Below are 190,958 nucleotides of genomic sequence, written 5' to 3'. Positions count from 1 at the left end.
GCTGGGGCTGGCGCTGCTGGTGCTGGGCTTTGTCATTCATGTTGGTGCCTTCGAAGTGGGGCGGGCGCATCTGCTGGTCACCGAGGTGACGGCGGCGGGGTTGCTGCGTGGCGTGTTGATGCTGGGCATGGGGACGGCGGCGCTGCTGGTGGCACAATCGGCGCCATTGCTGCTGGCGGCGGTGGGGCTGGCGCAGGCGTTGGCGGCATGGCCGGTATTGGCGGGGCTGAAACGCACGATCTGGCGCGATGGCATGGTGTGGCCGGAGCGGGCGGACCTGATGGCGCTGGGGCAGTATGGCTGGCCGCTGATCGGCGCGCTGGCCACGGGGGCTATTGCGATCAATCTCGACCGGATCGTGCTGGGGCGGTTTGGCGGGGCGGTGAGCGTGGCGGCCTATGGCGCGACGGTCGACGTGGTGCGGCAGGGATTTGTCGTGCTGGGCGAGGCGATTGCGGCCGCCTATATGTCGACGGCCAAGGCGCAGGCGGGCAATGCCGCAGCGCGGCAAGAGGCGCTGGGGCGGGCCTTTGTGACGCTGTGGAGCGTGGTGGGATTTGGCTGTGTGAGCTGGCTGCTGTTTGGGCCGGTGGTGCTGGGGCTGTTGCTGGCGCCGGGCTATGCCGAGGCGAGCGCGGGGATACTGCCATTGCTGGTGGCGGGCACGGCTCTCTTGGCGCTGCGGGCCTATTATTTCGGGCAGGTCATCTATTTTGCGGGATCAGCGCGGCGTGAAGTCATTGCCAGCGGGGTCATGGTGGCGGTGGCGGCGCTGGTGGCGATTGGCCTTGTGCCGCGCTTTGGCGTGGTGGGCGCGGGGTGGGCTTTGCTGGCGACGCAGGCGGCGGGGCTGGCGAGTTTTCTGATTGCCGATCGGGGGAGCCGGATCATGCCGGTGGATTGGCGGGCCATGGGCGTGGCGACGGGATGGATCGTGGGGACGGGGTTGGTGGCGCTGGTTTTGCTGCAGGCGGGATGGGTCGGCTGGTGGGCGGGGCTGGGCCTGGTGCTGACTTCGGCGCTCGGGCTGGCGGTGACCTGGGACCTGTTTGGGGCCAGGCAGGTGCTGAATTACCTCTTGACGCGGGGCGGCAAGGTTTCGAGCAGACGGCAATAGGCCGAGATCATTGGCTCGATGCCGTGTTGGGCTTGCATGGCGCTGGCCGAGGCAGCGCGTTGCTGCGGGCTGGGGGGCTGGGCCAGCATGGCACTGACTGCGGCGGCGAATTGGGCGGCGTCACTGGGGGCGTGGAAAGCGGCCAGACCCAGAGTGGCGGCGGGGGCGAGGACTTCGCGCAGCACCGGCAGATCGGCGGCGAGGATGGGCAGGCCGAGCATGGCGGCTTCGACACCGGCCAGGCCAAAACTCTCCCAGGTGGAGGGGAAGAGGTAGATATCGGCGCTGGTGAGCAGGGCGGATAGTGCGGGGCGATCGAGATTGCCGAGCAGGTGCAGGCGGTCGTTGACGTCGAGCCGGATGGCTTGGGCGACGAGGGTGTCACGGAGTTCGCCGTCGCCGGCTATGGCCAGGTGGGCGCCGGGCATTAGGGGCAGAGCGGCGATGGCGGTCGCGTGGTTTTTCTGGGCGGCGAGGCGGCCGCTGGACACGAGGAGGGGCGTGTTGGCGGGGATGCCGAGGCGGTGGCGCCAGTTGGTATTGTTGGGCGCGGGCAAGGGCGCGACGCCGTGAGGGATGAGGAGCGTTCGGCGGCGATAGGCTTCGGGGTAGGTGGCGATGCTGACTTGGGTCGCGGTGGAATTGGCGATGATGGTGCTGTGGATGCCGGCTTGACCCCAGAGCCGATCCAGCAGGCGCCAATGGGGACGCATGGCGGAGGGGATGGCGGTGAGATGGGCGGCGCGCAGGCTGATGCCCGAGGGGAGCGCGAGGACGCTGGCGAAGATGCCGGCGGCGACCTGGTAGGACAGGATTGCATCGTGGCGGCGGGAGAGCACGGTGCTGATGAGGCGGGGGAGATTGCCAGCCATAGCCATGGTTTCGACTTGGTGGCCGCGGCGTTCCAGGCCTTCGGCGACCATCTGGGTCAGGACTTGCACGCCGCCGGGTTCGTCGCGGGTGACGACTTGCAGCACGTTCATCGGGCGAGGTCCGAGCGGGACCACAGGCGCAGGCAGACGATGGAGAGGAGCCCCGTGAACCAGATGGAATCGCCGCGATTGAACAGCACGGCTTCAAGGCTGGAGATCAGCAGGGTGAAGAGCCAGCCCTGAACGAAGAATTCGAGCAGGGTCTGTTCGGCGTGACCCAGGGCGCGGCGCCTAATTGTTGCGATGTGGCGCAGCGGCGCGATGCCGGCCCAGCCGAGGACCAGGATGAGGCCCGGCAGGCCGGCGGAGATGGCGACATCGAGGAAGCCATTATGGGCGTGCGAGACCTGCGCGGCGGTGTCCTTGGAGCCGGCGACGGCATAGATGACGCCGGTGTCCCAGAAGACATTGTAGCCATAGCCGGTCAGGGGTCGCCGTTCGGCGGCGTCGAGCGCCAATTGCCAGATATCGGCGCGGCCGGTGAAGGTCGGGTCGGGCAAGTGATTGGTGATGGCGGCGAGGGCTGGGAAGGCAACGGAGCCGACAGTGACGAGCGCGAGACCGCCCACGGCGAGCGTGGCGATAAGTGCGGGGTGGCGGCTGCGCACGATGAGCGCAGCGCCGATAAGGGCGGGAACCAGCAAGAGCGCGGCCGATTTGCCGCCGGACATATAGAGCAGCACCAAGGCGCCGGTGACGATGGCGCCGCCCCAGGCCGGGCGGCCCAGGCGCCACAGCAGCAGGCCGATAAAGCTGAAATGAATGGCCATGGGGGCCAGATCGTTCTTGTGGCGGAACATGCCGCGCCAATCGCCGGCCAGGCCTTCTTCGACCGTGTCGCGCAGGCTGTGGATGGCGAGATCCGGGATGAAGAGGACGCCCAGAAAACAGAGGGCGATGGCGATGGTGGTGGCGGCGCCCAGGGTGGTGACGAAGGTTTCGGCGCGCTTGAATAGGAGAGGCAGGCAGAGGGCGATGCCGATCACGGCGCCCGCCAGAGCCAGCCGGTTGAGCGCAAGGCCGGGGCTGGCGGAGACGAGCGAGGTGAGGGCAAACCAGCCGAATATGGCGACGAGGCCAGGACTGATGGCGCCCCAGAGCTGGCGGGCGGTGCCGCCGCGCCAGACCAGTAGCAGGGCCAATCCCAGGATCAGCAGTGTGAGGTTGCGGCGCAGGCTGTTGGACTGGGTGGGATCATCAATGACGCCATAATCGGAGAGGCTGGCAAAGGGTTGGGCCTGGGTCCAGAGCACGAGGATGGCAAAGCCGGCGAAGAGGGCGATCAGCACCTGACTGAGGTCAATCTCGGTGGGTCGGGCGAGGGCGTCACGCATCGCGCAGGGCCAGGAGATAGGCTTTGACGAAGGCGCCGTAGTCGGATGGGGTCTGGCCATCGCTGGCGAGCAAAGCGGGGGTGGCGCCGGGGCTGTAGCACCAGGCGGTGTGGCTCAATTCGAGCGCTTCGAGCACATTCTGGGTGAAGGGCTCGGCGAAATCGGTGGGGCCGCCGGCCAGGCCATCGATGCAGCTGGGGCAAAAGCCCCATTCGGTGACCACGATGGGCTTGTTCGCGGCCAATGTGCCCAGGCTTTTGAACCAGCGGTCGGCATCGTAGCGATCCTCATTGGGATAGACATGCCAGGCATAGGCGGTGCGCGGATCGGGCAGCGGATCGGCGGCGGCGCCGGTCAGGTCATGGGCCCAGCGGCCGCCGGCGCAGAGCACGATATTGTCGCTGATGGGGCGGATGGCAGCGGTGATCTGCAGCCAGGCCTGTTTGAAATCGGGCCACCAGGCGCCGTCGGAGACCCAATGGCTTTGGTGGCCGACGGGCTCGTTCCAGAGCTCGAACAGGATATGGGGGTCATCGCCATGGCGCTGGGCCATGGATGTCCAGAAGGCGATCGCGTCGGCAATGGAGGAAAGATAGGCGTCGGGCGGCAGGCCCCATTCGGGCGGGGGGATAGGCTCGTAATGATCGGGGAAGCCGATGACGTGCCAATCGACGATGACGAAAAGGCCCTGGGCGCGGGCAGCGGCAATGTCGGTGTCCAGATATTGCGCCATCAGCACGGGGTCATAGCGCCAATGGCCGGGATGCACGCTGATGCGGACGCAATTGGCGCCCCAATCCTGGGCGACGACGCGATAATCATCGAGCGAACGGCCGGCGCGGATATAGACGGGGTCGCCCATGGCAATGCCGCAGAGGCGCAGCGGGGCGTCGTTCCAGAGCAGGCGATTGCCGGAGATTTCGATGCGGGTTGCTTGCTGGGCGTGAGCCGGCGCTGCCAGTCCGGCGAGGCCGGCGAGCACGGCGCGGCGGCGCATGATCAGCGTCCCCGCCAGCGATTGACCAGCATGCCAAACCCGCCGCCGAGCAGCAGGCCCACGATCAGGCCGAGCGGCAACAATACGCTGGGCTTGGGCGGGAAGCTGCGATCGGAGGGGGCGACGGCCTGCGAGACGACTTGCGCATTGAGCGTATCGAGGCGCGCCTGTTCGGCGGTTTCGCGCGAGCGGAGCAGCGCATCCTGATAGACGGCGCGGCTGGCTTCGGCTTCGCGCTCGAGCTGGCGCAGGCGGATGCGCTTGGAATCGGTGGCTTGCAGATTTGCGGTGGCGCTGTCGAGCCTTGTGCGGAGGGCGCTGGCATTGTCCTCAGCCCGTTGCAGGGTCAGATCGGCGGCGGTCAGTAGGCGCGCCACTTCGGCATCGAGCGCGGCGCGGGCGCCGGCGACGCGTTGTTCGGCGACGATCAGGCGAGGATGCTGGGTGCCCAGGGTGGCGCGGAGCGCGGCGGCGTCGGCATTGGCGGTTTGCAACTGATCGCGCAGCCGGGTGATATCGGCCGAGCCCATGGCTTCGGGCGCGGCGGCGGCCCGTTCGGGATTGGCGGCCAGGGCCTGCAATTGATCGCGTTCGACGCGGGCGGCGGCCAATGCAGTGTCGGCGGCGAGCAGGGCCTGATTGGTTTGCCCGACCTCGCCTTCGAGCAGGGACTGGCCTGATGTTTCGACAATGCCATTGGCGGTCTTGAAGCGCTCGACGGCGTTTTCGGCAGTTTCCAGGTCGCTGAGCAACTGGGCGAGCCGGCCCTCGAGTGCTCCCGAGGCGCGTTCGGCCTGGGCGGCGCGCTGGGTTTCGCGCAGGCCCAGATAATTTGAGACCACGGCATTGGCGATGGCGGCGGCCTTGGTGGCGCTTTCGGATTCGGCGTAGATATCGACCACATAGGTACGATCGAGCCGCACGACATGGACCGCCTTGGAGAGGGCCAGGACGGCTTTGCTGAGATCATCGCGCGGGGCATCGGAGGCGCCGCCGGCAATGCTGTCGAGCAAAGCGCGCAGCGGATTGGCGGGTTTGCCGACAAATTCTGGATCGTTCTCCAGCCCCAATTGGGTGGCGGCGGCGCGCAGCACCGAATCCGACGCCATGACGCGGGCCTGGCTTTCGATCAGCACCACGCCGGCATCGCCAGAGGCGGTGGACGGGGTCAGATCGCGCTCCAGCACCTGCAGGTTTTGCGGATCGATGAAAATCTGGGCGCTGGCGCGGTAGCTGGGCGTCAGGACTTGCGGGGCGACAAGCGCGAGGGCGGCGCAGCACAGGGCCCCTGCCCCGGCCCAATAGCGGGCGCGCCAGAGCTGGCCGAGATAATCGCCCAAGGCGGGCGGCGCCATGGGAACCGGGCGGACAAGGGTGGCCGTTTCGGTAACGATGTCGGAGCGAAACATGGATGCCACCAATATGTCATGGTTAATGCATGATTAAACTGGAGGCATTGTTGCACCGCAGCAGAGCAGTGAAAAACACAAGCTGGTCCGGCGGTTAATCGTGTTGTGTGAATGTACTTACGTATGCATCGGGAATGTTTCTGACCCGTGGGGGCGCAAGAGCCGCGCAAAGCGTGCGCATGGCGGCGCCAAGGCGCCCACCGCCGGCTTGACTGCATTCATTATATCAATCATTCTCGATATATGGAATCATCGCACGCCCTCAACGTTTTTGCCGCCCTGTCGCAGGCCACGCGTCTCGACACGTTCCGCCTGCTGATGGAGCACGAACCCCAGGGCCTGCCGGCCGGCGAAATCGCCCGGCGGCTTGATGTGCCGCAAAACACCATGTCCACGCACCTGGCCATTCTGACCCGGGCCGGGCTCATCGAATCCGAGCGCCACAGCCGATCCATCATCTATCGGGCGGTGGTTGACCGGGTGCGGGAGATCGCGAGCTTCCTGGTGCAGGATTGCTGCGGCGGCCGCGCCGAATTGTGCGCGCCCCTCATCGCCGAATTCACCCCGTGCTGCGCGCCGGCCGATCGCCGCACCGAGGCGGGATAAATGGTAGATTTGCCGCGCCGTCTGGTTGCCGAAGCGCTCGGCACGGCACTGCTGGTGGCGACGGTCGTGGGCTCGGGCATCATGGCCGAGACGCTGACCACCGATATCGCCCTGGCGCTGCTGGCCAATACCATTGCCACCGGCGCCATATTGGTGGTGCTGATCACCATGCTCGGGCCGATTTCGGGGGCTCATTTCAATCCGGCGGTGTCGCTGGTGTTTGCTTTGCGGCGGGACTTGCCGCGCCGTGATGCCGCGTTCTATGCCATTGTGCAGGTCGCGGGCGGCATTGTCGGGGCAATATTGGCGCATGCCATGTTCGCGCTGCCGCTGCTGCAGGCTTCCAGCACGGTGCGCAGCGGGGCGGCGCAATGGCTTTCCGAAGGGGTGGCTTGCTTCGGGCTCGTTGCAACTATCCTGGCCGGCATCCGGTTGCAGCGAGGCGCCGTTCCGATGCTGGTTGGGCTCTACATCACGGCTGCCTATTGGTTCACGGCGTCGACCTCATTCGCCAATCCTGCCGTGGCCATTGCCCGCGCGTTTACCGACACCTTTTCGGGTATTCGTCCCTATGACTTGCCGGGTTTCATTCTGGCGCAACTCGCTGGCGCCCTGGTCGCGCTGGCGCTGATGAGCTGGCTGCTGCGCGCGCCGGTCGGAGACGCCCTCCCCATCCATGTGGAAGAACAATCATGACCGTCACCATCTACCACAATCCCGAATGCGGCACGTCGCGCAACACGCTGGCGATGATCCGCCAGTCCGGGGTCGAACCGATCGTGATCGACTATCGCAAGACACCGCCAGCGCGCACCAGGATCCGCGACCTGGTTGCCGCCGCCGGCATGACCTTGCGGCAGGCGATCCGGCAGAAGGATACGCCCTATGCCGAGCTCGGCCTGGCCGACCCGTCCTTGTCGGATGAGCAATTGCTCGACGCCATCGCGGCGCATCCGATCCTGCTCAACCGCCCCTTTGTCGAAACGCCGTTGGGGACACTTCTGTGCCGGCCCTCCGAGTTGGTGCTGGATATTCTGGAGAATCCCGATATCGGGCCGTTCACCAAGGAAGATGGCGAGGTAATCATCGACGCTGAAGGCAAGCGCGTAACCGGGAGCGGGTCGGCTTGAAGTCGATCTAGAACATCATGGCCGAGGCCGCATCTTCGCCGTCCAATGCCGCGGCCATCTGGGCGCTCGGGGTCACCCAGATCATCGGCTATGGCACGCTCTATTATAGTTTCAGCATCCTGGCGCCCGGCATCGCCGCCGAGTTCGGCGTGGCCATCGAGTGGATTTATGGCTGTATTTCGCTGGCGCTGCTGGCGGGTGGGCTGATCTCGCCCTATGCCGGCGGACTGGCGGACCGGCATGGCGCCGGGCGGGTCATGTCGGTGGGTTCGGTCGGTGCAGCGGCGGCGCTGATCGTCTGTGCGCTGGCGGGGAACGCTCTCGCCTTCCTCGCCGGCATGATCCTGGTCGAGCTGGCCTCGGCCTTCGTGCTCTATTCGACGGCCTTCGCCTTTCTTGCCCAGAGCACGGGGCCCAGGGCCCAGCGCAGCATTACCTATCTGACGCTGATCGCCGGGTTTGCCTCGACGATCTTCTGGCCGCTGACCAGCGCCATGCTGGGGGCCATGGATTGGCACCAGGTCTATTTGGTGTTCGCGGGATTGAACCTGCTTATCTGCCTGCCGCTGCATCTGTGGCTGTCGCGGTTTTCGCGGCTGGCCGCCGCACGGATGCCGCAGCCGGTCGGTATTGCGGCGGTGGAAAACCCGGTTGACCAGGGCCTGGTGTTTGCCCTGGTGGTGCTCGGCTTTTCGCTGGCGGGGTTTATTTCGGCGGCGATCCTGTTCCATATCGTGCCGATGCTGGCTTCGCTCGGGCTGGGCAATGCAGGGGTGCTGGTGGCTTCGCTGCTGGGACCGGCGCAGGTGGCAAGCCGGCTGATCAATATGACATTGGGCAAGGAATTGCCGGCGACGGTACTTTCGATCATTTCGGCGAGCATGATGCCGCTGGCACTGACCATCCTGGCGCTGACGGCGCCGTCGATTGCCGGCGGCATCGGTTTTGCAGTGATCTTTGGCATGGGCACCGGGCTGTTCAGCATTGTATCGGGTACCTTGCCGCTGGCGCTGTTCGGCAAGGCCGGTTTCGGGCGGCGGCTGGGCTGGATCAGCCTGGGCCGGCTGGCGCTATCGGCCATCGCGCCAGTCACCCTGTCGGTCGCTCTGGGCGCTGTCGGACCAAAGCCCTCGATATGGGTTCTGGCAGTGGCGGGATTGGGATGCGTGGCGGTGTTTGGGGAAATCTGGCGCCGTTGCCGGCAGCCCCAGCGCGTGACCGCCGTCTGACCCCGGCTTAAACGTCCAGATCGGACAGCACCGACAGGAAGGCCTCGCCATAGCGGTCGAGCTTGGCCTGGCCGACGCCGGGCAGGTTGAGGATGTCGTGCAGGTGGCGCGGGCGGGCCAGGGCCATGGCGCGCAAAGTGGTGTCGTGGAAGATCACGTAGGGCGGCACGCCCTGCTGCTTGGCGATGCGCAGGCGCTCGTCGCGCAGAGCATTGAAAATGGTCATGGCGGGTTCAGCCAATTGCACGGCATTGCTGAGGCGCTGGCGCACTTCGGCAGCCTTTTTGGGCCGGTCCTTGCGCAGGGTCACCATGCGCTCGCGCTTGAACACGGCGCGGGCACCCTCGCCCAGGGTCAGTGCGCCATGGGCGGCGTGATCGACCACGACGAGGCCAGAGGCGGTGAGCTGGCGCAAGACCGATTGCCAGGTTTTGTTGTCGAGGTCTTGCCCCTGGCCGAACACGGCCTGTTGGTCATGGCCGAAGCGTTCGACCTTTTCGGTGGCTTTGCCGATGAGCACATCGATGACATGGGCGGCGCCGAAACGCTGGCCGGTGCGGTAGATGGCGGCCATGGCCTTGATGGCAGCTTCCGTGCCGTCCCAGCTTTCGACCGGCGAGCGGCAGGTGTCGCAATTGCCGCAATTGCCGGCATGGCCTTCGCCGAAATGGGCGAGGATAGCCTTGCGGCGGCATTCGGCGGTTTCGCAGACGCCGAGCAGGGCATTGAGCTTACTATGTTCGACGCGCTTGACCTCATCGGGGGCATTGCCTTCATCGATCATGCGGCGGCGCTGCACCACATCGGCCATGCCATAGCTCATCCAGGCTTCGGCGGGTTGTCCATCGCGACCGGCGCGGCCGGTTTCCTGGTAATAGGCCTCGATGGAGGCCGGCAGGTCCATATGGGCGACATAGCGCACATCGGGCTTGTCGATGCCCATGCCAAAGGCGACGGTGGCCACCATGCAGATGTTTTCCTCCTTGAGGAAAGCATCCTGATTGGCGCTGCGCCGCTCGGCCGAGAGCCCGGCATGATAGGGTAGAGCCGGAATGCCCTTGCCCGAAAGCCAATCGGCAATGTCTTCGACCTTGGCGCGGGAGAGGCAATAGACGATGCCGGAATTGCCCTTGTGGCCGGCAAGGAAAGCCAGCAATTGCTCGCGCGCCTTGTCCCGCTCGATGATGGAATAGGAGATATTGGGGCGATCAAAACTGGTCGAGAAGACCTGGGCGCCTTCGAGTCCCAGCCGCTCGATAATGTCTTCGCGCGTGGTCGGATCGGCCGTGGCGGTGAGGGCGATACGCGGCACGCCGGGGAAAAGCTCGGTGAGTTGCGCCAGATCGCGATATTCTGGGCGGAAGTCGTGGCCCCATTGGCTCACGCAATGGGCTTCATCGATGGCAAAGAGCGCGATATCGAGCCCTTCGACCATATTGCGGAAGCCCTGGGTCGCGACGCGTTCGGGCGCCACATAGAGCAGGTCGAGTTCGCCGCGCCGCAATTGGCCGCGAACCTGGGCGGATTCCTCCTGGGTCATCGCCGAATTGAGGGCCGCGGCGGCGACGCCGGCCTGGCGCAGAGCCTCGACCTGGTCGCGCATCAGCGCGATGAGTGGGGAGATGACAATGCCGACGCCGGGGCGGCAGATGGCGGGTATCTGGTAGCAGGCCGATTTGCCAGCGCCAGTGGGGAAAAGCACGACGGCGTCGCCGCCGCCCACGACGTGGCGCACCACATCTTCCTGCTGGCCGCGGAAGCTTTTGTGGCCGAAAATATCGCGCAGCACATCGAGCGGATCGCGGCTGCTACGCTGCGCCGGCGCCAGCGGGGCCTCAAACAGATCGATATGCGACTCGGAAATGCTCACCCAAGTCTTGAATCACAGCCCCGAAGCAGGCGCAACACACGGGCGTCAAACATAGCCTAAAGCGGTGAATTGCTGATCGAACCACCACCAGCCCAGGCCTGTGAGCACGACCACCAGACCAAACAGCGTCCAGCCCAGCGGATTGAGGCTTTTGGCTTGCACATTGCGATAATTGAGATTGGAGCCGCCAATCATGAAAGCCAGGCCAAAGACCACGCAGAAGGGCACGAAGAAAAAGGCCCGCAGGGAGTAGCGGATTTCGGCGACACCGGCCTGTGCTTGCTGTAGCGGCAGCAGCAGGAAATAATACAAAACGCCCAGTCCGATCGCCAGGATCAGCAGCCCCAGTAAACGCCCCAGCATGTTCCATGTCCCCCGAATCTGGGGCCATCTGAGCATAGATTTGGCCGTTTGGCGTGGGGGTCTAGCGGGGTCCCAGCGGTTTGCTGAGGAAGGGGGAATTGCGCAGCACGAAGCGCCAGGGGGTTTCGACGCCTTTGGTGATGCCGATGCGGGGACCGGTGTGGATTTCAGCGGGTTCGCCGGGGAGGAGTTGGAAGGGTGGCGTATCGAGCGACAGGCCATTGTGGGCGATAGTGACGCCCAGCGCCTGGCAGAGCTTGCCGGGGCCAGAGCAGAGCTGGCGGGTAGGCAGGCCGCCACGGCGTTCGGACATAAGGTGCGTGCCGTGGGTCGGCTCAAGCGCGCGGATCAGCACGGCGCTGCCCGGCTGGCAGACGAAATTGAGGCACCAATGGATGCCGTAGATTTTGTAGACATAGGCATGGCCAGGCGGGCCGAACATGGCCGCATTGCGTGGGGTCGGGCCGTTGAAGGTGTGGGAGGCCGGATCGGTCTGGTCATAGGCTTCGACCTCGACCAGGGGACCGCCGACGCCGTCGACCAGGAGAGTTGTGCCGATGAGGTCGCGGGCGACGTCGAGGACGGGGCGGTCGAAGAAGGAGGATGTCAGCGGGCTATCAGGCATTACGGACGCGCTCATTGGTCAGAACCCCCACCCCCGCCCCTCCCCTCAAGGGGGAGGGGAGACGGCGTTCAGCGTTCTCTCACTAGTCGACACGACCCCGGGCGTCGACATGGACGGTTTCGATCACTTGATTGCCGGAAATCAGGGTGACGGAATCGAACAGGTTCGACACCACGCAGGCGTGGTTGGGGATGATGCGGAGTTTTTCGCCGATGGCGGGTTTGGTGGTGCAATTGGTGAGGTCGATGGTGCCGTGCTCTTCGCTGAGGCCCACGATGACCGCCTCGGGATAGGCTTCGATCAGGCCGAAGCCGGTCATGCCCAGCGTGTCGCTGGTCAGAGCCTTGGAGCCGGCGTCGATGATGGCGCGGTTTTCGGTGGGGCGGCTGACCACGGTGGCGAGGACCGTCAAGGCGCAGTCGGCGAAGCTGCCGACATTTTTGGCGACCTGGAAACGATCCATATAGATATAGGTGCCGGGGCGATGCTCGGTGGCGGCTTTGACCTCGTGGGCGCGCCAGATATCGGGGGTGCCGCCATTGGAGACGACTTCCGGTGGCAGATTGGCGGCGATGAGGGCGGCCTTGGCGTCGGCCAGCCATTTTGCATTGGCTTCGACCTGACCGGCGGCGGGATAGGTCATGAGGCCACCGAAATGAAGGCCCGGCGATGCGGCGATTTTTTGGGCCAATGCGACGGCTTCGGCCGGCGATTGCACGCCGCAGCGGCCCATGCCGGTATCGCATTCGACCAGCACGGTCAGCGGCTTGGTTGCGCCGGCAAAGGTGGCGGAGAGACCGGCGACGGTCTGGGGGCTGTCGGCGGTGACGGCGATATTGATGCGGGCGGCCAGCGCCTTGAGGCGGGCGAGTTTGGCGGGGCCGATAATATTATAGGGCAGGAAGATTTCGGTGATGCCGGCATCGGCCATTACCTCGGCTTCGCCCAGTTTTTGCACCGTGATTCCCACCGCACCCAGTTCGATCGCCCGCTTGGCGAAGCGGGGCAGTTTGTGGGTTTTGATATGGGGGCGGAGTTTCAGGCCATGGGCGTCGGCATAGTCCTGCACGCGCTTGAGATTGGCCTCGACGCGATCCAGATCAATCAGGACGGCGGGTGTATCAAGTTCGGCTATGGTGCTCATTTGCCCCTCAGAACTTCGTCGACGAAACGTAGATTGCCGGCGGTGAGGCCAGCATCGACGGTCAATGTGGTGCCGGTGATGCCCGACGCTGCATCGGAGCACAGGAAGATGGCGGCATTGGCAACCTCCTGCGGCAGGACCATGCGGCCCAGCGGGTAATGGGGCAGGACATTGTCGAGCACGGTCGGGTCGGCCGCCAGGCGATGATCCCAGGCGGGGGTGCGGACCGAGCCGGGGCAGATGGCATTGGCGCGGATGCCCTGGGCGCCGCGTTCGACGGCCAGCGCGCGGGCATAGGCAATGAGCCCAGCCTTGGCGGCGGAATAGGCCGGATTGCCGAAATGGGCGAGCCCATTGACCGAGGAGATGAAGACCAGGCTTCCTGCCCCGCGCTGCGCCATGGCTTTGACCACGGGGTCGGTCATGGCATAGGCGCCATTCAGATTAATGGCGATTTCGGAGGCCCAGACATCGTCATCGAGATGCTCGAGCGTTTCGGCGCGGGTGAAGCCGGCATTGGAGACGACCGCGTCGGGCGCGCCGTGTTCGGCAATGTAGCGCTCGATGGCCGCCCGGGTGGCCTTGGGGTCGGAGAGTTCGAACAGCACCTGCCCGGCGAGGTCGAGCCCGGCGAGCAGATCCGCATCGCGATCGGCGCCGATGACATTGGCCCCGGCAGCGCGGAAGCCGGCGACCATGGAGCGGCCAATGCCGCCGCCGGCGCCTGATATCAGCACGGTTTTGCCGTCGAGGCGAAAGGGGGAAGCGCTCATGGCGTCAGGGTCCCTTATAGGCGACGCAGTCGATTTCGACCTTGCAGTCCACCATCATATGGCTCTGCACGCAGGCGCGGGCGGGCGGATGCTCGCCGAAATAGCTCTTGTAGATGGCGTTAAAGCTCCAGAAATCGCGCGGATCATCGAGCCAGACGCCGCAGCGCACGACATGTTCGAGACCGAAGCCGGCTTCCTCGAGAATGGCGATGACGTTCTTGATGGTCGCGTGGGTCTGCTCGACAATGCCGCCATTGATGATCTCGCCATCCTTCATGGCGACCTGGCCGGAGACATAGAGCCAGCCGCCAGCCTCTACGGCCCGGGCGAAAGGCAGGTTCTGGCCGCCGGCCCCGGACTTTTCCGCACCATAACGTTTGATCGGCATGAGGAGGCTCCCTTGCTGGATTTTCTGAAAGGCAATTTCACTACTGGCGACTTTATCGACCCGAAACCGACATTTCTCGTGTAAAATGACAGGACGAATGTAAATTTCTTACGTGATTGCTGGTTGTGCCTTGTGCTAGCTTGGCATGGCAGCGCCCCGGTGGGGATGCTCTTTTTATTGTCATTTTGCGAGTTCCAAGTGCGCGTCTTTACCGCCGCCCTGGCCACCGAGACCAATACGTTTTCGCCCATAGCGATCGACAAGCGCGCTTTCGAGGCCTCGCTTTATGCCAAGCCGGGCGAGCATCCGGCGACGCCGACGCTGTGCAGCGCCCCGATCACGGTAGGCCGCGAGGTCTGCACACAGCTGGGCTGGACGCTGATCGAGGGCAGTGCCAGTTGGGCCGATCCGGCGGGGCTGGTGGCGCGTACGACCTATGAGGATTTGCGCGACGAAATCCTCGAGCAATTGCGGGTCGCCATGCCGGTGGACGGCGTGGTGCTGGGCCTGCATGGCGCCATGGTGGCGCAGGGCTATGACGATGTCGAAGGGGATTTGCTGGCGCGGGTGCGCGAGATTGTGGGGCCCAATGTGCTGGTCTGCGCCGAGCTTGATCCGCATAGCCATCTGACTGCCAAGCGGGTGGCGGCGGCGAATTTTTTCGTGGTGTTCAAGGAATTTCCGCATATCGACTTTGTCGATCGGGCACGCGATCTGTGGTCGATCGCGGTGCGGACGCTCAAGGGCGAGATCAAGCCGGTGATGAGCGTGTTTGATTGCCGGATGATCGATGTGTTCCCAACCTCCAAGGAGCCGATGCGCAGCTTTGTGGACCGGCTCTATGGGCTGGAAAAGAGCGAGGCGGGCGTGCTGTCGCTGTCGGTGGTGCATGGCTTCATGGCGGGCGATGTGCCGGAAATGGGCACCAAGGTTATCGCGGTGACCGATAACCAGCCGGAGACCGGCGCGGCTTTGGCGGAGAGGCTGGGGCGGGAACTGTTTGCCATGCGTGGCACTTTCATGGTCGCCCAAGTGGATGAGCATGTGGCGGTGGATGTGGCTGTGGCCGCGACCAAGGGGCCGGTGGTGATCGCCGATGTATGGGACAATCCGGGCGGCGGGCCCGCGGGCGACGCCACGGTGATCCTGGGCGAGCTGATTGCGCGGGGCGTGACCGACGTGGCAGTGGGCACGATCTGGGACCCGATTGCGGTGCAGATCTGCATGGCGGCGGGCGAAGGGGCGGAAATCGCGCTGCGTTTCGGGGCCAAATCGGCGCCGGATACCGGAATGCCGATCGACAAGATCGTCACGGTGCGGAAGCTAGTGCCCAATGCCGAGATGCGGTTTGGCGAGAGCTTTGCGCCCTTTGGCGATGCGGCCTGGATCAGCTTTGACGGGATCGATGTGATCCTCAATTCGACGCGGGCGCAGAGTTTTGATCCGAGCCTCTTTTCAGCGATGGGGATCGAGCCGACATCGCGGAAGATCCTGCTGATCAAATCCACCAACCACTTTTACGATTCATTCTCGCGGATTGCCTCGGAAATTGTCTATTGCTCGGCGGGCAAGCCCTATCCGAATAGCCCGGCGACAACGCCTTATCGCAAGGCGCGGCGGGATATCTGGCCGATGGTGGAGAATCCTTGGTGAGGTTTATCCCTAGGCATCGGAGTCCCCCCTCCTAGCCTCCCCCTGATAGGGGGAGGGATCTTTCCGCGTTTGAGGCTGGATCGACCTCTAAACCACAAGGTGGTTCCTCCCCCTATCAGGGGGAGGTTAGGTGGGGGTATTTCTACTCCTCGGCCCAATTGCCGTACATGATGGGCATCAGGCCGACGAGCGCGCTGAAGCGGGTCCAGCTTTTGCGGTCGGGGAGGGTCCAGCCGGCTTCGGCGACGGCGGAGAGGCGGGGGAAGACCAGGCGGTCGAAAATGGCGCGGTCGGTCATGGACTCGCTCCAGATGCAGGCTTGCACGCCCAGCAGATGCTTGAGCTGGTGTTCGGTCCAGCCTTCGCGCGACTCGAATTCATAGGTTTCCTGCGGGCCCGACCAGCCGGCCCAACCGGCGCCGGGTTCGGCCCAGGCCTGGCCATTGGCCATGTCGAGATAATAACGCTGGCCAGGGGAGACGACCATGTCGTAGCCGCGTTCGGCCAGGGCGGCGTTGATCTCGACATTGCGCCAGCCGATCAGGAAGGTCTTGGATTTGTCGACCTTGTCGCCATGGCCGGCTTCTTCCCAGCCGCCGGTAATGGCGCCCTTGGAGGCGATGATTTCGTGCACGCGGCGGATGAATTCGGACTGCAGGAGCGCGGTGGGCGAACCCTCGATTTCGTCGGCGCCGTGGTGATTGCCCAGGACGTTGAGCTGGGCTTCGTGCTTCTTGCGCAAAGCCGGGCCGCCGAGCTTTTCGATCATGTCCAGCGCCAGGGGCGAACCGGACCAGGCGGCGAGCGGGACTTCGTCGGCGCCCAGATGGAAGATGCCGGCGGGGAAGAGTTCGAGCACCTCGTCGATCACCTTTTCCATGAAGGTGTAGACCGGCTCATAGGCGGGGTTGAGGCTATTATTGGGGAAGCCCTGCACCGATTGGTATTCGCCGATCTCGTTGGGATCGCGCAATTGCGGGAGGGATTGCAGCACGGCGTAGGAATGGCCGGGCACGTCGATTTCAGGGATCACGGTGATGGCGAGGCTATCGGCCAAAGCCACGATTTCGCGCACCACGGCCTTGGAATAATAGCCGCCGGTGGGTTGCGGGCCGGAGCCCAATAGCGGCGGCAGCGCCTTGCCGTGGCCACGCCAGGCGCCGATTTCGGTCAGTTCGGGATAGGCATCGATTTCCAAGCGCCAGGCTTCGTCTTCGCTCAAATGCCAGTGGAACTTGTTCAGCTTGTTCCAGGCCATGAGCTTGATGAGGCGGCTGACTTCGGCACCGGTATAGAACTGGCGCGCCACGTCGAGATGGCAGCCGCGATAGGTGAAGCCGGGCTCGTCGGTGATGGTGCCGCCGGTGGGGAAGAGGAAGGTCTGCGGGTAGAGCTTGGCGCCGCGCAGGATGTGGCCCAGCGTGACCAGGCCGTAGAACATGCCCTGGCGGGTGGTGGCCGAGACGGTAGCTGCATTGTCGGCGAAGCTGACTTCATAGGCTTCGGCGCCCAGGCCCGGCTTGTGCGCGATGTTGACCGGCATGCCGGCTTCGGAGGCGGGACGGACGATGGCTTCGACGGGGAAGAGATCGGCTACCAGTGTGGCGAAGGCTGCCGCGGCTTTGCTGGCGTCCTCGCCCTGCGGCTGCAGGTCGAAGCCGGGCGGGACGATGCGGGCGCCGGTGGTGGCGACCGATTTGGGCCAGGGGATGATCGAGACGGGAACCGGCGCCTTGGCGGGCACCTTGAACTTCACGGCGCCCTTGAGCAGCGGAGAATTGTGGCCCTTGCCCTGGGTGGGGGCGGTGGGCAGGGTGATGATGGTGCCATCGGCCAGCGCCACATAGCCGGAATTGGCGCCGTCACTCCAATGGCGCAGGCCATAGGAGAGGCCGCGCGCAATGGCTTTCCAGGTTGCGCCGGGCTCAAGCACGAAGCCGTCGGGGGGCGCAATCAGGGTGTGGTTGGAGAGGCGCTTGAGCAGCTTGCCGTTTTCGAGGGTGGCGTGCGGATCGATGCGGGCGGGGCCGGAAAAGCCCAGGGTAAAGTCCTTGAGCGCGGTGTCGCCATTATTGGTGAGCTCGATGCCATAGGCGAGGCTTTCGCCTTCGCTGGCAGGGGTCCAGGTGGTTACGAGCGACAAAGAATGGCCGGCAGTCATGGCATTATCCCGATGGCAAGGAGTGGAAGGAAAGCTCAGTCCCCGAGAGGCTGGGCGTCGTCGCCGTCGCGATTGACGACGAGTTGATGCTTGATGCGTCGCATGCTGGCGACGGCGGAGGGGCCGAGGCGGGTGGCGACCGTCTGGGCCAGCACGTCGACCGTGGCCAAAAAGGCGTAGCGGCCGGGCGTGGGGCGCAGGATATCGATATTCTCGTGCCAGTTGACCGGCAGGAGGATGTCGGATTGAGCGGAGACCATGGAGGATGAGCGGGTGACCACGATGCGGGTCAGGCCGTATTCACCGGCCACGGTGAGGGTCTTGGCCAGTTGCGCATTATTGCCCGAGAGCGAAAAGGCGACGATGACCGTGCCGGGCGGGGCGGAGGCGGCGCGCATCATCTGCAATTGGTGATCTTCGGTGGAAGCGACGCGCAAGCCCAGGCGGAACAGGCGCGTTTCGATTTCGCCCGCCATCATCGAGGAGGCGCCGCCCGAGCCGAAGGCCAGCACGAAATTGGACTTGGCAATGGCTTCACCGGCGCGTTCCACAGCGGCGAAATCGAGATGTTCGAAGGTTTCGTAGATGATGGACTGGATGCCATTGACCACGCCCTGGGCGATCTCGCGCACATTGGAGGGGCTGGCGGCGGGCGAGAAATAGCGCTGCCCGACAAAGCGGGACTGGGCCAGCCGCACCTTGAAATCGGCATAGCTGTCGCAGCCCAGGCGCCGGCAGAAACGGGTGACGGTGGGCGGGGAGACGTCGGCCTGCGCCGCCAGATCGACGATGGACATTTTGAGCACGCTGTCGACATCGGCGAGCACGATCTCGGTCAGAGCGCGCTCCGACCGCGTGAACGCGTTCTTTTCGGTCTGCAACAGACCGACGATATCCAACATGCTGCTCTCCCCCGACTCTTGAAGGCCTCTCAGTAGACGGCCAGGCCCTTTTCGTCGAACAGATGCACCTGATGAATGGCAAAGCCCATTTTGGTGGGCTGGCCTTCTGCCACTTTGGGGTCGCCTTCGAACAGGGCGACGAAGTTTTCTCCGGCGGGCAGGTTGGCGTAGCTGACGGTGTGGATGCCCAGATGCTCGACGATCTTGGGCGTGATGGTAAGGGCGAAATCGCCGCCCTCAAGCGTCAGGTGCTCGGGGCGGATGCCCAGCGTGACGGACTGGCCATGGATCGCCTTGGACTGGCGCGGCAGGGCGATGGTGCCCAATTCGCCGAGGTCGACCGTGACGGTCTCGCCATCGGCCGCGGTCACATTGCCATTGATGAAATTCATCTTGGGGCTGCCGATAAAGCCGGCGACAAAGATATTGTCGGGCTTGTGATAGAGCTGGAGCGGGGAGCCGACCTGGGCGATCACGCCGGCATCAAGCACGACGATCTTGTCGGCCATGGTCATGGCCTCGACCTGATCGTGGGTGACGTAGATCATGGTGGAGCCCAGGCGCTTGTGCAGTTCCATCAGCTCGATGCGCATTTCCGAGCGGAGCGCGGCGTCGAGATTGGACAGCGGCTCGTCGAACAGGAAAATCTTGGGCTGGCGCACGATGGCACGGCCAATGGCGACGCGCTGGCGCTGGCCACCGGACAACATGCCGGGGCGATGTTGCAGGCGCGGCTCGAGCTGCAGCACCTTGGCGGCGGCATGCACGCGCTTGTCGACTTCGGCCTGGGGCAGCTTTTCGACGCGCAGCGGGAAGGCGATGTTTTCGTAGACGGTCATATGCGGGTAGAGCGCATAGGACTGGAACACCATGGCGATGCCCCGCTGCACGGGGGGCAGATCGTTGACGACCTTGCCGCCGATGGAAATCTCGCCGGCGCTGACATCTTCGAGCCCGGCAATCATGCGCAGCAGGGTGGATTTGCCGCAGCCGGAGGGGCCGACAAAGACGACGAACTCGCCCTCGGATACCTCGAGGTCGATCCCCTTGATGATTTTGGCTTCGTTGAAGCTTTTCTCAAGGTGCTTGAGGCTGAGCTGGGACATGGCGTTGCGTCTCCGGGCGGCGGGGCGGTTCCCGCGGGCGGTCGAATGGATATTTGGGATGGCCGCCGCCCGAAGACGACGGCCGAACTTCTGGGCTTACTTATACTGCTCGAGTTCGCCGGCAGCTGCGGTGAGGGCAGCGGCGGGCTCGGCGGCGCCGGTCACGACGGACTGGACCATTTCGATCATCACGTTCTGCAGGCCGACATAGTCGGTCAGCAGCGGCTCGGGACCACCGAATTCGATACCGTCGAGGAAGGGCGCCCAATAGGGCTTCTCGGCGAGCAGTTCGGCGGTCTGGGGCTCAAGCGGACGGAGCGGGGTCAGGCCCTGGGCCATTTCGGCAGCCCATTGGCGTTCACCTGAAGTCAGGTATTTGGCAAGGCTGGTGGCCTGCTCTTCAACGCCCGAGCCCTTGAACACGGCCAGCGAGTCGGTGATCAGCAGAGTGCCCGGACCCTTGGCGGATGGGCCAAGCGGCAGCGCGGCCACGCCCCAGTTCATGCCGGCTTCGGTAGCCAGATTGCCGGCGTTCGGCGAGGCATGGATCATGCCCAGCGTGCCGTCGAGCCAGATGGCGCGCACTTCGTTCTGCTCGTAGGCGGTCGGGCCTTCTTCGGAATAGGCCGAGATGTCCTTGAGCGCGGTGAGGGCTTCCAGGTTCTGCGGGCTGTCGAGCACGATATTGCCATCGGCATCGATGACCTGGCCGTCATTGGTGTAAACCCAATGGAGGAACTGGTGCATGGTGTTGTCGAAGGTCTTGGCGACGACGCCGAAGCCGTCAAAATCGGTATTGTCTTCGATCTGCTTGGCGAAGGCGATCTCTTCCTCCCAGGTCTTGGGCGGGACCTCCGGGTCGAGCCCGGCAGCCTTGAAGATGTCCTTGTTCCAGTAGAAGGCCTTGGTCGAGAAAGCGACCGGGACGCCCCACTGGGTGCCATCGAAGGTCACCGTGTCAGGCACGTAATTGTAATAGCCGGCCTTTTCCTCGTCGGTCATCGGCACGGGGACGATGAGATCGTTGAGGGCGAACTGCTTGAGGGTGCGCGAACCGACATAGGCCAGCGCGACGGGCGTGCCGGCGGCAGCGAGCGTGGTCACCTTGTCCTGGCACTGGCCCCAGCCCACGACTTCGGGCACGACCTTGAAGCCCGGATTTTCGGCTTCCCATTCCTTGAAATAGTCGGCGTAGCCTGCCGTGAGTTCGTCACCGCAGTTGATGAAGCTGATTTCCTTGACGTCCTGGGCGAATGAAGCGGGCGCCGAGGCCGCCAGGGCCAGCAGCGACACCGCGATTAGGCCGGTCGTTTTTTGCACTTTGTAGTCTCCCTTGTTGCACGCTCCGAAGAGCGCCTTCCCTCGGAGCAGGACCGAAATCCCGCTCCAAACCCTTGGTTGTGCCAGGCGGACCCCTCGTCCGCCACGGGCGCGCTGATCTTCCTGTGATGGTGGCCTGCAAATGACAGTTTTCTGCGCTTCCGGTGCTCACGTACAAAACGTACGCTGCGCGCCGGTTCTCAAAAACCGCCATTTTCGGCTCACCCTGACATGAAGCTCAGCACCCCCTTAGCCTTCCCCTATTGCTTCACGGCACCGGCGGTGAGGCCGGCGACGAGATAGCGCTGCAGGAACACGATGACGATCATGACCGGCAGGATTCCGACGAAACTAGCCGCCATCAACTCGTTCCACTGCACTTCCTGCTTGCCGAAGAAGGCGAAGAGCCCAACCGGCAGCGGCATGAATTCAGTCCGGGAATTGAAGGTCAGCGCGAAGATGAATTGCTGGGCGTAGGCGCCGATGAAGGTCATGATGGCGACCACGACAATGCCCGGCATGGCCAGCGGCAGGATGACCCGGCGCAGGGTATAAAGGCGGGACGCGCCATCGACCCAGGCGGCTTCGTCCAGCTCGCGCGGAATGCGCATCATATAAGTGCGCAACAGCCAGATGGACGAGGGAATAAGGAAGGCGGCGCCCGGCACGATCATGGCCCAATAGGTGTTGAGCAGCATCAGCTGTCGCATCAGGCGGAACAGCGGGATCAGCAGCACGGCGCCCGAGAACATGTTGACGGCCAGGAACATGCCCAGCAGCAGCCCGGACCCGGCAAACTGGAAGCGGGCAAAGGCATAGGCGGCCGGCACCACGATGATGACGACGATCAGCGTCACCACCGAGGAGATGAAGAAGGAATTGAAGATGTGCATGCCCAGCATGGGCACCGAGCGCCACATCTGGAAATAGGCGTCGAACGAGCCGTTCTGCGGAATGAAATTATAGGGCGTGGAGAACAGCTGGCTCAGCGGCTTGAGCGAGACCAGGAAGCCTTCGATGAAGGGGGCCAGCACGAAGAACAGGAACACGGCCATGCCGGCATAGAGGGCGACGACCTCGTACCACTTGTAGCGGTCGATCATGGCCTTGGTGGAACGGGCACGCGGGCGGGTGGTGACCTGGGCCATGGCGCTGGCACTGGTGGCCAGGGGATTGGCGCCCGGGGGCAAAGCGGAGCTTGAGTTATCGGCACTCATTTGGCTTCTCCCTGCGAGAGTTTGCGGACCGCCCGGAAATAGACGAGGCAGAAGATCGACACGAAGATGCAGATCACCACGGCGCGGGCGGCGCCTTCGCCATATTTGCGGGAGCCGATGGCGGTCTTGTAGGTGTCGATGATCATGGTGGTGGTGGAGCCGGACGGGCCGCCCTGGGTCAGGATCCAGATGATATCGAAGGAATTGAAGGTGGCGATCAGGCTGAGCAAGCTCATGGTCAGCATGGCCGGCATCATCAAAGGCAGGGTGATGCGGCGGAAGCGGTAGGAGCGGGATGCGCCATCGGTCCAGGCGGCTTCATAGAGATCCTTGGGAATGGATTGCATGGCGGCCAATAGGTAGATGGTGACCATGGGCACCCCGATCCACACATCGGTGACGATGGTGGCCCAAAAGGCCGAGCTGCCTTGCGCCAGGATCGGCCATGGCTTGCTGATGATGCCGAAATTCTGCAACAGGCCGGAAATCATGCCGAACTGGCCGTTATACATCCAGCCCCACATGAAGATGCCGATGGCCATGGGCACGATCCAGGGCGGCATGGTGAGGATGCGGAACACGGTCTGGCCGGGAATGGCGGCATTGAGCAGCGTGGCACCCAAAGTGCCGATGATCATCTTGGTGGCGACCGAGAAGAAGGTCCAGATGAAGGTGCGCAGGATGACTTCGGTGAAATTGCCGGCGCCGAAAATGCGCTGGTAATTGGCCCAGCCGACGAAATCATAGGTCGGGCGGAGGGCGGCATTGGTGAAGCTGAGGACCACCGTGTCGAACAGCGGATAGGCGACGATGATCAGGATGTAGATGAGGGCGGGAGCCAGTAAGGCCAGAGCGAAGAGGGAAGCGCTGCGAGTACCGGTCATCTACCTGCTCCTCAGCTCGCTCGGCCTAATGCCGCATCGAATTGTTGCCAGATCGGCGTCATGTCCACCACCGATCGGGTCGCCATCGCCTTGTCCATGGAGAGCGCCAAGAGGCCCGCCTCCAATGCGTCGGTGACCGAGACCGGCAGGGGCGCGCCGTCCACGATATGCTTGAGAATATCTTCGGCCATCTGCTCGTCGGCGCCATAGTGCTGGCTGAGGCCGCTGGTCTTGTAGGTCGTGTCGACGAGGCGCTCGGACGTACGCGAGTCCGTGACGCGCAGGAAATTGCGGATGAAATCGCCTTCGGCCATGCCCTTGGCTCCCATCACTGCGAAGCGGCGGAAATCGTCTGGCACGTTCAGATTGGTATGAAAGGTCAGCGCGGCGCCATTTTCATATTGCACCATTGCGGTCTGGAAATCGATGATGTCGCCATCGCTGTCGAACACCTTGTCGCTACCCTGCCAGCCAGAGGGCTTGCGATGGTAGACTTCCATGTCGTTGATGCCGGTAACCTGGGGCGCATTCTTGGGCACGAAAGTGCGGCGGCCGCCGAAGCTGGAGACATATTTGGGGCGGCAGCCCATGACGCCATTATAGAGATCGAGATCGTGGCAGCATTTTTCGAGCATGAAGCTGCCCGAATATTTCTCGTAGCGGCGCCAGTCGCGCATGAAGAAGGCGCCGTGATAGGGCGGGATGTGCTCGGAGGCCTCGATGGAGGTGATGTCGCCCAATTGGCCGTCGGCCTGAGCCTTGCGCAGATCCACGTAGAGCGGGGCATAGCGCAGCACGAGGCCCACCATCAGATTGTCCGAGCCGTATTGGGCGATCAGCTCGGCCAACGCCATGGTATCTTCGACTGAGGTGACCACCGGCTTTTCAGTGAAAATCTTGAGACCGCGTTCGAGCCCGATGCGGATATGGCCGAGATGGAGATGATTGGGCGAGCCGACCATCAGCAGGTCGAGTTGCTCGCTATCGAGCATGGCTTCGAGGCTATCATATTGCTTGCCGACATTGACGCCGTGCTCGGTGGCATAGGGCAGGCCGGCGGGGGCGGGATCGACATAGCCGACGATGTTGAAATCGTCGCGCGCCACGGAGAACACCCGTGCCAGATAACCCAGCCGATAGCCCAGACCGATAATGCCAACCCGCATAGATATACGCCCATCCTGTTCCCGCCATTCTCTGTTGGACTGGTCGGGTTTTCTGTAAACTATTTTCAAGATTAGGATCGTTCCGAACAGGATGTCAACACGAATCCGACACATCCACAATACCAATCTAGACCGCAGGCGGGCTTGCCCAAAGCAACGCCATTCTGCTGAAAACCTGAGCGATTTCCCCGATTTTTCCGCATTTTTCGCTGTGGACAAGCGTGCCGGAAAAAGGCAGCATGCTCGGATTGGTATCTATGTACGTGCCTCAAAGCGGGCTTCGGACGGATGTCAGAAATGAAAATTTATAACAGAGTCAGGCGCAATCCCCGGCATTTGCCGCAGCGGCCTGCCTGAGGCCCGGGAGAGAGCCAGATGAGCCACACCACCAACCCCTTCCCTCACGACCCCGATCGCGGGGCGATCTGGACCATGCTGGTCGAGCGCGACATCGACGCCTTTGTCAGCGCGGACTGGAGCATGGTGGATGGCGACTTCGTGCGCGAGGGATTTCTGGGCATCAATGGCGGCGGCTCGGACAACCCCGATAGCTGGAAAATCGGGTTTCCGACGCTGGAGGCCTATCGCGACGAATGGCTGCGCCAGGCGGCCGAAAGCCAGAAGGTGAAATACGCGGAGGACCAGCGCCTCGCCATTTTCCGCAACACGACGCTGCAGCATATCGAGATCAATGGCGACATTGCCATCGCGCATAAGAAATTTGACGGCACGATCGCGCTGGCCGATGGCGGCAAGGAAATCATGAACTGGCAGACGCTGTATTTCTGCCGCAAGGTGGCCGGCGCCTGGAAGCTGACGGGCTTTGCCGGCTATCTCCCCTTCCCCATGGGCACTCCGCGAAAAGGCTGAACGACAATGGGGGGATGGAGCGTTCAGCGGCTGACCATGCTGGTGTTTTTCCTGCAGCCGATCGCGTTTGGCTCCTGGCTGCCGCGGATTCCCGATGTGCAGCAGGCGCTGGGACTGGGGCCGGCAGCTTTGGCCTTTACGCTATTGGGCCTGCCCTGCGGCACGCTGCTGACGCTGCCCTTTGCCGGGCCGCTGGTCGGCAAGATCGGACCGCGGGCGGCAATTCTCTACGGCTTTTTCTTTTATGCAATCGCGGTCAGCCTGCCGGCCTTTGCGCCCAATCCGACGCTGCTGTTCGTGGCGCTGATGCTGGCCGGCTCGTCGATCTCGTTTCTTGAGCTGGGCCTCAATGTGCAGGCCGATGCGGTGGAGAAATCCACGGGCTCGCTGATCATGACCAAATCGCATGGTTTCTGGTCGGTGGGAATTATGGTGGGAAGCCTGATCGGCTCTGGGCTGGCGGCGATTGGGCTGGCGTCGCATTGGGCGATTCTGCTGGTGGCGGCGATCAATTTGCCGCTGGGCGTGATCGTGGCGCTGCTTCTGCCACTGGTTGCGCCGGAAGCAGCAAACAAGGCCGAGGGGCGGCGGTCGGCCTGGGCGATGCCGAGTTGGGCGCTGCTGGGGATCTGCTTTTTCGTGTTCGGCATTACCATGACCGAGGGGGCGATGGCCGATTGGTCGGCGGTGTTCCTGCGCGAAGCGTTGGGCGCCGATGGCGGGCTGGCGGGGCTGGGTTATTCGGTATTTGCCTTCATGGTGGCGACGGGCCGCTTCGGCGGGGACACGCTCAAGGCGCGGTTCGGGGCGGTCAATACGGCGCGCATCTGCGGCACGCTGGCATTGGCGGGGGCGGCTATCCTGTTCATTGCGCCCAATACGATTGCGGCCCTGTTCGGCTTTGCCATTATCGGGTTGGGCGTTTCGGTGGGCTTCCCGCTGGCGGTGACGGCGGCGGCGAGCCTGACCGACCGGCCCTCCTCGTCCAATGTGGCCGTGTTGTCGTTTGTGGCGCTGTGCGGGTTCCTAATCGGACCGCCGGTGATCGGCTTTATTGCCGAGCATGCCAATATGCGGCTGGGCCTTTTGGCGCTGGTGCCGGTGCTGTTGGTGAGTCTGTTGCTGACCGGCCGGCTCATGGTCAAGCAGCGCGCCGCCGATCACAATCCTGAAGCGGAAATTCCTGGAGTTCTTTAAGATGCGCATTGCCGTTGCCGGGCTGCATACCGAATGCAGCACCTATAATCCCGTGCTGGCGCGCGAGGCCGATTTTCGCGTGCTGCGCGGTCCCGGCATGCTCAAGGATGCCTATTTCGATTTCCTGACGCATTTTCCGGCCGAGTTCATCACCATTCTGCATGCCCGCGCCATTGCCGGTGGGCCAGTGGAGCGGGGGATTTATGAGCGCTGGAAGGGGGAAATCCTCGAGGGGCTGAAGCAGGCTTTGCCGCTCGATGGCGTGTACCTCGCCATGCATGGCGCCATGTTTGTCGAGGGGCTGTTCGACGCCGAAGGGGATTTCATTGCGGCGGTGCGGGCGGTGGTCGGGCCGGATGTGCTGATTGCGGCGAGCTATGACCTGCATGGCAATGTCAGCCAGCGCATTGTCGATAGCCTCGATATCTTTTCCACCTATCGCACGGCGCCGCATATCGATGTGCCGGACACGATGCGCCGGGCGGTGACCATGCTGGTGCGGGCGCTGCGGAGTGGGCAGCGGCCGGCGATCGTCTGGGCGCCGGTGCCGGTGCTGTTGCCGGGCGAGCGAACCAGTACACAGGACGAGCCGGCGCGCAGTTTTTATACCCAGTTGCAGGAGACCGAGGACCCGAGTGGCATCTGGGATGCTTCGTTCCAGGTCGGCTATGTCTGGGCGGATGAGCCGCGGGCGACGGCTTGCGCGGTGATTACCGGCACGGACCGGGCGGCCATGGAAAAAGCTGCCTCGGCTTTGGCGCAGAATTATTGGGATATTCGGAGCGAGTTCGTCTTTGGCACCAAAACCGGCAGTATCGAGGAATGTGTTGATTGGGCTGTGGCATCAGCCAGCAGGCCGGTGGTGCTGGCGGAGTCGGGGGATAATCCGACCGGCGGTGGCGTGGGTGACCGCGCCGAAGTGCTGGCGGCGCTGATTGTCAGAAATGCCCAAGGCGTGGTATTTGCCGGCATTGCCGATAAGGCGGCGACCGAGGCGGCTTATGCGGCGGGTGTTGGCAGCAAAGTCCAGCTCAAGATTGGTGGGAGTCTTGATCGCAGCAGCGTGCCGGTCACGGCGGAAGCCGAAGTGGTGTTCCTGCTGGAGACCAGTGAGGAGCGGTTGCGCGAGGCGGTGGTGCGGATTGGTGGCATTGATCTGGTGCTGACCGTGCGGCGGCGGCCATTTCACAATATTCCCGATTTCACGCGGCTGGGGCTTGATCCGCGGACGGCGAAAATTGTCGTGGTCAAATCGGGCTATCTGTCGCCTGATCTTGGGCCTATCGCCAATCCAAGCCTGATGGCGCTGTCGCCGGGCGTGGTGGATCAGTTTGTTGAGCGGCTGGTGCGCAAGCATAAGAGCGTGGCGCAATATCCGTTCGACAAGAATTTTTCGTACGTGCCAACGCCGGTCTGGTCGGCGCGGGCCTAGGCCGCAGCCGTGCTGCTCTGCGTCCGCAGGGGGATGCAGAGGGGGCGGCCGTGGACGGGGTCGGTGATAACCATGGATTGCACGTCGAAAACGCGGGCTATGGTGGCTTCGGTCATCAATTCCTCGGGCGTGCCGGAGGCGGCGATGGCGCCGTCGCGCAGGAAGACCAGGCGGTCGGCATAGCGGGCGGCCAGGTTCAGATCATGCAGGACGAGCACCACGGTGCGGCCGAAATCGGCATTGAGCTGACGCACGAGATCAAGGCAATCGAGCTGGTGGGCCATGTCGAGGTGATTGACCGGCTCATCGAGGCAGACGACGTCGGTTTCCTGCGCCAGCACCATGGCGATCCAGACGCGCTGCAACTGGCCGCCCGAAAGCGAGCCGAGCCGGCGCTTGCGTAGATGGGCGACGCCGGTGCCGGCCATGGCGCGGTCGAGCGCGGCAGCATCGTCGGCGCTCCAGGGCTGCATCATGGATTGGTGCGGATAGCGGCCGAGGCGGACCAGTTCTTCCACGGTCATGTCGTCGGGCGCTGACGGGCTTTGGGCGAGCAGACCAATCTGGCGGGCCAGCATGCGATCGTTGAGGGTGGAAATATCGACATCGCCGAGCCGCACCTGGCCGCCGCTGGGCTTATGCAGGCGGCGGATGGCGCGCAACAGCGTGGACTTGCCGCAGCCATTGGGGCCGGCCAGAACCGTGATCTTGCCCTTGGGGATGGGCAGGGAGAGTGCATTGAGCACGCTGACCGGGCCATAGGCGAGGCTGAGATTGTCGACCGAGATGCGGGGGTCCATAGCGCTATCCGTCATGGCGTTGCCTGCCCATCAGCAAGAAGAGAAAATAGGGTGCGCCGATGACCGCAGTCACCGTGCCGGCGGGAACTTCGATGGGGGCAAAGGCCACCCGGACGATGAGATCAGCCGCCACCAGCATGATGGAGCCGAGCAGGAAAGAGCCCACAAGGCCGGCATAAACATTGCGCCCCACCAGGAGGCGCGCCAGATGGGGCGCCATCAAGCCGATAAAGCCGACGCCGCCGACAAACGCGACCGACACGGCCGTCAGCGCGGCGGCGAGGGCGAAGATCAATATACGGAAGACCGGCAGATCGAGACCAACGCCGCGGGCGGAGACTTCGTCGAGATCGGCCGGGGGCAGTTTGCGGGCCGCGATCAGGGCGAGCAGCAGCAGCGGCAGCATGGCGAGGGCGGTGACCTGGATTTCGCTCCAGTTGATTTCGTTGACCGAGCCGGCAATCCAGCGTGCAGCCTGGCTGGTGCGATAGATGGGGCCGATCAGCATCATGACGATGGTGATGGCCTTGGCGACGGCGGCGATGGCAATGCCGAAGAGCAAGAGGCGGATAGCCGAGGAGGCTTGTCGGCCCGAGAGGATGAAGACCAGCGAGATGGCGGCCAGCGCGCCCAGGGTCGCGGCGACCGGCTGGTAGGCGATGGAGGTGACCAGCGCATTGGATTCGTCGGACAGCAGGGCCAGGAAAATGACGACGCCCAAGGCTGCGCCATCGATGACGCCCAGCACGCCGGGGGAGGCCAGCGAATTGCGGGTGATCTTTTGCAGCAGGAAGCCCGCCGCGGCCATGCCGCCACCGGCAAGGGCAGCGATGACGACGCGCGGCAGCCGCAATTGCAGCACGATCAGGTTCTGGGTTTTCTCGCCAGCGCCAAGGATGACCCTGGTCACCTGATCGAGGGGAATCCAGGTGGAGCCGAAGGCGACGCCGCTCAGCGCGAGCAGCACAAAGGCCAGCGCCATGAGGCCGAGAACCGCCGGTGCACGGGCCGGGGCGAGGTTGGAGGTGAGGCCGCTCATGCTGCCCTCCGCTTGAGCAGGACGAGGAGGACCACGCCACCTACCACGGCGGTGATGGCGCCGACGGGGGCTTCGACCGGGTAGATGATGAAGCGCGCGGCGACATCGGCCAGGGTCGCATAGATGGCGCCGAGCAGGGCGGCGGCGGGAATTTGCCGGGCATGGCGCAGGCCGACAAGGCGGCGTGCCGCATGGGGCACGACGAGGCCGACAAAGGTGACGGGGCCGGCCATGGACACGGCGGCGCCGGTGAGCAATGCGACCGAGACGAAACTGCCGCCACGCACCAGAGCCAGCGGCACGCCAAGGCTGGTGGCGGTGGAATCGTCGGCCTGCAGCGCATCCAGCGCGCGGTGCAGCAGCAACGCCAGGGCGGCGCCGATGAGGACGATGGGTGCGCCGGTCTGCGCCAGGGTCATGGGGCGATCGACAAAGGAACCCGAGAGCCAGAACAGCAATTGCTGCAGCTGGGCTTCATTGGTGGTGAGGATCATTTCGACGATGGAATGGCCAAGCCCGGCAATGGTGACGCCGATCAGCACGATGCGGATGGGTGACAGACCCCCTGCCCCGGCCGCGATGGCGAAAACCAGAAAGCTGGTCAGCAGGGCGCCCAAAGCTGCCGACATGGAAAGCCCGAGCAGCGAGCCGACGCCAAAAGCGGTGCTGGCAACCACGACTGCCAGCGAGGCGCCGGCATTGAGGCCAAGTGTGTCGGGCGAGGCGATGCGGTTGCGCGACAGGGTCTGCACGATGACGCCGGCAATGGCGAGCGCGGCACCGACCAGTGGCGCGAGGACCGCGCGGGGCAGCCGCAGATTGGAAATGACGACAGCGGTTTCCGAGCCGTCAAAGGCGAACAGCGCCTGCCAGACCTGGTCGAGCCCATAGAGCTTGAAGCCCAGCGTCAGGCTCATCAGCATGGCGGCGAGCAGGGCAATGACGAGACCCACCCAGATTGCCGGAAACGGCAGGGCGGCGGGCATGGGACGGGAAGAGGCCTGGGCGAGGTCGGACAGGGCAAAAGTCCAATAAGCTGATATTGACAGTCATACTAAATTCTGACTGTTTGCCCAGACCATTTTCTGATCCCTCATGTCAAGATTTAGGATTGTCATGTCCACTCTTCGCAACACATTCGCGGCGATGGCCTGCGCCGCCATTCTGGCACTGGCGCCGGGCGCCCTGGCCCGCGAAATCACCCACGCCATGGGCATAACCGAGGTGCCGGACAGCCCGCAGCGGATCGTCATTTTGACCAATGAAGGCACCGAAGCGCTGCTGGCCGTGGGCATCAAGCCCGTTGGGGCGGTGCAGTCCTGGGTGGGCAATCCGTGGTACGATCATATCGCTGATGACATGACCGATGTCACCGTGGTTGGCGAGGAATCCGCGATTAACCTCGAAGCCATTGCGGCGCTGCAGCCGGACCTGATCATCGGCAACAAGATGCGCCAGGAGAAGATCTACGATCAGCTCTCCGCGATCGCGCCGACCGTAATGTCCGAGCGCCTGCGGGGCGATTGGAAGGTCAATATGGCGCTTTACACCGAGGCGGCCGGCAAGGGCGCAGAGGGCAAGGCGGCGCTGGCGGCCTATGACGGCCGCATCGCCAAGATCGCCGCGGAAGCCGGTCCGCTGCTCGAGGAGAAAGTCTCGCTGGTGCGCTTCATGTCGGGCATGACCCGCATTTATTACAAGGACACTTTTGCCGGCCTGATCCTGAGCGAGATCGGCTTCAAGCGCCCTGCGTCGCAGGACAAGCCGGAATTTGCCGACGATGTGGGCAAGGAACGCATTCCCGATTTCGACGGCGATCGCCTGTTCTACTTCGTCTACGAAGTGGGCGACGGCGTTGCCGAGAAGGTGGCGGCGGAGTGGACCGCCGACCCGCTGTGGCAGAACCTGCCCGTGGTGAAAGCCGGCAAGGCCTATGCCGTTTCCGACACGATCTGGAATACGGCCGGTGGCGTCATCGCCGCCAACCTGCTGCTCGACGATGTCGAAAAGCATTATGGGCTGGCCTCCACCCGCTAGAAATCCCTGGCCATCCGCGGCACGCGGGTGGCCGTTTTTTATTCTATTTTGAGCTGACCCATGTTGAAGCGCCTGTTCTCCGCCGGCCTGATCGCCGCCCTGATGCTGTCGAGCGCGTCGGCGCGCGAGATTACCCACGCCATGGGCGTGACCGACGTGCCCGACCAGCCGCAGCGGGTGGTGATCCTGACCAATGAAGGCACCGAGGCATTGCTGCATCTGGGCGTAGTGCCGGTCGGGGCGGCGCAGAGCTGGGATGCCGATCCGTTTTACGCGCATCTGGTGCCACTGCTGGGCGATGCGATTTCGCTGGGCACCGAGACGGCGATCAATCTTGAACTGGTGGCCTCGCTGGAGCCTGATCTGATCATCGGCACCAAGGTGCGCCAGGAAAAAATATATGAGCAGCTTTCGGCCATTGCACCGACGGTGATGTCGGAAACGATCGGGGAAAGCTGGCTCAAGAATTACCAATTCTATGGCGAGGTGCTGGGCCTGGGCGACAAGGCGGCGGCAAATGTCGCGGCGCTGGAAACGCGGGCCAAGCAACTGGCTGCAGCCATTGGCGATGGCGTGAATGAAGAGATTTCGCTGGTGCGCTTCTCGCCGTCGCGCACCAGGCTTTATTTCCGCGGTAGTTTCCCCGGCGTGGTGCTGGACCTGGTGGGATTCAAGCGTCCGCCGGCGCAGGATCATCTCGAGACCTTCACCGAAGTGCAGAAGGAACGCATCCCCGAAATGGCGGGCGATCGCATTTTCTACTTCTCCTCGGACAACGACAATAGTGAGGACAAGGCCAATATGGACGAGTGGCTGGCCGATCCGCTATGGCTCAACCTCGAGGCGGTGAAGGCGGGCAAGGCGCAGCGCGTGGGCGAATTGGCGTGGAATGCCGGTGGCGGCATTTACTGCGCCTATATGATGCTGGACGATCTGGCTGATATCTATGGCGTGACTCTGCCGCCGCTTGGCCAGTAATGGTTCGCCTGTTCTGCACCGATCTGGCCATTGCCAAGGGCGAACCCCAGGAGGGCCTGGGCGCGCTGGCTGAACGGCATTTGTTCATCCGCTGGCCCAAGGGCAAATGGCGGCGGCCGCGCTATATGGCCGCCGACATGAGCGAGGCGCTGCAAGGCGCCATGAAGGCGAGCATGGGCCATGGCCGCTATGTCGGGCTGGTCGATAGCGGGAGCGGGTCGGAGCTGGAATTGTTGTCGTTCCCCGATGGGCGGCGCCATGTTCCGGCCGATCAGGCGGAAGCGGCCGCGCTGGTTATCGCATGGGGCGCGGGACAGGCGCTGCCGGGTGAGGTGTTCGCGCGGCAGGTGATTTTGTGCTGCACCGATGCCAAAACCGATGCCTGCTGCGCGCGTTATGGTTTCCCGGTCTACAAGGCGCTAGCGGCAAGCACAGATGCATTCGATGTGCTGCAATGCACCCATATCGGGGGCTGTCATTTTGCGCCTTCGGTGATCGTCATGCCCAATCGCGACCGCTATGGGCGGCTGACGCCGGCCGATGTGCCGGCCTTTCTCGATGCCCTGTCGCGGCGCCAATATTTCCTGCCGGCCTTCAAGGGGCGCAATGGGCTCGATGAAGCGCGGCAGACCGCCGAAATCGCGGCGATGCGCTGGGCCGAGGGGCATGGCTATGCCCAGGCCGCGGTGCAGTTGGATGAAACGGCCGATATTTCGGCCGATGACATGGATGTGCGGTTTAGTGTTGCGGGCATTGCGCTCAGCGTGGCGCTGACGCGGACGCAGTTCGACGTGCAGGGCAATTGCCGTGATATCGAGGCCGAGGCGTTCAAGCCGGTCGGGCGCTGGACCGTCAGCGCCGTCTTCGCCAGCTAATCTTGCGACTATTCCGCAGCGGACAAATCGCATTATAATCCTGATCGAAACGATCAGCCCGCCTGTATCAAGGCAGGACGCTGACATTGTAGTTTGCCGAGAGGAGGGTCCGGCGACGCGTCGGGCCGCAAGCTTGCCGACCGCTATTTCTGATCAGCCGATTTTTTGCCAACAGGCCAGCCATTGCACTGACGAGCCGGCCCATAAACCAGACGGTGTCCAGCCATGACCGCTCCCGCCGCCAAGCCCGAATGGGCACAGAGCAAACACGACAAAGCCAATGCAGCGCGGATCGCGGCCGGTGAGAAGCCGCGCCGCCGCCGCTGGCCATGGATATTGCTGGCGCTCGTGGTGCTGGCGATAGTCGCCTTCATCGCATTCAACACGCTGCAGCCGCCGCCCGAAGCGCCGGTGGAAACCGCTGCCGCCGAGACAGTGATGCAAGTGACCACATCCGAGGTCACCAGTGTGGCGCCTCAGACCCTGGCGCAGCAGGTCAAGGTCACCGGCTCGCTAGGACCGCAGCGGCAGACGCAGGTTGCCTCACAGGTTTCCGCGCGCGCCGTGGCCGTGATGGCGCGGCCGGGCGACGCGGTGCGCGAGGGCGATGTGCTGGTGCAGCTCGATACCGAGAGCCTGCGCATCCAGCTCGACCAGCAGACCAGCACGGCGGCCGCGACGCGGGCGCAACTGGTGCTTGCCGAAAGCCAACTCTTGCGCACCACCGATCTGATCGAGCGCGGCTTGACCGCCTCGTCGGGGCTGGAGCAGGCGCAATCGAGCGTTGATGCGCTGCGCGCCAATCTTGCGGCGCTTGAGGGTCAGGTGGAAGCGGCGCGCATTGGCGTGCAGAACGCCACGATCAAGGCGCCGATGGCCGGCATCGTTTCGGAACGCAGTGTCGAGCCGGGTCAGATGGTGGCGCAGGGCACGGCCGTTTTCACCATTGTCGATCTCACCACCATCGAGCTGACGGCGGCAGCACCGGTCAGCGCCGGGGCATTGGTCAAGCCCGGGCAGAGCGTTGCCGTATCGGTGGAAGGCATTGCCAATCGCACCTTCGAGGGCAAGGTGGAACGGGTCAATCCGGTGGCCGCCGCCGGTACGCGGACCATTCCGGTCTATATCACGCTGGACAATGCCGATGGGGTGCTACGCGGCGGCATGTTCGCGGTCGGCCAGATCACCGTGGTCGAACAACCCGATGCGCTGGCACTGCCCAGCGGGGCGGTGCGCGAGGATGCCGAGGGCTTTTATGTGCTCAAGGTGGAGGGCGATACTGTTGTTCGCCAGGGCGTGGAAAAGGGCAGCGAGTGGAGCGCCGGACGGCTGATCGAGATCACGTCGGGGATCAGCACCGGGGACGTCATCGTCACGGCAGTGCTGACCCAGCTGGAGCCGGGCGACCGCATCGAGATGGTGGAGAACTGATCCATGTTCCTCACCCGCATCAGCGTCAATCACCCGGTCTTTGCCACCATGATCATGGTGGCCATGCTGGTGTTCGGCATCTACTCCTACCAGCGGCTGCCGATCGAGCAATTGCCCAATATCGACTTCCCCGTGGTCGCGGTGGTGGTCAGCTATCCCGGCGCCTCGCCGGAGGCGGTGGAAAACGACATCGTCAAGCCGATCGAGGAGGCGGTGAATACGATTGGCGGGCTGGACAATATCCAGTCCACCTCGCAATCGGGCCAGGCCATGGTGCTCATCTTCTTTGATATGAGCGTCAATTCACAGGCCGCGGCGCAGGATGTGCGCGACCGGCTGGCAACGGTCGAGGCGGGCTTTCCCGACAATGCGGGCGATGCCCAGGTCTTGCGCTTCGATCCGGCCGAATTGCCGGTGATCTCGGTGGCGGTCAGCTCGCAAACGCTGTCGCCGCGCGACCTGACCGCCCTCACCGAGGACGTCATCGTCGCTCGGCTGTCCAATATTTCGGGCGTCGGTCGCGCCACCGTGGTGGGTGGGGTGCCGCGCCAGCTCAATGTGCTGGTCGATCCGGACAAGCTCAATGCGTTCAATGTGGGCGTCAGCCAGGTGATCCAGGCGCTGGACCAGGAGAACCAGAACCTGCCGGCGGGCTCGCTGACCCAGGGCAACCAGGTGCAGTCGATCCAGGTCGAGGGCCGGATCGAACAGGCCAATGATTTCCTCGACATCATCGTGGCGCGCCAGGGTGGCCAGGCGGTCTATCTGCGCGACGTGGCGACCATCGAGGATGGCCAGGCCGACATTACCAGCATGGCGCTGCTCAATGGCCAGCCGGCTCTGGCGATCGACGTGGTCAAGACGCAGGGCGCCAATACGGTCGGTGTGGCCGAGGATGTGCGCGCGGCGATCGCCCGCATGCAGGCCGACGAATTGCCGGACGATGTGCGGCTTGAAATCGTGCGCGACAATGCCGTGCCGGTGGAAGACTCCTTCCATGCGGTGCAGAACATGCTGATCGAAGGCGCGGTGCTGGCCGTGTTCATCGTCTTCCTGTTCCTCAATTCGTGGCGGTCCACCGTCATCACGGGGCTGACCCTGCCGATCTCGATCATCGGGGCGATGATCGTGCTGTATTTCCTGGGCTTCACGCTCAACATGATGACGCTGATGGCCCTGTCGCTGGCGGTCGGCATTCTGATCGACGACGCCATCGTGGTGCGAGAAAACATCATGCGGCACCTGCATGTGGGCAAGTCGCACCGGCAGGCGGCGCTCGATGGCACCAATGAAATTGGGCTCGCCGTGCTGGCGACCACGTTGTCGATCGTGGCGGTGTTCCTGCCCGTTGCCTTCATGGAAGGCATTTTGGGGCGCTTCTTCCTGCAATTCGGCGTCACGGTGTCGGTAGCGGTGCTGATCTCGCTGTTCGTCGCCTTCACGCTCGACCCGATGATGAGCAGTGTCTGGTATGATCCGGCGGCCCATCCCGATGCCAAGCGCGGCCCGATCGGCCGGGCGGTGGCGCAGTTCGATCGCTTCTTCCAGTGGATCGGGGAAGGCTATCGGGGCGTGCTGCGCTGGTGCCTCAAATTCCGCAAGACCACGCTAGCCATTGCGGTGGCTTCGTTTATCGGCACGTTCTTCCTGTTCCCGCTGGTCGGCGTGGAATTCGTGCCGGCGACGGATAATGGCGAATTCCAGGTCGATATCGAAACGCCGACGGGCTCGTCCATCGACTACACCGCCAGCAAGGTCCGGCAGATCGACGCGACGCTCAAGCGCTTCCCGGAAGTCGCGGGCACCTATGCCACGATCAATGCGGGCACGACGACGGGCGACAACAAGGCGACCATTGTCGTGACCATGGTCGAGAAGGCCGAACGCAGCCGCAGCCCGGTGCAGATGACCGAGCCGGTCCGCCTGGCGCTGCAGCAAATCCCCGGTGTGGAGACCAGTGTGGGTGCCGCAGGCGGGTTGGGCGGCGGGGTTTCGGCGCCCATTTCGATAATCATGTATGGCGACAATTTTACTGTGCTCGACCAATTGGCGCGGCAATTGATGGCCAAGCTCGAGGCGATCGACGGGCTGATCGACGTCAAATCCAGCCTCGACGATGCCCAGCCGGTGCTGGGCGTGCGGATCGAACGGGACCGGGCCAGCGATCTTGGCGTCAACCTGCAACAGATCGGCGCGACGCTGGGGCCGATGCTGGGTGGGGAGGAAGTGACCGACTGGACCGCTCCCAATGGCGATAATTACACCGTGACCGTGCGCCTGCCTGAATGGGCGCGTGACGATGTCGAAACGCTGGGTTCGCTCCCCATCACCCAGAGCGGGGCCACGGGCTCCAATGCCATGGTGCGGCTCGACCAGGTGGCGCAGATCGTGCAGTCGGAAGGGCCGGGGGAAATCCTGCGGCGGGACCTGTCGCGGCAGGTCAGCGTCACGGCCAACCTGTCCGGGGTCGAACTGGGCTCGGTGACGGCGGCGCTGCAGGCGGCGGTGGACAGTGTCGAGATGCCGGTGGGCTACCGCACCTCGATGGGCGGCGATGTCGAGGAACTGAACGAGACTGCAGGGGCCGCCGGATCGGCGCTGCTGCTGGCGGTGATCTTCATTTATCTCGTGCTGGCCAGCCAGTTCGGCAGCTTCCTGCAGCCCATTGCCATCATGGTGTCGCTGCCGCTGGCGTTGATCGGGGTGATGCTGGGGCTATTGGTGGGTGGCTCGACGCTCAACATGTTCTCGGCCATCGGCTTCATCATGCTGATGGGCCTGGTGGTCAAGAACGCCATCCTGTTGGTCGACAATGCCAACCAGCATGTGCGCGAAGGCTGGAACCTCTATGAGGCGCTGGTCGAGGCGGGGGCCACCCGTTTCCGGCCGATCATCATGACGACGCTGGCGATGATCTTCGGCATGCTGCCGCTGGCGCTGAGCCTGCATGAAGGCAGCGGGCAGAATGCGCCCATGGCGCACGCTGTGATCGGGGGGCTGCTGAGCTCGACGGCGCTGACGCTGGTCGTGGTGCCGGTGATGCTGACTTATATCGACAGCTTCTCCCACTTCACCCGTCGGTTCCTGCCCAAGGCGCCGGATGATAGCGAGGCCGGGCACGCGCCCGCGGAGTAGTGACTAGCCGTCGTCGCGCCCGAAACGTGACGGCGGCACCGCGCCCGTCCCCTCCTCGCGGTCGCGATAGAGGGCGGCGCGGGCCAGCAGCATCAGCGTTACCGGGGTGGTGACCGAGACGAAAATGAAGATCAGCACTTCATGCACCGACAGGCGCTGGCCGGTGATGGTGAAATAGAGCACTGAGCCGAGCAGGATGAAGCCCGTGCCCAGGCTGGTGCCCAAAGTGGGTGCGTGCACGCGTTCGTAAAAGCTGGAAAACCGCGCGAGGCCAATAGCGCCCACCAGGGTCAGGACGGCGCCGGCCAATACGCAGATACCGACCAGAATGGCCAGCCAGAGCGGCAGATCGTCGGGAATCATTCGATCACCTCGCCACGCATGAGGAATTTGGCCAGCGCCACTGTGCCGACAAAGCCGAGCAGGGAAATGATCAGCGCGACCTCGAAATAGACCGAGGTGCCATAGTGAATGCCGAAGACGACCAGCAGCAGCATGGCGTTCACATAAAGCGCGTCGAGGCTGACAATGCGGTCCTGGGCGCGAGGGCCCTTGATGACGCGGTAGATGGTGGCGACCATGGCCAGAGCCAGCATGACCTGGGCGGTCGTCAATGTCCAAAACAGGATCGCAGCGCTCATTGGAAAATCTCCAGCAGCAGCGCTTCATAGCGGTGCTTGATGGTGTCGATCCATGCCTGCTCGTCGATCAGATCGAGCACATGCACCAGGACGGTGCTGCCGACCGGATCATATTCCAGCCAGGCGCTGCCGGGCGTTGCCGTGACGATGCAGGACAGCACGGCGAGACCGCTTTTGTCCTTGAGCTCGAGCGGCAGCAGCAGGAAACCGGCTTTATGCTCGCCGCGCCGGCCGCGCAGGATGATGCCGGCGACGGCCAGATTGGAGCGGGCGACATCGGCCAGCACCAGAACGATCAATTTGATGATCTTGCCGGGGCGGCGGATTTTGGGCCGTTCGGGCTGCAAGGCCGCCATGGCGTGGGTGGCGCCAAAGGCGATCAGGCCGCCGAGCAGGATGTGGCCCAGGCCAAGCGATTGCTGCAGCAGCAGCCACATCAGCAGCAGGCCGACAAAGAGCAGCGGATAGGGCAGGACACGCTTCATGGCTTGGCCCCCAGATCGACCACGACGGGGGCGCCCAGCACATCGGCAATATAGCCGGCGGGGGCATGCAGCGCATTCGCGGCGGCTTCGAGATAGGTCATGATCGGGCCGGCCAGCACGACCATGACGACGCAGAGGCCGAGCAGGACGACCACCGGCAGGATCTCGATGACCCGCACGGCAGCCGGACCTTCGGCGACGGTCGCCCAGAAGGTGTTGATGCCGGTGCGGGTGAGGGCAATCAGCGCGGCAAAGCCGGAGAAGATCAGGAGGCCCGCCAACCACCAGGCCGAGGCGGAAATCTCGTTGACCGTCGCCAGCCCCTGCGGATTGAACATGGGCGAGATCATGGCGAATTTAGCGATGAAGCCCGACAGCGGCGGCAGGCCGGAGAGGACCAGCGCGCAGACGGCAAAACTGATGCCGAGCACGGCGAGCGCGCCGGGAATGACGACGCCGACCTCCTGCTCTTCGTCCTCTTCGTCATCGTCACCATAGGCTTCCATGGTGACAGCCAGAATATCGGCGCCTTCGACGCGGATGCGTTCGAGCAGCTCAACGAGGAGGAACAGCGCCGAGATGGCGAGGGTCGAGCTGACCAGATAGAACAGCGCGCCGCTGACCACCCCGGCATTGCCGAAGCCGATGGCGGCGAGCAGCGTGCCGGAGGACATCAGCACCAGATTGCCCGAGAGGCGCGCGGTGGACTGGGCGGCGAGGGCGCCGATGGCGCCATAGGCGATGGTGGCCATGCCGCCATAGAGCAGGAAAGCGTGTCCGAAGCCGGCCGAAACGCCGGCCTGATCCCCGAAGACCAGGAGGGACAGCCGTAGCACCGCATAGATGCCGACCTTGGTCATGATGGCAAAGAGCGCGGCGACCGGAGCGCTGGCCGCGGCATAGGTATTGGGCAACCAGAAGCCGAGCGGCCACATGCCGGCCTTGACCAGAAAGGCAATGCCCAGAATGCCGGCGCCGGCTTCGAGCAGGCCGCGATCGGCATCGGCCACATCAGCGACGCGGGCGGCGATATCGGCCATGTTGAGCGTGCCGGTGACGCCATAGATCAAAGCCGCGCCGATCAGGAACAGCGAGGAGGCAGCCAGGTTGATGGCGATATAGTGCAGGCCGGCGCGGACGCGGGCCGAGCCGGAACCATGCAGGGCGAGGCCATAGGAGGCAGCCAGCAACACTTCGAAGAAGACGAAGAGATTGAACAGATCGCCGGTGAGGAAGGCGCCGCACAGACCCATGAGCAGGAACTGGAACAGACTATGGAAGCTGGGACCGACGGCGTGCCAGCGGGCCAGCGAGAAGGCCAGAGCACAAAGGCCCAAAATGGCGGTCAGCAATACCAACAGCGCCGAGAGCCGGTCGGCGACGAGCACGATGCCGAAGGGCACGGGCCAATTGCCCAGCGGGTAGGTGGCGTTGCCGACCCCGCCCGCCTGCCCGGCTTCGGCGGCGTGACGCACCAGCAGGATGGCCAGGATCAGCAGCAGCACAGTGGAGGCGAAGTTGATCGCGGCTTTGACCGGGCGCAGCCGGTCATCGATGAACAGCAGGATGGCCCCGGTCGCCAGCGGCAACAGGATGGGCAGGATGACGAGGTGATCGAGCAGAAAATGCATCAGCGTTCCCGCCCGTCGACATGGTCGGTGCCGGTAAAGCCGCGGGCGGCCAGCAGCACGACGAGGAAGAGCGCCGTCATGGCAAAGCCGATGACGATGGCGGTCAGCACCAGGGCCTGGGGCACCGGGTCGGTGTAATTGGCAGGGTCGACCAATCCGCCCTCGACCACGGGCGCTGCGTCGATGCGCAGCCGGCCCATGCCGAAGATGAACAGATTAACCGCATAGGAAATCAGCGACAGCCCCACAATGACCTGGAAGGTGCGCGGGCGCAGCAGCAGCCAGACCCCGCAAGTGGTGAGCACGCCGATAGCGATGGCCAGGATCAATTCCATCAGCGGACCTCCTCCGGCTTGGGCGGGGCTTCCTCGCGCACCACGGCCGGCCGCCGCGAGACGCGGGGAGCGCGGACCGATTGGTGGGCGAGCGCAATCAGGATGAGGACGGTGGCGCCGACGACGAGGGTAAAGACCCCCAGATCAAAGATCAGCGCGGAGGCCATGGGCACCCGGCCGATAAAGGGGATTTCGGCATATTGGAATGCCGTGGTCATGAAGGGATAGCCGAACAGCCAGGAGCCAATGCCGGTGGCCAGCGCGATCAGCAGGCCCATGCCGATCCAGCGGATGGGCAGGATGCGCAGGCGTTCTTCCACCCAGCGGGTGCCGCCGGCCATATATTGCAGGATGAAGCCGATGGACATGATGATGCCAGCGGCAAAGCCGCCGCCGGGCTGGTCATGGCCGCGCATGAAAATGTGCAGCGCGAGCACGATGATGACCGGGAACAGCCATTGCATGATGACCGCGGGGATCATCAGGTATTCGTTGATCGTGTCGCCGGAATTGCGATCGGGACGTTGATCGTCGAAGGCGTTCTGGATGCGCTGCTGTTCGGGCTTTTCGATGGAATCCGAGGCCGGACGGAAGCGGCGCAAGAGGGCGAAGACGGTGAGCGCGACAATGCCGAGCACGGTGATTTCGCCAAAGGTGTCGAAGCCGCGGAAATCCACCAGCATGACATTGACCACATTGGTGCCGCCGCCCAGCTTATAAGAATTTTCGAGGAAGAAGTCGCCAATCCCCTGCCCTGCCGGCCGCGTCATGATGGCATAGGACATCAGCGCCATGCCGCAACCGGCAATGATGGCGAGGCCCAGATCGCGGATGCGGCGGAAGCGGGCCTTGCGCGAAAGCGTGTCGTCGCTATCGAATTCGACCCGCTTGGGCAGCCAGCGCAGGCCAAGCAAGATCAGCACCGTGGTGACGATTTCGACGAGCAATTGGGTGACTGCCAGATCGGGCGCGGAGAACCAGACAAAGGTGATGCAGGTGACCAGCCCCGCCCCGCCCAGCGCCACAAGCGCCACAAGGCGGTGGAACTTGGCCTGATAGGTTGCGGCAATGGCGCAGACAATGCCCACGCCCCAGACCAGCGCGAAGGCCGGATCGAATGGGGTGGGCGGCAGGGCCAATTGGCCCACACCAGCAGACAGGGGAATGGCAGCGGCCACGACGGCCAGGGTCACCAGCAAAGCCAGTTGCGGCTGCAGGCGGCGCGTGCCCAGCAATTTTTCCAGCGCCTTGGCCCATTTCCACGAAATGGTGACCAGCACGCGCTCGAAAATGCGCTGCCCCTTAAGATTGCGGATCAGCGGGGGGCCCTCAATGCCGCGCGCCAGATATTTGTAGAGCGCCAGATAGAGCAGCACGCCGCCGACCAGCGCGATGGCGCTCATGGCCAGCGGGATGTTGAAGCCGTGCCAGATCGAGAGACTATAATAGGGCGTGTCGGGACCAACCACCGAGACTACGGCCGCGGCAAGGAACGGCGCGATGGTGATGCCGGGAATAATGCCGACCAGCAGGCAGAGCAGTACCAGGATTTCGATGGGGCGGCGCATCAATGCAGGGGGCTCGTGCGGTACGCGGTCGAGCCCGGTCGGCGCGGGCCCGAAGAACACGCCATGCACGAAGCGCAGCGAATAGACGACGCTGAACATGCCCGCGATGGTGGCGCCGATGGGCAGGGCCAGATTGACGAAGGGATTGGCGTCGCGCAGGGCCGTTTCGGTGAAGAACATTTCCTTGGAGAGGAACCCGTTCAGCAGCGGCACGCCGGCCATGGCGGCGCTGGCGACCATGGCCAGGGTTGCGGTGAACGGCATGAAGCGGAAGAGGCCACTGAGTTTTCTGATGTCTCGCGTGCCCGTCTCATGGTCGATAATGCCGGCCGCCATGAAGAGCGACGCCTTGAAGGTAGCGTGATTGGCGATGTGGAAGATCGCAGCGACGGCGGCGAGCGGGCTGCTCATGCCCAACAGCGTCGTGATCAGGCCCAGATGGCTGATGGTGGAATAGGCGAGCAGGCCTTTGAGATCGGTCTGGAAGATGGCGATATAGGCGCCCAGCATCAGCGTGGTGAGGCCGGCGAAAGTGACGATCCAGAACCAGGCATCGGTGCCCGCCATGACCGGCCAGAACCGGACCAGCAGGAACACGCCGGCCTTCACCATGGTGGCCGAGTGCAGATAGGCCGAAACCGGGGTCGGCGCCGCCATGGCGTGGGGCAGCCAAAACTGGAAGGGAAATTGGGCGCTCTTGGTCAGGGCACCCAGCAGCACCAGCAACAGGGCTGGCACATAGAGCGGGTGCGATTTGATGAGATCGCCCGAGGCCAGCACGACATCGAGATCGTAGCTGCCCACGATATGGCCGATGATCAGCATGCCCAGCAATAGGCCCAGCCCACCCAGCCCGGTGACGGTCAGCGCCATGCGGGCGCCATCGCGGGCCTGCGCCAGGTGGAACCAATAGCCGATCAGCAGGAACGAGGTGATACTGGTGAGCTCCCAGAACACCACGAGCTGCACCAGATTTCCCGACAGCACCACGCCCAGCATCGAGCCCATGAAGGCGAGGAAGAACGCAAAGAAGCGCGGCACGGGGTCCTTGGGCGACATGTAATAGCGCGCGTAAAGCACGACCAGGAGCCCGACGCCGGTGATCAGCAGGCAGAACAGCCAGGCAAAACCATCGATGCGGAAAATGAGATTGAGGCCAAGCTCGGGAATCCAGGAGATTTCCTGGCGCAGCACGCCGCCATCGGTGACTTGCGGATACAGCCAGATGGTAACGGCGAGGCCAAATATAGCGACAGCGGCGGAGAGCCAGGCTTCGGCATTGCGCGCAGATTGCGGCAACAGGGCCGCCACAAGGCTGGCAATGAAGGGCACAACAACAATTGCGATCAGGAATATCGAAGACGCCATTGTCGCGTGGCACACTCATGAAAAAGGTGGATGGGACGGCTCTGGGGCCACAGGTTCTTGTTTCGCCTATGAATCTACCGCCGCGCAACTCCCAAATTTGTCGCGGCCGGTTTTTCTTTTGTGCGGCGCGGCGCCATAAGATCGGAGCAAGATTGCGCTTACCTTGCAATGCACCGGCTGGCGGCGCATAATCGGGGACGTTTTCAGCCATCATTGGCGACCTGATCCTGCCGGCATGCCGGTTGTTTGGCGATCCTTAAAACTTGCGAACGTTCTCGACCCCGCAGTGCATCTTGCCGCGGGGAACCTGCCGGGCATTCCGGCGCGGCCCTGGCAAAGCGCCATGGGCCAGCCGATCGTCACACACAGCGCTGCGGGTAGCCGCACGGCACCCATTGGAGTCCAAGCCGACATGCACAAATTCAAGATCGGTGAGGTCCTCGACCTTCTGCCCAGCCATGGCAGCAGCTCGCGCCGGGCCGGGGAATGCAAGATCGTCGCCCTGCTGCCCTTTGAAGGCCACGTCGTGCAATACAAGGTGCAGGCCAAGACCGAGAGCCATCTGCGCATCGTCAGCGAGAGCGATTTGCGGCCGACCCAGTAGGCCTCAGGACCAATCGACATTCAGCTGATGCTGGCCTGCAAATGGCGGCTTTCTGCGCTTCCGGTGCTCACGTACGAAAGTACGCTCCGCTCCGGTTCTCGAAAACCGCCACTTTCGGCTCAGCCTGAACCGAATATCGACTGGTCCTCCCGCCTGCAGAAAATGCAGATATACGGGATATTAAGCCCAATCATCCGATAGTGGCCCTCGGGCCGGTTTAAGCGCGCCCATATTGAACTGGGCGGGCCTGGCCTTGCCGCGTTTTGCGACATGTCAGGTAGCCACGACGATTGCGCCGCGGGCGATTGGTAAAATTGCGCGCGGGGATTTGGGGAAATGCAATTCATTTGACGGCTAGCTGACAAGCGCGTTGCGGGGCATCGGCCAAAATCCTGCTCACACATGCGCATCGCGACCCCTCGGGTGAGTTTCTGAGAGTGAGTTACTGATCGAATGCGCCTCATTATCGGCATCGTTATCGTCATCGGCAGCGTGCTGGGTGGATTTGCAGCCATTGGCGGCCACATGGCCGTGCTGTTTCAACCGTTCGAGTTCGTGATCATTCTGGGCGCGGCGATCGGCGCCTTCATCATCGGCAATACCGGGCCGGTGCTGAAGCAGACGCTGGGCTCGCTCGGCACCCTGTTCAAGGGCGCCCGCTATAACAAGGCGGCCTATGTGGAGCTGCTGGGCATGCAGTTCACCCTGTTCAAGCTGATCCAGGCCAAGGGCGTGCTCGCCATCGAGCAGCATATCGAAAATCCGCGTGAATCGACGCTGTTCAACCGCTTCCCCACTTTTGCCGGCAATCACCATGCGGTGGAATTTGTCTGCGACTACATGCGCATGGTGACCCTGGGCACCAATAATGTGCATGAAATGGAAGCGCTGATGGATGAGGAACTCGAGACCCATCATCAGGAACGCCATCGGGTGGTGGGCGCCGTGCAGGCGCTGGCCGACGGCACGCCGGCTCTGGGCATTGTCGCGGCCGTTTTGGGCGTGATCCACACCATGGGCGCGATCAGCGAGCCGCCCGAAGTGCTGGGCCATATGATTGGCGGCGCTTTGGTGGGCACGTTCTTCGGCGTGTTCGTGGCCTATGGCTTTTTTGCGCCCTTCGCCCAATCGCTGCGCAATATCTACGAATCCGAGGACAAGTATTTCCTGTCGCTCAAGACGGGGCTGTTGGCCCATGTCGCCGGCAATCCGCCGGTCATGGCGATCGAATTTGCCCGCAAGATGCTGATGTCGGAAAATCGGCCGACCTTTGCCGAGGTGGATGCCGCAACGGCCGCCCTGCCGGCGGCGATCTAGGCGGAGACATAAATGGCCGATTACAGCAACCGCCCGATCATCATCAAGAAGGTCAAGAAGGTCGCGCACGCCCATCATGGCGGGGCCTGGAAGATTGCCTATGCGGATTTCGTGACCGCGATGATGGCCTTCTTCCTGCTGCTCTGGCTGATCAGCATGACGACGCCCGAGCAAAAGCAGGGCCTGGCCGATTATTTCGCGCCGCCCAATATCAGCGCCAGCACCAGCGGCTCGGGCGGGGTGATGGGCGGCACGGCCATGGACAGCGCCGGCGCACAGATGTCGGGCAGTATCTCGACCGAGGCCAAGGCCGATGCGCCCAAGCCGCAGGACAACGTAGAGAACGGCGCCGAGGACGCGGCCAGCAAGAGCCAGGCGCAGGCCGATATCAAGGCCAGCCAGAGCCAGGCCTTTCACAGCGCCGCCGCCAGCATCAGGCAGGCCTGGCAGGCTATGCCCGACATTACCGAGATTGCCGACAACCTGCTGGTCGAGGAAACGCCGGAGGGGCTCAATATCCAGATCGTGGATCAGGAAGGCCGTCCGATGTTCCCCGAAGGCTCGAAATTTCCGTTCGAGCTGACGCGCAAGGCCATCGCGGCCATCGCCCCGATCCTGCAGCAATTGCCCAACCAGATCAGCATTTCCGGACATACCGCGGCTGGCGGCGTGTTCAGCAATCCGCGCTATGGCCCATGGGATCTGTCCAGCGACCGCGCCAATGTGGTGCGCTCGATCCTGAGCGAATTCGGGCTAGCCGATGACCGTATCGAAGCCGTCACCGGCCGTTCGACCTCGGACCCGTTCTTTCCCAACGATCCCTATATGGCGGCCAACCAGCGGGTGAAGATCACCGTGCTGTATGACGCGCCGCCGGTGCCGCCGGATATGGCGTTTTAAGAAGCGGTCTGGCGGATGGTTCGTCCGACCTGCTGGAGTGCGGCGAAGGCTGTCAGTCGGCGTTCGTGCCACGCTGCAAGACCAGGATTGGGCTGATAGTTTTCCCCGATTTCCGACATGGCGTGCATGGCGGCGCCGATATCGGCATAGCGCCCGGCGGCCACCGCGCCCAAGATGGCGGAGCCCAGCAGCACCGGTTCTTCGGACTGCGTTGCAGCCACGGTGATGCCGGTGGCGTCGGCTAATATCTGGCGGACCAAGGCGCTCTGGCCGGCGCCGCCGCTGATGACGATGGTGTCGATTTCGGTGCCCTGTTCGGCCATGGCGGCAAGTATCTGGCGGACGCCGTAACCCAGACCGCTTATACCGGCGAGATAGAGGCCCATCAGGCTATCCAAGCTGCGGTCCATGCCCAGCCCAGCGATCAGCGCCTTGGCTTCGGGATCGGCAAGGGGCGAGCGATTGCCCAGGAATTCGGGCACGACATGGATGTCGCCAATCAGCGCGGGTGCGGCTGCGGCGCCGGCCCGGCGCTGGGCTTCTTCGGCTAGCCAGGCGACCAGCGACAGACCAGCGGATGCGGCGATCCGGCTGGCTTCGGGCGCGGCGGGATGGAATTGCACCAATTGTTCGATGGCGGCGCCGGCGGCTGATTGCCCGCCTTCGTTGAGCCAGAGGCCCGGCATCATGGCCGAATAATAGGGCCCCCAGACGCCGGGGACGAAGCTGGGCTCGGCGGTGGTGGCCATGGTGCAGGCCGAGGTGCCGAACACATAGGCCATGCGCGATTGCACATCGCCGGCCCCGCCCCGCGCGCCGACCGTGCCAATGCCGCCGGCATGGGCGTCGATCAGGCCAGCGCCGACGGCAATGCCTGACGGAAGACCCATAGCCTCAGCTGCGATAGGTGACAGCCCCTGCCCTAGTGCTGTGCCGCCCGGCACGACTTCAGTGCCGATACGGGCAAAGCCTTCAAGAGCAAGACTGCCGAGGCCAATGGTCTCGAAATAGCCAGCCTCCCAACGGCCTTCATGGCCCAGATACGTCCATTTGCAGGTCAGCGTGCAGATCGAGCGCACCAGGCTTCCCGTGGCGCGCCAGGTCAGATAGTCGGCCAGATCGAAGAATTGCCAGGCGGACGCAAAAGTCTGCGGCATGTGCTCGGCCAGCCAGAGCAGCTTTGGGGTTTCCATTTCGGGCGAGATGGTGCCGCCGACATAGTCGAGCACCTTGTGGCGCGTGGCATTGATGCGCTCGGCCTGGTCGAGGGCGCGGTGATCCATCCAGACGATGATGTTGCGATTGGGATCGCCGGAGGCACCGACGGGCAGTGGCTGCCCGCCGTCGCCCACAACCACGAGCGAACAGGTGGCGTCGAAGCCGATGCCATGGATGGAGGCGGGATCGATGCTCGCCAGTTCGACCGCCTCGCCGATGCTGGCGCAGACGGCTTGCCAGATATCCTCGCTCGATTGCTCGGCAATGTCGCCGGCTTCCAGATAAAGCGCGATATTGTGCTTGGCCGAGGCCAGCATAGTGCCATTGGCGTCGAACACCCCGGCCCGGGCGCTGCCGGTGCCGACATCGACGCCGATAAAGTGCTCGGCCATGTTTTTAGAGATCCGTGCTGTGGGGCAGAATGACGAGGTCGCGGATGGTCACGTTGCGCGGTCGCGTGAGCATGAACATGACGGCCGCCGCGATCTCGGTCGGCTCGATCAGCCCGCCTGCGGCGAGGGTTTCATCGAGCTTTTCCTTGGGCCAATCGCTGAGCAGAGCCGTCACCACCGGCCCCGGCTGCACCGCGCCGACGCGGATGCCATGCTTGAACACCTGGCGCCGCACGGTATGCACGAAGGCCTGCACGGCATGTTTGGAGGCGGTGTAGATGGGCTCCCACACCACCGGCACCATGCCGGCAATCGAGCTGGTGACGATGATGTCGCCCGTCTTGCGCTCGACCATATGCGGCAGCACGGCGTGGACGGTCCGGAACACGGCATTGATATTGAGGTTGAGCATGCGGTCCCAGGCGTCGGGGTCACCATCGACCACCTCGCCGCCGATATAGGAGCCGGCATTGGCGTGGAAAATGTCGAGCTTGCCGGCTTTTTCGAGGATAGCGGGCATCATGCCGGCGACGCTCGTCGACTCGGTCAGGTTGACCACAAGCGGGATGGCGTTGGGGCCAAGTTCGGCGCAGATCTCGCGCAGCCGCTCTTCGGCGCGATCGACGAAGAACACCTGAGCGCCCGCCCCCACCAGGGCCTTGGCGCATTCCAGCCCGATCCCCGAGGCGGCGCCGGTAATAGCGGCGACTTTTCCTGACAAATCCTGGTCCATTTTCGTGTCTTTCAATGCTTTGGGAAGGGATGGCCGCTCAGGCGCGGCCATGGGAGGCGCGCGAACGGCGGGCCAGGGAGTCGACGATAACCGCGATGGCAAGGACGCCGCCGGTGATCATGTAGCGCAGCGAGGAGCTGAGATCGAGCAGGGTCAGGCCACTGGCGATGGACTGGATGACGATGACGCCCAGCAGGGCCGAATAGGCACTGCCCCGGCCGCCAAAGAGGCTGGTGCCACCGATCACCGCTGCGGCGATAGCGTTGAGATTGACGTCACCCGTGCCCGCCTGCTGGCTGGCCGAGGCTAGGCGCGAGGCGGCCAGAATGCCGCCCAGGGAGGCGAACATGGCGCAGAAGACGAAGGCGCTGGTATAGATGGCTTTGACGTTAATACCGGCGCGGCGGGCGGCTTCGCGATTGCCGCCAACGGCGGTCATGGAGCGGCCCCATTGGGTGCGGGTCAGCGCATAATTCATGCCCACGACCAGCACGACGAAGAGCCCGAACATCCATGGCACGCCACGGGCCTGGTTGAGATAGGCCACGGCCAATTCCAACCCGATGGTGACCACGGCGGCGCGCAGGATGACGCCGGTGAGCGAGTGGGCGGAGAGCCCCGCTGCTCGCCGCCGCGCGGCCGTGCGATAGCCGGTGATCAGCATGGCAAGGCCGGGCAGAGCCGCCAGGGCATGGGAGGCCCAGGCCGGCATGGTCAGCAATTGGCCGAAATTTACCAGCGGGGAGCCATAGGGCAGATTGATCGAGCCCGTGCCACCGAGCAGGTAAAGCTGGAGGCCCAGCACCGCCAGCAGGCCCGCCAGAGTGGCGACGAAACTGGGCATGCCGAAGCGGTTGTAGAGTTGGGCATAGAGCAGGCCAATCAGCCCGCCGACGACGATGGCGGCGAGAATGGCGAGGGCCACGGGCCAGCCCTGGTTGACCCAGAGCACGCCAAGCAGCGCCGAGGAAAAGCCGCTGACCGAGCCGATGGAGAGGTCGATTTCGCCCACCATCAGCATCAGCACCACCCCCAGCGCGATGACGCCGACAGTGGAGGAATCGAACAGCAGATTGACCAGGTTCGCGCTCGACAGGAAGACTGGGTTGAGGGCGGTGAAGACCGTCCAGATGACGATGAGGCCGATGACCACCGGCAGCGCGCCGAGATCGCCGCTGCGCACCCGATCCCAAAAGGCGCGGATGGCGCCGCTGGCGCCTTCATCATGTCTCACCCGGATGTCGGCGCGGTCGAGCGGGGTGGGGTTTTCCGTGCCGGTCATGGCCGTGCCTCCTCGTTGGTGCGTCGGCCCGCACGGCGGGATACGGAATTGTCGGAGGCGCCGGTGATGGCACCCACGAGGTCCGCATTGGAGGCATCGGGATAGAAGACGCCGCTATTGCGGCCCAGCCGCAGCACGACGATGCGGTCGGCAACGGCGCGCACGTCTTCCATATTATGGCTGATCATCACCACGCCCAGCCCCCGGTCGCGGACGCGTTCGATGAGGTTGAGCACTTCGGCCGTCTGGGCCACGCCCAGGGCGGCGGTGGGTTCGTCGAGCAGGATGAGCTTGGGGTCGAGCAGCAGCGAGCGGGCGATGGCGACGGTTTGGCGCTGGCCGCCCGAGAGGGACGCCACGGCTTCGCGAACGCTGGGGATGCGCGCGGAAAGTTCGTTGAGCAGCTTCCAGGCGCGGATTTCCATGGCGACTTCGTCGAGCTGGAGCGGGTTGATCTCCTTGCCGAGAAAGATATTGGCGACGACGTCGAGATTTTCGCAGAGCGCCAGATCCTGGAATACGGTGGCGATGCCCAGCGACAAGGCTGCTGCGGGATTGGGCAGGCTCACCTCCTTGCCGCCGAAACTGATGGTGCCGGAGCTGGGCGCGTGTACGCCGGAGAGGATTTTGACCAGGGTGGATTTGCCCGCGCCATTGTCGCCCACCAGGGCCACGACCTCGCCTGCATTCACATCAAGGTCGATATCGGTGAGGGCGGAAACGGCGCCGAAATTCTTGGAAATGCCGCGCAGGCTGAGCACCGGCGCCTGGGAAATATCTGTCATGGCTGGGCCTCGATGGGGAGCCGAAAGTCGATCCGCCCGGCCCCCGGATGAGGGCCGGACGGGGTGATTACTGAATGATCCCAAGGGCTTTGCAGCCCTCGACATAGCGATCGACGCAGAGCACGTCGGCCGCCACGATATTCTTGTCGATGATCTCGGCCTTGAGATTTTCGGCCGTAACCACGGCTGGGGTGAAGAGCTGGGAGGGCGTGTCGTAAAGGCTCATTTCGGCTTTGGGCGTCTCGCCCTTGAGCAGCTGCACCGCGATATTGGCAGCAGCGGCGGCGACGATCTCGCTGGGCTTGGAGATGGTATTGTATTGATCGCCCGCGATAATCAGCTGCAGGGCGGCGATGGTGGCGTCATTGCCGGTGACCGGGGGAACGGGGTCGACACCGGCGGCCTTGAAGGCGGCGATGGCGCCGCCACCGGTGCCGTCATTGGCCGCGACGACGCCGACGATCTGGCTGCCGAAGCGGGTGATCTGGCCACTGGCCCATTGCTGGGCCTTGGGCGGAGCCCAGTCCGGGGTGTCGAATTCGGCCAGGGTTTTGTAGCCGCTTTCGGCGAGACCGGCATGAATGCCGTCCTTGATCAGGCCCGCTGCGGCGTCGGTCGGGGAGCCGTTTATCTGCAGGATTCCGCCGCTATCGGGTAACACACTGTTAGCCTTGAGATGCGCAACCAGCGATTCAGCGATCGCTTTGCCAATGCCTTCGTTGTTGAACGAGACATAGAAGTCGGCCTTGGCATCGGGGATGGGCCGATCATAGGCGATGACCTTGACGCCCTGGCTTTGGGCCAGCGAGACGAGCGAGGCAGCGGCGGCGGAGTCGACGGGGTCGAGCACGATGACCTTGGCGCCCTGGGTGATCACCGAATTGAACTGCTGCTGCTGTTTGGTCGCGTCAGCATCGGCGTTCTGGTAGATGACCTTGCAGGTCTCGCAGAGCTTTTTCATCTCGGCGATGAAGCCGGGGGAGTCGTGTTCCTCGTAACGGGTCGAGGCCTGGTCGGGCATCAGGAAGGCGACGGTGGCATTGGCGATATCGGCCGCCTGGGCGAAGGCCGCCGTGCTGCCGAGCAGGAACAGGGCGGATGCCGCTGCGCTGCGTTTCCATGCGGATGTGGTCATGTGGTTTCCTCCATTTGCAGCCTTGGGCTGCGGATTTTTGAGACACGCGTTTGCTATCGCGGGGCGCTTAGAGCGCGCCCGCGTCTGGTCATTCGGCAATATGGTTCTTCCTCCCTTGGTCCTCCGATAATCAGGCGGCTTCGGCCGCTCTTGCATTGGCCGCCAGCAATGTGCGGAAGCGCGAGGGCGGCATGCCCTTTTGCGTCAGGAACTGGCGGTTGAAATTGGACAGATTGTTGAAGCCCACCGCGTAACAAATCTCGATGATGGGCATGGCTTCGTCGCTCATCAGCAGCTGGCAGGCCAGATTGATGCGCAGCCGATTGACATATTGCACCAGCGCCATGCCGGTATGGCGGCGGAAGCTGCGCGAGAAGGCGCTGGCGCTTTGCCCGGCAATGGCGGCCAGATCGCTCTCGTTGAATGGCTCGGTGAGATGGCCGCCGATATGGGCCAGAACCTTGTTGATGCCCACCGACATATAGCCGGAGGGGTCGGGCAGGTAGCGCGAGCTGGCCAAAGTCCTGATGTCGCTGGCCCGGCTCAAGGCGCCCATGACGCCGATGAACAATTCGATGCGCCGCACGCCCTGGGCCTCGATCAGCTCTTCGAGAGCCGGGGCGATTTCGGCGGCGGTTTGCGGGGAGAAAAGAGCCCCGTGCCGGCTGCGCTCGAGCACCCGCTCGAAGGCGCCGAGCTCGGGCAGGACCTTGATCGTATTGCCGATGAAATCCTCGGAAAACTGCACGATGCGGCAGCGCAGCGGAACACTCGCGCCATCGGGTAATTCGCTGACCCAGTTATGCGGCAGGTTGGGACCGGTCAGCACCAGATTGCCCGGCTCGAATTCGCCGATGAAGTCGCCGACGAAATAGCGGCCACGAGTGGCAACGACGTGGTGCAGTTCGTATTCTGGATGAAAGTGCCAGCGGACGGTGTGAAACGGATAGCCGTGCGACCAGGCCTTGAAGGACTCGCCGCGCCGGATCTGGACGACTTCGAGATCAGGTTCCATCCATCTCTCCCCTGGCCTGCCAAAAGAGGCAATGCCGCTAACAGGCCGGTTTGCCCGGTTCTCTGCATATTGGGAGCTTAGGCCCGCAATAGCGCCGCCGCCACCACAGAGCAGGCGTCTCACCGATACTTTTTTGACCTTTATGGCTGCCAAACTGCCCCATGATGGGGAGTGAGGCCGTATTCCGGTGCCGTTGGCGAGCCTCTTGACAGTGCAAAATCAAAACTGCTAATGCGTAACACTAACAGCTAATACGAATTAGCGGAATGAGGAGACGGACGTGTCCGCATCGCGGCGGTTGACCCAGAGAGACATTGCCCAATTGGCCGGCGTCAGCCAGGCGACGGTGTCGCTCGTGCTCAACGAGGCTAAGTCCGCGCAGGGCCGCATTCCGCCCGAAACCCGCGAACGGGTGCTCAAGGCCATTCGCGATACCGGCTATGTCGCCGATCCGATCGCGCGCAGCATGGTCAAGGGCGCCAATCGCATTCTGGGCGTCTTCACCTATGAGCCCGCCTTCCCGATTGCACAGGCCGACTTTTATACCCCGTTCCTGATGGGCATCGAGGAAGCCGCCGAGAGCCTGGGCTATGACCTGCTGCTGATGACCGCCTCGGCGCGCGACAATAGCGGCCGCAAACGCATTTTCGGGGAATCCGGGCGGCTGCGGCTGGCCGATGGCTGCCTGATCCTGGGCAGCCAGTTCGATCGCGATGAACTGGCCCAGCTGGTGGCCGGGGACTATCCCTATGTTGCGGTGGGCCGGCGCGACGATGCCGGCGGGCCGGTGCGCTATGTCGGCGCCGACTATATTGCCGCGACCAAGACCCTGGTCGACCAGGCGCTGGCCAAGGGACACCGGCAGTTTGCCTTTATCGGCACGACGGGCCCGGCCGAATCCATCGCCGACCGCTGGCATGGCTTCCAGAGCGCAATCAAGGGCAGAGCCGAGCTGGTCCATGTCGATGCCATCGAGAATGGCGAGCCGGCACGGCAATTGGCCGAGGTTCGCGCCAGCGGCGCAACGGTCGTGTTTTTTGCCGAAGTGCTGGAGGCCGTGGCCTTCGACACTTACGCCCGGGCGCAAGGCGTCAAAATCCCGAGCGATCTTTCCATCGTGGTGCTGGGCAGCGGCACGCGCACCCATACGCTGCGCCTGCACCGCGCCTTCACCTGCTACGCCATTCCCCGCGAGGAGATGGGGCGGCAGGCGGCCGCCATGCTGGTGCAGACCCTGCTCGACCCCAGCCAGGTGCCGCAAGTGCTGCTGACCTGCGAAATCGTGGCGGGCGAAACGCTCGCTCCTCCCAATGCAAAGAAAGACAGTTTGAAGTGACAGAATACAACGCGGATATCCTGGTGGTCGGCGGCGGGCTTGGCGGCGTGGCGGCAGCTTTGGGCGCCTTGCGCAATGGGCGCAGCGTCATCCTGAGCGAGGAATTCGACTGGATCGGTGGCCAGCTGACCAGCCAGGCCGTGCCGCCGGACGAGCATACCTGGGTCGAGCAATTCGGCATCACCGCCAGCTATCGCGCCCTGCGCACCGGCGTGCGGCAATATTATCGTGACCATTATCCGCTGAGCGAAGCCGCGCGGGCCGATCTGACACTCAATCCGGGCGACGGCAATGTGTCTCGCCTGTGCCACGAGCCGCGGGTGTCGCTGGCGGTGATGGAAGCCATGCTGGCGCCCTATGCGGCGGGCGGCAAGCTGACGATTTTGAAGCCCTATGTGCCCATTGCCGCCGACGTGGACGGCGACGTGGTGCGGGCGGTTACGCTGCGCCATCGCGACACCGGCCGCACGGTGACCTGTTCGGCGCGCTATGTCATCGATGCGACCGAATTGGGCGACCTGCTGCCGTTGACCGCGACGGAATATGTCACCGGCTTTGAGGCGCAGTCCGAAACCGGCGAACCCAGTGCGCCGGCCGAAGCGCAACCGCACAACCAGCAGGCCGTTTCGATCTGCTTTGCCGTCGACCATGTGGATGGCAACCATGTCATCGACAAGCCGGCGCGCTACGACCACTGGCGGCAGGTGGCGCCCGCATTCTGGGGTGGCCCGCTGCTCAGCTGGGACTCGCCCAATCCGCGCACGCTGGAGCGCAGCCGGCGGTTTTTCGATCCCAATCCGGTCGACAATGCCACCCGCGAAGTGGCCGACCAGCGCGCCAGCGCAGGCGACATGAGCCTTTGGATTTTCCGTCGCATTGCCGCGCGGCACAATTTCCGGCCCGGCGCCTATGCCAGCGATATCTGCCTCGTGAACTGGCCGATGATCGACTATTTCGAGGCCCCGATCATCGACGTGACGCCTGAGCAATATGCCCAGCGGCTGGCTGATGCGGCGAGTCTCTCCTATTCCATGTTCTATTGGATGCAGACCGAGGCGCCCCGCCCCGATGGCGGCCAGGGTTTCCCCGGCCTGCGGCTGCGCGGCGACATTACCGGCACCGAGCATGGCCTGGCCATGGCGCCTTATATCCGCGAAAGCCGCCGTATCCGGGCGGTGACCACCGTGCTGGAGCAGGATCTGTCGCTTGCCGTGCGCGGCGATCGTGGGGCGGTGCATTATCGCGACAGCATCGGGGTGGGCATGTACCGCATCGATCTGCATCCCTCGACCGGTGGCGACAATTACATCGATGTGGGCGCCTGCCCGTTCGAAATTCCGCTGGGCTCGCTCATTCCGCGCCGGGTGACCAACCTTCTGGCGGCGTCCAAGAATATCGGCACCACCCACATCACCAATGGCTGCTACCGGTTGCATCCGGTGGAGTGGAACATCGGCGAAGTGGCGGGGATGCTGGCGGCGCATTGTCTTGACACCGGCCAAACCCCGCATGGCGTGCAGCAAGACGACAAGCGGCTGGCCAAATTCCAAAGCCATATCGAGCACCAGGGCGTGGAATGCCACTGGCCCGATATTTCTGGCTATTAGCTAATACGCATAATCAGGGAGGATCTTTTATGCGCAGGACTATGCTGAAAACCACATTGGCCGCTCTGGCGGTGACGACGGGGCTGGTCGCCCCGGCCTTGTCGCAGGAATTGCGGATGGCGATCTGGAGTGCCAACGAGGCCCATCTGGCCTTGTTCAACGAGATTGCCGACGAATTCGAAGCCAGCCATCCCGGCGTTACCGTCACCTATGACTCGCTGGCATTCGAAGGCTATGTGACGACCCTGACCACCCAGATCGCCGGCGGCAATCCGCCGGATCTGGCCTGGCTGTTCGACACGACGGCGCCCGATTTCATGGCGGCCGGCGCGCTCTATCCGCTGACCGACACTTTCGCCAAGACCGAAGGCTATGACATTGCCGACTTCCCGCCCGCCACGCTCACCGCCTGGTCGCGCGATGGCGTGCAATATCTCTATCCGTTCTCGACCTCGCCGTTTGGCGTGTTCGTCAACAATGACATGGTCAAGGCGGCAGGCGCCAAGACCCCGGCCGAGCTGATCGCGGCCGACGAATGGACCTGGGACAATGCTATTGCCACGGCGGCGACGGTTGCCGCCACCGGCAAGCAGGGTCTGGTGATCCGCGATTTCGAATACAAGGCCTGGGAAAACCTGGCGGAGATCTATGCCGGCTGGGGTGCTCATCCCTGGTCGGAAGATACCAAAACCTGCGCGTTCAACAGCCAGGAAATGATCGATGCCATGACCTTCATCCATGACGCGATCTTTGTGAAAAAGGCCATGCCCGGCCCCGGCGTTTCGGCTGACTTCTTTGCCGGCGACGCAGCCATGACCACGACCCAGATCAGCCGCGCGTCCTTGCTGCCCAAGGACGACAAGGCGTTTGATTGGGACCTGGTGCCGCTGCCCAGCGGCCCGATCGGGGAATATGCCTGGGTTGGCCGGGCCGGCATCGGCGTGCTGGCCAATGGCAAGAATCCCGAGCTGGCGGCCGAGTTCCTCGCCTTCTTCTCGTCCAAGGACAATGTGGCAAAGCTGGCCCGTTTCTTCCCGCCGGCCCGCCAGAGCCTGCTGACCGCCGATGTGCTTTCGGCCGCCAATCCGCTGCTGACCAAGGAGCAGATCGAGGCCGTGGTGATCCGCGGAGTGGCGACCGGTCAGTCGACGCAACAGGTGCCCAATTTTGCCCAGTTGCAGCAGACCGTGCGAGCCGGTCTTGATGGGCTGTGGCAGCCAGAAGCCAACATCCCGGGCGTGCTGAATACGCTGTGCGATCGGCTCAATCCGCTGCTGGCGGCAAACTGAACTAGACTGTCGTCGACTGTCCCTCCCCATGCATGGGGAGGGAAAAGGAAACATGCATGACCATTGCCCTTGATACATCGCAGGCGCAGCGCAAGCGCGGGTTCTGGACCATGGCGCGGCGCGATGCGGCCACCGGATATCTGTTCATCGCGCCACAGCTGATCGGCATCATCATCTTCGTGCTGATCCCGCTGGCTCTGGTGTTCTGGTATTCGCTGCATGAATGGAACGTGCTGGCGGGTTCGTTTCGCTTCACCGGCGCGGCCAATTACGAAAAGCTGCTGAGCGACCCGGCCATTGGCGAAGTGATGAGTGTCACCGCCGTGTTCTCGGCGGGGTTGGCGCTGCTCAATATGAGTCTGGCGTTGGGGCTGGCGCTGCTGCTCAATCAGAAGCTGGCGTTCATGACCGTGTTCCGCACGCTGTTCTTTTCGCCGGTCGTGGTGTCGCTGGTGGCCTGGACCATTGTCTGGAGCTTCCTGCTGCAGAGCAATGGCGGCATTAACGGGCTGTTGCAGATGATTGGCGTGGAAGGCCCCAATTGGCTGCGCAATCCGACCACCGCGATGATCTCGGTGATCGTCGTGCAGGCGCTCAAGAATGTGGGCCTCAACATGATCCTGTTTCTGGCGGCGCTGCAGGGCGTGCCGCGCGAGCTGTTCGAGGCTGCGCGGGTCGATGGCGTGCCGCGCTTCAAGCAATTTTACCGCATCACCCTGCCGATGATCAGCCCGACCATTCTGTTGGCGTCGATCGTCACCATTGTGGGGGCGCTGCAGGTGTTCGCGCAGATCATGATCCTGACCCAGGGCGGGCCCGGCTTCTCCACCACGGTTCTGGTCTATTACCTCTATCAGCAGGCCTTCCAGTTTTACCTGTTCGGCTATGGCTCGACGCTGTCCATCGTCCTGCTGGTCATTGTCGGCGCGCTCACCTTCATCCAGTGGCAGTTGCGCAGAAAGTTCGTGTTCTATGAAAACTGAGCTCAGCCCCCGCGCGCAGGCGCTGGCCTATTTGACGCTTTGCATTCTGCTCATCCCCTTTGTCTTTCCGACCTGGTGGATGGTCACTTCATCGGTGAAGCCCGTCAGCCAGATCTTCGCCTTTCCGCCTGATATCTGGCCGCGCGCCTTTGATTTTTCGTCCTATTCGGACGTGTTCAAGATTCAGCCTTTCGCGCTGCAATATTGGAACTCGGCCTATATCGCTGCGATCGTTACGGTCGGCACGATGATCGTGGCGTCGATGGCGGGCTATGCCTTTGCGCGCATCAAATTCCCCTTCGCCAATGCCATTTTCATGGTGGTGCTGGTGGGGCTGTTGATCCCGTCCGAAGTGACGCTGGTGCCGCTGTTCCAGCTGTTTTTGAAATGGGGCATGATCAATACGCATTGGCCGCTGATCCTGGTTCCGATCTTTGGCGCCCCGGCGGTGTTTGCCACGTTCATCATGCGGCAGTTCTTCATTTCGCTGCCGGTGGAACTGGAAGAAGCCGCACGGGTCGATGGGCTGGGGCGGTTCAAGATTTTCTGGACCATCGCCCTGCCGCTGGCCCGCCCGGCTTTGGCCGCCGTCGCCATCTTCACGTTCCTCGGCAGCTGGAACCTTTATCTCGAACCCATCGTCTTCATCTCGAGCGCCGACAAATTCACCCTGCCCCAGGCGCTGACCCAATTCACCGACGCCTATGGCGGGCCGATGTGGAACATCCAGCTCGCCGCCGCGACCATGACGGCCATTCCGGTCCTCATCGTCTTCATCGTCGCCCAGAAGCAGTTCGTCGAGGGCTTGGCTCATACCGGGCTCAAAGGATAATTTAATGGCACCCGTTACCCTTTCATCCGTCAAGAAGAGCTATGGCGAACTGGCCACTATTCATGGCGTTGATATTGACATTGCCGATGGCGAATTCGTCGTGCTGGTTGGCCCTTCTGGCTGCGGCAAATCCACCCTGTTGCGCATGATTGCGGGGCTTGAAACCATTACCGGGGGCGAAATCTCGATCGGTGGCCGCGTGGTCAATGAGCTCGAGCCCAAGGACCGCGACATCGCCATGGTGTTCCAGAATTATGCGCTCTATCCGCATATGACGGTCGCCAAGAACATGGCGTTTTCGCTCGAGCATCGCGGCGGCAGCAAGGCCGAGATTGCCGAGCGGGTAAGCTGGGCCGCCGATATTCTGGGGCTCAAGCCGCTGCTGGAGCGCTTTCCGCGCCAGCTATCGGGCGGACAGCGCCAGCGCGTCGCCATGGGCCGCGCCATTGTGCGCAATCCGCAGGTGTTTCTGTTCGACGAGCCGCTGAGCAATCTGGACGCCAAGCTGCGCGTGGTCATGCGCGGGGAGATCAAGGGGCTGCACCAGCGGCTGGGGGTGACCACGGTTTACGTCACCCATGACCAGGTCGAGGCCATGACCATGGCCGACAAGATCGTGGTGATGAATGCCGGCCGGGTCGAGCAATTCGGCGCCCCGCTCGATCTTTATGACCGGCCCGCCAATCCCTTTGTGGCCGGCTTTATCGGCTCTCCATCGATGAATTTCATCGAGGGCCAGCTCACGCCCAATGGCTTTGTGGCCAAGGGCGTTGTGCTGCCTCTGCCGCCCGGCCCGATTGCAGGCGAGGCGATCTATGGTATCCGCCCCGAGCATTTCGAGCTGGTCAGCGATGGCCTGCCCGCCAAAGTGCTGCTGGTCGAGCCCATGGGGTCGGAAACCCAGGTCACCATGACGATTGGCGAACATCAGGTGATCGGGGTGTTCCGCGAGCGGCTGCGGGCCGAGCCGGGCGCAACCATTCATGTGGCGCCGCAATTGAACGCTGTGCATCTGTTTGACGCGGCGAGCGGCAAGCGGTTGAACTAGGCTATAAGCCTTATCGTCCGAGGGGACGAAACAGGGATTCGACATGCCGTTTAACGACCTTACCCATCCAGCGCTCGATGCCTATCGCAGCGCCGTGCAAGTGCCTGCCGATTTCGATGCCTTCTGGGCCGGGACGCTGAACGAAGCCCGCAGCTTTGGCGGCGAAGCGGTGCTGGCGCGGCTTGATTCGCCGCTACGGCTGATCGAAGCCTATGACGTGTCGTTTCCCGGCTTTGGCGGGCATCCGATCCGTGGCTGGCTGCTGCTGCCGACCAAGCGGCGCGATCCGCTGCCGCTGGTGGTGCAATATGTGGGTTATGGCGGCGGGCGCGGCTTTGCCCATGAATTGCTGCACTATGCGGCGGCCGGCTTTGCCTATTTCCGCATGGATACGCGCGGCCAGGGCAGTGGCTGGAGCCCGGGGGAGACACCCGATCCCATCGGTAGCACGCCGCAAATTCCGGGCATGATGACCAAGGGCATTCTGAACCCGGCCGATTATTATTATCGCCGGCTGTTCACCGACGCGGTTCGCGCGCTGGATGCGTTGTTGCCGCTGTCGTTCATCGACCCGGAGCGGGTCGGGGTGACCGGCGGCAGCCAGGGCGGTGGCGTGGCTCTGGCAGTCGCGGGGCTTGATTCCCGGGTCAAGGCGCTCTCGACCGATGTGCCGTTCCTCTGCGATTTCCCCCGCGCCGTGCGCATTGCCGCACGCGACCCCTATGGCGAGATCGCACGGTTTCTCGCCACCCATCGCGACAAGACCGATGCCGTGTTCGACACGCTGCGCTATTTCGACGGCGTATGCTTTGCCGAACGCGCCCGGGCGCCGGCGCTATTCTCCGCCGCGCTGATGGACAATGTCTGCCCGCCCTCAACGGTCTATGCCGCCCATGCTGCCTATGGCGGGCCCAAGACCATGGTGGATTACGAATTCAACGACCATGAGGGCGGCGGACCCTATCAGCAATTGCGGCAGTTGGCCTGGTTGCAGGAGGCGCTGGGGGTCTAGCGGGCGGGCGAAGCAGAGTTCCTTGTCTTCTGGGGTGCGGTCGCGGCATAGTCATGGCGCATATCGCACACCAGGAGAGGAAACTACGATGGGACTGTTCGACGATATCAAGGCCAAGATCTTTGGCGCCCCCAAGCCCGCAGCGCCGGTGAATACGACAGCCGCGGCGGAAATGGCCAAGTCGATCGGCCTTGCCGCCGCCAATCGAGTCGGCGCCTCGGTCGCGGGCGCCCCAGCCAAGCCGGCTGCCGCCCCGTCGGCAGCCGACACCCTGGTTGCGCAGGCAGCGCCGAGCGCTGCCGCGGCTCCCGCCGCTCCCAAAGTCCCGCCTGCTGCGGCCAGCGATGTGGATGTGGCGGCCATCCTCGATGCGGCAGTAGCCAAGAGCGGGCAGAAACTCGACTGGCGCAAATCCATTGTGGACCTGCTGAAAGCGCTGGGGCTCGACAGCAGCCTATCGGCCCGCAAGAAGCTGGCGGCGGAACTGGCCTATACGGGCGACACCGACGATTCCGCCAAGATGAATATCTGGCTGCACAAGCAGGTGCTGCAGAAGCTGGCCGCCAATGGCGGCACGGTTCCGGCCGATCTGCTGGACTAAAATTGCAGAGGCCCCGCCCTATCGGACGGGGCCTTCGACTTTCAGGCGACGTGCGGCCGCCAGGCGATAACGCCTTCGGTGCGGGCCCGTACTTCGGGCGAGGCGAGGCACGTGGCGACGGCTTCGTAGCCGGCAGCGCCGGGATAGGGCGCGACCAGGGTTGGCGGGCTGTGATTGGCTGGGCAGAGCACGATGGCCTCATCCGCGCCTACTGCAGTCAGATCGAGAATGGCGCAGGAGCGGGTCATCAGGAAAAGCGGCCGCGCTTCGGGTCCACGGCGTCGCAAATGGGCGATCACCGCTTCCTGGGTAGTCTGGCCCAGACCCTGCTCCACCATGTCGACGACCAGAATCACCGGGCCTTCGATTTCGAGACCCACGATGAGCGCGGTGAGCGCCGCTGATGGCGTGGCCCCATCCTCGGTTAGCCAGGCTAGGGCCTGTTCAACACGGGCGTTCAAGGCTGTGTCTTTGGCCAGATGGCTTTCGGCCGCCTCGCCCGCGATGAGGCGATCCAGCCCGAGAAAAGCCGCGCCGGGTGTGGTTGCGGCAATGGCTTGAGCCAGCCGCGTCTTGCCGCTGCCCAATGGGCCGATGATGTAGGTGAGCGGTTTGATGGCTGCCAGTTCGAACCGCTCACCGCCCCAAGGCCAGGGCAGGTCGAGGGCGATTTCGATTTGGCTGGCTGGGCTCAATAGAGCCGGCAATTCCCCGGCGGCCGGGGCCTGTCCGCGGGCGAGATCGGCGCGGAGATTGCGGACTTTGTCGACCGTGCCGGCAAGCTGGCGCAGGCGGCTTTCGAGCGCGGCCTGGTGCGCAGCCAGAGCTGGTTCGAGACAATCGGGCTCGCCGTTGAAGACCTGCGCCACCTGGGACAGGCTCAGACCAAGGGCGCGTAGAGCGGCGATTTCGGCGGCCTGGGCCATTTCGGCTGGCCCATAGGTGCGCCAATTTGCTGTTGTGCGGACCGGCGCCAGCAGACCGCGTTGTTCGTAAAGACGCAGGGCCTTGGCTGATACGCCGAGCCGGCGGGCGGCTGCGGCGGCATTGATAAATTGGGCGGAAGAGCTCACGACTCACCTCGCTATTGGCTGACCGCACCTGTTTGGGCCCGGTCCCAAGGGCCGGGTCAATAGGATTAGCGAGTGAGCCGCGACGCCTAGTGACCGACCGGGCCGGTGAGGTGGCGGTAGGCGCCGTGCCAATAGAGCAATGGCTGGGCTTCGCCGCGGACGGTGATGGCGCGGACGCGGCCGATCAGGATGGAATGGGAATGGCGGTCGATGGCTTCGTCGAGCTCGCAATCGAGCACGGTCAGCGCATCGGACAGAGCCGATGTTCCGGTGACCAATTCCTGCCAATCGGCGCCTTGATAGCGCTCATTTCCCTTTACCCCGCCGCGGCCGGCGAAGCGGTCGGCGATGTGTTGCTGATCATGCGCCAGCACGTTGACGGCAAAGGTGCCGTAGCGCTGCAGCACCGGCCATGAGGAGGAATTGCGATTGAGGCTGACCAGCACCGAGGGCGGCTCGATCGAGAGCGAAGAGACCGAGGTGGCGGTGAAACCCGTCCGGTCCTCGCCGCGGCCCACCGTGATGACGCTGACCGCGCCAGCAAGATGGCGCATGGAGTCCTTGAACTGACCGACATCTACGGCAAGCTGCTGCGGTGGCGCAAAGCTGGCGAAATCCAATATCGACATCGAAACGTCCTCTCTATTCTGCGGCCATTGCCGGGATTGAAACCGCCGCCAGATGCGGGGCACGAAGGGGAAGATTTGCAGTGCGGGTGGCGGCGGCTTCGGCCAGCAGCCAATCGCGGAACAGCGCCACCTGGGGCAACCGGGCCTTGTGCGGCGCGGCGGCAAAGAAATAGGAGAACTCTACCGGCTGGGGCGCGCCGAAGGGCGAGACCAGCCGACCGGCGGCCAGATCGGCCTCGACCAGCCGCAGCTTGCCCAGGCCAACGCCCTGCCCGGCCAGAGCGGCGTCGAGCAGCAGGGAAGATTGGTTGAACCGCGTTCCCGGCTCCCCCAGGCGCAGGTCGACACCATGGGCGCGCAGCCAAGATGGCCAATCGGGGCAGGACGCATCGCGCTCCGGGCCATCTTCGTGCAGGAGCGGCACGCCGAGCAGGGCATTGGGCCCACGGGAGAGGCCATGCTGCTCGGCCAAAGCGGGGCTGCAGACGGGCAGCACGGCTTCGGAAAAGAGCTTGTCGACCGTCAGGCCGGGATAGGCGCCAAGGCCGTAGCGGATGACGCAATCGGTGTCGTCGCGGGACGGATCGACCAGCTTGACCGAGGCGTCGAGCAGCACTTCGAGGTCGGGCGCGCGCCGGCGCAGCGCCGCGAGGCGCGGCACCAGCCATTTGCTGGCAAAAGAGGGCGCCACCGAAATCCTGATCGGCGCGGCTTCGCCCGCCGTGGTCAGGCGCGCCATGGTATCCAGCACGCGATCGAATGCATCGGTGAGGCCGGGCATCAGCGTCTTGCCCGTATCGGTCAGCTCGAGCTGGCCCCGATTGCGCAGAAACAGGGTCTGGCCGACATAATCTTCCAAGAGGCGGATCTGCTGGCCGATGGCGGCGGAGGTGACATGCAATTCATCGGCGGCGCGGGTGAAACTCAGATGGCGCGCCGTGGCGACAAAGGCCCGCAATGAGGTCAATGGGGGCAGCCGCGCCAGGGTTGGCGGCATGGATCGGACACGGGGGCGCGCTGCAATGTTCATGCACCCATAGCACCACAAAGGCGCGGCCAAGCACGAGAGCGGGCTTTGCAAATGCAGCGCGACCGAGACAAATTTCCTCGCCGCCAGCAGGGGTTTGCTAGAACACAATCCTAAAAACTCAGAATGTCTATCAATCTAGTAGAATTGAAGATGCGGCCGACTGCGGCAGTTCGGGTCCGGCTTGGGGCCGCGCTTTGGTGGTCAGGGTCGCCGCAACAATTTCTATCGGCAGCGCGCAATAGTCCTTTCTGGACTGTGGCGCGGCGGGCGGCGAGCTTGGCTTGATCAAACCGCTTTTGCTCGTGCGGAAGCTGCCGAACAGGATTTGGAATGGCCAAGGATAGAATTTTTCTCATTGCCCCCGGCTTCACCGACCCCAAGCGGGACGATGGCCCCTTCATCTGCCCCTATTGCAACCAGATCGAAGGCATCCTCGCCAGTTTTCCCGACCTCGCCACCAAGCTCGAGGTCACGCGCCTGCCGTTTCCCCGGCCGCGCCAGCCGGTGATCGACTTGATCGGCGAGGATAATCAGGGCCTGCCGGTGCTGGTGCTTGGCGATAATCCTCCGGCCGACGCCAAGATGGCGGGCGGTCAATATTTCATCAATGACACCAGCCGCATTCTCGCGCTGCTGGCCGAGCGGCACGGCTTTCCCAAGGTGCATTGATGCGCCTTGGCTGCCAGCCTGCACTTGTTCACTGCCCAGGAGATTGACGATGCCACTCAGCGCTGAAGTCCACGACACCGCGGCCGAGCGTTTGGCCGGCCTGCTGCGCCAGCGTTACCGCGCCGATCCCCCGGCAGTGGACGCGCCCTGGAGCGCGGCTATCGACGCCATTCTGGATCACCGCTCGGCCCGCGCCTATCTGCCGGGCGCATTGCCCGAAGGCACGCTGGAACTGCTAATTGCCGCGGCCCAATCGGCGCCGACCTCATCGAACCTGCAGGCCTGGAGTGTCGTTGCCGTCTCCGACCCGGATCACAAGGCCCGGTTGGCGAAACTGGCCGGCCCCAATGCGCAGATCAATGAGGCGCCGCTATTCCTCGTGTGGATCGCCGACCTGGCGCGGGCCCGCGCCATTGCCGGGCAATATGGGGTGCCTGGCGATGGCCTCGATTATATCGAGAGCTTCCTCCTGGCGGCGCTGGACGCGGCACTGGCGGCACAGAATGCCGTGGTTGCGGCCGATTCGCTGGGGCTGGGTACGTGCTATATCGGGGCGATCCGCAATCATCCCGAGGCGGTGGCCGCCGAACTCGGCCTGCCGCCAGAGGCGATCGCGGTGTTCGGGCTTACCGTGGGGAAACCCGATCTGGCGCGCGCGTCGGACGTCAAGCCGCGCCTGCCGCAAGCGAGTGTGCTGCACCGCGAGCGCTATGGCGCCAGCACGCGCCCGGATGAGCTGGCGGCCTATAATGGAGCGCTGCGCCAGTTCCAGGCGGAGCAGAAAATGGCGCCCATCGACTGGACGGAACAGGTGAGCCGCCGCATCGGCACGAGCGCAGCCCTCAAGGGGCGCGAGCGCCTGACCGAGGTGCTGCGCCGGCTCGGCTTCAAGCTGCTTTAGCGATCGAGCCGCCCTGCCCCGGCTAGTCGCGCAGCAGGGGCAGGAGTTGGTCGCCCTGCCGTTTGATTTCGGGCAGGTAGGGCGTGTCGGACAGCACGAACTGGGTGATGCCCAGATCGCGGTATTTGCGCAGCGAGCGGGCGACATCTTCGGCTGAACCGACCAGCCAGGTGGTGCCGGCGCCCCCGCCGCCATATTTGCCGGGCGCGGTATAGAGATTGTCGTCGAGTACATCGCCCTGGCTGTGGAGGTCGAGCAGCCGTTGCTGGCCGACGGCGGTGGCGCGCTTGTGGTCGTTCCAATTGGTGCCACTACCGGCGGCCATGGCGGCAACCTTGGCTTCGGCATCGGCCCAGGCCTGTGCCGTCGTGTCGCGCACGAGTGTGGTGATACGCAGCCCGAATTCGAGCGGCGGCAGGTCGCGGTCGAGTGTCTTGCTCAACCCCTTGAGGCGTTCGATACGCTCGCGCACGCCATCGAGCGGTTCGCCCCAGAACAATTGGACATCGGCCTCAGTCGCCGCCACCCGCTCGGCCGCTTCGGAAGCGCCGCCGAAATAAAGCTTGGGGTGCAGGCGTTCGCCACGCGCGGTAATGCGCGGCACGACGGTGGAGCCGGCAACGGCAAAATGCTCGCCGTCAAAGCTGACATTCTCCTCGCGCCAGAGGCGACGCACCAGGCGCATGAATTCCCTGGTTCGGGCATAGCGGTGGGCCTGGTCGCCTTCGGCATCGCCATAGGCGGCCAGATTATCCTGGCCCGAGACGATGTTGATGCGCACGCGGCCGCCGGTCAGGTGATCGAGCGTTGCCACGGCGGAGGCGAAATTGGCCGGCCGCCAATAGCCGGGCCGGATGGCGATGAGCGGCTCGAACGTGGTGGTGCGGGCGGCCAGCGCCGTGGCCAATGTGAACGTATCCGGGCGGCCCCAGCCGGTGCCCAGCAAGGCGCCGGTCCAGCCATGGTCTTCCAGCGCGAGGGCGTGGCTGGTCAGGGTTTGCAGGCTATTATGATCGGTGGTTTCGGCATCGCCGCGGTGGCCGGCCTTGACGTCATTGGGGATGTACCACAGGAATTCGGATGTGCCGGTCATGCTGGGATTTGCCGCTCCAAAGTATCGGGGCGGGCAGGCTAGCCGAGGGCGCCAATGCGATCCCGTCATTTTGGCTAGCGGGCGCGCGAAGCGTTGCTTTGCGCTGGTGGGCAATCTTCAGGCGCGGCGAATCGGGCAACAACCGGCTCCGCAAAGCGACAAGCGGAGCATGGCGGCATCGAGCCGGCGGGTCCGAAGGAAACATCCATCCAAGCAGTTGAAACTTGGGCGCCGGACGTGCAGTTTTCTGCGCCTGTTCCGGAGATAAGCCGGCCCCATAAGGAGAAGATTCATGAAACTCTTGAACGTGCTGATCGCCGCCGGCTTGCTGGTCACCGCCACTCCGGCATTCGCCCAATCGGCGCTCGATGCTGTCAAGCAGGCCGGCGTGTTGCGCATCGGCACCGAAGGCACCTATGCGCCCTTCACCTTCCACGATGCCAGCGGGGCGCTGGTGGGCTTTGACGTTGAAATCGGCCGCGCCATTGCCGCGCAGATCGGCGTCGAGCCTGAATTCGTCGAAGGGCCATGGGATGGGCTGATCGCCGGGATCGACGCCAATCGCTACGACGTGGTCATCAACCAGGTCGGCATCAATGCCGAGCGCCAGGCCAAGTATGATTTCTCCGAGCCCTATATCACCTCCAAGGCGGCCCTGGTGGTGCGCGCCGACAATACCGATATCACCAGCTTCGAGAGCCTAAAGGGCAAGAACGCAGCCCAGTCGCTGACCAGCAATTTCGGCAAGCTGGCCGAGCAATATGGCGCCACCCTGGTGGGTACCGAAGGGTTCGACCAATCCATCGCGCTGGTCATCCAGGGCCGTGCCGATGCCACTATCAATGACAGCCTGTCCTTCTTCGACTTCAAGAAGCAGCAGCCCGATGCCAATGTGAAGGTGGTGGCGACCGCCGCCGATGCCGACTTCTCCGGCGTGCTGCTGGCCAAGGGCAAGCCTGAATTGCTGGCCGCGATCAACGAGGCGCTGGGGGCGATCAAGGCCGATGGCACCTATGCCGAAATTTCTCAGAAGTATTTTGGCGAAGACGTCTCGCAGTAAGCGCCTGAACGCGTAGTATCCCGAAGGACCGGCCGATGATCGGCCGGTCCTTTTGCATGACGGAAATCGCCTGATGCCACACTGGCTTTCCCTGATGATCGAAGCGCTGCCCTCCCTGCTGTGGGCATGTATGCTGTTCACGGTGCCGCTGACGCTCTTGTCCTTTGCGCTGGGATTGGCCGTGGGCTTCCTCGCGGCGGTGACGCGGCTCTTTGCGCCCTGGCCGCTGGCGGCTTTGGTTCGCTTCTATGTGTGGATCATCCGGGGCACGCCGCTGCTGGTGCAATTGTTCCTGATCTTTTATGGACTGCCCAGTGTCGGCATCGTGCTCGATGCCTTCCCGGCGGCGCTGATCGGCTTCACCCTCAATGTGGGGGCCTACACCTCGGAAATCATCCGTGCCGTGTTGCTCGCCGTGCCCAAGGGGCAATGGGAGGCGGCCTATTCCATCGGCATGACGTGGCCGCAGGCCATGCGCCGCACCATCCTGCCCCAGGCCACGCGAATTGCCGTGCCGCCGCTGTCCAATACGTTCATTTCGCTGGTCAAGGACACTTCGCTGGCCGCCGCGATCACCGTGCCCGAGCTGTTCCGCGCCGGGCAGCGCATCGTCGCCACCAGCTATGAGCCGCTGATCCTGTATGTCGAGGTGGCGCTGATCTATCTGGTGGTCAGCTCGGCGCTGTCGAGCCTGCAGGGGCGCCTTGAGCAGCGGTTTTCGCGCTATGGCGGCTCCATCGAGGCTGCGTCATGATCACGCTGAGCGACATCCACAAAAGCTTTGGCGACAATCACGTGCTCAAGGGCGTCAGCGTGGCCGTGCCCGAGGGCGGCGTTACCGCGCTGATCGGTGCCTCAGGCAGCGGCAAGAGCACGTTGCTGCGCTGCGTCAACCTGCTCGAAATGCCGCAAGCGGGGGAGGTTCGCATCGACGATGCGAGAATCCAATTTGCCCCGGGCAACAAGATCAGCCGCGACGCCATATTGGCGCTGCGCCGCAAGACCGGCATGGTGTTCCAGAATTTCCAGCTGTTTCCGCATCTGACGGCATTGGAAAATGTCATGGAGGGCATGCTGGTGGTGCTCAAATGGCCGCGCGAACAGGCGCGCAGCCGGGCGCTCGAACTGCTCGAGAAGGTGGGCATGACCGCCAAGGCCGATGCCTGGCCATCCAGCCTGTCCGGCGGCCAGCAGCAGCGCGTCGCTATCGCCAGGGCTCTGGCCCCCGCGCCCAAGGTGCTGCTCTGCGACGAACCCACCTCGGCGCTCGACCCACAACTGGCCGGCGAAGTCGTGGAAGTGCTCGCCCAGCTCGCCCGCGAGGGCACGACCATGCTGATGGCCACCCACGACCTGCGTCTCGCCGCCACCATTGCCAGCAATGTGGTGTTTCTCGAAAGCGGTGAAGTGGTGGAAGCCGGCCCGGCCAAAGCAGTGTTCGGCAGCCCCACGGACGAGCGGACAAAGCGCTTCATCTCCACGCTGACCGCGCAGCATCCGGAACTCGGCGGCAACGAGCCGAAGGGGCCCTAAGGCCGCCAAAGTCGGAAAATTGCCGGTGAGAAAAGTGGCGCGCCCTAAGAGATTCGAACTCCTGACCCCCAGATTCGTAGTCTGGTGCTCTATCCAGCTGAGCTAAGGGCGCGCAAGCCGTTTTGGTAACGGCGACTATCAGCGAAGCGGCCCGGAGGCGGCTTCCTGCTGAAGCGAGCGAACCCATACATGGCTGCTTTGGCGTTGGCAAGCGGGCGGTTGGCAGAATTTGCCCAGACTGTGGAAATCAGTCGGCCCGCAAGGCCGCGGGCAGCACGATATCAAAGCGCGTGCCCTGGGGCTGATCGACAAAGACCAGCCTGCCGCCATGGGCCTCGGTGATTTCACGCGCGATGGCGAGGCCCAGCCCGGTGCCGCCGGCGCGGGCCGAGCCTTCGAAGGCGACAAAAAGATTGTCGCGTGCCCGGGGCGGCAGGCCCGGGCCATTGTCGCTGACCGAAATGGTGGTTTCCCCGACGCCGGTTTCGACCGCAATGGTGACTTCGGGCGTGGCTATGGCGGCAGCATTGGCGGCTTCGAGTGCCTCGCGGGCATTCTTGAGCAGGTTGAGCAGCACGCGGGCGAGCTGGCCGGCATCGACATTGAGCACGAGGTCTTCGGGCACGCCATTGTTAAAGCCGATATGGGGATGGCCCACCAGCCGCGCGTCAAAGGCGGCGTCCTCGACCAGCGCCTTGATGCCGGTGGGCGCCATGACCGGGGGCGAAGCCATTTCGCGGCCATAGTCGAGCACCGATTGGGCAAAGCCGATGGCTTTGTCGAGCGTGGTGACGAGGCGCGGGGCGAGGCGCTGCACTTTGGGATCGTCGAGCGTTGCCACCTGGTCGGAGAGCAATTGCGCCGAGGTCAGGGTATTGCGCAGGTCATGATTGATCTTGGCGACGGCCAGGCCCAGATCGGCCAGATGGCGGCGCTGGCGCAGCATGGAGAAGATGTCGCTTTCCATGGCTGCCAATTCGCGCTCGACCACCCCGATTTCGTCGCGGCGATTGGAGGGCACGATGATCAGGCTCGCATTCTCGGGAGCCTGCCGATAGGCCAGCATGTTTTGCGTCAGGCGCAACACGGGATCGATGAAGAGCCGGCTGACCAGGAGATAAAGCGTCACGGCGGTCAGCGCGGCGATGACCAGCGAGATCAACACGATATTGCGCGAATATTCGAGCATGTCCTGCCGCAGCGGGCGCTCGGGCATGAGCAGTTCGACCTGGCTTTCATCCAGGTTTCCCTCGCCCACAATGCGCAGCGTGCGGCCCGGCCCGGCAAAGAGCGTGTCGAGGGCGCCCATGGTCAGGGTCATGATATCGCGCTGGCGCATATCGGCGGTGGCGACCACGTCGGGGGTGACGGGATTGGCCAGCTCGATCAGCTGGCTCTGGCCCTCGCGACGATAGACGATGGCATTGGCGCCGGCCGAGGTGAGGAGGCGATCGGTGAGGCCGCGCGGCAGGGCCATGACATCGGGCACGGCATCGAGCACGCGGGCGGCGACCACGCCGACGCGCAGGCGATCATCGAGCCAGCTGGCGCGGAAATTGGCGAGCGAAGGTAGATAAACAACCACCTCGACCGCCAAGATCACCACGATGATGGTGGCGATGAGCTTGATCGAGAGGCCGGAGAACCGGCGGGGCTTGAGACTGCGTTCGGCTGTCATTGCAAACCATTATAGGCAAGGACGAGAGGGCTGTAACCCCCGGCCAGGCCTGCTCAACCCAGCAATTTGCGCAGCGCTTGGCTGCGCTTTCCCCAGATGGTGGGCTGCCGCGTGGCGAGGAAGGCCTCGCCCAGCTGGGTCAGGACCGCAGCAAGGCTGGGATGGGGCAGGACCAGTTCGGCCAGGGCACTCACCAGCATGCCGCGCTCCATGGCCAAAGCCAGCATGGCGATGACTTCGCCGGCGCCGGGGCCGATAATGGAGGCGCCCAAAATCTTGCCATTGCGGCTGGCGAGCAGCTTGGCGGCGCCATGGGTCTGGCCCAGGGCCCGCGCCGCGTCGTTCTCGGCAAAGCTGGCGCGCAGCACCAAGGTGCCCTCGGGCAATGGGCGCTCGCCTTCGACAAGGCCGATGCTGGCGAGGCCGGGCGTGGTCTGGATGAAGCTGGGGATGGCCAGGCTATCGAGCCGGCTGGCGCCGGTGCTGAACAGGCGATCGATGATGATGGCGCCATAGCGCAGGGCGGCGTGGGGCTGGTCCTGGCCGGCCGCCCCGCCGACCGCGCTGATGCGGGTATTGGTGGTGCGGCCGTCCGGGTTGAGCTGGAGAAAGGCAGGCCGCGTTTTGTCGAAGCGCACTTTGGCGCGATCGAGCCCCAACCCAGCCAGATCGGGCAGGCGGCCCATGGCGACCAGCACATGGGAGACATCAAGGCTGTGCGTGCTGCCATCGGCATGGGTGAGTTCGACACCGGTACCCTGGCGGCGCGGCAGAATCGCCGAGACCGCGGCGCCCTCGACGATCTCGAGGCCTTCCTGGGCCAGCTGGCGCAACAGGATGGCGACCTGCTCACGATCGAAGCCGGGCAGGATTTCGCCCTGGGGCACGAGCGTCACCATGGCGCCGAGGCGGTGATAGGCTTGGGCCAGCTCAATGGCGCTGGCACCGCCGCCGATCACGACGAGGTGGCTGAGCTTGCGGGAATTGCCGGCAATGGTGTCGGGGGTGAAATAGGCGATCTCGCTGAGCCCGGGAATCGGTGGCAGGACCGGTTTGGCGCCCGTGGCCAGAATGACATGGCGGGGGCGGAGGGTTGCGTCGCCGAGCTTGAACGTCTGGCGGCCGGTGAAGGCGGGCTGGCCGGTGCGGCAATCGATGCCGAGGGCGATAAGGCGCTCTTTGGCGTCGCGCGGGGCGGTGCTGGCGGCCAAGGTCTTGGCATGCTCGCCAATGGCCTTGAAATTGGGTTTGGGCTCGGCATGGGCCAAACCCAGCGCTCCGGCCGTGCGCATATCCTGAGCGCGCGCGGCGCTGGCGGCGAAGGTGGCGGCAACCAGGCGCCCCTGGGCGGGATCGCCGGCTTCCTCGGCGCCACGATCGATCAACAGCACGCTGGCGCCCAGCCGCCTGGCGCGCAAAGCAAGGGCAATGCCGAGCGCGCCTGCACCGATGATGCAGATGTCGGGATTTTGGAGGTCTGCCATGGACTGCCGGGCAAAAGAAATTCGTTGCAGACTTATGCGGCGATCCGGCAGGGAAGACAACCGCCAAGCAAGAGGCGGGAAAGCAGCGCAGGCGCGTTGACTTGGCCCCAGCTTTTCCCTATAGACCCCACCAACCCGCACCGTCGGCGCCTGGCGCATGATGAGTGTCCGATATTCTTGCGAAAGCAACGACCAAACAAGAGGAACCGTGCCCCGCGCGGTCTGATGTCATGAAGCGTACATACCAGCCCTCCAAGCTCGTGCGTGCCCGTCGTCACGGTTTCCGTGCGCGTATGGCCACCAAGGACGGCCGTATCATCCTGAACCGCCGCCGCCGTGACGGCCGCAAGAAGCTTTCGGCCTAAGGCGCTCTGGCCGGATGACGGCCATGAAGCAGCCAGAAGGCGCCCTGCGCCGGCTGACCAAGCGAAGCCAGTTTCAACGGGCCGCCCGGGGCAATCGCGCCGGGCGTTCTGCGTTTGGGTTGCAGGCTATCGCCACCGATGCACCCGAAGCGGGCATTGGTTTTACCGTCACCAAGAAGACGGGCAATTCTCCCCAGCGAAATCGTATAAAGCGCCGACTTCGCGCGGCTGTGACAGCATGCGCGCGTGACTTTGTGCCCGGCCATGACTATGTGCTGCTCGGGCGCCCCGAAGCGCTGAGTGAACCCTTTGCCAAGCTGGTTGCCGATCTGGGCGCCTTGATCGTGCGTGTGCACGAACCCAGATCGAGTGAACAGCGCCATTCTCCCGGCCGCGGCGGCCCACGGAAACCGAGACAATGACTGACAATCGCAACATAATCCTGGCCATCGTGCTCAGCATGGTCGTGCTGTTCGGCTGGCAATTCTTCGTTGCCAAGCCGCAACTGGACCGCGCCCAGCAGGCCCAGGAACTGGCCGCCCAGCAAGCCCAGCAGGATGCCGCCCTCGCCACCCCGACCACGACTTCGGATGGTGCCGTGGTGCCGGCCGCCACGGGCGCACCGACCTATACCGATCGCGCCACGGCGATTGCCGCCACCCAGCGTATCCAGATCAACACGGCCGACCTTGAAGGCTCGATCAATCTGACCGGCGCGCGGCTCGACGATCTCGAGCTCAAGCTCTATCGCGAGACGGTCGATCCGGAATCCCCGATCATTACGCTGCTGACGCCGGCTGGCGTGGCGCATGCCTATTATATCGAAGAGGGCTGGATTCCGGCCAATTCGGCCAATGTCGCGGTACCGGACAATAATTCGGTGTGGACGCTCGATGGCGCCAATAGCACGCTGACCGAAGCCACCCCGGTTACCCTCAAATTCGACAATGGCGCGGGTCTGGTGTTCCGCCGCACCTTTGCGGTCGATGCGCATTACCTCTTCACCGTCACCCAGAGCGTTGAAAATACCGGCGCGGGTGATGTGGCGCTGTTCCCCTATGCTCGCGTTGTCCGCCATGACACGCCCAAGGTGCAGAATTTCTTCATCCAGCATGAAGGCCCCACCGGCGTTCTGGGCTCCAACAATCTGGTCACCCGCAAATATTCCGACATGCAGAAAGATCAGATGATCGATCTGCCGGCGACGTCGGGCTGGCTCGGCTTCACCGACAAATATTGGGCAACTGCAGTTCTCGCCAAGCCCGGTGCGCCGCTCAATGCGCGCTTCTCCTGGTCCAACCCGACCGGCACGCGCGACGTCTACCAATCGAGCTATGTCGAGACGACGCCGATTGTCGTTGCCGCCGGCGCGACCGTGACCAATGAGAGCTACATCTTTGCCGGCGCCAAGGAAGAAGCAGTCCTGTCGGCCTATCAGCAGCAATATGGTTTTGACCGGATCGATCTGATGATCGACTGGGGCTGGTTCCACTTCCTGACCTGGCCGATGTTCAAGCTGCTGACGTTCCTCAACGGCATTATCGGCAATTTTGGCCTCGCCATTCTGGCGGTGACCATCATCATCAAGGCGATCTTCTTCCCGCTCGCCAGCCGCTCCTATGCCTCGATGGCCGCCATGCGTCGCGTGCAGCCGGAGATGAAGTCGATCCAGGAACGGTTCAAGGAAGACCGCCCGGCCCAGCAGCAGGCGATGATGGAGCTTTACCGCAAGGAAAAGATCAATCCGCTCTCGGGCTGCTGGCCCATCCTGATCCAGATTCCGGTGTTCTTTTCGCTCTACACCGTCATCTTTATCAGCCTTGAAATGCGCCATGCGCCGTTCTTCGGCTGGATTCAGGATCTGGCGGCGCCCGATCCGACCAATATCTTCACCCTGTTCGGCCTGATCCCGTGGGATCCGACCATGGCGCCGTTCATCGGCAGCTTCCTGCATCTGGGCGTGTGGCCCGTGATCATGGGCATTACCATGTGGGTGCAGATGAAGCTCAATCCGCCGCCGCCCGATCCGACCCAGGCGATGATCTTCAACTGGATGCCGGTGATCTTCACCTTCATGCTGGGCACGTTCCCGGCGGGCCTGGTGATCTACTGGGCCTGGAACAATACCCTGTCGGTCACCCAGCAGTGGTTCATCATGAAGCGCCATGGCGCCGAGGTGAATCTGTTCGGCAACATCATCGACAGCTTCAAGCGCAAGCCCAAGCCGGCCGAGACGACCAAGTCCTGATCGTCAGCAGAGCCAAACCATGCTACTGCCCGCCGGAAGCCTCCGGCGGGCAGTGTTTTTGAGTGAGACCGAAATGAGCGAAATCGACTATTCGCCCGATATGATCGAACGCGGCCGGCTGATGTTCGCGCGGCCGTTCCTGTTCACCAAGGGCTGCGTGCGCATTGCCGACCTGCCCCCGATGGACCGGGTCGAGATCGCCTTTGCCGGCCGCTCCAACGTTGGCAAGTCGAGCCTGATCAATGCGCTGGTCGGCATGTCCGGCCTCGCCCGCACGTCCAACACGCCCGGTCGCACGCAGGAGCTCAATATCTTCGAGAGCCAGAGCGAAAACCTGCGCATCGTCGACATGCCCGGCTATGGCTATGCCAAGGCACCCGAAGACAAAGTGCGGGCCTGGACCAAGCTGATCCATCAATATCTCACCGGCCGCGCCACCCTGCGCCGGGTCTATGTGCTCGTGGATGGGCGTCACGGTCCCAAGGACAATGACCTGACCGTGATGAACGAGCTCGATGGCGCTGCCGTCAGCTATCAGGTGGTGCTGACCAAGGCCGACAAGCCGCTCAAGCCGGAGCTGGACAAGGTCATCGCCGCGACCAAAGCCGCTATCGCCAAGCGCCCGGCCGCCCATCCGCATGTTATTTTGACGTCGAGCGTCAAGGGCGACGGGTTGCGGGAGCTGCGGACTGAAATTGCGATGCTGCTGGAGAGCTAAGGGGCTCTACCGCCCCACGAAAAACTGCCCGATATAGCCTGCCACATCCTTGCTGTCTGAGGGCGTCGCCACGGAGGCCACGGCCTTGTCCACCAGCGCATCGGGCGCCTTGCCGCGCCGGAGTTCGGCCAGGGCGATGGTGTAGTCATCCAGAAATTCGGGATGCGGCTGGAAGCTTAGCGCCGCGCCATTGCGATAGGCGAGGCCCGCATTGGGGGTGAAGTCGGAGGCCAGGATCACCTCAGCCTCCTTGGGTGGCACGATCACCTGATCCTGGTGCGAGCAGGCCACCGACAAAGCAGCGGGCGCCGCGCGCATGAAACCCGGGCGGCTGGTCACCCCATAGGTGTGGCGGCCCAGGCCCCAGCCCTTGTCGGATTTACGCACATCCCCGCCCAGCGCGTCGGCCATGATCTGGTGGCCAAAACAAATCCCCAGCATGGGCGTGCGCGCCTCATAAGCCCGGCGGATGAAATCGCGCAGCGGATCGAGCCAGGGCAGATCGTCATAGACGCCCGCTGCCGAGCCGGTGATGACGATGCCCTCCACCGGACCCAGTTCAGGGAATGGCGCGCCATCGGACACCGCCACCACGTCCTGGGAAAACGCCTGCCCGCTCTGGTCGAACATGCGCTCGAACATTTTGGCATAGGGCCCGAACTGGCCGCGCAGCGGCGCAGGCACGTCGCCGGTCTGGATGATGGTGAGTTTCATGGGATGCGCCACCGGGAAAGCTTTGCTCCCGCATAGCGGAAAAACGAGCAGTGCCGCAACAGCAACCTCGCCACGACCTCGTCCTTCGACAAGCTCAGGATGAGGTCTACTGGTTGGTACGCAATCTAATAGTAGACCTCATGGTGAGCCTGTCGAACCACGAGGTCGTGCCTCTCACGCCGCCTTGGGCGTAAACTTCAGTGCCACGCCGTTGATGCAATAGCGCAGGCCGGTGGGGGCTGGGCCGTCGTTGAAGACGTGGCCCTGGTGGCCGCCGCAATTGGAGCAGAACACCGCCGTGCGGTTCATGCCGAAGCTGCTGTCGGTGACCGAGCCGATGGCGCCGGTGATGAAGGTGTAAAAGCTGGGCCAGCCAGTGCCGCTGTCGAATTTGGTTTCCGAAGCGAAGAGGGCCTGGTCGCATCCGGCGCAGGAGAAGGTGCCGGCGCGGTGCTCGTCATTGAGGGGGGAGGTAAAGGGGCGCTCGGTGCCTTCGTGGCGCAGCACGTCATAGGCTTCGGGGGAGAGCCTGGCTTTCCATTCTTCATCGCTGAGCTTGAAGGGGAAATTGGTCTCGGTAGCTGCGGAACTGCCCGTGGGCCGGAACAGTGCGATGGCAGAGAGAGCGGCGATAGCGCCGCCGCCGAGCAGGAGATTGCGACGATCGACAGCCATTTTTCTGGTCCCTGATTGGGTGCCCCGCGCCATACCGCTGGCGGAGCGGCAGGCGCGGGGCTGTTGACGGCCATTGTAGAACCCGGGAGGGGGCGATGGCACGTCAAGGTTTGGTGAAAGGCGCGCGAGCCGCGCCGTTCTGGAATGCTATTCGTATTGGCGTCGGCAAAGGTTACGACTTGGGAGTCAGAACCTTGTCGATGACATGGATCACGCCATTGGACTGGATCACGTCGGCAATGGTGACATTGGCCACAGTGCCGTTTTCGTCGGTCACGGTGACCTTGCCGTCCTTGGCTTCGAGCGTCAGCTTGCAGCCGCCGACCGTATCAACCACATGCTTGCCGCCATCGGCCTCGACCATCGAGATGATATCGGTGGAGAGCGCCTTGGCCGGGATCACGTGACAGGTCAGGATCTTGGTCAGCGTGTCCTTGTTTTCCGGCTTCAACAGCGTCTCGACGGTGCCGGCAGGCAGTGCATCGAAGGCTTCATTGGTGGGTGCCAGCACGGTGAAGGGGCCGGGGCCGGAGAGGGTCTCAACCAGGCCCGCTGCCTTGACGGCGGCAACCAGGGTGGTGTGATCCTTGGAATTCACCGCATTTTCAATGATGTTCTTGGTCGCCAGCATGGGTGCGCCACCAACCATCGGATTGTCCTGGGCGAAAGCGGCGGAGCCGGCGATAGCGCTGACGGACATAATGGCGGCAAGCGAAAGAGCGCGCAGAGAGAGTTTCATTTAGTTTGTTCCTTCCTCATTTTTTCGTTCCCTTGATCGGCTGGGATATGAGGAAGTACGGAAACCCGCGAAAATAAGTTTCAGCTAAATCTGCTGCACGGCGCCCTTGGCGACGATGGGGCCGGTTGGCGCACCGCTGGGCGAGCCGCCCTTGGGCTCCAGCGTAATGGCCAGCACGGAGCCGGCGCCCCAGCCGGCCATGACTTCAGGCGCAATCGAGACGGTGCTGCGCTGATTGGCCGGGATGACGCCCATGGAGACGGGATTGTTGCCGCCCTGGATGGCCCAGAGTTCGAAATCCTTTTCCGGCACGGCATCACCCGACAGAGCGGTCAGCCGGACCTGGCCGGTGCCGTCATACAATGCGACGAATTTTACATTGCTGCCCTCTTCCTCGAGCGCGGCGACCAATTGGGTGGTCAGACTCGAGACATCCGGGCGGGGCTGCAGCAGGTTGAAGCCGATGGCGGCCACTGCGATGGCCAGGGCGCCGGCAGCAATGCCGCGCCAGACCAGCAGGCTTTCCCAAAAACCGGATTTGGCGGGAGCTTTGGTATCGCCAAAGGCGCGTGCCTCGATGCCGGCCCAGAGCCGGTCGGGCGCGGGGACGTCCTCATAGCCCTCATTGAGGGCGGAAAAACGGGACACCCAGAAATCGCGTTCGGCGCGCAGGGCCTGATCATCCTCGATCAGCCGATGTACGCGGTCATGCTCGGATGGCGAGAGCAGGCCGAGCACGTATTCGGCGACCAGGGCGTTGCGCCCGCCATCGCCCCCATCCATGTCATCGCTCGTGCTCATGCCGTCAGACACTCTCTTAGCTTCAAAAGGCTCCGGCGGAGCCAGGTTCGCATCGTATTCAACGGCACGGCATGGCGCTGCGCCAGCTCGTCATAGCTGTAGCCATCCAGGTACGCCCCCCGCACGGCCTCGGCCCGGTCGGGCTCGAGTGTGGCGAGGCACCGCTCGATCCGCCCACGCTCCTGGCTATCGGCCGTCGCCCGTTCCGGTGACGGGCCGGCATCGGGGATTTCCAGCGCCACGTCGATATCGTCGGCCTTGGGCCGGCGGGCGCGCAGAATGTCGAGCGCATGATTGCGCGCCACGGCCACGAGCCAACTGATCGGGCTGGTATCGCCCGCCACATAGCGGTCGGCCCGTTGCCAGATTTTGACATAGACCTCCTGAACAGCCTCTTCGGCTTCCGATCGGTCTTTCAAGATACGCAGCACGACCCCGAAGAGTTTCGCGCTGGTGCGGTCATAGAGGGAGCGGAAGGCGGCGCGATCCCGCAGGGCGCAGCGCGATATCAGGTCGGCGACCTCCTGGCTGGGGGCCTGCATGGCCATGAATTTCGTGCCTCCTCCGCAGCGAACCGGACGGCGCTTGTGCCGCGCCCTTGTCTGATCGCTCCACAACGCTACAAATTGAACAATGGATCAATGCCTGTTTACGAGCACAAGCGTCTTTTCCTTTGCATCAGCATGCTCTAGACCCGTGCACGTCTTTTTATAGCCGCTTTGCGAGGGGATTGGGTCTGCCCATGACACAGGATACGCCTTCCACCGACCGGTTCTCCCACGATGCTGGCATTCTTGCGCAGGCGCTGCCCTATATGCAGCGCTATGAGGGCAAGACGGTTGTCGTGAAATATGGCGGCCATGCCATGGGCGATGCCCAGCTGGGCCAGGCCTTTGCCCGCGACATCGCCCTGCTCAAGCAGTCCAAGGTCAATCCCATCGTGGTGCATGGCGGGGGGCCACAGATTGCCTCCATGCTGAAAAACCTGGGCATCGAATCCAAGTTCGAGGGCGGGCTGCGGGTCACCGATGCGAGGACCATGGAAATCGTCGAAATGGTGCTGGCCGGCTCGATCAACAAAGAGATCGTGGCGCTGATCAATGCCGAAGGCGAATGGGCCATCGGCCTCTGCGGCAAGGACGGCAATATGGTGTTTGCCAAAAAGGCCGAGAAAAAGGTCAAGGACCCCGGCTCCAATATCGAGCGTGCGCTGGATCTGGGTTTTGTGGGCGAGCCCGTCGAAGTCGACCGCACCCTGCTCGACCTATTGGCCCGTTCCGAGATGATCCCGGTGATTGCGCCGGTGGCGCCAGGCCGCGACGGCAATACCTATAATATCAATGCCGACACCTTTGCCGGCGCCATTGCCGGCTCGCTCGGCGCCAAGCGCCTGCTGTTCCTGACCGACGTGCCCGGCGTGCTCGACAAGGATGGCAAGCTGATCCCCGAGCTCTCGGTGCGCGAAGCCAAGGAGCTGATCGCCGATGGCACGATTTCGGGCGGCATGATCCCCAAGGTCGAAACGTGCCTCGAAGCGCTCGACAATGGCGTGGAGGGTGTCGTGATCCTCAACGGCAAGATGCCCCATGTGGTGCTGGTGGAGCTGTTCACCGAATTCGGCGCCGGCACGCTGATCGTGCGCTAACCTCTCCCCCACCGGACAAGAAAAAGGCCGCCCAATGGGCGGCCTTTGTTTTTAAACCTCGATGGGCACATGCCGGGCAGGAGCACCCTGGCCATGGCCCTGCCCGCCGCCGCTTTTGAAGAAGGGCACCAGCAACAGGACCAGCAGGAAACTAGCCACCTGATACCAGAGGGCAAAGCTGGCGGCGTCGGTGAAGACTGCGTGCGGGGCGTTGCCAGCGGCAAAGCCGGTGGCAAGCGAGCCGAAGAACATTTCGCCCACCAGGGCCACGCCCAACGCACCGCCCACCTGCTGGAAGGCCTGCAGCGCGCCCGAGCCGGCGCCCGCATCACGATGGGGCACATTGCGCAAGACCAGCTGGAACAGCGAGGAGAAGCCCAGGCCCAGCCCGATGCCGGCCAGCAAGAGCGGCGGCAGGAAGCTCCAGTGGTTGATGGCGTCGCCCGACCCCGCAATGATAAAATGCAGCGCGCCGATGCCACCGGCCAGCAGGGCCCCCGAGGCCGCTAATCGCCCGCGCAGATAATGCGAGCCGAAGCGCCCGGCGATCAGGGAGGCAACCAGTACGCCGACCGAGAAGGGCGTATTAGTCAGCCCCGATTCGAGTGGGGTGAAGCCGAAGCCTGATTGCAGGAAGATCGAGATCACCATGAACATGCCCGGAATGCCCGAGGCAAACACGGTGATGACGAAGGCGCCGAACATGAAATCGCGATTGGCGATCAGGTCGAAATTGAGCAATTGCGGCAGGCCGGCCTTGGCACGGGCGCGGGTCCACAGCACGAAGGCCACCAGCAGCACGAAGCCGGAAGCGATCATGGCGAAAGCCCAGAGCGGCCAGCCATAGGCGCGGCCTTCGATGATCGGGAACACGACGCAGACCAGGCCCAGGCCGAACAGCACGATGCCCACGAAGTCGTTCTTGAGCGCGGAATGGCCGGGCAGGCGCGGGATCAGGAAATAGCCGGCAATGACGGCGGCGATGCCGACCGGGATATTGACGAGGAAAATCGGCTGCCAATCCATGCCGAAGAGTTGCGCTGAAATCAGCACACCGCCCAGAATGGGACCGCATACCGCGGCAAGCCCGGCCGAGAGGCCGAACAGTGAAAAGGCCTGGCCGCGTTCATGCGGCGGGAAGGTGACGGTGGCGATGGCCAGCACCTGCGGCGTCATCATGGCGCCGGCCAAGCCCTGGATCACCCGGGCAATGATGAGAAATTCGATATTGGGCGAGAGCCCGCACAGCGCCGACGCCGCGGTGAAACCGGCAACGCCCCAGAGGAACATATGGGTGCGACCCACAATGTCGCCGAGCCGGCCAAAGGGCAGCAGGCCCAGCGCGAAGGCCAGCACATAGGCGGCGATGACCCATTCGATCTGGCTATCGGTGGCGCCCAGCCCCTCGCGCATCGAGGGCAAAGCGACATTGACGATGGTCACATCGATCAGGTTCATGAAATTGGCGATGAGCAGAATGAACAGGGCCAGCCAGCGGCGCGGATCGGGCGCGGCATGGGCTGGATGTTCGGCGGGAGAAGACATGACAGTCATCCTTGAGAAGAAACAGGGTTGAGTACGAAGGCGCGCTCCAACTCGCCCAGAACCTGGTCGAGCGAGGCGCGGAATGAAGTCCATTGACGCCAATAGTCGGACAAGGCGCCGGTGGTGATCAGGGCTGCGGCCGCTGGATCAATGTCGTTTCGGAACGAGCCGTCTTCGACACCGCGGCGAAATATTTCGACAAATTGCAGCCGCCAGAAATCGTAGAGCGGGGTGATGATCTCGGCGATGACCGGGTCGCGCCGGGCGCGCTCCACCATCTCGGTCAACACGATACTGAGGTCGGGCATGTCATTGACGATTTCGCGGAAGTCGTCAAATTCCAGTCGCAGCACTTGCAGCGCCGTCTTGCCCTGGCGGTTCTGCCGCAAGGCCTGCGCCTTGAAATCGTCGCGCAGTGTCTCGGCGACCAGCGCGATCAGCGCCTCCTTGGAGGGCACATGATAATGCAGGGTCGCGACATTGATGCCGACGCGGGCAGCGATATCGCGGGTGCGCAGGCCTTCGAGCCCTTTTTCGACGATAATGGCCCGCGCCGCCGCCGCAATGGCCAGCCGCCGGTCACCGCCGCTTTCGCGCCTGGCGCTGATCTGTTCCACACTCATAGGCTCATCCCGAGATTTCGCGGACGGCTATAAACCTGTTTTGAGTACCAATCAATCATTTGATTGAGAATATTTGGTGACGCTCGGACCGGGCTGCTAGGCGTCCTTTCGGATCAGGCGGTCAATGCCGCTTGCACGGCCTTGGCCACGTCCTCGGCCGGCGCGGAAGAGACGACCAGCATGTCGCCCTCGCCTCGATAGCGCCCAAAGCGCCGGCGGAACTTGTGCGTCTCACTTTCCCGCTCAAGCCCAAAGCCGCGCTTGAGCTGGCGTTCCACCACCAGCTCTGTGGCCTGATCGATATCGAGCGACGGCAGCAGGGTGATGCCATAACCGGTGCCAACCAGTGCACGCGCTTCGGCATAGTCGCTCGACTCCACTTCGGCCGCCAGAAAACCCGAGGCTGTCACGAACACCAACGGCCCCTCGGTTCGTGCCACCAGCCGCTGCGCCAGCAGCAGGTTTTCGGCGCGATATGCCGCGTAGCTGGTCTGGCGAATGAAGCGGCCGATCTCGGCAATCTGCTCGCAAAACTCCAGATCAAGATCGATCAGGGGCCAGTTTAGCCTGCCCGCCAGCACGCGCCCGAGGGTGGACTTCCCGACCCCACCCGGGCCGAGCAGGAAGATGGTCTCGCCGGCGCGCCACGGCCGGCGAATGTCGATTTGTGGGCGCTGCGGCCGTTCGGTCCCCGACCTACTGCTCGGCATAGGGCGAGCCGCCGCCCAGGCTGTCATTGGTGTGTTCGATCAGCAGGTCGCATAGACATGCCGCGTCGGTGCAGGCGTCGCGGTCCTCGATGAAGCTTCCGTAGCGCGGCGGATTGGCGTGATTGGTTTCGGTGCCGGTGGCGTTTTCATAGGCGTAGACCGAGGCCATATCGTCCAGCCGCCCCATGCGCCAGAGGTCCGAATTGGCATCGCCGATCGAGTCGCACATCAGGATATGGGCTGGAATGGTGGGCGCGTCGCAACTGATGTCGGACAGCACGTCGTCATAGAACTCCTCCATTTCGGCGATGCGTTTTTCGACCGCGGGCATATCCACATTGCAGGATTGGGCGAAGGCCAGTTGGGGAACGGCGAGGAGCAGCAGCGTGAGAGGCAGGCGCATCGGGCTATCCTTGTTGGCGCAGGGCCGTTGATATTGGGGACGAAGTTAGTGGCATATTGTGGCGCTTTGTTCAGCCCCCACGCCAATATTTCCATGGCGGCAAGTGGGCTGCGGACGCTTCGGCCTGTGCCGACCTTGACAAGCAGCCGATCTGCGAGCCCCTCTGCGCCAGATCACTGGAGTGCCTATCCATGCAGGATTATGTCCGCCGTATCCTCACCTCATCCGTCTATGAGGTTGCCGAGGAAACGCCGCTTGAGAAAATGCAGCTGCTGTCGGCGCGGCTGGGCGCCGAAGTGCTGCTCAAGCGCGAGGATATGCAGCCGGTTTTCTCCTTTAAGATCCGGGGCGCGCATAACCGCATCGCGCAGTTGAATGCCAGCGAGCGCGCCCGTGGCGTGATCTGCGCCTCGGCGGGCAATCACGCGCAGGGCGTGGCGCTTTCCGCCACGCGGCTGGGCATCCGCGCCGTCGTAGTCATGCCCACCACGACCCCGGCCATCAAGATCGGCGCCGTGCGCCGGCTCGGTGGCGAAGTCGTGCTGTTCGGCGATGGCTTCGACGCGGCCCGCGCCCATGCGGCGGAACTGGCCGAGCAGCATGGCTATGTCGTGGTTCACCCGTTCGACGACCCCGATGTGATTGCCGGCCAGGGCACGATCGGCATGGAATTGCTGCGCCAGCATCCGGGCGAACTGGGGGCCATCTATGTGCCGGTGGGTGGCGGCGGGCTGGCGGCCGGCATTGCTACCTTCGTCAAATTCCTGCGCCCCGAAATCAGGGTGATTGGGGTCGAGCCGGAAGAAGCCGCCAGCATGAAGGCGGCCATCGCCGCGGGCCATCCGGTGGCGCTCGACCAGGTGGGGCTGTTTGCCGATGGCGTGGCCGTGCGCGAGGTGGGTACCGAGACTTTCCGGATCTGCCGCGAATTGCTCGACGACATCGTCACTGTCACGGCCGATGAAATCTGCGCCGCCATCAAGGACATCTTTGACGACACGCGGGCGATTGCCGAGCCGGCCGGTGCGCTGGCTTTGGCGGGCCTGCGCAAGCAGGTCGAGCAGGGTGCGGCACCCGCTGGCGCGCTGGTCGCCATCAATTCGGGCGCCAATGTCAATTTCGACCGGCTGCGCTATGTGGCCGAACGGGCCGAAATCGGCGAGCGGGCCGAGGCGCTGTTCTCGGTGGAAATTCCCGAGCGACCGGGTAGCTATCGCGCCTTCATGCGCCTATTGGGCCAGCGCTCGATCACCGAATTCAACTATCGCTTTGCCCATGACAGCACGGCCAAGATTTTCGTCGGCATCAAGCTGAGCCGTGGCGATGCGGAAAAGCACGAAATCATCAGCCTGCTCGAAGAGCATGGGCATGGGGTGATCGACCTGACCGACAATGAAGTGGCAAAGCTGCATGTCCGCTACATGGTGGGCGGACGCGTTGCCGATCTCGAACACGAAACGGTCTATCGCTTCCAGTTTCCCGAACGGCCGGGCGCGCTGCTCAAATTTCTCGAAGGACTGCATGACGGCTGGAATATTTCGCTGTTCCACTATCGCAATCACGGCGCCGATTATGGCCGCGTGCTGATCGGGGTGCAGGTGCCACCGGCGACGCGGGCCGATTTCATCGCCCATATCGAGGCCATCGGCTTTCCCTATTGGGATGAAACCGACAATCCGGCCTATCGGCAGTTTCTCGATCACGAACGGGCATAACAAGCGGGTTTGTCACACAATCGTCGCGGCTATTATGCCGGGATAAACCAGTAATGGGCTTTGCGGGCGCATTTCCGCCTATAATCGATTGCAATGGAAGCACTTAGAACCCATCTGCACGACAAGTCAGCGGTTCCTCGCGGAGCCGGTCACCATAAACAATATCGACAACAAGCCGGAGACGACGATGAGGATAACCAAGAGCGTAAGCCTGATGCTGCTGGCCGGTGTGGCCAGTATCGGGGTGGTGCAGCCTTCCATGGCGCTGGAGGCCCAGGCTTTCCTGGATCGCGTCACCCTGGTCTACAAGACCATTGGCTATGACCTCAGCTTCGGCGAAGGCCGGGTCGAGGGCGACAGCGTGATCGCCACCGGGGTCAAGGCTGGCATTGCCGGGCTCGACACGTTCGATCTTCCCACCGAAATCACCTTTTCCGGCATTACCGAGCGCGACGATGGCGGCTATCTGGTGGATGAAGTTTCCATCCCCGATGTCGATGCCGAGTTCGCCAAGAAGCCGGCCGGTCATGTGACGCTGTCCGACATCAAGCTTGAGGGCCTCTATCTGCCGGGGGGGGAAACCGTGCCGGCCGAGGCGCTGCTGCAATTGGTGACTTCGGTCAGCACCGGCCCGCTCTCGGTGACCCGTGACGGGCAGGAGGTTTTCTCCTACGCGTCCTTCCTTGCCGGCTCGACCTTTACCCCGGCACAGGGCGAACCAATCACCGACCTGACCTCGCAGATGGCCATTACCGGCCTTAATGTCGATCTCTCCACCGTCAAGGAAGAAGACCCCTCCGCCGGTGCGGTCATCGAAGCGCTGGGCCTTGAGAGCCTGTCGGGCGATATCAACCAGCACCTGACCTGGTCGATGGCCGATGGCCACATGGTGATGGACCAGTTCCTGCTCGATTTCGCCGATGTGGGCGCGCTCGACATCAATCTCGATGTCACGGGCCTGACCCCGGCGGCGCTTGAGCAGCTTTATGCGATGCAGGCTGCCGCCGCGGTGAGCGATCCGACCAGCGAAGAAGCGCAGTCCGCCCAGATGATGGCCGGCATGCAGTTGATGCAGGCCATTTCCATCGTTTCGGCCAAGGTGCGCTATGACGATGCCTCGCTTGCCGGTAAGCTGCTGGATTTCTTCGCCAGCCAGTCAGGCGGCGATCGCGCCACCTTCGTGGCCGGCATCAAGTCCATGCTGCCCACGCTGATCGACCAGAGCGGCATCCCGACGCTCAAGGATGTGGTGGTGCCCCCGGTTTCCGCCTTCCTCGATGACCCGCAGAGCCTGGAAGTCACCGTACAGCCGGAGAACCCGACCACCCTACTGGTGCTGACCGCCGCTGCGGCCAACCCTGCCCGGCTGATCGCCGCGCTGGGCCTTGCCATCACCGCCAACGAATAATCGCTTCGGGCGGTCCGTATCGCGGGCCGCCCATTCAAGTGTTAGGTGAAACCGTCACGGTTTTGCACTATATTGGCGCCATGAATGACATGACGCTCCCCGCCGCACGCAGTCTTTCCCACATTACCGATTGGGTCTTTGACCTCGACAACACGCTTTATCCGCGCGAGTGCAATCTGTTTGCGCAGATCGATGTGCGCATCACCCATTATGTGATGGACCTGACCAAGCTGGATTTCGAGGCGGCACGGGCGCTGCAAAAGACCTATTATCGCGATTTCGGCACCACGCTGAACGGGCTGATGCTGCAACACGAGGTCGATCCCGACCATTTCCTCGCCAATGTGCATGCCATCGATTATTCCCCGGTGGCCGAGCATCCCGATCTGGTGGCGGCGATCCGTGAACTGCCGGGCCGCAAGTTCATCCTCACCAATGGCGATGTCGGCCACGCCCGCGCGGTCCTCGCCCGGCTGGGCGGCGCGGACCTGTTCGAACATGTCTACGATATCCGCGCCATGACCTATGTGCCCAAGCCGCATCGCGAGGCCTATGCCGGGTTCTTTGCCGCCCACGGGGTCGATCCGACCAGTGCGGTGATGTTCGACGACCTCGAAAAGAACCTGGTCGTGCCGCACGAAATGGGCATGGCTACCGTCCAGGTGGTTGCCGGCCCCGATTACGCCCATGAGCAGGTCGACGCTTGGGAGTTGGGCCGTGGCGACAGTGCCCATGTGCATCACGTTACGGATGACCTCGCGCGGTTTTTGCGCGAGCGGCCGTAAGGGGCACGACCTCGTGGTTCGACAAGCTCACCATGAGGTCTACTTCTAGATCGTAGATGCAGCCCCACTCTCGATGTCACCCCGGCGCAGGCCGGGGCCCATCCTGAGATCGGCCCGCAGCCGCAAGGTGTGTGGATGATATCGTAGGCCTGTCCGGCGATCTGGCGGCGTGCTGCACCATCTCGAGATGGGCCCCGGCCTGCGCCGGGGTGACACCGTGGTTGGGGGCAGGCCTCTATCGCTACATATTGTTCAGGTGCAAAATATTGCCGTCGGGGTCCTTGAACCAGACCATTTTGAAATCGCCGGCAATGTGGATATCGCCGCGCAGATCCATGCCTTCGTAATGCTCGAAGCTGACGCCGCGGGCGCGTAGGTTGGCGACGATGTCCTCGATTTCGTCGCCCACGCCCCAGACCACGGCATTGGCCTTGTTGGTGCCGGCGAAGTCGGATTTGTAGACCACCAGCCCGGTCTTGCCGGTCTTGAATTCCATGACCATGTCGTCGGACTGGATCAGGGTCAGCCCCAGCACATGCTCATAGAAATGCCGGGCGCGGGCCATATCGGTTACCGCCACGATGGCGGCCGAGTCGAAATCCTTGAGCATGACGAACTCTCCGTGATTGGCTATGCTGCTCCAACGCGCCGCCCAGACTTGGGTTCATTCCCCGGCGCACCAGCCATGAAGACAATTGGATAGATGCGCCCGCGACGGAGCGGCGCAGAGGAGCTGCAGCATGGAATATCGTCGTCTTGGAAAATCGGGCCTCAAGGTCAGCGAAGTCTCGCTTGGTTCCTGGGTCACCTTCGGCAAGCAGGTCGATGAAAAGGAAGCCATGGCGCTGATGGGCCTGGCCTATGATGCGGGGATCAATTTCTTCGACAATGCCGAAGGCTATGAGGCCGGCGAATCCGAAGCCCTGATGGGCGCGGCGCTGGAAAAGCTCGGCTGGGGTCGCGACACCTATGCGGTCTCCTCCAAAGTGTTCTGGGGCGGGGAAAAGCCCACCCAGAAGGGTCTATCGCGCAAGCATGTGACCGAAGCCTGCCACGCGGCGCTGAAGCGGCTGCGGGTGGATTATCTCGACCTCTATTTCTGCCATCGCCCCGATATCGATACCCCGATCGAGGAAACCGTGTGGGCGATGCATAACCTGATCACCCAGGGCAAAATCCTCTATTGGGGCACTTCGGAATGGAGCGCCCAGCAGTTGACTGAAGCCTGGGCCGTCGCCAAGGACCTCAAGATCACCCCACCGGTGATGGAGCAGCCGCAATATAACCTGTTCACCCGCCAGAAGGTGGAGGGCGACTATCTCCCGCTTTATGACCTGATGGGCCTGGGTACGACCATCTGGTCCCCGCTCGCCTCGGGCGTGCTGACCGGCAAATATAATGAGGGCATTCCCGCCGATAGCCGCATGAACCTGCCCGGCTATGAATGGCTCAAGCACAGCTGGGAAAGCGAAGACGGCAAGGCAAAACTGGTCAAGGTCAAGCAGCTTGCGGAGCTCGCGAAGGAGATCGGCCTGCCGATCCATCACCTGGCGCTGCTGTGGTGCCTCGACAATCCGCATGTCTCGACGGTCATTCTCGGTGCGTCGCGCAAGAGCCAGCTGGAGGATAATCTGACGGCGCTCGACGCCAAGGACAAGCTGACCCCGGATGTGATCGAAAAGATCGAGACGATCATGGGCAACAAGCCGGCTGCGCCGCAGCGATATTAGACCCCTGCCATCAGTGGGCCTCACGGGTGAGGTCTACTGATGGCCTCCCTTTGCAACACACCACCTTTTTCCGTTCCTCGCGGCGTTCTATCATTCCCTCATGACCGACCTTCCCGGCCGCAAGCCGCCGCCTCATCCTGAAACTGCTCCCACCTTCCGCGAACGGCTGGAAAACCTGCGCCATCTGGGGCGCCTGGTGTCCCAGATCTGGCGCACCAGCCGGCCGCTGACCGCCGCCAGTATCGGGCTGCGGCTGATCGCTTCGGTGCAGCCCATCGCCATGCTTTACGTTGGCAAGCTGATCATCGATGAGGTGGTGCGGCTGACCAGCCTCTCCGCCCCCGGCCCCGGCTTTGCCGAATGGTGGGCGAGCGGCGCGCTCACTACGATAATCGGCCTCCTGGCGCTTGAGCTGGCGCTGGTGATCTTCTCCGACCTGCTGGCTCGCGCCACGGGACTGGCCGATGCGGTGCTGTCGGAGCTGCATTCCAACCAGGTCAGCGTCGAGCTGATGACCCATGCGGCCCGGCTCGATCTGATGCATTTCGAATCCGCCGAATATCAGGACCGGCTGGAGCGCGCCCGGCGGCAGGCCGCGGGCCGCAATGCCCTGCTCAGCCAGATGTTCGGCCAGGCGCAGGATATCATCACCGTGGCGACGCTAGCGGGCGGCCTGTTCTTTTACGCGCCCTGGCTGATCCTGCTGCTGCCGCTCAGCTTCGTGCCCGCCGTGTGGGGCGAAAGCCGCTTCAATACCCTGGCCTATTTCATGAACCGCTGGCGCACGCCGGAGCGGCGGGAGCTCGAATATATCCGCTATGTCGGCTCCAGCGCCGATACGGCCAAGGAGATCAAGCTGTTCGGGCTGGGCGGCTTTCTGATCGAGCGGTTCAAGAAGCTGGCCCACACGATCTTTCTCGAAAATCGCCGGCTCTCGACCCAACGCGCGGGCTGGGGCGCGGTGTTTTCCTCGATTTCGACGCTGACCTATTACGGGGCCTATGCCTTCATCGTCTGGCGCACCATTATCGGGGATTTTTCCATTGGCGATCTGGCGTTCCTGTCAGGCTCATTCCTGCGGCTCAATGGCCTGTTCCAGAAAATCCTGCTCGGCTTCACCCAGATTGCCGGGCAGTCCATGTATCTCGATGATCTGTTCTCGTTCTTTGAGATCGAGCCGGCCATCTTGCCGCCGGCCCATCCCAAGCCCTTCCCCCAGCCCATCGCCCAAGGCATCGTCTTCAACAATGTCGGCTTCCGCTATCCCGATACCGAGACCTGGGCCATTCGCGGGCTGTCCTTCACGCTACATGCCGGGGAAACCCTGGCGCTGGTGGGCGAAAACGGGGCGGGCAAGACCACCATCGTCAAGCTTTTGACCCGGCTCTATGATCCCGATGAGGGGCGCATCAGTGTCGATGGCATTGATCTGAAAGACATGCGGATCGAGGATATTCACGCCCATATCGGGGTGATCTTTCAGGATTTCATCCGCTATAGCCTCTCCGCTCGTGAGAATATCGGGGTGGGCCGGATCGATGACCAGCACGATATGGAGCGCATCGAAGACGCGGCCGAGCGCAGCCTTGCCGATCAGGTGATCACCAAATTGCCCGGCGGCTATGACACCCAGCTAGGGCGCCTGTTCAACAAGGGCCGCGATCTCTCCGGTGGGGAATGGCAGAAGGTCGCCATTGCCCGCGCCTATATGCGCGATGCCGATCTGATCATTCTGGACGAACCCACCGCCGCGCTGGATGCCAAGGCGGAAACTGAGGTGTTTTCGCGGTTCAAGAGTCTGGCCAGCGGCAAGACCGCCGTGATCATCTCGCACCGGTTTTCGACGGTGCGGATGGCGGACCGGATATTGGTGCTGGAGAATGGCGCGATCCTGGAGTCCGGCTCGCATGAGCAATTGCTGGCGCTGCGTGGACGCTATGCCGAGTTGTTCGAGTTGCAGGCGGCGGGGTATCGGTAGGGCCCCTACCCCACCCGCACCAGCACCCGGCCGTTGACCTTCCCAGCCAAAATCCGTTGCGCCGCCCCGGGCAATTCCTCAAGCCCGATTTCCTCGACCAATTCCTCATAGCCCGCAAAATCGAACAGCTCACCAAGCCTCTGCCACGCCGCAACCCGCGTCGCATAGGGCTGCATGACGCTGTCGATACCGATCAACGTCACGCCGCGCAGGATGAAGGGCAAGACATTGGTTTCAAGCTCGATGCCCCCGGCATTGCCGATGCTGGCGACAGCACCGCCATATTTGATCTGCCGCAGCAGCTTGCCCAGCACCTTGCCGCCGACATTGTCGATAGCCGCCGCCCAGCGCGCGCTTTCGAGCGGCTTGTCGGCACCGCCGAGAAAGGCACTGCGGTCGATGACGCTGGAAGCGCCCAGCAGACGTAGCGCGCCGGAGAGTTCCGGACGTCCCGACAGCGCGGCGACCTGATAGCCCAGCCGGGCCAGTATAGACGTGGCGATCGAACCGACCCCGCCGGCCGCGCCGGTCACCAGCACTTCGCCAGCATCGGGCCGCAGCCCCGTGGCCTCAAGCCGGTCGATGGCCAGCATAGCGGTCAGCCCAGCCGTGCCGGCGATCATGGCCTGGCGCGCGGTCAGCCCTTCGGGCAATGGCACGAGCCAATCGGCGCTGACCCGGGCGCGCTCGGCATAGCCGCCCCATTGGGCTTCGCCCACGCGCCAGCCCGTGAGCACCACGGCCTGGCCGGGTATGTGGCGGGGATCGATGCTGTCGCGCACCGTGCCGGCAAAATCGATACCGGCGACATGAGGATAGGTCCGCACGAGGCCTCCCGCGCCAGTCAGGCACAGGCCATCCTTGTAGTTGAGGCCCGCCCATTGCACGTCGACCGTCACATTGCCGTCGGGCAGGCGCGCCTCATCCACCTGCTGAACCGATGAGCTGATCCGCCCATCATCCGCCTTTTCAGTCACCAGAGCGCGAAAGCTCATCGACCGCCTCCCCAGGCATTCTTGATTAATGGCACCCTGACACGTTCGCGGCGGGCGCCACAAGCTGGTGCAATAGCGCAAAGCGCCTTATCTCTTTGTTCAACAAGCCCCAAAGAGTGTTTCCGTTGAGTGTTTCAGTGACCGCTACACCCAGTGACAGCCAGATCGCCGTGATCGCCGAAACCTATCGTCTATTGGGCGACCCCACCCGGCTGCGCGTGCTGCTGGCATGTCTGGGCCAACCCATTGCCGTGGGTGATATCGCCAAGGCAGTCGCCGCTTCCCCCTCGCTGGTCAGCCACCATCTGCGCCTACTGCGCGGCGCGCGGCTGGTGCGCGGCACGCGGCGCAACAAGCAGGTGTTCTACGCGGCGGCCGACGATCACATTGCTCGCATGCTGGCCGATATGATTGAGCATGCCATGGAGGAGCATGGGCCGGGCGAGGCGGAAGACGACCGCGACACCTGACCGCAGTGTCGGCCCGGCATCGCGCTTGATTTCTACATATGAACATGTATTCATATGTAGACGAAATGAGGAGCATTGCCGATGGCAGGCACAGGACCGGTCCATAATCCGGGCATTCACGATCACGCCGAGCACGATCATGACGACCACGATCACGCGGGGCATAGCCACGCTGCGGTCGGGCATGACCATGCCAGCCATGACGATCATGATCACGCGGGCCACGACCATAGCCATGCGCCTACGGTGAGCGCCGGCAATGAAAAGGTCGTGCTGATCGGCTTTGTGCTGACGGCGACGTTCATGGTTGCCGAAGTGGTGGCGGGTGTGCTGTCGGGCTCGTTGGCACTGATTGCCGATGCCGGGCATATGCTCACTGATGCCGCCGCATTGCTGCTGGCTTGGGCCGCCTTCCGCTTTGGGCGCCGGGCTTCCGACAGCAAGCGCAGTTTTGGTTATATGCGGCTCGAAGTGGTGGCCGGGCTGGTCAATGCGCTGGCGCTGTTCGCGCTCACGGGCTGGATCCTGTACGAGGCGATCCAGCGCTTCATGACGCCCCATGAAGTGCTGGCCGGGCCGATGTTCATCGTCGCCGTGCTGGGCCTCTTCATCAATATCGCGGTGTTTTTTGTGCTGTCGCGGGGCGACAAGGAACATGTCAATATTCGCGGCGCCATGCTGCATGTGCTGGGCGATCTGCTCGGCTCGGTCGCCGCCATCGCCGCCGCCATCGTGATCTGGCTGACCGGCTGGATGCCGATCGATCCGATCCTGTCGGTCTTTGTGTGCCTCTTGGTGCTGCGCAGCGCCTGGAAACTGTTCCGCGGCTCGCTGCATATCCTGATGGAAGGCACGCCGGGCAATGTGGCCATCGAGGATCTGGAAAAGAGCCTGCTTGCCGCTGTGCCGGGCCTTAAGGCGGCGCGCCATATCCATGTCTGGTCGATTACTTCGGGCAAGCCCGTGGCGACGCTGGAGATCGTTTTGGCGCCGGGAGCGGATGCGGCGGCGACGACGCTGGCGACCAAGCAGGCGCTGCTTGGGGAATACGGCATTACCCATTCGACCATCGAGATCGTGTGGGAGGAGGGCAAGCCGGGCTGTGCGCTGGCGGCGGATGGGGTGCCGTAAGGAGTAAACGGGTGGGCTCAGAGCCCACCTACACAGGCATATTTCAGCTCGGTGAATTCCAATATCCCATGCGCCGATCCCTCGCGGGAATTGCCGCTTTCCTTGACGCCGCCGAAGGGGGCCAGTTCGGTGGAGATCAGGCCGGTATTGATGCCGACCATGCCATATTCCAACCGCTCCATCACCCGGAACAGCCGCGCAGCATTCTGGGAATAGAAATAGGCTGCGAGCCCGGTTTCGGTGGCATTGGCTGCGGCGATCACTTCATCCTCAGTGGTGAAGCGGAACACCGGCGCCACCGGGCCAAAGGTCTCCTCCTGCGCCAGCTGCATGTCGCCGGTTACGCCGGTCAGCACTGTGGGTTCAAAGAAGGTCTGCCCGAGTTCATGCCTTTTGCCGCCCAGCGCGATTTCCGCGCCCTTGGCTACGGCGTCGGCAATGTGCGTTTCGACCTTGGTCACCGCATCTTCGGTGATTAGTGGCCCCTGCACCACGCCGTCAGCAAAGCCGTCGCCGACCTTAAGCGCCCGCACCTTGGCGATGAGCTTTTCGATAAAGACGTCATGCACGTTGTCCTGCACATAGATGCGGTTGGTGCAGACGCAAGTCTGGCCCATATTGCGGAATTTGGAGAGGATCGCGCCCTCGACCGCCGCGTCGATATCGGCATCGTCGAACACGATGAAGGGGGCATTGCCGCCCAGTTCGAGCGCCACTTTCTTGACCGTTCCGGCGGCCTGCCGCATCAGGATTTTGCCCACTTCGGTCGAGCCGGTGAAGCCCACCAGCCGCACTTTGGGGTGGCTGGTTAGGACGCCGCCGATGGCGATAGCGTCGCCGGTGATGACGTTGATGGTCCCGGCCGGGAAGGCGGCGCGCTGGGCCAGTTCGGCCAATGCCAGAGCGGTCAGCGGCGTCTCGGGCGCGGGCTTGAGCACCACGGTACACCCCGCCGCCAGTGCTGGCGCCACCTTGCGCGTGATCATCGCGGCCGGGAAATTCCACGGCGTGATCGCTGCCACAACACCGATGGGCTGGCGCAGCACCATGATGCGGGCATCGGCGCGGTGCGAGGGCAGCAATTCGCCCGCCACGCGCTTGGCCTCTTCGGCATAGAATTCAATGTAGGAGGCGGCATAATCGATCTCGCCCAGCGCCTCGGCAAAGGGCTTGCCCTGCTCACTGGTGAGAATGGTGGCCAAGTCACTGCGGGCAGCCATGACCAGTTCGAACCATTTGCGCAGCACGGCGCTGCGGTCCTTGGCGGTGCGGGCGGCCCAGGGGTGGAACGCCTTGGCGGCTGCGTCCACGGCGATCGTTGCTTCCGCCGCGCCGTGATTGGGGACATGGCCCAGAATTTCGCCATTGGCCGGATTGGTTACGGCCAGCGCGGCCTCGCCGGTAAACTGGCCATCGATGAAGCTCTGCGACCGCAACAGGGTCGGATCGGTCAGGGCGCGCATGGGGGACTCCTATTCGATATTGGCGGCGACGAGGGCGTTGGTGAGCTTGTCCAGGCCCTCGGCCAGCACGGCGTCGGAAATGGTCAGCGGATTGAGAACGCGGATGGTGTTGCCATGGATGCCACAGGACAACAAGACGAGCCCATCCTCCAGCGCCGCCGCGATTACCCGCTTGGTGGCCGCTGCATCGGGCTTGCCCTGCCGGTCGAGGATGTCGAAAGCGATCATGGCGCCGGGGCCGCGGATGGCGGTGATGGGCAATGCATCCTTGCGAATAACGATATCGCCCAATGACTTACGGATGAGGCCGCCCAGCTCGTCGGCGCGCTGCAGCAGGCCTTCCTCGGCGATGATATCGAGCACGGCAAGCGCCGCAGCGCAGGCAATCGGGCTGCCCGCATAGGTGCCGCCCAGCCCGCCCGGCTCGGCCGCATCCATGATGTTGGCCCTGCCGATAACGCCCGAAAGCGGGAAGCCGCCGGCCAGGGATTTGGCCACCGTCACCAGATCCGGTTCAACGCCGGAATGCTCGATGCCGAACATTTTTCCGGTGCGGGCAAAGCCGGTCTGGACCTCGTCGGCGATCAGGATAATGCCGTGGGTGTCGCAGGTTTTGCGGAGGGCTTTGAGCAATTCTGTGGGAGCGGGCAGGAAGCCGCCTTCGCCCTGGACGGGTTCGATGATGATGGCGGCAACATCGGCCGGTGCGATGTCGGCGCGGAACAGGGTTTCGAGGGCCTTGAGTGTGTCGGCGGTGCTGACGCCATGGCTCTCGGCGGGGAAGGGTAGGTGGTAGATGGCGGGTGGGGCGACGCCGAATTTGGCCTTGTAGGGGGCGACCTTGCCGGTCAGTGCCATGGTGAGGGTGGTGCGGCCGTGGAAGCCGCCGCTGAAGGCGATGACGCCGGGACGATCGGTGGCAGCGCGGGCGATTTTGATTGCGTTTTCAACGGCTTCTGCGCCGGTCGAGAGCAGGATGGACTTGGCCGGCGCTGAGAATGGGGCCAGCGCACTGAGCTTTTCGCAGAGCGCGACATAGGGTTCGTAGGGCAAAATCTGGAAGGCGGTGTGGGTGAAGCGGTCGAGCTGGTCGCGGACGGCCTTGAGCACTTTGGGGTGGCGGTGGCCGGTGTTGAGCACGGCAATGCCGCCGGCGAAATCGATGTAGCGTTTGCCCTCGATATCCCAGATTTCGGCGTTTTCCGCGCGCTCGGCATAGATGGGAAAGGCATTGGCGAGGCCGCGGGGAATGGCGGCGATGCGGCGCGCCTGGAGACTGGCATTGGATAGCATTTTGAGTCACTCACACGGCGAATTGGTGAGCGGACTGTTAGCGTTGAGCATGACATTGGGGTAGCAGATTGATTTGGGCAGAGTGGTGCATTAAAGCTTCCACTCATGAGCGAAAAGCTGTCCCTGCCACCGCTGATCATGCTGCGCGCCTTCGAGGCGGTTGCCCGCATGGGCAGCATGCGCAAAGCGGCCGATGATATCGGGGTGAGCCATACGGTGGTCAGCCGGCATGTGCGCAATCTCGAACATTGGCTGGGCCAGCCTTTAGTGACTGCAACGCCGCGCGGGGTGGTGTTGACGGCGCAGGGCGAGACGCTGTTCGCCGCCACGACGCGTGCCTTCCGCATCATCGCCAACACGACCGCCGAATTGCGTCCGGCGTCGCGGCGGGCGGGGTTGCGCATCTGGTGCATGCCGGGGCTGGCGACGCGGTGGCTGACGCCGCGCCTGTCGCAGATCGAGGCGGCGATGGGGGATGTGGATATCAGCCTGCGGGCGATCGACCGGCTGCCCGATTTTGCGGCGGGCGAGGCCGATCTGATGATCGGGTTCGGGAGTTTCGACCGGCTGCCCACGGGCGCCGACCGGCTGATCTCGCCGCGCATGTTTCCGGCGGCGAGCCCGGCCTGGATTGCCCAGCATGGTGCGCCGGCCGATCTGGCCGAGCTGTCCCGCGCGCCGCTGATCCACGAGGAGAGTCGGCAGCAATGGACGGACTGGTTCGAGGCGATGGGGTTTGCGCTGCGGAGCGAATTGCGCGGCCCCCGGCTGTGGGATGCCAATCTGGGGTTTGACGCGGCGCTGGCCGGGCAAGGCATTGCGCTGGTGACGCGGCTGACCGCCGGGGCCGAAATCGACGATGGGCGGCTGGTGGAGATTTTGACCAGCAAGGTGCGGCTGGGCGGGTATTATCTGCTGGCCTCGCCGCAGCGGGCGGGGGATGCGGTGCTGGCGCGGTTCGAGCGGTGGCTGGAGGAGAATTTGCCGCTGGATTAGCGGGGCCCGCGCGCTCATACGCGAGCGCGTGATTTTCGCCGCCGCGCTGTCCCTGTCCAGCCCGCTTTGGCAAATTGTTTGGGTTGACGAAGCGGGTTCGCAAACCGAGCTTAAGGGCACCTTTCTCCAAGTATTGCATCATCATGACCATTTCACCCAAGCCCGTTATCGGGGTTATTTCCAACCATGTCGTCGAGGACGAAGGCGCGTATGTCGTCAAGGCGCGCTATGTCGATGCGGTGGCGCGCTATGCCGATGCGGTGCCGCTGATCTGTCCCAGTGTGGAGGATGTCAGCAATGCGGCGGCTATTGTCGCGCGGCTCGATGCGATCCTTTTGACCGGCGCCACGTCCAATATCGAGCCGGGCCGCTATGGTGCGGCGGCCGGGCGCGCGCCGTTTGATCCGGCGCGCGATGGCATGGCGGCGGCGCTGATTGCGGCGGCGATGGCGGCGGGCAAGCCGGTGTTCGGGATTTGCCGGGGGCTGCAGGAAATCAATGTGGCTTTGGGCGGCACGCTGGTGGACCAGCGTGATGGGACCAACCAGGCATTGGCGCACCATGCGCCCGATGGGGTCGATCTGGACCTGATGTTTGCCCATGCGCATAGCGTCGAGGTGGTGCCCGGTACGCTTTTGGCGGCTATTGCGGGCGAAGGGTCTTTTGCGGTCAATAGTGTGCATTTCCAGACCATTGGTGCCTTGGGCAAGGGGCTGGTGGTCAATGCGCGTGCTCCCGATGGGGTGGTGGAGGCCGTGTCATCGAGCGGGACGGCGGCGCCGATTCTGGCGGTGCAATGGCATCCGGAATGGCGGCCGGAGGGCAGGCCGCATGATCTGGCGTTTTGGCGGAATGTGGGGGTGATCGCCCGGGCATATATGGGGCGGTGAGCTTGCGATGTACCACGGTGTCATTCAGGCCGGAATCCATGCTGAAGGTTATCCGTAAGCTGGATGTATGCGGATCGCCACGGACATGGATTCCGGCCTGCGCCGGAATGACACCTTGGGTGGGTGAGGTCGGGTTCGGGTTTGGGGGTTCGGGTTTGGGGTCTGATCCACCAACACCGAGCTTTTGGCGGTTCCGACACCCCCACCCCCGCTTTTCGCTAGCGAAAAGCTGAGCCCTCCCCTCAAGGGGGAGGGGATTGGATCGTGACTCCCCAATTTAGTGGGCCAGATAGCTGACATGGCCCCTCGTCACACCCCGTTCAATAAGAATCCATTATCGATTGAATTTTGAATCGGAATTGGACAGAGGCGCTGGAAGGCCTTTGATTGGGGCGTCCAACCAAGTTATGGCCATTATGTCCGACAAGAAATTCTATCTCAAATTCGTCGATGCCAATGTGCAGGGCATCATTACGCTTTATTGGGACCATGCCCCCAAGACCTGCGAAGCCCTGTGGAATGCGCTCGAAACGCCGATCCAGTGGAAGGCCACCCACGCCATGTTCTCGGGCCCCGAGATCATGATGGGCCTGCCCGAAACGCATCGCAATTTCGACCCCACCGCCCTGCCGCCGGAAAACCAGACAATCATCCCTGAAGTGGGCGAGCTGCTCTGGTATTATCAGCCCAAGAACTTCTTCAAGATCGACCCGAGCGAGTTCTGGGAGATCGGCATGTTCTACGGCGTGGGTGGCCGCACATTCGGCCCCACGGGTTGGATTCCGTGCACCTATTTCGGCAAGATGACGGAAAATCTGGAAGCCGTTGCCGAGCAGTGCCGCCTGATCCGCATTGAAGGCGCCAAGACCGTCGAGATCGGCCGCCTCTAAGACAATCGGCCGGGCGAGGGCCCGGCCAAATTTCAGCAAGGGAACGCAAATGAAAGCAACACTCGGTACGGCCGTTCTGGGCCTCTCGGCCCTGCTCGGCACCACTGCCTTCGCGCAGGACAATACGCTCACCATCAATTCCTTCGGCGGCGCGTATGAAGAGGCGCATCGCGCCTGTGTCATCACCCCGTTCGAGGCGGCCACCGGCGCCAAGGTCAATGTCGTCACTGCCTATTCGGCCGACGCCTTTGCCCAGCTGCGCGCCCAGAAGGCGGCGCCGCAATTCGACGTGATCCATTTTTCGGGCGGCCAGGAAATCGTTGCTGCAGCTGAGGGGCTGCTGGCGCCGATCGACAAGGCCAGCCTGACCAATGCCGCCGATCTCTACGATTTCGCCAAGGCGGACCTCGCCAATGGCCAGGGCCCGGCCTATTCCATCGCCGCGATTGGCCTGGTCTTCAACACCGAAGCGGTGCCGGCTGCGCCCACCAAGTGGACCGATCTGCTCAACCCTGAATATGGCGAGCATCTGGTGCTCACCGACATTTCCAACGGCTATGGCATGCTGAGCTTTCTGATGCTCAACCAGGTCGAAGGCGGGGATCTGAGCAATATCCAGCCGGGGCTCGATGCCGTCGGCAAGTTGCTCGATGCCGGTGCGGTGGTGGTGTCGACCTCGCCCGAAATCCAGCAGGAATTCGCCCAGAACGACGCCTGGATCGCGCCTTATGCGTCCGACTATGCCTTCACCTTGCGCAAGGCGGGCCTGCCCTCCGGGTTCGTGCAGGGCGAAGAAGGCACGCCGGCGAGCTATATCACGGCGAACCTGGTGGCCGGCCGGCCGAACAATGAACTGGCGCTGAAATTCATCGATCTTGAAATCTCGGCCGAGGCCCAAAAGTGCTTTGCCGAAGCGCTGCGCTATTCGCCGACCAATGCCAAGACCGAACTGAGCCCCGAAGTCGCCGCCGACGTGGCCTATGGCGAGGCCGGCGTTGCCGGGCTGATCCGGTTTGATCCGGCAACCATCGAAGCCCATCGCACCGCGTGGGTGGAAGAGTGGAACAAGGCCATCGCCCGCTAGGCGAGACAGATATCGGGGCTCTCGACACAGGGAGCACCAATAGCTCTGCTGACGCCTGCCACGTCGGCATGACACGATCCGGGCGAGGCACTCCCTCGCTTGGCCCGGATCGCAGGGCCTCTTCACCCCCAACATGAAGAGGCCCGCCCCTTTTCTCTGTTGCCGCCGAGGTGTCATCCCCGCGAAAGCGGGACCTCCGTTCAACGGTGCAGAAGAAGAAAACGGAGGTTCCCACTTTCGCGGGAATGACCCGGAGATGTTAGATGGCAGGCACGACCTCGTGGTTCGACATCCTGAGCGTGTCGAAGGATCACCATGAGGTCACTGATGAAGCGCGACCCAAGGAAAACTGCACTTGATGAATGACCGCACAGAAAACCTGCTGCTGGCCCTGCCGGGACTTCTGCTGCTGGTGCTCGCCTTCTTTCTGCCGATCGGGCAGATGCTGGTGCTTTCGGTGACGGGGCCGGAAGGTCCTCTGGCACCGTTTGCGCGGTTTTTGAGCGATCCCTATTATCTGGGCATTCTGTGGCGCACGGTGCGCCTGTCCTTCCTCATTACGCTGATCTGCGCCGCGATCGGGTTTCCGCTGGCCTATATCATGACCAAGGTGGGGCCGAGGCTGCGGCTATGGTTGGTCGTCATGGTCATCCTGCCGCTGATGACCAGCGTGGTGGTGCGCACCTTTGGCTGGATGGTGCTGCTGAGCCGTAGCGGGCTGATCCCCGAAATGCTGCGCGATATGGGCCTGGTGGGCCGCAATTTCGCTCTGATGCAGACCGAGACCGCCATTGTCATCGGCATGGTGCAGGTGTTGCTGCCCTTTATGGCGCTGTCGATTCTCGGGGTATTGACCCGGATCGATGGGCGGCTGGAAGAGGCCGCGCGCACCATGGGCTGCTCGTTCCTCCAGACTATTCGCATGGTGGTTTTGCCGCTGGCTTTGCCGGGGATCGTGGCGGGATCGCTGCTGTGTTTTACGCTCTCGGCCAGTTCCTTCGTCACGCCGAACCTGCTGGGTGGCACGCGCATCCAGGTGTTGGCGGCCTCGATCTATAAATCGGTGACGACGACGCCGGACTGGCCCTTTGCGGCGGCGCAGGCGGTGATCCTGTTTGCCGGGATCGCACTGGTGCTGGTGCCCTATATCAAGATGACGGGGGCCAAGCATGGTTAAGTCGGTTCCCACCTGGCTGCGCGTCCTGAGCGTGGTTTTCGTCATGCTGACGGCATTGATCCTGTTGGCGCCGCTAATCGTGGTGGTGGGTGTTTCGGTTTCGGAAAGCCAGTTCATCGCCTTCCCGCCCAATGGGCTGAGCCTGCGCTGGTATCAACAGGTGCTGTCGTCCAACGCCTATCTTGGCGCGGGGTGGATCAGTATCCAGATCGCTGTGATGGTCACGGTGCTGGCGACGCTGATCGGGGGCGCGGCGGCGATTGCCATCCATCGCCGGCAATTGCCGTTTTCCGATGTGCTCGGCACGGTGTTCCTGTCGCCGCTGGTGCTGCCCACCATCATCTATGCCATTGGCATGCTGATGTTCTGGAGCTCGGCCTTTGGGCCGGTGTCGCCGGTGACGCTGGCGCTCAGCCACACCATCATCGCCCTGCCCTATGTGGTGCGCACGACGCTGGCGGTGTTGGCCGAATCCAATCCGTATCTGGAGGAAGCGGCGCGCACTATGGGCGCCAATCGGCTGCAGCGGCTGTGGTTCGTCGTCGTGCCGCAATGCATTCCGGGGCTGGCGGCGGGGGCGTTTTTTGCCTTCAATATCTCGTTTGACGAGGCGGTGCTGTCGCTGTTCCTGCGCGGGCCGACGCTGACCACCCTGCCCGTGCAGATTTACGGCCAGCTCGAATTCTCCCCCGATCCATCGGTGGCGGCGGTGTCCACCATCATGATTGCCCTGACTGTGGTGTTGATCTTCGTGATCGATCGCATGCTGGGGCTGACCAAATTTGCGAGTGCCTGACCCATGGCCAATGTGCGCCTGACTTCGATCCAGAAATCCTTCGCCAAGACCGCGGTGTTGCATTCCATCTCGCTCGATATCGCCTCGGGCGAATTCATCAGCCTGCTCGGGGCTTCGGGGTGCGGCAAGACCACCTTGCTGCGCATCGTGGCGGGGCTGGAAAGCGTCACCGCGGGCGCGGTGGAAATCGATGGCCGCGACGTGACGGGGCTGCCGCCGGAAAAGCGCGACATCGCCATGATGTTCCAATCCTATGCGTTGCTGCCGCATTTGAGCGTGGCGGAGAATGTGCGCTTTCCGCTGCGCATGCGGGGCATTGGCAATCGCGAGGAGCAGGCCGAAAGGGTCAAGGCGGCGCTCGAAACCGTGCAGCTGGGGCACCTGGCCGAGCGCAAACCGCGCCAGCTTTCGGGTGGGCAGCAACAGCGTGTGGCTTTGGCGCGGGCGATCGTTTCCAAGCCCAAGGTTTTGCTGCTGGATGAGCCGCTGAGCAATCTCGATGCAAGGCTGCGCGAGGACATGCAAGTGGAGCTGATCGAAATTCACCAGCGGCTGGGGCTGACCACGATTTTCGTGACGCATGATCAGGAGGAGGCGCTGAGCCTGTCCGATCGCATCGTGCTGCTCAATGCCGGGCGGATCGAGCAGGAAGGCACGCCGGCGCAGATTTATTCGCAGCCGGCGACGGGCTTTGCGTCGAATTTCATTGGCTCGGCCAACCTGTTGCCTGCCGAAATCGTGGAAGGGCCGGATGGTCCGGTGGCGCGGTTCGGCGATGGGCAGGAGCTGGCTTTAGCCAGAAACGAGACGGCGCGGGGGACGGCGACTCTCGCTTTGCGGCAGGAGGATTTGAGCCTGTCGGCCGAGGGCAATGGCCCCAAGGCCAAGGTGCGTACGCGCGTGTTTCTGGGGGCGCGCAATCGCTATGTGATGAGCCTGGCTGGCCATCCGCTGCGTGCGCTGACTGCCAATGATCTCGACTTTGCCGATGGGCAGAAGGTGAGCCTCACCATCGATCCCGCACGCATCCGCATCATCCGCGACTAACCGGAATTCCCGACATGACTTATGAAACTCGCCTCTTTATCAATGGCGCCTATGTCGCCGGCAATGGCCCGGCTTTGCCCAGCCACGAGCCGGCGACCGGCAAGCTGCTCGCCGAGGTTGCCTCGGCCGATGCGGGCCAGGTTGATCTGGCTGTCACCACCGCTCATGCGGCTTTTGCCAAATGGGGCAAGGCGACGCCCAAGGAGCGCAGCCGGGCGCTGTTGCGGATTGCCGACGCCATCGAGGCGCGGGCTGACGCCTTGGCCGATGTGGAATCGGTCAATGCCGGCAAGCCCTGGCGCTATGTGAAGGCGGGGGAATTGGCCAACGTGGCCGATGTGTTCCGCTATTTCGGCACGGCGGCGCGCAATGTGCCGGGCACGCCGGCCAATGGGTTCCGCTCGAGCCGCCATACGTCGATCCTGCGGCGTGATCCGCTGGGCGTTATCGCTTCGATTGCGCCGTGGAATTATCCGCTGCTGATGGCCGCCTGGAAGATCGCGCCGGCTGTGGCGGCGGGCAATACGGTCGTCATCAAGCCATCGGAAAACACGCCGCTGAGCCTGTTGTTCCTGGCCTCGATCCTGGCGGAATTCCTGCCCGAGGGGGTGGTCAATGTGGTGACCGGCGACGGTCCATTGGTGGGGCAGACGCTGATCACCCATCCGCTGGTGCGGATGATTTCGCTGACGGGCGATGTGCGCACGGGCCGCGCTGTGCTCAAGGCGGCAGCGGGCGACAGCATCAAGCGGACGCATCTCGAATTGGGCGGCAAGGCGCCGGTGATCGTTTGTGCCGATGCCGATGTGGACAACCTGGTCGAGACGCTGCGCGAAGCCAGCTTCTATAATGCCGGGCAGGATTGCACGGCGGCTTGCCGGATTTTCGTGGACCAGAGCATTGCCCAGGCGGTGACCGACAAGCTCTCCAATATGATCGGGAGCCTGGTCTATGGCGCGCCCGAGCGGGACGATGTCGAGTTTGGCCCACTGATCACGGCCGCGCAGCGCGAGCGGGTGGCCGGGTTTGTCGAGCGGGCGCGGGATGCTGGTGCCGATATCGTGGCGGGCGGCAAGACGCCCGAGGGCGCGGGCTATTATTATGAGCCCACGCTGGTGGCGGCGCCCATCACCTCCGAAATCGTGCAGAAGGAAGTGTTCGGCCCGGTGCTGACTATTACCGCGTTCGACAATCCCGAGACGGCACTGGGCTGGGCCAATGCGTCCGAATATGGGCTGGCGTCATCGGTGTGGTCGCGGGACAGCACGCTGGCGATGAACCTGACCAATCGGCTGGAATATGGCGTCACCTGGGTCAATACCCATGGGGTGTTTGCCACCGAGATGCCCCATGGGGGCATGAAGAATTCGGGCTATGGCTCGGACCTCTCCATGCAGTCGCTGCTCGATTATACGCAGGTGCGGCACATTATGGTGGCGTCGTAGGGCAACCATGCCCAATGACGACGTAAAGAAAACGCGCACCATAGGCGCCAAGTCTGATAGAGGAAGCGCTATGCGCATCCTCGACATGACGACCTTTGTCGCCTTGGCGCGGCACCGCCATTTTGGCCGTGCTGCCCAGGAATTGCATACGACCCAGCCCGCCATCTCCATTCGCCTGGCTGCAATGGAGCAGGAATTCGGCTGCAAGCTGATGCATCGTACCGGCCGCGATTTCTCGCTGACACCGGGCGGCGAGCGGGTGCTGGAGACATTCCGGACGATCCTGGCCTCCTATGACAATCTCAAGCATGAGCTGGCCGACGAGAACACCCATGCCGCCAAGGTGGTGCGGATCGGGGCTATCGACTCGGTGTCCTCGACCTGGATGACGCCGTTTGTGGAAGAGCTGCATGATGCTTTCCCCACGCTCAAGATCGAGCTGACGGTGGAGGGCACCAAGAGTCTCGTCGAGGGGATGAACAAGGGCGAGTTCGATGTGATCTTTGCCGTCGATCCGGCTATCGGCGACAATTTCCGCAGCTTTACGTCCTGCGTGCTGCAGATGACCTGGGCCGGCTCGCCCAAGATCATCGATCCGGACCGGACCTATAGCGTGGACGATCTGGCTGACATGCCGATCATCACCTTTCCCAAGGACACCCCGCCCTATCGGATGATCGCGCCCTATTTTCAGGACGAGCAGGTGCTGGCGGGCAAATTGACCAGTTCCAATTCGCTCTATTCGATCATTAACCTGCTGATCGACGGGTTCGGCGTGGGGGCCATTCCCACGGTGACGATCAAGCGGGAGCTGAAGATGGGGCTGCTGCATCCCATTCGGGTGACCAAGCGCTTCCCGCCCATGCCGATTATCGGCACCTATCAGGCGACCACCGAGACCGATCTGATCCGGCGGGTGGTGGAACAGGCACGGCTGAGCGCCGCCCTGTTTTGCGCGACGGTGGACCCGAGCATGGCCTGGGTAGATTGATGTTTGGCCCTTAGGGACCGTTCGTTGCTTGTGCCGTGTTGGTAATGGCCCGCGGGGCAAGCCCGAGGGAGACGCGGTGATTGTTGATGCTCTTAGTAGCTGTCTTATGCAGGCAGGGATTTGAGCCTTAAGCCCTGCCCCGCCGGTCCCATAGCACATACCCGAACGCGGCGATCAGCATGGCTGAGAGGGCGAACCAGGTCAGGGCGTAGATCAGGTGGTTGTTGGAGAAGGTGAGTACGGTGAGGCCGCCGATGGGATAGGCGTCGCTGTCGCGTTCGGCGTCGAGGAAGAAGGGGGCGGTTGGGGATAGATTTTTTGCGGTGGCGATGGCTGTGACGTCGCGGGAGAACCAGCGGTCGGATGCGGGGTCGTTGTTGCGCAGGAAAGCGCCGCCGGGTTCGCTGGCCCGCAGGAGGCCGGTGATGGTTACATTGCCTTGGGGAGCGTCACGGGTGCTTGGGTCGCGGTGGTCGGGCGGGACGAAGCCGCGGTTGACCAGGACGGTGCCGTTCGGGGTGACCAAGGGGGTCAGGACCCAGAAGCCGCCGCCATAGGCGGTGACGGCCTGGACCAGGGTTTCTCTTGTGTTGTCGAAACGGCCGGTGACGCTGGCGTGGCGGTATTCGTCGGCGTCGGGGTCGAAGCTGGTCCACAAGGCGGGGTTGCCCGCGTCGATGGGGGCGGCGTGAACCCTTTCGTCCACGGCGGCGATCAGGGCGGTTTTCCAGGCCAGCCGTTCGAGCTGCCAGACGCCCAGGGCGGCGAAGCCGAGGGCGCCCAGCAGGGCGATGGTGCCGATGATCAGGAGCGCCCGGGGTGAGCGGGGGCGGCGCTCGGCCTGGTCGGTCATGGCTACATCAGATTGACCGGGTCCATATTGTGGCCGGGCATCATGTTGGTGTTGAGGTGGTACATGACCCAGAGCGAGCCCGAGAGGGCGATGACCACGACGATGATGGTGAAGATTGCCGCCATCATGGTCCAGCCGCCTTCCGAGCGGGTGTTCATGTGCAGGAAGTAGATCATGTGCACCAGGATCTGCGCCACGCCGAAGGCCATGATGACCAGGGTGGTGATCATGGAGTCAGCGATGACATTGCCCATGACCAGCCAGAACGGAATGGCGGTGAGGATGACCGAGAGGGCAAAGCCGGTGAGATAGGTCTTGCGCGTGCCATGGCTGTGGCCATCGCCGGTGACGCTCGGATTGGGGTGGGCGTGGGCGGCCTGGGCCGGCGTGACGTGATCGTTCGTGCTCATCGCAGCATCCCCATGAGATAGACGACAGTGAAGACGCCGATCCAGATGACGTCGAGGAAGTGCCAGAACATGGAGAGGCATTGCACCCGGACCTGATTGGCCGGGACCAGCCCGCGCTGACCGATCTGCACCATCAGCGTCACCAGCCAGATGATACCGAAGGTGACGTGCAGCGCGTGGGTGCCCACGAGCACGAAGAAGGAGGAGAGGAAGGCGCTGCGCTGCGGCACGGCGCCCTCATGGATCATGTGGTAGAATTCGTAGAGCGTGAGCGCCAGGAACACTGCGCCCAGGAGGCCGGTAATGGCGAGCCAGAGCTGGGTGGTGCCGCGCTTGTTCTGCTCCATTTCCAGCATGGCAAAGCCATAGGTGATGGAGGAGAGGAGGAGCGCGGTGGTGCTGACGGCAACCAATGGCAGGTTGAACAGATCGGCCGGAGAAGGACCCGCCGCGAAATTGCCGCCCAGCACGCCATAGATGGCAAAGAGGGTGGCAAAGATCAGGCAATCGCTCATCAGATAGAGCCAGAAGCCCAGCATGGTCGAGGCATGAGGCGGATGCTCATGCGGCTCGAGATCGTAGAAGGCGACCGCTTCGTCCTGAGCGGTATCGACATTGGTGCTCATGTTACTTCCCTGCCCCCAGCAATTGTGTGCGGGCGGTCTCGGTGGCGACGACATCTTCGACCGGGATGTAGAAATCGCGGTCATAATTGAAGGTGTGGAAGATCGCGACGGCCAGGATGCCGACAAAGCTCAGCACGGCCAGCCACCACATATACCAGATCAGCGCGAAGCCCAGCGCCACGCTCAACCCGGCCAGAACGATGCCGGCCCAGGTATTGCGCGGCATGTGGATGGCGCGGAAGCCTTCCACCGGGCGCTGTGCATTGCGCTTTTTCATATCGGCCCAGGCGTCATTGTCGTGGATCACCGGGGTGAAGGCGAAATTGTAGGCCGGGGGCGGCGAAGAGGTCGCCCATTCGAGCGTACGGCCATTCCAGGGATCGCCCGAGGTGTCCCAATCCTTGTTCTTGCCGAGGATGGAAACGGCGAACTGGATGATCATGGCGCCGATGCCCAGGGCAATGACGGCGGCCCCGATGCCGGCAATGATGAACCAGATTTGCAGCGAGGGATCATCGAACGTGCGCAGGCGACGGGTGACGCCCATCAGACCCAGCACATAGAGCGGCGCGAAGGCCAGCCAGAAGCCCACCACCCAGAACCAGAAGCTGAGTTTGCCCCAGAACTGGTTGAGCTTGTAGCCGAAGGCTTTTGGCCACCAGTAATTGATGCCGGCAAAGATGCCGAACAGCACGCCGCCGATGATGACGTTGTGGAAGTGGGCGACGAGGAAGAGCGAATTGTGCAGCACGAAATCGGCGGGGGGAACGGCCAGCAAGACGCCGGTCATGCCGCCAATGGTGAAGGTGATCATGAAGGCGATGAGCCACATCATGGGCAGCTCGAAGCGGATGCGGCCCTTGTACATGGTGAAGAGCCAGTTGAAGATCTTCGCCCCGGTGGGGATGGAGATGATCATGGTGGTGATGCCGAAGAAGGAATTGACGCTCGCCCCCGACCCCATGGTGAAGAAGTGGTGCAGCCAGACCAGGTAAGACAGGATGGTGATGACCACGGTGGCATAGACCATGGAGGTGTAGCCGAAGAGGCGCTTGCCCGAGAAGGTCGAGGCAACTTCGGAGAAGATGCCGAAGCAGGGCAGGATGAGGATGTAAACCTCGGGGTGACCCCAAATCCAGATGAGGTTCACATACATCATCGGATTGCCGCCGAAGTCGTTGGTGAAGAAATTGGTGCCGACATAGCGATCGAGCGCCAAAAGGGTCAGCACCGCCGTCAGCACCGGGAAGGAGGCGACGATCAGCACATTGGTGCAGAGCGAGGTCCAGGTGAAGACGGGCATTTTCATCATGCCCATGCCGGGAGCACGCATCTTGACGATGGTGGCGATGAGATTGACGCCGGAGAGCGTGGTGCCGACGCCCGCCACCTGCAGGCCCCAGATGTAATAATCCACCCCCGAGGCCGGACTATATTCGATGCCGGAAAGCGGGGGATAGGCGAGCCAACCGGTCTGGGCGAATTCCCCGACAAAGAGGCTCATCATGATCAGCACGGCGCCGCCGGCGGTCATCCAGAAGCTGAAATTGTTGAGGAAGGGGAAGCTCACGTCGCGCGCGCCGATCTGCAGCGGCACGATATAGTTCATGAAGCCGGTGATCAGCGGCATGGCCACGAAGAAGATCATGATCACGCCATGGGCGGTGAAGACCTGATCATAGTGATGGGCGTTGAGGTAGCCCTCGGAGCCGCCAAAGGCCATGGCCTGTTGCAGGCGCATCATGATGGCATCCGAAAAGCCGCGCAGCAGCATGACCAGGCCCAGCACCATATACATGATGCCGATCTTCTTGTGGTCGACGCTGGTGAACCATTCGGTCCACAAATAGCCCCAGAGCTTGAAATAGGTCAGCGCGGCGACCAGCGCCAGGCCGCCCAAAGCCACCACGATGAAAGTGACGACCAGGATGGGCTCGTGCAGCGGCAGCACTTCCCAGGTCAGGCGGCCGAAAATGAAGGTCCAGAATTCGTTGTTCATAGTGTGCTCGCCGCACTGGTGGTTGCAAGAGATGCGGTCTGGCCAGCCAGCCAGGACATGGCGGCCGCTGCGGCCGGCGATTGCAGCAAGGACGGGGGAGAAAGGCCGACGCCCGTGACCATGGCCGGCTTGGGCGCGGAGAGCGCGGGCAGCTTGGCCGTCATGGCGATGGCTTCATCGACCGAGCAGAGCGCGGCGACATAAGTCTTTTGCGGCCCAAGCGCCGAGCGGTTGCGCGTGCCGCCGCCATAGAGGGCGGGGGCGATATTGTCGACACCGGCAAGGCCCAGGCCACCGCGATCGTCGATCGACATCATCTCGCTCATGCACATCTTGTCGAGCTCGACGCACATATTGACGATGGCGGTATAGAGCCCGTTCTCGACGCCGGCAAAATGGGTGACGGGAACTTTTTCGGTGGGCTTTTCGAGTTCGAGATAGAGCTTGCGATCGAGCTGGGCATCGGCGCCGCGCACATCGGTGACCCATTGGTCAAACCCGGCAGGGTCAACGCCGCGGAATTCGAAATGCATGCCGGAAAAGCCGTGGCCGCTGTAATTGGCGGAAAAGCCCTTGTAGCTGCCGGGCTCGTTGACCACGGCATGAAGCCGCGTCTGCATGCCGGGCATGGCGTAGATCTGGCCGGCCAAAGCGGGGATGTAGAAGGAGTTCATCACCGAGGAGGAGGTCAGCGTGAAGCTGATCGGGCGATCGACCGGGGCGACCAGTTCGTTGACGCTGGCGATGTTGTATTGCGGGTAGATGAACAGCCATTTCCAATCGAGCGCCACGACTTCCACCTCGAGCGGGGTCATGTCGGCGGTGACCGGCTGGCCGGGGGCGATGCGGCCCAATTGGCGATAGGGGTCGAGCAAATGGGTGCCCACCCAGGTGACGGCGCCCAGGCAAATGATGATGGCGAGCGGGGCAGCCCAGATCACCAGTTCGAGATGGGTCGAGTGGTCCCAATCGGGCTGGTAATCGGCATGCTCATTGCCGTGCCGGTATTTGCGGGCAAAGATCACCACCAGCGCCAGCACCGGAATGATGATCAGCAGCATCAGGAAGGTGGCGATCAGGATCAGGTCGCGCTGCTGGGCGGCGATATCGCCGGCGGGGGCGAGGACCACTGCATTGCAGCCCGCGAGCATGGCGGCGAGGGGAAACAGGAGGGCAAGTTTGATCAGACGAGACACTTGGGCGTTCCTCGATGAGGTTTCGCAATCTTCGTCGCCCTATGCCTGTCCCAGCGGAAACACCATCGGGCATTTTGTCCACTCCCGTTCCGGAGTAGAATAGGGCAAGGGAGAGCTTAACCGTATTGCATAGCGCCGCAAAGAGCCCTGCTCGAAACGGCTGAAGATTCGACAAAACCCCAATCAAATCAAGGCAGTGAACCAGATGGCCGCTTCGTCCTCAACCATCCCGGAAACGAGCGCCGAGCACGATGCCCGCGTCACCAATGCCCATCACCGGCCGGTTCATGCGGGGGAAATCGCCATCGGTGTGATCATCGGTCGCACCTCCGAATTCTTCGATTTCTTCGTCTATGCCATTGCTTCGGTGCTGGTGTTTCCCGCCGTGGTGTTTCCCTATGTCGACCCGTTGACCGGCACACTGCTGTCCTTTGCGGTGTTCGCTTTGGCCTTTGTCGCCCGCCCGATCGGCACGGTGATCTTTTCGGCGGTGGACCGCAATTATGGCCGCGGGGTGAAGCTGACCATTGCGCTGTTCCTGCTCGGCATCTCGACCGTGGCCGTAGCCTTCCTGCCCAGCGACAGCCAGGTGGGGGCCTTTTCGGTGGCCATCCTGATGCTGTTCCGCTTTGGCCAGGGTATTGCGCTGGCCGGCACCTGGGATGGGCTGGCGTCGCTTTTGGCGCTCAATGCGCCGCCCAATCGGCGCGGCTGGTATGCCATGGTGCCGCAATTGGGCGCCCCCATCGGACTGATCGTCGCCTCGGCGCTGTTTGCGTTCCTGGTCAGCTCGATTTCGGCCGAGGACTTTTTGGCCTGGGGCTGGAGGTATCCGTTCTTCGTGGCCTTCGCCATCAATGTGGTGGCGTTGTTCGCGCGCCTGCGCATCGTGGTGACGCCCGAATATACCGGCCTGTTCGAAAGCGGCGAGCTGGAGCCGACGCGCATTCGCGACACGGTGCGCAGCGAGGGCCGCAATATCGTGATCGGGGCCTTTGCGCCGCTGGCCAGCTTTGCGCTGTTCCACATGGTCACGGTGTTCCCGCTATCCTGGGTGTTTCTCTATACCGATGAATTGCCGGCGCGGTTCCTCGTCATCGAGGCGACCTCGGCCGTGGTAGGGCTGGCGGCGGTGGTACTGTCGGGCGCATTGGCCGACCGGGTCGGACGGCGCTGGCTGCTGGGCGCTTCGGCGGTGGGCATTGCCATCTACAGCGTCTTTGCGCCGCTGCTGCTGGGCGCGGGGGATATGGGCGAGATCATCTATATGGTGGTGGGCTTTATCCTCTTGGGCCTGTCCTTCGGGCAATCCTCGGGTGTCGTGGCGGCCAATTTCACCAAGCTCTACCGCTATACCAGCTCGGCGCTGACCTCGGACCTGGCCTGGCTGTTCGGCGCCGGCTTTGCTCCCTTGGTGGCGCTGGCGCTATCGAGCCAATTCGGGCTGATTTCCTCGGGGGCATATCTGCTGTCGGGGGCGATCTGCACGCTGATCGCGCTGGGGCTGAACCGGCAATTGGCGGGACAGAATTAGGGCTTTTCCAATCTGCACCCTCCCCGGCGGGGAGGGTGTCGCGCTCGTGGGTGGGCTCAGATCACCGGCTTGCCGCCGGTGACGGCGATGGTGGCGCCGCTGATATAGCTGGCGTCCTCGCAAGCCAGCATGACATAGGCGGGGGCCAGTTCCCTGGGTTGGGCGGGGCGGCCCATGGGGACCTGCTTGCCGAACTGGCTGACCTTTTCGGGCGGCAGGGTGGAGGGAATAAGCGGGGTCCAGACCGGGCCGGGCGCCACGGTATTGACCCGGATGCCCTTGCTGGCCAGCAATTGCGCCAGCCCGCCGCCGAAATTCTGGATGGCGCCTTTGGTGGTGGCATAGGCCAGCAATTGCGGGCTGGGCGTATCGGCATTGACCGAAGCGGTATTGATGATGGCGCTGCCCGGCGCCATATGCGGCACCGCCGCCTTGGTCAGGTAGAACATGGCGGACAGGTTGGTCGCCAGGGTCAGCTCCCATTCCTCGTCGGGAATTTCCTCGATGGACTCAAAGCTGTTCTGGTGGGCGGCATTGTTGACCAGGATATCGATGCGGCCGAAGGCATCGACCGCCTTGCTGACGATGTCGCGGCAATGCTGGGCCCTGGAAATATCGCCGCCCAGCAGCAGGCATTTGCGGCCGGCCGCTTCGACGAGGCGCTTGGTTTCGGCGGCGTCCTCATCTTCGCTCAGATAGGAAATCAGCACATCGGCGCCTTCGCGGGCATAGGCCAGCGCCACGGCCCGGCCGATGCCGGAATCCCCGCCGGTGATGATGGCCTTCTTGTCCTTCAGCTTGCCGCTACCCTCGTAGCTACCCTCGCCATAATCGGGCACCGGATCCATGGCATCGCTATAGCCGGGAATGGGCTGGGGCTGGTTGGGAAAGGGCGGCGTGGGGAAGTTCTCGGACATGATCATTCTCCATGTAGGGGAGCAAAACCAACGCCGTTTTTGTCGATAGGTTCACGGGCCGTTGCCGGCGCAAGCGGGGGCGGCCAGGAGGTAACGCAGGTTAGTGCGGGCCTGACGGCCGATGAATTGAGCGGCCGTGACGGTCGCTAAAGTCCCAGCGCGGCTGCCGCCATTTGGGCGATTGTGAGCTCGCGCGCCTCTTGGCCGTCGCCTTCTCTTTCCATGGTCCAGACAGACTTCAGGCCTGCATAGGCCAAGATCCACTTCAACACACGCTTGGGGTCCAGGTTCGCGTCCCTTGCGACGATGTCGATCCGCTGCTCCAGCCGGCCAGCTTCTGTGGCGACCTTGGCTTCGGGGTGGCAGAACAGGTTGGCGTAGTCGAAGGCTCGTTCGCCGAGCAGCCCTTTCGGGTCGATCGCGAGCCAGCCACGCTCATCCCCGTCGAGAATATTGCCATGATGGATGTCGCCGTGCAGTGGCACGACGTGCTGGGGCATAGCCAGAAGTTCACGTGCAGCCGCTGCGGACTTTGTCAAAACGCCTCCCAATCGCGTCGCCGCAGGCTCAAGCTGACGAAACCAGGTCGCCATCGGATACAGCGTTTCCGGCGGCATGTGGTTCCTGGCGGCGTGCAGCCTCGCCACGACCGCGCAGATGATCCCCGTCGCCTCATCCCCCCGGCCTGAGCGTTCCATCTCGATGAGGCTTCTGTGCCCACTGAGACGCTCAAGCAGCAGGCCGGAATCTTCATGGGCGAATACGCGAGCAGCACCGTGCCCAGCATACCAGACCATGAGGTGCGCGCCGTTGAGCTCTTCCTCGGCCGTGGCGATCTTCAACATCGCTGGCACGCCATCCCTTTGCACCGGCAGCAAGAGGCTGCTGTGCGTGCAGATGGCTTCACCTTCTGGCATCAAACCCCAGCGTGACAGCCAAGGTTGGAAGACCTCTTCCGACACCATGACGAGATATCCCGAATTTCCAACGCTCGTGCGCGCGGACTCTATCCGCAGGCGGCCTCTCGGGGAAAGCGAATTGGCGGAGTAAATCCGAACGCCAGCTTGAGGCCAAAGCCGTCATCGCGGGAAGCAATGCCAACGGCGGAAAGGGGGCGGGAGCACGGCGGCAGCCCGTGCACCGGTCAACCGCCCGCCGCTAATGGCCGGTCTTGGCGTGGGGTTCGGCGACGGGTTTGGATTCGGGAGAGCCGCGTTGGCGCAGCCAGACCGAGAGCAGGACCAGCACGGCGGTGGAGAGGAATTCGGACTGCCAGTTCTGGAAGGATTCGAACCACAATTGCGGATCGGCCAGATATTGCCAGGCGGTCTGGGGGGCCTCGCCATGCAACAGGGCTTCTTCATTGGCGGCGCCGGTGCTTTGCAACCAGTGCAGCAGGAAGGAGAGGATGAACAATGCCAGCAGCGCCAGGCCGAGCGAATGCGAATAGAATGCGCTCCAGGCTCCGCCGGCGCGCACCGGCCAGGGGGCCTTGGGGTCCTTGCGCTTCTTGGCCGGGTCGGCATCTTCGGGATTGGACTTGTCGGGGTCCTTGGATTCCGAGGAGCCGCGCTGGAACAGCATGATGGTCATCAGCACATAGGCCGACATCTGCAGGAATTCGCTCTCCCAGTTTTCAAACAGCGGGGAGAGGAAGGCGGGGCTGGCGAAATAGGCGAAAAGCCCGATATCGGGCGCATCATGGCGGGTCAGTTCGGCATTGTGGTCGAACCAGCCGGTGATCAGCATGCCGCCCGTGCTGAGCAGGAATATGGCGAGCAGGGCCAGCGAGAGCCCGTTATCGCGGATAAAACGCATCATCTCCTCTCCTTGACAGCTAAGTAGCTGATCAACGCTACTCGGGTGACGCGGTTCCGCCCGCGGTGAACCGGCTGTGGGTTATCGGCCGGCGCGGCGGCGCGCGACATAATCCCGACACGAATTGTGGCTCCTTTGCGGCAGGCACATGGGTCGTGCCAGGGACGCTGCAGCCTGCCGCGTCCTTTTGGTTTTTGAGGAGCTTGATATGACGAGACTGGCTATCTGGGGCATCGCCGCGCTCATGGTTCTGGCGGCGGGGCCAGCTCATGGCGCGCCGGCCTATTCGTTTGGCGACGACAAGGGCGATTACAGCAATGACGGGGAATGCGATGACCCGCGCTTCGACGGGCCGGGCATGACCGCCACGGACTTGCTCAGCGATGACGTGCTGCATGATGCCAGTGATTGCGAAGCCGCTTTCAAGGCCGGCCAGTTGACCATCCGCGGCGTGGCCGAGGATGGCAGTATCGATTTTGGCGATGACAAGGGCGAATATGCCAATGACGGGGAATGCGACGACCTGCGGTTCATCGGCTCGGGCATGACGGCGACCGAGCTGATCCAGGACGATATCATGCATGACGCAACCGATTGCCGGACGGCCTATGAAGCCGGTAAGCTCAAGCTGAACCGCGGGTAAACGCGGCAGGCGCCAGCGGCAGACTGCGGCTGAGGAGACCAGATGGGCGGGCATTCGGGAACTGTTTATTCCCTCAGGATCGTTGCGGCGATCCTGATCGTGACGCTGGCCTGGGACGCGCTGGACCCCTGGGCCAGCCCGTCGCCGTTTTTCGTGCTGGCGTCCTATTTCCTGTTGGGCTTTGTCTGCGCCGCAGCGTTTCCCGGCCAGGTCTGGTTCGGCATTGCCGTGGCAGTGGCAGCCGCCATCGGCTTTGAAGTGCTGCAATTCCTGGTGCCGCTCCGCGATGTGCGCGGCATCGAGCTGATCGGCAAATGGCTAAGTGCCTCAGGCGGGGTGATCCTCGAACTCATTCTGGTGCTGGCACGGGAACTGCGGCAGCGCAAACGGTGAGCGCTGCCGTAATGTCAGCTCAGCTCATGGCGGTACGATAGATTTGCAGGACGTCGTCCACGGCCATGGGGCGGGGATTGTTGTCCATCAGGCGGCGGATGGCGTGGGCTTCCGCGGCCCATTCGGGCAGGGCTTCCGCTGTGGCGCCATGGCGGGACAGCTGCATTTCGATGCCCAGCTGGCGGCAGAAATCCATGGCTGCGACGAGGATTGCCGGGGTGCCATCGGCCGGTGGTAGACCGAGCAGCCGGCAAATCTCGGCAGTCTTTTCGGGACGGGCGGGGGCATTGAATGCTAGTACATGCGGGAAGATGATGGCGTTGGCCAGGCCATGGGGCAGCTTGAGGCGGGTGCCCAGCGGATAGGCCAGGGCATGGCCGGACGCGGTATTGACCGGGCCGAGGCACACGCCGCCATAATAGGAGGCGAGCATCATGCCGGCGCGGGCTTCGGTATCGGCGCCATCGGCCACGGCGCGGGCGAGATATTTTCCCACCAGTTCGATGCCAAGGGTTGCATAGCCGTCGATCAGCGGGTGGGCCTTGATATTGGTGAAGGCCTCGACGCAATGGGCCAACGCATCGACGCCGGTGGCGGCGGTGACGGCGGGGGGCACGGAATAGGTCAGTTCGGGATCGAGAATGGCGATATCGGCCAGCATGAACGGGCTTTCGACCGCCAGCTTCGCCAAGGTCTGGGGATGGGTGACCAGCGCGCGGATGCCGGCTTCCGAACCCGTGCCGGAGGTGGTGGGCACTTGCGCCAACGCGGTGCGGCGGCCCTCGATCTTGCCAACGCCGACGACGTCAGGCACCGACTTGTCGCTGTCCCAGAGCACGGCGACCAGCTTGGCCACATCCATGACCGAACCACCGCCCAGCCCGATGACCAGATCGGGCTGGAAGGCACGGGCCGCGGCTAGCGCTGCCTCAACGGCCGGCAGGTCGGGTTCGGGCGGCAGGTCAATGAAGGTTTCGAGCGTGCCGGTAAGGCCGATGCGGTCGACAAAGCCGACCGTGGGCGCCATGGCGACGATAAAGACGCGGCGATAGGGGGCGGCCCAATCGGCGAGGCGCGAAACGGCGCCGGCGCCGATTTCGAGCCGGGCGGGCTGCAGCAGGGTGATCGGCCGGGCCATGGACAGGGTAAGTTCAGACATTGTCCTGCGCCTCGAGTTCGGCCATCTGGCTCCAGACCTTGTCGAGTTCGGCCTGGCCGAGTTCGACCAGCGGGGGACGCACGCGCGTCCAGCCGGGGTGATTGCGGCGGCGGGCCAGCATGGCCTTGATGGTGGGCAATTGCACATAGGCGTTGGAGAGATCGCGCCAGGCGTTGATGCGCTCCTGCGCCTTGTCGACGCGGGCGGCTTCAGCCGGGTCATGCCAATGGTCGAACACCACGCGCAGATGCTTGCCGATGAGATTGGAGCTGGAGGTGATGCAGCCAGCGCCGCCCGAGCGCAGCAGCGGCAGCATGAAGGGATCGGCGCCCGCGAGCACCGAGAAATTGGCGAAGCTGGAGGCAAAGGCCTGCATGCTGTCGAGCTTGCCGGAGCTGTCCTTGATGCCGACCACAATGCCGGGAAAGGCTTCGAGCAGGCGGCCGACCAGTTCGAGCGACAGCCCGACCTGGGCGATGGGCGGGATGTGATAGAGCACGACGCGCAGATCGTCGCGGCCGACGCCTTCGATGGCCTCGGCATAGAAGCGGAACAGGCCTTCGTCGCTGACGCCCTTGTAATAGAAGGGGGGCAGCACGACCGTGGCCTTCACCCCGGCCTCGACGGCATGGCGCATCAGGGTGACGGTATCGGCGACATTGGTCTGGGAGGTGCCGGGCAGCAGGCGCTGCGGATCGATGCCGGCGGCGATGACCTGCTCGAGCAGGGCCTGGCGCTGGGCGATGCTGAAGGAATTGGCCTCGCCGGTGGTGCCGAGCAGGGCAATGCCGTCGCAGCCATCCTGCAACAGGGCATGGCAATGGGCGGCGAAGGCGCTGTGATCGGGCGTGCCATCTTCAAGGATCGGCGTGGCCGAGGCGCAGAACACGCCGCTGATGGGGAGATTGCTCGTCGGATTGGTCACTTGTTTCCCCCGGCCAGGCGGCGCGCATAGGCGATGGCTTCGTTCATATTGGTGTGGTTGGCCTTGCCGGTGCCGGCAATGTCGAAGGCAGTGCCGTGATCGACCGAGGTGCGGTCGATGGGCAGGCCAAGCGAAACATTGACCGCGGTATCGAAGGCCACGAGCTTGATGGGGATGTGCCCCTGATCGTGATATTGGGCGATTACCAGATCGAAGGCGCCGTTATAGGCGCGGTGATAGACGGTGTCGGCGGAGATGGGGCCCTTGACGTCGATGCCTTCGGCCTGCGCCATGGCGACGGCCGGCACGACCTGTACGTCATCCTCGGTGCCGAAGAGGCCGCTTTCTCCGCAATGCGGATTGATGCCGGCCACCGCGATGCGCGGCCTGGCGTAGCCGATGCGCTTGAGGTGGTCATTGCCGGCGCGGATGGTGGCCAGGATGCGCTCGGGCGTGGCGCGATCGATGGCGGTCTTGAGCGACACGTGGGTGGAGACGTGAATGACCTTGAGGCGCTCGGAGGCCAGCAGCATGAAGGCCGATTTCTGCCCGGTCAGCGCCGCCAGCATGCCGGTATGGCCATCATAGTGATGACCGGCCAGGTTCAGCGCTTCCTTGTTGATCGGCGCGGTGACGATGCAGCCGATCGTGCCGGCCTGGGCGTCGCGCACGGCTTTTTCGATGAAGCGGAAGGCGGCGTCGCCGGCGCGGGGATCCAGCTTCCCCCAAGGCAGCGGGCCGCCCTCGATGGGCAGGTCCTCGACCAGGCCATTGAGGTCGATCGTGGCGCCGGTGGCGGCGGCGGCAAGGTCCAGCGTGGCGCGATTGCCATAGATGCGGGTGCGGGCGCGGTCAGCAGGCGACATTTCCGCCAAGGCGCGGATCGCGATTTCGGGACCGACCCCGGCGGGGTCACCCATGGTAATGCCAATCAGCTCGCTCATGCTGCGTCTCCGTCGATCCAGCCCTTGGGCAGCCGGACATATTTGATGGCCCGCCGGAAATAGGTATAGGCGAGATGGATCGCGCCATCGCCGTCTTCCAGCAGATAGGGGTAGGACAGTTCCTTGTTGCGCCCATCCACCGAATTGTTGGAGAGGCACGTGCCGGGACTATCATCGACGATGCGGCGCAGCGGGAAGGTGCGGCCGCCATCGGTGGATATGCACAGGGTCAGCGGCGCGCGGGGCACGCCCCAGATGGGGGCACAGCCGCCACTAGCGTCGGGGCGATCATCGCCCTCCTCGATCTCGTCATAGAGCGAGGTGCGGCGATCGCTCGAGGTCGCAGCCGAGACCGGATTGCACAGCATGGCCAGGCGCCCATCGGCGAGGCGAATGACGTTGATGGAGGAGTTGTTGTTGGGCACGTCGGTGGGCTCGGGCGCCGACCAGGTCACCCCGCCATCGCGGCTTTCCGAGCGATGCACGAAATCGGACTGGCGGCGGCGGTAGAAGGCGGCCATGTGCTCGCCCTCGAGCGGCACGATAGTCATATGTACCGAGCCGATCGAGCCGGGCACTTCGCTCAGCGTCCAGGTGGCGCCATCGTCGTGGCTCACCGCGACCCCGGCGGTATCGTGGCTGCCGTTCCAGCGCTGGCCCGGGCGCGAAATGCAGCGGAAGACCGGCATCATCCAGGCGCCATCTTTGCGCCGCACGAAACGGCCGCGCACGAAGGTGCCCAAGGGCAGATCGAGAATGCGCGGCACGCCGCCGCTGAGCACGCCATCGGCCAGCGTGACCTGGCGGGCGCGCAGCAGGCATTCGTCCTGGTTGCCGGAGGGCTGGGCGGTGTGGAACAGCTGCCACTGCCCCTGCCCGTCGCGCGTCAGCACCGGGTTCTGTTCGCTGCGTTCGGGATCGTCGCTCAACCGCATCGGCGCCGACCAGCGATCGCTGCCGGGAGCCAGGGTGCAGCCGAAAATGGAAATATCGGACTTGCCCTCGAGCGTGCCGCCAAACCACAGGCAGGCCAGGGTGCCGTCGTCCAGGCGCTCGATGAACGCGGCGTGATTCTGCACCATGGGCGAAGGCAAATAGGCGGCCCGCAGGCCTTGGCCGGCCGGCTCGATCTGCCCTGTCATGCGCGCCGCGATCTCGTCTGGAGTCATGTCTCTCCCCGCCTCCTGGTTGCCGCAAACTTGCTGGCCGGCGCAATGTTGTCAAGTTATTATTCCTGACGAGAAATCTAAAATCGAACAGTGTAGTTTCATATTCTTATTGTTTTTCAATGTGTTAAATTTCTGAACCACCACACAATCTGGCATTTTCTGATTTTTGTTTGACAACTCCTGGGCGTCGCTAGATAGTGCCAGCCACGGGTGGACCGGCTATGCTGGCGCCCTGAGGAAACGGTGGGCGCTCCGCAGCGGCGTTCACGTCTGGATCAGCTGCAAGGGAGGTAGAATTGATTTTCAAACAGCTTCTGGTCGCCGGCTTGCTGGCTTCGGGCGCCATTGCCCCGGCCATGGCCCAATCCAATACCGACATTACCGTGGTGCTCAGCGAGGAACTCGACCTGGTCGATCCCTGCATGGCGACGCGCTCCAATATCGGCCGCGTCATCCTGCAGAATATCAGCGAGACGCTGACCGAGCTGGACGTGCGCGGCGACAAGGGCCTGATGCCCCGCCTGGCCGAAAGCTGGGAAGACAAGGGCGATGGTACCTGGCAGTTCAAGCTGCGCCCGGGCGTGACCTTCTCGGACGGCACCGCGTTCGACGCCAATGACGTCAAGCACTCGTTCGACCGCGTCTTCTCGGACCAGATGAGCTGCGAAAGCGCGCGTTATTTCGCCGATACCGACCTGACCTTCACCGTGGTCGACGACACCACGATCGACGTCAAGGCCGAGCCGGCCCAGCCGATACTGCCGCTGCTGATGAGCCTCGTTACCATCGTGCCGTCGGAAACGCCGATGGAATTCGTGCGCGACCCGATCGGCACCGGCCCCTATGTGATGAGCGAGTGGACCGCCGGCCAGCAGATCGTGCTCGATCGCCGCGACGATTACTGGGGTGAAGCCCCGGCGGTGACCAAGGCCACCTACCTGTTCCGCTCCGAGCCTGCCGTGCGTGCCGGCATGGTCGCGGCGGGTGAAGCCGATATCGCGCCCCAGATCACGGCCGAAGTGGCCGACAACAAGGCCACCGATTTCAGCTATCTGAATTCGGAAACCGTCTATCTGCGCATCGACAGCCAGGACGCCCCGACCAATGATCTGCGGGTTCGCCAGGCACTGAATGCCGCCATCGAGCGCGAAGCCTTTATCGGCACCGTGCTGCCCGAGGGGACCGAGCTGGCCGTGGCCATGGTGCCGCCGACCACGCTTGGCTGGAACCCCAACCTGTCGCCGCCGGCATTCGATCCGGAACTGGCCAAGAAGCTGCTTGCCGAAGCCAAGGCTGATGGTGTGGATACCAGCCTGCCCATTGAAGTCGTGGCGCGCACCGAGAACTTCCCCAATGTGACCGAGGTCGCCGAGGCCCTGGTGCAGATGCTCAACGAAGTTGGCTTCAACGCCACGCTGCGCATGGTGGAAGTTGCCGAACACGAGCAGTATTATTCCAAGCCCTATCCCGAAAGCACCGGCACCCGCCTGGTGCTGGCGCAGCACGACAATAGCCGCGGCGATCCGGCCTTCTCGATGTTCTTCAAGTATGACAGCAAGGGCACCCAGTCGGGCGTCAACGACCCGAAAGTGGACGACCTGATCGCCCGCGCTTCGGCCGCAACCGGGGACGAACGTGCGGCCCTGTGGTCCGAGCTGTTCGCCTATGTGCATGACGATATCGCTGCCGATGTGCTGCTGTTCCACATGGTTGGCCTCAGCCGCGTCAGCGAGCGTCTGGACTTCACCCCGACCATTGCGACCAACCAGCAGCTGCAGCTGTCGGAGATCGGCTTCAAGTAAGCCTGTCTCAGGTTCATAATCAGGCGATGCCGGGCTGGTCCCGGCATCGTGTCACTTGTCAAACCGGATTAGCGGCCATGACCAAACTGATCTCGCAGCGGGCCATTGCCAGCCTGTTGTCGCTCCTGGGCCTGCTGGTGCTGGTCTTCTTCCTGTCCCGCCTCACGGGTGACCCGGCGGCCCTGTTCCTGCCGATCGACGCCACCGAAGAGATGAAGGCGCAGTTTCGCGCGCTGAACGGGCTCGACCTGCCGCTGTTCGAGCAATTCGGCCGCTATGTGTGGGATTTCCTGCATCTGGATTTCGGGCAATCGTTGCGGAAGGCGCGCCCCGCCATCGAAGTGGTGATGGAAGCCTATGCCTGGACGCTGCCGCTGGCGCTGATCACCATGACGCTGGTGGTGATTGCCTCCATCGTGCTGGGCGCGCTGGCCGCTTTCAATGTCGGCGGGTTTTTCGACCGGCTGGTATCCATCGTCTCGCTGGTCGCCGCCTCGGCGCCCGATTTCTGGATCGCCATCGTCGCCATCGTGATCTTTGCGATCAATCTGAGCTGGCTGCCCACGTCTGGGGTCGGCACGCCCTGGCACTGGATATTACCCATCGCGGTGCTGTTCATCCGCCCCTTCGGGCTGATCGTGCAGGTGGTGCGCGGCTCGATGCTGGGCGCCCTGTCGGCGCCCTATGTCAAGACGGCCCGCGCCAAAGGCGTGCGCAATTTGCCGATCATTTTCGTGCATACGCTGCGCAATGCCATGCTGCCGGTAATCACCGTGATCGGCGACCAGGCCGCCGCCATGCTCAATGGCGCGGTGATCGTCGAGACGATTTTCGGCTTTCCGGGCATCGGCAAGCTGATGATCGATTCCATCCTGCAGCGCGATTTCAATGTCGTGCTGGCCGCCATCATGGTCACCGCCATCGCCATTTTCCTCATGAACATCCTGATCGACCTTGCCTATGGCCTGCTCGATCCGCGCATCCGGCGTTGAGGCGCAAGACCATGTCCGATCTGACCACTGCCATTCCCCCTGCCCCCACCAAGAGCCGCGCCGCGCCGCTGCTGGCCATGTTGTGGCGCGACAAGCTGGCCTTCGTGTCGGCCATCGTGCTCATCATCATCGTGCTGTTCGCGCTGCTGGGTCCGGCTTTGCTGAGCGATCTGGCGACCAGCCAAAACCTGCGCGGCCGCAATAGCCCACCCTTCGATCTGGCGCGGGGCTGGGCCTTTGTGCTGGGTGGGGATTCGCTGGGGCGGCCCATGCTGGCCCGGCTGATCGTTGCCGCCCGCAGCACCATGCTGGTTGCCGCCGGCACGGTGCTCGCCGCCATGGTGGTGGGCGCGGTGCTGGGCCTGTTGGCCGGGTATCTGGGCAAGCATGTGTCGCAGGCGATCATGCGGCTGGCCGACGTGATCATGTCGTTTCCCTCGCTGCTGATCGCGGTGATCGTGCTCTATGTGCTGGGGCCCTCGATCCCCAATATGATCCTGGTGCTGGCGATTACCCGCATCCCGATCTATCTGCGCACCACGCGCGCCGAAGTGCTCGAAGTGCGCCAGCGCATGTTCGTGCAGGCGGCGGTGGTGATGGGCGCCTCCAATGGCCGCATCATCCTGCGCCATATCCTGCCGGTGGTGGCGCCGACGCTGGTGACGATCGCGACGCTGGATTTCGCCTTTGTCATGCTGGCCGAATCCTCGCTGTCGTTCCTCGGCATCGGTATCCAGCCGCCCGACATTACCTGGGGCCTGATGGTTGCCCAGGGCCGCCCCTATCTGACGACCGCCTGGTGGCTGGCCTTCTGGCCGGGGCTATTGATCGTCATCACCACGCTGTCGCTGAACCTGTTGTCCAACTGGATGCGCGTGGCGCTCGACCCGTCCCAGCGCTGGCGGCTGGAAGCCCGGAGCACCAAAGATGAGTAACGCCCTGCTTGAAGTGCGCAATCTATCGGTCGATTTCCACACTGCGCGCGGCACGGTGCATGCCGTGCGCGATGTCTCCTGGAGCATCAATCGCGGCGAGACGCTGGCCGTGCTGGGCGAAAGCGGGTCGGGTAAATCGGTGTCAGCCTCGGCGGTGATGAATATTCTCGATATTCCGCCCGCCCAGATCATTGCCGGGGAGATTTATTTCGAGGGCCAGAACCTGCTCGCCATGAGCAATGAGCAGCGCCGCGCCATCAATGGCAAGCGCATCGCCATGATCTTCCAGGACCCGCTGAGCCATCTCAACCCGGTCTATCCGGTGGGCTGGCAGATTGCCGAGATGATGACGGCGCATGGCCGTCCGATGAGCGAGGCGCGCGCCCGTACTCTCGACCTGCTGAACCGGGTGGGCATTCCCGAACCGCATAATGCGGTGGGCAAATATCCGCACCAATTCTCCGGCGGGCAGCGCCAGCGCCTGATGATCGCCATGGCGCTGGCGCTCAAGCCCGATATCCTGATTGCGGACGAACCGACCACAGCGCTCGACGTAACCATCCAGGCCGATGTGCTGGCTCTGCTCAAGGAATTGCAGGCCGAGACCGGCATGGGCCTGGTGCTGATCACCCATGATCTAGGCGTCGTCGCCGAGATCGCCGACCGCGTGGTGGTGATGAGCCAGGGGCAAATCGTCGAGCAGGGCTCGGTGCGCGATGTGTATCACGCGCCCCAGCATGCCTATACGCAAAAACTGATCGGATCGGCGCCGGGCAAGGGGCAGATCAAGACGCTGGAGCCCGGCCTGCCGCTGCTGCTCGAGGCGAAGGCCTTGTGCAAGACCTATGGCCGCTTCACCGCGCTCAAGGATGTGTCGCTGACCCTGGCACGCGGGCAGAGCCTGGCCGTTGTGGGGGAGAGCGGATCGGGCAAATCGACGCTGGCCCGCGCCATCCTGCGGCTCGAGACCGCCGATAGCGGGGCCGCATTCTGGAAGGGGCAGGACCTGCTGGCGATGAGTCCGGCAGCTTTGCTGGGGGTACGCCGGCAAATCCAGATGGTGTTCCAGGACCCGACCCAATCGCTCAATCCGCGCATGTCGGTGTATCAGCTGATTTCCGAAGGCTGGGACATTCACCGGCTGATGCCCGACCGCAACCAGCGGCAGGTGCGTGTCCGAGAACTGCTCGAACAGGTGGGGCTGAGCGCCGAACATGCCAGCCGCTATCCGCACCAATTTTCGGGCGGGCAGCGCCAGCGCATCGCCATTGCCAGGGCATTGGCGCTCGAACCCGAACTGATCATCTGCGACGAGGCCGTGTCGGCGCTCGACGTATCGATCCAGGCGCAGGTGATCGCGCTACTCGATGACCTGCGCGAGCGGCTGGGCATTTCGTTCCTGTTCATCGCCCATGACCTGGGCGTGGTGCGGGATTTTGCCGATACCGTCATCGTCATGAAGGCGGGCGAAATCGTCGAGCGGGGACCTACCGAGCAGATTTTCAGCGCGCCGAGCCATCCCTATACCCAGCGGCTGCTGGCGGCGGCGCTCGATCCGGACCCGGATGTGCAGGCGCAGCGCCGCCTGCTGGCCACGGCACCGGCATGACGCGTCTGGTTATCATTGCCGACGATCTGACGGGCGCGCTCGACGCCAGCGCGCCCTTCGCCATGCGGGGGTTGTCGACGGTGATCGCGTTGGATGCGGAGGGCTTGCCCGAGGCGCTGGCCAACGGGGCCGAGATTGTCGGCGTGTCCACCGATAGCCGGGAGATTGCACCGGAGGCGGCGCGGGCGGCTGTTGCCGATGTGGTGTCGCGCCTGCCGCCGGGAATGCCGGTTTTCAAGAAGATCGACTCCCGGCTCAAGGGCAATATTGCCGCCGAACTGGACGCCATTCCGCATGGCAGCAGCCTCGTTGTCCCGGCTATTCCGGCCTTCGGGCGCTGGGTGCGTAAGGGGCAGCTGGGCGGGTTCGGGCTGGATGAACCGATCGATGTGGCGGCGCGGCTGGGGACGCATGCGGGCAAGGCCAGCATTCCCGATGCGGCGAGCCAGGAGCAGATCGCTGCGGCGCTGCGGATGCAGGAGCATGACCTGCTGATCGGCGCGCGGGGGCTGGCGGAGGCGCTGGCCGAGCAATGGTCGGACAAGGTTGTGCCGGCGCCGCAGCTGGCGCCGGATGGGCCGGTCATCTGTGTGATCGGATCGACCGATCCGATCACTGTGGAGCAGGCCGAAGCCTTGCGCGAGCGCTATCCCCAGCTGGCCTATATCGCGGCGCCGAATGGCGTGGCAGCGGAGCTGGTTAGCGGGCGCCAGACACTACTGCAGGCAGTCGCGGGTGCGGAATCAGCGGCGCCGGCGGTGGTTGCGGCCAATCTGGCGCGGGTGCTGCAGGAGCTTAAGCCGGCAGCGGGAACGGCTTTGGTGCTGTCGGGGGGCGCCACCGCGCAGGCGATCCTTGCGGCGCTGGGGATCGGGCTGATCAGTCTGGTCGGCGAGGCGCTGCCGGGGCTGCCTATTGCCCGGGCTGGCGGTTTCACGATAATCACCAAATCGGGGGGTTTTGGGGACAAGGACACGCTGGTCCGCCTCCTCGCGTCCTCCGGCGGGCACGAATGGGAGTGACACAAACCGTGATGTCAGATGGTCTCAACGTCAGACGCAGCCTTTCTGACGCGGTCTTCGACCGGATCCTGCGGGCCATCAAATCGGGCGCCTATGGCGTGGATGAACGCCTGCCCACCGAGCATACGCTGGCGGCCGAATTCCAGGTGTCCCGCCCCGTGGTGCGCGACGCCCTGCAACGGCTGCGCGACCAGGGCCTGATCTATTCGCGGCGCGGCGCGGGCAGCTTCGTGCGCGACCATGGCCTGCGCGAACCGCTGGGCTTCGGGCAGATGGAGAACCTGTCCGACCTGCAGCATTGCTACGATTTTCGCCTGACCATGGAGCCGGAAGCCGCCGCCATGGCCGCGCATCGCCGCACCGATCGCTCGCTGCAGGACATCAAAGCGGCGCTCGATCTCCTGCGCGACGCCACCAATCGGCAGGCGCACCGGGCCGATGCCGATTTCATGTTTCACCTAGGGATCGCCAAGGCTTCGGCCAATCCCTATTTCGCCACCGCCATGCAGGCGCTTGAAGAGCATATCGCGGTGGGCATGCGGTTTCACGGCATGTCGCTGCGCAGCACCAGTGATGGGCTGAACCATGTGTTCATCGAACACACGGCGATCTTTGAAGCCATCCGGCTGGGGGACGCCGAGAGTGCCCGCCAGATGATGAAAACTCACCTGACCGGCTCGCGCGACCGCCTGTTCGAGCCGCGCCAGGGGCGGGTTTAGCTGGCGCCTGGATGGCGCCAGCCAGGGCTCAGGCGACCTTGCGATAGCGTTCGGCCGGGGTGCCGCTAATGCTGGGGAGCATGCCGTGGCGGGCGGCTTCATAGGTTTCCCAGAGCGACAGATCGCCCAGCGGCGGAATGGTGACGGCTTCCTTGCGGTCAAAGCCGACCAGGGCCGCATCAACCAGATCATCGACTTCCATGACATTGGGCAGGTTATCGACATCGACACCGGAGCGGTCCCAGATCGCGGTCCGGGTGGCCGCCGGCACGACGGCCTGGACATAGATGCCCTTGGGGCCGACTTCGGCGGCGAGGCCCTGCGAGAAGGCCAGGATATAGGCCTTGGTGGCCGGATAAATGCCGGAGAAGAATTCGGGCATCATCCCGGTCGCGGAACCGACATTGACGATGCTGCCCTGGCCACGCTCGATCATGCCGGCGACAGCGGCCGAGGCGAGCAGCGTCGGTGCGGTGATATTGAGCTGGATCAGCCAGTCGAGATCAGCGGACGTAGCAGTCGAGAAATTGCCCGGCAGGTTGTCGCCGGCATTGTTGATGAGCAGGTCGATCGGGGCGCCAGTGCGGAGGCGATCGGCGATTTTGGCCAATTGGGCGGCGTCGGTGAGATCGGCCGTCAGGATCTCGACTTTGACGCCATGGGCGCTGGTGAGTTCGGCTGCCAGCTGTTCGAGCTTGGACGTGGTGCGCGCCACGATGGTCAGGTCATAGCCGCGGGCGGCGAGGCGGCGGGCATAGGTGGCGCCGATGCCGGCCGAAGCGCCGGTGATGAGTGCGGTGGACATGTGAGTACCTGTTGTAAACTGGGTTGATCGATGCCACATAGATGACGATCATCATCCTGATTGTCAAGATGATGATCATCATCTAATTTTTCAGCGGAGTTTTGAACCATGGGGACCAGCCAGCAACAGAAGGCACAGAGCCGGAAGGCCATCGTGGATGCCGCCGCGCATTTGTTCCGCGAGCGGGGCGTGGACGGGGTGAGCGTGGCGCAGGTGATGGACGCCGCGGGGCTGACGCATGGCGGGTTTCCGCGCCATTTCGCCAGCAAGCAGGACTTGCTCAACGAGGCGCTGGCCGACGCGCTGGCCAATGACGGCGGCTTTGTGCCGGCCGGCGATATAATGGCCTTTGCCAGCCAATATCTGACCAAGCAGCATCGCGACAATCCGGGCGATGGCTGCATCTATGCGACGCTGGGCACCGAAATCGCGCGGGGGCCGGCCGAGACGCGCCATGTGCTCAGCGACATGATCCAGAAGCAGGTCGATGCCTTTGCCGCCGGCGGCAAGGCGGAAAGCACCAAGGCCATCGGCAGCTGGGCGGCGATGATCGGGGGACTGATCCTGGCGCGCGTCGCCGACAATGAGGCGCTGTCCGAAGAAATCCTGCAGGCGACGCGGGACTTCGTGGGCGTGTGAGCCGGGCGCGACAAATCGACACTTTGCGGCAAATCGCCGGCTCTCACGACGGGGATGCCAGCGCCGTAGTGGCTCCAATGCCCTGAAAACCTGACCCCCGGCGATCAAATTTGCCGGGGCGTGCAACCGAAAGGCCGGGTCCGCAACACGACGGAACTGTGGCCGGGCCGACGCGTTGCGTCCTTGTCAGCAATGCGAGGAGACGGCGGATGGCGCGAGGTGAAAACGCTAGGGGTGCTGCATTTTGGTGGGCGATGCTGGTCGCCACCATCATCCTGGTCTTTGGCTTGCCGATCGCGGCCGGCGGGGTCTGGCTGATCGCCTTGGGCGGGTCCTGGTATTATCTGCCCGCCGGGATTGGCCTGCTCGCGACAGCCATCTTGCTCTATCGGCGGAGCAGCGCGGCGATCTGGGTGTATCTGGCGACCTTTATCGGCACGCTGATCTGGGCGCTGTGGGAAGCCGGGTTCAATGGCTGGGCGCAGGTGCCCCGGCTGGTGGCGCCGAGTGTGGTGCTCATTCTGGTGCTGACCACTCTGCCCGCTTTGCGCAAGGGCGATTGGCCTTTACGCCGTAGCATGGCCGCGGCGGCGGTGACGATCGTTGCGGGCCTGGGCGTGGTTGGTATCAGCCAAAGTGGCGTCGGGCGGCTGATGGCGCAGGAGAATGCGCCGGTGATCGAAACGCCGCCGGCTGAGCCTGCACCGGCGCTGCCCGATATTGCCCCGCCGGCGGCAGCGACACCAACTTATGTTACGCTCGAGACCGGGGTGGATTGGCCCGCCTATGGCGGCACGCATAAGGCGACGCGCTATTCCCCGCTCGAGCAGATCACCCGCGAGAATGTAGACCAGCTCGAACAGATCTGGGAATTCCGCACCGGGGACCTGCCGACCGATGACGAGGCCTTTGGCAACCAGAATACGCCCGTCAAAGTCGGCGACCGGCTTTATCTGTGCTCGGCACTGAACAAGATCACGGCGCTCGACGCGGCGACGGGCACGCAGTTCTGGACCTATGATCCGGTCGTCTCGACCGATGCTATTGGCTACAATGCGTCGTGCCGGGGGCTGGTCTATTTCGAGGACCCGACCGCACCGGCGGACCAGTTGTGCGCGACGCGCGTGGTGAACCTCACCCATGACGCGCGCATGATCGCCCTCGATACCGAGACGGGCCAGCCCTGCCCTGATTTCGGCAATGGCGGCATCGTCAACCTGCTCGAAGGCATTGGCGATACGGCGCCCGGCTTTTACGCACCGACTTCGCCGCCGACACTGGTGCGCGATGTGCTGGTCGTGGGCAGCCAGGTCAGTGACGGGCAGACGCGCGAGGCCCCGTCGGGGGTGATCCGCGGCTATAGCGCGGTGACGGGCGAGCTGGAATGGGCCTGGGATATGGGCCGGCCGGGCGAAACCGGGGCGCCGCCCGAGGGCGAGGTCTATACGCCGGGCACGCCCAATGTGTGGACCATTGCCTCGGGCGATGACGAATTGGGCCTGGTCTATCTGCCGATGGGCAATTCGGCCGTCGACTATTGGGGTGGCGACCGCTCGGAGGCGGAAAACACCTATTCGACCGCCATCGTGGCGCTGGATGTCGAAACCGGCGAGGTGCGCTGGCATTACCAGACCGTGCACTACGATGTGTGGGACTATGATCTGGGCGGGCAAGGCACGCTGGTGGATTTCCCCACCCCTGACGGGCCGGTTCCGGCCATCATCATGCCCTCCAAGCAGGCGCAATTCTATATCCTCAACCGGGAAACCGGCGAGCCGCTGGTCACCATCGAGGAGCGTCCCGCGCCACAGGGCGGTGTCGAGCCGGAGCGGCTATCGCCGACCCAGCCCTATGTGACGGACTTCCCCAATCTGCTCAAACCCGAACTGACCGAGGCGGATATGTGGGGCGCGACGCCGCTCGACCAATTGTGGTGCCGCATCCAGTTCCACCAAGCGAGCTATGCGGGGGTCTATACGCCGCCCACGGTCGACCAGCCCTGGATCCAGTTCCCCGGCTATAATGGCGGCTCGGACTGGGGCGGGGTGGCGGTCGATCCGACCAAGGGTATCATGATCGCCAATTACAACAACATGCCCAATTACAACCAGCTGGTGCCGCGCGAAGAGGTGGACGCCTTGGGCGTGCTGCCGATCACCGATCCGAACTATGATCCGGATACCGGATCCGGCTCGCATGGCAGCCTCAGCCCGCAGGCGCTGACGCCCTATGGCATCAGGGTCAATGCCGGCTGGCGGGTGCCGTTCACGGGCCTTCTCTGCAAGGAACCGCCCTATGGCGGGATTGCGGCGATCGATCTCAATACGCGGCAAGTGCTGTGGGACCGTCCATTCGGCTCGGCCCGCAAGAATGGTCCCTTTGGAATTCCCTCCATGCTGCCGGTCGATATCGGCACGCCCAATAATGGCGGTGGGGTGATCACGGCCTCGGGGCTGTTCTTCATCGCGGCGGCAACCGACGATATCCTGCGCGCCATCGATATCGAGACCGGCGAAGAGGTGTGGCAGGTGGTGCTGCCGGCGGGCGGGCAGGCGACGCCGATGACCTATGAGGCCGGCGGCCGCCAGATCGTGGCGATCAATGCGGGCGGGCACGACTTCATGGAAACCCCGATCGGGGACTATTTCATCGCCTATGCGCTGCCCCAGCAGGTTGAATAAAGCCATGAGCATTCCCCGGCACCAGGCCGGGGAATGCCGATCCGGATTTCACGACCGAGAGGATGCTTGATGGTTGCCGGCGCGGCGTTTTCCTATTCGATGAGCTATTGCGGCAGCCCGCCCGTGCTCGACACGCTGTGGGCGCGCTGGAATTTGGACCCGGTTCTCATCGCTATGCTGGTGGGCTGCGCTTTGCTCGGCATGGCGCTGTTGCGGGGGGCGGACGACAAGCGACAAATTGCGTTTGCGCTGGCGTGGTTGGTAGCCGTCGTGCTGTTCGTCTCCCCGCTCTGCGCCCTGACGGTGGCGCTGTTTTCCGCCAGGATTGCCCATCATGGCTTGCTGATGATGGTGGTGGCGCCACTGCTGGTGCTGGCCATGCCGCGGGGGTGGAGAGCGCCGCTGGGTCTGTTGCCGGCGCTGGTGCCGTCCAGCATCATGCTGTGGCTCTGGCATGTGCCGGATTTTTACGCGGCCACGTTCCAGCATCCAGCGATCTATTGGGCAATGCAGGTGAGCCTGCTCGGCTCGGCCTGCTGGTTGTGGCTGGCTCTGTTGCGGGGGCCGGCGCTGCTGTCAGGCGGGGCGGCGCTGGTGTCCTCGATCCAGATGGGCCTCCTCGGGGCGCTGCTGGTGTTCGCGTCGCAGCCGCTTTATCTGCCGCACCTGGCGACCACTTCCACCTTCGGGTTGACGCCGCTGGAGGACCAGCAATTGGCCGGGCTGATCCTGTGGGTGCCGGCCAATGTGCCGCTGCTGATGCTGGCTTTGTGGCGATTACTGGAAAGCCTGGGCGGCAGGGCGGGCGTCACTCATGCTCGATGACTGGCTGAGCGTCGTGGTCAAAGCCATTCATATCGGGGCCATCGCCTTCTGGTCGGCGGGACTGATCGCCCTGCCCTTCATGTACCGGCAACGCGCCGGGCTCGAGGACCGCGCACTGTACCGGCTGCATGCCTTTACGCGCCGACTCTATGTGGGCGTGGTGTCGCCTGCCGCCTTCCTCGCCATCGGCTCGGGCACGGTGCTGATATTCCTGCAGGGCACCTACGAGGCCTGGTTTTCGGCCAAGCTGGCGCTGGTGGCGGTGCTGGCGGGCATCCACATTTTTTCGGGGCTGATGGTGCTCAAGCTGTTCGAGCCGGATGGGCGCTATCCGGCATGGCGCTTTGCCATGGTGGTGCCGGGGACGCTGCTGGTGATCAGCTCGATCCTGGTGCTGGTGCTCGGCAAGCCGGTGCTGACCATGCCGAGCGAGATGGCGGCGTTCTTTGCGCCCGGCGCGCTATCGAAAATGGCCGGCGGGCTTATTGGCGGGTGGATATGAGCAGGCCCACGCCATGATCGAACACCAGCTTGCCGCCATGCCAGCCGGCAAATCCGGTGGCCACGCTGGCCAATGCGGACAGCACCAGGCCATTGGGCAGGATCTGCTCGGGCCAATAGAGGCGCAGCCCGGCATTGGCACCGGCCACGGCCAGCAGCACCATGGCGGCCACGGCATGGTTCCAGCTGGCGACGCGCACCCTGATGCCCGGCACGGCCAGCAATTCCAGCGTGCCTACAATGGCGGCCAGCACGCCGAAAATGAAGGCGGCGCTGGCCGACCAGAGGCCGACATCGACCCAGAACGGATCGCCGGTCCACCAATAGATCAGGTCGATCCCCAGGGTGCAGATGACCAGGGCAATGGGGAAATGCACCAGCATGGCGTGAATGGGATGGCCGGCAACAGCGATGGCCGAGCCGATATCCTTTTCGGCCACGGCGCGAATGGCGGGATTGGGATGGTCGGCGCGCGCTTCGGGCGGGTTCTCCCCGGCCGCCGTTTCGCTGATCTCCTCGTCGGTTTCCTGCGCCATCTAAAAGCCTCCGGGCCGAAACTGGTCCTGCTTGGGCCAACGTGTGTGACCCTGTCCGGTTGCAGCGGCGCCTTGTCGGCGCTCGATCCGGCCGGGCCGCGGGCGCAGAATCTGGCGACGCTATGGTGGATCATGCTGGCGGGTTCGGCCGCACTGTTCGTGCTGGTGATGGGCCTGTTGGCCCTCTCCTACGTCAGGCCGCAATGGCTCTCCCGGCTGAGTGCTGCGCAGTGGATTGTCGGCGGGGGCCTCGTCCTGCCGCTGCCCATTCTGATCCTGCTGACCGGCACGGCCCTGGTGCTGGGGGAGCAATTGCTGCCCAGGGGCGCGGCGCCAATCTCGGTGGAAGCGCATGCCGAACGCTGGGCCTGGCGGTTTGGCTATCCCGGCAGTGATTTGGCGGATGACGGCACGCTGCATATTCCGGCGGGGGAGCCCGTCGATGTCATGGTGACCGCGGCCGACGTCATCCACTCCTTCTGGGTGCCGCGGCTGGGCGGCAAGATCGATGCGATCCCCGGGCGGCGCAATGTCATCCGGCTGGAAGCGGACGCGCCCGGCATCTATTGGGGCATTTGCGCGGAATATTGCGGGCCGGGCCACGACACCATGATGTTCCGGGTGGAGGCGCATCCGATGGCGGAGTATCTGCGGCTGCGCGGGGGGACCTCATGAGCGCGCCGCTATCGCCCATTGCCCTCCACAAGCAGTTGTCGCGGATCTGGGGAACGCCACCGGGCTGGGGGCGGCTGTCGAGCGTCAACCACACCATTCTGGGCAAGCGCTTCATGCTGGTGGCGCTGTTGTTCTTCGCCGTTGGCGGGCTATTGGCCATGCTGATCCGGGCGCAGCTGGCGACGCCGCATAGCGCCTTTATCGGGCCTGACATCTACAACCAGCTGTTCACCATGCATGGCACGGTGATGATGTTCCTGTTTGCCATTCCCATGTTCGAGGGGCTGGCCATTTATCTGTTGCCCAAGATATTGGGCGCCCGCGACATGGCGTTTCCGCGCCTCACTGCCTATGGCTTCTGGTGCTACGTCATGGGGGGCAGCATTCTGATTGTCGCCATGCTGGCGGGGGTGGCGCCCAATGGCGGCTGGTTCATGTATACCCCGCTGTCCTCGCGGCCCTTTACGCCGGGCATCAATGCCGATGTGTGGCTCCTGGGCATTACGTTCGTTGAAATCTCGGCCGTGACTGCCGCCATCGAGATCGTGGTGTCCATTCTCAAGATGCGGGCGCCGGGCATGGCGCTGGCGCGCATGCCGCTGTTCGGCTGGTACATGCTGATCACGGCGGGCATGATGGTGGTGGGGTTTCCGCCGCTGATCCTGGGCTCGATCCTGCTCGAGCTGGAACGGGCGTTCGGGCTGCCGTTTTTCGATCCGGAGCGGGGCGGGGATCCGCTGCTGTGGCAGCACCTGTTCTGGCTGTTCGGGCACCCGGAAGTCTACATCATCTTCCTGCCGGCGGCTGGGGTGCTGTCCACCATCATTCCGGTGTTCGCGCAGCGGGCCATATTGGGCTATCGGGCGCTGATCGCGGCCATTGTCGCCATGGCCTTCCTGTCCTTCGGGCTGTGGGTGCACCACATGTTCACCGTGGGCATTCCGCATCTGGCGCTGGCGTTTTTCTCGGCGGCGAGTGCCCTGGTGGCCGTGCCCACCGCCATCCAGATCTTTGCCTGGATCGGCACCCTGGCCAGCGGACGGCCGCGCTGGGACGTGCCCATGCTCTATGTCGCGGGGTTTTTCGCGGTTTTCGTCATGGGCGGGTTGACCGGGGTGATGCTGGCCATGGTGCCCTTCAACACCCAGGCCCATGACAGCTATTTCGTCGTGGCCCATCTACATTATGTGCTGGTGGGGGGCTTTGTGTTTCCCATGCTGGCGGCGCTTTATTACTGGCTGCCCCATATTACCGGAAGGCAGAGCCTTTATCGGCTCTCGGTGCCGGCCTTCTGGCTGATCCTGATCGGGTTCAATGCCACATTCTTTTTCATGCATGTGACGGGGCTGATGGGCATGCCGCGACGCATCTCGACCTATCCGTCCAATTGGGGCTGGGACTGGCTCAATCTGCTGTCCTCGGTCGGAAGCTTTATCCTGGCCATGGGATTTGCCCTGGTCTTGGCGGACCTCGTGCTGCAGCTGCGGTTCGGCAAGCCGTTCCGGCGCGATCCATGGCAGGCAGCAACGCTCGAATGGGCCATGCCCACCCCGCCGCCGCATTACGCCTTTGCCGCGCTGCCGCGGATCGAACGCCGGGCCGACCAGTTGCTTCCCGCCGAGATCGGGCCGGTGCTGGCGGGCGGCAATGGCTATCTGGGCTTTGCGCGTGACGGGCAGATGGAAACACTGGGCGTGGACATGGTCAGCGGTGAGGTCGAGCATGTCATCGTGCTGCCGCACCCGACCTTTCTGCCGCTGTGGACGGCTCTGGCGACGGCAGCGTTTTTCCTGGCCCTGCTGTTCGGGCAATATTGGCTGGCGCCGCTGGCTGCCGTGGTCGTGGTGGCATTGTTCCTGTGCTGGCCAAGCCGGCTGGGCCGCAGGCAAGACCTGGGGTGGGTCGATATCGGACGGGGGGAAACCGTGCCCTATGATGGCGAGGCCAGCGGCAATATCTGCGTACTCGCCAACCGGACGGCGCTGGTCACCAATGCAACGCTGTTTGCGTCGCTGCTGTTCGGCGGCCTGTTCCTGGCGGTGGTGGCGCCCAATTGGAGCGCCATGCCCGGCGCAGGCTTATCGGTCACCAGCGCTGTGCTGGCCGGTGCCGGGACGGTTGCCGGCGGGACTGCCGGCTATCTGGCGCGGCGGGCCAATCGCGCGGGCCGTTCGCCGGTCGCCTGGCTGGCCGCCGCTATTGTCACCCAGCTTTTCGCGGCAGTGGTGCTGGCAACGATGATGGGCGGCATGGGCGATCCGCGCCAGCATGCGCGGCTGGCGGTGATCTTCGTCACCATGGGATATTGTGCGCTGCATTGCGCCATCGGCGCGCTGATGGCGGGGCAGGCCATCTGGCGCTGGCGCCAGGGCTATGTCTCGGCCCGCCGGGCCACCGACCCGGAACTCGCCATGCTGTGGAACCTCTATGCAGCGGCGGCCATCGTGCCGGGCCTGTTGCTGACCTTGGTGCTGGGGGCGATGCAATGAGCGGGCAAAGCCGCCGCGCGCTGTTGCTGCTGGTTGCCGGCTTTTCGCTGTGGGCACTGGCCTTTGTCGTGCTCTACGCGCTGCAGGCGCTGGGCTGCGCCTATAGTTGGCCGCAGCATCGCCTGATCATGATCTCAGCTTATCTGCTGGCAATATTGGCCATGGCCTGGTTGGCCTGGGCCACGCCGCATTGGGCAGGCGACAAGGGCGTTTTGCCGATTGCCGCAAAATGGGCCAACCGGGCAGCGCTGGCCGCAACAATACTGATTTTGCTGCCGGTTAGCTTCGCTTCCGCCTGCATTTGAAGCGGCCTGATATGGCCCCCGTGTCGGTCAGTCACAAATTCATATTGTAGTACTATTGGGAAATGTGGTTATTCTGGTGGGGAGGGTCTGGGAGGAGCCTCCATGCATCGGAATACTGTGCGAAGTGACGGCCGCGTGCCGCTCGCTGCCGCAGATGCATAGCTACATTACGTGCCAATAGGGGGAGTGTTGTGGCGTTACTGGAAATCAACAAGGTGACCAAGGAGTTCGGGGCGATCCGGGCCCTGTCCAATGTCAGTTTCTCGATTGAGCCGGGCGAGGTGGTCGGGCTGATGGGGGATAATGGCGCCGGCAAATCGACCCTGGTCAAGATCATCTCCGGCATCTACCAGCCCACCTCGGGCTCGCTGGCCTTTGAAGGCACGAGCGCCCATATCGGCAGCCCCGGGGAGGCCCGCAAGCTGGGGATCGAAACGGTCTACCAAGACCTGGCGCTGGCCGACAATCTGACAGCGGCACAGAATATCTTCCTTGGCCGCGAGCTCAAATACCATGTCGGCCCGTTCCGCTTCCTGCGCCACAATGCGATGAACCAGCGGGCGGCAGAATTGTTTGCCGAACTCAAATCGGAAACCCGCGCCGACGATTATGTGCGCCAGATGTCGGGCGGCCAGCGGCAGGCGGTGGCCATTGCCCGCACCAGACTGGCCGACGCCAAGGTCATCCTGATGGACGAGCCCACGGCGGCCATCTCGGTGCGCCAGGTGGCCGAAGTACTCAACCTGATCCACCGGCTCAAGGATGCCGGCATTGCAGTGATTCTGATTTCCCACCGCATGCCCGACGTGTTCGCCGTCTGCGAGCGGGTGATCGTCATGCGGCGCGGCACCAAGGTGGCCGACAAGCCGATCGGTCAGACATCGCCCGAAGAAGTGACCGCGCTGATTACCGGCGCCAAGGAAGCTGCATGATGGCCAATATCGATACGCAGGGCTTTTCCAATGTTCGCCGCACGCGTTTCTGGCAGAAGGGGTTTCTGGCCAGCCAATCGGCCTATGTGCTGGGCGCGCTGGTCGTCATCATCGTGGTGATGAGCCTGCTCTCGCCCAATTTCCTGACGGCCGGCAATATTTCCAATATCACGCGCAATTTCTCCTTCATCGCCATCGCCACTTTGGGCATCACGCTGGTCATCATCACCGGGGGGATCGATCTTTCGGTCGGCTCCACCATGGCGCTGTCGGCCACGGTCACCTCACTCATCATGGGGGCGCTGGCGGGGGCGTCCTTTGCCCTCTTTCCCGGTGGCGCGCTGATCCTGGCGCTGTTGGGCGGGCTGGGCGTTGCCGCGCTGATCGGGCTATTGAACGGCTTTGCCATCGCCAAGCTGAAGCTGAGCGCCTTCGTGACGACGCTGGGCACGCTCTCGATCGTGCGGGGGCTGACCTATGTGGCCACCTATGGCCGCGGCACGTTTCCAGCGGGGCCGGACAAGGACCTGTTCCTGCTGGTCACGGCCGGCAAGCTGTTCAACGTGGTGCCGATCGCCTTCGTCTATCTCATCATCTGCGCCATCGCCATGTGGCTGGCGCTCACCCATACCGCCTGGGGACGGCATGTCTTTGCCATCGGCAGCAATGAAAGCGCCGGCCGGCTGACCGGCGTCAATGTCGATCGCGTCAAGATCCAGGTCTATATGCTGTGCGGGCTGGCGGCGGGCTTTAACGGCATCATCATTTCGGGCTGGCTCGGCTCGGCGCCGGCAAACCTGGCCACCGCGTATGAGCTGACCATCATCGCCGCCGCCGTGATCGGGGGCGCCAATTTGGCTGGCGGCGTCGGGGGCGCGGCCGGGGCCATTATCGGCTGCGTGCTGATCGAGGTGATCCGCAACGGCCTGGTGCTGGCGCGCGTCGATCCATATTGGCAGCAGACATTGGTGGGCTGCATCATCGTGGCGGCCGTGCTGGTGGATCGCCTCCGTTCCATGCGGAACGGCTGAAATCGCCGTCGCGTGGCGAGGAGGTCGCGCGGCGGTGTAGGGAGGCCGGCAGAATTCTCTGCTGGCGAAAAGTGACCGGATATCCGGTTTTTGGGAGGACAAAAATGAACAAGTCTATTCTCGTGCTCGGCACGATCGCGTCGCTGCTGCTGGGCGGCACCGCCTTTGCCCAGGACAGCCTGGTTTTCGCGGTGGTTCCCAAGGCGATGAACAACCCGTTCTTCGATCTGGCCCGCGATGGTTGCGAAGCCCGCGCCAAGGAATTGGGCAATGTGACCTGCACCTATATCGGGCCGGTGGAACACGAAGCCGCCACCCAGGCGCAGATCATCGAAGACCTGATCACCCAGGGCGTCGATGGCCTGGCCATCTCGGTGTCGGACATTGCGGCGGCCACCACCGTCATCAACCGCGCCGTGGAAGCGGGCATTCCGGTCATCACCTTTGACAGCGATGCGCCCGATAGCCAGCGCTCGGCCTATGTGGGCACCGACAACAAGCAGTTCGGCACCGCGCTGGGCGAATTGCTGCTGCAGGTCAAGCCGGATGGCGGCACCTATGGCATGATTTCGGGGGGTGCCGCGGCGCCCAACCTGGCGCTGCGCGTCGATGGCGTGCGTGAAGCCCTGGCCGGTTCGGCCTGGACCGAAGTGCCGGGTTCGCCCACCTTCTCCAATGACGACATTGCCCTGGCGGTGCAGCAGATGGGCGATCTCAAGACCGCCAATCCCGATATCGACGCCATCGTGCCAGTTGGCGGCTGGCCGATGTTCGCCCCCGACGGCTGGAAGAACTTCGTGGATGGCTTCAAGGCCGATGTCGACAGCAAGGCGCTGGCCCTGGTCGTCGCCGACACCCTGCCCCAGCAACTCCAGCTCTTGAGCGAAGGCTATGCGCATGGCCTGGTCGGCCAGCGCCCCTATGAAATGGGCCAGGTCGCCATGGACACGCTGCTGGCGCTGACCAAGGGCGAGACGGTGGAAGACATCATCTATACGGGCGTTGATGTCGTCACCGCCGAGAACGTGGCCGACTTCCTGAAATAGGCGCGTCACGCTCAAATGCGGGCCGCCAGAACCCAGTTCGGCGGCCCGCATGCTGCTTGCACTATCGCCCGACGCCGTCAGCGGCGCGGAGCGGGCCGGCGGGCAAACACCTCCTTGGCGGCGAAAAGCCCGTTGAGCGCGGCCGGGAAGCCGGCATACACGGCCATCTGCATGATGATCTCGGTGATTTCATCATGCGTCAGGCCGACATTGAGGCCCGCCTCGATATGCACTTTCAATTGCGGGGCGGCATTGCCCATGGCCGTCAGCGCGGCAATGGTGGCGATTTCGCGCGCCCGCAGATCAAGCCCGGGACGGCTATAGATATCGCCGAAGGGAAATTCGAGCACATAGCTGGCAAAGTCGGGCGCGATGTCTGCCAGGGACGCCAGGACCTTCTCCCCGGCTTCGCCATCGATCTCAGCGAGCGCGCGCCGTCCGCGTTCCAGCCGGCTTTCGCCGACGCTGTGGTGGTGTTGCGTCATAGTCCTTCATCCTCTGTTCCAGGCCGGCATATCCGGCAATCTTGGTGTCGAGGGCGAGAAGCGAGGCCTGGAGTTCGGCCAGATGGGTGCGGACACGCTCACGGTGCTGTTCCAGCAATTCGCGGCGCTCCGCCTCTGTACTGACGCCGCGTTCCCGCAAGGCTGCATAGCGCAACATCTCCCGGATCGGCATCCCGGTCGTGCGCAGACGGCCAAGAAATTCAATCCAGATCAGGATTGATGCGTCGTAGTCCCGTTGGCTCGATTGGTCCCGGTCGGCATAGGGCAGCAGCCCGATCCGCTCATAATAGCGGATGGTATGGGCCGACAACCCCGAACGCCTGGCCAGTTCCCCGATCTTCATGAGCATCCCGTTCTCGTCACGACGCAAAGACAGATACGAGTTAGAGCGCACTCTAAATCAAGGGCATTTTGGGTCACGGGGGCAGCGCGCCACGAGCCATATGGCGAGGTTGTTTGCAGAACGCCGGCGTGCGGGCCGCTGATTCTTTTGCGGCGCTGGACGGCGGCAGCGAGCACTGACCCGTGCTATCGCCCACCTGCCGGCGAGGTTGACGTGATCAATTTGAGCCTTGCTAGTTCTGATACGTGGCATCAGCCGGGGTGCAGATCAAAGCGGCGGGCGCAATCGCCGTCAGCTTTTGCCTACTACGCCCCAAATCCCGAACCTCCGCTGCCACCATCACACGGCCCTGCAGACTTCATACCTTCGGCCTCTGCCTTTGGAGGGCAGCGCTCTATCCAGCTGAGCTACGGGTGCATCCGTGCGGCGGGGCGGACCCCGGCTGAACGGGGTGCAAACTAGCTAAAGAGTGGGAGCCGCGCAACGGGGGGGAGCAAGAAATCCAGTATCGTGCGGCACTAGCAGGTTTTAGTGGGACGTGGCCGCCCATCAATCGACGTCTCGCTCGGGATTGGCGCCTGGCGCCACTTCACCTTGCCCGTTCGAGGCGGTGTTCAGTTTGAGAACGTCTCCATAGCCAAGATCCCATGGTCCTTGGCTGGATTGTCCAGGTAAATCGGTTGCAGTTGCAGCCGTTGAAAGAAGGATCACCCGGACAAGGCGGGTAATGACGGAGGCAGCAGAGTAAGCAGCGACGCCCTTCGAACTGAACCGCGCGCAAGACAACGCGGCCCAGTAAGCCGGTTGTCACTATCCGGAGAGGACGCGCGCTTGGGCCGGGCAGGCGCTGTCCGCTGCGTTGTCGCCGCCACTTGCCCCGCCATCTCTCTGCCTTCCTGCCATTGCGGAAGGATGGAGGTGGGGCAGAGCTTTTCGCCAGTCTGGCGTTCGTGGCAGGCGCAGCACCCTCATCCTGACCCTCCCCGCAAGGGGAAGGAAATTGGATCGGGGCTCCCGCGACCTGTCGGAACAGGCACCTCCGCCCGCGCCCTCCCCCGATTTTGCCATCAAGCCGCCCTGATTTGTCCTTATCGCGCTGGGGGCCTGGATGGCTGCGCGGGCGGTTTTGCCCGTTGCGCCGGGTTTATGGTTAAAATCGTAACCATTTTTTCAGGCCGGCACTCTATCGCGCCTCCTATGGAAACGGTCTAGGATGACCTTATGGCAGATGCACAGATGTTTGGGATGAAGGCGATCGGCGCGGCGGCCATGCTGGCGCTTGTGGTTTCGGGCTGCTCGATGGGGTCGCTCAAGCCTGCCCCCGGCCCGGCGACGGCGGCCATTGCGGCGCTGGCGCCCACGCAGGCGGGCCATGTGCCCAAGGCCGATGCCGTGCCAATGGCGCCGCAGGCGCTGGGCTATGCGGCCAGCGGAAGCCTCGATGGGCTGATCGCGCATTATTCCCAGCAATATAGCGTGCCCGAAGCCTTGGTGCGCCGCGTGATCGTGCGCGAAAGCAATTACAATCCGGCGGCGCGCAATGGACCCTATTACGGGCTGATGCAGATTTCCCACGCCACCGCCAGCGGCATGGGCTATCGCGGCTCGCCTGGCGGGCTGCTCGATGCCGAGACCAATCTGCGCTATGCGGTGCGTTACCTGGCCGGCGCCTATGTCACGGCGCGCGGCAATCATGACCAGGCCGTGCGGTTCTATGCCGGTGGCTATTATTACGATGCCAAGCGGGCGGGGCTGTTGGCGCAATCCGGGCTGCGCTGAGACTTAGGCTCGCCGCTTACACTTGAGCCTTGGGGCTCTCATTCACCCCACCCTCAATCCCTCCCCATCGAGGGGAGGGAGGCGCAGGCTCAGTCCTCACGGTTCCATCGTCCCCTCCCCCTTGTGGGGCGGTGGGGGCCTACGGGCGCAGAAACCAGCGTGTTTTTCCCGTCATTCCCGTTGCGCCAATAGCCGCGCGATCTGCGTCGCCAGATCGGTCTGCTGATAGGGCTTGGCAAGCCGGGGCAGATCGGTGCTGGTGCCGCTGGGCAGGTCGGCATAACCGGTGGCGAGCAGGATCGGCAGGTCGGGGCGCAATTCCCGCGCCTTGCCGGCCAGCTCCACCCCGGTCATGCCGGGCATGGCATAATCGGTGATCAGCATATCCACCTGTTGGCCGCTGCCCAGGATTTCGAGCGCCTGCTTGCCCGAATAGGCTTCGAGCGCGGTATGGCCGAGATCTTCCACCATATCGACGGTGTTCATGTTGATCAGCGCATCGTCGTCGACGACCAGAATGGTCGAGGCCGGGGCATCGGTGCGTTCGGGCGGCATTTCGCTGACCTCCGTGACGGGTGAGGTGGAAACCGGCAGCCAGAGTTCGGCAGTGGTGCCTTCGCCGGGTGCCGAGATCAATTTGAGGGCGCCATCCAGCTGCACGGCCAGGCCATGCACCATGGAGAGGCCCAGCCCAGTCCCCTTACCCAATTCCTTGGTCGAAAAAAACGGCTCGATGGCGCTTTTGAGCGTTTCGGCATCCATGCCCGAACCAGTATCGGCCACGCCCAGGCGCAGGAAGGGGCCGCTCAGGCCCAGCCGGCTATCGCTGCCATCCATCTGGTTGAGCGAAATGGTCAATTCGCCACCGTCGGGCATGGCGTCGCGCGCATTGACCGCCAGGTTCAAGATCGCCAGTTCGAGCTGATTGGGATCGACCCGGGCCGGCGGCAGGTCGGGCGCCAAGTCATAGCGGATGGTGACGATGGTGCCCAGCGAGCGCTCCATCAGGCCGCGCATGCCCTCGAGCAATTGGGCCAGGTCGGTCGGCTCGGGCGTCAGTTCCTGCCGACGGGCGAAAGCCAACAGCCGCGCCGTCAGCGAGGCACCGCGCTGGGCGCCCTGCAAAGCGCCGTCGATGAAGCGGCGAATCTGCGGATCGTCAGGCAGGCGCTTGCGCAGCAACTCCAGATTGCCCTGCACGGCGGCCAACAGATTGTTGAAATCATGCGCCACCCCGCCGGTCAGCTGGCCGATGGTTTCCATCTTCTGGGCATGGCGCAATTGCTCTTCGGCGCGGTGGCGGTCGGTAATGTCGCGGAAAAACGCTGCCCCGCCCACGATCTGCCCATCGCCGCCGCGCAGCGGGGCATGCTGGCTTTCCAGCATCACCTGGCCGGCGGCAAGGGTGGTCAACTCGATCTCCTCGATCGGGCCGGAGACGCCGGCAAGCGCGTCGCGCAGTCGCGGCTCGATAATGTCGCCCTGTTCGCGGCTGAACACATCGGTCAGCGGCCGGCCCAGCACGGCGGGCGAAGGGAGCCCGAAAATGCGTTCCATCACCGGGTTCCAGATGGTGACGCGGAAATCGCTGTCATAGGCGACAATGCCGGCCGGCACGCTGGTGAGCAGCAGGCCCGACAACGCCCGCTCGCCGCGCAGGGCCTGTTGCGTGCGCTCGCGCTCGGTGGCCAGAGCCAGCATCAGCTTTTCGCGCTCAGCCTCGGCATTGCGGCGGGCGGTAATGTCGGAGACGACGCCCACCAGGGTCTCGGGCCGCCCATAGCGGTCGGGCAGCACGCGGGCGCGGGAATCCAGCCAATGCTCTTGGCCATTGGGCCAGATCACCCGATATTCGATGACCAGATCGGCCCCCGTGCTGATCGAATCGTGCAGCGCCCGCTGCACCCGCTGGGCATCGGGCGGGGCAATGGCGGCAATCAGGTCGGCATAGAGCAGCCTCTCATCGGCGGCCCTGCCATAGCAGGCCTTGAACTGTTCGGAGCCGTGCAGCACCTGCTCGGTAATGTCGAGCTCCCACGAGCCCATGCGGCCGGCCAGCAGCGCCGTCTGCAGGCTCTGTTCGCCCTCGCGCAGGTCATCCAGATAACGGCGCGCTTCATATTGCCGGCGGCGGCCGCGCAGCGCATTGCCCACCACATTGCTCAGCGCCTGGGGGTGGAAGGGCCGTTCGAGAAAAATCACATTGCCCAGCCGCGTCTCGAGCCCGTTATCGAGGCCGGCGGGAATGCCCTCGTCGCGGCGGGTCAGCACGATAAAGGGAAAATCGGACCAGGAAGGTTGGTTGGCGACCCATTCGAACAGCGGCCGCAGATTGTCGCCATGCAGGGTTTCATCGGCCAGCAGGGCCACCCCGGCGCCCTTGTGCAATTGCTCCACCAGCGGGTCGACATGGGTGAAGGTTTCCGCCGTCCAGCCGGCATTTTCCAGCAATTGGCTGGTCTGGGCGCCGTCACCATCCGCCAGGATCAATGCCCGTTCCGAACTGATCACGCCGACAGGCCCTCCGCGGCGCGGAGCATAGCCGTGGCGCAGCCGCCTCGGGCGGAGCGGCAAAGCCCCGTCGGGTTCTGCAGATGGCGCGGAATGCGTCGAACCATGTCGCCCAAAAGGCTTGCCCATACCAAAACAGCGGACCACCACAGCGATGATGGCGTAAAGCCAGCCAACGCCACAAGCCGGTTTTGGTTGCAGGGTTAAATGACCGGCAAGGCTTTTGGGCGGGAACAAACTCCCTTAAAGTCCCGCTCGCTTTACGGATCGGGAATCGCTTCATGCATCTGCTGCTCGTCGACGGCTCGGGTTACATCTTCCGCGCCTTCCACGCCTTGCCCCAGCTCAACCGCAAGTCGGATGGGCTGCCGGTCGGCTGCGTCCAGGGCTTTTGCAATATGCTCTACAAGCTCACCGAGGATCTCAAGGGCGAGGACGAGCCCACCCATATGGCGGTGATCTTCGATTATTCGAGCAAGACCTTCCGCGACGATATCTACCCGCAATACAAGGCGCAGCGCCCGCCCGCGCCCGAAGAGCTGGTGCCGCAATTCCCCCTGACCCGCGCCGCCACCCGCGCCTTCGGCATTCCGTCCATCGAAATGGAAGGCTGGGAGGCCGATGACATCATCGCCACCTATGCCTGCAATGCGCGCAAGGCCGGCGGCAAGGTCACCATCGTGTCCTCGGACAAGGATCTGATGCAGCTGGTGGAGCCCGATGGCTCGATCCGCATGCTCGATACCATACCCCGCCCCGGCCAGCCGCCGCTGCGCTGGATTGGCGTGGAGGAAGTGTTCAACAAGTTCGGCGTCGGCCCCGACAAGGTGATCGACGTGCAGGCGCTATGCGGCGACAGCGTCGACAACGTGCCAGGCGTGCCGGGCATTGGCGTCAAGACGGCGGCCGAATTAATCAACCAATATGGGGACCTCGAAAACCTGCTCGCCCATGTCGACGAGATCAAGCAGAATGCCCGCCGCGAAAAGCTGCGCGAACATGCCGAGCTGGCCCGCATTTCCAAGCGCCTCGTGACCCTGGCGCAGGATGTGCCGGTGGAGCTGGACCTGGGCGCCCTGGCGCGCCAGCCGATCGCTCCATCAGAGCTGTTTCCCTTCCTCAAGGCGATGGAATTTGCCACCATCACCAAGCGCCTGGCCGGCCTGCTCGATGCCAATCCCGACGATTTTGCTGCCGATCCGGAGATCGCCGCCAAGCCGGTGGCTGCTGTCGGCTTCGACAATACCGCCCGTGCCGAGGCCCGTGCGGCCCGCCAGGAGGCCACCGGCCGGGCCGGCAATGCCACCGTGCTGCACGCCGCCGACATGCATGCCCGGGTCAAGGCCATCCCGTTCAATCCGGATGCCTATGAAATCATCCGCGACGCCACCGCCCTGCAGCGCTGGCTCGACCTGATCCAAAACAATGGCCATGCGGCCACCGACACAGAATCCACCGGGCTCGACAACCAGACCGCGGACCTGGTCGGCATCTCGTTTTCCGTCGCCCCCGGCACCGGCGCCTATCTGCCGCTCGGCCATATCGAGGGCAATGACGACATGTTCGGCGGCGGGCGCGTCGAGGGGCAGATGGATATGCGCGAGGCGCTGGACATGGTGCGCCCCATGTTTGCCGACCGCTCGATCCTCAAGATCTTCCACAATGCCAAATACGATCTGGGTCTGCTCGCCCGCTATGACATTGCGGTCAATTCCATCGATGACACGCTGCTGCTGAGCTATTCGCTCGATGGCCCGCAATTCAACACCATGGCCGAGCTGTCCGACCATTGGCTGGGCTTTGCCGGCGTGCCCATCAAGGACCTCTTGGGCAGCGGCAAGACGCAGAAGACCTTTGCCCAGGTGCCGCTGGCCGATGCCGCCCGCTATGCCGCCGAGGACAGTGACATCACCATCCGCCTCTGGCAGGTGCTCAAACCCCGCCTGGCCGCCGAAAACATGACGGCGCTCTATGAAACCATCGAGCGCCCGCTGGCCCCGGTGCTGGCACGCATGGAGGGGCGCGGGGTTTCCATCGACCGCCAGATTCTTTCCCGTCTCTCGGGCGAATTCGCCCAGCGCGCCGCAGCCTTCGAAGCGGAAGCCTATGAGCTGGCGGGGCAGAGCTTTAACCTCGGCTCCCCCAAGCAGCTCGGCGAAATCCTCTTCGACAAGATGGGGCTGGACGGCGGCACCAAGACCAAGACCGGCGCCTGGGCCACCGGCGCCGGCGTGCTTGAGGAACTGGCGCTCAAGGGCGTGCCGCTCGCCCGCACCATTGTCGATTGGCGCCAGCTGACCAAGCTGATGGGCACCTATACCGATGCCCTGCCCCAATACATCAACCAGCGCACCGGCCGGGTCCACACCACCTATTCCCAGCATTCGGTGCTGACCGGGCGGCTGAGCTCCAACGATCCGAACCTGCAGAATATCCCGGTGCGCACCGAGGATGGCCGCAAGATCCGCAGCGCCTTCGTCGCCGCCCCCGGCAAGATCCTGGTCTCAGCCGATTATTCGCAGATCGAATTGCGCGTGCTGGCCCATATCGCCGATATCCAGGCCCTCAAGGACGCGTTCGAGGAAGGGCTGGACATTCACGCCATGACGGCGAGCGAAATGTTCGGCGTGCCGGTCCAGGGCATGCCATCGGACGTGCGCCGCCGCGCCAAGGCGATCAATTTCGGCATTATCTACGGCATTTCCGCCTTTGGCCTCGCCAATCAACTGAGCATTCCGCGCGGCGAGGCGGGCGATTACATCAAGACCTATTTCGAGCGCTTCCCCGGCATTCGCGACTATATGGAAGAGCAGAAGCGGCGGGTGAAAGCCGACGGCCATGTCAGCACGATCTTCGGCCGCAAGATCAATTTCCCCAATGCCAATTCGCACAATCCGAGCGAACGCAGCTTTGTCGAACGCGCCTCGATCAACGCCCCCATCCAGGGCTCTGCCGCCGACATCATCCGCCGCGCCATGATCCGCATGGAACCGGCCTTGAAGAAGGCCGGCATCGAAGCCGACATGCTGCTGCAGGTCCATGACGAACTGATCTTCGAAGTCCCCCTCGGCACCGAGGACACCGCCATGCCGGTGATCAAGACGGTCATGGAAGGGGCAGCGGAACCCGCCGTACGGCTAAGCGTGCCGATCCAGGTGGACGCGCACGCGGCGCATAATTGGGACGAGGCGCATTGAGTTCTGAGGACGAAGAAATCCTCACCGGCGGCGGCCGCACCGCCGTCAGCCGCAAGGGCGAAGTGGTCTATCGCCAGACCGGGCCTTGGGCGCAAACGGTCCACGCCCTGCTGCGTCACCTCGAAGAGGTCGGTTTCGCCGCGGCGCCCCGCTTGGTCGGCAGCGGCTTTGACGCCGAGGGCCGCGAAACCCTCAGCTTCCTCCCTGGCGCATCGCTCCATCCCGGCCCTTGGCCGGAAGCAGCCATGTTCAACCTGGGCAAGCTCCTAGCCGATCTGCACCGCGCCACCGCGAGCTTCCAACCGTCGCCCAACGCCATCTGGCGCGACTGGTTCGGCCGCACACTGGGCGATAATCCCCGCATTATCGGCCATTGCGACCTGGGCGATTGGAACATTATCGCCCAAAACGGCCAACCCACTGGCCTGATCGATTGGGAGCAGGCCGGCCCCGTCGATCCCCTGGTCGAACTCGCCCAACTCTGCTGGCTCAACGTCCACTTGTTCGACGACGACCTGCAGGCCCGCCTCAGCCTGCCCCCGCTGACCACCCGCGCCCGCAATTTGCGGCTCGTCACCGACGGCTACGGCCTAGCCGCCAAAGACCGCGCCTGCCTGGTATCGACGATGATCGAACTGGCCACCCACGATGCCGCCAATGAAGCGGTGGAGGCGAAGCTCACCCCCGAGAGCACAGGACCGGTCGAAGCCCTGTGGGCCATGGCCTGGCGCGGAAAGAGCGCAGCATGGATGCTGCGGAACAGGGCGGTGTTGGAGGGAGCGCTAGTTTGAGGGGCTTCCGGCCACGGAACTACCCACCAGCGCCCCCCACCCCCGATGTCACCCCGGCGCAGGCCGGGGCCCATCTTGAGATCGCGTAGCACGCCGCCAGATCGCCTAGTGGGCACCACTCGGGTCATCCGCACACCTTGCGGCTGGCGTAGCATCTCAGGATGGGCCCCGGCCTGCGCCGGGGTGACACCGAGTGTGGGGCAACGCGGTGGTAGAAATGACATCGACGGCCCCCTCACTCCCGCCCACCAATCTCCCACCACAGATCCGCCCAATCCGGATTGCGCTCCTCGATCAGCCGCTCCTTCCAGTCCCGCTTCCAATCCTTGATACGCTTTTCGCGCAGGATAGCCTGGTCGATATCCCCATGCGCCTCGAACCAGACCAGCCGCTTGCACGCATGTTCCTGGGTGAAACCCTGCACCAGACCTTCGCGATGTTCATAAGCACGCCGGACGAGGTCATTGGTGACGCCTGTATAGACCGTGCCGTGCTTGCGGCTCGCCATGATGTAGACGAAGTAGGTTTTGCCCATGAGTGAGAACAACATTGCATTTCGATCTTGTCACCTTGTGCCCAGAAAAACTCGATGTCACCCCGGCGCAGGCCGGGGCCCATCGTGAGATCGTGCAACGCGCCGCCAGATCGCCCGGTGAGCACCTTCCGGGTCACCCACACACCTTGCGGCTGGGGCAGCATCTCAGGATGGGCCCCGGCCTGCGCCGGGGTGACACCGAGCGTGGGATGACATCGTGGTTTGGTTCGGCATAATGCCCCCATGACCCCACCCATCTTCATTATCACCGGCGCCATGGCGGCCGGGAAATCCACCATCGCCGAAGCGCTTGCCAAACGCCTGCCCAAGTCCGTGCATCTGCGCGGCGATATCTTTCGCAAGATGATCGTCAATGGCGCGGCCGAGATGGGACCGGTGCTGGGTGCCGAGGCGCGGCGGCAGCTGGATTTGCGGCAGCGTCTCGCGACCGATGCGGCGCGGGCTTATCACGCGGCAGGGTTTGCTGTGGTCTATCAGGATATCCTGATCGGGCAGGATCTGGTGGCGGCGGTGGAGCAGTTGGCTGATCTGGCGCCGCAAGTGGTGGTGCTGGCGCCATCGGTCGAGACGTTGGCGCAACGGGATCGGACGCGGGCCAAGACCGGCTATGGCGAGAATTTTCCGCCCGATATTCTGGCCGAGGCACTGGCGCGCGAGACGCCGCGCCTCGGTCTATGGATCGATAGTTCGGCTATGAGCGTCGAGGCCGTGGTCGACGCCATTCTCGGCCACACTTAGCCGCTATTTATTGGTGCGGCCGCGATGGCGCGGATTGATGCTGCCATCGCCTTCGGTGCCGTTCATCACATCGCCCTCGACGGTGGAGCCGCCCTCCTCGTCCTCGAAGGTCGTTTCCTCCTGATCGATGCCGGACGTGGTCTGCCGATGCCCGGATTGCGCTTGAGGTCGAGATCGTTGGGTTTTGAGGTCTTGGGATGATGGTTCATGGCTCTTGCTCCATGCTTGGCCCTCATTGAGCCAACCGGCGAGGGCGCGAGAAGTTCCCCCCAAGCCGATCACATCGGGAAACCCTTGGCGCCGCGCCCGCGTTGGTCCCGATAGAAAAGGAGGACCATCATGGTTCAGCAAAGCACGACCCAGCCGCGCGGCACTGAGAAAACCACCGGCGCCCGCACCCGCGAACAGCAGAAGGCCATTATCGAGGGCCGGGAGAAGACCAAGGGCGCCCCGGTCGATCCACACGAAAAATCCATGGCCGAAGCGCGCAGCGAACAGGAACAGCCCGCCGGGGAATACGAAATCTCCCATGGCGACCGCTCAATCCGCCGCGGCGCCAACCAGGAAAGCGAACATATGAAACGCCGCAACGATAATTAGCGGCGGGTGGCACTCAGCCGCCCTGCGACGCGCTTGTATTGGTGCTCGCCGAAGCGCACAATGTATCATTGGACCGCCGCCTGGCGTGCGCCAGGGACGATCGCATGGCACATTGTCGGGCCGGGTAAACCGGCCGGGAGGACGGTATGCGCATCGGGTTCGCTTTTTTGCTTGCCGCGGTCATTTCGGCCGCGTTGGTGGTCAGCGTGTCGGCTGCCCCCAAAGTGCCCATTCCCCGGCCCGGGGCGGGCATGACCATCCAGGTCAATCCGGCTGTGGCGGCGCCGCCGACCACGGGTATTCCCCTTAACGAGAACGAATGCGAGGGGCTGGGCGGCAACGTCGTCCCCGACAAGGACATCTGCTCCAGCGGCGCCTATTGCATGACAGAGGACAAGGCCGGCAATCGCCGCCGCGTCTGCCTGAGCGTCTTCGTGCCCTAGGGAGGCAGACATGAAAGCCATTGCCATTGCCCTGTTCGCCTTGGTCATGCTGGTGCCCGCCACGGCCGCGCCATTGACCAGGCCCTTGCCGCAATCCAAGACCATGCCCTTGGCCACCGATATCGCTCCGGTGCCGCTGACCGAGAGCGAGTGCACCAATCTGGGGGGCAATGTTCGTTCGGCCACGGCCAAGGAATGCACCTCGGGCAAGGTCTGCCGCCGCGCCGATGCCGAGGGCGTGGTGCGCTCAGTCTGCATCAATGCGGTGAACTGAACAGGTTCAGCGCCGCGTCACGCTCACCAGCCGCCCCATGGCGCCCGGCGGAATGGCCAGCGTGATCACCACGCTGGCCGCCGCAACGATTTCGGGCGAGCGCTCGGCCCATTCGACCAGCACGATGGCGTTGGGATTATCGAGCAGGCCCAGTTCATCCACCTCACGCGGATCGCCCAGCCGGTAGAGATCGGCATGCAGCACGGGACCGCTTGGCGTGTCATAGGGCTGCACCAGCGCAAAGGTGGGCGAGGGTACGTCGAGCACGGGATCATTGGCGAGGGTGCGGATGATGGCGCGGGCCAAAGCCGTTTTCCCCGCGCCCAGATCGCCCTCAAGAATGACCAGATCACCCGGCGCGAGCGTCGCGGCCAATTCGGCGCCAAGGGCGGCGGTGGCGTCGTCGTCGGGGAGCAGCCGCTCCATTATTCTGCCACGCCTGCCATGGCGCTGTCGCGGGGCAGGTTGACGATGATGCGGCTGCCGCGGGGTTCGCGGCGCTCGGCCGAGATCACCCCGCCATGCAGGTTGACGAAGGTCTTGACGATGGCAAGGCCCAGGCCCGCGCCGCGCTGGCGGCCGCCGGCGGGGGCGTCCAGCCGGGTGAGGATGGCCGATTTCATCTCATCGGTCAGGCCCGGGCCTTCATCTTCGATAATGAACAGCATGCGTTCGGCGCGATGGCTGACGGTGAGCCGGATTTCCCCGCCTGGCGGGGAGAAGCGGGCGGCGTTGGACAGCAGATTGTACAGTACCTGCACGATGCGCGTGCCATCGGCGATGAAGGGGGGCAGGCGATCCTCGATATCGACCACCAGGTTAATCGGCTTTTCGCCCGACACTTCCGGGAAGGTCGCCGACAGCCCGGCCCGCGCCTTGTCGACCAGGCCATGCACATCGAGCAGTTCTGGCCGCAATTCGGCAATGCCGGCATCGACCGAGGCGAGGTCGAGGATATTGTCGATCAACACGCCCAGCGTTACCGAGGAGGCGCGGATATAATCGATATAGGAGCGCTGCCGCTCGTTGAGCGAGCCGCCTTCGCTGCCGGCCAACAGGTCGGCAAAGCCAATGATATTGGTCAAGGGACTGCGCAATTCATAGGAGACGTTTTCAACGAACGCATCCTTGAGCACGTCGGCGGCCACCAGCGCGTCGTTGCGCTCCTTGAGCACCTTGGAATAGGAGGCGCTTTCGGTGACATCGAGGAAGGTCATCATGGTCTGCCCATCGGGCAGGCGGGTAATGGCATAATCGAGCAGCCGCCCGTCGGAGCGGTTGAGCCGCCCGGTCTGGTCGGAGCGCGTGGGATTGAGATCGATGATGCCGCGCTTGAGGTCCCGCCAGATGCTGGCGCCATCCTCGGGAATGGCGCGGCCCGAGGCTTCGGCGATCTGGTCGATATGGGGGTTCTGCCCCAATTCGTTCATCGGCAGCTTCCACAGCGCCGATAGCCGCGGATTGGAGAGCGTCAGCCGCCCATTGGTGCCGAACACGGCGACGGCTTCGCTCAGCGCATTGATGGTTTCGCGCTGCACATTGGTAAAGGCCTTGTTGGTGCTTTCGAGCTTGAGCCGTTCGGTCAGGTCTTCAAACACATAGATCACCCCGCCATTGGCGCCGGCGGGGGCCGAAATCACCTTGATGGTGCGGCCATCGGGCAGGTGCCAGGGCTCGTTCTCATAGGCAGCGGTGCGGCTATAGGATTGCAGATGCTTGCTGCGCCAGGTCTGGTAATCCACCTGACTGGGCAGCATGCCCTCGGTGCGCAGCTTGTCCAGAATTGCGCGCTCATCGAGCCCGAGCACGAGGAAGCCGCCATTGAGATGCCAGAGATCGGCATAGGCCTGGTTGAACTGCACCAGCTCGCGCCGGCCATTGAAGATGGCGATCGGGGTGGCCAGCGCATTGATGATGCCCCCGATCTGGGCGACATCCGGATCGGCCGGCACGACAGCGGCCTCGAGCGGCCGCAGATAGCCGGCGCGGCCGCCATTGATGGCAAATTCGACCAGCTCGAACCGGCCCTGGCCGGGCCAGTCGACGCTCACGCGGGCGGGCTTGTCGGCGCCGGCACAAGCGGCGAGGTGGGTTTTCAGCGCACCATTTTCGAGCAATTCGGCGGGGGCGGCTTCGCTGCCGGATTTGTTCAGCGCCTTGGCGAGCGCGTGATAGGCCGGATTGGCAAAGATCAGCTTGTCATTGGGCCCGCGCAGGAAAGCGGGCTGGCTCAGCAGCGACAGGATGGCGCGCACGCTATCGGTGTCGCTCATCATGGCATTGGCCGCGGCGGCCTGTTCGGCGCTGGGCTGCAGGAATGCCGGGCGCAGGCGCAGCGCCACGCCGCCGCCCAGCACCCAGCCATTGGCGCGGATCAGCCGGCCGTCAATGGCGGTGAGGCTGGCGGAAAACGCCTGGCCATGCACGCGCAGCGCCTCCAGCGACTGGCCGAGTTGTTCGGCATCGTAATTGGCCAGCCAGGAATGGAAATTGAGAATGCTTTCGGGCTGCCGCCCGGTGGGCACCACGGCCGAGGTCTGCCCGAGGAATTTGGGCGTGCCGCTGGCATTGTCGGTCCACAATATGGTGACTTCGCGCGTGCCCGAGAGCAGGGCTTCATATTCGTCGACCAGCGCGCGGAGGCCGGCGACCTGTTCGGCGGCCTTGCGGCGGGCCTTCTTGCCATCGGCCTGCATGGTGCGCAGCACGGCCATGGCCAGCAGGGCAAAGGCGCCCGCGCCCACGGCGATGGCCAGCGGCGCCGCGCCGGCAAGAGTGGCCGTCGTCGGGCTCTGGGCCAAGGCGGGTACGGCTGTTGCCAGTGTCATAGGGGCTGCGGCCAATCCGCGGAATCCCCAATGCTTCCGGAAACGATCCGGCGCCATGCGCTGCCCTCGTGTTTGTTGACGTTCTGCCAAGTCCGCCCAAAAGCGGTACGCTTGCACTAGAGGGGCGACGCAAGCGGAACCATCGGTTCCCGCCACCCCGAACCGGCAGCGTGTCCCCGCGCCCCCGAATCACCCTGACCATACCGGCACGGTGAATCGGCTAAAAGAGTCTTAATGGACCTGCCCTGCCGACAAATGGCGGATATCGCCCCTTGACGGGGAACGAAGCAGAAACAAAAACGCCCGCAGCCAAGGCCGCGGGCGAAATGCCGAAAGGGCAAAAAACTCAGTAGCGGTATTCACCGGACTTGAACGGGCCGTTCTGCGGCACGCCGATATAATCGGCCTGAGTCTTGCTCAGCTTGGTCAGCTTGGCGCCCAGCTTGGCCAGGTGCAGTTCGGCGACCTTTTCGTCGAGATGCTTGGGCAGCACATGCACCTTCTTTTCCAGCTTTTCGCCATTGGTCCAGAGTTCGATCTGGGCCAGCGTCTGGTTGGCAAAGGAGGCGGACATGACAAAGCTGGGGTGACCGGTGGCATTGCCCAGATTGACCAGGCGCCCTTCGGACAGCAGGATCAGGCGCTTGCCATTGGGCTGCTCGATCAGGTCGACCTGCGGCTTCACATTGGTCCACTTGAAATTGCGCAGGCCGAGCACGTCGATCTCGTTATCGAAATGGCCGATATTGCAGACAATGGCCATGTCCTTGAGATTGCGCATGTCGTCGATCATCAGCACGTCGCGATTGCCGGTGGCGGTGACCACGATATCAGCGCGATGCGCTGCGTCTTCCAGCGTCACGACCTCAAAGCCTTCCATGGCCGCCTGCAGCGCGCAGATCGGATCGACTTCGGTCACCAGCACGCGGGCGCCGGCGCCGCGCAGGGATTCGGCCGAGCCCTTGCCCACATCGCCATAGCCGCAGACGATGGCGACCTTGCCGGCCAGCATCACGTCGGTACCGCGACGGATGGCGTCGACGAGGGATTCACGCGTGCCATACTTGTTGTCGAACTTGGACTTGGTGACCGAGTCATTGACGTTGATAGCGGGGAAGGGCAGTTCGCCCTTGGCATGCAGCTGATAGAGCCGCATCACGCCGGTCGTGGTTTCTTCCGACACGCCACGGATATTGGCGCGGATGGTGGAGAAGAAATTGGGCGAGGTCGCCAAGCGCTGCTTGATCGTGGCGAAGAAGATTTCCTCTTCCTCATTGCCCGGCTTGTCGAGGAAGGAGGCGTCCTTCTCGGCCTTGGCGCCGTTGAGGATATACATGGTGGCGTCGCCACCGTCGTCGAGGATCATATTGGGGGTGAGGCCATTGCCCCAATCCATCATGCGGTCGGTAAAGGCCCAGTATTCTTCCAGGCTCTCCCCCTTATGGGCGAACACCGGAATGCCGGCGGCGGCGATGGCGGCAGCGGCATGGTCCTGGGTCGAGAAGATATTGCAGCTGACCCAACGCACCTGGGCGCCCAAAGCCACCAGCGTCTCGATCAGCACGGCGGTCTGGATGGTCATGTGCAGCGAGCCGGCAATGCGCGCGCCCTTGAGCGGCTGGGCGGCAGCATATTCCTCGCGGATGGCCATCAGGCCGGGCATTTCGATTTCGGCGATCTGGATTTCCTTGCGGCCGAATTCGGCGAGGGAAATGTCCTTGACCGCATAGTCGGTCGATTTGGTGGTCATAGCGGGCTCCGCTTGGGCACAAGACTTCTGGCCTTTTGCTATAGCCAAGGCTGTGGCCGGGATCAACCGGATATAAAGATAAGTTTATATCACCTGCGGGTTGGCCCCCTGTTCAAATCCATCCACACCCACGGCGTCATTCCGGCGCAGGCCGAAATCCAGGTCCGTGGCGTCCCACAAACATCCAGCGCCGGGATGGCCTTCAGCATGGATTCCGGCCTGCGCCGGAATGACATTGTGGTTGAGCCACGCTCACTGCGCCCAAGGCACCCGCTCTGGTCCGCCTGCGGCCCGGATGACCTGATCGATGAAGTCCGACTTGCCCCGGGAATAGGCCCCACGATCCTCGCGGAAACGCGTTGCCAGATCCTCCTTGTGGGCCAGATAGGCGGCACTGACTTTGGCGTCATTGCGCAGGCAATCGCGGAACATGACGTGCCGGTGGACTTCATCGGCATTGTCATGGATGTGGAGGTGATGGGTGCGCTGTCCGGCCGGGTCCAGCTTGCGCAAAAACTTCCGGTGGGCGCTCGACACGTCCGGCCGGAACTCAAAACCGGCGCGTTCGAGCGCGGCAAGCGCCAGGGCTACTTCCCCCATATCCGCGACCAAGACGATGATATCGAGGATCGGCTTGGCGGGCAGGCCGGGCACGGCCGAGGAGCCGATATGGTCGAGCAGCAGCGGCGGCGGATCGAAACAGGCGGCAATGATCGGGGCGATAGTGTCAAACGCGCGCGGCCAGTCATCCGAATAAGGGACGAGCTCGACCGTCTCGCTCACCCCGCCGCCCCATCGCTATCCTCGTCGAACCCATTATTCACCAGCTCGACAATGGCCTCCAGCGCCTCGCGCGCCTGCTTGCCGCTGGCCTGGACCAAGATCGTACTTCCCGGCCCGGCGCCCAGCATCATCAGGCCCATGATGGAATTACCGGCAACCGAGGTGCCGTCCTTGATGACGGCGATAGTGGCGTCAAAGCATTCGGCGGTGCGCACGAAGCGGGCCGAGGCGCGGGCGTGCAGGCCCTTGCGGTTGACGATAGTCAATTGCTGGGCGACGGCCCGGCCGGTGCTGGCAGCATCCATATGGGTCTACCCCGCACTCAGGATCGAATTGGCGACGGTGATATATTTGCGGCCCGCTTCCTGCGCCAGGTTGACCGCTTCCTTGATGCTCATGTCGGAGCGGACGCGGCCGAGCTTCACCAGCATGGGCAGGTTGACCCCGGCAATCACTTCGACATCACGGTTCTGCATCACGGAGATGGCCAGATTGGACGGCGTGCCGCCGAACATGTCGGTCAGGATGATGACGCCCGAGCCATTATCGGCCTTGTCGACGGCGGCCAGAATGTCGTTGCGGCGATTTTCCATATTGTCGTCGGGACCAATAGCGATGGTTTCGCAATAATCCTGCGGGCCGACGACGTGTTCCAGTGCCGACTTGAACTCATTGGCGAGCGCACCATGCGTCACCAGAACCAGACCGATCATGCAACGTCCCCAGCCTGCCGAGATGCGCCTGCGTCGTGGCGCCGACGGCATTCCAGTATTGTCTGCCCCCTGCCCGCGCAAGGCCTTGTTTGGATAGCGCGCTGAGCCGAACCCGGCCCAAAGGCGCGAGTGAAGGGCAGTCTTGCCCCGGAGCGACAGGGATTCAAGTGGTTTTTTGTCACGACCGGCCCGCCGGCGGGTCCAGCGCGGCCAGAGCCTCACTTACCAACAGCATTTGATGCTCGAGCCCGATCAATCCGGCCTGCGGCACCGGCGCGCGGGGCACAGAGTGGCCCAAAAGCTCGGCCGTAAAGGCATGGGATTCGGGCATGCGCACCAGTTCAGGCACCAGATCGATGAGCAGATGCAGCGGCACCGGACTGCGATGGGGCCGGCTGAGGATGCCGCGCCCGCGCAGCTCGATCAGCCCGGCAATCGGGGCCGGAGCGCCCATTGTCAGCCCCTCGGGACCGGCACTGAGATCGACCCGATCATCGGAGACCAGCACCGCGTCCAGCCCCCGTGCCGCCCAGCGGTCGAGCAGGGACAGAGCCAGCAGTGATTTGCCGGAACCGGAGGGTCCGCGCAGCAGCAATCCCGCGCCCCCCAGCACGATCGCCGTGCCATGAATATTGAGGTTTTGGCGCATGGCGGGGTCTATTTGCGGGCCCGTGGCAACACAATCGTGAACACGGCGCCCGAGCGATCCTGCCGGTTGGCCGCGCGGATCGTCCCCTTATGGGCGTCCACGATCTGCTTGGAGATGGACAGGCCCAGTCCCGAATGGTCGCCAAAGCTCTCGGTGTCGGGCCGGTCGGTATAGAAGCGCTGGAAGATCTTGCCGAAATCCCCGGTAATGCCGCGCCCCTCATCCATCACCGTTATGGTGACATCGTCGGCGTCGGTGGCCAGCGTCACGGTCACCACGCCCCCTTCGGGCGAGAAGGACACGGCATTGTCAATCAGATTGGCAAAGACCTGCGCCAGCCGGCTTTCATGGCCATTGACGATGGCATTGCCCTTGCCGCTGCGCTTGCCCAGCACCACCGTGACATTGCGGCCCAGCGCCATGTCCTTCTGGATGCCGACCATGACGTCGGCCAGTTTTTCCACATCGATCCGATCCGAGCTTTCGCGCGCCAGTTCGGCATCGAGCCGGCTGGCGCTGGAAATATCGGTGATCAGCCGGTCGAGCCGTTTGACGTCATGCTGGATGATGGCGTTGAGCCGGTCGCGATCCTCGGCCCGCTTGGCCAGCGGCAGGGTTTCCACCGCCGATCGCAGCGAGGTCAGCGGATTTTTCAGTTCATGCGCCACGTCCGCAGCAAAGCGCTCAATGGCCTCGATGCGGTTATAGAGCGCGTCGGTCATGCGCCGCAGCGCGCCCGACAGATGCCCGATTTCGTCGGGACGATCGGAGAAATCGGGAATTTCAGCGCGGGCATTGCCGGCGGTCTGCACCCGCTCGGCGGCTTCGGACAGGCGTCGCATCGGCCCGGCAATGGTGCCGGCCAGCAGCAGCGACAGCGCGATCTGCACCGCCGCCGCGATCATGGCGATGCGCAGAATGCCCCAGCGTTCCTGCGACACGATGGAATCGATATCGCCCGGCGCGGTCGAGAGCAGGATAGCGCCCACCACGGCGCGCACGCGCTGCACCGGCACGGCGACCGACACGACCAATTGGTTCTGCCCATCGACGCGCACGAAATCGGCCGGGGCACCCGCCAGCGCCGAAGCGACTTCGGGATAGCGCATGCCTTCGTCGACGCCATATTCCTGGTATTTCGGGAAATTGTCGCCCGGCACCCAGGCCAGCACCGCATTCCACCAATGCCAGAGGAAGAAATCATCGTCCTTCTTGGTCTCGATGATCTGCCGCATCACCTCGCCACGGGCATAGATATTGTCGCTATCGAGGATCATCAGCCCGCCCTGATCATAGATGCGGGCGCGGGTGCGGGTGGGGGTGATGAGGTTACGCAGCAGTGGCGCGACCCGCTCGGGGCTGATCGGGAATTCCAGCGATGGATCGAAATAGGACAGCGAGGACACCGTGCCATCGCCCTGCAATTCCAGCAACCGGTCCGGATTGACCGAAATGACGTCGCTGTCGACCGTGGCCGAGGCGGCGACGGCGGCGGCGATGATTTCGCCCTGCACGCGCAGCGATTGCACACGCGCATCAATCAGGCCGGCCCGCCATTGGTTGAGGTAGAGGATGCCCACCACCAGCACCAATAGGCCCGCCAGATTGAGCACGATGATGCGGCGGGTGAGGCTGGAAAAAATCGTGAAATCGAGAAAGCGGCTGATGCCGCTGGCCAGCCGATAGAACGGGGCCAGCACCAGCCGCCAGCGATGGGTGCGGCGCGGCGCGGCCGGCTGGTCCTGCTCGGGCTCGGGCAAAGGGGTGGCCTTGCCGGGCGCCTTGGCGTCCGGCTTCTCATCCATATCGGGGTCGATGATGGCCACTTGGGTGCTTATTGCTCCTTGAAGCGATAGCCGACGCCATAAAGCGTCTCGATCATTTCGAAGTCGTCGTCGGTCGCCTTGAACTTCTTGCGCAGCCGCTTGATGTGGCTGTCGATGGTGCGATCGTCGACATAGACTTGATCGTCATAGGCCGCATCCATCAGCGCGTTACGCGACTTGACCACGCCGGGCCGCAGCGCCAGCGCCTGGAGGATGAGGAATTCGGTGACGGTCAACGTGACCCGCTGGCCCTTCCAGGTGCAGGTATGGCGCTCCTCATCCATTACCAGCGAGCCGCGCTCGATCAGCGCCTTGCCCGGCGAGGATTCGCCCGGTGCGCCGGCGGGTGCGGAGGGATCGCGCGGGGCGGAGCGGCGCAGGATGGCCTTGACGCGCTCGACCAGCAGGCGCTGGCTGAACGGCTTGGTGATGAAATCGTCGGCGCCCATCTTGAGGCCGAACAGCTCGTCGATCTCTTCGTCCTTGGACGTCAGGAAGATCACCGGCACATCCGACTTCTGGCGCAGGCGGCGCAGCAATTCCATGCCATCCATGCGCGGCATCTTGATGTCGAGGATGGCAAGGTCCGGCTTGTCGGTGGTGAGACCTTCAAGACCCGATGCACCATCGGTATAGGTGGCGACCTGATACCCTTCGGCCTCCAGCGTCAGCGACACCGAGGTCAGAATATTGCGGTCGTCATCTACCAGGGCAATCTTGGGCATGAGCTGCCTTTCTTGTTGTGACGCGTGTGGCCGGCCAGAACTATAGCCGGTTCGGCCTCGCGTTGCAGGCGACAATTACGCATTAAATAAGGCGCGGCCAAGTCTTGCGCAATGGAAGCCGCTTTCCCCATGCGGATGCAACTTCCGTCTTACGACCCATTTCGGGATGGTTGGCCCGCTATTGTCCACCCTAATCTAGGCGCCATTGAGGGCCGCATCATGGTGTTGCGGCGACCCTTGGAGAGTAAGCCAGATGAGTGTGTTCGACCATAGCGCCCTGCGAGACCGGATTGGCGCGGCAGCCGCTTCGCTGTCCCTCAACGACATCGCCCCGGCCCTAGTCGCCCGCGCCGTTGCCGATGGCAGCGCCGTATTGACGGCCGATGGCGCCGTTTCGGTGCGCACCGGCGCCTTTACCGGCCGCTCGCCCAAGGACAAGTTCATCGTGCGTGATGGCCTGACCGAAAACAGCGTCTGGTGGGATAATTCGGGCGCCATGAGCCCGGCCCATTTCGATGTGCTGCTGGCCGATGCGCAGGCCCATCTTGCGGGTGGCCCGCTCTACCGGCAGGACCTTTTGGCCGGGGCCGATCCGCGCCATCAATATGGCGTGACAGTGCTGACCCCCAGCGCCTGGCACGCCCTGTTCATCCGCAATCTGCTGATCCGCCCCGGCGAGATGGTGGAGGCAGCAGCCAATCCCACCGCCGTCACCATTGTGCACGCGCCAGAGTTCAAGGCCGATCCGGCCCGCCACGGCAGCCGCACCGATACCGTGATCGCGCTCGATATGAGCCGCAATATCGTGGTGATCGCCGGCACGCTCTATGCCGGGGAAATCAAGAAGAGCGTGTTCAGCCTCTTCAACTTCCACGCGCCGCGCCAGGGCGTGTTGCCGATGCATTGCTCGGCCAATCTCGGGGCCAATGGGGAGAGCGCATTGTTCTTCGGATTGTCGGGCACGGGTAAAACCACGCTCAGCAATGATCCCGATCGGCCGCTGATCGGCGACGACGAACATGGCTGGAGCGAGGACGGCGTTTTCAACCTCGAAGGCGGTTGCTACGCCAAGACCATCAAGCTCAGCCCCGCGGCAGAGCCGGAAATCCATGCCGCGACCAAGCGTTTTGGTACGGTGCTGGAAAATGTCATTCTCGATGCTAACAGTCTGCCAGCATTTGACGACATTAGCCTCACCGAAAACACCCGTGCGGCCTATCCAATTCACGTGCTGCCGGCCATCGCCAAGGGCAGCGTGGGCGGCACGCCGCGCACCGTGGTCTTCCTCACCGCCGACGCTTTTGGCGTGCTACCGCCCATCGCCCGGCTGACGCCGGAACAGGCGGTCTACCATTTCCTGTCGGGTTACACCGCCAAGGTTGCCGGAACCGAACGCGGCGTCACCGAGCCGCAGGCCACCTTCTCGGCCTGTTTCGGCGCGCCGTTCATGCCGCTGCATCCGACGGTTTACGGCGCCATGCTGGCCGAAAAACTGAGGGAAAGCGGGGCTTCGGCCTGGCTGATCAATACCGGCTGGACCGGCGGCGGCTATGGCCTGGGCAAGCGCATCGACATCGCCTCGACAAGGCGCCTCTTGACCGCCGCACTCAATGGCGAGCTGGATCAGGCCGAGATGCGGACCGACGAGCTCTTCGGCTTCGCCGTGCCGGTTGCGGTCCCCGGCATCAACCCGACGCTGCTAACGCCCCGCGCCACCTGGGCCGAAGCCGAAGCCTATGACCGCCAGGCCATCCACCTGGCCGGCCTGTTCCGCGCGAATTTCGAAAAGTTCGGTACCGGCGCCGACGCCGCACCCGGACCAAGGATGGCGCAGGCGGCGGAGTAGGGATTTCGTTCAATCGACGTAAGAAAGGGCGCCTTCGGGCGCCCTTTTGTTTGGGTGTGGGCCACGGCAGGAGGCCCGGAAAGCCGCGATCTACGAAACTTATCCCCGCGGCCAAAACTTCAGGCACACTTCACGTTCGATCAACGGCGACATGGGGACGCATTCCGCAAAGGTCAGAACCGAAGGCTCGAGCTGCGGACCTCAGCGTATCAGTTGGGGGAATAAAAGATATGCGAGCCGATTTCGGCGACCGCATTATAGGTATTGGCCCAGGAGGGGCGCACCGCGGTGGTGTGATAGTAGAGCGCGGAGCCCGGCACGGCGCCGACATTCTCGCCCAGGGCGAACTCGGCATAGACCTGTTGCGCCAGCTCCTTGGAGCGGCCCCAGGCGCGGCGTTCGGCCGGGGCGTCGTCGCGGCCGTCGCAGGCAAAGGTGAACTGGCAGCGATAGCGGCCCTTATTGGCGTTCTGGTAGATGACGCCGCAGAGGGTGGACGGGAACTTGCCCGACCGCGCGCGGTTGACGATGACATTGGCGACGGCGAGCTGGCCGGCTTCGCTTTCGCCGCGGGCCTCGTGATAGATGGCCTGCGCCAGGCACCCGCGCTCGGTATTGGCGTGATCGAGCCGCTGGCCGGTGGTCTGGTAGCCGCTTTCAACATAGGCAGCGAGCACGGAGGGGCTGAGCGCCCGCTCGGTCGGAGCGCTGGAGGTGGCGAAGCTATCGATGGCCGAGAGCGCGCCATTGCCGCCAAACGAGCCGCGGGCGATGTAGCCCAGCAGCACTTCGGAATTGAGCTCGGGCTGCGGCAGGGCGGCGTTGACGTCAAAATCGCGCAGCGCCTGCTGGCGGGCAACGTAATTGGACAGGAGCGCTGCGGTCAAAGGCTGCTGGCCGGGCTCAAGCGGCGCCATGGTGGCGCCGAGCGCCGGCTGGGCGCGCAGCGCAGCCAGATCGGCCGGCACATCGAGCGGGGTCACGTCGGCGACGAGCAGGTTTTCAGCGTGAGCGGGAGCAAGGGTGACGAACAGCACGAGCGCAACCGCGCACAGGACCAGTACATGCGAAACCGCACGCACAGCGATGACCTGCCAGGTTTGCGTCAATGCCCCGTCCTTGCCCCTGAGCCCGTCCAGCCGTTTCCGGCGGGCCTTCGCATTCATCCGTTCCGTCGTTGCGGACCGGCTTCGTCTGATTAACGAGCCGCACCCTAACCGGGCTTGGCTCGGCTGGGAAGCCAAAATTTACCGCTGGTTAACCATAGCCGTTAGCTTCTTAAAGTAGGGTTAATCCAGCCGGCGCGACTTGAAAACCCTTAGCGTACAAAGGCTTGGGACGTAACAAATGGGAGTTTAAGCAGATCGATAAAAGTTTACGGGCTTCGAGCACCCGAAAACTATTAACAGCGGGCTGGCCCACGCCCGCGCAAACAAAAGGGCCCCGAGTGAGACTCGGGACCCTTGGACAGGCTCGGAGGTATGTACGATCAGCGCGGTGCGAACGCCGCCAGCCGGACCTGATCAAGGCTCTCCATCACGGCAATGCCGAGGGCGCGCAATTCGTCATTGGGGTGGACCAGATCGGGCACCATGATGGTCTGCATGCCCGCCGCGTGGGCCGCGCGGACGCCGGCATGGCTGTCCTCGAGCGCCAGGCATTGCGCCGGATCGATACCCAGCCGCCGTGCCGCCGTCAGGTATGGCTCGGGATGGGGCTTGGGATTGACCACGTCATCGCGGGTCACGACGGTCTGGAACAGATCGAGCAGGCCTGCCGCCCCCAGATGGGTGTGGGCATGGGGCGTGCGCGAGGAGGTGGCGACGGCAATCGGGATTTTCCGCTCGACCAGTTCGGCCAGAAATTCGCGGGCGCCCTGCTTGACCGGCACGCCGGCATGGGTGCGCTCGCGCATGCTGACGCGGCAGCGTTCGTCGAACAGGCTGTAGGGAAAGGACACGCCATAGGCTTCGAGCAGCAGCTGATTGGTGCGCTCATGGCTGGAGCCGACCATGGAACTATGCACCACATCGGTCATCTCGAAGCCCAGATCGGTGCAGACTTCAAAAACGATGGTCTTGAACACCGCTTCGGTATCAAGCAGCGTGCCGTCCATATCGAAGATGGCGGCCTGGAAGGGCGCGAGGCGCAGGATGTCGCTCTGGGATGTCATTAGTGGGCATATAGGGCGATTTGCCGGCTTGCGCTAGGCGGGCAAACGAAAGGCTGGGTTGCGCACTGGCGCCGGGGCGGGCCAATTGCTAGCTTTGGTCCATGCCCGCATTCAAGCCAGCCACAGACCACGAAACGCTCGGCGACGCGTTCTTTGACCGCGTCACCCCTGCCGATTTTCCCAAGACCATATTGCGCCATCGCGACCAGCGTTGGGCCAAGCGCATGGGCCTGGATGGGCTCAGCGACGAACAATGGATCGCCCATTTCGGCCGCTTCGCGCCCCTGCCCGGCTCGCTCAACCAGCCACTGGCGCTGCGTTATCACGGCCATCAGTTCCGCAGCTACAATGCCGATCTGGGTGACGGGCGCGGCTTCCTGTTTGCCCAGGGCTATGACCATAGGGATGGGCGCCTGCTCGATTTCGGCACCAAGGGCAGCGGGCAAACGCCCTGGTCGCGCGGTGGCGATGGGCGGCTGACGCTGAAAGGCGGGGTGCGCGAAGTGCTGGCCACCGAAATGCTCGAAGCGCTGGGGGTCTATACGTCCAAGAGTTTTTCGCTGATCGAAACCGGCGAAGAGCTCTATCGCGGCGATGAGCCCTCGCCGACGCGGTCGTCAGTGCTGGTCCGGCTCAGCCACAGCCATATCCGCATCGGCAGCTTCCAGCGCCTGGCCTATCTGGAAGACTATGACGCCATCGGCCTATTGGTCGATTATACGATTGCCCATTATTATCCCCAATTGGCGGACGCCACTGACAAGCCGGCAGCCCTGCTTGAGGCGGTGGTTGCCGCCGTGGCAAAACTGGGCGCGCAATGGATTGCCGCCGGGTTCGTGCATGGCGTGCTCAATACCGACAATATCAATGTCACCGGCGAGAGCTTCGATTATGGGCCGTGGCGGTTCCTGCCGACCTATGACCCCGATTTCACCGCCGCCTATTTCGACGAGACCGGGCTTTATAGCTTTGGCCGGCAGCCCGACACCCTGGCCTGGAACCTGACCCGGCTGGCTGAGTGCTTCGTGCCGCTGTCCAGTATCGAGGCATTGGAGCCGGCGCTCAATACGATCTGGCCGCAATTCCGCGCCGCCCTGCCCGCCGCCATGCTGGGCCACCTGGGACTAAACCCACGCGATGTAGAGAGCGACAGCGCCTTCATCACCGCGCTGTTCGGCTTCCTCAACCAGTCGCAGGCGCCCTATGAGCAGTTCTTCTTTGATTGGCGCGGCGGGGCGCTGAGTGCCAAGCGGGCAGCTTCCAGTCCGTCAGCCGAGTTTTATGCAACAGACGCGTTCCGGCCGATTGCCGACGCGTTGGAAGGCTATTCAGCCAGCGACAGGGTCAATCTCGATCATCCCTATTTCGCCCGGACCAAGCCGCGCACCATGCTGGTCGAGGATGTCGAGGCGATCTGGGCGCCGATTGCCGAGCGCGACGATTGGGGGATATTTGCCCAGGCACTGGCTGAAATCGCCGAGATGCGCGATGCCTATGGCGTGGCGAGCTGAGGAGGATTGTTGATGAGCCTATATGAACTCGATGGCGTCGCGCCGCGGCTCGATCCCGATGTCGCCTGGATTGCACCCACCGCCGTGCTGGTGGGCGATATCGTGGTGGGCGCCGATGCCGGCATCTGGTTTGGCGCGGTGGCGCGCGGCGACAATGAAACCATCACCATCGGCGCGCGGACCAATGTGCAGGACAATGCGGTGCTGCACACCGATATGGGCTTTCCGCTGACCATCGGGGAGGGCTGCACTATCGGCCACAAGGCCATGCTGCATGGCTGCACCATTGGCGACAATACGCTGATCGGCATGGGCGCCACCGTGCTCAATGGGGCAAAAATCGGCAGCAACTGCCTGATCGGAGCGGGCGCCCTGATCACCGAGGGCAAGGAAATTCCCGATGGTTCGCTCGTCGTTGGCGTGCCGGGCAAGGTGGTCCGGGCGTTGGACGCGGAAGCCATTGCCGGGCTGACCCGGTCGGCCGATGGCTATGTGCGGAATGCTCGCCGCTTTGCCACGGGGCTCGCCGACGTGACCGGCCGGCCATCCGACTTCGAGCCGGCATAGGGGCGAAAAGCTTGAACGACACCCAGACACGCCAGCAGGCAATCCTGGAACTGGCCCGGCTCGAAGGGCGGGTGCTGGTCGATGCCCTGGCCGAGCGTTTTGCCGTGTCGGTGCAGACCATCCGCAAGGATCTCAACCAGCTTTGCGACCAACGCCTGCTCAAGCGCATGCATGGCGGGGCCGTGCTGCCCTCGGGCATTGAAAACCTCGAATATGAGGCGCGGCGGAACATTGCGGCCGCGGAAAAGCAGGCCATCGGCAAGGCCGCGGCCGCGCTCATTCCCAATGACGCCTCACTGTTCATCAATATCGGCACCACGACCGAGGCGGTGAGCCAGGCCCTGCTCGATCATTCGGGCCTGTTGGTCATCACCAACAATATCAATGTCGCCAATCGCATGCGCATCTATCCGCAATTCGAGGTGGTGATTGCCGGCGGCGTGGTGCGCGGCAGCGATGGCGGCATTGTGGGGGAGGCGGCGGCCGGCTTTTTCTCCCAGTTCAAGGTGGACTACGCCGTCATCGGCGCCTCGGCCCTGGACGAAGACGGCGCCCTGCTCGATTTCGACTATCGCGAGGTCAAGGTGGCGCAAGCCATCATCGCCAATGCGCGACACATAATCCTGGTCGCCGATGCCGGCAAATTCGCCCGCACCGCACCGGTCAGGATCGCCCGGATCGACCAGATCGACACGTTCGTGACCGACCGCAGCCCCTCCCCGGCCTTTACTGCCCTATGCGCGGCGGCGGGGACGATCCTCGTGGAAACCGGGTAAATACCGAAGGCGAGTTTAGCCCGCCGCTAACCACAAGACGATAGAGCTGGCGCGGGGTAGGCAAACATAAAGGTTGTGCCGCCAGGCTCATCCTGCCCGGACAGAAGACCGGGAGGCGGGTGATATCGGTGGTGAATTCAACTGCATCGCAGGACAACAGGCTGAGCTGGCTGCGCCCCATTGCCATTCCGGCCGTGATTGCGCTGATTGTGCTGGTTACCGGCGGGCTGTTCCTCGACAAGCAGACCAGCATTCTCGCCCGCGAGAGACTGCGCGCAGACGTGCAGGCCGAGCTTTCCCTGCTCCGTGCCAAGCTCGAAGGCAATATCAACGGCAATATCCAATTGGTGCGCGGGCTGGTATCGACCCTCGCCACCGAACCGGGGATGGATCAGGCCCGCTTTGCGGCGCTGGCGTCGAGCATCCTGGCCGAGCGCAGCCAATTGCGGCTGGTGGCTGCGGCGCCGGACCTGGTGGTCACCATGGCCTATCCGCTGGCGGGTAATGAGGCGGTGATCGGGCTCGATTATGTGCTCGACATTGCCCAGCGCGATGCCGTGCTGCAGGCCCGCGACACCGGTCGGCCGGTCTTGGCGGGGCCGGTGGATCTGGTGCAGGGCGGGCAGGGTTTTGTCGGCCGGTTCCCCGTCTTTACCGGCAATGGCACGGAGCGCCGCTTCTGGGGCGTGGTGTCGGCCGTGGTCGATATGGACCGGCTCTATGTCGAAAGCGGATTGCTGGCGCCCTCGCTGGGCAGCGATATTTCCATCACCCGCCGGGATGCGCGCGGCGTGAAAGGTCAGCGGTTTTTCGGACCGGACCTCGATGGCCAGGATCCCGTGCTGTCCACCGTCACCCTTCCCTCTGGATTCTGGGAGGTCGCCGCCCGGCCAAAGGGCGGCTGGGCCAACGATGCCAGCAACTGGGCGCTGCGCGGCACATTGATCGTGGCGGGTGCGCTGATCCTCTTTCCCATTCTCCTCACCGGGCGGCTGATGGGCGAGCGGCAATTGCATATTCGCGAGCTAAGGCAACGCGAAGCCGAGCTCGACCGGCTGTCGCGTCGGCTGGCACTGGCGCTGGACAGCTCCGAGGTCGGGGTCTGGGAAATGGATATCGTGACCAAGGACCTGGTCTGGGATGAGCGGATGAACGAGCTCTATGGCCTGCCCAATGATGGCACGCCGCGCCGGGTCGAGGATTGGAATGGCGCATTGCATCCCGCCGATTTCGCCGCAGCGCAGACCGATTTTTCCAAGGGCATTCGCACCGGGCAGTATAAATCGGTGTTCCGCGTCACCTGGCCGGACGGCACTGTGCGCACCATCAAGGCCATCGGTGCCGTCTATAGCGAGGCTGGCAGCAATCCGCGGCTGGTCGGGGTCAATTGGGACATTACCGAGGACGTAGCCCGCAGCGAGGATTTGCGGCGTACCAAGCTCCTGACCGAGGCGCGCAATCGGGAGCTCGAGGCCGCCAAGAGCCGCATCGAGCACAATGCCCTGCATGACAGCCTGACCGGGTTGCCCAATCGGCGCTATCTCGACGACATCCTCAAGGCCAATGCGGGGGGTGGCTATGCCGGCAGCGGCAGCATTGCCCTGCTGCATCTGGATCTCGATCGCTTCAAGCAGATCAACGACACGCTAGGCCATGCGGCGGGCGACGCCATGCTGGTGCATGCCAGCGCAGTGCTGCGGGCCAATTGCCGCGCCAGCGATTTCGTGGCGCGGATCGGGGGCGACGAATTCGTGGTGGTCTGCCCGGCTGCCGATGGCGACCAGTATCTGGGCATGATGGCCGAGCGGATCGTGGCGCAGATGCGCAAGCCGGTGAGCTATCAGGGCCATCAATGCCGGTTCGGCGTCAGTATCGGCATTGCCGCCGAGCATGGGCCCGACATCGACGTGGGCCGCCTGCTGGTCAATGCCGATATCGCGCTCTATCGCGCCAAGGGGCGCGGCCGCAACCGCTTCGAATATTTCTCTGAAGCCCTGCAAGCCGAGGTGGTGCATACCAAGCGGGTGGCCGACGAAATCCTGAGCGGGCTCGAGCGCGACGAATTCATCGCCTTCTACCAGCCCCAGTTCGACGCGCGCAGCCATGACCTAGTGGGCGTGGAAGCCCTGGTGCGCTGGCGCCATCCGGTGCTGGGCCTGCGCGCGCCCGACGCGTTCCTCGCGACGGCGGAAGACCTCAATGTCATGGCAACAATCGATCGCATCGTGCTCGAACACGCGCTACACGATCTCGACCGCTGGGAGAGCATGGGCCTTAAGGTGCCGCGCGCTTCGGTCAATGTCTCCCACCGCCGCCTGCATGATGACGCGCTGATCGAGAGCCTCGAAAAGCTGCATATTCCGCCGGGACGGATTGCGTTCGAACTGGTGGAATCGATCTATCTCGACGAGGACGATGCGGTCATCGCGCACAATATCGACCAGCTCAAGGAATTGGGCATCGAGATCGAAATCGACGATTTCGGCACCGGCTATGCCTCCATCGTGTCACTGCAAAAACTGCGCCCGGCCCGGCTCAAGATCGACCGGCAATTGGTCGATCCGATCCTGGACGATATCGGGCAGCGCCAATTGCTGGCCTCGATCGTCGATATCGGCAAATCCATGGGTATCGAAGTGATCGCCGAGGGCGTCGAGAGCATGGCGCATGCCGCGATCCTGACCGAACTCGGCTGCGACATCCTGCAGGGCTATGCCTTTGCCCGCCCGATGAGCCGGGATGATCTCGAGATTTTCCTGGGCGAGCAGCGCTGGCGCCGCGCCTCCTGAGCGGGGGGGCGACGCCGGGGATCAGGAGGCCAAGGCGGCCTTTTTGGCGATGCGTGCGCGGATCGATTCGACGTCGGATTTGGGCGTCGCGGCAAACAGGGTCTTGGTATAGCTGTGCTGGGGATTGCCGAACACGTCCTCGCGGCTGCCATGCTCGACGACATCGCCGAAATACATCACCATGACTTCGTCGGCGATGTAACGCACCACGCTCAGATCGTGGCTGATGAACACATAGGTCAGCCCGAATTCGTCCTGCAGATCCTTGAGCAGATTGAGAATCTGCGCCTGCACCGAGAGGTCAAGCGCCGATACCGGCTCGTCGAGCACGAGGAAACTGGGATTGAGCATCAGCGCGCGGGCAATGGCGATGCGCTGACGCTGGCCACCCGAGAACATGTGCGGATAGCGATTGAAATGCTCGGGCCCCAGCCCGACCTTGAGCAGCATGGCCATGGCCCGTTCGCGCCGCTCGGCAGCCGGCATCTTGGTATTGAGCAGCAGCGGCTCGGCCAGCACGTCGCCGATCTTCTGGCGCGGATTGAGCGAGCCATAGGGGTTCTGGAACACGATCTGCACCTTCTGGCGCATGTCGTGGGTGACATGGCCGGCGTCGACCGGCTTGCCATCGATCAGGATCTCGCCCGCGGTGGGCGGGTCGATCAGCGTGATCATGCGCGCCAGGGTGGACTTGCCGCAGCCGCTTTCGCCGACCACGGCCAAGGTACGGCCTTTGGCGAGCGAGAAATTGACGCCCTTGACGGCATGCACGACCTTGGCCGGCCGCAGAAAGCCGCCGGAGGAGGTGTAGTCGCGGGTGAGATTGCGGACTTCGAGAACGGGTGCGCTCATCATGCCACTCCCGGCGCGGGTTCGAAGACGAAGTCGGAAACCGTGGGCAGGCGATCGCCCACCGCGTTTTCCGGCAGCGCCGAAAGCAGCGCCCGCGTGTAATTGGATTTGGGGTTCTCGAACAGGGAGAGCACGTCAGCCTCCTCCATTTTGTGCCCCTTATATTGCACGATGACCCGGTCGGCTGTTTCGGCGACGACGCCCATGTCATGAGTGATCATGATCAGGCCCATGCCATGTTCGGCCTGCAGCCGAACCAGGAGATCCAGGATCTGCTTCTGGATGGTCACGTCGAGCGCGGTGGTCGGTTCGTCCGCGATCAGCAATTTGGGATTACAGGAAATAGCCATGGCGATCATGACGCGCTGGCATTGCCCGCCGCTCATCTGGTGCGGGAAAGCATTGAGCCGGTCCGCACCGTCCTTGATGCCCACCAGATGCAGCAGTTCGACGGCACGCTGCCGCGCCGCCCGGCCGCTGAGCCCCAGATGCTTGGACAGCACTTCCTCGATCTGAAAGCCCACGGTGAAGCACGGATTGAGGCTGGCGATCGGCTCCTGGAAGATCATGGCAATGTCCTTGCCGATAATCTTGCGCTTGTCGGCCGGCGACATGGCGAGCAGGTCGAGGCCTTCGAACTCCATCTTGTCGGCGGTGACCGTCGCGGTGCTGGGCAATAGTCCCATAACCGCCAGCATGGCCACCGATTTGCCGGAGCCGGATTCCCCGACAATGGCGAGGACTTCGCGGGCGTCGACCGACACATCGATCCCGTCGACGGCCTTGAACAGGCCGACCGAGGTATCGAAGGAAACGCTCAGGTTCTTGATTTCGAGCAGGGGCATGTCTCAGCTCCGCTTGAGCTTGGGATCGAGCGCATCGCGCAATCCGTCACCGATGAGGTTGATGGCGAGCACGGTGATCAGGATCGCCAGACCGGGGAAGGTCACGACCCAGGGTGCGCGCAGGATGAATTCGCGGGCCGAGGCCAGCATGGTGCCCCATTCGGGAGTCGGCGGCTGCGCACCCATGCCCAGGAAGCCCAGCGCGGCGGCTTCCAGAATCGCATTGGAAAAGCTCAGCGTCGCCTGAACGATCAACGGCCCCAGGCAATTGGGCAGGATGGTAACCAGCATGAGGCGCAAGTGCCCGGCGCCCGAAAGCCGGGCGGCCGTGACATATTCGCGGTTTTTCTCCGCCATCACCGCGGCGCGGACCAGGCGGGCAAAGTGCGGTTGCAGCACCAGCGCAATGGCGACCATGGCATTGAACAGGCCCGGCCCCAGAATAGCCACCAGCACCAGCGCCAGCAGCAGCGATGGGAAGGCCAGGATGATGTCCATGACGCGCATGATCATGGCGTCGATCCAGCCACCGAAATAGCCGGCGAGCACGCCCAGGATCACGCCGACGAACAGCGCGCCGCTGACCACGAAAAAGCCGATGAACAGCGAATAGCGGGCGCCATGGATCAGGCGGGACAGCATATCGCGGCCCACCGGATCGGTGCCCAGCAGGAAGCGCGGATCGCTACCGGCATCCCAGAAGGGGGGCTTGAGGATGGCGTCGCGATACTGCAGATCGGGCGAATAGGGCGCCAGGAGCGGGGCAAAGATGGCGATCAGCACCAGGAGTGCAAACACCACCAGCCCGATGACGGCGCCGCGGTTGACGGAAAAATAGTGCCAGAACTCGCGCAAGGCGGCAGCGCGGTCGGGCTTGGCGGGGACGATTTTTGGAGTCTGGGTCATCTTACTGCACCCTGATGCGCGGGTTGATGACGGCATAGAGCAGATCGACCAGCAGGTTCACCGCCATGACGATGAGCGCGATCAGCAAGAGCCCCGATTGCACGACGACATAGTCGCGCTTGGAAATGGAATCGATCATCCATTTGCCGATGCCCGGCCATGAAAAAATAGTTTCGGTGAGGATGGCGCCGCCCATGAGCAGCCCGACCTGCAGGCCAATCGTGGTGACCACCGGGATCAGCGCATTGCGCAGAGCATGCACATTGACCACGCGGCGGGGTGACATGCCCTTGGCGCGGGCCGTACGCACATAATCTTCGCCCAGAATTTCGAGCATGGCCGAACGGGTCTGCCGCGCGATGACCGCCAGGGGAATGGTGCCCAGCACCACCGCCGGCAGGATCAGATGGCGCAACGCCGAAACGAAGGCCGGCCAATTGCCGTAGAGCAGGGTATCGACCAGCATGAAGCCGGTAATGGGGCGCAGGAAGAAGGAGAGCGCGATGCGGCCGGACACCGGCGTCCAGCCCAGATAGCCGGAAAAGAAGATGATCAGCAGCAGGCCCCACCAGAAGATGGGCATGGAGTAACCGGTCAGCGCCACGCCCATGGTCAATTGATCGAACCAGGAGCCGCGCTTGACGGCGGCAAAGATGCCGGCGGGTATGCCGATGATGACCGCCAGGAACATGGCGACCAGGGCCAGTTCGATCGTGGCTGGGAACAGGGTCATGAATTCGGTGATGACGGGGCGCTTGGTGGCCAGCGAGACACCGAAATTGCCCTGCAGGACGCCGCCCAGATAATTGAAATATTGCTGCCAGATCGGCAGATTGTAGCCGAACTGTTCGCGCAGGATTTCGTACCGCTCCGGCGTCACGCCATGCTGGCCGGCCATGGCCAGGATGGGGTCGCCCGGCAGCACCCGGACAAAAGCGAAAGCACAGATGGAAATGCCGATAATGGTCGGCACGATCAGCGCAAGCCTGCGCAGAATGTAATTGAGCATGCGGGTCTTTACCCTAATGCGCCGCGCCGGCAAACCGGCAGGGTGCGCGTTTCCTGTTGTGGCGGGGCAATTGTCGGGGTGCCGTTGGCCGGCGCCTCCTTACCCTGCTCTAAAATGAAAGGGGAGCCCCGCACCGGTAAAACCGGCGTGGGACTCCTTGGATTTACGTGGCCTCAGCCTTACTCGGCGACGTCGACGCCGTCAAAGCGGTGAATGCCCAGCGGGTCCATCTTGAAGCCGATGACGCGCTTGTTCATGGGCATGAACACTTTCGAGTGAGCCAGCGTCAGGGCCGGCTCTTCAGCCTTGAACACTTCCTGGGCCTTTTCATAGAGCGCGGTGCGCTCCGCCTGGTCGGCAGTGGTCTTGGCCTTCTGGATCAGGTCTTCGAATTCCTGGTTGCACCAGCTCGAATAGTTGGACACGCCAATGGCCGAGCAGGAGAAGAGGGTCGCAAAGAAGTTATCCGGATCACCATTGTCGCCGGTCCAGCCGATCTGGAACGGACCCTTGCGGTCGGGCTGCTTGCCGCGCTCGCGATATTCGGTCCATTCGTAGGAGACGATATTGGCGGTGACGCCAATCGCCGCCCAGTCGGCCTGGATCAGTTCGGCAACGCGCTGGGCGTTGGGATTGTAAGGACGCGACACGGGCATGGCCCAGAGATCGGTGGTGAGGTTGGTCACGCCGGCTTCCTCGAGCAGCTTCTTGGCGGCTTCCGGATCGTATTTGTCGGCGGGGATATTGTTGTTGTAGCTCCACATGGTGGGCGGGATCAGGTTCTTGGCGTCCTGGCCAGCACCCTGGTACACCGCCTCGATGATGGCAGCCTTGTCGACGGCCATGGAGAGAGCCTTGCGCACGTTGACATTGTCAAACGGCGGCTCGGTGGTATTGTAGGACATGTAGCCGATATTGAGGCCTTCCTGCTCCAGCACCGTTAGGTTCGGATCAGCCTGCAACTGGGCGATATCGGCAGGCGCCGGATAGGGCATGATATCGCATTCGCCGGCCAGCAGGCGCTGGGCACGCACCGACGGATCGGTGGTGATGGCGAAGATCAGATCGTCGATCGGCTGCTTGCCGGCCCAATAGTCGGGGAAGGCCTGGTAGCGGATGACGGTGTCGAGCTGGTAGTCCGAGAAGACGAACGGGCCGGTGCCGATCGGCTGGGTCGAGAAGGCGGCCAGATCGCCGGACGCTGCGAGCTGATCGGCATATTCCTTGGACACGATGGACGCAAAATCCATGGCCAGGTTGGCGATCATCGGAGCATTGGGTTCGTTGAGCACGAACTTGACGGTCAGATCGTCAACCTTGACGATTTCCTTGATATATTTGGGCATGTCCATGCCCTGGAAATAATCCCAGGTCATGCCTTCGAGATAGGCGAACCACGGATTGTCTTCCTTCCACTGGCGCTCGAAGCTGAAGATCACGTCGTCAGCATTGAGATCGCGGGTGGGGGTGAAATAGGACGTGGTGTGGAACTTGACGCCGGGACGGAGCTTGAAGGTGATCTCCTTGCCGTCCTCGGAGGTGGTCCAGCTTTCGGCCAGGCCCGGCTCGATGGCGGTGCCGCCCTTTTCGAACTCGACTAGGCGATTATAGATGGTGCGCGAGGAGGCGTCGAAATCATTGCCGCCGGTGGTCGGACCGGGATCGAAGTGAGCAGGCGAAGCTTCCGAACAGAATACCAATTGCTTGGCCTGGGCGGCGCCCGCGGCCAGCGCCAGCATGGCCGAAGCCGCCAGCAGGGTGGTCATCAATTTCATGATTGTTGTCTCCCGAGAAAGTTTTTTGCGCGTTCGGTTTGCCGGCCGAAGCTTGGGCGCCAACAAAGCGTAGAATTTAGGGGAGCGCAATGGGTCAGTTTGACCATTTGGTCAATTCGATGGCGGTCCGGACGCCATTCCACAACATTGGACGGTTTTATTGCGATCCGTTCGGCTGGCCCGGCGCCGCTTGACGCCCCGCAGGAGGGAGTGATCCAACAGGACATGACCAGTTCAATCGCCACAATCGCCCTGCTCGTCGCCGAATATGATGAAGCCATAGTCTTTTACCGGGACCAGGCCGGTTTTGCCCTGCTTGCCGATACCGATATGGGCGGCGGCAAGCGCTGGGTCCTGGTGGCGCCGCCAGGTGGAAACGGCGCGCGACTGCTGCTGGCCCGCGCCGATGGTCCCGAGCAGCGTAAAGCCATCGGTAACCAGACCGGCGGAAGGGTCATGCTGTTTCTCGAAACTGACGATTTTTCGGGCACCCATGCCGCCATGGTGGCGCGCGGCATCCGCTTTCTCGAAGAGCCCCGGCATGAGCCCTATGGCAGCGTCGCCGTATTCGAAGACCTCTATGGCAATAAATGGGACCTTATCGAGCCCAGGTCCTAGCCTCAGGCGTTTTGCGCACCACCTATACAAGGTGGGCGAACGGAAAGCCGCCCAACGCGTTTAGTCAGCATCATAACAGGAGAAGACCTATGGATCGCCGCCCGCTCGGACGCAGTGAACTTGTCATCGAACCGCTCGTGCTGGGCGGCAATGTGTTCGGCTGGACGGTCGACGAAAAACAGGGCTTCGACATTCTCGACGCCTATGTCGATGCCGGCTTTACCGCCATCGACACGGCCGAAGGCTATCCCAATTGGGTGCCGGGCAATCCCCCTGGCATGAGCGAGACCATTATCGGGAAATGGCTCAAGGCGCGCGGCAATCGCGACAATGTTCACATCATCACCAAGGTCAATTCCGGCAAGGTCAAGAACGGGCTGAGCGCGGACAATATCAAGACCTCCATCGAAGCCTCGCTCAAGCGCCTGCAGACCGATTATGTCGATCTCTATTTCAGCCACTGGCCCGATCCCGATGCCAGCCACGAGGAAACTCTGGGCGCCTATGATGTGCTGATCCGCGCCGGCAAGGTGCGGGTGGTCGGGGCGTCGAACTACACCCCGCAAATGATCCGGGATGCCGAGGAAATTTCGGTGATCAAGTCGCTGCCGCGCTACGAAGTGCTGCAGCCCAAATACAATCTCTATGACCGCGCCGATTTCGAAGGCGAGTTGCAAAAGCTCGCCATCGAGCAGGAAATCGGCACCATCGTTTATTATAGCCTGGCCGCAGGGTTCCTGACCGGCAAATACCGCTCCAAGGCGGATCTGGGCAAAAGCCAGCGCGGTGGCGGCATCGAAAAATATCTCGACAAGAAGGGCGAAGCGATCCTGGCTGCCCTCGACAGCGTCGCCAAGGCTAATGACGCCACACCGGCCGAAGTCTCGCTGGCCTGGCTGGTCGCCCAACCCGGCGTCAGCGCCCCCATCGCCTCGGCCACTTCGGTGGACCAGGTCAAAAGCCTCGCCAAGGGCGTGCGGCTGAAACTGAGTGATGCGGATTTGAAGACGCTGACCGCGGCTGGGAAGTAGCAGGCTGCGGCTGGTCGTGCCAGGCACGCGGTGTCACCCCGGCGCAGGCCGGGGCCCATCCCGAGATGGCGCCCCAGCCGCAAGGTTTGTGAATGCCCCGTGATCATCAGGCGATCTGGCGGCGCGTTGTACTATCTCGAGCTGGGTCCCGGCCTGCGCCGGGATGACACCGGGATTGGGGCGGTCGCCTGCCCCAACCATCCCCCGATATCAGAGCCTACCACTCAAACGCCGGTCCATTCACCCGCGCCCCCAGCAGAAACACATCCGCCATCAGCCGCAGGGGCGCCGCATCGACATCGGTTTCGTGCCGGTCGAGAAGCGTGGCGAAGCGCTCATACATCAGGCCATATTCCTCGTCGCCATGCTGAAGCACCAGCTCGTCATTGACGCGCAGGCTGCGGCCGCCATTTTCGAGCTTGAGCACATCGCCGGCCATGGTCTCGAAGCGGATGGTCCAGATTTCCCCGCTCTCTTCGAGCCAGTTGAACCCGGCCGACAGGCTGGGCTTGTGCAATTGGCCCGACTTGAAGACGATTTCGACATCGACGGGTGTCTGCCGGTTGGCCGGGAAGGTGAGCTTGCTCGATTCCACAAAGACCGGGAAGGGCATGACCTTGGTAAAGATCGACATGGCATTGATGCCCGGATCGCAGACACCGAACCCGCCCGGCTCCCAGACCCAATCCTGCCCCGGATGCCATTTGCGCACGCTTTCGCGCCAGTCGATGCGCACCGATTTGACGCCGCTTTCGGCCAGGATATCGCGGGTGCGATCAACCGCGGCGTTGTATTGGGAATGCCAGGTCTGGTAGAGCACGCGGCCCAGCCTTCCGGCATAGGCGACGAGATCGTCCAGTTCGGAAATCGTGGTGGTGGGCGGCTTTTCCATCATCACGTCCTTGCCGGCCTCGAGCGCCTCGCGGACATATTGATGGCGGATGCCGGGGGGTGTGCAGATCGAAACCAGCGACACCTCGGGCAGGGCTTCGTAAAGCTCGGCCGGGGTCTTGAACACGGGCACGCCATTATGGCCGACGCCGCGTGTCGACACCGTCGCGGCCAGTTCGAAATCTTCGGACCTGTCGATAACCGGCAGGTGCTGATCCTGGGCGATCTTGCCCACACCGATGACGGCGATTTTGCGTTTGGCCATGTCGATTTCCCCGAGCCGCTTTTTGCGGGGTGTTTAGAGCAGAGACCGGGCAAACCGCCAAGGTCTGTCGCGATAAAAGTATGATTTTTATTGCGGCTATGGCTCCGAAGGCTCCCAGAGTTCGATCTGGTTGCCCTCGGGGTCGTGAATGCGCGCAAAGCGCCCGGTTTCGGGCGTGTCCCATTCGTCCGGCCGCGTCTCGACGGCAATGCCTTCGGCCCGCAACTGCGCCATCATGCCATCCAGGTCATCGACGCGGAAATTGATCATCCATTGCTTGTCGGCCGGAAAATAGGTGCTCGCCTGCTTGAACGGCGCGAAGACGGTGAGCCCGGCATCCTGGTTCCAGAGTTCGCTCACGCCCAGATGCTTTTCATACCAGGCGGCCAGCGCCGCGGTATCATGAGACCGGAAGAAAAAGCCGCCTATGCCGGTGGTTTTCGCCATCACTCACTCCTAACGGACCAGGATTGCCCGGAAGTCATTCACATTGGTGCCGGTCGGCCCGGTGACCAGCAGGTCGCCAATGGCGCTGAAGGCGGAATAAGCGTCGTTATTAGCCAGAGCCACCAGCGGGTCGATGCCGGCATGGCGCAGCCGCGTGGCGGTGCCGCCATCGGCAAAGGCGCCGGCATTGTCCTCGGAGCCGTCGATCCCGTCCGTATCGGCGGCAACAGCCGAAATACCCTCAACGCCGTCAATAGCGATGGCGAAGGCGAGCAGGAATTCGGCATTGCGCCCGCCCCGGCCCTTGCCGCGCAGCGTCACCGTGGTTTCCCCGCCCGAGAGCAGCACGACGGGCTTGTTGAAGGGGCGATTGCGGACGGCGATTTCGCGGGCCATGGCGGCATGAACCTGCGCCACGTCGCGCGATTCGCCCTCGATGGAATCGGAGAGGATTGCCGCTTCGATGCCTTGTGACCGCGCAATGTCGGCGGCTGCTTCCAGTGACAGGGCTGCCGAGGCAATGGTGCGGACGGTGTGTTGCGCGAAAACCGGATCGCTGGGCAGGGGCGCAAGATTGTCCTCACCGGCCAGCAGCGCCTGCGCCGCAGGCGGCAGCTCGAGCCGATAGAGATTGGCATATTTGCGCGCCAGTTCGCGCGTTCCGGGCAGGGCAATGGTCGGGCCGGAGGCGACAATGGCCGGATCATCGCCCGGCACGTCGGACACGACCAGCGTTGCCACCCGGGCCGGCGCGCTATGCGCGGCGAGGCGCCCGCCCTTGATGGTCGAGAACTGATTGCGGATCAGGTTCATCACCCCGATCGGGGCGCCCGAGGCCAGCAGCGTGCGATTGATCTCCTGCTCGTCATCAAGCGTCAGGCCCAGCGCCGGCGCGGGCAGCAGCGAGGAGCCGCCGCCCGAAATCAGCGCCACGACCAGATCGTCCGCAGACAGGCCAGACACCGTCTCCATGATCCGCCGCGCCGCGAGAAATCCTGCCTCGTCGGGCACGGGATGGGCCGCTTCGACAATTTCGATGCGCTCGCAGGTCTCGCCATAGCCATAGCGGGTAACGACCAGTCCGCTCAGCGGCCCGTCCCAGGCCGCTTCAAATGCCTTGGCCATTTGCGCGGAGGCTTTGCCCGCGCCGATGACCAGAGTGCGCCCGACCGGCTTGGGCGGCAGATTGAGCCGCACGGCCAAAGCGGGTTGCGCCTTGGCGACAGCGGCCTCAAACAACGATTGAAGTAGGATGCGATCCATGGGCTGGGTTGCGACTCGATACGGCCAAGGGTAGCCAACTTGTGGCGCAGCCATTTGGAGCTGTCCAGTTATGCGCTGTCAAACGACGGACATAGAATGCCGATAGCGGCTGGCAGGCGCTGATTGCAAAGGGGCAAAAATGACTGAACGATACGCGATTTATTTTGCCCCTCCGGCCACGGGGAGCCTGTGGGAACGCGCAGCAACCTGGCTGGGCCGTGACGCCGCCGATGGCGACCTGTTCGATGGACCGGTGGCCGGCATCGATCGGTCACGCCTGCTCAATCTCACCCAATCGGCCAATCGCTACGGCTTTCACGCCACGATCAAGGCGCCGATGGCGCTGGCCGATGGCGCCACCGAGGCCGATCTGCGCGCTGCCCTCACAAGCTTTACTGCCGAGCATGCCCCCTTCTCTATCGGCAAGCTCAAGCTGGCCTCGCTCGATGGTTTTCTGGCGCTGATTCCCGAAAACCCCAGTGAAAAATTGCAGGACTTCGCCGCCCATGTGGTGGAAAGTTTCGAAGTATTCCGCGCGCCGATGAGCGTGAAGGATCGCTCTGCCCGCCTCGGCAAGGGCCTGACCGAGCGGCAGGTGGAACTGCTCGATGGCTATGGCTACCCTTACGTGTTCGAGCAATTCCAGTTCCACATGACGCTGACCGACCGGCTCAGCGCGGAAGACGCCACCGATATCGCCAAGGCCGCCACGACCTGGTTCTCGCCCATACTGGATGATGAAGTGGTGATCGATAGCCTCTCGCTGTTCGTCGAGCCCGAGAAAGGCCGGCCGTTCCGCCGCGTCGCCGAATTTGCGCTGGGAGGCAAGGATTGATGGAAGGGCAAGTCTTGCGCAATGCCAGGATCGTGCTGGCCGACGAGGTGATCGAGGGCAGTGTCGCCATCGCGGATGGCGTGATCACCGCGATCGACAGCGGCCCCAGCCAGACCGGCGAGGATTTCGCGGGCGATTACCTGATCCCGGGCCTGGTCGAACTGCACACCGACCAATTGGAAAGCTATTACCGTCCCCGCCCCGGCGTGTTCTGGGATCCTTTAGCCTCCTTGCATGCCCATGACGTGCAGATTGCCGGCTCGGGCATTACCACGGTGTTCGACGCGGTACGGATCGGCTCGGATTTCGATCTGCCGACCATGGGCGAGCATGTCGACAAGCTGGTCGGCGCCATTCACGCCGGCCGCGCCGGCGATTGGTTGCGGGCCGAGCATTTCATCCACCTGCGTTGCGAATTGCCCAGCCACGACCTGCTCACCCAGTTCGAGACCTATGCGGCCGATCCGGCCACGCGGCTGGCCTCGGTGATGGATCACACGCCAGGCCAGCGCCAGTTCGGCTCGCTCGAAGATTACAAGCGCTTCTACAAGGACAAGATGGGCCGCACCCAGGCCGAGCTGGATAGCTATATCGCCGCGCGTCTCGGCGAGCAGGCGCAATATTCGGCGACCAATCGCCAGACTATTGTCAGGCGCGCCGCCGAATTGGGCCTGCCGCTGGCCAGCCATGATGATGCCACCCTAGCCCATGTCGAAGAGGCGCTGGCCGATGGCGTTGCCATTGCCGAATTTCCCACTACGCTCGCCGCAGCCGCTGCCGCCCATGATGCGGGCCTCGCCATCCTGATGGGCGCGCCCAATGTGGTGCGCGGCAAGTCCCATTCCGGCAATATCTCGGCGACCGATCTGGTGCGGGCCGGGCTCCTCGATATTCTGAGTTCGGATTATGTGCCGTTTGCCCTGTTGCAGGCGGTTTTCATCCTGCCCGAACGGGTTAAGGGGCTCAGCCTCTCCCAGGCATTGGCCATGGTCACCCTCAATCCTGCCAAAGCGGCGGGGCTTGAGGATCGCGGGCAGATCGCCATTGGCAAGCGGGCGGACCTGGTGCGGGTGCGCCGGGCCGGACCGCTGCCCGTCGTGCATGGCGTCTGGCGCGAGGGCCACAGGGTCAGCTAGGCCAAGGAAATGAACTACTTGGGCGCCAACGCGTTGTGTTTGAACAACAAGCGTCAAGCGTCCGGAGTTTTCATGAATCGCAATGGTCTTTATGCCGTGATCGCCATCCTGCTGGTCGCGGTGGTAGCTTTTGCCATCTATACCTATCAGCAGCAGAACCGCCCCGGCGTCGAGGTTCGGCTGGACGAACAGGGGATTTCCATCGATGGCAATGGCTAGCGATTATGACCTCGCCCCGCTGCGCGACACGCTGATTGCGGCGATTGCGGGGGAACTGGCCCGGCAGGACGCGCGCAATGTCGATGTCGCGGCCCTGGCCGATGCGATCATGACAGCGATCAATGCGCCCCCGGCTCACGATGCCGAAGAGGGCAAGCGCCCCGAGGACCTCAACGCCACCAATGACGATTGAGGCAAACAAAAAGGCATTCCCATGAGCGGGAATGCCTTTTTTGTTTTTAGTTTTCGTGAAGCTGAATTCAGGCCGCGTCGGCGCTGCCCTTGCGGACGGCCTGCGACACGGCAAAATGCGCCTTTTCGACGGTTTCGAACTGCTGGCCATCGATAGCGAAAGCGGGCAGGCGAACGGCGAGGAAGCGATAACCCGCTTCATGCGGCACGACGACGCCCAAAGGCTCGCCGCCCACTTCAATGACGATAGGCTTGTGGGCCTTGGCCCGATCTAGACTGTTTTCCTGCATCAGTGGATGCTCCACTTGGCGTCGACTCGTTCACCACCCTGGAGGTTGGTCCGTGTGGACCACCGGGGTGAATCAGCAACGCTGGGGTTCTATCGGTTATTTGAGACGAGGTTGTGACGAGGTCACATTCGTTTGGAGCGACAGATCCGTTGCCAGCGTTTTGAGGCTTGCATGGAAATACGTACATTCGCGCAGCCAGCATGGATGGTGAAGGTATTCGATGATGTCATCTTCAGTCCTCTCCTGCGGGTTGAACGATAAGGCCGCCGGGGCTCTGCCAGCGGTGAAGGCAAGATAGGAGCGTTCGAGGCAGATTTCCAGCCCGGGCAACGCCATAGAATGACGATTTCTGAAAAAAGCCTACTCGACTTTGGGCGCAGAACGAAAACTGGTGTGGTCTTGTCATATTATGACAGAGCCATGACACCACCACCGTGCTTGCAGTGGCCGTGACAATCTGGTGATGTCCGCCCCCGATAGATGATCGCTGCCCGCCAGGGTGGCCAGAAGGGGTGCCGCGTGCCTGACGACGATATGCCGGCCGAACCGGCGGCCAAGCGGGGCGTCAAGCCATCCGGCAAGCCGACGCTCAAGACCATTGCCGAATTGACCGGCTTTGCCGTGACCACGGTGTCGCGCGCGCTCAACAATGCGCCCGAGCTGGCGCAGGACACCCGCGACAAGGTGCAAAGGGTAGCCGCCGAAATCGGCTATCTCCCCGATCGCGCCGCTTTGCGGCTCAAGACCGGCCGCACCAATGTGCTCTCGCTAGTGCTGGAGCCGGACGAGCAGATTTACGGCTTTGGCACCTCCATCGTCAGCGGGTTGACCGAGGCGATGCGCAACACGCCTTATCACCTGGTCATCACGCCGCTGTTCCGCAATGTGTCGCCGATGGAACCGATCCGTCATATCGTGCGCAATCGCATGGCCGATGGGGTGATTTTCTCCAAGGCCGAAATCTATGACGAGCGCGCCCGCTTCCTGCTCGACAATGATTTCCCCTTTATCAGCCATGGCCGCAGCCGCTGGCCCGATGCCCATCCCTGGGTGGATTTCGACAACGAGGCTTTTGCCTATGGCGCGGTCAAGCGCCTGGTGCAGAAGGGCTGCCGGCTGGTGTCCATCGTGCTGCCCGACAGCGCCCTGACCTATACCGAACACCTCAAGGCCGGGATTGCCCGGGCGGCCGGGGAAGCCGGCATCGCCTACGAATTTGCCGCCGACATCAATCTGGGCAGCCCCACCGACGCCATCCGCACCCATGTCGCCAAACGCGCCCGCCGCCCCGATGGCGGCCCCGACGGCTATGTCTGCGCCTCCGAGATTTCAGCGCTGGCGGTGATCGGCGCGCTCAACGAAGCCGGCAAGACCGTCGGGCAATCCGCTCACGTGGTCACCAAACAGGCTTCCCAACTCTTTGCCCAGTTCCAACCGGGCGCCGAAACGGTCTTTGAGGATTTCACCAAGGCTGGCCACAGCCTGGGCACGCTATTGCTGCGCCGGATCGGCGGGGAGAGCGCAGACACGCTCACCGCGCTCGATGTGCCCCGGTTTGATTGGGATAGCTAGAAAGGATCGGTGCTTACCGCAGCCATCCCTTCGGACTGGGATGCAGCTCCATCTGCCCATCCTTGGTCGCGGCATCGATCTGCGCGATCTCGTCCGCGCTCAGCTCCAGATTGTTGAGCACGCCGAGATTGTCCTTGAGCTGATCGAGCGTGCGCACGCCCACCAGTGCCGAGGTCATTTCCTTGCGCCGCAGCGCCCAGCTCAGGGCCAGTTGCACCATGGACTGGCCCCGCGCCCGGGCAATGGCGCCCAACTTGTCCACTGCCTCCAGCACGCGCGGCTCGACGTGGCTGGCGCGCAGCGTCGTATTGCTCGATGCCGCCCGGGTGCCTTCCTTGGCGCCGGTATTATACTTGCCGCTCAGCACGCCCTGCGCCAGCGGCGAAAAGGCGATGATGCCGATGCCAAGCTCGCCACAGGCGTCGATCGTGTGGTCATTCTCGATCCAGCGATTGAGCACGGAATAGCTGGGTTGATGGATGGTGGTGGCCACGCCCATTTCCTTCAAAATCCGATGCGCCTCGCGCGTTTCGGCCTCGGGATAGCTCGAAATCCCGACATAGAGCGCCTTGCCCTGCCGCACCACCTGGGCCAGCGCGCCCATGGTTTCCTCGAGCGGGGTATTGGGATCGTAGCGGTGGGAATAAAAGATATCGACATAGTCGAGCCCCATGCGCTTGAGGCTCTGGTCCAGGCTTGCGATCAGATATTTGCGGCTGCCGAATTCGCCATAGGGACCGGGCCACATATTGTAACCGGCCTTGGTCGAGATGATCAGCTCATCCCGATAGGGCCGGAAATCGCGCGCCATGACCTGGCCGAACAGCTCTTCGGACGAGCCGGCGGGCGGGCCGTAATTATTGGCCAGGTCGAAATGGGTAATACCCGCATCGAACGCATGGCCCAGGATTTCCATGGCACCGGGATAGTCCCGCGTGCCGCCGAAATTCTGCCATAGGCCCAGGCTGATGACCGGCAGCTTGAGCCCCGAGCGGCCCGAATGGCGATATTGCATGCTGTCATAGCGTGCCGGATCGGCCCGATAGGTCATGACGTCCTCCTGAGAATTTGCGATTGCCCCATGCGTGACGGGCGGCGCGACGAGTGGTATGAGCGGGGCCATGTGCCCGCCCGATAATACGCCCATGCCCAGTCTGCCCCAAGCCAATCAGCCATACAAGGTGATGGCGATCTATAAATTCGCCGACCTGCCGGACTGCGCCGAATTGCAGCCCAGGCTCGCCAAATTCTGCTGCGGGCTCGGCATCAAGGGCACCCTGATCCTGGCGCCCGAGGGCATTAACGGCACCGTGGCGGGGACTGTGGACGCCATTGACGCGCTGGACAGCTATCTCTCGGACGGCCCCGATTTTGTCACCCGCCTCGCCGGCGCCGAGATCAAGTTCTCGACTGCCGCCACCATGCCCTTCCTGCGCATGAAAGTGCGCCTCAAGCCCGAAATCGTCACCCTGCGCGCGCCCGAAGCCAATCCGGCCAAGGCCGTGGGCACCTATGTCGAGCCGGAAGACTGGAATGGCCTGATCGAGCGCAATGACGTGGTGCTGGTCGATACCCGCAATGATTACGAAGTGGGCCTGGGCACGTTCCAGCGCGCGCTCGACCCCGCCACCAAGAGCTTCACCGAGTTCAAGGACTATGTCGAAACCCATCTCGATCCGGCGCGCGACAAGAAGGTCGCCATGTTCTGCACCGGCGGCATTCGCTGCGAGAAGGCATCCTCGTATCTGCTGAGCAAGGGTTTTGAGGAAGTGTTCCACCTCAAGGGCGGGATTCTGAAATATCTCGAAACCGTGCCCGAGGATCAAAGCCGCTTTGCCGGCGAATGCTTCGTCTTCGACGAGCGTGTCTCGGTCGGTCATGGCCTGGTCGAAGGCGACGCCACATTGTGCCGGGCCTGCCGGCATCCGCTGACCGCAGCCGACCGCGCCGATCCAAAATATCGGGAAGGTATTGCCTGCCCCCATTGCAGCGATGACCTGGCAAAGCATGCCGCTGCCGCCGAACGGCAAAAACAGATGGACCTTGCCCGCCAGCGCGGCGGCGCCCATCTGGGTGACGATGCCGCCCAAGCCGCCGCCCGCGCCCGGGCCCGCAAACGCGCAGAAGCGGAAGCCTCGCGCGAGCGCAACAAGGCGGGTTGAGCCCGCTTCCCCATCGTAAAATGCAATGCTAGGCTGAAAATTACTCGCAATACCTCCAGCCGCATAAGCATTCCCGATGGACCTCGACCAGCTTCGCACTTTTGATCGCATCGTTCGCGACCAGAGTTTTACCAAAGCCGCCGCGTATCTCCACATCACCCAGGCCACCGCCTCGATGCGCATCCGCGCCCTCGAGCAGCTATTGGGCGTCACCCTGTTTCAGCGCGGCCGCACCGTGACGCTGACCGATCAGGGCATGACCTTCCTGCCCTTTGCCCGCCGCATTATCGGCACCGCGCAAGAAGGCCGCGAGGCGTTGCGCCGGGTCGAGCGCGGCCGCATTGCCATTGCCTCGCTACGGAGTCTGGTTTCCCCGCTGATCACCGAGGCATTGCTGCGTTTTCAGCAGAAATATCCCAGTGTCGATGTGGTGGTGCATGAGGGCAGGCAGGCCCAGATCGCCGCCATGCTGCACGAGCGGGACGCTGAAATGGGCATATTGTGCTGGCCCAATATCGATCCGCTGATCGTGGATCTGGTGCCGCTGGTCATCATGCGCGAACGCGTGCCGCTGGTGGTGGCGCCCGAAATCGCCGCACGGCTGCCCGCTCAATTCAGCATTGAGGATGTGCTGGCCTTGGTGCCCCGCGTCATCTCGCTGCGCTGGTGGCAGGCCGAGCCCGAGACGGCGGCCGCTTTGGTGCGCCTGGCCAAAACCAGTGTCGAACTCCCCACCGGCCCGGCGAGACGCCTCGCCATCAAGGGTGAGGGCGTGGGCTTTTTCGTCAGCTCGGCCGTGGCCGACGATATCGAGGCGGGCCGGCTGGTCGAAATCGCCCCGCCCGATTTTGAGCCGCTGCATCGCGACACCGCCATGGTGGTCCGCTCGCTCGCCGCGCTCGATCGCGACATGCTGGCCGATTTCATCGCCGAAATCGCGCTGGAATGCGCCAAAGTGGGCGTCATCCTCGACAACCGGCTGGCCACACTGAGCAACAAGGTCGCCTAGGACCAGAACCGCAGCAGCGCCGCACGCCAATCCGCGGTCGCGTCCAGATTAGCGCAATGCCCGCCATAGGGCAGGTCCACAATGGTGAGATTGTCCCGCGCGCCGATGCGCGCCAGGGCCGGCCTGAGCGCAAGATTGACTGCCCGGTCGCGCCCGCCGACCAGAACCAGCATTGGTCCGGCAAACCCCGTTACGGCATGGGTCAGATCATAGCGGCTGATACTGGCGGCGATTGTCGCAATTGTCTGCGGGTCGATGGCTTCGGCCATAGCGGCAATGACCTTGCGGGCCGACTTGTCGCCAGTCGTGGACCAGGCCGTCAGCGCTGCCAGACGTCGCGGACCAAGCAGAAAGTGGATCGGCGGCAGGACCCGCCCCAGCGCCTGCGGCAGGTTCAGCGAAAAGGCCGTGCCGAACATGGCAAGCGTTTTAAACCGCTCCGGCACCCGCGCTACCAGATCGAGCGCCACGATGCCGCCCAGCGAATTGCCCACCCAATGGAGCGGCCCGAGTTGGGCGTGATCCAGCATGGCGACCAGATCATCGGCCAGCGTCGGGATGGCAAAACTCCGGCTATTGCGCGTGGCCGGAACGCCCGATTGCCCATGGCCGCGCAAATCGGGCACCAGCACGCGAAAGCCTTGCGCCGCAAAGAATTCGGCATCGGCAGCAAATTGCAGCCCGCTCGCCGCCAGCCCATGGCAGAGCACCAGGGGCTGGCCATGCGCTGGGCCATGCAGGCGATAGGCCAGCGGCGTGCCGTCCGCAGCGCTCAGAGTTCGAACAGAGATCAGCCTTCTCCTGCGCCGGGTTCAGCCCAGCCGGAACCTGTCACGCCCCGGCAAAGCCGGCAAGTCAGGCATTGCCGATCAAAATACCCGCCGCAAACACCAGCGAGCCGCCCAGCACGACCTGCATGACGGCGCGCCAGAACGGGGTCTGCATATAGCGGTTCTGGATGAAGGCGATGGCCCAGAGTTCGATCAGCACGATGACGATGGCCAGCGCGGTGGCCGTGAAGAAATCGTGGATCAGATAGGGCAAAGCATGCCCCAGCCCGCCGATGGCCGTCATGATGCCGGCGGCCAGCCCGCGCTTAACGGGCGAACCGCGCCCCGTCAGCTTGCCATCGTCGGAGGCCGCTTCGGTAAAGCCCATGGAAATGCCGGCGCCGATGGCCGCGGCCAAACCCACCAGAAAAGTCTGATGCGTGTCCCCGGTGGCAAAGGCGGCGGCAAAAACCGGCGCCAGCGTCGAAACCGAGCCATCCATCAAGCCGGCCAGACCCGGCTGCACATAAGTCAGCACGAATTGGCGATGGTTCTCGCTTTTTTCGACATCGCGCCCCTCGGCGCCCAACACCGCCTCGTCGATCCGGTCGGCGGCATCGGCATGGCGGCGTTCCTGCGCGGCCAGATCACCGAGCAGCTTGCGCGTACCGGCATCGCTGACCTGCTTGGCCGCCTCCATGTAAAAGCGATAGGCGCCCTCTTCCATCTCCCAGACCTGCTGGCGCACGGCCTCGAGCGTGAGGTTTTTCAGCAGCCAGATCGGCTTGCGATTGATGAAGCCGCGCACATGCTCGCGCCGGATCGGCACCAGCCTTTTGCCGAAGCGCTCGACATAAAGATCGAGTAGGCGGCGGCGATGTTCGTCCTCCTCGGCCGCCATGCCCTCGAACAGAGCCGCCGAACCGGGATAGGTCGGCGCCAGCCGCGTGGCGAATTCGGAATAGATGCTGCCATCCTCTTCTTCCGCCGCAATTGCCAGAGCCAGGATTTCGCGTTCGGAAAGGCTGGAAAAAGAGCGGCGGGCATCGGGCAGCAGAGAAAACATAACGCGTCTCGTTTAGAATGGTTCTAAACATGGTCTAGAACCATTCTAAACTGATGACAAGCCTTTGCGCCCTATTGCAGCATTGATTGCTGGGCGAAAATCGCCGCCATGGCCCCGCTGGAAGAGGCCAATGTCACGCTGGCC

The 190,958-nt window shown here is 63.5% G+C and carries 184 protein-coding genes, 1 tRNA gene and 1 pseudogene (1 of these 186 cut by a window edge); 91 read left to right on the top strand and 95 right to left on the bottom strand.

All coding sequences use genetic code 11. The features are described from left to right. Nucleotides 1-1,117 (top strand): lipopolysaccharide biosynthesis protein (locus ACI3KW_RS08950; RefSeq protein WP_404847774.1); only part of this gene is annotated, 1,117 nt, incomplete at its 5' end. On the opposite strand, the gene ACI3KW_RS08945 is transcribed toward ACI3KW_RS08950, so the two are convergent. From ACI3KW_RS08945 to ACI3KW_RS08930, 4 genes are read right to left on the bottom strand one after another with little or no spacing between them, the layout of a single operon-like run. Next, entirely contained in the window at nucleotides 1,072-2,100 is a 1,029-nt protein-coding gene (locus ACI3KW_RS08945) for a glycosyltransferase family 4 protein (RefSeq protein WP_404847773.1), read from the bottom strand. The genes ACI3KW_RS08950 and ACI3KW_RS08945 overlap by 46 nt on opposite strands. Next, nucleotides 2,097-3,383 (bottom strand): O-antigen ligase family protein, encoded by a 1,287-nt coding sequence (locus ACI3KW_RS08940; RefSeq protein ID WP_404847772.1) that lies wholly within the window; start codon nucleotides 3,381-3,383, stop codon nucleotides 2,097-2,099. Before ACI3KW_RS08940 ends, ACI3KW_RS08945 begins: the two co-directional genes overlap by 4 nt. Then, complete coding sequence (locus ACI3KW_RS08935) at nucleotides 3,376-4,380, bottom strand: glycoside hydrolase family 5 protein (protein ID WP_404847771.1); 1,005 nt, start codon at nucleotides 4,378-4,380, stop codon at nucleotides 3,376-3,378. Before ACI3KW_RS08935 ends, ACI3KW_RS08940 begins: the two co-directional genes overlap by 8 nt. Before the next feature lie 2 nt (nucleotides 4,381-4,382). Next, nucleotides 4,383-5,789, bottom strand: coding sequence for a GumC family protein (locus ACI3KW_RS08930; protein ID WP_404847770.1), 1,407 nt, complete (start codon nucleotides 5,787-5,789; stop codon nucleotides 4,383-4,385). Nucleotides 5,790-6,032: 243 nt separating this feature from the next. Between ACI3KW_RS08930 and ACI3KW_RS08925 the strand changes: the two genes are divergently transcribed. Genes ACI3KW_RS08925 through arsK form a run of 4 tightly spaced genes read left to right on the top strand, consistent with a single transcriptional unit; the run spans nucleotide 6,033 to nucleotide 8,754 of the window. Continuing rightward, nucleotides 6,033-6,395, top strand: a complete 363-nt coding sequence (locus ACI3KW_RS08925; RefSeq protein ID WP_404847769.1) for an ArsR/SmtB family transcription factor — start codon at nucleotides 6,033-6,035, stop codon at nucleotides 6,393-6,395. Beyond that, nucleotides 6,396-7,091 (top strand): aquaporin, encoded by a 696-nt coding sequence (locus tag ACI3KW_RS08920; protein ID WP_404847768.1) that lies wholly within the window; start codon nucleotides 6,396-6,398, stop codon nucleotides 7,089-7,091. Then, entirely contained in the window at nucleotides 7,088-7,525 is a 438-nt protein-coding gene (gene arsC / locus ACI3KW_RS08915) for an arsenate reductase (glutaredoxin) (protein WP_404847767.1), read from the top strand. Before ACI3KW_RS08920 ends, arsC begins: the two co-directional genes overlap by 4 nt. A gap of 17 nt (nucleotides 7,526-7,542) precedes the next feature. Further along, nucleotides 7,543-8,754: an arsenite efflux MFS transporter ArsK gene (gene arsK, locus ACI3KW_RS08910; RefSeq protein WP_404847766.1), complete on the top strand. Its 1,212-nt coding sequence runs from the start codon at nucleotides 7,543-7,545 to the stop codon at nucleotides 8,752-8,754. Between the two features lie 7 nt (nucleotides 8,755-8,761). On the opposite strand, the gene recQ is transcribed toward arsK, so the two are convergent. The 6 genes from recQ to ACI3KW_RS08880 form a co-directional block, all read right to left on the bottom strand. Then, a complete protein-coding gene (gene recQ, locus ACI3KW_RS08905) occupies nucleotides 8,762-10,624 on the bottom strand; it encodes a DNA helicase RecQ (protein ID WP_404847765.1) in 1,863 nt (620 codons plus the stop codon). Between the two features lie 45 nt (nucleotides 10,625-10,669). Next, nucleotides 10,670-10,987 (bottom strand): hypothetical protein, encoded by a 318-nt coding sequence (locus ACI3KW_RS08900; protein ID WP_404847764.1) that lies wholly within the window; start codon nucleotides 10,985-10,987, stop codon nucleotides 10,670-10,672. 61 nt (nucleotides 10,988-11,048) lie between these two features. Then, on the bottom strand, nucleotides 11,049-11,627 hold the full coding sequence (locus tag ACI3KW_RS08895) for a DNA-3-methyladenine glycosylase (RefSeq protein WP_404847763.1): 579 nt from the start codon (nucleotides 11,625-11,627) through the stop codon (nucleotides 11,049-11,051). Between the two features lie 67 nt (nucleotides 11,628-11,694). Continuing rightward, on the bottom strand, nucleotides 11,695-12,756 hold the full coding sequence (locus ACI3KW_RS08890) for a D-TA family PLP-dependent enzyme (RefSeq protein WP_404847762.1): 1,062 nt from the start codon (nucleotides 12,754-12,756) through the stop codon (nucleotides 11,695-11,697). After that, entirely contained in the window at nucleotides 12,753-13,529 is a 777-nt protein-coding gene (locus ACI3KW_RS08885) for an SDR family oxidoreductase (RefSeq protein WP_404847761.1), read from the bottom strand. The genes ACI3KW_RS08890 and ACI3KW_RS08885 overlap by 4 nt, the downstream gene beginning before the upstream one ends. Before the next feature lie 4 nt (nucleotides 13,530-13,533). Next, on the bottom strand, nucleotides 13,534-13,917 hold the full coding sequence (locus ACI3KW_RS08880) for a RidA family protein (RefSeq protein ID WP_404847760.1): 384 nt from the start codon (nucleotides 13,915-13,917) through the stop codon (nucleotides 13,534-13,536). Nucleotides 13,918-14,115: 198 nt separating this feature from the next. Between ACI3KW_RS08880 and ACI3KW_RS08875 the strand changes: the two genes are divergently transcribed. Continuing rightward, complete coding sequence (locus tag ACI3KW_RS08875; protein WP_404847759.1) at nucleotides 14,116-15,570, top strand: M81 family metallopeptidase; 1,455 nt, start codon at nucleotides 14,116-14,118, stop codon at nucleotides 15,568-15,570. Between the two features lie 142 nt (nucleotides 15,571-15,712). On the opposite strand, the gene ACI3KW_RS08870 is transcribed toward ACI3KW_RS08875, so the two are convergent. From ACI3KW_RS08870 to ACI3KW_RS08840, 7 genes are all read right to left on the bottom strand, one after another. Then, on the bottom strand, nucleotides 15,713-17,731 hold the full coding sequence (locus tag ACI3KW_RS08870) for a beta-N-acetylhexosaminidase (protein WP_404847758.1): 2,019 nt from the start codon (nucleotides 17,729-17,731) through the stop codon (nucleotides 15,713-15,715). A gap of 35 nt (nucleotides 17,732-17,766) precedes the next feature. Beyond that, the gene (locus tag ACI3KW_RS08865; RefSeq protein ID WP_113121356.1) at nucleotides 17,767-18,633 is read right to left on the bottom strand and encodes a MurR/RpiR family transcriptional regulator; all 867 of its coding nucleotides are present in this window, start codon (nucleotides 18,631-18,633) and stop codon (nucleotides 17,767-17,769) included. Nucleotides 18,634-18,662: 29 nt separating this feature from the next. Beyond that, nucleotides 18,663-19,739, bottom strand: coding sequence for an ABC transporter ATP-binding protein (locus ACI3KW_RS08860; RefSeq protein ID WP_404847757.1), 1,077 nt, complete (start codon nucleotides 19,737-19,739; stop codon nucleotides 18,663-18,665). Nucleotides 19,740-19,835: 96 nt separating this feature from the next. Beyond that, nucleotides 19,836-21,038 carry an ABC transporter substrate-binding protein gene (locus ACI3KW_RS08855; protein WP_404847780.1) on the bottom strand — a complete coding sequence of 401 codons (1,203 nt, stop codon included), beginning with the start codon at nucleotides 21,036-21,038 and terminating at the stop codon, nucleotides 19,836-19,838. Between the two features lie 281 nt (nucleotides 21,039-21,319). Continuing rightward, nucleotides 21,320-22,207: a carbohydrate ABC transporter permease gene (locus tag ACI3KW_RS08850; RefSeq protein WP_113121418.1), complete on the bottom strand. Its 888-nt coding sequence runs from the start codon at nucleotides 22,205-22,207 to the stop codon at nucleotides 21,320-21,322. A gap of 65 nt (nucleotides 22,208-22,272) precedes the next feature. Beyond that, complete coding sequence (locus tag ACI3KW_RS08845) at nucleotides 22,273-23,160, bottom strand: carbohydrate ABC transporter permease (protein ID WP_113121358.1); 888 nt, start codon at nucleotides 23,158-23,160, stop codon at nucleotides 22,273-22,275. An 11-nt stretch (nucleotides 23,161-23,171) separates the two neighbouring features. Beyond that, the gene (locus tag ACI3KW_RS08840; protein ID WP_404847756.1) at nucleotides 23,172-24,326 is read right to left on the bottom strand and encodes a Gfo/Idh/MocA family protein; all 1,155 of its coding nucleotides are present in this window, start codon (nucleotides 24,324-24,326) and stop codon (nucleotides 23,172-23,174) included. Nucleotides 24,327-24,701: 375 nt separating this feature from the next. Between ACI3KW_RS08840 and ACI3KW_RS08835 the strand changes: the two genes are divergently transcribed. Genes ACI3KW_RS08835 through ACI3KW_RS08825 form a run of 3 tightly spaced genes read left to right on the top strand, consistent with a single transcriptional unit; the run spans nucleotide 24,702 to nucleotide 27,825 of the window. Continuing rightward, nucleotides 24,702-25,196: a hypothetical protein gene (locus ACI3KW_RS08835; RefSeq protein WP_404847755.1), complete on the top strand. Its 495-nt coding sequence runs from the start codon at nucleotides 24,702-24,704 to the stop codon at nucleotides 25,194-25,196. Nucleotides 25,197-25,202: 6 nt separating this feature from the next. Then, nucleotides 25,203-26,393, top strand: a complete 1,191-nt coding sequence (locus ACI3KW_RS08830) for an MFS transporter (RefSeq protein ID WP_404847754.1) — start codon at nucleotides 25,203-25,205, stop codon at nucleotides 26,391-26,393. Between the two features lies 1 nt (nucleotide 26,394). Beyond that, on the top strand, nucleotides 26,395-27,825 hold the full coding sequence (locus tag ACI3KW_RS08825) for a M81 family metallopeptidase (RefSeq protein WP_404847753.1): 1,431 nt from the start codon (nucleotides 26,395-26,397) through the stop codon (nucleotides 27,823-27,825). Here the strand turns inward: ACI3KW_RS08825 and ACI3KW_RS08820 are convergent. Genes ACI3KW_RS08820 through ACI3KW_RS08810 form a run of 3 tightly spaced genes read right to left on the bottom strand, consistent with a single transcriptional unit; the run spans nucleotide 27,822 to nucleotide 30,650 of the window. Next, nucleotides 27,822-28,625 carry an ABC transporter ATP-binding protein gene (locus tag ACI3KW_RS08820; protein WP_404847752.1) on the bottom strand — a complete coding sequence of 268 codons (804 nt, stop codon included), beginning with the start codon at nucleotides 28,623-28,625 and terminating at the stop codon, nucleotides 27,822-27,824. The two genes, ACI3KW_RS08825 and ACI3KW_RS08820, sit on opposite strands and share 4 nt — an antisense overlap. A gap of 4 nt (nucleotides 28,626-28,629) precedes the next feature. Continuing rightward, nucleotides 28,630-29,664, bottom strand: a complete 1,035-nt coding sequence (locus tag ACI3KW_RS08815; RefSeq protein ID WP_404847751.1) for a FecCD family ABC transporter permease — start codon at nucleotides 29,662-29,664, stop codon at nucleotides 28,630-28,632. After that, on the bottom strand, nucleotides 29,661-30,650 hold the full coding sequence (locus ACI3KW_RS08810) for a FecCD family ABC transporter permease (protein WP_404847750.1): 990 nt from the start codon (nucleotides 30,648-30,650) through the stop codon (nucleotides 29,661-29,663). The genes ACI3KW_RS08815 and ACI3KW_RS08810 overlap by 4 nt, the downstream gene beginning before the upstream one ends. 130 nt (nucleotides 30,651-30,780) lie before the next feature. Between ACI3KW_RS08810 and ACI3KW_RS08805 the strand changes: the two genes are divergently transcribed. From ACI3KW_RS08805 to ACI3KW_RS08785, 5 genes are all read left to right on the top strand, one after another. Then, the gene (locus ACI3KW_RS08805; RefSeq protein WP_404847749.1) at nucleotides 30,781-31,701 is read left to right on the top strand and encodes an ABC transporter substrate-binding protein; all 921 of its coding nucleotides are present in this window, start codon (nucleotides 30,781-30,783) and stop codon (nucleotides 31,699-31,701) included. A gap of 60 nt (nucleotides 31,702-31,761) precedes the next feature. Next, nucleotides 31,762-32,679, top strand: coding sequence for an ABC transporter substrate-binding protein (locus tag ACI3KW_RS08800; protein WP_404847748.1), 918 nt, complete (start codon nucleotides 31,762-31,764; stop codon nucleotides 32,677-32,679). After that, on the top strand, nucleotides 32,679-33,554 hold the full coding sequence (locus ACI3KW_RS08795) for a sucrase ferredoxin (RefSeq protein ID WP_404847747.1): 876 nt from the start codon (nucleotides 32,679-32,681) through the stop codon (nucleotides 33,552-33,554). Before ACI3KW_RS08800 ends, ACI3KW_RS08795 begins: the two co-directional genes overlap by 1 nt. A gap of 225 nt (nucleotides 33,555-33,779) precedes the next feature. Beyond that, entirely contained in the window at nucleotides 33,780-34,985 is a 1,206-nt protein-coding gene (locus ACI3KW_RS08790) for an efflux RND transporter periplasmic adaptor subunit (protein WP_404847746.1), read from the top strand. Nucleotides 34,986-34,988: 3 nt separating this feature from the next. Beyond that, entirely contained in the window at nucleotides 34,989-38,120 is a 3,132-nt protein-coding gene (locus ACI3KW_RS08785) for an efflux RND transporter permease subunit (protein ID WP_404847745.1), read from the top strand. Nucleotides 38,121-38,123: 3 nt separating this feature from the next. On the opposite strand, the gene mnhG is transcribed toward ACI3KW_RS08785, so the two are convergent. The 6 genes from mnhG to ACI3KW_RS08755 are packed head-to-tail and all read right to left on the bottom strand — an operon-like array spanning nucleotide 38,124 to nucleotide 44,148. Further along, nucleotides 38,124-38,483, bottom strand: coding sequence for a monovalent cation/H(+) antiporter subunit G (mnhG, locus tag ACI3KW_RS08780; RefSeq protein WP_404847744.1), 360 nt, complete (start codon nucleotides 38,481-38,483; stop codon nucleotides 38,124-38,126). Continuing rightward, entirely contained in the window at nucleotides 38,480-38,761 is a 282-nt protein-coding gene (locus ACI3KW_RS08775; protein ID WP_113121371.1) for a K+/H+ antiporter subunit F, read from the bottom strand. Before ACI3KW_RS08775 ends, mnhG begins: the two co-directional genes overlap by 4 nt. Next, nucleotides 38,758-39,246 (bottom strand): Na+/H+ antiporter subunit E, encoded by a 489-nt coding sequence (locus tag ACI3KW_RS08770; RefSeq protein ID WP_404847743.1) that lies wholly within the window; start codon nucleotides 39,244-39,246, stop codon nucleotides 38,758-38,760. Before ACI3KW_RS08770 ends, ACI3KW_RS08775 begins: the two co-directional genes overlap by 4 nt. Next, nucleotides 39,243-40,877, bottom strand: coding sequence for a monovalent cation/H+ antiporter subunit D (locus ACI3KW_RS08765; protein ID WP_404847742.1), 1,635 nt, complete (start codon nucleotides 40,875-40,877; stop codon nucleotides 39,243-39,245). The genes ACI3KW_RS08770 and ACI3KW_RS08765 overlap by 4 nt, the downstream gene beginning before the upstream one ends. Further along, nucleotides 40,877-41,212 carry a Na+/H+ antiporter subunit C gene (locus tag ACI3KW_RS08760; protein WP_262170071.1) on the bottom strand — a complete coding sequence of 112 codons (336 nt, stop codon included), beginning with the start codon at nucleotides 41,210-41,212 and terminating at the stop codon, nucleotides 40,877-40,879. Before ACI3KW_RS08760 ends, ACI3KW_RS08765 begins: the two co-directional genes overlap by 1 nt. Then, a complete protein-coding gene (locus ACI3KW_RS08755; RefSeq protein WP_404847741.1) occupies nucleotides 41,212-44,148 on the bottom strand; it encodes a monovalent cation/H+ antiporter subunit A in 2,937 nt (978 codons plus the stop codon). Before ACI3KW_RS08755 ends, ACI3KW_RS08760 begins: the two co-directional genes overlap by 1 nt. Before the next feature lie 412 nt (nucleotides 44,149-44,560). Between ACI3KW_RS08755 and ACI3KW_RS08750 the strand changes: the two genes are divergently transcribed. The 3 genes from ACI3KW_RS08750 (at nucleotide 44,561) to ACI3KW_RS08740 (ending at nucleotide 46,969) form a co-directional block, all read left to right on the top strand. After that, nucleotides 44,561-44,752: a hypothetical protein gene (locus tag ACI3KW_RS08750; protein ID WP_262170075.1), complete on the top strand. Its 192-nt coding sequence runs from the start codon at nucleotides 44,561-44,563 to the stop codon at nucleotides 44,750-44,752. Between the two features lie 453 nt (nucleotides 44,753-45,205). Next, a complete protein-coding gene (gene motA, locus ACI3KW_RS08745) occupies nucleotides 45,206-46,069 on the top strand; it encodes a flagellar motor stator protein MotA (protein WP_113121375.1) in 864 nt (287 codons plus the stop codon). 12 nt (nucleotides 46,070-46,081) lie between these two features. Then, the gene (locus ACI3KW_RS08740) at nucleotides 46,082-46,969 is read left to right on the top strand and encodes a flagellar motor protein MotB (RefSeq protein ID WP_404847740.1); all 888 of its coding nucleotides are present in this window, start codon (nucleotides 46,082-46,084) and stop codon (nucleotides 46,967-46,969) included. On the opposite strand, the gene ACI3KW_RS08735 is transcribed toward ACI3KW_RS08740, so the two are convergent. The 6 genes from ACI3KW_RS08735 to ACI3KW_RS08710 form a co-directional block, all read right to left on the bottom strand. Beyond that, a complete protein-coding gene (locus ACI3KW_RS08735) occupies nucleotides 46,966-48,579 on the bottom strand; it encodes an FGGY-family carbohydrate kinase (protein WP_404847739.1) in 1,614 nt (537 codons plus the stop codon). The two genes, ACI3KW_RS08740 and ACI3KW_RS08735, sit on opposite strands and share 4 nt — an antisense overlap. Nucleotides 48,580-48,583: 4 nt before the next feature. Next, complete coding sequence (locus ACI3KW_RS08730; RefSeq protein ID WP_404847738.1) at nucleotides 48,584-49,312, bottom strand: SDR family oxidoreductase; 729 nt, start codon at nucleotides 49,310-49,312, stop codon at nucleotides 48,584-48,586. A gap of 37 nt (nucleotides 49,313-49,349) precedes the next feature. Next, nucleotides 49,350-50,594 carry a sugar ABC transporter permease gene (locus tag ACI3KW_RS08725; RefSeq protein ID WP_404847737.1) on the bottom strand — a complete coding sequence of 415 codons (1,245 nt, stop codon included), beginning with the start codon at nucleotides 50,592-50,594 and terminating at the stop codon, nucleotides 49,350-49,352. Beyond that, entirely contained in the window at nucleotides 50,591-51,379 is a 789-nt protein-coding gene (locus ACI3KW_RS08720; RefSeq protein WP_262170086.1) for an ATP-binding cassette domain-containing protein, read from the bottom strand. Before ACI3KW_RS08720 ends, ACI3KW_RS08725 begins: the two co-directional genes overlap by 4 nt. A 67-nt stretch (nucleotides 51,380-51,446) precedes the next feature. Continuing rightward, nucleotides 51,447-52,514, bottom strand: coding sequence for a sugar ABC transporter substrate-binding protein (locus tag ACI3KW_RS08715; protein WP_404847736.1), 1,068 nt, complete (start codon nucleotides 52,512-52,514; stop codon nucleotides 51,447-51,449). Between the two features lie 130 nt (nucleotides 52,515-52,644). Further along, nucleotides 52,645-53,529, bottom strand: a complete 885-nt coding sequence (locus tag ACI3KW_RS08710) for an AraC family transcriptional regulator (RefSeq protein ID WP_262170090.1) — start codon at nucleotides 53,527-53,529, stop codon at nucleotides 52,645-52,647. Between the two features lie 280 nt (nucleotides 53,530-53,809). On the opposite strand from ACI3KW_RS08710, the gene ACI3KW_RS08705 reads away from it, so the two are divergent. The 8 genes from ACI3KW_RS08705 (at nucleotide 53,810) to ACI3KW_RS08670 (ending at nucleotide 62,237) form a co-directional block, all read left to right on the top strand. After that, nucleotides 53,810-54,865 carry a LacI family DNA-binding transcriptional regulator gene (locus ACI3KW_RS08705; RefSeq protein WP_404847735.1) on the top strand — a complete coding sequence of 352 codons (1,056 nt, stop codon included), beginning with the start codon at nucleotides 53,810-53,812 and terminating at the stop codon, nucleotides 54,863-54,865. Further along, entirely contained in the window at nucleotides 54,862-56,472 is a 1,611-nt protein-coding gene (locus ACI3KW_RS08700; protein ID WP_404847734.1) for an FAD-dependent oxidoreductase, read from the top strand. Before ACI3KW_RS08705 ends, ACI3KW_RS08700 begins: the two co-directional genes overlap by 4 nt. 29 nt (nucleotides 56,473-56,501) lie before the next feature. Beyond that, the gene (locus ACI3KW_RS08695) at nucleotides 56,502-57,761 is read left to right on the top strand and encodes an ABC transporter substrate-binding protein (RefSeq protein ID WP_404847733.1); all 1,260 of its coding nucleotides are present in this window, start codon (nucleotides 56,502-56,504) and stop codon (nucleotides 57,759-57,761) included. A 56-nt stretch (nucleotides 57,762-57,817) separates the two neighbouring features. Further along, nucleotides 57,818-58,744: a carbohydrate ABC transporter permease gene (locus ACI3KW_RS08690; RefSeq protein WP_404847732.1), complete on the top strand. Its 927-nt coding sequence runs from the start codon at nucleotides 57,818-57,820 to the stop codon at nucleotides 58,742-58,744. After that, nucleotides 58,734-59,576 carry a carbohydrate ABC transporter permease gene (locus ACI3KW_RS08685; RefSeq protein WP_404847731.1) on the top strand — a complete coding sequence of 281 codons (843 nt, stop codon included), beginning with the start codon at nucleotides 58,734-58,736 and terminating at the stop codon, nucleotides 59,574-59,576. The genes ACI3KW_RS08690 and ACI3KW_RS08685 overlap by 11 nt, the downstream gene beginning before the upstream one ends. 4 nt (nucleotides 59,577-59,580) lie before the next feature. Further along, entirely contained in the window at nucleotides 59,581-60,624 is a 1,044-nt protein-coding gene (locus ACI3KW_RS08680) for an ABC transporter ATP-binding protein (RefSeq protein ID WP_404847730.1), read from the top strand. A 43-nt stretch (nucleotides 60,625-60,667) separates the two neighbouring features. Further along, nucleotides 60,668-61,636 carry an acetylxylan esterase gene (locus tag ACI3KW_RS08675; protein WP_404847729.1) on the top strand — a complete coding sequence of 323 codons (969 nt, stop codon included), beginning with the start codon at nucleotides 60,668-60,670 and terminating at the stop codon, nucleotides 61,634-61,636. An 88-nt stretch (nucleotides 61,637-61,724) separates the two neighbouring features. Further along, nucleotides 61,725-62,237, top strand: coding sequence for a DUF3597 domain-containing protein (locus tag ACI3KW_RS08670; RefSeq protein WP_404847728.1), 513 nt, complete (start codon nucleotides 61,725-61,727; stop codon nucleotides 62,235-62,237). A gap of 41 nt (nucleotides 62,238-62,278) precedes the next feature. Here ACI3KW_RS08670 and ACI3KW_RS08665 read toward each other — a convergent pair whose 3' ends face one another. From ACI3KW_RS08665 to gcvA, 3 genes are all read right to left on the bottom strand, one after another. Next, a complete protein-coding gene (locus ACI3KW_RS08665; RefSeq protein WP_404847727.1) occupies nucleotides 62,279-63,310 on the bottom strand; it encodes a MerR family transcriptional regulator in 1,032 nt (343 codons plus the stop codon). Nucleotides 63,311-63,396: 86 nt separating this feature from the next. Next, a complete protein-coding gene (locus ACI3KW_RS08660; RefSeq protein ID WP_390888806.1) occupies nucleotides 63,397-63,939 on the bottom strand; it encodes a flavin reductase in 543 nt (180 codons plus the stop codon). 13 nt (nucleotides 63,940-63,952) lie between these two features. Further along, nucleotides 63,953-64,969, bottom strand: coding sequence for a transcriptional regulator GcvA (gene gcvA, locus ACI3KW_RS08655; RefSeq protein ID WP_404847726.1), 1,017 nt, complete (start codon nucleotides 64,967-64,969; stop codon nucleotides 63,953-63,955). 330 nt (nucleotides 64,970-65,299) lie between these two features. Between gcvA and ACI3KW_RS08650 the strand changes: the two genes are divergently transcribed. Next, on the top strand, nucleotides 65,300-65,638 hold the full coding sequence (locus ACI3KW_RS08650) for a DUF3088 domain-containing protein (protein ID WP_404847725.1): 339 nt from the start codon (nucleotides 65,300-65,302) through the stop codon (nucleotides 65,636-65,638). Between the two features lie 49 nt (nucleotides 65,639-65,687). Next, a complete protein-coding gene (locus ACI3KW_RS08645) occupies nucleotides 65,688-66,539 on the top strand; it encodes an NADPH-dependent oxidoreductase (RefSeq protein WP_404847724.1) in 852 nt (283 codons plus the stop codon). 22 nt (nucleotides 66,540-66,561) lie between these two features. On the opposite strand, the gene ACI3KW_RS08640 is transcribed toward ACI3KW_RS08645, so the two are convergent. After that, nucleotides 66,562-67,632: an LLM class flavin-dependent oxidoreductase gene (locus ACI3KW_RS08640; RefSeq protein WP_404847723.1), complete on the bottom strand. Its 1,071-nt coding sequence runs from the start codon at nucleotides 67,630-67,632 to the stop codon at nucleotides 66,562-66,564. Nucleotides 67,633-67,924: 292 nt separating this feature from the next. On the opposite strand from ACI3KW_RS08640, the gene ACI3KW_RS08635 reads away from it, so the two are divergent. From ACI3KW_RS08635 to ACI3KW_RS08625, 3 genes are all read left to right on the top strand, one after another. Beyond that, nucleotides 67,925-68,692, top strand: a complete 768-nt coding sequence (locus tag ACI3KW_RS08635; protein WP_404847722.1) for an amino acid ABC transporter substrate-binding protein — start codon at nucleotides 67,925-67,927, stop codon at nucleotides 68,690-68,692. Between the two features lie 73 nt (nucleotides 68,693-68,765). After that, complete coding sequence (locus ACI3KW_RS08630) at nucleotides 68,766-69,446, top strand: amino acid ABC transporter permease (RefSeq protein ID WP_404847721.1); 681 nt, start codon at nucleotides 68,766-68,768, stop codon at nucleotides 69,444-69,446. Beyond that, nucleotides 69,443-70,225 (top strand): amino acid ABC transporter ATP-binding protein, encoded by a 783-nt coding sequence (locus ACI3KW_RS08625; protein ID WP_404847720.1) that lies wholly within the window; start codon nucleotides 69,443-69,445, stop codon nucleotides 70,223-70,225. Before ACI3KW_RS08630 ends, ACI3KW_RS08625 begins: the two co-directional genes overlap by 4 nt. Nucleotides 70,226-70,260: 35 nt before the next feature. On the opposite strand, the gene ACI3KW_RS08620 is transcribed toward ACI3KW_RS08625, so the two are convergent. The 3 genes from ACI3KW_RS08620 to ACI3KW_RS08610 form a co-directional block, all read right to left on the bottom strand. After that, nucleotides 70,261-70,337, bottom strand: a tRNA-Arg gene (locus ACI3KW_RS08620). Between the two features lie 135 nt (nucleotides 70,338-70,472). After that, nucleotides 70,473-71,903 (bottom strand): ATP-binding protein, encoded by a 1,431-nt coding sequence (locus ACI3KW_RS08615; protein ID WP_404847719.1) that lies wholly within the window; start codon nucleotides 71,901-71,903, stop codon nucleotides 70,473-70,475. 53 nt (nucleotides 71,904-71,956) lie between these two features. Beyond that, nucleotides 71,957-73,387 carry an FAD-dependent oxidoreductase gene (locus tag ACI3KW_RS08610; protein ID WP_404847718.1) on the bottom strand — a complete coding sequence of 477 codons (1,431 nt, stop codon included), beginning with the start codon at nucleotides 73,385-73,387 and terminating at the stop codon, nucleotides 71,957-71,959. A 230-nt stretch (nucleotides 73,388-73,617) separates the two neighbouring features. Here ACI3KW_RS08610 and rpmH point away from each other — a divergent pair, with 230 nt between their 5' ends. The 4 genes from rpmH (at nucleotide 73,618) to yihA (ending at nucleotide 76,718) form a co-directional block, all read left to right on the top strand. Then, the gene (gene rpmH, locus ACI3KW_RS08605) at nucleotides 73,618-73,752 is read left to right on the top strand and encodes a 50S ribosomal protein L34 (protein ID WP_035097870.1); all 135 of its coding nucleotides are present in this window, start codon (nucleotides 73,618-73,620) and stop codon (nucleotides 73,750-73,752) included. A gap of 23 nt (nucleotides 73,753-73,775) precedes the next feature. Then, nucleotides 73,776-74,174 (top strand): ribonuclease P protein component, encoded by a 399-nt coding sequence (gene rnpA, locus ACI3KW_RS08600; protein ID WP_035098049.1) that lies wholly within the window; start codon nucleotides 73,776-73,778, stop codon nucleotides 74,172-74,174. Then, complete coding sequence (gene yidC, locus ACI3KW_RS08595; protein ID WP_404847717.1) at nucleotides 74,171-76,000, top strand: membrane protein insertase YidC; 1,830 nt, start codon at nucleotides 74,171-74,173, stop codon at nucleotides 75,998-76,000. The genes rnpA and yidC overlap by 4 nt, the downstream gene beginning before the upstream one ends. Nucleotides 76,001-76,073: 73 nt before the next feature. After that, complete coding sequence (gene yihA / locus ACI3KW_RS08590) at nucleotides 76,074-76,718, top strand: ribosome biogenesis GTP-binding protein YihA/YsxC (protein WP_035097866.1); 645 nt, start codon at nucleotides 76,074-76,076, stop codon at nucleotides 76,716-76,718. Nucleotides 76,719-76,724: 6 nt separating this feature from the next. On the opposite strand, the gene ACI3KW_RS08585 is transcribed toward yihA, so the two are convergent. The 5 genes from ACI3KW_RS08585 to ACI3KW_RS08565 all read right to left on the bottom strand — a co-directional run bounded on the left by ACI3KW_RS08585 (nucleotide 76,725) and on the right by ACI3KW_RS08565 (nucleotide 80,195). Next, the gene (locus tag ACI3KW_RS08585) at nucleotides 76,725-77,432 is read right to left on the bottom strand and encodes a type 1 glutamine amidotransferase (RefSeq protein WP_404847716.1); all 708 of its coding nucleotides are present in this window, start codon (nucleotides 77,430-77,432) and stop codon (nucleotides 76,725-76,727) included. Nucleotides 77,433-77,606: 174 nt separating this feature from the next. Continuing rightward, nucleotides 77,607-78,107, bottom strand: coding sequence for a peptide-methionine (R)-S-oxide reductase MsrB (gene msrB / locus ACI3KW_RS08580; RefSeq protein WP_404847715.1), 501 nt, complete (start codon nucleotides 78,105-78,107; stop codon nucleotides 77,607-77,609). A 172-nt stretch (nucleotides 78,108-78,279) separates the two neighbouring features. Continuing rightward, entirely contained in the window at nucleotides 78,280-78,846 is a 567-nt protein-coding gene (locus ACI3KW_RS08575) for a fasciclin domain-containing protein (RefSeq protein ID WP_113121405.1), read from the bottom strand. Between the two features lie 84 nt (nucleotides 78,847-78,930). Beyond that, complete coding sequence (locus ACI3KW_RS08570) at nucleotides 78,931-79,647, bottom strand: anti-sigma factor domain-containing protein (RefSeq protein WP_404847714.1); 717 nt, start codon at nucleotides 79,645-79,647, stop codon at nucleotides 78,931-78,933. After that, the gene (locus ACI3KW_RS08565) at nucleotides 79,644-80,195 is read right to left on the bottom strand and encodes a sigma-70 family RNA polymerase sigma factor (RefSeq protein WP_404847713.1); all 552 of its coding nucleotides are present in this window, start codon (nucleotides 80,193-80,195) and stop codon (nucleotides 79,644-79,646) included. The genes ACI3KW_RS08570 and ACI3KW_RS08565 overlap by 4 nt, the downstream gene beginning before the upstream one ends. Nucleotides 80,196-80,389: 194 nt before the next feature. Here ACI3KW_RS08565 and argB point away from each other — a divergent pair, with 194 nt between their 5' ends. Further along, nucleotides 80,390-81,292, top strand: a complete 903-nt coding sequence (gene argB, locus ACI3KW_RS08560) for an acetylglutamate kinase (protein ID WP_113121408.1) — start codon at nucleotides 80,390-80,392, stop codon at nucleotides 81,290-81,292. A gap of 51 nt (nucleotides 81,293-81,343) precedes the next feature. Here the strand turns inward: argB and ACI3KW_RS08555 are convergent, their stop codons facing one another. The 4 genes from ACI3KW_RS08555 to ACI3KW_RS08540 all read right to left on the bottom strand — a co-directional run bounded on the left by ACI3KW_RS08555 (nucleotide 81,344) and on the right by ACI3KW_RS08540 (nucleotide 84,573). After that, nucleotides 81,344-82,837 carry a DHA2 family efflux MFS transporter permease subunit gene (locus tag ACI3KW_RS08555; RefSeq protein ID WP_404847712.1) on the bottom strand — a complete coding sequence of 498 codons (1,494 nt, stop codon included), beginning with the start codon at nucleotides 82,835-82,837 and terminating at the stop codon, nucleotides 81,344-81,346. A gap of 5 nt (nucleotides 82,838-82,842) precedes the next feature. Beyond that, the gene (locus ACI3KW_RS08550) at nucleotides 82,843-83,460 is read right to left on the bottom strand and encodes a TetR/AcrR family transcriptional regulator (protein ID WP_404847711.1); all 618 of its coding nucleotides are present in this window, start codon (nucleotides 83,458-83,460) and stop codon (nucleotides 82,843-82,845) included. 113 nt (nucleotides 83,461-83,573) lie between these two features. After that, a complete protein-coding gene (locus ACI3KW_RS08545) occupies nucleotides 83,574-84,170 on the bottom strand; it encodes a shikimate kinase (RefSeq protein ID WP_404847710.1) in 597 nt (198 codons plus the stop codon). Then, nucleotides 84,157-84,573: a hypothetical protein gene (locus tag ACI3KW_RS08540; protein WP_113121411.1), complete on the bottom strand. Its 417-nt coding sequence runs from the start codon at nucleotides 84,571-84,573 to the stop codon at nucleotides 84,157-84,159. The genes ACI3KW_RS08545 and ACI3KW_RS08540 overlap by 14 nt, the downstream gene beginning before the upstream one ends. 191 nt (nucleotides 84,574-84,764) lie before the next feature. Between ACI3KW_RS08540 and ilvA the strand changes: the two genes are divergently transcribed. From ilvA to ACI3KW_RS08525, 3 genes are all read left to right on the top strand, one after another. Further along, nucleotides 84,765-86,288, top strand: coding sequence for a threonine ammonia-lyase, biosynthetic (gene ilvA / locus ACI3KW_RS08535; protein WP_404847709.1), 1,524 nt, complete (start codon nucleotides 84,765-84,767; stop codon nucleotides 86,286-86,288). 187 nt (nucleotides 86,289-86,475) lie between these two features. Next, a complete protein-coding gene (locus ACI3KW_RS08530) occupies nucleotides 86,476-87,696 on the top strand; it encodes a hypothetical protein (RefSeq protein ID WP_404847708.1) in 1,221 nt (406 codons plus the stop codon). A gap of 89 nt (nucleotides 87,697-87,785) precedes the next feature. Further along, a complete protein-coding gene (locus tag ACI3KW_RS08525; RefSeq protein WP_404847707.1) occupies nucleotides 87,786-88,481 on the top strand; it encodes a pyrimidine 5'-nucleotidase in 696 nt (231 codons plus the stop codon). A 241-nt stretch (nucleotides 88,482-88,722) separates the two neighbouring features. Here ACI3KW_RS08525 and ACI3KW_RS08520 read toward each other — a convergent pair whose 3' ends face one another. Further along, nucleotides 88,723-89,091, bottom strand: a complete 369-nt coding sequence (locus ACI3KW_RS08520; RefSeq protein ID WP_262170292.1) for a VOC family protein — start codon at nucleotides 89,089-89,091, stop codon at nucleotides 88,723-88,725. A 130-nt stretch (nucleotides 89,092-89,221) separates the two neighbouring features. On the opposite strand from ACI3KW_RS08520, the gene ACI3KW_RS08515 reads away from it, so the two are divergent. Beyond that, a complete protein-coding gene (locus ACI3KW_RS08515) occupies nucleotides 89,222-90,211 on the top strand; it encodes a potassium channel beta subunit family protein (RefSeq protein WP_404847706.1) in 990 nt (329 codons plus the stop codon). A gap of 100 nt (nucleotides 90,212-90,311) precedes the next feature. Then, on the top strand, nucleotides 90,312-92,189 hold the full coding sequence (locus ACI3KW_RS08510) for an ABC transporter ATP-binding protein (protein WP_404847705.1): 1,878 nt from the start codon (nucleotides 90,312-90,314) through the stop codon (nucleotides 92,187-92,189). Nucleotides 92,190-92,194: 5 nt separating this feature from the next. Here the strand turns inward: ACI3KW_RS08510 and ACI3KW_RS08505 are convergent, their stop codons facing one another. After that, nucleotides 92,195-93,184, bottom strand: a complete 990-nt coding sequence (locus tag ACI3KW_RS08505; RefSeq protein ID WP_404847704.1) for an acryloyl-CoA reductase — start codon at nucleotides 93,182-93,184, stop codon at nucleotides 92,195-92,197. 116 nt (nucleotides 93,185-93,300) lie between these two features. Here ACI3KW_RS08505 and ACI3KW_RS08500 point away from each other — a divergent pair, with 116 nt between their 5' ends. Both ACI3KW_RS08500 and ACI3KW_RS08495 read left to right on the top strand, forming a co-directional pair. Continuing rightward, the gene (locus ACI3KW_RS08500; RefSeq protein WP_404847703.1) at nucleotides 93,301-93,654 is read left to right on the top strand and encodes an ArsR/SmtB family transcription factor; all 354 of its coding nucleotides are present in this window, start codon (nucleotides 93,301-93,303) and stop codon (nucleotides 93,652-93,654) included. A gap of 81 nt (nucleotides 93,655-93,735) precedes the next feature. After that, nucleotides 93,736-94,785, top strand: coding sequence for a cation diffusion facilitator family transporter (locus tag ACI3KW_RS08495; RefSeq protein ID WP_404847702.1), 1,050 nt, complete (start codon nucleotides 93,736-93,738; stop codon nucleotides 94,783-94,785). Between the two features lie 17 nt (nucleotides 94,786-94,802). Here ACI3KW_RS08495 and ACI3KW_RS08490 read toward each other — a convergent pair whose 3' ends face one another. Together ACI3KW_RS08490 and gabT are read right to left on the bottom strand one after the other, a co-directional pair. Further along, complete coding sequence (locus ACI3KW_RS08490; RefSeq protein WP_404847701.1) at nucleotides 94,803-96,248, bottom strand: NAD-dependent succinate-semialdehyde dehydrogenase; 1,446 nt, start codon at nucleotides 96,246-96,248, stop codon at nucleotides 94,803-94,805. 9 nt (nucleotides 96,249-96,257) lie between these two features. Next, nucleotides 96,258-97,541 carry a 4-aminobutyrate--2-oxoglutarate transaminase gene (gene gabT / locus ACI3KW_RS08485; RefSeq protein ID WP_404847700.1) on the bottom strand — a complete coding sequence of 428 codons (1,284 nt, stop codon included), beginning with the start codon at nucleotides 97,539-97,541 and terminating at the stop codon, nucleotides 96,258-96,260. A gap of 105 nt (nucleotides 97,542-97,646) precedes the next feature. Between gabT and ACI3KW_RS08480 the strand changes: the two genes are divergently transcribed. The 9 genes from ACI3KW_RS08480 (at nucleotide 97,647) to ACI3KW_RS08440 (ending at nucleotide 106,857) form a co-directional block, all read left to right on the top strand. Then, nucleotides 97,647-98,537 (top strand): LysR substrate-binding domain-containing protein, encoded by an 891-nt coding sequence (locus tag ACI3KW_RS08480; protein WP_404847699.1) that lies wholly within the window; start codon nucleotides 97,647-97,649, stop codon nucleotides 98,535-98,537. Nucleotides 98,538-98,680: 143 nt separating this feature from the next. Continuing rightward, nucleotides 98,681-99,427, top strand: a complete 747-nt coding sequence (locus ACI3KW_RS08475; RefSeq protein WP_404847698.1) for a gamma-glutamyl-gamma-aminobutyrate hydrolase family protein — start codon at nucleotides 98,681-98,683, stop codon at nucleotides 99,425-99,427. Nucleotides 99,428-99,843: 416 nt separating this feature from the next. Continuing rightward, nucleotides 99,844-100,317: a DUF3830 family protein gene (locus ACI3KW_RS08470; protein WP_404847697.1), complete on the top strand. Its 474-nt coding sequence runs from the start codon at nucleotides 99,844-99,846 to the stop codon at nucleotides 100,315-100,317. Nucleotides 100,318-100,366: 49 nt separating this feature from the next. Continuing rightward, nucleotides 100,367-101,401: a polyamine ABC transporter substrate-binding protein gene (locus ACI3KW_RS08465; protein WP_113120748.1), complete on the top strand. Its 1,035-nt coding sequence runs from the start codon at nucleotides 100,367-100,369 to the stop codon at nucleotides 101,399-101,401. 358 nt (nucleotides 101,402-101,759) lie between these two features. After that, nucleotides 101,760-102,578, top strand: a complete 819-nt coding sequence (locus ACI3KW_RS08460) for an ABC transporter permease (RefSeq protein WP_262170310.1) — start codon at nucleotides 101,760-101,762, stop codon at nucleotides 102,576-102,578. Then, the gene (locus ACI3KW_RS08455; RefSeq protein ID WP_404847696.1) at nucleotides 102,571-103,374 is read left to right on the top strand and encodes an ABC transporter permease; all 804 of its coding nucleotides are present in this window, start codon (nucleotides 102,571-102,573) and stop codon (nucleotides 103,372-103,374) included. The genes ACI3KW_RS08460 and ACI3KW_RS08455 overlap by 8 nt, the downstream gene beginning before the upstream one ends. 3 nt (nucleotides 103,375-103,377) lie before the next feature. Continuing rightward, on the top strand, nucleotides 103,378-104,421 hold the full coding sequence (locus ACI3KW_RS08450; RefSeq protein ID WP_404847695.1) for an ABC transporter ATP-binding protein: 1,044 nt from the start codon (nucleotides 103,378-103,380) through the stop codon (nucleotides 104,419-104,421). A gap of 14 nt (nucleotides 104,422-104,435) precedes the next feature. After that, entirely contained in the window at nucleotides 104,436-105,866 is a 1,431-nt protein-coding gene (locus ACI3KW_RS08445; RefSeq protein ID WP_404847694.1) for an aminobutyraldehyde dehydrogenase, read from the top strand. A gap of 70 nt (nucleotides 105,867-105,936) precedes the next feature. After that, entirely contained in the window at nucleotides 105,937-106,857 is a 921-nt protein-coding gene (locus tag ACI3KW_RS08440; RefSeq protein WP_113120753.1) for a LysR family transcriptional regulator, read from the top strand. A 127-nt stretch (nucleotides 106,858-106,984) separates the two neighbouring features. Here the strand turns inward: ACI3KW_RS08440 and ACI3KW_RS08435 are convergent, their stop codons facing one another. The 5 genes from ACI3KW_RS08435 to cyoA are packed head-to-tail and all read right to left on the bottom strand — an operon-like array spanning nucleotide 106,985 to nucleotide 111,941. Next, nucleotides 106,985-107,710, bottom strand: coding sequence for an SURF1 family protein (locus ACI3KW_RS08435; protein WP_404847693.1), 726 nt, complete (start codon nucleotides 107,708-107,710; stop codon nucleotides 106,985-106,987). A 2-nt stretch (nucleotides 107,711-107,712) separates the two neighbouring features. Further along, nucleotides 107,713-108,120, bottom strand: coding sequence for a cytochrome o ubiquinol oxidase subunit IV (gene cyoD, locus ACI3KW_RS08430; protein ID WP_404847692.1), 408 nt, complete (start codon nucleotides 108,118-108,120; stop codon nucleotides 107,713-107,715). Further along, entirely contained in the window at nucleotides 108,117-108,746 is a 630-nt protein-coding gene (cyoC, locus tag ACI3KW_RS08425; protein ID WP_113122153.1) for a cytochrome o ubiquinol oxidase subunit III, read from the bottom strand. The genes cyoD and cyoC overlap by 4 nt, the downstream gene beginning before the upstream one ends. Before the next feature lies 1 nt (nucleotide 108,747). Then, nucleotides 108,748-110,745 carry a cytochrome o ubiquinol oxidase subunit I gene (cyoB, locus tag ACI3KW_RS08420; RefSeq protein WP_262170320.1) on the bottom strand — a complete coding sequence of 666 codons (1,998 nt, stop codon included), beginning with the start codon at nucleotides 110,743-110,745 and terminating at the stop codon, nucleotides 108,748-108,750. Continuing rightward, a complete protein-coding gene (gene cyoA, locus ACI3KW_RS08415; protein WP_404847691.1) occupies nucleotides 110,742-111,941 on the bottom strand; it encodes a ubiquinol oxidase subunit II in 1,200 nt (399 codons plus the stop codon). The genes cyoB and cyoA overlap by 4 nt, the downstream gene beginning before the upstream one ends. Before the next feature lie 205 nt (nucleotides 111,942-112,146). On the opposite strand from cyoA, the gene ACI3KW_RS08410 reads away from it, so the two are divergent. Continuing rightward, nucleotides 112,147-113,475, top strand: coding sequence for an MFS transporter (locus ACI3KW_RS08410; protein WP_113122156.1), 1,329 nt, complete (start codon nucleotides 112,147-112,149; stop codon nucleotides 113,473-113,475). Between the two features lie 56 nt (nucleotides 113,476-113,531). Here the strand turns inward: ACI3KW_RS08410 and ACI3KW_RS08405 are convergent, their stop codons facing one another. The 3 genes from ACI3KW_RS08405 to ACI3KW_RS08395 form a co-directional block, all read right to left on the bottom strand. Continuing rightward, on the bottom strand, nucleotides 113,532-114,392 hold the full coding sequence (locus tag ACI3KW_RS08405) for an SDR family oxidoreductase (protein ID WP_404847690.1): 861 nt from the start codon (nucleotides 114,390-114,392) through the stop codon (nucleotides 113,532-113,534). 146 nt (nucleotides 114,393-114,538) lie between these two features. Beyond that, a complete protein-coding gene (locus ACI3KW_RS08400; RefSeq protein WP_404847689.1) occupies nucleotides 114,539-115,357 on the bottom strand; it encodes an aminoglycoside phosphotransferase family protein in 819 nt (272 codons plus the stop codon). Between the two features lie 193 nt (nucleotides 115,358-115,550). After that, nucleotides 115,551-116,210 carry a DUF6766 family protein gene (locus ACI3KW_RS08395; protein WP_404847779.1) on the bottom strand — a complete coding sequence of 220 codons (660 nt, stop codon included), beginning with the start codon at nucleotides 116,208-116,210 and terminating at the stop codon, nucleotides 115,551-115,553. A 208-nt stretch (nucleotides 116,211-116,418) separates the two neighbouring features. Here ACI3KW_RS08395 and ACI3KW_RS08390 point away from each other — a divergent pair, with 208 nt between their 5' ends. Both ACI3KW_RS08390 and ACI3KW_RS08385 read left to right on the top strand, forming a co-directional pair. Then, nucleotides 116,419-116,853 carry a hypothetical protein gene (locus ACI3KW_RS08390; RefSeq protein WP_262170326.1) on the top strand — a complete coding sequence of 145 codons (435 nt, stop codon included), beginning with the start codon at nucleotides 116,419-116,421 and terminating at the stop codon, nucleotides 116,851-116,853. 42 nt (nucleotides 116,854-116,895) lie between these two features. Beyond that, nucleotides 116,896-117,246: a hypothetical protein gene (locus tag ACI3KW_RS08385; protein WP_404847688.1), complete on the top strand. Its 351-nt coding sequence runs from the start codon at nucleotides 116,896-116,898 to the stop codon at nucleotides 117,244-117,246. A gap of 19 nt (nucleotides 117,247-117,265) precedes the next feature. On the opposite strand, the gene ACI3KW_RS08380 is transcribed toward ACI3KW_RS08385, so the two are convergent. The 4 genes from ACI3KW_RS08380 to ACI3KW_RS08365 are packed head-to-tail and all read right to left on the bottom strand — an operon-like array spanning nucleotide 117,266 to nucleotide 121,443. Then, entirely contained in the window at nucleotides 117,266-118,405 is a 1,140-nt protein-coding gene (locus tag ACI3KW_RS08380; RefSeq protein WP_404847687.1) for an iron-containing alcohol dehydrogenase, read from the bottom strand. Next, nucleotides 118,398-119,330 carry a dihydrodipicolinate synthase family protein gene (locus ACI3KW_RS08375; RefSeq protein ID WP_404847686.1) on the bottom strand — a complete coding sequence of 311 codons (933 nt, stop codon included), beginning with the start codon at nucleotides 119,328-119,330 and terminating at the stop codon, nucleotides 118,398-118,400. The genes ACI3KW_RS08380 and ACI3KW_RS08375 overlap by 8 nt, the downstream gene beginning before the upstream one ends. After that, nucleotides 119,327-120,274, bottom strand: coding sequence for a 4-hydroxythreonine-4-phosphate dehydrogenase PdxA (gene pdxA, locus ACI3KW_RS08370; RefSeq protein ID WP_404847685.1), 948 nt, complete (start codon nucleotides 120,272-120,274; stop codon nucleotides 119,327-119,329). The genes ACI3KW_RS08375 and pdxA overlap by 4 nt, the downstream gene beginning before the upstream one ends. Then, nucleotides 120,271-121,443 (bottom strand): exo-alpha-sialidase, encoded by a 1,173-nt coding sequence (locus tag ACI3KW_RS08365; RefSeq protein ID WP_404847684.1) that lies wholly within the window; start codon nucleotides 121,441-121,443, stop codon nucleotides 120,271-120,273. Before ACI3KW_RS08365 ends, pdxA begins: the two co-directional genes overlap by 4 nt. Before the next feature lie 356 nt (nucleotides 121,444-121,799). Here ACI3KW_RS08365 and ACI3KW_RS08360 point away from each other — a divergent pair, with 356 nt between their 5' ends. The 6 genes from ACI3KW_RS08360 (at nucleotide 121,800) to ACI3KW_RS08335 (ending at nucleotide 128,522) form a co-directional block, all read left to right on the top strand. Continuing rightward, entirely contained in the window at nucleotides 121,800-123,245 is a 1,446-nt protein-coding gene (locus ACI3KW_RS08360; protein ID WP_262171907.1) for an ABC transporter substrate-binding protein, read from the top strand. A 77-nt stretch (nucleotides 123,246-123,322) separates the two neighbouring features. Further along, entirely contained in the window at nucleotides 123,323-124,237 is a 915-nt protein-coding gene (locus ACI3KW_RS08355; RefSeq protein WP_113122165.1) for an ABC transporter permease, read from the top strand. Between the two features lie 11 nt (nucleotides 124,238-124,248). Beyond that, nucleotides 124,249-125,172 (top strand): ABC transporter permease, encoded by a 924-nt coding sequence (locus tag ACI3KW_RS08350; RefSeq protein ID WP_404847683.1) that lies wholly within the window; start codon nucleotides 124,249-124,251, stop codon nucleotides 125,170-125,172. Further along, entirely contained in the window at nucleotides 125,165-126,781 is a 1,617-nt protein-coding gene (locus ACI3KW_RS08345) for an ABC transporter ATP-binding protein (protein WP_404847682.1), read from the top strand. The genes ACI3KW_RS08350 and ACI3KW_RS08345 overlap by 8 nt, the downstream gene beginning before the upstream one ends. Further along, nucleotides 126,778-127,803 carry a four-carbon acid sugar kinase family protein gene (locus tag ACI3KW_RS08340; RefSeq protein WP_404847681.1) on the top strand — a complete coding sequence of 342 codons (1,026 nt, stop codon included), beginning with the start codon at nucleotides 126,778-126,780 and terminating at the stop codon, nucleotides 127,801-127,803. Before ACI3KW_RS08345 ends, ACI3KW_RS08340 begins: the two co-directional genes overlap by 4 nt. A gap of 11 nt (nucleotides 127,804-127,814) precedes the next feature. Continuing rightward, nucleotides 127,815-128,522 carry a FadR/GntR family transcriptional regulator gene (locus ACI3KW_RS08335; protein ID WP_113122168.1) on the top strand — a complete coding sequence of 236 codons (708 nt, stop codon included), beginning with the start codon at nucleotides 127,815-127,817 and terminating at the stop codon, nucleotides 128,520-128,522. A gap of 28 nt (nucleotides 128,523-128,550) precedes the next feature. Here the strand turns inward: ACI3KW_RS08335 and ACI3KW_RS08330 are convergent, their stop codons facing one another. Then, nucleotides 128,551-129,327 carry an SDR family NAD(P)-dependent oxidoreductase gene (locus ACI3KW_RS08330; RefSeq protein WP_404847680.1) on the bottom strand — a complete coding sequence of 259 codons (777 nt, stop codon included), beginning with the start codon at nucleotides 129,325-129,327 and terminating at the stop codon, nucleotides 128,551-128,553. A 108-nt stretch (nucleotides 129,328-129,435) separates the two neighbouring features. Here ACI3KW_RS08330 and ACI3KW_RS08325 point away from each other — a divergent pair, with 108 nt between their 5' ends. The 4 genes from ACI3KW_RS08325 (at nucleotide 129,436) to ACI3KW_RS08310 (ending at nucleotide 133,974) form a co-directional block, all read left to right on the top strand. Continuing rightward, the gene (locus ACI3KW_RS08325) at nucleotides 129,436-129,966 is read left to right on the top strand and encodes a TetR/AcrR family transcriptional regulator (RefSeq protein WP_262170339.1); all 531 of its coding nucleotides are present in this window, start codon (nucleotides 129,436-129,438) and stop codon (nucleotides 129,964-129,966) included. A 209-nt stretch (nucleotides 129,967-130,175) separates the two neighbouring features. After that, nucleotides 130,176-132,647: a membrane-bound PQQ-dependent dehydrogenase, glucose/quinate/shikimate family gene (locus ACI3KW_RS08320; RefSeq protein WP_404847679.1), complete on the top strand. Its 2,472-nt coding sequence runs from the start codon at nucleotides 130,176-130,178 to the stop codon at nucleotides 132,645-132,647. A 69-nt stretch (nucleotides 132,648-132,716) separates the two neighbouring features. Next, a complete protein-coding gene (locus ACI3KW_RS08315) occupies nucleotides 132,717-133,472 on the top strand; it encodes a cytochrome c oxidase assembly protein (protein WP_404847678.1) in 756 nt (251 codons plus the stop codon). Further along, the gene (locus ACI3KW_RS08310; RefSeq protein ID WP_404847677.1) at nucleotides 133,462-133,974 is read left to right on the top strand and encodes a CopD family protein; all 513 of its coding nucleotides are present in this window, start codon (nucleotides 133,462-133,464) and stop codon (nucleotides 133,972-133,974) included. Before ACI3KW_RS08315 ends, ACI3KW_RS08310 begins: the two co-directional genes overlap by 11 nt. Here ACI3KW_RS08310 and ACI3KW_RS08305 read toward each other — a convergent pair. After that, a complete protein-coding gene (locus tag ACI3KW_RS08305) occupies nucleotides 133,955-134,509 on the bottom strand; it encodes a DUF2231 domain-containing protein (RefSeq protein WP_404847676.1) in 555 nt (184 codons plus the stop codon). The genes ACI3KW_RS08310 and ACI3KW_RS08305 overlap by 20 nt on opposite strands. Nucleotides 134,510-134,554: 45 nt before the next feature. Between ACI3KW_RS08305 and coxB the strand changes: the two genes are divergently transcribed. The 6 genes from coxB to ACI3KW_RS08275 all read left to right on the top strand — a co-directional run bounded on the left by coxB (nucleotide 134,555) and on the right by ACI3KW_RS08275 (nucleotide 140,987). Then, a complete protein-coding gene (gene coxB / locus ACI3KW_RS08300; protein WP_404847675.1) occupies nucleotides 134,555-135,184 on the top strand; it encodes a cytochrome c oxidase subunit II in 630 nt (209 codons plus the stop codon). Further along, entirely contained in the window at nucleotides 135,181-137,673 is a 2,493-nt protein-coding gene (ctaD, locus tag ACI3KW_RS08295) for a cytochrome c oxidase subunit I (RefSeq protein WP_404847674.1), read from the top strand. Before coxB ends, ctaD begins: the two co-directional genes overlap by 4 nt. Then, nucleotides 137,670-137,978, top strand: coding sequence for a hypothetical protein (locus ACI3KW_RS08290; RefSeq protein WP_404847673.1), 309 nt, complete (start codon nucleotides 137,670-137,672; stop codon nucleotides 137,976-137,978). The genes ctaD and ACI3KW_RS08290 overlap by 4 nt, the downstream gene beginning before the upstream one ends. Nucleotides 137,979-138,169: 191 nt before the next feature. After that, nucleotides 138,170-138,910, top strand: coding sequence for an ATP-binding cassette domain-containing protein (locus ACI3KW_RS08285; protein ID WP_404847672.1), 741 nt, complete (start codon nucleotides 138,170-138,172; stop codon nucleotides 138,908-138,910). Next, nucleotides 138,907-139,941, top strand: a complete 1,035-nt coding sequence (locus tag ACI3KW_RS08280) for an ABC transporter permease (RefSeq protein WP_113122178.1) — start codon at nucleotides 138,907-138,909, stop codon at nucleotides 139,939-139,941. The genes ACI3KW_RS08285 and ACI3KW_RS08280 overlap by 4 nt, the downstream gene beginning before the upstream one ends. A gap of 104 nt (nucleotides 139,942-140,045) precedes the next feature. Further along, entirely contained in the window at nucleotides 140,046-140,987 is a 942-nt protein-coding gene (locus ACI3KW_RS08275) for a sugar-binding protein (RefSeq protein ID WP_113122179.1), read from the top strand. 77 nt (nucleotides 140,988-141,064) lie between these two features. Here the strand turns inward: ACI3KW_RS08275 and ACI3KW_RS08270 are convergent, their stop codons facing one another. Then, nucleotides 141,065-141,472, bottom strand: a complete 408-nt coding sequence (locus ACI3KW_RS08270; protein ID WP_404847671.1) for a carboxymuconolactone decarboxylase family protein — start codon at nucleotides 141,470-141,472, stop codon at nucleotides 141,065-141,067. Continuing rightward, the gene (locus ACI3KW_RS08265) at nucleotides 141,408-141,836 is read right to left on the bottom strand and encodes a MerR family transcriptional regulator (RefSeq protein WP_404847778.1); all 429 of its coding nucleotides are present in this window, start codon (nucleotides 141,834-141,836) and stop codon (nucleotides 141,408-141,410) included. Before ACI3KW_RS08265 ends, ACI3KW_RS08270 begins: the two co-directional genes overlap by 65 nt. 1,314 nt (nucleotides 141,837-143,150) lie before the next feature. Between ACI3KW_RS08265 and ACI3KW_RS08260 the strand changes: the two are divergent. Beyond that, nucleotides 143,151-143,615 (top strand): annotated as a pseudogene (locus tag ACI3KW_RS08260) (transglycosylase SLT domain-containing protein); the annotation flags it as partial. Nucleotides 143,616-143,786: 171 nt separating this feature from the next. Here the strand turns inward: ACI3KW_RS08260 and ACI3KW_RS08255 are convergent. Next, complete coding sequence (locus tag ACI3KW_RS08255) at nucleotides 143,787-146,126, bottom strand: PAS domain-containing protein (protein ID WP_404847670.1); 2,340 nt, start codon at nucleotides 146,124-146,126, stop codon at nucleotides 143,787-143,789. Between the two features lie 281 nt (nucleotides 146,127-146,407). Here ACI3KW_RS08255 and polA point away from each other — a divergent pair, with 281 nt between their 5' ends. Together polA and ACI3KW_RS08245 are read left to right on the top strand one after the other, a co-directional pair. After that, nucleotides 146,408-149,323, top strand: coding sequence for a DNA polymerase I (gene polA, locus ACI3KW_RS08250; protein ID WP_404847669.1), 2,916 nt, complete (start codon nucleotides 146,408-146,410; stop codon nucleotides 149,321-149,323). Further along, a complete protein-coding gene (locus tag ACI3KW_RS08245) occupies nucleotides 149,320-150,114 on the top strand; it encodes an aminoglycoside phosphotransferase family protein (protein WP_404847668.1) in 795 nt (264 codons plus the stop codon). The genes polA and ACI3KW_RS08245 overlap by 4 nt, the downstream gene beginning before the upstream one ends. A gap of 235 nt (nucleotides 150,115-150,349) precedes the next feature. Here the strand turns inward: ACI3KW_RS08245 and ACI3KW_RS08240 are convergent, their stop codons facing one another. Then, a complete protein-coding gene (locus ACI3KW_RS08240; protein ID WP_404847667.1) occupies nucleotides 150,350-150,664 on the bottom strand; it encodes a GIY-YIG nuclease family protein in 315 nt (104 codons plus the stop codon). Nucleotides 150,665-150,892: 228 nt separating this feature from the next. On the opposite strand from ACI3KW_RS08240, the gene ACI3KW_RS08235 reads away from it, so the two are divergent. After that, a complete protein-coding gene (locus ACI3KW_RS08235; protein ID WP_404847666.1) occupies nucleotides 150,893-151,408 on the top strand; it encodes an AAA family ATPase in 516 nt (171 codons plus the stop codon). 3 nt (nucleotides 151,409-151,411) lie between these two features. Here the strand turns inward: ACI3KW_RS08235 and ACI3KW_RS08230 are convergent, their stop codons facing one another. Next, nucleotides 151,412-151,690: a hypothetical protein gene (locus ACI3KW_RS08230; protein ID WP_404847665.1), complete on the bottom strand. Its 279-nt coding sequence runs from the start codon at nucleotides 151,688-151,690 to the stop codon at nucleotides 151,412-151,414. Between the two features lie 57 nt (nucleotides 151,691-151,747). On the opposite strand from ACI3KW_RS08230, the gene ACI3KW_RS08225 reads away from it, so the two are divergent. From ACI3KW_RS08225 to ACI3KW_RS08215, 3 genes are all read left to right on the top strand, one after another. After that, a complete protein-coding gene (locus ACI3KW_RS08225) occupies nucleotides 151,748-152,008 on the top strand; it encodes a hypothetical protein (RefSeq protein ID WP_404847664.1) in 261 nt (86 codons plus the stop codon). Between the two features lie 146 nt (nucleotides 152,009-152,154). Beyond that, a complete protein-coding gene (locus tag ACI3KW_RS08220; RefSeq protein WP_404847663.1) occupies nucleotides 152,155-152,451 on the top strand; it encodes a hypothetical protein in 297 nt (98 codons plus the stop codon). 10 nt (nucleotides 152,452-152,461) lie between these two features. Next, entirely contained in the window at nucleotides 152,462-152,725 is a 264-nt protein-coding gene (locus ACI3KW_RS08215; protein ID WP_404847662.1) for a hypothetical protein, read from the top strand. A 6-nt stretch (nucleotides 152,726-152,731) separates the two neighbouring features. Here the strand turns inward: ACI3KW_RS08215 and tsaE are convergent, their stop codons facing one another. From tsaE to ACI3KW_RS08170, 9 genes are all read right to left on the bottom strand, one after another. Then, nucleotides 152,732-153,151 carry a tRNA (adenosine(37)-N6)-threonylcarbamoyltransferase complex ATPase subunit type 1 TsaE gene (tsaE, locus tag ACI3KW_RS08210; protein WP_404847661.1) on the bottom strand — a complete coding sequence of 140 codons (420 nt, stop codon included), beginning with the start codon at nucleotides 153,149-153,151 and terminating at the stop codon, nucleotides 152,732-152,734. Continuing rightward, nucleotides 153,151-155,553 carry an ATP-binding protein gene (locus ACI3KW_RS08205; protein WP_404847660.1) on the bottom strand — a complete coding sequence of 801 codons (2,403 nt, stop codon included), beginning with the start codon at nucleotides 155,551-155,553 and terminating at the stop codon, nucleotides 153,151-153,153. Before ACI3KW_RS08205 ends, tsaE begins: the two co-directional genes overlap by 1 nt. Before the next feature lie 346 nt (nucleotides 155,554-155,899). Continuing rightward, on the bottom strand, nucleotides 155,900-157,303 hold the full coding sequence (ahcY, locus tag ACI3KW_RS08200) for an adenosylhomocysteinase (protein WP_113124118.1): 1,404 nt from the start codon (nucleotides 157,301-157,303) through the stop codon (nucleotides 155,900-155,902). A 252-nt stretch (nucleotides 157,304-157,555) separates the two neighbouring features. Continuing rightward, nucleotides 157,556-158,086, bottom strand: a complete 531-nt coding sequence (locus tag ACI3KW_RS08195) for a GrpB family protein (RefSeq protein WP_404847659.1) — start codon at nucleotides 158,084-158,086, stop codon at nucleotides 157,556-157,558. After that, nucleotides 158,083-158,391 (bottom strand): HPr family phosphocarrier protein, encoded by a 309-nt coding sequence (locus ACI3KW_RS08190; RefSeq protein WP_113121099.1) that lies wholly within the window; start codon nucleotides 158,389-158,391, stop codon nucleotides 158,083-158,085. The genes ACI3KW_RS08195 and ACI3KW_RS08190 overlap by 4 nt, the downstream gene beginning before the upstream one ends. Nucleotides 158,392-158,397: 6 nt before the next feature. Then, a complete protein-coding gene (locus ACI3KW_RS08185) occupies nucleotides 158,398-158,799 on the bottom strand; it encodes a PTS sugar transporter subunit IIA (RefSeq protein ID WP_113121098.1) in 402 nt (133 codons plus the stop codon). A gap of 178 nt (nucleotides 158,800-158,977) precedes the next feature. Further along, nucleotides 158,978-159,448 (bottom strand): HPr kinase/phosphorylase, encoded by a 471-nt coding sequence (locus ACI3KW_RS08180; protein ID WP_404847658.1) that lies wholly within the window; start codon nucleotides 159,446-159,448, stop codon nucleotides 158,978-158,980. A gap of 8 nt (nucleotides 159,449-159,456) precedes the next feature. Continuing rightward, a complete protein-coding gene (locus ACI3KW_RS08175) occupies nucleotides 159,457-161,274 on the bottom strand; it encodes a stimulus-sensing domain-containing protein (protein ID WP_404847657.1) in 1,818 nt (605 codons plus the stop codon). Between the two features lie 8 nt (nucleotides 161,275-161,282). After that, nucleotides 161,283-161,999, bottom strand: a complete 717-nt coding sequence (locus ACI3KW_RS08170; protein WP_035102101.1) for a response regulator transcription factor — start codon at nucleotides 161,997-161,999, stop codon at nucleotides 161,283-161,285. 253 nt (nucleotides 162,000-162,252) lie between these two features. Between ACI3KW_RS08170 and pckA the strand changes: the two genes are divergently transcribed. Then, complete coding sequence (pckA, locus tag ACI3KW_RS08165) at nucleotides 162,253-163,845, top strand: phosphoenolpyruvate carboxykinase (ATP) (protein ID WP_404847656.1); 1,593 nt, start codon at nucleotides 162,253-162,255, stop codon at nucleotides 163,843-163,845. Between the two features lie 209 nt (nucleotides 163,846-164,054). Here the strand turns inward: pckA and ACI3KW_RS08160 are convergent, their stop codons facing one another. Together ACI3KW_RS08160 and ACI3KW_RS08155 are read right to left on the bottom strand one after the other, a co-directional pair. Then, complete coding sequence (locus ACI3KW_RS08160; RefSeq protein ID WP_404847655.1) at nucleotides 164,055-164,954, bottom strand: cell wall hydrolase; 900 nt, start codon at nucleotides 164,952-164,954, stop codon at nucleotides 164,055-164,057. 380 nt (nucleotides 164,955-165,334) lie between these two features. Beyond that, a complete protein-coding gene (locus ACI3KW_RS08155) occupies nucleotides 165,335-166,018 on the bottom strand; it encodes an HAD family hydrolase (RefSeq protein ID WP_404847654.1) in 684 nt (227 codons plus the stop codon). 101 nt (nucleotides 166,019-166,119) lie between these two features. On the opposite strand from ACI3KW_RS08155, the gene ACI3KW_RS08150 reads away from it, so the two are divergent. From ACI3KW_RS08150 to ACI3KW_RS08135, 4 genes are all read left to right on the top strand, one after another. After that, nucleotides 166,120-167,529: a protein adenylyltransferase SelO gene (locus tag ACI3KW_RS08150; RefSeq protein ID WP_404847653.1), complete on the top strand. Its 1,410-nt coding sequence runs from the start codon at nucleotides 166,120-166,122 to the stop codon at nucleotides 167,527-167,529. Nucleotides 167,530-167,541: 12 nt separating this feature from the next. After that, complete coding sequence (locus ACI3KW_RS08145) at nucleotides 167,542-168,096, top strand: gamma carbonic anhydrase family protein (protein WP_404847652.1); 555 nt, start codon at nucleotides 167,542-167,544, stop codon at nucleotides 168,094-168,096. An 11-nt stretch (nucleotides 168,097-168,107) separates the two neighbouring features. Beyond that, nucleotides 168,108-168,872, top strand: a complete 765-nt coding sequence (locus tag ACI3KW_RS08140) for a DeoR/GlpR family DNA-binding transcription regulator (protein ID WP_262170388.1) — start codon at nucleotides 168,108-168,110, stop codon at nucleotides 168,870-168,872. 131 nt (nucleotides 168,873-169,003) lie between these two features. Further along, nucleotides 169,004-171,661 (top strand): EAL domain-containing protein, encoded by a 2,658-nt coding sequence (locus tag ACI3KW_RS08135; RefSeq protein ID WP_404847651.1) that lies wholly within the window; start codon nucleotides 169,004-169,006, stop codon nucleotides 171,659-171,661. 21 nt (nucleotides 171,662-171,682) lie between these two features. On the opposite strand, the gene ACI3KW_RS08130 is transcribed toward ACI3KW_RS08135, so the two are convergent. From ACI3KW_RS08130 to ACI3KW_RS08110, 5 genes are all read right to left on the bottom strand, one after another. Next, nucleotides 171,683-172,513, bottom strand: a complete 831-nt coding sequence (locus tag ACI3KW_RS08130) for a dipeptide ABC transporter ATP-binding protein (RefSeq protein WP_113121091.1) — start codon at nucleotides 172,511-172,513, stop codon at nucleotides 171,683-171,685. Then, nucleotides 172,513-173,358, bottom strand: coding sequence for an ABC transporter ATP-binding protein (locus ACI3KW_RS08125; protein ID WP_262170393.1), 846 nt, complete (start codon nucleotides 173,356-173,358; stop codon nucleotides 172,513-172,515). The genes ACI3KW_RS08130 and ACI3KW_RS08125 overlap by 1 nt, the downstream gene beginning before the upstream one ends. Nucleotides 173,359-173,361: 3 nt before the next feature. Beyond that, a complete protein-coding gene (locus ACI3KW_RS08120) occupies nucleotides 173,362-174,264 on the bottom strand; it encodes an ABC transporter permease subunit (RefSeq protein ID WP_113121089.1) in 903 nt (300 codons plus the stop codon). A gap of 1 nt (nucleotide 174,265) precedes the next feature. Further along, nucleotides 174,266-175,273: an ABC transporter permease subunit gene (locus ACI3KW_RS08115; protein WP_262170395.1), complete on the bottom strand. Its 1,008-nt coding sequence runs from the start codon at nucleotides 175,271-175,273 to the stop codon at nucleotides 174,266-174,268. Between the two features lie 179 nt (nucleotides 175,274-175,452). After that, nucleotides 175,453-177,048: an ABC transporter substrate-binding protein gene (locus ACI3KW_RS08110; RefSeq protein WP_404847650.1), complete on the bottom strand. Its 1,596-nt coding sequence runs from the start codon at nucleotides 177,046-177,048 to the stop codon at nucleotides 175,453-175,455. A 225-nt stretch (nucleotides 177,049-177,273) separates the two neighbouring features. Between ACI3KW_RS08110 and ACI3KW_RS08105 the strand changes: the two genes are divergently transcribed. Then, complete coding sequence (locus ACI3KW_RS08105) at nucleotides 177,274-177,666, top strand: VOC family protein (RefSeq protein WP_404847649.1); 393 nt, start codon at nucleotides 177,274-177,276, stop codon at nucleotides 177,664-177,666. Between the two features lie 89 nt (nucleotides 177,667-177,755). Further along, on the top strand, nucleotides 177,756-178,697 hold the full coding sequence (locus ACI3KW_RS08100) for an aldo/keto reductase (RefSeq protein ID WP_404847648.1): 942 nt from the start codon (nucleotides 177,756-177,758) through the stop codon (nucleotides 178,695-178,697). A gap of 217 nt (nucleotides 178,698-178,914) precedes the next feature. Here ACI3KW_RS08100 and ACI3KW_RS08095 read toward each other — a convergent pair whose 3' ends face one another. The 3 genes from ACI3KW_RS08095 to ACI3KW_RS08085 all read right to left on the bottom strand — a co-directional run bounded on the left by ACI3KW_RS08095 (nucleotide 178,915) and on the right by ACI3KW_RS08085 (nucleotide 181,563). Continuing rightward, the gene (locus ACI3KW_RS08095) at nucleotides 178,915-179,853 is read right to left on the bottom strand and encodes a Gfo/Idh/MocA family protein (protein WP_404847647.1); all 939 of its coding nucleotides are present in this window, start codon (nucleotides 179,851-179,853) and stop codon (nucleotides 178,915-178,917) included. Nucleotides 179,854-179,949: 96 nt separating this feature from the next. Beyond that, nucleotides 179,950-180,300 (bottom strand): VOC family protein, encoded by a 351-nt coding sequence (locus tag ACI3KW_RS08090; RefSeq protein WP_404847646.1) that lies wholly within the window; start codon nucleotides 180,298-180,300, stop codon nucleotides 179,950-179,952. A gap of 9 nt (nucleotides 180,301-180,309) precedes the next feature. Beyond that, nucleotides 180,310-181,563 carry a glycerate kinase gene (locus ACI3KW_RS08085; protein WP_404847645.1) on the bottom strand — a complete coding sequence of 418 codons (1,254 nt, stop codon included), beginning with the start codon at nucleotides 181,561-181,563 and terminating at the stop codon, nucleotides 180,310-180,312. A gap of 139 nt (nucleotides 181,564-181,702) precedes the next feature. Between ACI3KW_RS08085 and ACI3KW_RS08080 the strand changes: the two genes are divergently transcribed. From ACI3KW_RS08080 to ACI3KW_RS08065, 4 genes are all read left to right on the top strand, one after another. Beyond that, nucleotides 181,703-182,398 carry a DUF1045 domain-containing protein gene (locus ACI3KW_RS08080; protein WP_262170403.1) on the top strand — a complete coding sequence of 232 codons (696 nt, stop codon included), beginning with the start codon at nucleotides 181,703-181,705 and terminating at the stop codon, nucleotides 182,396-182,398. Beyond that, a complete protein-coding gene (locus ACI3KW_RS08075; protein ID WP_262170405.1) occupies nucleotides 182,398-183,534 on the top strand; it encodes an alpha-D-ribose 1-methylphosphonate 5-triphosphate diphosphatase in 1,137 nt (378 codons plus the stop codon). Before ACI3KW_RS08080 ends, ACI3KW_RS08075 begins: the two co-directional genes overlap by 1 nt. Before the next feature lie 72 nt (nucleotides 183,535-183,606). Continuing rightward, nucleotides 183,607-183,753, top strand: coding sequence for a hypothetical protein (locus ACI3KW_RS08070; RefSeq protein ID WP_262170407.1), 147 nt, complete (start codon nucleotides 183,607-183,609; stop codon nucleotides 183,751-183,753). Beyond that, a complete protein-coding gene (locus ACI3KW_RS08065) occupies nucleotides 183,740-183,946 on the top strand; it encodes a hypothetical protein (protein WP_262170409.1) in 207 nt (68 codons plus the stop codon). Before ACI3KW_RS08070 ends, ACI3KW_RS08065 begins: the two co-directional genes overlap by 14 nt. Nucleotides 183,947-184,013: 67 nt before the next feature. Here the strand turns inward: ACI3KW_RS08065 and ACI3KW_RS08060 are convergent, their stop codons facing one another. Beyond that, nucleotides 184,014-184,235: a hypothetical protein gene (locus tag ACI3KW_RS08060; RefSeq protein ID WP_113121079.1), complete on the bottom strand. Its 222-nt coding sequence runs from the start codon at nucleotides 184,233-184,235 to the stop codon at nucleotides 184,014-184,016. A gap of 519 nt (nucleotides 184,236-184,754) precedes the next feature. On the opposite strand from ACI3KW_RS08060, the gene ACI3KW_RS08055 reads away from it, so the two are divergent. Then, nucleotides 184,755-185,807, top strand: coding sequence for a LacI family transcriptional regulator (locus ACI3KW_RS08055; protein WP_404847644.1), 1,053 nt, complete (start codon nucleotides 184,755-184,757; stop codon nucleotides 185,805-185,807). 13 nt (nucleotides 185,808-185,820) lie between these two features. On the opposite strand, the gene ACI3KW_RS08050 is transcribed toward ACI3KW_RS08055, so the two are convergent. Further along, the gene (locus ACI3KW_RS08050; RefSeq protein WP_404847643.1) at nucleotides 185,821-186,858 is read right to left on the bottom strand and encodes an aldo/keto reductase; all 1,038 of its coding nucleotides are present in this window, start codon (nucleotides 186,856-186,858) and stop codon (nucleotides 185,821-185,823) included. Nucleotides 186,859-186,928: 70 nt separating this feature from the next. On the opposite strand from ACI3KW_RS08050, the gene ACI3KW_RS08045 reads away from it, so the two are divergent. Beyond that, complete coding sequence (locus tag ACI3KW_RS08045) at nucleotides 186,929-187,969, top strand: rhodanese-related sulfurtransferase (protein ID WP_404847642.1); 1,041 nt, start codon at nucleotides 186,929-186,931, stop codon at nucleotides 187,967-187,969. Nucleotides 187,970-188,045: 76 nt separating this feature from the next. Beyond that, nucleotides 188,046-188,978, top strand: coding sequence for a LysR family transcriptional regulator (locus ACI3KW_RS08040; protein ID WP_404847641.1), 933 nt, complete (start codon nucleotides 188,046-188,048; stop codon nucleotides 188,976-188,978). On the opposite strand, the gene ACI3KW_RS08035 is transcribed toward ACI3KW_RS08040, so the two are convergent. From ACI3KW_RS08035 to ACI3KW_RS08025, 3 genes are all read right to left on the bottom strand, one after another. Further along, nucleotides 188,975-189,688, bottom strand: a complete 714-nt coding sequence (locus tag ACI3KW_RS08035) for an alpha/beta fold hydrolase (protein ID WP_404847640.1) — start codon at nucleotides 189,686-189,688, stop codon at nucleotides 188,975-188,977. The genes ACI3KW_RS08040 and ACI3KW_RS08035 overlap by 4 nt on opposite strands. A 145-nt stretch (nucleotides 189,689-189,833) precedes the next feature. Further along, nucleotides 189,834-190,814 (bottom strand): iron exporter MbfA, encoded by a 981-nt coding sequence (gene mbfA, locus ACI3KW_RS08030; RefSeq protein ID WP_404847639.1) that lies wholly within the window; start codon nucleotides 190,812-190,814, stop codon nucleotides 189,834-189,836. A 71-nt stretch (nucleotides 190,815-190,885) separates the two neighbouring features. After that, on the bottom strand, nucleotides 190,886-190,958 hold the end of the coding sequence (locus ACI3KW_RS08025) for an NAD(P)/FAD-dependent oxidoreductase (RefSeq protein ID WP_404847638.1). It continues 818 nt past the right edge of the window; the window shows 73 of its 891 coding nt (coding positions 819-891); the start codon falls outside the window, past its right edge — the gene reads right to left on this strand; it ends in the stop codon at nucleotides 190,886-190,888.

Source organism: Devosia sp. ZW T5_3 (assembly GCF_044987315.1).
Classification (GTDB): Bacteria; Pseudomonadota; Alphaproteobacteria; order Rhizobiales; family Devosiaceae; genus Devosia.
This window is presented reverse-complemented; position numbering and strand designations above follow the sequence as displayed.

Coding starts and splice junctions, on each gene's coding strand:
- ACI3KW_RS08925 (WP_404847769.1), top strand. CDS start 6,033: ATGGAATCATCGCACGCCCTCAACGTTTTTGCCGCCCTGTCGCAGGCC.
- ACI3KW_RS08280 (WP_113122178.1), top strand. CDS start 138,907: ATGATGGCCAATATCGATACGCAGGGCTTTTCCAATGTTCGCCGCACG.
- ACI3KW_RS08555 (WP_404847712.1), bottom strand. CDS start 82,837: ATGTCTTCTCCCGCCGAACATCCAGCCCATGCCGCGCCCGATCCGCGC.
- ACI3KW_RS08100 (WP_404847648.1), top strand. CDS start 177,756: ATGGATCGCCGCCCGCTCGGACGCAGTGAACTTGTCATCGAACCGCTC.
- ACI3KW_RS08075 (WP_262170405.1), top strand. CDS start 182,398: ATGGAAGGGCAAGTCTTGCGCAATGCCAGGATCGTGCTGGCCGACGAG.
- ACI3KW_RS08240 (WP_404847667.1), bottom strand. CDS start 150,664: ATGTTGTTCTCACTCATGGGCAAAACCTACTTCGTCTACATCATGGCG.
- ACI3KW_RS08305 (WP_404847676.1), bottom strand. CDS start 134,509: ATGGCGCAGGAAACCGACGAGGAGATCAGCGAAACGGCGGCCGGGGAG.
- motA (WP_113121375.1), top strand. CDS start 45,206: ATGCGCCTCATTATCGGCATCGTTATCGTCATCGGCAGCGTGCTGGGT.
- ACI3KW_RS08445 (WP_404847694.1), top strand. CDS start 104,436: ATGACTTATGAAACTCGCCTCTTTATCAATGGCGCCTATGTCGCCGGC.
- ACI3KW_RS08455 (WP_404847696.1), top strand. CDS start 102,571: ATGGTTAAGTCGGTTCCCACCTGGCTGCGCGTCCTGAGCGTGGTTTTC.
- ACI3KW_RS08805 (WP_404847749.1), top strand. CDS start 30,781: ATGTCCACTCTTCGCAACACATTCGCGGCGATGGCCTGCGCCGCCATT.
- ACI3KW_RS08090 (WP_404847646.1), bottom strand. CDS start 180,300: ATGGCGAAAACCACCGGCATAGGCGGCTTTTTCTTCCGGTCTCATGAT.
- ACI3KW_RS08380 (WP_404847687.1), bottom strand. CDS start 118,405: ATGTCTGAACTTACCCTGTCCATGGCCCGGCCGATCACCCTGCTGCAG.
- ACI3KW_RS08440 (WP_113120753.1), top strand. CDS start 105,937: ATGCGCATCCTCGACATGACGACCTTTGTCGCCTTGGCGCGGCACCGC.
- ACI3KW_RS08110 (WP_404847650.1), bottom strand. CDS start 177,048: ATGAAATTGATGACCACCCTGCTGGCGGCTTCGGCCATGCTGGCGCTG.
- ACI3KW_RS08765 (WP_404847742.1), bottom strand. CDS start 40,877: ATGCATTTTCTGCTCGATCACCTCGTCATCCTGCCCATCCTGTTGCCG.
- ACI3KW_RS08235 (WP_404847666.1), top strand. CDS start 150,893: ATGACCCCACCCATCTTCATTATCACCGGCGCCATGGCGGCCGGGAAA.
- ACI3KW_RS08040 (WP_404847641.1), top strand. CDS start 188,046: ATGGACCTCGACCAGCTTCGCACTTTTGATCGCATCGTTCGCGACCAG.
- ACI3KW_RS08085 (WP_404847645.1), bottom strand. CDS start 181,563: ATGGATCGCATCCTACTTCAATCGTTGTTTGAGGCCGCTGTCGCCAAG.
- gabT (WP_404847700.1), bottom strand. CDS start 97,541: ATGCTATCCAATGCCAGTCTCCAGGCGCGCCGCATCGCCGCCATTCCC.
- ACI3KW_RS08150 (WP_404847653.1), top strand. CDS start 166,120: ATGCCCGCATTCAAGCCAGCCACAGACCACGAAACGCTCGGCGACGCG.
- ACI3KW_RS08340 (WP_404847681.1), top strand. CDS start 126,778: ATGACGCGTCTGGTTATCATTGCCGACGATCTGACGGGCGCGCTCGAC.
- rnpA (WP_035098049.1), top strand. CDS start 73,776: ATGAAGCAGCCAGAAGGCGCCCTGCGCCGGCTGACCAAGCGAAGCCAG.
- ACI3KW_RS08710 (WP_262170090.1), bottom strand. CDS start 53,529: ATGGAACCTGATCTCGAAGTCGTCCAGATCCGGCGCGGCGAGTCCTTC.
- ACI3KW_RS08265 (WP_404847778.1), bottom strand. CDS start 141,836: ATGAAGATCGGGGAACTGGCCAGGCGTTCGGGGTTGTCGGCCCATACC.
- ACI3KW_RS08220 (WP_404847663.1), top strand. CDS start 152,155: ATGCGCATCGGGTTCGCTTTTTTGCTTGCCGCGGTCATTTCGGCCGCG.
- ACI3KW_RS08350 (WP_404847683.1), top strand. CDS start 124,249: ATGTCCGATCTGACCACTGCCATTCCCCCTGCCCCCACCAAGAGCCGC.
- tsaE (WP_404847661.1), bottom strand. CDS start 153,151: ATGGAGCGGCTGCTCCCCGACGACGACGCCACCGCCGCCCTTGGCGCC.
- ACI3KW_RS08290 (WP_404847673.1), top strand. CDS start 137,670: ATGAGCGGGCAAAGCCGCCGCGCGCTGTTGCTGCTGGTTGCCGGCTTT.
- gcvA (WP_404847726.1), bottom strand. CDS start 64,969: ATGAACATTGCAGCGCGCCCCCGTGTCCGATCCATGCCGCCAACCCTG.
- ACI3KW_RS08790 (WP_404847746.1), top strand. CDS start 33,780: ATGACCGCTCCCGCCGCCAAGCCCGAATGGGCACAGAGCAAACACGAC.
- ACI3KW_RS08565 (WP_404847713.1), bottom strand. CDS start 80,195: ATGGCCATGCAGGCCCCCAGCCAGGAGGTCGCCGACCTGATATCGCGC.
- ACI3KW_RS08545 (WP_404847710.1), bottom strand. CDS start 84,170: ATGCCGAGCAGTAGGTCGGGGACCGAACGGCCGCAGCGCCCACAAATC.
- ACI3KW_RS08695 (WP_404847733.1), top strand. CDS start 56,502: ATGCGCAGGACTATGCTGAAAACCACATTGGCCGCTCTGGCGGTGACG.
- ACI3KW_RS08650 (WP_404847725.1), top strand. CDS start 65,300: ATGGCCAAGGATAGAATTTTTCTCATTGCCCCCGGCTTCACCGACCCC.
- ACI3KW_RS08095 (WP_404847647.1), bottom strand. CDS start 179,853: ATGGCCAAACGCAAAATCGCCGTCATCGGTGTGGGCAAGATCGCCCAG.
- ACI3KW_RS08325 (WP_262170339.1), top strand. CDS start 129,436: ATGGGGACCAGCCAGCAACAGAAGGCACAGAGCCGGAAGGCCATCGTG.
- ACI3KW_RS08355 (WP_113122165.1), top strand. CDS start 123,323: ATGACCAAACTGATCTCGCAGCGGGCCATTGCCAGCCTGTTGTCGCTC.
- cyoC (WP_113122153.1), bottom strand. CDS start 108,746: ATGAGCACCAATGTCGATACCGCTCAGGACGAAGCGGTCGCCTTCTAC.
- ACI3KW_RS08775 (WP_113121371.1), bottom strand. CDS start 38,761: ATGAGCGCTGCGATCCTGTTTTGGACATTGACGACCGCCCAGGTCATG.
- ACI3KW_RS08930 (WP_404847770.1), bottom strand. CDS start 5,789: ATGTTTCGCTCCGACATCGTTACCGAAACGGCCACCCTTGTCCGCCCG.
- ACI3KW_RS08525 (WP_404847707.1), top strand. CDS start 87,786: ATGACGCTCCCCGCCGCACGCAGTCTTTCCCACATTACCGATTGGGTC.
- ACI3KW_RS08720 (WP_262170086.1), bottom strand. CDS start 51,379: ATGACAGATATTTCCCAGGCGCCGGTGCTCAGCCTGCGCGGCATTTCC.
- ACI3KW_RS08785 (WP_404847745.1), top strand. CDS start 34,989: ATGTTCCTCACCCGCATCAGCGTCAATCACCCGGTCTTTGCCACCATG.
- ACI3KW_RS08410 (WP_113122156.1), top strand. CDS start 112,147: ATGGCCGCTTCGTCCTCAACCATCCCGGAAACGAGCGCCGAGCACGAT.
- ACI3KW_RS08185 (WP_113121098.1), bottom strand. CDS start 158,799: ATGATCGGTCTGGTTCTGGTGACGCATGGTGCGCTCGCCAATGAGTTC.
- ACI3KW_RS08515 (WP_404847706.1), top strand. CDS start 89,222: ATGGAATATCGTCGTCTTGGAAAATCGGGCCTCAAGGTCAGCGAAGTC.
- ACI3KW_RS08155 (WP_404847654.1), bottom strand. CDS start 166,018: ATGACATCCCAGAGCGACATCCTGCGCCTCGCGCCCTTCCAGGCCGCC.
- ACI3KW_RS08365 (WP_404847684.1), bottom strand. CDS start 121,443: ATGACTCCAGACGAGATCGCGGCGCGCATGACAGGGCAGATCGAGCCG.
- ilvA (WP_404847709.1), top strand. CDS start 84,765: ATGCAGGATTATGTCCGCCGTATCCTCACCTCATCCGTCTATGAGGTT.
- ACI3KW_RS08460 (WP_262170310.1), top strand. CDS start 101,760: ATGAATGACCGCACAGAAAACCTGCTGCTGGCCCTGCCGGGACTTCTG.
- ACI3KW_RS08840 (WP_404847756.1), bottom strand. CDS start 24,326: ATGCGGGTTGGCATTATCGGTCTGGGCTATCGGCTGGGTTATCTGGCA.
- ACI3KW_RS08505 (WP_404847704.1), bottom strand. CDS start 93,184: ATGAGCTTTCGCGCTCTGGTGACTGAAAAGGCGGATGATGGGCGGATC.
- ACI3KW_RS08795 (WP_404847747.1), top strand. CDS start 32,679: ATGGTTCGCCTGTTCTGCACCGATCTGGCCATTGCCAAGGGCGAACCC.
- ACI3KW_RS08170 (WP_035102101.1), bottom strand. CDS start 161,999: ATGCCCAAGATTGCCCTGGTAGATGACGACCGCAATATTCTGACCTCG.
- ACI3KW_RS08625 (WP_404847720.1), top strand. CDS start 69,443: ATGATCACGCTGAGCGACATCCACAAAAGCTTTGGCGACAATCACGTG.
- ACI3KW_RS08520 (WP_262170292.1), bottom strand. CDS start 89,091: ATGCTCAAGGATTTCGACTCGGCCGCCATCGTGGCGGTAACCGATATG.
- ACI3KW_RS08215 (WP_404847662.1), top strand. CDS start 152,462: ATGAAAGCCATTGCCATTGCCCTGTTCGCCTTGGTCATGCTGGTGCCC.
- ACI3KW_RS08885 (WP_404847761.1), bottom strand. CDS start 13,529: ATGAGCGCTTCCCCCTTTCGCCTCGACGGCAAAACCGTGCTGATATCA.
- ACI3KW_RS08060 (WP_113121079.1), bottom strand. CDS start 184,235: ATGCAGGAAAACAGTCTAGATCGGGCCAAGGCCCACAAGCCTATCGTC.
- ACI3KW_RS08880 (WP_404847760.1), bottom strand. CDS start 13,917: ATGCCGATCAAACGTTATGGTGCGGAAAAGTCCGGGGCCGGCGGCCAG.
- ACI3KW_RS08180 (WP_404847658.1), bottom strand. CDS start 159,448: ATGCGCCAAAACCTCAATATTCATGGCACGGCGATCGTGCTGGGGGGC.
- ACI3KW_RS08490 (WP_404847701.1), bottom strand. CDS start 96,248: ATGCGCGCCCTGACCGATCCGACCCTGTTGCGGTCGCAGAGCTTCATC.
- ACI3KW_RS08315 (WP_404847678.1), top strand. CDS start 132,717: ATGGTTGCCGGCGCGGCGTTTTCCTATTCGATGAGCTATTGCGGCAGC.
- ACI3KW_RS08835 (WP_404847755.1), top strand. CDS start 24,702: ATGAGCCACACCACCAACCCCTTCCCTCACGACCCCGATCGCGGGGCG.
- ACI3KW_RS08435 (WP_404847693.1), bottom strand. CDS start 107,710: ATGACCGACCAGGCCGAGCGCCGCCCCCGCTCACCCCGGGCGCTCCTG.
- ACI3KW_RS08820 (WP_404847752.1), bottom strand. CDS start 28,625: ATGGACCCCCGCATCTCGGTCGACAATCTCAGCCTCGCCTATGGCCCG.
- ACI3KW_RS08860 (WP_404847757.1), bottom strand. CDS start 19,739: ATGTCCCAGCTCAGCCTCAAGCACCTTGAGAAAAGCTTCAACGAAGCC.
- ACI3KW_RS08190 (WP_113121099.1), bottom strand. CDS start 158,391: ATGGATGCTGCCAGCACCGGCCGGGCCGTCGCCCAGCAATTGACTATC.
- cyoD (WP_404847692.1), bottom strand. CDS start 108,120: ATGAGCACGAACGATCACGTCACGCCGGCCCAGGCCGCCCACGCCCAC.
- ACI3KW_RS08940 (WP_404847772.1), bottom strand. CDS start 3,383: ATGCGTGACGCCCTCGCCCGACCCACCGAGATTGACCTCAGTCAGGTG.
- yihA (WP_035097866.1), top strand. CDS start 76,074: ATGAGCGAAATCGACTATTCGCCCGATATGATCGAACGCGGCCGGCTG.
- ACI3KW_RS08890 (WP_404847762.1), bottom strand. CDS start 12,756: ATGAGCACCATAGCCGAACTTGATACACCCGCCGTCCTGATTGATCTG.
- ACI3KW_RS08730 (WP_404847738.1), bottom strand. CDS start 49,312: ATGGACCAGGATTTGTCAGGAAAAGTCGCCGCTATTACCGGCGCCGCC.
- mbfA (WP_404847639.1), bottom strand. CDS start 190,814: ATGTTTTCTCTGCTGCCCGATGCCCGCCGCTCTTTTTCCAGCCTTTCC.
- ACI3KW_RS08320 (WP_404847679.1), top strand. CDS start 130,176: ATGGCGCGAGGTGAAAACGCTAGGGGTGCTGCATTTTGGTGGGCGATG.
- ACI3KW_RS08645 (WP_404847724.1), top strand. CDS start 65,688: ATGCCACTCAGCGCTGAAGTCCACGACACCGCGGCCGAGCGTTTGGCC.
- ACI3KW_RS08850 (WP_113121418.1), bottom strand. CDS start 22,207: ATGGCCCAGGTCACCACCCGCCCGCGTGCCCGTTCCACCAAGGCCATG.
- ACI3KW_RS08630 (WP_404847721.1), top strand. CDS start 68,766: ATGCCACACTGGCTTTCCCTGATGATCGAAGCGCTGCCCTCCCTGCTG.
- ACI3KW_RS08540 (WP_113121411.1), bottom strand. CDS start 84,573: ATGCGCCTGCCTCTCACGCTGCTGCTCCTCGCCGTTCCCCAACTGGCC.
- ACI3KW_RS08335 (WP_113122168.1), top strand. CDS start 127,815: ATGTCAGATGGTCTCAACGTCAGACGCAGCCTTTCTGACGCGGTCTTC.
- ACI3KW_RS08145 (WP_404847652.1), top strand. CDS start 167,542: ATGAGCCTATATGAACTCGATGGCGTCGCGCCGCGGCTCGATCCCGAT.
- ACI3KW_RS08750 (WP_262170075.1), top strand. CDS start 44,561: ATGCACAAATTCAAGATCGGTGAGGTCCTCGACCTTCTGCCCAGCCAT.
- ACI3KW_RS08800 (WP_404847748.1), top strand. CDS start 31,762: ATGTTGAAGCGCCTGTTCTCCGCCGGCCTGATCGCCGCCCTGATGCTG.
- ACI3KW_RS08080 (WP_262170403.1), top strand. CDS start 181,703: ATGACTGAACGATACGCGATTTATTTTGCCCCTCCGGCCACGGGGAGC.
- ACI3KW_RS08070 (WP_262170407.1), top strand. CDS start 183,607: ATGAATCGCAATGGTCTTTATGCCGTGATCGCCATCCTGCTGGTCGCG.
- pdxA (WP_404847685.1), bottom strand. CDS start 120,274: ATGAGCGAGCTGATTGGCATTACCATGGGTGACCCCGCCGGGGTCGGT.
- ACI3KW_RS08690 (WP_404847732.1), top strand. CDS start 57,818: ATGACCATTGCCCTTGATACATCGCAGGCGCAGCGCAAGCGCGGGTTC.
- ACI3KW_RS08470 (WP_404847697.1), top strand. CDS start 99,844: ATGTCCGACAAGAAATTCTATCTCAAATTCGTCGATGCCAATGTGCAG.
- ACI3KW_RS08395 (WP_404847779.1), bottom strand. CDS start 116,210: ATGCGTTTTATCCGCGATAACGGGCTCTCGCTGGCCCTGCTCGCCATA.
- ACI3KW_RS08635 (WP_404847722.1), top strand. CDS start 67,925: ATGAAACTCTTGAACGTGCTGATCGCCGCCGGCTTGCTGGTCACCGCC.
- ACI3KW_RS08725 (WP_404847737.1), bottom strand. CDS start 50,594: ATGACCGGCACGGAAAACCCCACCCCGCTCGACCGCGCCGACATCCGG.
- ACI3KW_RS08755 (WP_404847741.1), bottom strand. CDS start 44,148: ATGGCGTCTTCGATATTCCTGATCGCAATTGTTGTTGTGCCCTTCATT.
- arsK (WP_404847766.1), top strand. CDS start 7,543: ATGGCCGAGGCCGCATCTTCGCCGTCCAATGCCGCGGCCATCTGGGCG.
- ACI3KW_RS08050 (WP_404847643.1), bottom strand. CDS start 186,858: ATGACCTATCGGGCCGATCCGGCACGCTATGACAGCATGCAATATCGC.
- ACI3KW_RS08680 (WP_404847730.1), top strand. CDS start 59,581: ATGGCACCCGTTACCCTTTCATCCGTCAAGAAGAGCTATGGCGAACTG.
- ACI3KW_RS08330 (WP_404847680.1), bottom strand. CDS start 129,327: ATGTCCACCGCACTCATCACCGGCGCTTCGGCCGGCATCGGCGCCACC.
- ACI3KW_RS08450 (WP_404847695.1), top strand. CDS start 103,378: ATGGCCAATGTGCGCCTGACTTCGATCCAGAAATCCTTCGCCAAGACC.
- ACI3KW_RS08670 (WP_404847728.1), top strand. CDS start 61,725: ATGGGACTGTTCGACGATATCAAGGCCAAGATCTTTGGCGCCCCCAAG.
- ACI3KW_RS08360 (WP_262171907.1), top strand. CDS start 121,800: ATGGCCCAATCCAATACCGACATTACCGTGGTGCTCAGCGAGGAACTC.
- ACI3KW_RS08570 (WP_404847714.1), bottom strand. CDS start 79,647: ATGAGCACGAGCGATGACATGGATGGGGGCGATGGCGGGCGCAACGCC.
- cyoB (WP_262170320.1), bottom strand. CDS start 110,745: ATGAACAACGAATTCTGGACCTTCATTTTCGGCCGCCTGACCTGGGAA.
- yidC (WP_404847717.1), top strand. CDS start 74,171: ATGACTGACAATCGCAACATAATCCTGGCCATCGTGCTCAGCATGGTC.
- ACI3KW_RS08735 (WP_404847739.1), bottom strand. CDS start 48,579: ATGGCCGAGCACTTTATCGGCGTCGATGTCGGCACCGGCAGCGCCCGG.
- ACI3KW_RS08045 (WP_404847642.1), top strand. CDS start 186,929: ATGTGCCCGCCCGATAATACGCCCATGCCCAGTCTGCCCCAAGCCAAT.
- ACI3KW_RS08615 (WP_404847719.1), bottom strand. CDS start 71,903: ATGACAGCCGAACGCAGTCTCAAGCCCCGCCGGTTCTCCGGCCTCTCG.
- polA (WP_404847669.1), top strand. CDS start 146,408: ATGCATCTGCTGCTCGTCGACGGCTCGGGTTACATCTTCCGCGCCTTC.
- ACI3KW_RS08530 (WP_404847708.1), top strand. CDS start 86,476: ATGAGGATAACCAAGAGCGTAAGCCTGATGCTGCTGGCCGGTGTGGCC.
- ACI3KW_RS08610 (WP_404847718.1), bottom strand. CDS start 73,387: ATGGCAGACCTCCAAAATCCCGACATCTGCATCATCGGTGCAGGCGCG.
- ACI3KW_RS08385 (WP_404847688.1), top strand. CDS start 116,896: ATGGGCGGGCATTCGGGAACTGTTTATTCCCTCAGGATCGTTGCGGCG.
- ACI3KW_RS08390 (WP_262170326.1), top strand. CDS start 116,419: ATGACGAGACTGGCTATCTGGGGCATCGCCGCGCTCATGGTTCTGGCG.
- ACI3KW_RS08495 (WP_404847702.1), top strand. CDS start 93,736: ATGGCAGGCACAGGACCGGTCCATAATCCGGGCATTCACGATCACGCC.
- ACI3KW_RS08310 (WP_404847677.1), top strand. CDS start 133,462: ATGCTCGATGACTGGCTGAGCGTCGTGGTCAAAGCCATTCATATCGGG.
- ACI3KW_RS08405 (WP_404847690.1), bottom strand. CDS start 114,392: ATGTCCGAGAACTTCCCCACGCCGCCCTTTCCCAACCAGCCCCAGCCC.
- ACI3KW_RS08130 (WP_113121091.1), bottom strand. CDS start 172,513: ATGAGCGCACCCGTTCTCGAAGTCCGCAATCTCACCCGCGACTACACC.
- ACI3KW_RS08815 (WP_404847751.1), bottom strand. CDS start 29,664: ATGAGCGGCCTCACCTCCAACCTCGCCCCGGCCCGTGCACCGGCGGTT.
- ACI3KW_RS08125 (WP_262170393.1), bottom strand. CDS start 173,358: ATGCCCCTGCTCGAAATCAAGAACCTGAGCGTTTCCTTCGATACCTCG.
- ACI3KW_RS08465 (WP_113120748.1), top strand. CDS start 100,367: ATGAAAGCAACACTCGGTACGGCCGTTCTGGGCCTCTCGGCCCTGCTC.
- argB (WP_113121408.1), top strand. CDS start 80,390: ATGACACAGGATACGCCTTCCACCGACCGGTTCTCCCACGATGCTGGC.
- ACI3KW_RS08660 (WP_390888806.1), bottom strand. CDS start 63,939: ATGTCGATATTGGATTTCGCCAGCTTTGCGCCACCGCAGCAGCTTGCC.
- msrB (WP_404847715.1), bottom strand. CDS start 78,107: ATGGCTGTCGATCGTCGCAATCTCCTGCTCGGCGGCGGCGCTATCGCC.
- ACI3KW_RS08895 (WP_404847763.1), bottom strand. CDS start 11,627: ATGAGCGCGTCCGTAATGCCTGATAGCCCGCTGACATCCTCCTTCTTC.
- ACI3KW_RS08205 (WP_404847660.1), bottom strand. CDS start 155,553: ATGACACTGGCAACAGCCGTACCCGCCTTGGCCCAGAGCCCGACGACG.
- ACI3KW_RS08760 (WP_262170071.1), bottom strand. CDS start 41,212: ATGGAATTGATCCTGGCCATCGCTATCGGCGTGCTCACCACTTGCGGG.
- ACI3KW_RS08640 (WP_404847723.1), bottom strand. CDS start 67,632: ATGACCGGCACATCCGAATTCCTGTGGTACATCCCCAATGACGTCAAG.
- ACI3KW_RS08935 (WP_404847771.1), bottom strand. CDS start 4,380: ATGCGCCGCCGCGCCGTGCTCGCCGGCCTCGCCGGACTGGCAGCGCCG.
- ACI3KW_RS08115 (WP_262170395.1), bottom strand. CDS start 175,273: ATGCTCAATTACATTCTGCGCAGGCTTGCGCTGATCGTGCCGACCATT.
- ACI3KW_RS08065 (WP_262170409.1), top strand. CDS start 183,740: ATGGCAATGGCTAGCGATTATGACCTCGCCCCGCTGCGCGACACGCTG.
- ACI3KW_RS08225 (WP_404847664.1), top strand. CDS start 151,748: ATGGTTCAGCAAAGCACGACCCAGCCGCGCGGCACTGAGAAAACCACC.
- ACI3KW_RS08920 (WP_404847768.1), top strand. CDS start 6,396: ATGGTAGATTTGCCGCGCCGTCTGGTTGCCGAAGCGCTCGGCACGGCA.
- ACI3KW_RS08865 (WP_113121356.1), bottom strand. CDS start 18,633: ATGTTGGATATCGTCGGTCTGTTGCAGACCGAAAAGAACGCGTTCACG.
- ACI3KW_RS08275 (WP_113122179.1), top strand. CDS start 140,046: ATGAACAAGTCTATTCTCGTGCTCGGCACGATCGCGTCGCTGCTGCTG.
- mnhG (WP_404847744.1), bottom strand. CDS start 38,483: ATGATTCCCGACGATCTGCCGCTCTGGCTGGCCATTCTGGTCGGTATC.
- ACI3KW_RS08510 (WP_404847705.1), top strand. CDS start 90,312: ATGACCGACCTTCCCGGCCGCAAGCCGCCGCCTCATCCTGAAACTGCT.
- ACI3KW_RS08675 (WP_404847729.1), top strand. CDS start 60,668: ATGCCGTTTAACGACCTTACCCATCCAGCGCTCGATGCCTATCGCAGC.
- ACI3KW_RS08475 (WP_404847698.1), top strand. CDS start 98,681: ATGACCATTTCACCCAAGCCCGTTATCGGGGTTATTTCCAACCATGTC.
- ACI3KW_RS08830 (WP_404847754.1), top strand. CDS start 25,203: ATGGGGGGATGGAGCGTTCAGCGGCTGACCATGCTGGTGTTTTTCCTG.
- ACI3KW_RS08870 (WP_404847758.1), bottom strand. CDS start 17,731: ATGACTGCCGGCCATTCTTTGTCGCTCGTAACCACCTGGACCCCTGCC.
- ACI3KW_RS08400 (WP_404847689.1), bottom strand. CDS start 115,357: ATGGTGTCGGAAGAGGTCTTCCAACCTTGGCTGTCACGCTGGGGTTTG.
- pckA (WP_404847656.1), top strand. CDS start 162,253: ATGAGTGTGTTCGACCATAGCGCCCTGCGAGACCGGATTGGCGCGGCA.
- ACI3KW_RS08845 (WP_113121358.1), bottom strand. CDS start 23,160: ATGACCGGTACTCGCAGCGCTTCCCTCTTCGCTCTGGCCTTACTGGCT.
- ACI3KW_RS08550 (WP_404847711.1), bottom strand. CDS start 83,460: ATGAGTGTGGAACAGATCAGCGCCAGGCGCGAAAGCGGCGGTGACCGG.
- ACI3KW_RS08345 (WP_404847682.1), top strand. CDS start 125,165: ATGAGTAACGCCCTGCTTGAAGTGCGCAATCTATCGGTCGATTTCCAC.
- ACI3KW_RS08740 (WP_404847740.1), top strand. CDS start 46,082: ATGGCCGATTACAGCAACCGCCCGATCATCATCAAGAAGGTCAAGAAG.
- rpmH (WP_035097870.1), top strand. CDS start 73,618: ATGAAGCGTACATACCAGCCCTCCAAGCTCGTGCGTGCCCGTCGTCAC.
- ACI3KW_RS08480 (WP_404847699.1), top strand. CDS start 97,647: ATGAGCGAAAAGCTGTCCCTGCCACCGCTGATCATGCTGCGCGCCTTC.
- ACI3KW_RS08270 (WP_404847671.1), bottom strand. CDS start 141,472: ATGACGCAACACCACCACAGCGTCGGCGAAAGCCGGCTGGAACGCGGA.
- ACI3KW_RS08945 (WP_404847773.1), bottom strand. CDS start 2,100: ATGAACGTGCTGCAAGTCGTCACCCGCGACGAACCCGGCGGCGTGCAA.
- ACI3KW_RS08575 (WP_113121405.1), bottom strand. CDS start 78,846: ATGAAACTCTCTCTGCGCGCTCTTTCGCTTGCCGCCATTATGTCCGTC.
- ACI3KW_RS08715 (WP_404847736.1), bottom strand. CDS start 52,514: ATGACCACATCCGCATGGAAACGCAGCGCAGCGGCATCCGCCCTGTTC.
- ahcY (WP_113124118.1), bottom strand. CDS start 157,303: ATGACCACCAAATCGACCGACTATGCGGTCAAGGACATTTCCCTCGCC.
- ACI3KW_RS08810 (WP_404847750.1), bottom strand. CDS start 30,650: ATGCCCGCCGCCCTGCCGTTTCCGGCAATCTGGGTGGGTCTCGTCATT.
- ACI3KW_RS08825 (WP_404847753.1), top strand. CDS start 26,395: ATGCGCATTGCCGTTGCCGGGCTGCATACCGAATGCAGCACCTATAAT.
- ACI3KW_RS08105 (WP_404847649.1), top strand. CDS start 177,274: ATGACCAGTTCAATCGCCACAATCGCCCTGCTCGTCGCCGAATATGAT.
- ctaD (WP_404847674.1), top strand. CDS start 135,181: ATGAGCGCGCCGCTATCGCCCATTGCCCTCCACAAGCAGTTGTCGCGG.
- ACI3KW_RS08120 (WP_113121089.1), bottom strand. CDS start 174,264: ATGACCCAGACTCCAAAAATCGTCCCCGCCAAGCCCGACCGCGCTGCC.
- arsC (WP_404847767.1), top strand. CDS start 7,088: ATGACCGTCACCATCTACCACAATCCCGAATGCGGCACGTCGCGCAAC.
- ACI3KW_RS08770 (WP_404847743.1), bottom strand. CDS start 39,246: ATGAAGCGTGTCCTGCCCTATCCGCTGCTCTTTGTCGGCCTGCTGCTG.
- ACI3KW_RS08685 (WP_404847731.1), top strand. CDS start 58,734: ATGAAAACTGAGCTCAGCCCCCGCGCGCAGGCGCTGGCCTATTTGACG.
- ACI3KW_RS08900 (WP_404847764.1), bottom strand. CDS start 10,987: ATGCTGGGGCGTTTACTGGGGCTGCTGATCCTGGCGATCGGACTGGGC.
- ACI3KW_RS08585 (WP_404847716.1), bottom strand. CDS start 77,432: ATGAAACTCACCATCATCCAGACCGGCGACGTGCCTGCGCCGCTGCGC.